At 48.1% G+C, this 230,686-nt stretch carries 228 protein-coding genes, 3 pseudogenes, 5 riboswitches and 1 other annotated feature (2 of these 237 running past the window's edge); of the genes and pseudogenes, 169 read left to right on the top strand and 62 right to left on the bottom strand.

Annotated features, from left to right (window positions below):
- Positions 1-492: the final stretch of a VWA domain-containing protein gene (locus tag ACKKE8_RS27305; RefSeq protein ID WP_409175767.1), read on the top strand. Its footprint begins 2,358 nt before the window's first position; only the last 492 of its 2,850 coding nucleotides appear in the window; the start codon falls outside the window, past its left edge; it ends in the stop codon at positions 490-492.
- A 36-nt stretch (positions 493-528) separates the two neighbouring features.
- Here ACKKE8_RS27305 and ACKKE8_RS27300 read toward each other — a convergent pair whose 3' ends face one another.
- On the bottom strand, positions 529-2,679 hold the full coding sequence (locus ACKKE8_RS27300; protein WP_409175766.1) for a multicopper oxidase family protein: 2,151 nt from the start codon (positions 2,677-2,679) through the stop codon (positions 529-531).
- A 315-nt stretch (positions 2,680-2,994) separates the two neighbouring features.
- Here ACKKE8_RS27300 and ACKKE8_RS27295 point away from each other — a divergent pair, with 315 nt between their 5' ends.
- Complete coding sequence (locus ACKKE8_RS27295; protein WP_409175765.1) at positions 2,995-3,759, top strand: class I SAM-dependent methyltransferase; 765 nt, start codon at positions 2,995-2,997, stop codon at positions 3,757-3,759.
- 210 nt (positions 3,760-3,969) lie between these two features.
- Complete coding sequence (locus tag ACKKE8_RS27290) at positions 3,970-5,694, top strand: methyl-accepting chemotaxis protein (protein ID WP_409175764.1); 1,725 nt, start codon at positions 3,970-3,972, stop codon at positions 5,692-5,694.
- 324 nt (positions 5,695-6,018) lie between these two features.
- Here ACKKE8_RS27290 and ACKKE8_RS27285 read toward each other — a convergent pair whose 3' ends face one another.
- Together ACKKE8_RS27285 and ACKKE8_RS27280 are read right to left on the bottom strand one after the other, a co-directional pair.
- A complete protein-coding gene (locus ACKKE8_RS27285) occupies positions 6,019-7,158 on the bottom strand; it encodes an ABC transporter permease (protein ID WP_409175763.1) in 1,140 nt (379 codons plus the stop codon).
- A complete protein-coding gene (locus ACKKE8_RS27280; RefSeq protein ID WP_409175762.1) occupies positions 7,155-7,898 on the bottom strand; it encodes an ABC transporter ATP-binding protein in 744 nt (247 codons plus the stop codon). Before ACKKE8_RS27280 ends, ACKKE8_RS27285 begins: the two co-directional genes overlap by 4 nt.
- Positions 7,899-8,116: 218 nt before the next feature.
- On the opposite strand from ACKKE8_RS27280, the gene ACKKE8_RS27275 reads away from it, so the two are divergent.
- The 7 genes from ACKKE8_RS27275 (at position 8,117) to ACKKE8_RS27245 (ending at position 14,128) form a co-directional block, all read left to right on the top strand.
- Positions 8,117-8,536, top strand: a complete 420-nt coding sequence (locus tag ACKKE8_RS27275) for a hypothetical protein (RefSeq protein WP_409175761.1) — start codon at positions 8,117-8,119, stop codon at positions 8,534-8,536.
- Between the two features lie 109 nt (positions 8,537-8,645).
- Positions 8,646-9,290 carry a SurA N-terminal domain-containing protein gene (locus ACKKE8_RS27270; protein WP_409175760.1) on the top strand — a complete coding sequence of 215 codons (645 nt, stop codon included), beginning with the start codon at positions 8,646-8,648 and terminating at the stop codon, positions 9,288-9,290.
- Positions 9,291-9,416: 126 nt separating this feature from the next.
- Positions 9,417-10,606, top strand: a protein-coding gene (locus ACKKE8_RS27265; RefSeq protein WP_409174429.1) for an IS3 family transposase whose coding sequence is annotated in 2 segments (ribosomal slippage) — positions 9,417-9,705 and positions 9,705-10,606 — 1,191 coding nt in all. Because the reading frame shifts where the segments join, the coding sequence is not laid out codon by codon here.
- Positions 10,607-10,748: 142 nt separating this feature from the next.
- A complete protein-coding gene (locus tag ACKKE8_RS27260) occupies positions 10,749-12,257 on the top strand; it encodes a spore germination protein (RefSeq protein WP_409175759.1) in 1,509 nt (502 codons plus the stop codon).
- 35 nt (positions 12,258-12,292) lie between these two features.
- Positions 12,293-13,474, top strand: a complete 1,182-nt coding sequence (locus ACKKE8_RS27255) for a Ger(x)C family spore germination protein (protein ID WP_409175758.1) — start codon at positions 12,293-12,295, stop codon at positions 13,472-13,474.
- 28 nt (positions 13,475-13,502) lie between these two features.
- Complete coding sequence (locus ACKKE8_RS27250; protein WP_017251587.1) at positions 13,503-13,730, top strand: hypothetical protein; 228 nt, start codon at positions 13,503-13,505, stop codon at positions 13,728-13,730.
- A 47-nt stretch (positions 13,731-13,777) separates the two neighbouring features.
- Positions 13,778-14,128 (top strand): hypothetical protein, encoded by a 351-nt coding sequence (locus tag ACKKE8_RS27245; RefSeq protein ID WP_409175757.1) that lies wholly within the window; start codon positions 13,778-13,780, stop codon positions 14,126-14,128.
- 55 nt (positions 14,129-14,183) lie between these two features.
- On the opposite strand, the gene ACKKE8_RS27240 is transcribed toward ACKKE8_RS27245, so the two are convergent.
- Positions 14,184-15,020 (bottom strand): oxidoreductase, encoded by an 837-nt coding sequence (locus ACKKE8_RS27240; RefSeq protein ID WP_409175756.1) that lies wholly within the window; start codon positions 15,018-15,020, stop codon positions 14,184-14,186.
- Positions 15,021-15,356: 336 nt separating this feature from the next.
- Between ACKKE8_RS27240 and coxB the strand changes: the two genes are divergently transcribed.
- The 32 genes from coxB (at position 15,357) to ACKKE8_RS27080 (ending at position 43,967) form a co-directional block, all read left to right on the top strand.
- The gene (gene coxB, locus ACKKE8_RS27235) at positions 15,357-16,385 is read left to right on the top strand and encodes a cytochrome c oxidase subunit II (RefSeq protein ID WP_409175755.1); all 1,029 of its coding nucleotides are present in this window, start codon (positions 15,357-15,359) and stop codon (positions 16,383-16,385) included.
- Positions 16,386-16,465: 80 nt separating this feature from the next.
- The gene (ctaD, locus tag ACKKE8_RS27230) at positions 16,466-18,310 is read left to right on the top strand and encodes a cytochrome c oxidase subunit I (protein WP_409175754.1); all 1,845 of its coding nucleotides are present in this window, start codon (positions 16,466-16,468) and stop codon (positions 18,308-18,310) included.
- Positions 18,310-18,936, top strand: coding sequence for a cytochrome c oxidase subunit 3 (locus ACKKE8_RS27225; RefSeq protein WP_017251582.1), 627 nt, complete (start codon positions 18,310-18,312; stop codon positions 18,934-18,936). The genes ctaD and ACKKE8_RS27225 overlap by 1 nt, the downstream gene beginning before the upstream one ends.
- Before the next feature lie 3 nt (positions 18,937-18,939).
- The gene (locus tag ACKKE8_RS27220; protein WP_007723383.1) at positions 18,940-19,257 is read left to right on the top strand and encodes a cytochrome C oxidase subunit IV family protein; all 318 of its coding nucleotides are present in this window, start codon (positions 18,940-18,942) and stop codon (positions 19,255-19,257) included.
- Positions 19,258-19,687: 430 nt separating this feature from the next.
- A complete protein-coding gene (locus ACKKE8_RS27215; RefSeq protein WP_409179212.1) occupies positions 19,688-19,987 on the top strand; it encodes an EthD family reductase in 300 nt (99 codons plus the stop codon).
- Positions 19,988-19,989: 2 nt separating this feature from the next.
- Entirely contained in the window at positions 19,990-20,451 is a 462-nt protein-coding gene (locus ACKKE8_RS27210; RefSeq protein ID WP_048034722.1) for a PaaI family thioesterase, read from the top strand.
- A 93-nt stretch (positions 20,452-20,544) separates the two neighbouring features.
- Positions 20,545-20,946 carry a PaaI family thioesterase gene (locus tag ACKKE8_RS27205; protein WP_016741459.1) on the top strand — a complete coding sequence of 134 codons (402 nt, stop codon included), beginning with the start codon at positions 20,545-20,547 and terminating at the stop codon, positions 20,944-20,946.
- Positions 20,946-21,731, top strand: coding sequence for an enoyl-CoA hydratase-related protein (locus ACKKE8_RS27200; protein WP_409175753.1), 786 nt, complete (start codon positions 20,946-20,948; stop codon positions 21,729-21,731). The genes ACKKE8_RS27205 and ACKKE8_RS27200 overlap by 1 nt, the downstream gene beginning before the upstream one ends.
- A gap of 56 nt (positions 21,732-21,787) precedes the next feature.
- Positions 21,788-23,116, top strand: a complete 1,329-nt coding sequence (gene paaK, locus ACKKE8_RS27195) for a phenylacetate--CoA ligase PaaK (protein WP_409175752.1) — start codon at positions 21,788-21,790, stop codon at positions 23,114-23,116.
- A gap of 33 nt (positions 23,117-23,149) precedes the next feature.
- Positions 23,150-23,923: an enoyl-CoA hydratase-related protein gene (locus ACKKE8_RS27190; RefSeq protein ID WP_017251575.1), complete on the top strand. Its 774-nt coding sequence runs from the start codon at positions 23,150-23,152 to the stop codon at positions 23,921-23,923.
- 9 nt (positions 23,924-23,932) lie between these two features.
- Positions 23,933-24,712, top strand: coding sequence for an enoyl-CoA hydratase-related protein (locus ACKKE8_RS27185; RefSeq protein WP_409175751.1), 780 nt, complete (start codon positions 23,933-23,935; stop codon positions 24,710-24,712).
- Positions 24,713-24,734: 22 nt separating this feature from the next.
- Positions 24,735-25,592 (top strand): 3-hydroxyacyl-CoA dehydrogenase family protein, encoded by an 858-nt coding sequence (locus ACKKE8_RS27180; RefSeq protein ID WP_409175750.1) that lies wholly within the window; start codon positions 24,735-24,737, stop codon positions 25,590-25,592.
- Entirely contained in the window at positions 25,576-26,331 is a 756-nt protein-coding gene (locus ACKKE8_RS27175) for a 3-hydroxyacyl-CoA dehydrogenase family protein (protein WP_409175749.1), read from the top strand. Before ACKKE8_RS27180 ends, ACKKE8_RS27175 begins: the two co-directional genes overlap by 17 nt.
- A complete protein-coding gene (locus ACKKE8_RS27170; RefSeq protein WP_409175748.1) occupies positions 26,328-27,527 on the top strand; it encodes a thiolase family protein in 1,200 nt (399 codons plus the stop codon). The genes ACKKE8_RS27175 and ACKKE8_RS27170 overlap by 4 nt, the downstream gene beginning before the upstream one ends.
- A gap of 33 nt (positions 27,528-27,560) precedes the next feature.
- The gene (locus tag ACKKE8_RS27165) at positions 27,561-28,760 is read left to right on the top strand and encodes a thiolase family protein (protein WP_409175747.1); all 1,200 of its coding nucleotides are present in this window, start codon (positions 27,561-27,563) and stop codon (positions 28,758-28,760) included.
- Positions 28,761-28,786: 26 nt separating this feature from the next.
- Positions 28,787-29,209, top strand: coding sequence for a thioesterase family protein (locus ACKKE8_RS27160; protein WP_409175746.1), 423 nt, complete (start codon positions 28,787-28,789; stop codon positions 29,207-29,209).
- A 172-nt stretch (positions 29,210-29,381) separates the two neighbouring features.
- Positions 29,382-30,209, top strand: a complete 828-nt coding sequence (gene paaX / locus ACKKE8_RS27155; RefSeq protein WP_016741468.1) for a phenylacetic acid degradation operon negative regulatory protein PaaX — start codon at positions 29,382-29,384, stop codon at positions 30,207-30,209.
- Positions 30,210-30,343: 134 nt separating this feature from the next.
- Positions 30,344-31,222, top strand: a complete 879-nt coding sequence (locus ACKKE8_RS27150) for a branched-chain amino acid ABC transporter permease (RefSeq protein WP_017251567.1) — start codon at positions 30,344-30,346, stop codon at positions 31,220-31,222.
- Complete coding sequence (locus ACKKE8_RS27145) at positions 31,222-32,250, top strand: branched-chain amino acid ABC transporter permease (RefSeq protein ID WP_409175745.1); 1,029 nt, start codon at positions 31,222-31,224, stop codon at positions 32,248-32,250. The genes ACKKE8_RS27150 and ACKKE8_RS27145 overlap by 1 nt, the downstream gene beginning before the upstream one ends.
- Positions 32,247-33,008, top strand: coding sequence for an ABC transporter ATP-binding protein (locus ACKKE8_RS27140; protein ID WP_409175744.1), 762 nt, complete (start codon positions 32,247-32,249; stop codon positions 33,006-33,008). Before ACKKE8_RS27145 ends, ACKKE8_RS27140 begins: the two co-directional genes overlap by 4 nt.
- Before the next feature lie 22 nt (positions 33,009-33,030).
- Positions 33,031-33,774: an ABC transporter ATP-binding protein gene (locus ACKKE8_RS27135; RefSeq protein WP_409175743.1), complete on the top strand. Its 744-nt coding sequence runs from the start codon at positions 33,031-33,033 to the stop codon at positions 33,772-33,774.
- A 51-nt stretch (positions 33,775-33,825) separates the two neighbouring features.
- Entirely contained in the window at positions 33,826-35,013 is a 1,188-nt protein-coding gene (locus ACKKE8_RS27130; protein ID WP_409175742.1) for an ABC transporter substrate-binding protein, read from the top strand.
- Between the two features lie 84 nt (positions 35,014-35,097).
- The gene (locus ACKKE8_RS27125) at positions 35,098-35,925 is read left to right on the top strand and encodes a methyl-accepting chemotaxis protein (RefSeq protein WP_409175741.1); all 828 of its coding nucleotides are present in this window, start codon (positions 35,098-35,100) and stop codon (positions 35,923-35,925) included.
- Positions 35,926-36,039: 114 nt separating this feature from the next.
- On the top strand, positions 36,040-37,008 hold the full coding sequence (gene paaA / locus ACKKE8_RS27120) for a 1,2-phenylacetyl-CoA epoxidase subunit PaaA (RefSeq protein ID WP_409175740.1): 969 nt from the start codon (positions 36,040-36,042) through the stop codon (positions 37,006-37,008).
- 10 nt (positions 37,009-37,018) lie between these two features.
- Positions 37,019-37,351, top strand: coding sequence for a 1,2-phenylacetyl-CoA epoxidase subunit PaaB (paaB, locus tag ACKKE8_RS27115; RefSeq protein WP_015893218.1), 333 nt, complete (start codon positions 37,019-37,021; stop codon positions 37,349-37,351).
- Between the two features lie 13 nt (positions 37,352-37,364).
- Positions 37,365-38,198, top strand: coding sequence for a 1,2-phenylacetyl-CoA epoxidase subunit PaaC (gene paaC / locus ACKKE8_RS27110; RefSeq protein ID WP_409175739.1), 834 nt, complete (start codon positions 37,365-37,367; stop codon positions 38,196-38,198).
- A gap of 17 nt (positions 38,199-38,215) precedes the next feature.
- Positions 38,216-38,719 carry a 1,2-phenylacetyl-CoA epoxidase subunit PaaD gene (gene paaD, locus ACKKE8_RS27105; protein WP_106656177.1) on the top strand — a complete coding sequence of 168 codons (504 nt, stop codon included), beginning with the start codon at positions 38,216-38,218 and terminating at the stop codon, positions 38,717-38,719.
- Between the two features lie 24 nt (positions 38,720-38,743).
- The gene (locus ACKKE8_RS27100) at positions 38,744-40,186 is read left to right on the top strand and encodes an NAD-dependent succinate-semialdehyde dehydrogenase (RefSeq protein ID WP_409175738.1); all 1,443 of its coding nucleotides are present in this window, start codon (positions 38,744-38,746) and stop codon (positions 40,184-40,186) included.
- A 336-nt stretch (positions 40,187-40,522) separates the two neighbouring features.
- A complete protein-coding gene (locus tag ACKKE8_RS27095; RefSeq protein WP_409175737.1) occupies positions 40,523-41,395 on the top strand; it encodes a cytochrome c oxidase assembly protein in 873 nt (290 codons plus the stop codon).
- A gap of 44 nt (positions 41,396-41,439) precedes the next feature.
- The gene (locus ACKKE8_RS27090; protein WP_106835626.1) at positions 41,440-41,898 is read left to right on the top strand and encodes a DUF420 domain-containing protein; all 459 of its coding nucleotides are present in this window, start codon (positions 41,440-41,442) and stop codon (positions 41,896-41,898) included.
- Between the two features lie 96 nt (positions 41,899-41,994).
- Positions 41,995-42,930 (top strand): heme o synthase, encoded by a 936-nt coding sequence (gene cyoE / locus ACKKE8_RS27085; RefSeq protein WP_409175736.1) that lies wholly within the window; start codon positions 41,995-41,997, stop codon positions 42,928-42,930.
- A gap of 122 nt (positions 42,931-43,052) precedes the next feature.
- A complete protein-coding gene (locus ACKKE8_RS27080) occupies positions 43,053-43,967 on the top strand; it encodes a COX15/CtaA family protein (RefSeq protein ID WP_409175735.1) in 915 nt (304 codons plus the stop codon).
- A gap of 201 nt (positions 43,968-44,168) precedes the next feature.
- Here ACKKE8_RS27080 and ACKKE8_RS27075 read toward each other — a convergent pair whose 3' ends face one another.
- Positions 44,169-44,918: a hypothetical protein gene (locus ACKKE8_RS27075; RefSeq protein WP_409175734.1), complete on the bottom strand. Its 750-nt coding sequence runs from the start codon at positions 44,916-44,918 to the stop codon at positions 44,169-44,171.
- Positions 44,919-45,090: 172 nt separating this feature from the next.
- On the opposite strand from ACKKE8_RS27075, the gene ACKKE8_RS27070 reads away from it, so the two are divergent.
- From ACKKE8_RS27070 to pyrH, 9 genes and pseudogenes are all read left to right on the top strand, one after another.
- Entirely contained in the window at positions 45,091-46,332 is a 1,242-nt protein-coding gene (locus ACKKE8_RS27070; RefSeq protein WP_409175733.1) for an exonuclease SbcCD subunit D, read from the top strand.
- Entirely contained in the window at positions 46,329-49,979 is a 3,651-nt protein-coding gene (locus ACKKE8_RS27065; RefSeq protein WP_409175732.1) for an AAA family ATPase, read from the top strand. Before ACKKE8_RS27070 ends, ACKKE8_RS27065 begins: the two co-directional genes overlap by 4 nt.
- 15 nt (positions 49,980-49,994) lie before the next feature.
- Positions 49,995-53,492 carry a helicase-exonuclease AddAB subunit AddB gene (gene addB, locus ACKKE8_RS27060; RefSeq protein WP_409175731.1) on the top strand — a complete coding sequence of 1,166 codons (3,498 nt, stop codon included), beginning with the start codon at positions 49,995-49,997 and terminating at the stop codon, positions 53,490-53,492.
- Positions 53,461-57,288, top strand: a complete 3,828-nt coding sequence (gene addA, locus ACKKE8_RS27055) for a helicase-exonuclease AddAB subunit AddA (protein WP_409175730.1) — start codon at positions 53,461-53,463, stop codon at positions 57,286-57,288. Before addB ends, addA begins: the two co-directional genes overlap by 32 nt.
- Positions 57,289-57,610: 322 nt before the next feature.
- Positions 57,611-59,134, top strand: coding sequence for an Ig domain-containing protein (locus tag ACKKE8_RS27050; RefSeq protein ID WP_409175729.1), 1,524 nt, complete (start codon positions 57,611-57,613; stop codon positions 59,132-59,134).
- A gap of 349 nt (positions 59,135-59,483) precedes the next feature.
- Positions 59,484-59,951: pseudogene (locus tag ACKKE8_RS27045) on the top strand (DinB family protein).
- 118 nt (positions 59,952-60,069) lie between these two features.
- Positions 60,070-61,491, top strand: a complete 1,422-nt coding sequence (locus ACKKE8_RS27040) for an amino acid permease (protein ID WP_409179211.1) — start codon at positions 60,070-60,072, stop codon at positions 61,489-61,491.
- A gap of 118 nt (positions 61,492-61,609) precedes the next feature.
- A complete protein-coding gene (locus tag ACKKE8_RS27035) occupies positions 61,610-62,128 on the top strand; it encodes a DUF402 domain-containing protein (RefSeq protein WP_409175728.1) in 519 nt (172 codons plus the stop codon).
- A 171-nt stretch (positions 62,129-62,299) separates the two neighbouring features.
- Positions 62,300-63,034 (top strand): UMP kinase, encoded by a 735-nt coding sequence (gene pyrH / locus ACKKE8_RS27030; protein ID WP_409175727.1) that lies wholly within the window; start codon positions 62,300-62,302, stop codon positions 63,032-63,034.
- Between the two features lie 135 nt (positions 63,035-63,169).
- On the opposite strand, the gene ACKKE8_RS27025 is transcribed toward pyrH, so the two are convergent.
- Genes ACKKE8_RS27025 through ACKKE8_RS27015 form a run of 3 tightly spaced genes read right to left on the bottom strand, consistent with a single transcriptional unit; the run spans position 63,170 to position 65,656 of the window.
- The gene (locus tag ACKKE8_RS27025; RefSeq protein ID WP_409175726.1) at positions 63,170-64,717 is read right to left on the bottom strand and encodes an MFS transporter; all 1,548 of its coding nucleotides are present in this window, start codon (positions 64,715-64,717) and stop codon (positions 63,170-63,172) included.
- The gene (locus ACKKE8_RS27020; RefSeq protein ID WP_409175725.1) at positions 64,714-65,154 is read right to left on the bottom strand and encodes an SRPBCC family protein; all 441 of its coding nucleotides are present in this window, start codon (positions 65,152-65,154) and stop codon (positions 64,714-64,716) included. Before ACKKE8_RS27020 ends, ACKKE8_RS27025 begins: the two co-directional genes overlap by 4 nt.
- Positions 65,147-65,656: a MerR family transcriptional regulator gene (locus ACKKE8_RS27015; RefSeq protein ID WP_409175724.1), complete on the bottom strand. Its 510-nt coding sequence runs from the start codon at positions 65,654-65,656 to the stop codon at positions 65,147-65,149. Before ACKKE8_RS27015 ends, ACKKE8_RS27020 begins: the two co-directional genes overlap by 8 nt.
- A 222-nt stretch (positions 65,657-65,878) precedes the next feature.
- On the opposite strand from ACKKE8_RS27015, the gene ACKKE8_RS27010 reads away from it, so the two are divergent.
- Positions 65,879-68,077: a DNA topoisomerase III gene (locus ACKKE8_RS27010; protein WP_409175723.1), complete on the top strand. Its 2,199-nt coding sequence runs from the start codon at positions 65,879-65,881 to the stop codon at positions 68,075-68,077.
- Positions 68,078-68,130: 53 nt separating this feature from the next.
- Here the strand turns inward: ACKKE8_RS27010 and ACKKE8_RS27005 are convergent, their stop codons facing one another.
- Positions 68,131-68,508: a VOC family protein gene (locus ACKKE8_RS27005; protein WP_409179210.1), complete on the bottom strand. Its 378-nt coding sequence runs from the start codon at positions 68,506-68,508 to the stop codon at positions 68,131-68,133.
- 327 nt (positions 68,509-68,835) lie between these two features.
- Between ACKKE8_RS27005 and ACKKE8_RS27000 the strand changes: the two genes are divergently transcribed.
- The 5 genes from ACKKE8_RS27000 (at position 68,836) to purU (ending at position 73,625) form a co-directional block, all read left to right on the top strand.
- Complete coding sequence (locus ACKKE8_RS27000) at positions 68,836-70,026, top strand: HlyD family secretion protein (protein ID WP_409175722.1); 1,191 nt, start codon at positions 68,836-68,838, stop codon at positions 70,024-70,026.
- Complete coding sequence (locus ACKKE8_RS26995; protein ID WP_409175721.1) at positions 70,023-70,781, top strand: ABC transporter ATP-binding protein; 759 nt, start codon at positions 70,023-70,025, stop codon at positions 70,779-70,781. The genes ACKKE8_RS27000 and ACKKE8_RS26995 overlap by 4 nt, the downstream gene beginning before the upstream one ends.
- Positions 70,778-71,917, top strand: coding sequence for an ABC transporter permease (locus ACKKE8_RS26990; protein WP_409175720.1), 1,140 nt, complete (start codon positions 70,778-70,780; stop codon positions 71,915-71,917). The genes ACKKE8_RS26995 and ACKKE8_RS26990 overlap by 4 nt, the downstream gene beginning before the upstream one ends.
- A gap of 17 nt (positions 71,918-71,934) precedes the next feature.
- On the top strand, positions 71,935-72,615 hold the full coding sequence (locus ACKKE8_RS26985; RefSeq protein ID WP_409175719.1) for a TetR/AcrR family transcriptional regulator: 681 nt from the start codon (positions 71,935-71,937) through the stop codon (positions 72,613-72,615).
- 113 nt (positions 72,616-72,728) lie between these two features.
- On the top strand, positions 72,729-73,625 hold the full coding sequence (gene purU, locus ACKKE8_RS26980) for a formyltetrahydrofolate deformylase (protein ID WP_409175718.1): 897 nt from the start codon (positions 72,729-72,731) through the stop codon (positions 73,623-73,625).
- A 77-nt stretch (positions 73,626-73,702) separates the two neighbouring features.
- Here purU and ACKKE8_RS26975 read toward each other — a convergent pair whose 3' ends face one another.
- Positions 73,703-74,596, bottom strand: a complete 894-nt coding sequence (locus tag ACKKE8_RS26975) for a LysR family transcriptional regulator (RefSeq protein ID WP_409175717.1) — start codon at positions 74,594-74,596, stop codon at positions 73,703-73,705.
- Positions 74,597-74,718: 122 nt separating this feature from the next.
- Here ACKKE8_RS26975 and ACKKE8_RS26970 point away from each other — a divergent pair, with 122 nt between their 5' ends.
- Complete coding sequence (locus tag ACKKE8_RS26970) at positions 74,719-75,951, top strand: MFS transporter (protein ID WP_409175716.1); 1,233 nt, start codon at positions 74,719-74,721, stop codon at positions 75,949-75,951.
- On the opposite strand, the gene ACKKE8_RS26965 is transcribed toward ACKKE8_RS26970, so the two are convergent.
- The 3 genes from ACKKE8_RS26965 to ACKKE8_RS26955 all read right to left on the bottom strand — a co-directional run bounded on the left by ACKKE8_RS26965 (position 75,929) and on the right by ACKKE8_RS26955 (position 78,189).
- Positions 75,929-76,693 carry an alpha/beta hydrolase gene (locus ACKKE8_RS26965; RefSeq protein ID WP_409175715.1) on the bottom strand — a complete coding sequence of 255 codons (765 nt, stop codon included), beginning with the start codon at positions 76,691-76,693 and terminating at the stop codon, positions 75,929-75,931. The genes ACKKE8_RS26970 and ACKKE8_RS26965 overlap by 23 nt on opposite strands.
- Before the next feature lie 100 nt (positions 76,694-76,793).
- A complete protein-coding gene (locus tag ACKKE8_RS26960; protein WP_048034676.1) occupies positions 76,794-77,450 on the bottom strand; it encodes a CoA transferase subunit B in 657 nt (218 codons plus the stop codon).
- A 46-nt stretch (positions 77,451-77,496) separates the two neighbouring features.
- A complete protein-coding gene (locus tag ACKKE8_RS26955) occupies positions 77,497-78,189 on the bottom strand; it encodes a CoA transferase subunit A (protein WP_015893185.1) in 693 nt (230 codons plus the stop codon).
- Positions 78,190-78,456: 267 nt separating this feature from the next.
- Here ACKKE8_RS26955 and ACKKE8_RS26950 point away from each other — a divergent pair, with 267 nt between their 5' ends.
- From ACKKE8_RS26950 to ACKKE8_RS26930, 5 genes are all read left to right on the top strand, one after another.
- Positions 78,457-79,704, top strand: coding sequence for an efflux RND transporter periplasmic adaptor subunit (locus tag ACKKE8_RS26950; RefSeq protein ID WP_409175714.1), 1,248 nt, complete (start codon positions 78,457-78,459; stop codon positions 79,702-79,704).
- Positions 79,697-82,945: an efflux RND transporter permease subunit gene (locus ACKKE8_RS26945; protein ID WP_409175713.1), complete on the top strand. Its 3,249-nt coding sequence runs from the start codon at positions 79,697-79,699 to the stop codon at positions 82,943-82,945. The genes ACKKE8_RS26950 and ACKKE8_RS26945 overlap by 8 nt, the downstream gene beginning before the upstream one ends.
- 110 nt (positions 82,946-83,055) lie before the next feature.
- Positions 83,056-83,559: a VanZ family protein gene (locus ACKKE8_RS26940; protein ID WP_409175712.1), complete on the top strand. Its 504-nt coding sequence runs from the start codon at positions 83,056-83,058 to the stop codon at positions 83,557-83,559.
- 63 nt (positions 83,560-83,622) lie between these two features.
- Complete coding sequence (locus tag ACKKE8_RS26935; RefSeq protein WP_409179209.1) at positions 83,623-84,741, top strand: acetate/propionate family kinase; 1,119 nt, start codon at positions 83,623-83,625, stop codon at positions 84,739-84,741.
- 128 nt (positions 84,742-84,869) lie between these two features.
- Positions 84,870-85,283: a S1 RNA-binding domain-containing protein gene (locus ACKKE8_RS26930; protein ID WP_048034671.1), complete on the top strand. Its 414-nt coding sequence runs from the start codon at positions 84,870-84,872 to the stop codon at positions 85,281-85,283.
- Positions 85,284-85,311: 28 nt separating this feature from the next.
- On the opposite strand, the gene ACKKE8_RS26925 is transcribed toward ACKKE8_RS26930, so the two are convergent.
- On the bottom strand, positions 85,312-85,725 hold the full coding sequence (locus ACKKE8_RS26925) for a rhodanese-like domain-containing protein (RefSeq protein WP_409175711.1): 414 nt from the start codon (positions 85,723-85,725) through the stop codon (positions 85,312-85,314).
- Positions 85,726-85,843: 118 nt separating this feature from the next.
- Between ACKKE8_RS26925 and ACKKE8_RS26920 the strand changes: the two genes are divergently transcribed.
- Both ACKKE8_RS26920 and ACKKE8_RS26915 read left to right on the top strand, forming a co-directional pair.
- Positions 85,844-86,713, top strand: a complete 870-nt coding sequence (locus ACKKE8_RS26920) for a LysR family transcriptional regulator (protein ID WP_409175710.1) — start codon at positions 85,844-85,846, stop codon at positions 86,711-86,713.
- A 23-nt stretch (positions 86,714-86,736) separates the two neighbouring features.
- Positions 86,737-87,537 (top strand): alpha/beta hydrolase family protein, encoded by an 801-nt coding sequence (locus tag ACKKE8_RS26915; protein ID WP_409179208.1) that lies wholly within the window; start codon positions 86,737-86,739, stop codon positions 87,535-87,537.
- Here ACKKE8_RS26915 and ACKKE8_RS26910 read toward each other — a convergent pair.
- Both ACKKE8_RS26910 and ACKKE8_RS26905 read right to left on the bottom strand, forming a co-directional pair.
- Positions 87,534-89,348, bottom strand: a complete 1,815-nt coding sequence (locus ACKKE8_RS26910) for an ATP-binding protein (RefSeq protein ID WP_409175709.1) — start codon at positions 89,346-89,348, stop codon at positions 87,534-87,536. The two genes, ACKKE8_RS26915 and ACKKE8_RS26910, sit on opposite strands and share 4 nt — an antisense overlap.
- 5 nt (positions 89,349-89,353) lie before the next feature.
- Positions 89,354-90,364: a BMP family ABC transporter substrate-binding protein gene (locus ACKKE8_RS26905; RefSeq protein WP_409175708.1), complete on the bottom strand. Its 1,011-nt coding sequence runs from the start codon at positions 90,362-90,364 to the stop codon at positions 89,354-89,356.
- A 167-nt stretch (positions 90,365-90,531) separates the two neighbouring features.
- Here ACKKE8_RS26905 and ACKKE8_RS26900 point away from each other — a divergent pair, with 167 nt between their 5' ends.
- Positions 90,532-90,723 (top strand): hypothetical protein, encoded by a 192-nt coding sequence (locus tag ACKKE8_RS26900; protein ID WP_409175707.1) that lies wholly within the window; start codon positions 90,532-90,534, stop codon positions 90,721-90,723.
- A gap of 119 nt (positions 90,724-90,842) precedes the next feature.
- Positions 90,843-91,196, top strand: a complete 354-nt coding sequence (locus ACKKE8_RS26895) for a response regulator (RefSeq protein WP_409175706.1) — start codon at positions 90,843-90,845, stop codon at positions 91,194-91,196.
- Between the two features lie 66 nt (positions 91,197-91,262).
- Here ACKKE8_RS26895 and ACKKE8_RS26890 read toward each other — a convergent pair whose 3' ends face one another.
- Both ACKKE8_RS26890 and ACKKE8_RS26885 read right to left on the bottom strand, forming a co-directional pair.
- Complete coding sequence (locus ACKKE8_RS26890; RefSeq protein ID WP_409175705.1) at positions 91,263-92,249, bottom strand: ornithine cyclodeaminase family protein; 987 nt, start codon at positions 92,247-92,249, stop codon at positions 91,263-91,265.
- Positions 92,250-92,266: 17 nt separating this feature from the next.
- On the bottom strand, positions 92,267-93,568 hold the full coding sequence (locus ACKKE8_RS26885) for an MFS transporter (protein WP_409175704.1): 1,302 nt from the start codon (positions 93,566-93,568) through the stop codon (positions 92,267-92,269).
- A gap of 201 nt (positions 93,569-93,769) precedes the next feature.
- On the opposite strand from ACKKE8_RS26885, the gene ACKKE8_RS26880 reads away from it, so the two are divergent.
- The 9 genes from ACKKE8_RS26880 to ACKKE8_RS26840 all read left to right on the top strand — a co-directional run bounded on the left by ACKKE8_RS26880 (position 93,770) and on the right by ACKKE8_RS26840 (position 104,632).
- Positions 93,770-94,339: a helix-turn-helix domain-containing protein gene (locus ACKKE8_RS26880; RefSeq protein ID WP_409175703.1), complete on the top strand. Its 570-nt coding sequence runs from the start codon at positions 93,770-93,772 to the stop codon at positions 94,337-94,339.
- 82 nt (positions 94,340-94,421) lie between these two features.
- On the top strand, positions 94,422-95,660 hold the full coding sequence (locus tag ACKKE8_RS26875) for a PucR family transcriptional regulator (protein WP_409175702.1): 1,239 nt from the start codon (positions 94,422-94,424) through the stop codon (positions 95,658-95,660).
- Positions 95,661-95,791: 131 nt separating this feature from the next.
- Positions 95,792-96,916: an alanine dehydrogenase gene (gene ald, locus ACKKE8_RS26870; protein ID WP_047073211.1), complete on the top strand. Its 1,125-nt coding sequence runs from the start codon at positions 95,792-95,794 to the stop codon at positions 96,914-96,916.
- Between the two features lie 538 nt (positions 96,917-97,454).
- Positions 97,455-97,739: a GerAB/ArcD/ProY family transporter gene (locus ACKKE8_RS26865; protein WP_409175701.1), complete on the top strand. Its 285-nt coding sequence runs from the start codon at positions 97,455-97,457 to the stop codon at positions 97,737-97,739.
- A gap of 249 nt (positions 97,740-97,988) precedes the next feature.
- Positions 97,989-99,311, top strand: a complete 1,323-nt coding sequence (locus ACKKE8_RS26860; RefSeq protein ID WP_409175700.1) for a glycoside hydrolase family 68 protein — start codon at positions 97,989-97,991, stop codon at positions 99,309-99,311.
- Positions 99,312-99,344: 33 nt separating this feature from the next.
- Positions 99,345-100,685 carry a glycoside hydrolase family 68 protein gene (locus ACKKE8_RS26855; RefSeq protein WP_409175699.1) on the top strand — a complete coding sequence of 447 codons (1,341 nt, stop codon included), beginning with the start codon at positions 99,345-99,347 and terminating at the stop codon, positions 100,683-100,685.
- 81 nt (positions 100,686-100,766) lie between these two features.
- Complete coding sequence (locus ACKKE8_RS26850; protein ID WP_409175698.1) at positions 100,767-102,068, top strand: glycoside hydrolase family 68 protein; 1,302 nt, start codon at positions 100,767-100,769, stop codon at positions 102,066-102,068.
- Between the two features lie 170 nt (positions 102,069-102,238).
- Positions 102,239-103,618 (top strand): sucrose-specific PTS transporter subunit IIBC, encoded by a 1,380-nt coding sequence (locus ACKKE8_RS26845; protein WP_409175697.1) that lies wholly within the window; start codon positions 102,239-102,241, stop codon positions 103,616-103,618.
- 171 nt (positions 103,619-103,789) lie between these two features.
- Positions 103,790-104,632, top strand: a complete 843-nt coding sequence (locus ACKKE8_RS26840) for a PRD domain-containing protein (RefSeq protein WP_409175696.1) — start codon at positions 103,790-103,792, stop codon at positions 104,630-104,632.
- Positions 104,633-105,575: 943 nt separating this feature from the next.
- Here ACKKE8_RS26840 and ACKKE8_RS26835 read toward each other — a convergent pair.
- Positions 105,576-106,091: a GerAB/ArcD/ProY family transporter gene (locus tag ACKKE8_RS26835; RefSeq protein ID WP_409175695.1), complete on the bottom strand. Its 516-nt coding sequence runs from the start codon at positions 106,089-106,091 to the stop codon at positions 105,576-105,578.
- 176 nt (positions 106,092-106,267) lie between these two features.
- On the opposite strand from ACKKE8_RS26835, the gene ACKKE8_RS26830 reads away from it, so the two are divergent.
- From ACKKE8_RS26830 to ACKKE8_RS26805, 6 genes are all read left to right on the top strand, one after another.
- Complete coding sequence (locus ACKKE8_RS26830; protein ID WP_409175694.1) at positions 106,268-107,359, top strand: quinone-dependent dihydroorotate dehydrogenase; 1,092 nt, start codon at positions 106,268-106,270, stop codon at positions 107,357-107,359.
- 132 nt (positions 107,360-107,491) lie between these two features.
- Positions 107,492-107,686: riboswitch (cobalamin riboswitch) on the top strand.
- 143 nt (positions 107,687-107,829) lie between these two features.
- Entirely contained in the window at positions 107,830-108,594 is a 765-nt protein-coding gene (locus ACKKE8_RS26825) for an energy-coupling factor ABC transporter permease (protein WP_409175693.1), read from the top strand.
- Positions 108,591-108,875, top strand: coding sequence for an energy-coupling factor ABC transporter substrate-binding protein (locus tag ACKKE8_RS26820; RefSeq protein ID WP_409175692.1), 285 nt, complete (start codon positions 108,591-108,593; stop codon positions 108,873-108,875). The genes ACKKE8_RS26825 and ACKKE8_RS26820 overlap by 4 nt, the downstream gene beginning before the upstream one ends.
- Positions 108,872-109,669 carry a cobalt ECF transporter T component CbiQ gene (gene cbiQ, locus ACKKE8_RS26815; protein ID WP_409175691.1) on the top strand — a complete coding sequence of 266 codons (798 nt, stop codon included), beginning with the start codon at positions 108,872-108,874 and terminating at the stop codon, positions 109,667-109,669. The genes ACKKE8_RS26820 and cbiQ overlap by 4 nt, the downstream gene beginning before the upstream one ends.
- On the top strand, positions 109,666-110,514 hold the full coding sequence (locus tag ACKKE8_RS26810; protein ID WP_409175690.1) for an energy-coupling factor ABC transporter ATP-binding protein: 849 nt from the start codon (positions 109,666-109,668) through the stop codon (positions 110,512-110,514). The genes cbiQ and ACKKE8_RS26810 overlap by 4 nt, the downstream gene beginning before the upstream one ends.
- Positions 110,515-110,569: 55 nt before the next feature.
- Entirely contained in the window at positions 110,570-110,734 is a 165-nt protein-coding gene (locus tag ACKKE8_RS26805; RefSeq protein WP_409175689.1) for a hypothetical protein, read from the top strand.
- Between the two features lie 283 nt (positions 110,735-111,017).
- Here the strand turns inward: ACKKE8_RS26805 and ACKKE8_RS26800 are convergent, their stop codons facing one another.
- Positions 111,018-111,479 (bottom strand): DIP1984 family protein, encoded by a 462-nt coding sequence (locus ACKKE8_RS26800; RefSeq protein WP_048034652.1) that lies wholly within the window; start codon positions 111,477-111,479, stop codon positions 111,018-111,020.
- 198 nt (positions 111,480-111,677) lie between these two features.
- Between ACKKE8_RS26800 and ACKKE8_RS26795 the strand changes: the two genes are divergently transcribed.
- The 4 genes from ACKKE8_RS26795 to ACKKE8_RS26780 all read left to right on the top strand — a co-directional run bounded on the left by ACKKE8_RS26795 (position 111,678) and on the right by ACKKE8_RS26780 (position 113,759).
- Complete coding sequence (locus ACKKE8_RS26795; RefSeq protein WP_409175688.1) at positions 111,678-112,172, top strand: hypothetical protein; 495 nt, start codon at positions 111,678-111,680, stop codon at positions 112,170-112,172.
- A 219-nt stretch (positions 112,173-112,391) separates the two neighbouring features.
- Positions 112,392-112,946, top strand: coding sequence for a delta-aminolevulinic acid dehydratase (locus ACKKE8_RS26790; protein WP_409175687.1), 555 nt, complete (start codon positions 112,392-112,394; stop codon positions 112,944-112,946).
- A 179-nt stretch (positions 112,947-113,125) separates the two neighbouring features.
- On the top strand, positions 113,126-113,557 hold the full coding sequence (locus ACKKE8_RS26785; RefSeq protein ID WP_409179207.1) for a hypothetical protein: 432 nt from the start codon (positions 113,126-113,128) through the stop codon (positions 113,555-113,557).
- A 115-nt stretch (positions 113,558-113,672) separates the two neighbouring features.
- On the top strand, positions 113,673-113,759 hold the full coding sequence (locus tag ACKKE8_RS26780) for a YjcZ family sporulation protein (RefSeq protein ID WP_409179206.1): 87 nt from the start codon (positions 113,673-113,675) through the stop codon (positions 113,757-113,759).
- Between the two features lie 393 nt (positions 113,760-114,152).
- On the opposite strand, the gene ACKKE8_RS26775 is transcribed toward ACKKE8_RS26780, so the two are convergent.
- Both ACKKE8_RS26775 and glnA read right to left on the bottom strand, forming a co-directional pair.
- Positions 114,153-114,860, bottom strand: coding sequence for a L,D-transpeptidase family protein (locus tag ACKKE8_RS26775; RefSeq protein ID WP_409175686.1), 708 nt, complete (start codon positions 114,858-114,860; stop codon positions 114,153-114,155).
- 120 nt (positions 114,861-114,980) lie between these two features.
- The gene (glnA, locus tag ACKKE8_RS26770) at positions 114,981-116,399 is read right to left on the bottom strand and encodes a type I glutamate--ammonia ligase (protein WP_409179205.1); all 1,419 of its coding nucleotides are present in this window, start codon (positions 116,397-116,399) and stop codon (positions 114,981-114,983) included.
- A 226-nt stretch (positions 116,400-116,625) separates the two neighbouring features.
- On the opposite strand from glnA, the gene panE reads away from it, so the two are divergent.
- The 3 genes from panE (at position 116,626) to ACKKE8_RS26755 (ending at position 119,846) form a co-directional block, all read left to right on the top strand.
- Positions 116,626-117,555, top strand: a complete 930-nt coding sequence (panE, locus tag ACKKE8_RS26765) for a 2-dehydropantoate 2-reductase (RefSeq protein WP_409175685.1) — start codon at positions 116,626-116,628, stop codon at positions 117,553-117,555.
- A 65-nt stretch (positions 117,556-117,620) separates the two neighbouring features.
- A complete protein-coding gene (locus ACKKE8_RS26760; protein WP_048034646.1) occupies positions 117,621-118,556 on the top strand; it encodes a 4-hydroxy-3-methylbut-2-enyl diphosphate reductase in 936 nt (311 codons plus the stop codon).
- A 69-nt stretch (positions 118,557-118,625) separates the two neighbouring features.
- Positions 118,626-119,846 carry an MFS transporter gene (locus ACKKE8_RS26755; RefSeq protein WP_409175684.1) on the top strand — a complete coding sequence of 407 codons (1,221 nt, stop codon included), beginning with the start codon at positions 118,626-118,628 and terminating at the stop codon, positions 119,844-119,846.
- Here the strand turns inward: ACKKE8_RS26755 and ACKKE8_RS26750 are convergent.
- Entirely contained in the window at positions 119,836-120,225 is a 390-nt protein-coding gene (locus ACKKE8_RS26750; protein WP_047073184.1) for a cupredoxin domain-containing protein, read from the bottom strand. The two genes, ACKKE8_RS26755 and ACKKE8_RS26750, sit on opposite strands and share 11 nt — an antisense overlap.
- A gap of 258 nt (positions 120,226-120,483) precedes the next feature.
- On the opposite strand from ACKKE8_RS26750, the gene ACKKE8_RS26745 reads away from it, so the two are divergent.
- On the top strand, positions 120,484-120,981 hold the full coding sequence (locus ACKKE8_RS26745) for a DUF3574 domain-containing protein (protein WP_409175683.1): 498 nt from the start codon (positions 120,484-120,486) through the stop codon (positions 120,979-120,981).
- A 142-nt stretch (positions 120,982-121,123) separates the two neighbouring features.
- Here the strand turns inward: ACKKE8_RS26745 and ACKKE8_RS26740 are convergent, their stop codons facing one another.
- The 3 genes from ACKKE8_RS26740 to ACKKE8_RS26730 all read right to left on the bottom strand — a co-directional run bounded on the left by ACKKE8_RS26740 (position 121,124) and on the right by ACKKE8_RS26730 (position 123,463).
- A complete protein-coding gene (locus tag ACKKE8_RS26740) occupies positions 121,124-122,131 on the bottom strand; it encodes an anion permease (protein ID WP_409175682.1) in 1,008 nt (335 codons plus the stop codon).
- 18 nt (positions 122,132-122,149) lie between these two features.
- Entirely contained in the window at positions 122,150-122,767 is a 618-nt protein-coding gene (locus tag ACKKE8_RS26735; RefSeq protein WP_409175681.1) for a DUF47 domain-containing protein, read from the bottom strand.
- A gap of 81 nt (positions 122,768-122,848) precedes the next feature.
- Entirely contained in the window at positions 122,849-123,463 is a 615-nt protein-coding gene (locus tag ACKKE8_RS26730) for a LysE/ArgO family amino acid transporter (RefSeq protein ID WP_409175680.1), read from the bottom strand.
- A gap of 147 nt (positions 123,464-123,610) precedes the next feature.
- On the opposite strand from ACKKE8_RS26730, the gene ACKKE8_RS26725 reads away from it, so the two are divergent.
- The gene (locus ACKKE8_RS26725) at positions 123,611-125,059 is read left to right on the top strand and encodes a PLP-dependent aminotransferase family protein (RefSeq protein WP_409175679.1); all 1,449 of its coding nucleotides are present in this window, start codon (positions 123,611-123,613) and stop codon (positions 125,057-125,059) included.
- 42 nt (positions 125,060-125,101) lie between these two features.
- Here the strand turns inward: ACKKE8_RS26725 and ACKKE8_RS26720 are convergent, their stop codons facing one another.
- From ACKKE8_RS26720 to ACKKE8_RS26690, 7 genes and pseudogenes are all read right to left on the bottom strand, one after another.
- Positions 125,102-125,434, bottom strand: coding sequence for a spore coat protein (locus tag ACKKE8_RS26720; protein ID WP_017251484.1), 333 nt, complete (start codon positions 125,432-125,434; stop codon positions 125,102-125,104).
- A gap of 13 nt (positions 125,435-125,447) precedes the next feature.
- Positions 125,448-125,774, bottom strand: a complete 327-nt coding sequence (locus ACKKE8_RS26715) for a ferritin-like domain-containing protein (protein ID WP_409175678.1) — start codon at positions 125,772-125,774, stop codon at positions 125,448-125,450.
- Between the two features lie 103 nt (positions 125,775-125,877).
- Entirely contained in the window at positions 125,878-126,684 is an 807-nt protein-coding gene (locus tag ACKKE8_RS26710) for a hypothetical protein (RefSeq protein ID WP_409175677.1), read from the bottom strand.
- A gap of 78 nt (positions 126,685-126,762) precedes the next feature.
- Complete coding sequence (proC, locus tag ACKKE8_RS26705) at positions 126,763-127,605, bottom strand: pyrroline-5-carboxylate reductase (protein WP_409175676.1); 843 nt, start codon at positions 127,603-127,605, stop codon at positions 126,763-126,765.
- A 20-nt stretch (positions 127,606-127,625) separates the two neighbouring features.
- A pseudogene (locus ACKKE8_RS26700) lies at positions 127,626-128,912 on the bottom strand (glutamate-5-semialdehyde dehydrogenase); the annotation flags it as partial.
- A 21-nt stretch (positions 128,913-128,933) separates the two neighbouring features.
- Positions 128,934-130,034 (bottom strand): glutamate 5-kinase, encoded by a 1,101-nt coding sequence (gene proB / locus ACKKE8_RS26695; protein WP_409175675.1) that lies wholly within the window; start codon positions 130,032-130,034, stop codon positions 128,934-128,936.
- A 46-nt stretch (positions 130,035-130,080) separates the two neighbouring features.
- Positions 130,081-130,328 (bottom strand) — a binding site (T-box leader).
- A 56-nt stretch (positions 130,329-130,384) separates the two neighbouring features.
- On the bottom strand, positions 130,385-131,002 hold the full coding sequence (locus ACKKE8_RS26690) for a hypothetical protein (protein ID WP_409175674.1): 618 nt from the start codon (positions 131,000-131,002) through the stop codon (positions 130,385-130,387).
- A gap of 152 nt (positions 131,003-131,154) precedes the next feature.
- Here ACKKE8_RS26690 and ACKKE8_RS26685 point away from each other — a divergent pair, with 152 nt between their 5' ends.
- From ACKKE8_RS26685 to ACKKE8_RS26645, 9 genes are all read left to right on the top strand, one after another.
- A complete protein-coding gene (locus ACKKE8_RS26685; RefSeq protein WP_409175673.1) occupies positions 131,155-131,571 on the top strand; it encodes a hypothetical protein in 417 nt (138 codons plus the stop codon).
- Between the two features lie 146 nt (positions 131,572-131,717).
- A complete protein-coding gene (locus tag ACKKE8_RS26680; RefSeq protein ID WP_409175672.1) occupies positions 131,718-132,017 on the top strand; it encodes a hypothetical protein in 300 nt (99 codons plus the stop codon).
- Between the two features lie 228 nt (positions 132,018-132,245).
- On the top strand, positions 132,246-133,367 hold the full coding sequence (locus ACKKE8_RS26675) for an S-layer homology domain-containing protein (protein WP_409175671.1): 1,122 nt from the start codon (positions 132,246-132,248) through the stop codon (positions 133,365-133,367).
- A gap of 371 nt (positions 133,368-133,738) precedes the next feature.
- On the top strand, positions 133,739-136,147 hold the full coding sequence (locus tag ACKKE8_RS26670; RefSeq protein ID WP_409175670.1) for a 3-hydroxyacyl-CoA dehydrogenase NAD-binding domain-containing protein: 2,409 nt from the start codon (positions 133,739-133,741) through the stop codon (positions 136,145-136,147).
- 18 nt (positions 136,148-136,165) lie between these two features.
- A complete protein-coding gene (locus tag ACKKE8_RS26665; RefSeq protein ID WP_409175669.1) occupies positions 136,166-137,344 on the top strand; it encodes an acetyl-CoA C-acetyltransferase in 1,179 nt (392 codons plus the stop codon).
- 25 nt (positions 137,345-137,369) lie between these two features.
- Positions 137,370-139,148, top strand: a complete 1,779-nt coding sequence (locus ACKKE8_RS26660; protein WP_409175668.1) for an acyl-CoA dehydrogenase family protein — start codon at positions 137,370-137,372, stop codon at positions 139,146-139,148.
- 414 nt (positions 139,149-139,562) lie between these two features.
- Positions 139,563-141,110, top strand: coding sequence for a spore germination protein (locus ACKKE8_RS26655; RefSeq protein ID WP_409175667.1), 1,548 nt, complete (start codon positions 139,563-139,565; stop codon positions 141,108-141,110).
- Positions 141,107-142,207: an endospore germination permease gene (locus ACKKE8_RS26650; protein ID WP_409175666.1), complete on the top strand. Its 1,101-nt coding sequence runs from the start codon at positions 141,107-141,109 to the stop codon at positions 142,205-142,207. Before ACKKE8_RS26655 ends, ACKKE8_RS26650 begins: the two co-directional genes overlap by 4 nt.
- Positions 142,204-143,322: a Ger(x)C family spore germination protein gene (locus tag ACKKE8_RS26645; RefSeq protein WP_409175665.1), complete on the top strand. Its 1,119-nt coding sequence runs from the start codon at positions 142,204-142,206 to the stop codon at positions 143,320-143,322. The genes ACKKE8_RS26650 and ACKKE8_RS26645 overlap by 4 nt, the downstream gene beginning before the upstream one ends.
- 41 nt (positions 143,323-143,363) lie before the next feature.
- Here the strand turns inward: ACKKE8_RS26645 and ACKKE8_RS26640 are convergent, their stop codons facing one another.
- The 4 genes from ACKKE8_RS26640 to ACKKE8_RS26625 are packed head-to-tail and all read right to left on the bottom strand — an operon-like array spanning position 143,364 to position 146,429.
- Complete coding sequence (locus ACKKE8_RS26640; protein WP_106839160.1) at positions 143,364-143,876, bottom strand: acireductone dioxygenase; 513 nt, start codon at positions 143,874-143,876, stop codon at positions 143,364-143,366.
- Positions 143,877-143,889: 13 nt separating this feature from the next.
- Complete coding sequence (locus tag ACKKE8_RS26635; protein WP_069848847.1) at positions 143,890-144,546, bottom strand: methylthioribulose 1-phosphate dehydratase; 657 nt, start codon at positions 144,544-144,546, stop codon at positions 143,890-143,892.
- Between the two features lie 3 nt (positions 144,547-144,549).
- Positions 144,550-145,218 carry a 2-hydroxy-3-keto-5-methylthiopentenyl-1-phosphate phosphatase gene (locus ACKKE8_RS26630; RefSeq protein ID WP_409175664.1) on the bottom strand — a complete coding sequence of 223 codons (669 nt, stop codon included), beginning with the start codon at positions 145,216-145,218 and terminating at the stop codon, positions 144,550-144,552.
- Positions 145,215-146,429: a 2,3-diketo-5-methylthiopentyl-1-phosphate enolase gene (locus ACKKE8_RS26625; protein WP_409175663.1), complete on the bottom strand. Its 1,215-nt coding sequence runs from the start codon at positions 146,427-146,429 to the stop codon at positions 145,215-145,217. The genes ACKKE8_RS26630 and ACKKE8_RS26625 overlap by 4 nt, the downstream gene beginning before the upstream one ends.
- 85 nt (positions 146,430-146,514) lie before the next feature.
- A riboswitch (SAM riboswitch) is annotated at positions 146,515-146,692 on the bottom strand.
- Positions 146,693-146,843: 151 nt separating this feature from the next.
- Between ACKKE8_RS26625 and ACKKE8_RS26620 the strand changes: the two genes are divergently transcribed.
- From ACKKE8_RS26620 to ACKKE8_RS26585, 8 genes are all read left to right on the top strand, one after another.
- Positions 146,844-147,014 (top strand): hypothetical protein, encoded by a 171-nt coding sequence (locus tag ACKKE8_RS26620; protein WP_409175662.1) that lies wholly within the window; start codon positions 146,844-146,846, stop codon positions 147,012-147,014.
- Complete coding sequence (locus ACKKE8_RS26615) at positions 146,960-147,316, top strand: anti sigma factor C-terminal domain-containing protein (RefSeq protein WP_409175661.1); 357 nt, start codon at positions 146,960-146,962, stop codon at positions 147,314-147,316. The genes ACKKE8_RS26620 and ACKKE8_RS26615 overlap by 55 nt, the downstream gene beginning before the upstream one ends.
- 96 nt (positions 147,317-147,412) lie before the next feature.
- A riboswitch (SAM riboswitch) is annotated at positions 147,413-147,558 on the top strand.
- A gap of 135 nt (positions 147,559-147,693) precedes the next feature.
- Entirely contained in the window at positions 147,694-148,923 is a 1,230-nt protein-coding gene (gene mtnK / locus ACKKE8_RS26610) for an S-methyl-5-thioribose kinase (RefSeq protein WP_409175660.1), read from the top strand.
- Entirely contained in the window at positions 148,920-149,960 is a 1,041-nt protein-coding gene (gene mtnA / locus ACKKE8_RS26605; protein WP_142497031.1) for an S-methyl-5-thioribose-1-phosphate isomerase, read from the top strand. The genes mtnK and mtnA overlap by 4 nt, the downstream gene beginning before the upstream one ends.
- Positions 149,961-150,059: 99 nt before the next feature.
- On the top strand, positions 150,060-150,635 hold the full coding sequence (locus tag ACKKE8_RS26600; RefSeq protein WP_409175659.1) for a GNAT family N-acetyltransferase: 576 nt from the start codon (positions 150,060-150,062) through the stop codon (positions 150,633-150,635).
- Positions 150,636-150,770: 135 nt separating this feature from the next.
- Positions 150,771-152,513, top strand: coding sequence for an ABC transporter ATP-binding protein (locus ACKKE8_RS26595; RefSeq protein ID WP_409175658.1), 1,743 nt, complete (start codon positions 150,771-150,773; stop codon positions 152,511-152,513).
- A gap of 19 nt (positions 152,514-152,532) precedes the next feature.
- Positions 152,533-154,617 carry an ABC transporter ATP-binding protein gene (locus ACKKE8_RS26590; RefSeq protein WP_409175657.1) on the top strand — a complete coding sequence of 695 codons (2,085 nt, stop codon included), beginning with the start codon at positions 152,533-152,535 and terminating at the stop codon, positions 154,615-154,617.
- Between the two features lie 28 nt (positions 154,618-154,645).
- A complete protein-coding gene (locus ACKKE8_RS26585) occupies positions 154,646-155,830 on the top strand; it encodes an MFS transporter (protein WP_409175656.1) in 1,185 nt (394 codons plus the stop codon).
- A 350-nt stretch (positions 155,831-156,180) separates the two neighbouring features.
- Here ACKKE8_RS26585 and ACKKE8_RS26580 read toward each other — a convergent pair whose 3' ends face one another.
- From ACKKE8_RS26580 to sppA, 3 genes are all read right to left on the bottom strand, one after another.
- Entirely contained in the window at positions 156,181-157,191 is a 1,011-nt protein-coding gene (locus ACKKE8_RS26580; RefSeq protein ID WP_409175655.1) for a CAP domain-containing protein, read from the bottom strand.
- 117 nt (positions 157,192-157,308) lie between these two features.
- Positions 157,309-157,800 carry an RDD family protein gene (locus tag ACKKE8_RS26575; RefSeq protein WP_409175654.1) on the bottom strand — a complete coding sequence of 164 codons (492 nt, stop codon included), beginning with the start codon at positions 157,798-157,800 and terminating at the stop codon, positions 157,309-157,311.
- Between the two features lie 29 nt (positions 157,801-157,829).
- Positions 157,830-158,795, bottom strand: a complete 966-nt coding sequence (sppA, locus tag ACKKE8_RS26570; protein ID WP_409175653.1) for a signal peptide peptidase SppA — start codon at positions 158,793-158,795, stop codon at positions 157,830-157,832.
- A gap of 203 nt (positions 158,796-158,998) precedes the next feature.
- Between sppA and ACKKE8_RS26565 the strand changes: the two genes are divergently transcribed.
- Positions 158,999-159,727, top strand: a complete 729-nt coding sequence (locus ACKKE8_RS26565; protein ID WP_409175652.1) for an amino acid ABC transporter ATP-binding protein — start codon at positions 158,999-159,001, stop codon at positions 159,725-159,727.
- Positions 159,728-159,787: 60 nt separating this feature from the next.
- Here ACKKE8_RS26565 and ACKKE8_RS26560 read toward each other — a convergent pair whose 3' ends face one another.
- Positions 159,788-160,489 (bottom strand): polysaccharide deacetylase family protein, encoded by a 702-nt coding sequence (locus ACKKE8_RS26560; RefSeq protein WP_409175651.1) that lies wholly within the window; start codon positions 160,487-160,489, stop codon positions 159,788-159,790.
- 141 nt (positions 160,490-160,630) lie between these two features.
- Between ACKKE8_RS26560 and ACKKE8_RS26555 the strand changes: the two genes are divergently transcribed.
- The 6 genes from ACKKE8_RS26555 (at position 160,631) to gcvH (ending at position 164,275) form a co-directional block, all read left to right on the top strand.
- Complete coding sequence (locus ACKKE8_RS26555) at positions 160,631-161,443, top strand: DUF2797 domain-containing protein (RefSeq protein ID WP_409175650.1); 813 nt, start codon at positions 160,631-160,633, stop codon at positions 161,441-161,443.
- Between the two features lie 48 nt (positions 161,444-161,491).
- Positions 161,492-161,680: a hypothetical protein gene (locus ACKKE8_RS26550; RefSeq protein ID WP_409175649.1), complete on the top strand. Its 189-nt coding sequence runs from the start codon at positions 161,492-161,494 to the stop codon at positions 161,678-161,680.
- Positions 161,681-161,796: 116 nt separating this feature from the next.
- Entirely contained in the window at positions 161,797-162,162 is a 366-nt protein-coding gene (locus ACKKE8_RS26545; protein WP_409175648.1) for an arsenate reductase family protein, read from the top strand.
- Positions 162,159-163,349, top strand: coding sequence for an aminotransferase class I/II-fold pyridoxal phosphate-dependent enzyme (locus tag ACKKE8_RS26540; protein ID WP_409175647.1), 1,191 nt, complete (start codon positions 162,159-162,161; stop codon positions 163,347-163,349). The genes ACKKE8_RS26545 and ACKKE8_RS26540 overlap by 4 nt, the downstream gene beginning before the upstream one ends.
- Positions 163,350-163,382: 33 nt before the next feature.
- Positions 163,383-163,835, top strand: coding sequence for a redoxin domain-containing protein (locus ACKKE8_RS26535; RefSeq protein WP_409175646.1), 453 nt, complete (start codon positions 163,383-163,385; stop codon positions 163,833-163,835).
- A gap of 59 nt (positions 163,836-163,894) precedes the next feature.
- The gene (gene gcvH / locus ACKKE8_RS26530) at positions 163,895-164,275 is read left to right on the top strand and encodes a glycine cleavage system protein GcvH (protein WP_017251442.1); all 381 of its coding nucleotides are present in this window, start codon (positions 163,895-163,897) and stop codon (positions 164,273-164,275) included.
- Positions 164,276-164,328: 53 nt separating this feature from the next.
- On the opposite strand, the gene ACKKE8_RS26525 is transcribed toward gcvH, so the two are convergent.
- Positions 164,329-166,383 (bottom strand): methyl-accepting chemotaxis protein, encoded by a 2,055-nt coding sequence (locus ACKKE8_RS26525; protein WP_409175645.1) that lies wholly within the window; start codon positions 166,381-166,383, stop codon positions 164,329-164,331.
- A 306-nt stretch (positions 166,384-166,689) separates the two neighbouring features.
- On the opposite strand from ACKKE8_RS26525, the gene ACKKE8_RS26520 reads away from it, so the two are divergent.
- The 5 genes from ACKKE8_RS26520 (at position 166,690) to pckA (ending at position 171,447) form a co-directional block, all read left to right on the top strand.
- Positions 166,690-167,130, top strand: coding sequence for a hypothetical protein (locus ACKKE8_RS26520; protein ID WP_409175644.1), 441 nt, complete (start codon positions 166,690-166,692; stop codon positions 167,128-167,130).
- Between the two features lie 22 nt (positions 167,131-167,152).
- Positions 167,153-167,545, top strand: a complete 393-nt coding sequence (locus ACKKE8_RS26515) for a VOC family protein (RefSeq protein ID WP_007726371.1) — start codon at positions 167,153-167,155, stop codon at positions 167,543-167,545.
- 483 nt (positions 167,546-168,028) lie between these two features.
- Positions 168,029-168,370, top strand: coding sequence for an SCP-2 sterol transfer family protein (locus ACKKE8_RS26510; protein ID WP_409179204.1), 342 nt, complete (start codon positions 168,029-168,031; stop codon positions 168,368-168,370).
- A 58-nt stretch (positions 168,371-168,428) separates the two neighbouring features.
- Entirely contained in the window at positions 168,429-169,571 is a 1,143-nt protein-coding gene (locus ACKKE8_RS26505; RefSeq protein ID WP_409175643.1) for a M20 peptidase aminoacylase family protein, read from the top strand.
- A gap of 292 nt (positions 169,572-169,863) precedes the next feature.
- The gene (pckA, locus tag ACKKE8_RS26500) at positions 169,864-171,447 is read left to right on the top strand and encodes a phosphoenolpyruvate carboxykinase (ATP) (RefSeq protein ID WP_409175642.1); all 1,584 of its coding nucleotides are present in this window, start codon (positions 169,864-169,866) and stop codon (positions 171,445-171,447) included.
- A gap of 103 nt (positions 171,448-171,550) precedes the next feature.
- Here pckA and ACKKE8_RS26495 read toward each other — a convergent pair whose 3' ends face one another.
- Positions 171,551-172,126 carry a stalk domain-containing protein gene (locus ACKKE8_RS26495; protein ID WP_409175641.1) on the bottom strand — a complete coding sequence of 192 codons (576 nt, stop codon included), beginning with the start codon at positions 172,124-172,126 and terminating at the stop codon, positions 171,551-171,553.
- Between the two features lie 282 nt (positions 172,127-172,408).
- On the opposite strand from ACKKE8_RS26495, the gene sufC reads away from it, so the two are divergent.
- The 12 genes from sufC (at position 172,409) to ACKKE8_RS26435 (ending at position 182,387) form a co-directional block, all read left to right on the top strand.
- Positions 172,409-173,197 (top strand): Fe-S cluster assembly ATPase SufC, encoded by a 789-nt coding sequence (sufC, locus tag ACKKE8_RS26490; RefSeq protein ID WP_017251436.1) that lies wholly within the window; start codon positions 172,409-172,411, stop codon positions 173,195-173,197.
- A 21-nt stretch (positions 173,198-173,218) separates the two neighbouring features.
- Positions 173,219-174,517, top strand: a complete 1,299-nt coding sequence (sufD, locus tag ACKKE8_RS26485; protein ID WP_409175640.1) for a Fe-S cluster assembly protein SufD — start codon at positions 173,219-173,221, stop codon at positions 174,515-174,517.
- On the top strand, positions 174,517-175,743 hold the full coding sequence (locus tag ACKKE8_RS26480) for a cysteine desulfurase (protein ID WP_048034590.1): 1,227 nt from the start codon (positions 174,517-174,519) through the stop codon (positions 175,741-175,743). Before sufD ends, ACKKE8_RS26480 begins: the two co-directional genes overlap by 1 nt.
- Entirely contained in the window at positions 175,730-176,167 is a 438-nt protein-coding gene (gene sufU / locus ACKKE8_RS26475; RefSeq protein WP_409175639.1) for a Fe-S cluster assembly sulfur transfer protein SufU, read from the top strand. Before ACKKE8_RS26480 ends, sufU begins: the two co-directional genes overlap by 14 nt.
- A gap of 39 nt (positions 176,168-176,206) precedes the next feature.
- Positions 176,207-177,604 carry a Fe-S cluster assembly protein SufB gene (sufB, locus tag ACKKE8_RS26470; RefSeq protein WP_017251432.1) on the top strand — a complete coding sequence of 466 codons (1,398 nt, stop codon included), beginning with the start codon at positions 176,207-176,209 and terminating at the stop codon, positions 177,602-177,604.
- A 1,044-nt stretch (positions 177,605-178,648) separates the two neighbouring features.
- The gene (locus tag ACKKE8_RS26465; protein ID WP_199930092.1) at positions 178,649-178,909 is read left to right on the top strand and encodes a hemolysin XhlA family protein; all 261 of its coding nucleotides are present in this window, start codon (positions 178,649-178,651) and stop codon (positions 178,907-178,909) included.
- Positions 178,906-179,184: a hypothetical protein gene (locus ACKKE8_RS26460; RefSeq protein WP_251252249.1), complete on the top strand. Its 279-nt coding sequence runs from the start codon at positions 178,906-178,908 to the stop codon at positions 179,182-179,184. The genes ACKKE8_RS26465 and ACKKE8_RS26460 overlap by 4 nt, the downstream gene beginning before the upstream one ends.
- Positions 179,185-179,205: 21 nt before the next feature.
- Complete coding sequence (locus ACKKE8_RS26455; RefSeq protein WP_409179203.1) at positions 179,206-179,889, top strand: M23 family metallopeptidase; 684 nt, start codon at positions 179,206-179,208, stop codon at positions 179,887-179,889.
- Positions 179,873-180,094 carry a hypothetical protein gene (locus ACKKE8_RS26450; protein ID WP_409175638.1) on the top strand — a complete coding sequence of 74 codons (222 nt, stop codon included), beginning with the start codon at positions 179,873-179,875 and terminating at the stop codon, positions 180,092-180,094. The genes ACKKE8_RS26455 and ACKKE8_RS26450 overlap by 17 nt, the downstream gene beginning before the upstream one ends.
- A gap of 218 nt (positions 180,095-180,312) precedes the next feature.
- Positions 180,313-181,110: a hypothetical protein gene (locus ACKKE8_RS26445; protein WP_409175637.1), complete on the top strand. Its 798-nt coding sequence runs from the start codon at positions 180,313-180,315 to the stop codon at positions 181,108-181,110.
- 16 nt (positions 181,111-181,126) lie between these two features.
- Positions 181,127-181,762, top strand: coding sequence for a hypothetical protein (locus ACKKE8_RS26440; protein ID WP_409175636.1), 636 nt, complete (start codon positions 181,127-181,129; stop codon positions 181,760-181,762).
- Entirely contained in the window at positions 181,737-182,387 is a 651-nt protein-coding gene (locus tag ACKKE8_RS26435; protein WP_409175635.1) for a hypothetical protein, read from the top strand. Before ACKKE8_RS26440 ends, ACKKE8_RS26435 begins: the two co-directional genes overlap by 26 nt.
- A 175-nt stretch (positions 182,388-182,562) precedes the next feature.
- On the opposite strand, the gene ACKKE8_RS26430 is transcribed toward ACKKE8_RS26435, so the two are convergent.
- Complete coding sequence (locus tag ACKKE8_RS26430; RefSeq protein ID WP_409175634.1) at positions 182,563-183,069, bottom strand: hypothetical protein; 507 nt, start codon at positions 183,067-183,069, stop codon at positions 182,563-182,565.
- 279 nt (positions 183,070-183,348) lie between these two features.
- Here ACKKE8_RS26430 and ACKKE8_RS26425 point away from each other — a divergent pair, with 279 nt between their 5' ends.
- Positions 183,349-183,618 carry a hypothetical protein gene (locus tag ACKKE8_RS26425; protein ID WP_409175633.1) on the top strand — a complete coding sequence of 90 codons (270 nt, stop codon included), beginning with the start codon at positions 183,349-183,351 and terminating at the stop codon, positions 183,616-183,618.
- Between the two features lie 5 nt (positions 183,619-183,623).
- Positions 183,624-183,986 carry a hypothetical protein gene (locus tag ACKKE8_RS26420; protein ID WP_409175632.1) on the top strand — a complete coding sequence of 121 codons (363 nt, stop codon included), beginning with the start codon at positions 183,624-183,626 and terminating at the stop codon, positions 183,984-183,986.
- Between the two features lie 105 nt (positions 183,987-184,091).
- On the opposite strand, the gene ACKKE8_RS26415 is transcribed toward ACKKE8_RS26420, so the two are convergent.
- Positions 184,092-184,220 carry a hypothetical protein gene (locus ACKKE8_RS26415; RefSeq protein WP_409175631.1) on the bottom strand — a complete coding sequence of 43 codons (129 nt, stop codon included), beginning with the start codon at positions 184,218-184,220 and terminating at the stop codon, positions 184,092-184,094.
- 213 nt (positions 184,221-184,433) lie between these two features.
- On the opposite strand from ACKKE8_RS26415, the gene ACKKE8_RS26410 reads away from it, so the two are divergent.
- A complete protein-coding gene (locus tag ACKKE8_RS26410; protein WP_409175630.1) occupies positions 184,434-184,679 on the top strand; it encodes a hypothetical protein in 246 nt (81 codons plus the stop codon).
- A 237-nt stretch (positions 184,680-184,916) separates the two neighbouring features.
- Here ACKKE8_RS26410 and ACKKE8_RS26405 read toward each other — a convergent pair whose 3' ends face one another.
- Both ACKKE8_RS26405 and ACKKE8_RS26400 read right to left on the bottom strand, forming a co-directional pair.
- On the bottom strand, positions 184,917-185,186 hold the full coding sequence (locus tag ACKKE8_RS26405) for a hypothetical protein (protein WP_020477524.1): 270 nt from the start codon (positions 185,184-185,186) through the stop codon (positions 184,917-184,919).
- Between the two features lie 296 nt (positions 185,187-185,482).
- On the bottom strand, positions 185,483-185,944 hold the full coding sequence (locus tag ACKKE8_RS26400) for a hypothetical protein (protein WP_409175629.1): 462 nt from the start codon (positions 185,942-185,944) through the stop codon (positions 185,483-185,485).
- A 119-nt stretch (positions 185,945-186,063) separates the two neighbouring features.
- Here ACKKE8_RS26400 and ACKKE8_RS26395 point away from each other — a divergent pair, with 119 nt between their 5' ends.
- From ACKKE8_RS26395 to ACKKE8_RS26385, 3 genes are all read left to right on the top strand, one after another.
- Positions 186,064-186,891, top strand: a complete 828-nt coding sequence (locus tag ACKKE8_RS26395) for an ATP-dependent DNA ligase (RefSeq protein ID WP_409175628.1) — start codon at positions 186,064-186,066, stop codon at positions 186,889-186,891.
- A 52-nt stretch (positions 186,892-186,943) separates the two neighbouring features.
- Entirely contained in the window at positions 186,944-187,627 is a 684-nt protein-coding gene (locus tag ACKKE8_RS26390) for an SOS response-associated peptidase (protein ID WP_409175627.1), read from the top strand.
- Positions 187,628-187,766: 139 nt separating this feature from the next.
- On the top strand, positions 187,767-188,309 hold the full coding sequence (locus ACKKE8_RS26385; protein ID WP_409175626.1) for a DUF4309 domain-containing protein: 543 nt from the start codon (positions 187,767-187,769) through the stop codon (positions 188,307-188,309).
- 225 nt (positions 188,310-188,534) lie between these two features.
- On the opposite strand, the gene ACKKE8_RS26380 is transcribed toward ACKKE8_RS26385, so the two are convergent.
- From ACKKE8_RS26380 to ACKKE8_RS26370, 3 genes and pseudogenes are all read right to left on the bottom strand, one after another.
- Entirely contained in the window at positions 188,535-189,338 is an 804-nt protein-coding gene (locus ACKKE8_RS26380) for a M23 family metallopeptidase (RefSeq protein WP_409175625.1), read from the bottom strand.
- A 1,158-nt stretch (positions 189,339-190,496) separates the two neighbouring features.
- Positions 190,497-190,769 (bottom strand): N-terminal phage integrase SAM-like domain-containing protein, encoded by a 273-nt coding sequence (locus tag ACKKE8_RS26375; protein ID WP_409179202.1) that lies wholly within the window; start codon positions 190,767-190,769, stop codon positions 190,497-190,499.
- A 35-nt stretch (positions 190,770-190,804) separates the two neighbouring features.
- Positions 190,805-190,855: pseudogene (locus ACKKE8_RS26370) on the bottom strand (hypothetical protein); the annotation flags it as partial.
- Positions 190,856-191,676: 821 nt separating this feature from the next.
- On the opposite strand from ACKKE8_RS26370, the gene ACKKE8_RS26365 reads away from it, so the two are divergent.
- Complete coding sequence (locus ACKKE8_RS26365) at positions 191,677-191,841, top strand: hypothetical protein (protein ID WP_409175624.1); 165 nt, start codon at positions 191,677-191,679, stop codon at positions 191,839-191,841.
- 41 nt (positions 191,842-191,882) lie between these two features.
- Here ACKKE8_RS26365 and ACKKE8_RS26360 read toward each other — a convergent pair whose 3' ends face one another.
- A complete protein-coding gene (locus ACKKE8_RS26360) occupies positions 191,883-192,188 on the bottom strand; it encodes an NIPSNAP family protein (RefSeq protein WP_409175623.1) in 306 nt (101 codons plus the stop codon).
- A 144-nt stretch (positions 192,189-192,332) separates the two neighbouring features.
- Entirely contained in the window at positions 192,333-192,782 is a 450-nt protein-coding gene (locus tag ACKKE8_RS26355) for a DinB family protein (protein WP_409175622.1), read from the bottom strand.
- 226 nt (positions 192,783-193,008) lie between these two features.
- On the opposite strand from ACKKE8_RS26355, the gene ACKKE8_RS26350 reads away from it, so the two are divergent.
- Positions 193,009-193,155: a hypothetical protein gene (locus tag ACKKE8_RS26350; protein ID WP_409175621.1), complete on the top strand. Its 147-nt coding sequence runs from the start codon at positions 193,009-193,011 to the stop codon at positions 193,153-193,155.
- A 472-nt stretch (positions 193,156-193,627) separates the two neighbouring features.
- The gene (locus tag ACKKE8_RS26345; RefSeq protein ID WP_409175620.1) at positions 193,628-193,915 is read left to right on the top strand and encodes a hypothetical protein; all 288 of its coding nucleotides are present in this window, start codon (positions 193,628-193,630) and stop codon (positions 193,913-193,915) included.
- A gap of 960 nt (positions 193,916-194,875) precedes the next feature.
- Here ACKKE8_RS26345 and ACKKE8_RS26340 read toward each other — a convergent pair.
- Entirely contained in the window at positions 194,876-195,133 is a 258-nt protein-coding gene (locus tag ACKKE8_RS26340) for a hypothetical protein (protein WP_409175619.1), read from the bottom strand.
- Positions 195,134-195,951: 818 nt separating this feature from the next.
- On the opposite strand from ACKKE8_RS26340, the gene ACKKE8_RS26335 reads away from it, so the two are divergent.
- Positions 195,952-196,488 (top strand): suppressor of fused domain protein, encoded by a 537-nt coding sequence (locus ACKKE8_RS26335; protein WP_409175618.1) that lies wholly within the window; start codon positions 195,952-195,954, stop codon positions 196,486-196,488.
- 16 nt (positions 196,489-196,504) lie between these two features.
- Entirely contained in the window at positions 196,505-196,969 is a 465-nt protein-coding gene (locus ACKKE8_RS26330; protein WP_409175617.1) for an NUDIX domain-containing protein, read from the top strand.
- 48 nt (positions 196,970-197,017) lie between these two features.
- Here the strand turns inward: ACKKE8_RS26330 and ACKKE8_RS26325 are convergent, their stop codons facing one another.
- Positions 197,018-197,959 (bottom strand): DMT family transporter, encoded by a 942-nt coding sequence (locus ACKKE8_RS26325; protein ID WP_409175616.1) that lies wholly within the window; start codon positions 197,957-197,959, stop codon positions 197,018-197,020.
- 147 nt (positions 197,960-198,106) lie between these two features.
- On the opposite strand from ACKKE8_RS26325, the gene ACKKE8_RS26320 reads away from it, so the two are divergent.
- The 3 genes from ACKKE8_RS26320 (at position 198,107) to ACKKE8_RS26310 (ending at position 201,711) form a co-directional block, all read left to right on the top strand.
- Positions 198,107-199,540 carry a PLP-dependent aminotransferase family protein gene (locus tag ACKKE8_RS26320; protein ID WP_409175615.1) on the top strand — a complete coding sequence of 478 codons (1,434 nt, stop codon included), beginning with the start codon at positions 198,107-198,109 and terminating at the stop codon, positions 199,538-199,540.
- A 90-nt stretch (positions 199,541-199,630) separates the two neighbouring features.
- Positions 199,631-200,170: an NfeD family protein gene (locus ACKKE8_RS26315; protein WP_409175614.1), complete on the top strand. Its 540-nt coding sequence runs from the start codon at positions 199,631-199,633 to the stop codon at positions 200,168-200,170.
- Positions 200,170-201,711: an SPFH domain-containing protein gene (locus ACKKE8_RS26310; RefSeq protein ID WP_409179201.1), complete on the top strand. Its 1,542-nt coding sequence runs from the start codon at positions 200,170-200,172 to the stop codon at positions 201,709-201,711. Before ACKKE8_RS26315 ends, ACKKE8_RS26310 begins: the two co-directional genes overlap by 1 nt.
- 62 nt (positions 201,712-201,773) lie before the next feature.
- Here the strand turns inward: ACKKE8_RS26310 and ACKKE8_RS26305 are convergent, their stop codons facing one another.
- A complete protein-coding gene (locus ACKKE8_RS26305; RefSeq protein ID WP_409175613.1) occupies positions 201,774-202,526 on the bottom strand; it encodes a polysaccharide deacetylase family protein in 753 nt (250 codons plus the stop codon).
- Positions 202,527-202,714: 188 nt separating this feature from the next.
- Between ACKKE8_RS26305 and ACKKE8_RS26300 the strand changes: the two genes are divergently transcribed.
- Entirely contained in the window at positions 202,715-204,118 is a 1,404-nt protein-coding gene (locus ACKKE8_RS26300; protein WP_409175612.1) for an aspartate kinase, read from the top strand.
- Here ACKKE8_RS26300 and ACKKE8_RS26295 read toward each other — a convergent pair.
- Positions 204,049-204,555 (bottom strand): M67 family metallopeptidase, encoded by a 507-nt coding sequence (locus ACKKE8_RS26295; RefSeq protein WP_409175611.1) that lies wholly within the window; start codon positions 204,553-204,555, stop codon positions 204,049-204,051. The two genes, ACKKE8_RS26300 and ACKKE8_RS26295, sit on opposite strands and share 70 nt — an antisense overlap.
- A gap of 52 nt (positions 204,556-204,607) precedes the next feature.
- On the opposite strand from ACKKE8_RS26295, the gene ACKKE8_RS26290 reads away from it, so the two are divergent.
- From ACKKE8_RS26290 to ACKKE8_RS26270, 5 genes are all read left to right on the top strand, one after another.
- On the top strand, positions 204,608-205,465 hold the full coding sequence (locus ACKKE8_RS26290; RefSeq protein WP_056491884.1) for a DUF72 domain-containing protein: 858 nt from the start codon (positions 204,608-204,610) through the stop codon (positions 205,463-205,465).
- Between the two features lie 19 nt (positions 205,466-205,484).
- Positions 205,485-206,309, top strand: a complete 825-nt coding sequence (locus ACKKE8_RS26285; protein ID WP_409175610.1) for a sulfite exporter TauE/SafE family protein — start codon at positions 205,485-205,487, stop codon at positions 206,307-206,309.
- 24 nt (positions 206,310-206,333) lie between these two features.
- Entirely contained in the window at positions 206,334-207,788 is a 1,455-nt protein-coding gene (locus ACKKE8_RS26280; RefSeq protein ID WP_409175609.1) for a bifunctional metallophosphatase/5'-nucleotidase, read from the top strand.
- 47 nt (positions 207,789-207,835) lie between these two features.
- Complete coding sequence (locus ACKKE8_RS26275; RefSeq protein WP_047073055.1) at positions 207,836-208,075, top strand: DUF6154 family protein; 240 nt, start codon at positions 207,836-207,838, stop codon at positions 208,073-208,075.
- A gap of 70 nt (positions 208,076-208,145) precedes the next feature.
- Positions 208,146-208,448, top strand: coding sequence for a YunC family protein (locus tag ACKKE8_RS26270; protein WP_409175608.1), 303 nt, complete (start codon positions 208,146-208,148; stop codon positions 208,446-208,448).
- Between the two features lie 73 nt (positions 208,449-208,521).
- Here the strand turns inward: ACKKE8_RS26270 and ACKKE8_RS26265 are convergent, their stop codons facing one another.
- Positions 208,522-209,535, bottom strand: a complete 1,014-nt coding sequence (locus tag ACKKE8_RS26265) for a DUF2804 domain-containing protein (RefSeq protein ID WP_409175607.1) — start codon at positions 209,533-209,535, stop codon at positions 208,522-208,524.
- A gap of 158 nt (positions 209,536-209,693) precedes the next feature.
- Here ACKKE8_RS26265 and ACKKE8_RS26260 point away from each other — a divergent pair, with 158 nt between their 5' ends.
- Positions 209,694-210,788, top strand: coding sequence for an HD-GYP domain-containing protein (locus tag ACKKE8_RS26260; protein WP_409175606.1), 1,095 nt, complete (start codon positions 209,694-209,696; stop codon positions 210,786-210,788).
- Here ACKKE8_RS26260 and corA read toward each other — a convergent pair whose 3' ends face one another.
- The 3 genes from corA to ACKKE8_RS26245 are packed head-to-tail and all read right to left on the bottom strand — an operon-like array spanning position 210,789 to position 212,591.
- On the bottom strand, positions 210,789-211,724 hold the full coding sequence (corA, locus tag ACKKE8_RS26255; RefSeq protein WP_409175605.1) for a magnesium/cobalt transporter CorA: 936 nt from the start codon (positions 211,722-211,724) through the stop codon (positions 210,789-210,791).
- Positions 211,687-211,863 (bottom strand): hypothetical protein, encoded by a 177-nt coding sequence (locus ACKKE8_RS26250; RefSeq protein ID WP_409175604.1) that lies wholly within the window; start codon positions 211,861-211,863, stop codon positions 211,687-211,689. The genes corA and ACKKE8_RS26250 overlap by 38 nt, the downstream gene beginning before the upstream one ends.
- A 47-nt stretch (positions 211,864-211,910) precedes the next feature.
- Entirely contained in the window at positions 211,911-212,591 is a 681-nt protein-coding gene (locus ACKKE8_RS26245; RefSeq protein ID WP_409175603.1) for an NAD(P)H-binding protein, read from the bottom strand.
- A 118-nt stretch (positions 212,592-212,709) separates the two neighbouring features.
- Between ACKKE8_RS26245 and ACKKE8_RS26240 the strand changes: the two genes are divergently transcribed.
- The 3 genes from ACKKE8_RS26240 to ACKKE8_RS26230 all read left to right on the top strand — a co-directional run bounded on the left by ACKKE8_RS26240 (position 212,710) and on the right by ACKKE8_RS26230 (position 214,940).
- A complete protein-coding gene (locus tag ACKKE8_RS26240; RefSeq protein ID WP_409175602.1) occupies positions 212,710-213,369 on the top strand; it encodes a hypothetical protein in 660 nt (219 codons plus the stop codon).
- Positions 213,359-213,499, top strand: coding sequence for a hypothetical protein (locus ACKKE8_RS26235; protein WP_409175601.1), 141 nt, complete (start codon positions 213,359-213,361; stop codon positions 213,497-213,499). Before ACKKE8_RS26240 ends, ACKKE8_RS26235 begins: the two co-directional genes overlap by 11 nt.
- A gap of 124 nt (positions 213,500-213,623) precedes the next feature.
- Positions 213,624-214,940, top strand: coding sequence for a globin-coupled sensor protein (locus tag ACKKE8_RS26230; protein ID WP_409175600.1), 1,317 nt, complete (start codon positions 213,624-213,626; stop codon positions 214,938-214,940).
- 19 nt (positions 214,941-214,959) lie between these two features.
- Here ACKKE8_RS26230 and ACKKE8_RS26225 read toward each other — a convergent pair whose 3' ends face one another.
- Complete coding sequence (locus tag ACKKE8_RS26225) at positions 214,960-215,427, bottom strand: cysteine dioxygenase (RefSeq protein ID WP_409175599.1); 468 nt, start codon at positions 215,425-215,427, stop codon at positions 214,960-214,962.
- A gap of 400 nt (positions 215,428-215,827) precedes the next feature.
- Between ACKKE8_RS26225 and ACKKE8_RS26220 the strand changes: the two genes are divergently transcribed.
- The 3 genes from ACKKE8_RS26220 to ACKKE8_RS26210 all read left to right on the top strand — a co-directional run bounded on the left by ACKKE8_RS26220 (position 215,828) and on the right by ACKKE8_RS26210 (position 218,731).
- Positions 215,828-216,979: an MFS transporter gene (locus ACKKE8_RS26220; protein ID WP_409175598.1), complete on the top strand. Its 1,152-nt coding sequence runs from the start codon at positions 215,828-215,830 to the stop codon at positions 216,977-216,979.
- Between the two features lie 66 nt (positions 216,980-217,045).
- Positions 217,046-217,771, top strand: coding sequence for a sporulation protein YunB (gene yunB / locus ACKKE8_RS26215; RefSeq protein ID WP_053079626.1), 726 nt, complete (start codon positions 217,046-217,048; stop codon positions 217,769-217,771).
- A gap of 78 nt (positions 217,772-217,849) precedes the next feature.
- Positions 217,850-218,731, top strand: a complete 882-nt coding sequence (locus ACKKE8_RS26210) for a LysR family transcriptional regulator (RefSeq protein ID WP_409175597.1) — start codon at positions 217,850-217,852, stop codon at positions 218,729-218,731.
- On the opposite strand, the gene ACKKE8_RS26205 is transcribed toward ACKKE8_RS26210, so the two are convergent.
- Positions 218,728-219,717 (bottom strand): aldo/keto reductase family protein, encoded by a 990-nt coding sequence (locus tag ACKKE8_RS26205; protein ID WP_409175596.1) that lies wholly within the window; start codon positions 219,715-219,717, stop codon positions 218,728-218,730. The genes ACKKE8_RS26210 and ACKKE8_RS26205 overlap by 4 nt on opposite strands.
- 192 nt (positions 219,718-219,909) lie before the next feature.
- On the opposite strand from ACKKE8_RS26205, the gene ACKKE8_RS26200 reads away from it, so the two are divergent.
- From ACKKE8_RS26200 to ACKKE8_RS26155, 10 genes are all read left to right on the top strand, one after another.
- On the top strand, positions 219,910-220,905 hold the full coding sequence (locus ACKKE8_RS26200; RefSeq protein ID WP_409175595.1) for an ABC transporter substrate-binding protein: 996 nt from the start codon (positions 219,910-219,912) through the stop codon (positions 220,903-220,905).
- On the top strand, positions 220,902-223,085 hold the full coding sequence (locus ACKKE8_RS26195; RefSeq protein WP_409175594.1) for an ATP-binding protein: 2,184 nt from the start codon (positions 220,902-220,904) through the stop codon (positions 223,083-223,085). The genes ACKKE8_RS26200 and ACKKE8_RS26195 overlap by 4 nt, the downstream gene beginning before the upstream one ends.
- Positions 223,086-223,092: 7 nt before the next feature.
- Positions 223,093-224,472 (top strand): sigma-54-dependent transcriptional regulator, encoded by a 1,380-nt coding sequence (locus ACKKE8_RS26190; protein ID WP_409175593.1) that lies wholly within the window; start codon positions 223,093-223,095, stop codon positions 224,470-224,472.
- Positions 224,473-224,630: 158 nt separating this feature from the next.
- Positions 224,631-225,539 (top strand): c-type cytochrome, encoded by a 909-nt coding sequence (locus ACKKE8_RS26185; RefSeq protein WP_409175592.1) that lies wholly within the window; start codon positions 224,631-224,633, stop codon positions 225,537-225,539.
- A 247-nt stretch (positions 225,540-225,786) separates the two neighbouring features.
- Positions 225,787-226,485 (top strand): hypothetical protein, encoded by a 699-nt coding sequence (locus tag ACKKE8_RS26180; protein WP_409175591.1) that lies wholly within the window; start codon positions 225,787-225,789, stop codon positions 226,483-226,485.
- A 28-nt stretch (positions 226,486-226,513) separates the two neighbouring features.
- Positions 226,514-227,296 carry a hypothetical protein gene (locus ACKKE8_RS26175; RefSeq protein ID WP_409175590.1) on the top strand — a complete coding sequence of 261 codons (783 nt, stop codon included), beginning with the start codon at positions 226,514-226,516 and terminating at the stop codon, positions 227,294-227,296.
- Between the two features lie 85 nt (positions 227,297-227,381).
- Positions 227,382-227,924: a YdbC family protein gene (locus ACKKE8_RS26170; RefSeq protein ID WP_409175589.1), complete on the top strand. Its 543-nt coding sequence runs from the start codon at positions 227,382-227,384 to the stop codon at positions 227,922-227,924.
- Positions 227,921-228,589 carry an HAD family hydrolase gene (locus tag ACKKE8_RS26165; protein WP_409175588.1) on the top strand — a complete coding sequence of 223 codons (669 nt, stop codon included), beginning with the start codon at positions 227,921-227,923 and terminating at the stop codon, positions 228,587-228,589. Before ACKKE8_RS26170 ends, ACKKE8_RS26165 begins: the two co-directional genes overlap by 4 nt.
- 67 nt (positions 228,590-228,656) lie before the next feature.
- Positions 228,657-228,804: riboswitch (FMN riboswitch) on the top strand.
- Positions 228,805-228,916: 112 nt separating this feature from the next.
- A riboswitch (FMN riboswitch) is annotated at positions 228,917-229,061 on the top strand.
- Between the two features lie 134 nt (positions 229,062-229,195).
- On the top strand, positions 229,196-230,302 hold the full coding sequence (ribD, locus tag ACKKE8_RS26160; RefSeq protein WP_409175587.1) for a bifunctional diaminohydroxyphosphoribosylaminopyrimidine deaminase/5-amino-6-(5-phosphoribosylamino)uracil reductase RibD: 1,107 nt from the start codon (positions 229,196-229,198) through the stop codon (positions 230,300-230,302).
- 19 nt (positions 230,303-230,321) lie between these two features.
- Positions 230,322-230,686: the 5' portion of a riboflavin synthase gene (locus tag ACKKE8_RS26155; protein WP_409175586.1), read on the top strand. It continues 292 nt past the right edge of the window; only the first 365 of its 657 coding nucleotides appear in the window; its start codon is at positions 230,322-230,324; its stop codon lies beyond the right edge, outside the window.

The raw sequence follows: 230,686 nt of genomic DNA, 5'->3' as shown, positions 1-230,686 counted from the left end.
GAACTTCAAGAATGGCTAAGTGCCGGTGGAGGGAATCAGATCACCAAACCGGAAGAAGCTTTTGGCGGCACGCTTCCTGATAAATGGGACACACAGTCAATCAGTGAGTGGTTGCTAATGTTGGCGGCTTTGCTGCTGCCGATCGATATCGCCGTTCGCCGCTTGCAGTTGCCGGATCAATGGTGGGCAAGGCTATCTAGTCTATGGAGATGGCGCAAGTCCACGTCTGTCGATTCTGAACAACAGGCAGTATTGTCTCGCCTCGGCGAGAAGCGCTCTGCGACAAGACGGACACGCGAAGAGCGGATAGATGACCAGAAAGTCGTATCTGCTCCCCTTATTCATCCGGTAGGGACGGCTGGAAATCAGGTGAAGCCAGCAGCAGTCAAGAACGAGCAGGCAAAAGAGAAACAGGAGAAGCAAACACAGAAGCAGCCTGACGAAACGCTAAACAGACTATTGGCGGCCAAGAACCGGAAAAAGTCTCAGTAACAGATAAAAAAGAAAACAGCAGCCTGGCGAAAATCGCTACGGACTGCTGTTTTCTTTTGGGAGATGCTCTTCATACACGAGCGGGATTTCGATACCAAAAACAGTGTCACCTTTAGGCAGGCTCTCTTCCAGTGATGCATCAGGATTTTTCGCGCGGAAAGCAACTTCATAGGTTTCACCTGGCGCTACCTGGAGAGTGTCCGTCCACCATGGACTTCCTGTAACCTTTTTGCCGTCCCGACTCATTATGAGCATGTGATGACCGTGCAGGTATATCGATTGATCTTGAAAGCTGCGGTTGACGAAAGTCAGCTTAATGAGATCCCCCTCTTCCATCATCATCCGTGTCTCAGGAAGCAAGTCGCCATTTACGGTCGACAAACGCTCGAATTGACCGTTATAAAATCCATACTGACCATCAATGAGCAGTTGATATTCCCGATCAAAATGGGAAGAGAGATCAAAAGGAAGCGCAATCGGACTGCCGTAACGTGCAGGGTCAAAGACAGAAAGCTCTGCATCTAAGAAGGGCACAGCGTCTTCGGACCCGTCTGGACGTAAGAGCAGCCCTTTGTCATGCTGGTTTGCAGCTGGAGCAAATAGCACGGGACGATTAGGCATCGTAAACTGAATGTCGTATCGACCGCCTGCACCCGGCTGCAAGGCTTGATTGGCAATCAAATTCGGTTCGTTTACTTCGGTTCCATCAATCGCTACTACCTGAAAAGGAGTTCCTTGCAGCAAATAGGTGACAGGAGCATTTTCGGCGTTTATAAAGCGAAGGCGAACCGTTGTGCCAGGAGTAACTGTTTCGATTTTTCGTGTATGTGAGCCGTTTAACATCGGGCCTGCCTTCTCGTCCTTGTGATGAATCATGGCGATGTCGCGGATAGGTGCACCTGTAGTCGTAGCCTCGGCTGGCTCGATCACAAGGGCGCCGAACAGTCCGTTCACTACTTGCTCAGGAATTTGCTGATGAGAATGATACCAATACGTTCCTGTTTGTTCTGCGCGAAAACGATAAACAGATTGTTGTCCTTTTGAAATGCGATCATAGCTAGCGGGAGTCTGCATGCCATGCCAGTGGATGTCTATCCCTTCGGAAATATCCTTGTTCAGAAGGATGATTTCGACGAGCTCACCTTGCTTCATACGCAGCTCAGGTCCGGGATATTGACCATTCAAGGTCCATGCTTCTACGGTTTTGCCTGATGCTTGACGGATGGTTGTTTTCTGTGCATTCAGCGAAAACGTTCGATCAGGGGTTTCTTGTTTGAATTCTGTTGGTCCATCAACACTTCTAAGTTTCCCTGTGGAAGGCATCGAATGGGCACTTGCCTTTACAGGGAAAACGAAATCGGGGAGAGCGTGATCGTCCTGATTCTGACCTCCCAAAGGTGAATGATCGGGAAGGCGACTCGCTATCATCGCTTGATTTCCCCAGATCGTCGCAAGTAAAGCAGTCATCAGGAGAAATGTGGAAAAACGGATAAAGCGGTGCAGGCGGCGTGGTTTTACCCAATTTTCCGCAGTGGAGTGGTATTGATGCTTCCACGATTGCTGAATCCAGAGCAGGGAGACCCCGGCTAATAATACGCCCCAAGCGAGAAACAAAATGGACGGTTCCAGCGTAACAGCCGGAAAAAAGACTTGAAGGAAAAGTGCAATCAGACAACCCAAGACGCTAGCTTGCAGCGGAACGAGCAATTCAGGGCAAGATGCGTCTCCTCGCCACTCTGCATCTAATACGTCGTCTAGATCCGGTGAGCTTGCTTTTGCAGGTCTAACACTTTTCTCTTGTAACAAAATGCGGGTATAATCCGTATCTACTTGTGATTGCATTGACTCTCTGCCGCCTTTCACGGTCAACTCCCACAATCGTGGAAAAGTAGAGAGAAGGCAAAAGAGCAATGGAACAAAAATAAAAGGTAAAAAGCCAAGCAGCTTATCCTTTATGTAAAGCCAACCAAAGGATTCAAACAAAACCCACGTCATTACCAAATGCCCCGCAAATACAAAAAGGGCCGACCATGAAAAACATAAAGTAATGCGAGCACTGCTTATGAAAGCCCGTTTCGTCGGACGGAAAACGAGCTGGTTTGCCATGATTGTCGGGACCAGCATGACGATGAGAAGGACCAGAAACAATCCTTGATGAATCCCGGCAAGCACTTCAAAATCAGCCATGATCAGTTCCTCCTGTTTACTAGTTCGATACTAATGATATAGAGAAACGGCTGAGGACCAAACGTACCGAGGCAGTATTTTCACTCCGCCTTAAGTCGGAGAAGTACACTTGATCTATATATCGGAGAAGTACACTAGATCTATTTACAGGATATACGTTACAATTTTGGTATTCTTTTTTGGATTATCAAAATATTAGGAAGGGGACTTTTCTCATGTCCTTTGATTTTGTACAAACGTAACAACGCTCTCGAGCTCCTCCTGCCTCGTTGGTTTGGACGCGAACAGACTGGATAAACGAGAGGAGAAGCAGACATGGAAAATAAGGATTGGATCAAGAGCTTTCAAGAGGAAGTGGAGGCACCATTCGCTGGGTGGGATTTTGCCAGATTGACTGCGACAGGCAGGATGCAGGATGCACCACTTGGCTGGAACTATGTAAACATCGTGAAAAAGCACATGCACGGAATCCGCTCTATGCTGGAAATGGGAACAGGTGGTGGAGAACTGTTTTCTACGCTTGCGCCGTTCCCTGTGGAGACGTATGCGACAGAAGGCTATGAGCCGAATGTAGCGGTGGCAAAAGCCAATTTAGAGCCCTTGGGTGTTCGTGTGTTTCCGGTAGACGGGGAAGAAATATTGCCTTTTCTGGATCAGTCACTCGACCTGATTATCAATCGACATGAAGCTTATTTGCCGTCTGAAATGAAGCGCCTGTTGAAGCCAGGGGGCACATTTGTTACTCAGCAAGTAGGCGGTCAAGACAATCTCGACCTGAATCGATTGCTGGGCGCTCCAATTCCGCCAGATTACTTGCACTGGAATCTGGCCTATGCAGTGAACGAACTGGAGGAAGCCGGTCTTACGATTGTGGAGCAAAGAGAGGAAATGAGCTTTTCGCGTTTTTACGACATCGGTGCCATTGTTTACTACTTGAAGGCTATCGAATGGCAGATTCGCGACTTTACTGTAGAAAAGTATGCCGATGCCTTGCTCGATCTGCAAAAGAAATTCGAAGCGGTTGGGTACATCGATATTCCTACCCATCGTTTTCTCATGATTGCCCAACAAAAGTCCTAATTAAATCACTACCGATTGTCGATAAGACTGGTAGGGAGTGTTTAGGAAAAGCACCCTTTTTGGGTGCTTTTTTTATCGAGTAGCACCGTGTGAGAACAGCAATGCTGATCCTTTTACGAAAAGGCATAACCTCCCGCAATAATGCGTCTGCTCCCAGGTGGGTGGTCCGCAGTACACATATCGCAACCGGCGAAGGAGAAGTGAAACAGGATGAGTAAGAGCTTGGCAACACGGGTCGTTGCTCTGGTAGCGGTGATCATTGCCGTCATGATGGCAATCAATATTATCATGATTTACGAAAACAGCGTAGCTACTGTTGAAAAGACACTCTCGCGCTCAAGCATCAACACAGCATTGCATATTTCACAAGGGCTTGACTCAGAGAAGATAGCGAAATTTATATCTCAGCCACAAGAATCTGACGACTACTGGTCTATCCGAAATACGTTGCTTGAGTACACCGAAAAAACAGGTGCCCTTTATATTTATATTCTTCATGCAGACGGTGAAAAGGTAAAGATTATGGTGGATGGAACGGCGAAAGGAGCAGAGGGAGCATCTACAATCGGTCAAGAGACGACCTCTACTGGCATGGCTGATATCGCTCCTGCTCTGGAAGGCGGATCGAACAGTACGCCAATCGTTAAAGACCCTGTGTTCGGGGACTACTTAAGTGCATTCGCACCGATAGAAGATCCATCTGGTCAAGTAATTGCGGTGCTAGGTGTAGATACTGCGGCAGATAAAGTTGAACTGATTAATGATCAGGTTCTGGATGAAACCATGCCACGCATCATTCTCGCTATGATCTTCGTAACGATTATTGCTTTGGTTGCTGTATTCTTTTTGATCAAGAAGATGCTGCGTCCACTGCAAGTTGTACAAGAGGCGTCTATGCGCATTGCTTCTGGTGATCTCACGTCTACAGAGATTTCTGTTTCCAACAAAAAAGACGAGATTGGCCGAATTGTCGTTGCTTTTGGTGAGATGACGTCACGGCTGCGTCAAATCATTGGCGGAGTAAAAGAGACAACCGAGCATATCGACAGCATGGCGAATTCCATTCGGGAAGGTGCCAACTCTGTTCGTGAGCAAAACAAAAATATCGTGGTTACCAGCCAAGAGATTGCGCAGGGGAATGAGCAGACAGCAACGGCGATGGAGATGACGGTGCAAACGGTTCAAGAATTCCTGAGCGAGCTGTCTGAGTTGAATACGGCGATTGACGAGATGGATGCAGTATCCAACCAGGTGTCCGATATCGGAGAGAGCAGCTACAAAGTATTGCAAGAGTTTTTGGCAGATGGAACAGAGACGAACAAACAATTTCATGAAGTGCAAAATACAATGGCGATTCTCGAAGAAAAATCGAGCCGAATTAACGACGTGATTGAAACGATTCAGCAAATCGCCGGACAAACCAATCTGTTGGCATTGAATGCAGCCATCGAGAGTGCGCGTGCTGGCGAAGCGGGCAGAGGCTTCGCTGTGGTAGCGGGAGAAGTTCGCAAGCTGGCTGAACAGACAGGTGCGGCAACCCACGTCATTCAGGAGAGCATCAAAGACATTCAAGATCAGGTAAGACAAGCTACGGAAAAGACAAATGCGACGCTGGATCGCTACAACGCGGGTACAGAGCGTTTGGATTCCGTTACACAAGGCATTACGGCTCTGTCTGACATGACGCATACCTTGAAGACGTCGCTTGCGAATGTCATGGCAAGTGTAGAGACGATGAAGCAAGGTCAGAACAAGGTGAATGAATCCGTGTTGACAGTTACTGCCATCTCGGAACAAACAGCAGCAGCTACCGAAGAAGTATCTGCTACGATGCATGAGGTGAGTGGAAACGTTGATCAGTTCGTGTCTGAAACGGAGCTGGTGACAGACAGCATTCAGGAGTTGCGCAGCAAGGTGGATACGTTCCGACTGTAGATAAATTACTTTATCTATAAATGAAAAACAGCTCTTCTACTGGCAGGATGATGCCGAGAAGAGCTGTTTTTTTGTGGCTGTAGTGGAGGAAGAAGCGCATTTCCAGTCTACGCTTCGGCCTCCGCCCCGCAAGGAGGGAAGACTGTGCGCTCCGGTCTGAATGGCGGGAGCCGCTTCAAAAGTAGCGGTTTCGATGAGGAGTTTGCAGAGTTGAAGCTAAAAGCACTCCCTCCATTCAGCCCTCCGCTTTGTAGGGCTCCAGAGGCGCTTGGACTGGAAATGCGCTTCTTCCACGCGGCTTTTCATGTAACAGAAAGCTTTATACTACAAAATTCCAATGAGGAATAGCACTAAACCGTGTACCCCTAGTAGCACCATACGCAGCCAGCTAAATGACTGTTTCAACTGCATATCTCGAATCGGAAAGATCGAATATCCATTGCGCTTTTGCTGATGCCGCCAGAGGCTGCCGATTTGGCTGGCTGTCATAAAGAGAAAGAGCAGGCCAGCAATGGTTTTTGCATATGGGCCGGGCAATATGAGAACGACGAAGCCTGACAGCAGGATGAGTCTGAAATAAATGCCCGCAAAGTCACCAGAGCGAATAAACTTTTTGGTAAACAAATGACGTCCTGCTGCTGATTGACGGTAAGGCAGCAGCTTCGTCAGGGTAATGAGCCACGAGCGTGACTTCACCTGATGCTGCATGGCAGGGACATCCCTGAAGTTGTTCACGAACTGATAAAAACGGTGACGCAAGCCGCTTTCGATGGCCAGCAGGCGATACCATTGTATGGAATGTTTTTTCTTATAGGTCAACATTCGCGAATGGAGCCAGATCAAGAGCGCAGCGCAGATGAGAACACCAAATGGGATCATACCCAAGCGCAAGAATTGTCCTTCACTCAATACCCAAGCGAGGAGGATGTACGAAAAGACAAATCGAGCGAGCGTATAGAACCCGATCTTTTTCTGATCTGGCAAACGTAAGAACGTCCAACTGCTGTAAATATTCCAGCCCTTCAAGAGCAGGGGAATGCACCAATATACCCACAGCTGCAAGCCTTGTGCGCCTACGACCTCTGTATACATAGGCATGAGCAGGAGCAGAACGATAAACACCACCATGCTCTGAATGGCAAAATTGTAGACGAGCGCCTTCCGGAAATAGCGATCCAGCCTTACTTCGTGCGGAGTCAAAAAAAGCAAATCCGCTTCTAGCAAAAACGTGCGTAGGGGGCTTCTCACAACGACAATAGCAATCACGAGAGCCATGGCATACGGCAAAGGGAACCAGGCTGGAATCATCGCGATGATGCTGCGATAGTAGAAGGCGAGCAACCCCATTAAAAAGATCCCGACGAACGCCAAACCGCCATTCGCCATGTACTGGGCATACCGAATGAATTCTACGGAAAAGGCATGGAACCGTTTGTGAAATAATTGATCTACGTCTATTTTCACTGGCCGTCATCCTCTACGATATGCAAGTATATGTCGTCCAAGGAGCTATCTGGGAGCCCTGTAATACGCCGAAGCTCCTCTAATGTTCCTTGGGCTCTAATCTCGCCTTTGTGCAAAATGATGAATCGGTCACAATGCTTTTCGGCGGTGGCCAAAATATGTGTGGACATCAGAATACCAGCCCCTTGCTCCTTGCAACGGTTCAACCACGTGAGCAGAGAACGAATCCCCAGAGGGTCCAGACCCAAGATCGGTTCATCCACGATATACAGAGGCGGTTGTACGAGTAACGCCATCATGATCATGAGCTTTTGTCTCATGCCTTTGGAAAACTGCTGGGGAAATCGGTCTTTCATTTCTTCCATACGGAATTCTTTTAAGAGGGGACGTGCTCGTTCATAAAAAACTTCCCGGTCCAGCCCATGACTCATCGCCATTAACTCAATATGCTCCCACAACGTAAGCTCTTCGTAATAAATGGGAGACTCGGGGATATACCCGTAAGACAAACGATAGTTTTCGGGGTCTGATTGAAAGGTCTTCCCCGCAATGCTGATTTCACCCGCGATTGGTTCCAAGAGTCCTAAAATATGCTTGATTGTCGTGCTTTTGCCTGCGCCATTCAGCCCGATTAGGGCCACAATTTCTTTTTCGCGTATGTGAAAGGAGACGTCTTTGATTACAGCGTGGTTGTAAGAGTACCCACCCGTTACCCCTTTTACCTCCAACAAGGTTGTCATGGTATCCTCCTTTATGAATAAACGGCCATGTCCCCGTTTATTTGAGAGAAATGCTAGATAGTCTTCCATCTATTTTAGCTGATTTCAGGATTTGGAAATACATTTGTTTGCCGCCTTTTTTTACACGAGACTGAACAAAGAGGGATAACCGTACAGGCAATGCTCCTCTCCGCCACATAAACAAGTAGTATAAAGGACGGACGGGGGAGGTGGAATCTATGACAGCAGGACCTTATGAGTATCAGAAAGATATAGATCAGCATATACAACGTATCTATTTGAAATTAGACAAATTCGAAGAACGAATCGATCAGCTTGAGGGACAAATGATAATAGTCACGAAGTGGTTGGAACGAATTGAACATCGATTGGGACGCATGGAGGATGTGCGTTATGATGTACTGCAAGTTTTGAACAAGCTACAGACTGAGTTAGAAACGAAAGCAGAGAAGACGGAAAAAGACAAAGATATTATCCTGCAATTACTGACTAACGAAAATCGGGACAAGGAAGCACTCGCTCAGTTCATGGAAGTAGAAAAAGACAGGAAACAAGAACGCTTTTTACAGGTTTGGGCAGTTTTAGGTCCTGTCATCGCCTCCGTTCTCTCCTCTTTTTTTACCCGATTTTTTATGTAGCGCATAATATGTTTAGAATGTGGAAAAGTTGTGTAATACGCTTTCCATTTTTCTACCGTAACTTCTTTCTATACTTGGAGGGCAGATTATAGAAAGAGAGGATATCCAAGTGAAGAAGTTTGATATTTCCATGCTTTCGGTTGCCATATTATTAACGGGGTTAGCTGCTTTAGGTTTTTATCAATCATGGGCAAAAGGCAATGACCCTGTATTGGTAACGGCCGGCGATACCTCCATTACACAAAATCAGCTTTACAGTGAAATGAAGAAAATGTACGGAAAACCAATGATACATGAACTTGTTGCGGAAGCGTTAATCAAGCAGGAAGCCAAGGCGCAAAACGTCGCGGTGACGCAAGAAGATATGGATAAAGAGATTGATTCGATGAAACAACAGGTAGGTTCACCTGAGGCATTCCAAAACTACTTGAAGAGTATGGGAATGACCGAGGCCCAGCTGCGGGATAAGTTGAGCGTGCTCATGACACGGGATAGGTTGTTGGATAAAGCATTCCCGGTTACAGAGGAGCAAATCAAAACCTATTACGATACAAATAAAGAACAGCTGGGGTCACCGGCACCTGAGTTTGATAAAGTGAAAGATCAGATCAAGATGATGCTGACTGACCAAAATCGCAGTCAGAACTACGGTAGCTGGTTAAATACGCTTCAGGAAAAACATAAAGTAGAATGGCACGACCCGTCCTTTGACGATGCACCAGTGCCAGGTGATGCACAAACACCTGCTCCATAATGTAGAACATATACCAAAAGACCTTGTCCTCTTACATGAGTTGATATTATCCCCTTTGAGTAGACAGTGTAAAAAGCCCGCCCACCTAACGGTGGGTGGTACACTCTACTTGGAGGGGATTTTCTCATGGCTAAAAAAGGTCAAATATTCAAGCGTTATTCCGAGGAGTTTAAGCTGAGAGCAGTAAACATGTATCAACAGGGAGAGATGGGTTATAAAGCAATAGCTAAGGAATTAGGGATACCTAGTAAAACACAAGTTCTACAATGGGTTCGAAAGAAGAATAAAGGCGAAGGTTTTGTGGATCAAAGAGGAAAGAATGGTTCTAGTGACACCCCATTTGTTGGTCGTCCAAGAACCAAGTTTGCTACTGTGGAAGAAGAAAGGGACTATCTAAAGGCGCAGGTAGAATACCTAAAAAAGCGCAATCCCAATCTGCATCTGGGGGGAAGGTATGGAAAATAACTCGCTTTACGATCATAAACGAGCTGCGTAAAAAATATCCACTAACGTGGTTGGTAGAAATTGCGCAAGTGTCACGGTCGGGTTTTTACAAATGGCTTAGCACCAAAGGAAAGCCGTCAGCAAGAAATGAGTTAGATCAGATTCTGAAAAAGCATATGATGGCGATTCATTTGGAGCATCCATACTATGGTTATCCACGAATGCAGATAGCATTAAAGAAGAAGGGATTGAATGCGAATCATAAGCGAATATACCGCCTGATGAAAGAATTAAACCTTCAATCCATCATCAGGAGGAAGCGCCGCTATTTTGGTAAAGCACCTTCGATTGTATATCCCAACTTACTTAACCGTAAGTTTAGAGCGGACAAGCCCAATGAGGTATTTGTAACAGATATTACGTATGTTGCACTTCATAACCGTTACTATTACCTTTCGGTCATTCAGGACCTTTTTAACAACGAAGTTGTTGCCTGGAAAGTTTCCAAGCGAAATGATTTACAACTTGTGTTAGACACTGTGGGGCAGCTAAACGAAGAAAGAGACGTGCTGAAAGCAACCCTACATTCAGATCAGGGCTTCCAATACACGTCTCGACAGTACAATAAGCGAATAAAGGAACTTGGCATAAGTGGCAGCCACTCTCGCAAAGGAAACTGCCTTGATAACGCCTGCATCGAATCCTTTTTCTCGCATCTCAAAACTGAGACATTGTACTTTACTGAGTGTAAGACAGAAGAAGATCTCTTTCAAGCCATTGAAAAATACATTTGGTTTTATAACCATGAACGGTTCCAGAAAAAATTAAACCAGTGTGCCCCGGTTGAATACCGAAACACACTGGCTGCTTAGGCTTTTTTAATTGTGTCTACTTGACAGGGGTAAGACCAAGTGCGAGGTCTTTTTCTGTGAAAACGGTTATGACCGTTTTGTTTAGTAATGGGAGCAATCGGAGAAACTGTGTTCATAATTGCCGATGTGAGGAGCAATCCGAATGGCTCAGATTGGTTGCAGCTTAGACGACAACATTCACTATATAAAAGAATCGCTCGGATACAGCAATGACATTGTGATTCGAGAGGTAGTCCTAAATAGCCTAGAACCTGTTCGGGGAGCTGTCTTGTATGCAGATGGCATGGTTGATTCGTATCTGGTACAAGCCGTATTAATCGACAGTCTCTTATACAAAATGCGCTTGAAGGAATGGGAAGGGATACGCGAGGACGAGTTCGTTCCCTTTTTAAAAGATTCTGTCCTGGCCGTTGGGGATATGGGGGATTTATTCGATTTTCCCACATTGTTTACCGCATTGCTGACTGGCTGTGTCATCATTCTCGTGGATGGTTGCTCGCAGGGTATTCACGTCGGTTTGCAGGAGTGGAAGGACAGAGGAGTCACCGAGCCGTCATCGCAAACAGTCATTCGTGGTCCGCGAGAAAGCTTCACGGAGACACTTCGCACGAATATTACATTGCTGCGGAGACGGATTTCCAGTGAAAAGCTGTGGATTGAAATTAACAGAATTGGCGAGGAAACCAAGACAGAAGTCGCGATTGTGTATATGAAAGGGATTGTAGAAGAAGGTGTTGTAGAAGAAGTACGGAATAGACTGGATCGAATCAGCATCGATGGCATCTTGGAAAGCGGAATGATTGAGGAGCTGATCCAGGACGAAGCTTACACGCCTTTCCCCACGATATCTAACTCGGAGCGCCCGGATGTGGTGGCCGCGAATCTATTAGAGGGACGTGTAGCGATTCTTGTAGATGGGACTCCCTTTGTTTTGACCGTGCCCTCTCTCTTTGTTGAGTTTTTCCATTCAGCGGAAGACTACTATCAGCGCTTTGATTTTAGTACGTTGATTCGCATGCTGCGATTCGCCTGTTTTTTAATTGCGTTGCTTGCTCCCTCTCTCTATATCGCCATTACGACCTTCCACCAAGAGATGCTCCCGACACAACTGCTAATCAGCTTGGCGGCACAGCGAGAAGGAGTACCCTTTCCAGCCTTTATTGAAGCGATCATGATGGAAGTGGCTTTTGAGATATTGCGAGAGGCTGGAATCCGTATGCCGCGTGCAGTAGGTCAAGCCATTTCCATCGTGGGAACACTGGTCATCGGACAAGCAGCGGTGGAAGCGGGGATTGTTTCGGCAGCGATGGTCATTGTGGTCTCGATCACTGCAATATCCAGCTTTATTTTCCCAGCGAGCAACATGTCGATTACCGTGCGGATTCTTCGTTTTCCCCTAATGGTTCTGGCTGCTTCTTTTGGCATATACGGGATTATTGTAGGGATGCTTGCGTTAGTGTTGCATTTATGCAGTTTGCGCTCGTTTGGCGTACCGTATATGGAATCGTTTGCTCCGTTTTCCTTGAAAGAGCAAAGAGACACGATCTTTCGCTTGCCTCGCTGGGCCTTGGACAAACGGCCTGAATCGATTACCAAAAACAATTTGCGCCGCCAATCTAAAGGGATAAAGCCATTACCACCGCAGAAGTAAGAGGCTTTTCACAGCATGTAAAGGAGTGGGCACCAGTGAAAGGGATAAAAGTTCTTCTCTGCATCGTGCTCGTTATCATCCTAGCTGGTTGTTGGGATCGCAGAGAACTGAACGATTTGGCGATTGCTGTTGGGATCGGTATTGATAAAGTGCAAGGAGGCTATCAAGTTTCTGTTCAAGTGGTAGACCCGGCAGAGGTTGCAGCCAACAAAGGGAAGCCTGGACGTGCGCCTGTTACTCTCTTTACCATGAACGCTCCGACGATTTTTGAGGCAGTGAGGAAAATGACCACGATCTCTCCTCGGAAAATATATATGGCGCACACGCGGATGCTCATATTTGGCGAGGAGGTCGCGAGAGAAGGGATCGCTCCAATCGTCGATTTTGTCTCGCGTGATCATGAATTTCGGACTGACTTTTATATCGCCATCGCTAGAGGAACAACGGCACGCAACATCCTGAGAGTGATCACACCGCTTGAGCAAATTCCTTCTACAGAAATGTTTGCTTCTTTGGAGACATCCTCCAAAGCATGGGCACCTACCGCAGCAGTTACGATGGATCAATTGATTACCGACTTTACCAGCAAAGGGAAGCAAGCTGTTTTGACAGGCGTGCGGCTAACCGGGCCTGCAAGCGAGGGGGACCAACGAAAAAATGTCGAGCAAATAGATACGCCAGTGCTACTTCAATATACGACATTGGCTAGTTTCCGGGGAGATAAGATGGTCAATTGGCTGAGTGAAGCGGACAGTAAAGCGTTTAGTTATATTACAGGCAAAGTAAAAAGTACCGTTGGAAGCATGGCTTGCAAGGGTGGAGGACGCTTGACGTTGGAAGTCATGCGCGCCGATGCCAAAATCGAGGCTACCATGAAAAATGGCACACCTGAAGTAATCGTTCACATCGGTTTGGAAAATGATATTGGGGAAGTGCAATGTAAGCTCGATCTGACAGAGAAGGATACGATCAAGGAGCTGGAAAAAGAGGCGGAAAAATCACTGGAAGCATTGGCGACAAAAGCAATTGCCAATGCTAAGAAAAATGGAGTAGACATTTATGGATTCGGCGAAGCGATCCACCGAAAATACCCGAAAGTATGGAAGAAGATAGGGAGCAATTGGGAAAAGGAATTTACCAAGCTGCCTGTACATGTCATAGCCGATGTGAAAATCAGACGTTTAGGAACGATCAATAATGCTTTTGAAGAAAAATGACTGTGTAACAGGGGCAGGGGGAGTTTGTATGTCGACATTTGCTGTCATCGTTGTATCCATAATAGTTTGTGCATACGAGCTGCCCCGATTGATTCGGAAGCGGCAGCGCAAAGAGATCGCTGTCTTTCTCGGGTTGCTTGTCATCAGTGTTGGCTTGTACGCAGGAGCTGAAAAAGGGGTTGTCCCTAATCCTGTTTATTGGATGGAAATGGTTTACAAGCCGGTATACGACGGCGTCATGACATGGCTGAAGTAAACGAGGGGCATACTGAGTACACCCCCAGTAAAGGAGAGTAAATAGACGTGGACGGTCTTTTGATGAAGCTGCTCGTTAGTCCGGTGTTGGTCGTTTTGGCAGATGCTCTCTTTCCAGAAGTGAATTTCGCAAATCTATATCAGTCTGTCGGAGTCGGATTTGTCTTGGCAGTCGCAGGATATTTTTTGGATAGGTCGATTCTTACAGCAGGGAGTCTTTGGCTGACAACCATGTTTGACTTGATTATCGGCTTTTTGATCGTTTATGGAAGCATTGTGTTTTTGCCGACGGCTCAAATCGCTGCAATCGGTGCCGGTTTTGTTGCGATATTTTTTGGCGTAGCTGAATATATCCAACATGTTTGGCTGATACGCACAGGACGAACGGAAAGTGTATAGTGTTCTACGTGCAAACACACTCCTTACGGGGGTGTGTTCTTTTATGCATAAACCATTACGATCGCTTTGTCACGATTCGCTCAATCCATGACCACGGAAGCCAATTTTTTGCGGCGATCGTGAGTGCCACACCTCGGCCAACCGGGTAGCGGAATCGCGGCTTGGGAGTGGTGGCCGCATGGACAATCGTCGAGATGACTGCGTCGGGTGCAGGTGCCTTTTCTATGATCGCTTCTACGTGACGCATCAGTTGTTTCATTTGGGAGGAGTAAGGAGAGTCTTCATCAAGCTGTTGGTCTTGCATTCCTTTCTCCCAGATTGCTGTACGAAAGGAGCCGGGCTCAACAAGGACGACTTGAACCTGAAAAGGTAGCATTTCAAGGCGAAGAGATTCACTGAAGCCTTCGACTGCATGCTTGGATGCGGCATACGGCGAGAGACCAGGGAAACCAAATCGCCCACTGAGGCTGCTGACGTTAATGATTCGTCCCGAATGTTGCTGTCGCATATAAGGCAAGACTGCCCGAGTGACGTCGATCAGTCCGAACACATTTACATCAAACTGCTTGCGCCAATCCTCGGAAGAGACTTCCTCGGCAAAGCCACCCAACGCGTAGCCGGCATTGTTCAGTAACAGATCAATGCGCCCATGCCGTGCAATGATGGAGGAGATCACATCCTGAATTTGTTCCGGATGCGTAACATCAAGAGAAATGACTTCCAGATGCTCAGGATCTATATGTAAGCTTGCCAATTTGTCAAGAGGGCCTCTTTTTGCTAGATCACGCATAGCAGCAATTACCTGAAAACCAGCCTTGACTAAAGCGACTGATGCGTGCTTGCCAAAGCCACTTGAGGTACCAGTGACTAGTGCAATTGGTCTTTTTTGCATAGAATTCTCCTTTGTTTTGGGTATTATGGTATAATTTAACTGCAAAGTTCACAAATTTGTTCATAAATTTGTTAACAAAATCATAACAAATAGACTTTGTATTAAGGAAAATTTATGTATACTTAAATGGTTACCACGCTTGGGTAGAAGTGTGCAATACTGCCCCTTACTTTCCTGTTTGTGATTGGAATAGCTGCTAATACTTTTCCTGTTTGGGTATTATAGTTGTGGAAAGTATTGAATGCGATTTCTTACTGCAGATAGAAAAGTACGAAAACTTCTAGTTGTCGGCGTGGCTAGAACGTTACCAACACGAAGAAAGAGGGGTTCATTGGTATGAAGGGTTGGCAACAGTATTGGCGTCAGTTTTCCCTGTTTGCTCTGCTGGCGCTAGTGTTAACCGGGTGTGGCAAAGATGAGCTCTCAGCGCTCAAGCCCTCTGGTCCGGTAGCTGCGATGCAGTTTGACCTGATGAAGCTGTCCTCCGCTATCATGATCGGCGTCTTCATTGTCGTTATGACGATCTTTACGTACGTCCTTATCCGTTATCGTAAGCGTCCCGGACAGCAAGGCATTCCTAAGCAGGTCGAAGGAAATCATGCACTTGAAATTCTTTGGACGGTAATTCCTTTCTTGCTCCTTATCATCATGGCGATTCCAACTGTTACTACCGGTTTCGCACTGCACAAGGAGTATCCAAAAGAGGAAGCAGTTCAAGTAAAGGTTACCGCTCACCAATTCTGGTGGGAATTCGAGTATCCTGATCTTGGAGTAGCAACTGCACAAGACTTGGTATTGCCAGTTGGCAAAAAGGTTCAATTCGTATTATCAGCGTCTGATGTTAAGCACGCATTCTGGATTCCTGCATTGGGCGGTAAAATCGATACGAACCCAGGGCAAGAAAACAAATTGTGGCTGCAAGCAGACAAAACAGGCATTTACTACGGTAAATGTGCGGAGCTCTGTGGAGCGTCCCATGCCTTGATGGACTTCAAGGTAGAAGTAATGGAACAAGCAGATTTTGACACTTGGGTAGCTAACATGAAGGGCGTTCAGGCAAAAGAACCTGTAACGGCAACTTCTCCACTGGCTGCAGAAGGTCAACAAATCTTCGATAAGAGCTGTTTGGGATGTCACGCTGTGGCAGGTAAAGGCGGAAAGATGGGTCCAAACCTGACTAACTTTGCAGATCGCGAACGTGTAGCAGGTATCAAAGCACATACGCCTCAAAACATTGCAGAGTGGCTGAAAGATCCGCAAAAAATGAAGCCGGGCAACAAAATGCCTAACCTCAACCTCGAAGACAACCAAGTGAAAGCGCTTGTAGAGTACATGGAGACATTGAGCGTAAGCGAGAAAAAGTAAATAAAGTAAAGTAAAACCTCATAAAACTTATTGCATTGACAATCGTCATAGGCAGTGACGCTTAAAAAGGAGGTAAACCCGTGTCTGCACATGCTTCTCATGCACCAAATCGCTCGGGGCTGTGGGATTATCTTACGACAGTGGACCATAAGAAGATTGCGATCCTGTATCTGATTGCTGGTGGAATTTTCTTCTTGGCCGGTGGTTTGGAAGCCCTGCTGATTCGTTTGCAGTTGATGTACCCAGAGATTGAATTGGTTGGTGCCAAAACTTTTAACGAATTAATTACGATGCACGGCACTACGATGATTTTCTTGGCGGTTATGCCGATCATTTTTGCTTTGATGAACGCGATTGTTCCTCTTCAAATCGGTGCACGCGACGTAGCATTCCCGTTTGTTAACGCACTCGGATTCTGGCTATTCTTCTTCGGGGGAGTGCTACTGAACACAAGCTGGTTCTTGGGTGGCGCACCTGATGCTGGTTGGACATCGTATACAACTTTGGCTTTGAATCAATACAGTGGAATCGGCGTAGACTTCTACGTACTCGGTTTGCAAATTGCCGGTCTCGGAACGCTGATTGGTGGTATTAACTTCTTGGTTACCATCATCAACATGCGTGCTCCAGGTATGACATTCATGCGTATGCCAATGTTCACATGGTCGTCCTTTATTACATCCGGTTTGATCCTCTTCGCATTCCCTGCGATTACGGTTGGTTTGGTTCTGTTGATGTTTGACCGTTTGTTCGGCGGAAACTTTTTCAACCCTGACGCAGGTGGTAACGTTGTTATCTGGGAGCACTTGTTCTGGATCTTCGGTCACCCCGAAGTATACATTTTGATTCTCCCAGCATTCGGTATCATCTCTGAAGTGGTTTCTACATTCTCAAGAAAGCGTCTGTTTGGTTACAGCTCCATGGTATTTGCAACTGCGCTGATCGGTTTCTTGGGCTTCATGGTGTGGGCTCACCACATGTTCACAACAGGTTTGGGCGCAATTGCCAACACACTGTTTGGACTTGCAACCATGTTGATTGCTGTTCCTACAGGTATCAAAATCTTTAACTGGCTGTTGACCATGTGGGGCGGCCAAATCCGCTTCCCTACCGCAAACCTGTTTGCAGTAGGATTTATTCCAACGTTTACAATCGGTGGTATGACAGGGGTTATGCTTGCGGTTCCGCCGGCTGACTACCAATACCATGACAGTTATTTCGTAGTTGCTCACTTCCACTACGTTATCGTAGGGGGTCTCGTATTCGGTCTCTTCGCTGGTCTATACTACTGGTGGCCGAAAATGTTCGGTAAAATGCTGAACGAAACAATCGGTAAATGGAACTTCTGGACGTTCTTCATTGGTTTCCACCTTACCTTCTTCCCGCAACACTTCCTGGGTCTGATGGGGATGCCGCGCCGCGTCTTTACATACCTCAAAGATCAGAACCTGGATATGGGGAACTTTATCAGTACGATTGGTGCATTTGGTATGACGATCGGTACCATCCTATTCTTGATCAACGTAGTCGTTGCAGCGAAGAGCTCCAAACGAGCTCCTGCAGATCCATGGGATGGACGTTCGCTCGAATGGGCGATTCCTTCGCCGCCGCCGGAGTACAACTTCGTTCAAACGCCTCTCGTTCGCGGTTTGGATGCGTTGTGGGTGGAGAAAATGGCTGGTAACAAAGGCATGACGCCTGCGGAGCCTATTGGCGACATTCACATGCCATCGCCATCGTTCTTGCCATTCCTGATGTCTCTCGGATTGTTCGTAGCAGGTTATGGCTTTATCTACCACAACTATGTGGTCGTAGTCATTGGATTGCTCTTTACACTGGGCTGCATGTTTACCCGTTCTGTGAAAGACGATCCAGGTTATCATATTCATGAGGATGAACTCGAAGAGAAAGGGGTAAAGGCTTAATGGCTAACCATCACGCACATGCAGTATTGCCTGACGAACCGGAAAAAGCCACCCTTGAAGGCAAGAATAAGGTTCTTGGCTTCTGGCTCTTCCTCGGTGGAGAGACAGTTCTCTTTGGTTCCTTGTTTGCAACATTTATCGCTCTTCGTGATCAGGCAAATGGTGGACCAACGTCCCAATCGTTGTTTGACATGAATCTCGTTGCAGTCGCAACACTTCTCTTGCTTACCAGCTCGATGACAAGTGTTATGGCTACACTGGCTCTGCACAAGAAAGACCTGAAGAAGATTCAGCTTTGGCTGACCATCACTGTATTGCTCGGTCTCGGCTTCCTTGCTTTGGAGATTTACGAGTTTGTACACTATGTGAATGAAGGACTGAAAATGTCAACGAGTGCATTCTCATCTGCCTTCTACACATTGGTTGGATTCCACGGAGCTCACGTAGCGTTCGGGATTAGCTGGATCATCCTTTTGCAAGTATCTGCGACGAAAAAGGGCCTGACGGTAGTAACTGCACCGAAGTTCTATCTGGCATGTCTGTACTGGCACTTTATCGACGTTGTATGGGTATTCATCTTTACCGTGGTATATCTCATGGGTATGATCGGTGGAAAGGTGGGATAATCTATGGGAGCACAAGCTCATAATGAAGAGGTACGTAAGCCGAAAGTCAAACACGAGGGTCCGAAAAGACACCTAGTTGCTTTCATCGGATCTCTCGTATTGACTGCACTGGCATTCATTGCAGTGGCGTATGAAGCAATTCCATCAGGTTTTACCGTACCATTCATCGTAGCACTGGCCTTCGTTCAAGCGTTCTTCCAGCTGTATGTCTGGATGCACATGGATCAAAAAGGTCATGAGTTTGCACGTATCAGTATTTTTGCAGGGTTATTCGTTATCCTGTTGGCAATTTTCGTCTTTATTTTCTGGGTTTGGATCTAGGAAGTGGAGCGAATAGAAGAGGACAGACATCGGGTCTGTCCTCTTTTTTTGTGTTTAAAGGAGTTGTGGTGGAGGGACTTTAATTAAACTCTGAGAAAGCTGATTCAATGAGGACTCCTTGAAATACCCCAACAAACGTTTTAAAAAATCGAATGCAGCCACAGCTGTTCGAAAGTCTTGTCACAGGGCTTCCCCCGACCACAAAAACTGGAAGCTCCTCCATCGAAGCATATTCTGTCAGCCTTTTCCCAGTCATAAACATGAAGAAAAGGGGGGAATACAATCCGACAGAGTTTTCTTGCTTTTTGAAAAATACTTGCACCTGTCACAAAGGCTTTATATAATAAAAATATTAACATGCGTTAAAATAACGTTATATGAATTAGTCGTCACACATTGTAACTATAATCTGAGGAAAGCAGGGATCATGATGGTGAAATTGGTAGCAATTTATCGCAAGCCCGAAGATATCGATGCGTTTGACAAGCATTATTTCGAGGTACATGGCCCATTGGCAGAGAAAATGCCTGGCTTAATCAAAATGGAAGTGAGCAAAATCTACGGAACACCAATGGGAGAATCCGACCTGCATCTGATGGCAGAAATGTACTTTGAATCAAAAGAAGCCTTGATGGAAGCGTTGTCATCCACAGAAGGTCGCGCAGCAGGAAAAGACCTCCGTGGCTTCGCTGGACCCATTGTGTCCATGCATTTTGCAGAAGTAGTTTAATCATGACCACAAAAAGATTGATAGACGAACAAGCGCTCCATCAGAAGCATTACGCAGAGATTTGTGAAAAGCTAAAGCAAGATCCATTTGCACAATTTTTGGGCATCAAGCTGATTGAGCTGGGAGAAGGAACGGCGACTGCGGAAGTCACAGTTGCCGAGCATATGCTGAATGCGCACGGCACCGCTCATGGCGCAATCATCTTCTCCCTGGCAGACTTTGTTTTTGCAGCGGCTTGTAATTCCTATGGCAAAACGTCTGTGGCACTGTCGATGAACATCGGATTTTTGGCTGCTGCCATGAAAGGGAATCGCTTGGTGGCAACTGCGACAGAAGAGAAGAAAAACAATCGAACAGCCTGGTATCGCATCCGCGTAGAAACGGAGCATGGCTTGGTAGCGACATTGGATGCATTGGCTTACCGGAAAAGTGATTACTTCGTCGAAATCGACGAAAACGAATAACTGACAGCGAAAATAAAACGGAGAAAGGATGCCAAAAGCCACGTGCTTAGGCTCCTTTCACTGTTTCAAGACGATACGAGAAAGGGGGCAAAGATGTCAGTGGAGATCCGTAATCGATTCAACCACTACCTGGGCATAGAAGTTGTGCACCGAGATGAACAGGGCTGTAAGGTAGCACTGAAAATTCGCCCCGAGCTGTTCAATAGCATCGAAGGTGTCGTACACGGAGGCGTTACGGCGACATTAGCCGATGTGGCAATGGGGCATGGGGCAGCACCTCATGTGGATGGTGTACAGCAATGTGTGACGGTGGAGAGCAAGATTCAATACCTGCACCCAGCTCGTGGTGAGGTACTCGAGGCACAATCTCATGTATTGAAACAAGGAAAAAGCTTGATCGTGATGGAAGCACGCGTGACTTGTGATGGCAAGCTTGTGGCTTTTGCTACCGGCACGTATGCGCGGGTTAACCCGCCTGCACAAGGAGGACGTTGATGATGGAAGAGAGCGTTCGCTTTGAACGTGAAGGACATATAGGACTGATTACACTAAATCGTCCAGATGAGCTGAATGCGCTGAACTACGATACATTGGAGCTCCTGGGAAACTTGATTGAGCAAGTGCGTTTGGATGCAAAAGAGATTCGCGTGGTCATTGTGAAGGCAGAAGGGCGAGCATTTAGTGCAGGGGCAGATTTGAAGGAGCGCCGTACACTGACGGAACAGCAGGTACGCCGCAATGTCCGCAAAATCCGCGATGTATTTACTGCGTTGGAGAGGCTTCCGCAGCCGACCATTGCCATGATTAACGGATTTGCTTTTGGCGGGGGTTTTGAGCTGGCGCTGGCCTGTGATTTCCGCTATGCCGTCGCAGATGCCAAAATGGGTCTGACAGAGGTGAGCTTGGGCATCATTCCTGGTGCGGGTGGTACGCAGCGGTTGTCTCGCTTGATCGGACCTTCCAAGGCAAAGGAGCTGATCCTGACTGCCAGGCGCATCCAAGCGGAGGAAGCGTATCAAATCGGTTTTGTAAATGCTGTTGCAAAAGATACAGAAGAGCTGCGTGAGCTGGCAATGGGGTTGGCGAACGAGATTTTGGCAAATGCTCCGCTGGCGGTTTATCAGGCAAAATCAGCCATTGATCGCGGAAGCAGTGTCGATTTGCAGACAGGTCTAGATATCGAAACAATGTGTTATGAAGTGATTATTCCCACGACAGATCGTCTGGAAGCATTGGAAGCCTTTCGCGAAAAGCGAAAACCAGTTTTTAAGGGCGAGTAACATCTTCAAACAAGTACTCCTACCGAGTCATAACGCAAGGGAATGAGGGAAGCGACATGATCTTTAATACAGAAATGGAAACGCTACCAAGAGAAAAAATGACGGAACTGCAACTGGCACGCTTGAAAGAAACGGTCAAACGCGTATACGAGCGCGTCCCTTTCCACACAAAAGCATTCAATGAGGCTGGTGTGAAACCAGAAGATATCCAATCGATCGAAGACATAAAGAAGCTTCCATTTATGAAAAAGACAGATTTGCGAGAAAATTACCCGTTCAATCTGTTTGCAGTCGAAATGAAGGAAGTAGCACGCATTCATGGTTCATCCGGGACAAAAGGAAAACCAACTGTCGTCGGCTACACCAAAAAAGACCTGGAGAATTGGGCGGAGATCGTGGCGCGCGCTATTTGCTGTGCGGGCGGAGAACCGGGAGACATTTTCCATAACGCGTATGGCTACGGCCTTTTTACAGGTGGGTTGGGTCTGCACAACGGTATCGAGCACATGGGCGCAGTCGCAGTACCAGTTTCCGGTGGCAATACCTCCCGTCAAATCACGTTGATCGAGGACTTCAAGCCACGTGGCATTGCAGCAACGCCTTCCTATGTCCTCAACATCGTGGAAGAGATGAAAAAGCAAGGAATCGATCCACGTGAGACGAGTGTCAAATACGGGATTTTTGGTGCAGAGCCGTGGTCGGAAGAAATGCGCGTACAGCTGGAGCAAGAGCTCGACATAAAAGCCGTGGACATTTACGGGCTGAGTGAAGTGATGGGGCCAGGTGTTTCCATTGAATGTCATGAAGTGCAGGATGGCCTGCATATCGCAGAAGACCATTTCTACGCAGAAATTATCGATCCGACCACTGGAGAAGTGCTCCCATATGGACAAGAAGGTGAACTCGTATTCACGTCGCTGACGAAAGAAGCATTCCCGGTTGTGCGCTACCGCACGGGTGATATCGCTTCCCTCAATCCTGAGCCCTGTAAGTGCGGACGGACAACCATGCGGATGTCACGCATCAAAGGGCGTGTAGATGACATGCTCATTATTCGCGGGGTCAATGTGTTCCCGACAGAGATCGAGTCCGTTCTGCTTACGTTTAACCAATTGGCTCCACATTATCAGGTCGTCATTGAACGCGACGGCGCCCTCGACCGTTTTGAGGTGCACTGCGAGCTGACACCAGCATATGCAAAGGAGATCAGTGGAAATGACAGCTCTGCTCTCTCGCCATTGGTGAAAGAAATTTGCCATCACATCAAAAATACGTTGGGCGTGTCCGTGGTGCTGCGGGTGCAGCCGCCGAATTCCTTGACGCGCAGCGAAGGAAAAGCGATTCGCGTCGTGGATAACCGGAACAAATCACAGGCAGCTATTTAAACCAGCTCCTGTAAAAAAAGGGTGTGACAGTTCATGGCCTATGAATATATTAGCGTAGCCAGTGAAGATGGTGTCGGTATCATTACGTTGAATCGACCGAAGATTCTAAACGCACTGAATTTGCAGCTCGTCGACGAATTGGTTGAACAGCTGGAGCAAATGGACCGCGACCCGGATATTCGGGTGATCATCCTGACTGGCAACGCGAGGGCGTTCGCAGCGGGTGCCGACATTAATGAAATGGCGGAAGCATCAGCCATCGACATCATGAAGCGCAATCAGTTCGCGGTTTGGGATCGCATCTCACTCATCTCCAAGCCGATTATTGGTGCCGTCAGTGGCTTTGTGCTCGGTGGTGGCTGTGAATTAATGATGAACTGCGATATCGTGATCGCTTCGGAGACAGCCGTCATTGGTCAACCGGAAATCAAGCTGGGAGTCATGCCTGGGGCTGGTGGTACACAGCGTCTGACGCGTGTGGTAGGTGAGCGAAAAGCACTGGAGATGCTGCTCACAGGTGAACCGATTTCAGCCAAAGAAGCGTTGAAATACGGATTGGTCAATCGGGTAGTGCCAGTGGAGGCGTACTATCAGGAAGCGCTCAAGCTGGCGAAGCAAATCGCCCAGCAGCCGCCGCTCGCGGTACAGGTCATCAAAAAAGCCGTGTACAAAGCTGGTGATCTCCCCCTTCAAGAGGGAATGGATTACGAGCGAAACAGCTTTTATCTTCTTTTGGCAAGCGAAGATCGAAAAGAAGGCATGCAAGCTTTTCTGGAGAAGCGCAAACCCCGTTTTACGGGAAATTAGGAGGCGGCCATGTACGAAACGATTCTTTATGAAGTGTCAGAAGGCGTAGCAGTGATGACCTTGAACCGTCCGGACAAATTCAATGCGTTTACAGCCGTCATGAACAAGGAAATCACCGATGCATTGAAGCAAGCGCAGAAGGATGCGGATGTGCGCTGCATCGTTCTTACCGGAGCAGGGCGGGCGTTCAATGCGGGTCAGGATCTCAGTGACGTTTCTGGAGGAGGAGATGTGGATTACGGTGGTTTCTTGCGGGATCGTTATAATCCAATGATCCTCCAGTTTCAAAAAACAGAGAAGCCGATCATTGCAGCGGTTAACGGTGTAGCAGCAGGTGCGGGCATGAGTGTTGCGCTGGCATGCGATATTCGTCTGGCATCGGAAAAGGCATCCTTCGTCAATGCTTTTGTCAACATCGGACTCGTTCCTGATTCAGGAGGCTGCTATTTCTTGCCGCGTATCGTCGGAATCGGCAAAGCGTTGGAGCTGGCGATGACGGGGGAAAAGGTATCCGCTGAGGAAGCACTGCGAATTGGCTTGATCAATCAGGTGTACCCTGCGGAGAGCTTCATGGAGGATGCTTTGGCGTATGCGCGCAAGCTGGCGTTACTGCCGACGAAGGGGGTTGGCTTGATTAAGCGCACGATGTACAAAGGGCTTGAGATGGGGTTGGAAGAGACCTTGGAATATGAAGCTTTTGCACAAGAGGCGGCTGGCAGCACAGAGGATCATAAGGAAGGGGTCACCGCTTTCATGGAAAAACGTGCGCCTCGTTTTACAGGCCGTTAGAGGCGAAGGGAGGCAAGCCCAAGTGAGTATAAAAACAGTAGGCGTCATCGGAGCGGGAACGATGGGAGCGGGGATCGCTCTCGTCTGTGCTCGCAAAGGACATCAGGTCATGCTACTGGATGCAAATCAGGCGGTGCTGGACAAAGCGCTTGTCTATTTGGAATCGATCCTGACAAAAGACGTGGAGAAAAACAAAATCAGTGAACAAGAAATGACAGAGACGCTAGAGCTGGTCCATCTGGTATCGGAAATAGAGCAGTTGGCAGACTGCGATATCGTCATCGAAGCGGTGCCAGAGCGTCTTGATTTGAAAAAAAGCATTTTCAGCCAGCTTTCTGCGATTTGCAGAGAGGATGCCCTTTTACTAACGAATACTTCCTCCATCTCGATTACGGAGATTGCAGGAGGGCTTTCGCATCCCGAGCGCATTCTCGGATTTCATTTTTTCAATCCGGCACCGGTCATGCCCTTGGTTGAGGTTATTCGCGGGAAAAAATCGAGCGAGGAAAATGTCGATGTCGCGTATCGATTCGCACAAGAGTTGGGCAAGGTGCCTGTCCTGGTGACGGACACCCCAGGCTTTATCGTCAATCGAATCGCGCGGCCTTACTATAATGAAGCCTTGCGTATTCTGGGCGATCATGTGGCTGGTGTAGAGCAGATTGACCGCATCATGAAGCTAGCTGGCGGATTCAAAATGGGACCGTTTGAGCTGCAAGACATGATTGGCATCGACATCAATTTTGCCACCACCAAATCGGTCTATACCGACTTCTTCCATGAAGGACGATTTAAGCCTAGCCGGATTCAGCAACAAATGGTTCAATCCGGCAGCTTGGGCAGAAAGACGGGGGAAGGCTTCTATGACTACAACAAATAAGGCTGTATTGCTCGTGGGAACAAGCCCGCTGTACGCAGAGTTGAATCATTTGATGGTGGAAAGAGGCTATCAGGTGCTTACGCTTGCAGAAGCGATGGCTGAACCTGAGCTGATTGAATTGGCTGTGGAAGTAAATAGCGTCGATTTGCAGGCGAAAAAGAGGCAGGTACGCGAGCTGGATGACCTATTGCCACCAAACGTACCGATTATCACGACTTCGCTCGCGATTACAGCGACAGAGGTAGCGTCCTGGACACAGCATCCTGAACGTGTTTGCGGATTTGGAACGTTCGTGCCCTTGGTTGAACGGGAGCTGATCGAGATTGCCCCTGCCCTGCAAACGGAGCTGGATACGATACAAGCAACGGAAGGCTTCTTTCAATCACTCGGGAAAGCGACGGAAACCGTAAACGACGAGGTAGGTCTCGTGTTCCCGCGCATTTTAACGCTCATTATCAACGAGGCTACCTTTACGCTGATGGAAAAAGCAGCAACCGCTACCGATATCGATATCGCGATGAAAAAAGGCACCAACTACCCATACGGCCCTCTTGAATGGGCAGATCGTATCGGGGTGGATGAGATTTTTGCGATATCGAGAGGCTTGCAGCGCGACCTGGCCGAGGAGCGTTATCGTACAGCGCCACTATTACGCAAGCTGGTGCTGGCAGGGCGTGTCGGCGTGCGCAGTGGGCAAGGCTTTTACACGTACGAAGAAAAAGTGGGTGTAGAGGCATGAGCTTGACTAACAAGGAGGTGTACGTAGCAGCAGCAGTACGTACACCAATCGGCAAGCTGGGCGGAAGTCTGAAGAACACCCCCATCGACGACCTGACAGCGATTGTCTTGAATGGAGCGCTTGCGAAGGCAGGACAATCCGGTGAGATTGTTGATGGGGTCATCATGGGTAACGTCATATCGGCTGGGCCGTTTATTAACATTGCACGCGTTGGTTTGTTGAAAGCAGGACTTCCTGACACCATACCTGGACTGACTGTGAATCGGGTGTGTGCATCCGGGCTAGAGGCAGTCAATTTGGCTGCGCAGTCCATCCAGGCAGGACATAGCCAGGTCATGCTGGCTGGCGGTGTAGAGAATTTGACTCGTTCACCGTACATCATGGAAAAATTCGAGCAGCCGTATCAACGTGGAGGACAGACACTGATCGAATCTTTTGGTGGACCTCGTTCTGCTCCTGTCTCACTTTATGGCGATCTGACCATGGGAGATACAGCGGAAAACGTGGCGGAGCAATTCGGCATTAGTCGCGAGGATCAGGATCGTTTTGCAGCAGAGAGTCAGTCTCGGGCTATCAACGCGATAGATGCAGGGCTGTTCCGCGATGAGATCATTCCAATCAGGTTAAAAGGAAAAAAAGGGGAAGAAACGCTGTTTGATACGGATGAATTCCCAAGAAGGGATTCTAGTGTGGAGTCATTGTCCAAGTTGCGACCTGCCTTCCGAAAAGATGGTAGCGTCACAGCAGGCAACTCCTCCGGTATCAACGATGGCGCAGCGGCCTTGCTGCTGATGAATGAAGAAATGCTGCAAAAAACAGGCGTCGCTCCTTTGGGACGCATTGTTCATTTTGTCAGTGCTGGTGTTGATCCGCGCATTATGGGCATTGGTCCGGTCGCTGCGATCCGCAAGCTGCTTGCAGAAACGAACATGACCGTAGATCAAATTGATCTATTTGAGTTAAATGAAGCTTTTGCTTCCCAGTCACTTGCCTGCATGCGCGAGCTGGGACTGGACCCTTTGAAAACCAATGTAAACGGTGGAGCAATCGCGTTGGGTCATCCACTCGGAATGAGCGGTGCCCGACTGGCAGGTACGATTCTTTTCGAGCTGAGACGTCGCCAAAAGAAATACGGAATCGTTTCGTTATGCATAGGCGGCGGTCAAGGATTGGCCACGTTAGTAGAAGCACTATAGAAAAAAGCCCTAGTGCATGGGAGGAGTGGAAGAATGAGTACACCTGTCATCATAGATGCTGTGCGCACGCCAATCGGCCGTATTGGAGGTGCGTTGAAGGATGTGCGCCCGGATGACTTGGGCGCATTGGTGATTCAAAAGCTGCTGGAACGCAACTCCATCGATCCGAAGACGATAGATGATGTCATCATGGGCTGTGCCAATCAGGCTGGGGAAGACAACCGCAATGTCGCGCGTATGTCACTTCTGTTGGCGGGACTACCTGTCGAGGTGCCGGGAGTGACAGTGAACCGTCTGTGCGGTTCAGGTCTGGAGGCTGTGAATCAAAGTGCGAATGCAATCAAAGCTGGAGCAGGTCATGTCTATATCGCGGGCGGGACAGAGAGCATGACACGCTCTCCGCTGGTGATGATGAAGCCTGGCACGGCTTTTCAGCGCGGCAATCAGCAGTTGGTCGATACGACGTTGGGTTGGCGATTGGTTAACGAAAAAATGAAAGAAATGTATCCGCCAATCAGCTTGGGGGAAACAGCGGAGAAGGTAGCGGAGCAATACGGCATTAGTCGTGAAGCGCAGGATGAGTTTGCTTTGCGCAGTCAGCAAAATTACGCACGAGCTTTGGCAGAAGGAAAGTGGGATGCCGAGATCGTTCCCCTAGAGCTGAAAGGGCGCAAAGGCGAGGTTACGCTGTTTGTTCACGATGAGCATGCACGTCCAGAGACGACCATCGAACAGCTCCAAAAGCTGAAACCAGCATTCCAAGCAGATGGCAGCGTCACAGCAGGCAACTCCAGCGGTCTAAACGATGGAGCCTGCGCTCTGCTCATCATGGAACAGGAAGCGGCTCTTGCAGCCGGCTTGAAGCCTCGTGCAAGAATCGTTGCATCCTCAGTCGCAGGTGTCGATCCATCCGTGATGGGAATTGGGCCTGTACCTGCTACTCGCAAAGTGCTGAAGCAGGCAGGCTTGTCGCTTGCGCAGATTGATTTGTTCGAATTCAATGAGGCTTTTGCGGCACAGGCAGTAGCGAGCGTACGTGAGCTGGGGGTCAACCCTGATTTGGTCAACGTAAATGGCGGAGCGATTGCTTTGGGCCATCCTCTCGGGTGTAGCGGAGCGCGCATCCTTACTACTCTTCTGTATGAAATGGAGCGTCGTGATGCCGGTTACGGGTTGGCAGCGATGTGCATTGGAGTTGGACAGGGCATTGCGACCATTATTGAGCGAGTGTAGCTTGGCAGATAGGGAGGCAGGTACTCTTGATAGATAGACTGCAGCCAGGTACGACGGAAGAATTTACTGTGACAGTGACAAAGGACATGCTGCCTGTTTTTGAAGGCCAAGTCGTGCATCCCGTGATGTCGACTGTCAGCATGATTTATTACATGGAATGGGCGGGTAGACGCGTCATTTTACCGTACCTGGAAGCCGATGAAGAGGGCTCAGGATTTGCTGTAGACATCAAGCATGTCGGCCCAGCTGTGATTGGTCAGGAGGTCACGTTCCGGGCTACCTGTGTGCAGGTTACCGAAAAACGCGTAGTGTGCGAGGTTACGGCGGACACTACGCGTAATCGTGTAGGACTCGGTACGTTCGTCCAGGCCATCTTCAAAAAGGACGAGATCAAACGTCGTTTTGAGGCCTTGCAGGCAGAGATTAACCAGGAAGTAAATGGGAATTAATAAATATGACAGAATAAATTGACTCTTTTAAAATGTTTTACTATAATTACGTTTAAATTACGTTATATGATTTTATCGTCATATACTCTCGATCGATTCACGCACTTCCTACAGAATATGGTACAATTTCACACAGCATATAGGTATGAATCGATTTGGGGGTAGAAGAAACGTGAAGCCACAATCCATGCTTTTTACAATTTACGGTGAATACGTCCGCCATTATGGAAGCGAAATCTGGATTGGTAGTCTGACCAAGCTGATGGGGGAATTCGGACTGTCGGAGCCGGCTGTTCGTGCAGCGATCTCCCGGATGCTTCGCCAAGGCTGGCTGGAATCGCGAAAAGTAGGGAACCGCAGCTTCTACTCGGTATCCGAGCGCGGCAAAAAGCGGCTGGAAGAGGCAGCGGCACGTATTTATAAGGTCGAGACAGATGTGTGGGACGGCAAGTGGTGCATTGCCAGCTACAACATCCCAGAGGAGCGTCGAGCGCTGCGTGATCAACTGCGCAAGGAGCTGGGGTGGATGGGCTTCGGGATGCTGACGACCAGCACATGGATCAGCCCGAATAACCTCAGTGATCGCGTGAAGGACTTGACGGAAGCGCACGAGATTACGGAGTATGTCGAGATTTTTACATCAGAGCATATGGGCTGGAGCAATCCGAAGCAGCTCGTGCAGAAATGCTGGGATATCGATGAAATCAATGAAAAATACAAGGCCTTCATCGATGCCTACCGAGAAGAGTATGAGCAGCTTTCTGCAAAACTCAGCAATGGGGAAGAGGTTCCAGACAGCCATTGCTTCGTGGAAAAGACAAAGCTCGTCCACCAATACCGCAAGTTCTTGTTCATCGATCCTGATTTGCCGCAGGAATTGTTGCCAGAGCTGTGGTTGGGCAAAGAGGCGGATCAGTTGTTCCAAAATTACTACCAGTTATTGAATCCAGGGGCAGTACGATTCTTCGAGACCGTGTATGAAGCTGCGCCATCCGCATAGGCGAAAGCTGCGAAGGAAAGGCCCTAGCACGTCTAGGGTCTTTTTCATTGAATCATTTTTCCATTACTTAAAATGTAAGCGTTTTACTTGGGTGTAGTTTGGTGGACGCGAAACGAAGGGGGTACAGCACGAATATGACGGAATTGTTGCAGTACGTTGCAAACGGCCTCGTCAGTGGCGGGATTTACGCGATCGTAGCGGTTGGTTTCATCACGATTTACAACGTAAGCAAGGTGATTAATCTGGCGCAGGGTGAATTTTTGATGCTGGGCGGAATGGTCACAGTTGCCTTGATTGGCATGAATCTTCCATATGGATTGGCGGCATTGCTCGCGATCCTCCTGGTCACCTTGATCGGTGTTTTGATGCAGAAATATGTAATCGCTTACGTCAAAAAGGCTAATCCAATTAGTTTGATTATTTTGACGATAGGAATTTCGACACTCATTCGCGGCATTGCCAGTTTTATTTGGGGAAAAGATGCGTTTGCACTCGAACCGATTACGAGCAATGAGCCGATCTCGATCGGCGGCGTGATGATCGCACAACAAAGTATCTGGATTTTGGCTGCTGTTCTTATCATTCTTTTTCTACTGTGGTACTTGATGGACAAGACGATTCTCGGCAAAAAAATTAACGCCTGTTCGGTCAACCCAATGGCAGCTCGCCTGATGGGGATTAGCCCGACAAAGATGAGTATGCTGGCCTTTGCCATCAGTGGAGCGACAGGAGCGATTGCAGGAATCGTGATCGCGCCGCTTTCCGTAACGTCCTACGATATTGGCGTGCTGCTCGGAATCAAAGGCTTTTCCGCAGCTATTCTAGGCGGACTGGGAAATCCATTGGGTGCAGCCGTAGCCGCCTTTTTACTCGGGATCGTCGAGTCGCTGGGAGCTGGTTACATCAGTTCCGGTATGAAGGACGCGATCGCCTTCCTGGTGTTGATCGGCATGCTGTTGATTAAGCCATCCGGCATCTTTGGAGAACGCAGCGTTGGAAAAGGAGGGCTATGATGAAGCAGATCATCGATAAGTGGGGCAAAAGCATAGGAATCTACCTGTTTTTGATGATTCTTTTCCCATTCGTTATGCCAGATGAATACTATCGTTCTGTCGGAATTATTATCGGTCTTCAAGCAATCGTAACCATCGGGCTATGCCTCGTGATGGGGCTGGCCGGACAAATTTCGCTGGGACAAGCAGCGTTTTGGGGGATAGGTGCCTATACCTCGGCAGTATTGACGACGAAGTACGGTCTACCGCCATTTATCGGCCTCATAGCTGCTGCGATTGTTCCAGGGTTATTCGCCTTTATCCTCGGGCGGGCGATAGCGGGGCTGCAAGGCTACTACCTCGCGATGGCGACACTCGCATTTGGCTACATCGTCCAGATCGGGATTACGGAATGGGAGTCGGTGACAGGGGGAGCAAACGGGATGATCAGCATTCCACAAATGACGTTCTTCGGTGGAAGCGAGCTATCCATGTACTTTCTGATTTGGGGAGTCGTCACTTGTGTGCTGCTCTTCTCACTTAATCTCTTGAATTCACGCGTCGGCCGAGCGTTTCGGGCGATTCACAAAAGTGAGATTGCCGCGACCTCGATGGGAATTGATGTCCGCAAGTTCAAGCTGAATGCCTTTGTGGTAAGCGGCATGTTTGCGGGTATTTCCGGCGGCTTGTACGCCCATTACATGGGAATCCTCGATCCGCAGCCGTTCGGATTGCACGAGTCGATCAAGTTTCTGACGATGGTCGTCATCGGCGGGATGACAAGCATCTGGGGCGCTTTGATCGGGACGATCCTGATTGGCTTTATCAGTGAAGGGCTGATCCTCTTGAGTGAAGTGGTGCCGGGCTTACAGGGGGATGTAGACACGATTGTATTCGGGGCGATTCTCGTGTTGATCGTCATGTTCATGCCAGAAGGATTGGTTCCGCGCATCCGGGCTGCTTACGAAAAAGGGCAGGCGAAAAAGTCAAAGGCCATGGCTGACGAAGCACAGCGAAAGCAGCAGGTGGAAAGGAAGGCTGCAACATGACAACGCTTTTGGATGTGCAAAAGCTCTCTCGTGATTTTGGCGGCGTACGTGCAGTGAATCAAGTAGATTTTCAGGTGCGGGAAGGAGAGATTCTCGCGCTGATCGGTCCGAATGGCGCTGGAAAAAGCACGGTGCTCAACATGGTGTCGGGTGTGATCCCGCCTTCGGAAGGTGAGATTCGCTTCAGTAGTCAGCCGTTGACACGTGTGCAAGGCTATGAATATGCCGGATTGGGCATCACGCGAACCTTTCAAAACCTCCAGACCTTTGACGATATGACCGTCTTGGAAAACGTGATGGTCGGCATGCATACCAAGACAAGCGCGAGTCTCTTTTCCTGCGGCATGAATCTGGCAAAGTCCCGCAAGGAAGAGAAGCTGATGCAGGAGCAAGCACAGACGTGGATAGCGAATGTAGGACTGGCAGAAGAATCGTCCTCGCTGGCTGGGAGCTTGCCATACGGAAAGCTGCGGCTGATGGAGATTGCCCGCGCAATGGTGGCCCAACCGCGGCTGCTCTTGTTGGATGAGCCTGCTGCGGGTCTGAATCATACCGAGACGGCGGAGATGAGCCGTATGTTTTGCCAGATTCGCGACAACGGAACGGCTATTTTGCTAGTGGAGCATGACATGGACATGATTATGACGATTGCGGACCGCATCGTTGTATTGGATCAAGGATCAAAAATCGCAGAAGGAACCCCGCGTGAGATTCAGGAGAACCCGCGAGTGATTGCGGCGTATCTGGGTGCAGAATGAAGCGCGAAAGAGGTGGACAAACATGGGGAAGGCAGTCCTTACAGTAGACAACATCACGGCTCGCTACGGTCCGGTGGAAGTGCTGCACGGCATTACTCTGCAAGTGAACGAAGGCGAGATCGTCTCCCTGTTAGGTGCAAATGGGGCAGGTAAAACGACGCTTTTGAACTGTATCTGCGGTCTGCACGGCGAAAAGGAAGGCAAGATTTGGTTGCGTGACGCGGACATTACGCGTGTTCCTGCGGAGCTGGTAGTACCTCGGGGCATGGCGCATGTACCGGAGCGCAGACAAATTTTTTCGACGCTGACCGTGGAGGATAATTTGTGGCTGGGTGCTTCGCATCGGATGCCCAAGACGAGCAAAAAGGAAATCGCCAAAGAAATGGAGACGGTGTACGAGCGTTTTCCGATTTTGGCGGAGCGGAAGTGGCAGCTCGGGGGAACGCTTTCCGGGGGGCAGCAGCAGATGCTCGCCATTGGCAGGGCGCTCTTGTCTCGACCGCAGCTTCTCTTGTTGGACGAGCCTTCGCTAGGATTGGCTCCACTGATTGCCAAAGAAATCCTGACGATTGTGCAGGAGATTCGCTCGGAGTGGGGCACTACGGTGTTGTTAGTCGAGCAAAATGCTCGCGCAGCGCTCGCTATTTCCGACAGGGCTTACGTACTTAGTACAGGAACCGTCATGCTGGAAGGGAAGGCAGACGAGGTTAGCAATGACCCGCGTGTACAATCTGCTTATTTGGGAAGCTCCCACGAAGCAGTGTAGTAACTCTAGCAGTTTGATCAAGATCAACCACATACATGAGGGGGTACACCCATGAAAAAACGAACATTCAAACAATGGCTATTTCCAGCAGCAGTCGCATCGCTCGTATTCTTGAGCGCCTGTGGAGGCGGCGCTACGCCAGCAGCAGAGTCAGGCACTGGTGGCGCCAGCAAGGACCCGATCAAGGTCGGCGCTATTTTCTCACTGACTGGTCCTAACAGTCCGCTCGGCGTACCGGAGAAGCAAGCGGTAGAGCTGTTGGTAAAAGAAATCAACGGCGCAGGCGGAGTAGATGGCCGACCGTTGGAAGTCATTTTTGAAGACGACAAGTCTGATAATACGGAAGCGGTAAAAGCGATCAAAAAGCTCGCTTCGAAAGAAAAGGTCGTAGCTGTACTCGGTTCCTCAGGCAGTGGTCCGTCTCTCGGGATGGCTGAGTACGCCGCAGCAGAAAAGCTCCCGCTGATCTCAATGGCAGCCGCAGACCAAATCACCAATCCAGTTCGTGCAGGCATCTACAAAACTCCGCACACGGACGTACACGGAACGAAGCGTATCTTCAAATATTTGAAGGAAAAAGGCATTACGAAAATTGCTACGCTCAATGACAGCAATCCATACGGAAGTGGCTGGACCACGCAATTGCAAAAATATGCGCCTGAATACGGCATCACGATTGTAGCCGAAGAAAAATACGGCACAAAAGATCCGTCCATGAGCTCCCAATTGACCAAGATCAAAGGGACTGATGCGCAGGCATTGATTGTGGCAGGTACGAACCCTGGACCCGCTACGATTGTGAAGGAAGCCAAGCAACTGAACCTCACTATTCCAATCATTAGCAGCCACGGCTCTGCGAATAGCAAATTCCTCGAACTGATTGGAGACGCAGGCGAGGGTGTCCTGATGGTAGCTGGAAAACTGCTCATCCCAAATCAAGTAGCTGCAGACGATCCGCAATCTGCCATCATCAAAAAATTCGTGGATGGCTATCAAGCCGCCTACAATACACAGCCAGACGGCTTCGCGGGATACGGATACGACGGTTTGAATTTGCTCGTGGAAGGCTTGAAGCAAGCAGGCGGCGACACCTCCAAACTGGGTGAAGTATTGGAAAAGGTGAAATACGTAGGGGTAACCGGAGAATTCAAGTTCACGGCTGATGATCATAATGGTCTGACAGAAGACAGCATGATCATGGTTGAAGTGAAGGATGGAAAATTCCAGCTCGTTAAATAAGAGAAAGTAGTTAGTTCCCTCCGCTTCGTGAAGAAGAATGCGGGGGGAATCGTTGTTTTCATTACAAGGGTAGGAGGATCACGCATGTCTCAATTGCTGAATAGCGTCTTAATGGTCGCACCGATTTTACAAAAGGCGTTTTTGTCTGAATGTATGGTAGGAGTCACCGATAAAGAGAAGTTTCTCGCCTATTATCCCGCACAGGGCTTGAACCTGGGGATTCGAGTAGGAGACAAATTGCGCCCGGGGAGTATCAATGCAACGGCGGTAAAAGAGGGCAAGCGGGTCGTGAAGAAGATTTCCAAAGAGCTCTACGGCATTCCTTATATCGCAGTTGGTTATCCACTTGTTGAAAACGGGCAAGTAGTCGGTTGCTTGGCGACAGGCGTGACGACCGATCAAGAGGATCGCTTGCACGGCTTGGCTCAAAACTTGACGGACGCGCTGGAAAATATCGCACAGCACACAGAAAGTCTGGCAAAGGACGCGGACAATCTAACGCAAGCGAGCCACACACTAAGCGATGCAGCCGGTAAATTAGGGCTAAAAATTGCAGAAACGACCCAAATCAACGAATTGATCCGCAATATCTCGACGCGCTCCAATGTACTCGGCTTGAATGCCGTCCTTGAAGCGGCACGTGCAGGTGCTGCTGGTCGCGGCTTTTCCGTGGTCGCAGAGGAAATCCGTCAGCTTTCCCAGACGACCGCTACTTCAGCGAAAGGCATTTTCCATCTATTAGATGAAATGAATGCACTCGTCGGGACGGTAACGGGCGAAATGGAGAAGACGATGAATCACAGCGTGCAGCAGTCAACGCGAATACAGGAGCTGGATGCAGTCATGCAAGAGCTGCGGCATATGGCCGAGCAATTGAAAACGGCAGCAGAAATAACTGGGCGAACAGAATAGGAGAGTCCTATGTAAGCGTATTGCAAAAACGTATGACGATATGTTATTATTGCGTTATAAAAACGTATTATAATTTTAACATAATGCATATCTGATAAAAGGAGGGCGTTCTCCATGCAAATGAGGCTCGAACATGCCGATCTGACTGAAAACGAAAAGTTGGAAGCGTTTTTAGCGAGAATCGAACGCGGGGAAAAAATAGAGGCAGACGATTGGATGCCAGACGACTATCGCAACCAGTTGATCAAGCTGATTTCGATGCATGGCATCAGTGAGATCATGGGTGCCTTGCCGGAAAAAGAATGGGTTCCAAAGGCGCCGACACTGCGCAGAAAGTTGGCGATTATGGCGAAGGTCCAGGACGAGATGGGGCATGGTCAATTGCTGCTTCGCGTCGCAGAAGACTTGCTTGAGCCATTGGGCAAGACGCGCGAGGATATTATGAATGATTTGTTTTCAAAAAGACTGAAATTTCACAATGTATTTCACATGGAAGCGCCTACCTGGGCAGATGCTGGTGTGATTGGCTGGCTGGTTGACGGAGCGGCTATTATTACGCAATCGATGTCCCTCGATACATCTTATGCACCTTACGCCCGCGCTCTGCATCGGATCTGTGCGGAAGAAAAGTTCCACGCCCAACACGGGGAGAGCATCGTCTTGGAGTTGGCAGAAGGCACCGATGAACAGCGCCAAATGCTGCAAGAAGCTATCCATCGCTGGTGGCCAGCGCTCTTGATGTTTTTCGGACCGCCGGAAAAAGGCAATATAACGAGCAATCAGGAAGCCAACATGCGCTACAAGATTCGTACACAGACCAATGAAGAATTGCGCCAAGTATTCTTGAAAAAGTATTTGCCGCGTATTTTCCACCTTGGCTTCACAGTTCCAGACGATACGATTTACTTCGACGAGGCAGAAGACAAATGGGTTTACCAACAGCCTGACTGGGAAGAGTTCAAGCAAATCGTCAAGGGGAACGGACCACGCTCCGCTCACCGTCTGAATCTTCGGGTAATGTCTTATGAGGAAACCAAATGGGTGCGCGATGCGATTATGTCGTACGGCCGACAAGTAGGGTAGGTGAATGTGGATGAGCAACGAAAACTTTTTCATATACGAAGTATTCAGCCAAAAAAGCGTAAATGCTCCGTTCGTCCAACAGTTCAGTTTGTTGGCACCCAATAAAGAAGTCGCATTGAGTATGGCGAGGGAGAATTTTCTGCGCCGTGAGCCTTGTTTTAATTTATGGGTAGTCAAGCGCGACGACATTTTTGGACTGCCGCCAGAGGAGCGTCCTTTCCTGGAAAGACTCGACAACAAGAGCTATCGGGAGACCAAAGGATACGGCGACTTGCAGTCGAGATGGCGACACCATCGCGAGCAGTACGAAGAAAAACAGAAGCATGCAGGCAACGGCAGTTAGGAGGGATACAATCATGGGCGACCGTTTACATGTAGAAACAGTGGAAGCAGCAAAGCAAAACCCGGCATTCGCAAAAGCCTTGACCGACCTGTTGTTCCAGCTTGCTGATGACGATTTTATATTGGCTTATCGTGGATCGGAATGGCTTGGGCTTGCTCCGCATATTGAAGAAGATGTGGCCTTTTCTTCGATGTCTCAGGACATGATGGGCCATGCCGTGATGTTTTATGAAATGCTGGAGCAACTAGGGGTGGGCAAAGCAGACGATCTCGCACAGCTACGCGAGGCGAAGGCGTTTTCCAATGCGATCTTGGTAGAGCGTAAAAACGGCGACGGCGAATACAACGATCATCCTCATTACGATTGGGCTTATGCGATTGTTCGCAGCTATGTGTACGGTTTATACAAGCAGGTTCGCTTGGAGGCACTTACGCGGTCGTCATATGCACCACTCGCGCTGGTCAGTCGCAAAATGATGACAGAGCATCGCTATCATCTGATGCACTGGCAAGTTTGGTTGAAGCAACTGGCGAACAGTACGCCTGATGCGCGTCAGAGGTTGGAGGCAGCCATTGCAAAAGTTTGGAAGGATGCCGGGGAACTGCCTCATCTTGGACCAAACCAGGTCGATATCGTTCAATTTGGCCTGATTGCAGAAGAAGAGCAACTGAAACAAAAATGGCTGACACTGACCAAAGACATTTTCGAAAAAGCAGGACTCGAATGGCCGGGTGAGCCAGGAGTGCCACAAGAGCGCGGCCGTTACGGTGAACATACTGCTGATCTGGTTCAAGCTTTGGCTACCTTGTCTGAAGTGTACCGCATTGATCCGGCTGCAGGCTGGTAAAAAGGAGTGATTCTCTCATGGCGCAAGAAGAACTGCAACTGCATGAAGGGCTTGAAGCGACATGCTGGGAACTGCTGCAGCAAGTAACCGATCCCGAAATTCCGGTGATCAGTATGGTGGAGATGGGGATGATTCACAAAGTGCGCGTCGAGGCAGATGTCGTACACGTCGAGGTACTCCCTACCTTTGTCGGCTGTCCGGCACTCGAGATCATGAAGAAGAACATCACAGAAAAGCTGGTGGAGGCAGAAGGAATCAATCAGGTTCAGGTAGCGTTTGTCTATGATCCAGCCTGGACATCTGATCGTATCGCCTTGGATGCTCGCGATAAGCTGAAAAGCTTTGGCATCGCGCCGCCACCGCTTGACTTCAAACCGGGAGATACATGGGAAGTGGCATGTCCCTACTGTGATTCCCCGTATACACAAATGGAAAATTTGTTTGGCCCTGCTGCTTGTCGAAGTATATTGTATTGCCGGCACTGCAAAAATCCGTTTGAGGCCCTAAAACCAATCTATTGAGTGAGATTGAGAGGAGCGAATGTCATGGGAGAGTACAAGCAAATGTTTATTAATGGAGAATGGGTGAATGCCGAGAGTGGCGAGTCCATTCAGATTACGAATCCTGCTACAGGTGAAACAGTTGGCACAGTAACCTTCGGTGATGGTCGCGATGCCAACAAGGCCATCGACGCTGCACATCAGGCATTTGCCAGCTGGTCTCGACTGACTGCTCGCGAGCGCGCCAAATATTTGTACAACTTGTCCGAGCTGGTGAAAAACAATCGGGATGAACTGGCGGGCATCATTTCTGCTGAAATGGGCAAGCCTTTGGGCGAGGCAAAAGGCGAAGTGCTGGGTGCCGCTGATAACTTTGTCTGGTACGCAGAAGAAGCAAAGCGTGTCAACGGAGAAACGATCCCATCCTCCGTTGCGAACAAGCGCATCATGGTGCTGCGTCAGCCTGTAGGGGTGGTCGGGGCGATTACCCCATGGAACTTCCCGGTGAACATGGTTGCACGTAAGATTGCTCCGGCATTGGCTGCGGGCTGCACGGTGGTTTTAAAGCCAGCAGAAAGCACGCCGCTGTCTGCGATTCGCATGTTTGAGCTGATTGAGCAGGCCGGCTTTCCAAAAGGCGTTGTAAACCTCGTCATTGGAAATCCTGAATCGATTGGGAAAGAGTTCATCGACAATCCGAAGCTCTCCAAAATCGGATTTACAGGCTCCACTCGTGTCGGCAAGCTGCTGATGGAGGGGGCGGCGAAGCAAGTGAAGCGGGTCAGCATGGAGCTTGGTGGTCACGCACCGTTCATCGTATTCCCGGATGCCGATCTGGATGCAGCCGTAAAAGGTCTGTTTGAGAGCAAATTCCGCAACTCCGGCCAAATGTGCATTTGCACGAACCGTCTGTACGTCCACGAGGATGTCGCAGATGCGTTCACAGAAAAGCTGGTAGAGCGTCTGAAGCGTGCGAAGGTAGGCGATGGTCGCCAGAAAGAGACGGAGATTGGTCCACTGGTGAACGAGCGTGCCTTGAACAAGGTGCTCGAGCATATCGAGGACGCCAAGGACAAAGGCGGGCAAGTGGTATACGGCGGAAATCGTTTGGTTGAAGGCGATTATGCGAAGGGCTTCTATTGCGAACCGACCTTGATTGCTGGCGTTACAACGGATATGAAAATCTCCTTTGAAGAAACGTTCGGCCCTGTCGTTCCACTCGTGCGTTTTACAGAGGAAGCGGATGTCGTACAGAAGGCAAACGACACACGTTACGGCTTGGCTGCTTATGTGTACACCCGCGATAATCAGCGTTGCTTCCGTATGGCTGAGCTCCTCGAATACGGAATCGTTGGGATCAATGATGGTTCTCCTACGCAAACGCAAGCACCGTTTGGCGGTTTCAAGGAAAGCGGAATCGGTCGTGAGGGTGGCCGCTACGGAATGGATGAGTACCTGGAGACGAAGTTCGTTTCCTTTGGACTATAAGAATAAGAAGAGAAGAAGAGTTCAGACAAGATCTGGACTCTTTTTTCATTTAATATTGGAAAAGTTTTAAAAGGTACCGATGAACCAATAACGCTGTTTCTTCTTCTCCACTATGTTGACCCAATTGTATAAATTTTGTGAATTGTATTGTTCAACACTTTGTTCATTTTTGTCTACAAAGAAAAAGGGAATCAACGGTATAATGGAGTTTGGATCAAGGGCACCATTTAATAGATAAAAATTGGTATTTCCATATTGACACAAAACGTACATATGACGACGCCCAGCCAGTATGGTATCGTCCAAGATTTTACATTTGGAAGGGAGGATATAAACATGGGAAATGCACATCAAATGCACGAGATGTCACCGGCTGCCGGATCAGCAACCTTTTCGGATTTATGGAGTCCGGATGTGATGCTTTTGTCGTTGCTCGTGACTACTGTCTACTTTCTCGTAACAGGTCCTATGCATAAGCGTTTTGAAAACGCTACACCGGCGACTAGCAAGCAAAGATTGCTTTTTGTGTTGGCAATCGTGTTGTTTTACGCCGCACAAGGAAGCCCTATCAGTTATTACGGCCATCATTACATGTTTAGTTTACACATGCTCCAACAATCGATCTTGTACTTTGCCCTGCCACCGCTTATGCTTCTAGCAATGCCTGAATGGCTTTTGGCCAAGATTTTCCGTCCGAAAGCGATGAAGTTCATCCTAAACTCTTTGACACACCCGTTAGTGGCAGCGCTGTTGTTCAACTCACTGTTTTCGTTTTACCATGTTCCGTTCATTTTTGATGCCGTCGCGATAAACCATGAGTGGATGACTTTTTATCATGTCATTCTCGTGATTGCCGCCTTTGCGATGTGGTGGCCAATTGTGAGTCCGCTGTCTGATAACAAGCGACAACTGGCCGGATTGAAAAAACTGTCGTACGTTTTTGCAAACGGTGTCTTGATTACGCCAGCCTGTGCGCTGATTATTTTTGCCTCGGAACCGTTGTACGCTACGTATATAGCTGCTCCACAGCTATTCCAGAGCCTTGACGCGTTTAACGATCAACGCCTTGGCGGAATCATTATGAAGCTGGTACAGGAGCTTGTTTACGGCTGTGTGCTGGCCTATGTCTTCTACCATTGGTACAAGGCAGAGAAGCAGGACGACATGCCGATGGATCAATCTTTCGGTGCTGAAAAGCCGACTTTTTAAATACGCGGGAAACAGTAGAAACGTTTGTTGAATGAGGTGAAAAAATGGGGCTCATATTGCCTACGGTAAGTACGGCTTTTATCGTCATTAGTGGAATTCTCGTTGCGATTGGCTGGTACGCCATTGCGAAAAAGCAAGTAGAAAAGCATATGAAGATTATGAAATGGGCTGCGATCTGTGCCACGATCTTCTTTATCACTTATGTTTCCAGAACGGCCTTTGTCGGAAACACGCATTTTGGCGGACCAGACAGCATCAAGCCAATCTATCAGACTTTCTTGTTCTTCCATATCATCCTGGCAACAGTCGGTGGTGTGATGGGTCTGATTACACTCAGATACGCTTACACGAAAAACTATGCTTCGCATCGTAAAATCGGTCCTTGGACGTCCATTGTGTGGTTTGTCACTTCCATTACAGGAGCTGCGGTTTATTTGCTGCTGTACTGGATTTATCCAGGTGGCGAGACATCTGGCGTGCTGGATGTAATTTTTGGTAAGTAATCGTTTTAGTAGTTTTTTGGGCATTGGATACAATGTAGTTAGTTTATCCAGTCATGATTCGGATGTTCAGATAGAAGGAAACAGGAGGTACAAAACGTGGACCAGCAAATGACCGTGCAGGAATCGCTTGATGCCGATGCTTCTTTGCAGACACAGCCGGTAGGGCCAGCTACCTTTCGGGATTACGTACAACTGACGAAGCCTGGCATTACCCTGTCAAACTTGATGACCACTTTTGCTGCTTTATGGTTAGCGTCCTACGGTTATCCGAACTGGAAACTGGCTCTATTCACCATGCTAGGAACCGCTTTGGTCATTATGTCGGGTGCGGCTTTAAATAATTTCTACGACCGTGATCTGGATAAAAAAATGAAGCGGACGCAAAATCGTGCGGTAGCGACCGGAAGAATTTCTGCACGTAACGCGATCCTCTTAGGGATTGGCCTGCTGTTGGCTGGGGTTACTGTGTTGGCTGTATATGCGAATCCCTTGGCGGCGGTTTGGGGATTGATCGGCCACATTTTTTACGTGCTGATTTACACGCCGCTAAAACGAGTGACAACTCTCAATACGGTGATTGGCGGTATTTCAGGCGCAGCTCCTCCGGTGATTGGGTGGGTAGCAGTAACAGAGACCATGGACATGACTGCTTGGCTGTTGTTCCTGGTTTTGTTCTTGTGGCAGCCTCCCCATTTTTTGGCATTGGCCATGCTGAAAACAGAAGAATACCGTGCAGGTAATCTACCGATGCTACCGGTAGTAAAAGGCTTTGCTGAGACGAAGCGACAAATGGTGCTGTGGGGTTCGGTGTTGTTCCCGGCTTCTTTGCTGCTGTTTGTCCACGCTAGCCTAGGGTATGTGTATTTGCTCGTCATGGGCGTGATGGGGATTGTGTACATGGTTCTCCTTTTCCAAGGGTTTAAAACCAAGGATGATCTTGCTTGGGCACGTAAACTGTTCGGCTATTCCATCCTTTATTTGACCGTGTTTTGTGCAGCGATCGTCGTTAGTACGATGGTCAACTATTATTGACACGAAACACTCACTAAATGTTCACGGAACATCCCTTGCTTAGCAGGGGATGTTTCATTATCGTAAAAGAGGACATAGAACGAGGTGTTGTTTGATCCTCACAAGAAACAGGGTGAATTACTATGCAAAAATGGCTGAAGCCGTTAGCTTTTCTTGCTACTTTGATCATGTTTATCGTGATGGTAGCCGGTTCGCTTGTCACCAAGACAGATTCAGCACTCGGCTGTGGAAATGACTGGCCGCTGTGCAACGGTAAATGGGTTCCGGAATACACGTTGGCATCCATTATTGAATATTCACATCGCCTGATTACAGGTGTTGCCGGTATTGTTGTCGTGATTTTCTCTGTACTTTGCTGGCGCTATTACAAAGACAACCAAGAAGTTCGCAATCTCGCTATTTTTGGTTTGTTTTTCATCGTAGTGGAGTCCATTCTCGGCGCTTCTGCCGTTATTTGGCCACAGTCCTCATCTGTTTTGGCTCTGCATTTCGGATTTTCCTTGCTTGCTTATTCAGGTGTGTTCTTGTTGAGTGTTTTCGTTTATCAGCGGGAAAAAACGCAAAGCCTGGTGAAATCGACCGTCTCAAAAGGCTTCCGCAACTGGATGTGGTTCGTCGCTACTTATACGTACGCTGTCGTTTATCTTGGAGCGTATGTCAGACATACGGGTTCAAGTATGGCATGCAGTGACTGGCCACTGTGCCAGGGACAGATCATCCCGGAGTTGTACGGACAGACTGGTATTCATTTTGCCCACAGAATCGCTGCGATGGTGTTGGGATTCTTATTGTTGGGGACGATGATTTACTGTATACGCCATTTCAAGGAAAAACGGCGTGACTTGTACGGTGCAAGTATCCTGAGCTTTATACTTTGCATCGCGCAGGTGTTCAGCGGCGGCTTCGTCATTATTTACAAGCTTCACCTGTATGCTACGCTGACTCATTCCATGATTATCACAATTTTGTTCGGGATCATCAGCTACATGTGCTTGCAGACGTTGAAGTCACCGACAAATGAAAAGCTGAGAAGATAAGAGGAAAAGCTGCGCTCCTAATTCGTGGGAGGGCAGCTATTTTTATATTAAGTGACTGTGGTGGGGGAAGAAGTACATTTCCAGTCTACGCTTCGGCCTACGCCCTGCAAGGGGGGATTCACTGTCGCTATGAAATAAATGGCGGGAGCGCTTCGCCCCCACCCCAACCGATAGAGGACAGCGAATTTACGAACCGTCAGGCTATTGCCCAGACGGTTTTTCAACATTCAAAGGAACAAAAACACCATTTTCCCAACGATACATTTGCAAAGTAGTCTCAGGCTTGCCCGGCAGTAGTTCACCTGTATCCGGGTTTAGCTCCTGCTTTGTTTGCCAGTGGTAGAGCAGTGGTTTTGCTTCGTCATCATGTACGATTTGATAACTGCCGATAGTCCGGAAAAGTTGACCACCCGGCACGGAAACCGTTTGCCGCAGCAGTCCTTCCCATGCTTTGACCAAACGACCTTTGTCCAAATACCACAGATTCGCCTCGTAGACCGATAAGCCTGATCCGCCAGTGTGATGGACTGTTTCAAAAACTCGTTTTCCTGCGAGCAGACGCGGTTCATCTTCCGCGTTCTTATCAATCGCGGGGGAATTCACTTCACGCGTATAGTCCCAATGATCCAATTGCAGGCGCGGTGGATTCCATTCCTCTTCCGCAATGAGTGCATACGTACGATCCCACTTTTGATCCAAGACGTAAAAATTCCCGATATGTACGCTGCCGTTATGCTTGGCGACAATTTCTAGTTCCGGGTCATCATCGAGATTGACGAGCTGAAAATCAAAGTTGTCGGTAACAACTGGATCTTTGGCTTGCTTGTTAATCCAATCCATTACTTGGGTCTTGGTAGGCTCCTTGGAGGCAAGGGAAGAGGGGGCAGTGAGGACGAGACTGGAGGCGGCAAGACCTACTGTCAGAGTGAGCAACAGGTGGGAATTACGCAACGGTAACGAGCTCCTTTCCGGGATGAGATCGACTCAATCACGACCTTTCAGTTGGAAGACGAGCAGTCAGGAGTAAAAGTTACGGGGAAGTGGAGTAAATTTCAACCGCGAACCGCGCTGTCTTTTGTTACAATGAAAAGCAAACACATGATCGTGGAGAGTGATAGTAATTATGCGGATATTACATACAGCCGACTGGCATTTCGGGCGGCAGCTGGAAGGGCGGGACCGCCGGATTGAGCAAACAGCATTTGTGGACGAGCTCTGTCACATAGCTGATGAGCGAGAAGTGGATTTGGTGCTCATTGCTGGGGATGTGTACGATTCGGTCAATCCGCCTGCTTGGGCGGAAGAGCTATTTTATGATGCATTGGAGCGCTTGTCTTCGGAAGGCAGGCGAGGTGTTGTCGTGATCGCGGGGAACCATGACCAGCCTGAGCGGGTGCGGGCAGCAGCGCCGCTTGCCACAAAGCATGGGATCGTTTTGTTGGGATTGCCAAAGGAGGCACCACTGCTGACACAGGAAACATCGCCCGATCGCGTGCAAATTGTGCAGGGAGGCCCTTCATGGCTGGAAATGAAGATTCCTGGCTGCGCCGCGAATGCGGTAATTTTGGCATTGCCCTATCCTTCTGAATCGCGATTAAAGGAACTGTTGAGCGAAAGCTTTACCCAGGAGCAGATGCAGCTTGCTTTTTCCGAGCGCATTGCGCAATTGCTCGCTGATCTGTCTGTTCATTTTCGCGAGGATACGGTTAACCTGGTCACGAGTCACTTGTTTGTGATGGGCGGTAAGGAAACAGATTCCGAGCGACCGATTCAAATTGGGGGAGCGTTGACTGTATCGCCACAGGCTTTTCCGAAGAACGCTGATTATGTGGCACTCGGTCATCTCCATCGACTGCAAAAGCTCAGTGACAAACCGTTGGTGCGGTACAGCGGCTCACCGATTTCGTACAGCTTTTCCGAAGCAGGTCAGAGCAAGGCAGTCGTATTGGTCGAGGTGGAGCCAGGGCAAGAAGTGCGTGAGGAGATCATTTATTTGACGAGCGCACGGCCATTGGCACGTTGGAGGGCGACAGAGGGGATCGAGCAAGTAGAGCGCTGGTTGGCAGAGGGACGCGATGCAGGGGCGTGGATTGACTTGGAGCTGCATGTGTCTGGCGTGATCGACCCGGCAGAATTTCAGCGTGTCCGCAAGCTTTCGGATGATTTCTTGAAAATACAGCGTGTTGTCGTGAGGGAAGAGCGTGAGGAGGAAGAGGAGCAGCGGGTCGAGCTGACTGAGCTTACTTCCGATCAATTGTTCAAACGCTTCTATGAACGAAAGAGGGGAGCAGAGCCGGATGAGCAGCTGGTGGCCTTGTTCCAACGTCTATTGGCAGAAACCGGTGGAGAGGGGGAAGAAGAGTGAGACCGATACGATTGAAGCTGTCAGGGATGCACAGCTACCGAGAAATGCAAGAGGTCGATTTCGAAATGCTATGTCAGGCGGGACTGTTTGGGATATTCGGCCCGACTGGAAGCGGGAAATCGACGATCTTGGACGCGATCACGCTAGCGTTGTACGGGCAGGTCGTCCGGTTGGGCGGGGGTAACCATCCGAAAGAAGTGCTGAACCAGCTGGAGCAGCGCGTATTCGTTTCCTTTACCTTTGAGCTGGGGACTGGCGATGAGCGCAAGCAATATACGGTGGAACGGGAATTTGGTCTGGATAAAAAGGGGAACAAGCGACAACCGGAAGTGAGGCTGATTCAGTCGGGAGCCTTGACCGGAGAGCCGGATGTCGTATTGGAGTCCAAAGCCACGTCCGCGACAGCCGCAATTGAGGCACTGATTGGTCTCACTTTGCAGGACTTTACCCGGGCGGTCGTTTTGCCACAGGGTCAATTTTCCCGCTTCTTGACGCTGAAGGGCAGTGAGCGCAATGAGATGCTGCAACGAATGTTCCGCCTACATATTTATGGGGAAAAGCTGAGCGAGCGCGTACGGCACGCGTTGGAGCAGGTCAAGGAACAGATGCATCGTTTGCAACTGGCGAGTGCAGCTCTGGGTGACGCAGGTCCGGAAGCCTTGGAGCTGGCGAGACAAACGTGGGCGGAAGCTGCGCAAAAAGAACAGGAATTCACTCAGCAAAAACAGGAGCTGGCCGGGAAGCTCAAGGAGCTAGAGCAGCTTAACCAGTGGCATCAGGAGCTATTGCAAGTCCAGGCGCAGCTACAGCAGCAGGAAGCAAATGAAGCGGAAATGGCATCCCTCACCGCGAAGATTCGTGAATGGGAATCGAGTATTCGACTGTGGCCATTACTCCAGCAATATGAGCGTTTGGATCAGGAATGGCATGCGACAGGTACGGCATTGGAACGCAGCCGCGAACAACAGGAGAGTGCTCGTTTGGCAGTAGACGAGGCAGAGCAAGCGTATCAGAAGGTCCATGCCGAGTTGGCTGTACAGGAGCCGTTACTGATTCAGCAAAAGGGTAGGCTGGTACAGGCGCAGGAGTGGGAAGAGGAGCTCAAGGCGATTCGCGAAGAGTGGACAGGTCTGGAGCGAGAGTGGAATGAAGTGTCAGTCGCCTTGACCAACATAGAACAACAGCTGGAAAAGGATGAAGCTGAATTAAAAAACTGGGAGCTTGCGTGGACGGATCTGCAAGAACAGATGAAGCAGGTCACGATCTCCCCTGAATGGCGAGCACAAATAGCGGCAACCAGAGAAGCGAAGCAGCAGTGGGAGCGGGACCATGCCAAGTTACGTGAGCTGGAAAAAGAACAACTCACAGCACATGAGCACATTCAGGCGGCAACCCATACTGCTGAAGAACACAAGCGTAGCTGGGAAGCGTGTGCGAATCGCTTGGCACAAAAAAGAGAAGAGCTGGCAGCACCAGCCGACTCGGCTTTGATGAGCGAAGCAGAATGGGAGAAAGCAAGAAATGTACTGGCAGACATGAAGCAGGTAGGTCGCCAGTGGCGGGAAGTAATGCAGTCGTTCTCAACATGGCAGGAGAAGTCGCAACACATCGTCCAGGAGCGTAAGCAATTGGATGAGCGCAATCAAGAGCTGACCCGTGCAGTAGAGACAAGTGAAGCACTAGTGAAGAGTCAACTGGCCCAACGAGATGAGCTGCGCCTAGAATGGGAACGCTGGCAGCAGGAAAACATGGCGCGGTTTTTGCGCGAACGTTTAGAGGAAGGCAAGGAGTGTCCGGTATGTGGTTCCGAACACCACCCACACGGCCACCAGAACCATACAAAAGCGTCTGAAGCGGGGACGGAGGGTGATGCCCTACGTGCCCGAATCAAAGCGTCAGAAGAGGCTTTGCGTGCGGCTGAGCAAGAAGCAGGCAAGACCAAGGAAGCTTGGTTGGCTGCAAAGGGGGCGCTTGCTGCTTTGGATGAGCGCCTAGCAAGCGTAAAGGCTGAACAGGAACAACTTGAAACGCGCTTGGAAGCGATCAAAGCAGAGTGCCGCGGGTACGGACAGCCTTGGATCGTGGATTCTTTTGAAGAGCTTCTCGCCGTCTATCAGCGCGAGGAAAAGGAATTGATCGCCAAGCAAGCGGAAAGAGAGCGACTAAAAGTAGAGCGTGAGCAATTGCAGCAGCAGTTGGAGGCCTTGCGTGAGGAAGAAGCGGAAAAGAAACGCTTGATGGAGCGGAGCACGCTGTTGCTCGAGCAGGCACAGAAGGCAATCCATGAGAATAAAGCTCGCCTGGACGCTGCATCCATGCAAGAAAAGCATTCCAGAGAAGAGCTGGACGCGAAGCGCAATGAGCTTCCCATCGAGGAAATCGAACAGCAGTACGAGGAAATCGGAAAATCAGATCGCCGTTTAGCAGAACTGCAGCAGGTACGATTAGAGAAAGAAACACTGCGCGGAAAGCTGATGATGCAGGTAGAAGCCGCCAAGTCGCGCAAGATAGAGGGAAAATCGCGGGAAGCGGCGCTGAAGGAAAAGCTTGAAGATAGAAAGCGCATGTGGGAACAAAAGCACGCCCAATGGCTGGAACGAACGGGGGGACTTACTGCGCAGGAGTGTTTAATGCGGGTAGAGAATTCTCTCCTCGGTTTGCGTCAGGCAGTCGCGCTGGCAGAGACAAAGCGCAAAGAGAACGCCGAGGCCCGGGAAACGGTGCAAAACAATCTGGTCAAGTATTCGGAGACGCTGACCATCCTCACACGGCAACGCACGGAAGCTCACGAGACATTGTACCAAGGCTTGCAGGAAACGGGTCTCGGTACTATCGAGTATGTCCGGGAGCGGTACGCAGAGCGCGAGCAAATGCCACAGGCACAGGAACAATTCGAGGCTTACACGCGAATCGCAGGCCAGCTTCGATACGAGGAAGAAAGGCTTCAGCAAGCAGTAGCAGGCCGTTCGTTTACCCAGGAAGACCTCACCACTGCAAAAGAAGCGTGGGATCAATGGGAGCAAGCCTTCCAGGAGGCGCAAAAGCAAGTCGCTGTCGCCAAAGAGCACGTGGATCGCATGGAAAAAAATCATGACAAATGGCAAGAGCTTCATAAAGAGATGGTACAGCAGCAGGATGAGCAGAGTCGCTTGGAAGAATTGAAAAAGTTGTTCGAAGCCAAGGCGTTTGTCCAGTTCATTGCGGAGGAAAAACTGGTATCAATCGCCAGAGATGCTTCCTATCACCTGAAGCGGATGACCGCCAATCGTTACGGGCTGGAAATCGGCGACGAGGGCGAATTTGTTTTGCGGGATGAGGGCGCTGGAGGAATGCGCCGTCCAGTAAGCACATTGTCTGGCGGGGAAACATTCCTGACCTCGTTGTCACTGGCTCTTGCCCTGTCGATGGAGATTCAAATGCGTGGCGGACGTCTGGAGTTTTTCTTCTTGGACGAAGGCTTTGGAACACTCGATCCGGAGCTTTTGGAAGTCGTTATGGATGCGCTTGAGCGACTGCGCATGGACGATTTTACCATCGGGGTCATTAGCCACGTTCCGGAAATACGTGTGCGCATGCCGCGTCGTCTGGTCGTGACACCTGCAGAACCGATGGGAAAAGGCAGCATGCTGCATCTGGAAATGGAGTAGGGAAGGGGAAAAATCATGGCAGTCCAATTTATACTGGGACGGGCAGGAACGGGGAAGACAGAATCGATCCATCGGCAGATGCAAGCCCGGCTGCGGGAAAAGCCGTTGGGTTCGCCTATGATTCTGCTCGTGCCGGAACAGGCAAGCTTTCAGGAAGAGTATGCGCTCGCCACATTGCCAGAACTAGGCGGTGTGATGGGGACACAAGTGCTCAGCTTCGGTCGATTGGCTCATAGGCTCATGCAGGAGCTGGGCGACTTGACTACCGTTCCTGTTGACGATCTGGGTAAGCATATGGTTTTGCGCATGCTTTTGGAGCGGCACAAGGAAGAGCTAAACGTATTCGGGCGCTCGGCGACACAGCCTGGATTTGCTTCTCAGCTCGGTCGCTTGATTAGTGAGTGCAAATCGTATGGGGTATCCTTTATCCATTCCGAGAATCTGGAGTGGGGAGGAGCCAATCTCAATCAAAAAATACATGACCTTCGCTTGATTATGAATGCGTACGAGGCTTACTTGTCAGAAGGGTATTGTGATGCGGACGACATCCTGAACCGAGTAGCCACGATGGTGCGTGATTCCATGTACATCAAGCAGGCTGAAATATTTATCGATGGCTTTACCGGGTTTACGAATGAAGAGCTGCGTTTGATCGAGCAGTTGATGCAGCACGCCAAGCAGGTGACGATTGCGCTGACGCTTGACCCGAATGAACGTGACGCTTCTGTGGATGAACTGGGGCTGTTCCACCCTACACTGCGAACATACCAAGCCTTGACACTGATGGCCCGGGAGTCGGGTGTATCAATCGCCAAGCCGCTTTTATTGACCGAGGCACAGCGATTCAAGAACAGTCCATGGCTGCGTCAGGTCGAACAAGTGTATTTCCAATGGGGAGACGCGCCGATCCCGGATCAGCCTGGACGAGCGGACGAAGTGACGATGCTCTCAGCAGTGAACAGGCGTGCAGAGGTAGAGGCTGTGGCGCTGAAGCTTTTGACTCTGTCGAGAGAAGAGGGGTATCGCTGGAAGGACATGGCGATTTTGCTTCGGGAAATCGGTACGTACGCTGATGAGATTTCGGCTGTGTTTACCGAATACGGCATCCCGCACTTCTTGGACCAGAAGCGCTCCGTCATGCACCATCCCTTGGTCGAGCTGGTGCGCTCGGCATTGGAGGTCATTGTCACAAAATGGCGCTACGACGCTGTGTTCCGCTGCTTGAAAACAGACCTGCTCCTGCTGGATATCACCGATGAGCATACAGCCCGGAAGGAAATCGACCGACTGGAAAACTACGTGCTGGCTTATGGTGTCTTTGGCTATCAATGGGCAGAAGAATCTGCTTGGCATTTCCGCGGGCAAGCTGGCGCTGAGGAAGACGCGAAAATCGATGAGTTGAGACGCAAATACGCAGCACCGCTCCTGTCCTTTGAAAAAGAGATGAAGCAAGCAACGGGCAAAAACGTACAGGAAATGACTCTTGCCCTGTACAACCTTCTGATCGCGCTAGATGTGCCTAACAAGCTGGAGCATTGGCAGCGAAAGGCAGAAAATGACGGTGATCTCGATGCCGCACAGGTGCATGGACAAGTATGGACGGGATTAATTGAGCTGATGGATCAGGTCGTGGAGGTCATGGGCGACGAGAGCATGGAATTGGCGACATTTGCTCGTGTGCTCGACAGTGGTCTGGAGACGATTGAATTGGGACTCGTTCCACCGGCACTGGATCAGGTGCTGATCGGGGCCATGGAGCGCTCCCGTCAACCGGATGTCAAAGCTCTGTTTTTGCTTGGCGTAAACGAGGGCATTATTCCGCTGCGTCCAAAAGAAGAAGGAATTCTGGATGAGGCGGAACGTGAGCGACTGGCTGAAATGGGCATGTCTCTGGCACCGAGTGCGAAGCAACGGCTGATGGCTGAGCCTTATCTGCTATATCAGGCAATGACGAGACCATCGGAGAGACTGATACTGAGCTGTGCGTTGGCAGATGAAGAGGGCAAGGCACTGCTGCCCTCCTCCGTGTTTACACGCATCCGGGAAGTGCTGCCGGATATCCCGCATCAGGTGTTTTATAACGAACCGACCGGGCAGCACGAGACCGATGCATTCTTGCTCGGTCATCCGAGACGTGTGTTCCGCCATCTTTTGACGCTATTGCGATCTATGAAGAAAACAGGAGAGCTGCCAGACTTCTGGTGGGAGGTATACGACTGGTATATTCGCGCTTCTCCCGATGTCAAACGGGAGCAATGGCTGTTGTCCGGCTTGCGTTACTTCAATCGACCGCAGGAGCTGGATTTGGAAACGAGCACGACCCTGTACGGTAAGCAACTAAAAATGAGCGTGTCTCGTCTGGAGCGGTTCCAGTCATGTCCGTTCTCACATTTCTCTTCCCACGGTCTCAGATTGTCGGAGAGAACGATGTACAAGCTGGAGCGTTTCGATGTGGGTGAGCTGTTCCACGCTTCACTCAAGCGAGCCGTTGAAAAAATGAACGAAGACAATCTGGAGTGGAGCAAGCTGACAGAAGACAATAGCATGCAGCTTGCAAACGTAGTTGTAGAAGAACTGGTTCCTGCGACTCGCAGCAGCATTTTGACGCGGACAGCCCGGTATCGTTATTTGTCCGGCAAGCTGAAGCGAGCAGTTGGCCGCGCGATTTATGTACTCGGGGAGCATGCGAAGCGCAGTCGTTTTGCCCCAGTAGGACTGGAGGTTTCGTTTGGTCCGAATTCTGATTTGCCGGGATTGGCTTTAACGCTTGAAAATGGCGTGGAGCTTCAGTTAATCGGACGAATTGACCGCGTTGACCAATCGCTGGATAGTGAGGTCCCGTATTTGCGCGTGATTGACTATAAGTCCAGTCCCAAGCAGCTGTCTCTCTCCGACGTGTGGAATGGCCTGAACTTGCAACTGCTCGTCTATCTCGATGTCGTCGTGGCAAATGCCGAGGAATGGCTGGGGAAAAAAGCCGAAATGGGAGGCGTTTTTTACTATCAGGTAGCCGATCCTTTTGTGACGGCAAAACGCTTGCTAACAGCAGACGAAGCGGCAAAGGAGCGGGCAAAGCGCTTGCGCATGAAAGGCTTGATGCTCGCAGACCCAGAGCTGGCACGAATGATGGATGGCTATGTAGAGCAAGGGGCGTCAGAGCTGGTGCCATTTGAAATCAAAAAGGACGGTACGCTTTCGTCGCGATCATCCGTGGCAACAGCCGAGCAGTTCCAAGCCTTGACCTCCTATGTTCGCGATACTGTGAAGCAAATCAGTACGCGCATGACCAACGGGGAAATCCAGATCGAACCGTACACAAACGGGACGATGACCGCTTGCGATTACTGTTCGTATAGGCCGGTATGCAAGTTCGACGGAGATGCAGGCGGGAATGAGCACCGACAGCTTGCCAAATGGAACAACAAGCAAATATGGAGCATGCTGGCAGAGCAGCAGATGGCAGGAGAAGGAGGAATGACCGATGGCGGATCAACAATTGCAGGTCAAGCCTGAACAATGGACGGATGAGCAATGGCAAGCGATTATCCAGCGCGGGAATAATCTCCTGGTGGCAGCGGCAGCAGGCTCTGGGAAAACCTCAGTCCTGGTTGAGCGGATTATCCGACGAATCATGGACGAGAAGGACCCGGTTGGAGTCGATCAGCTGTTGGTGGTGACCTTTACCAATGCGGCTGCGGCTGAGATGCGTCACCGGATTGGCGATGCATTGCGAAAAGCATTAAAAGATGACCCGCACTCTTCTCATCTGCGTCGACAACTGGCACTGCTCCAGCGGGCGACGATTACGACACTTCACTCGTTTTGCTTGGGGATTTTGCGCCAGTATTACTATCTGATTGAACTCGATCCTGATTTTCGCATTGCCGATCAGATGGAAGGGGAGCTTTTGCGGCAGGATGTCTTGGAGGAACAGCTGGAGAGCTGGTATGAGAATGACGCCGATTTTCATGCATTAGCTGATGTGATGCTGGACGGTCAGGACGATCATGCCCTCACCATTCTATTGCTCAGGCTGTATGAGTTTTCACGCAGTCATCCGGCACCAGCACAATGGCTCGGGGAAGCGGCTGGAATGTTTGTGGTTCACGATAAAAACGGTCTGGATGGGCTGGAGTGGACTAGAAGTGTACTGCGTTCTGTGGAGCTGGCACTCGGTGGAATGACGGCTAAGATGCGCAGGGCAGTTCTGTTGGCGGGCTCCCCGGAAGGACCTGCTGGCTATTTGCCTTTGCTTGAGGCGGAAGCAGCTGCCCTGCAGCGTGCCGGAGCGGCTTGCAGAGATGGCTGGGAAGCGACCGTCGAAGCTGTTCGTGGGGTTGTCTTTGCCAAGCTGCCTCCAGTGAAAGGCACAGATCCGCTAGTGAAGGAACAGGTGCAAGACCTGCGAAACAGCGTGAAAAAGGAACTGGCAGAGCAAATCGAGCAATACTTTTCTACGGCAGCCGAGCAGTACGTTGCGGATTTGCAGAGGATTGCTCCTCACATGCAAACATTGGCAAGGCTGGTGACAGCATTTTCGGACGCATTTCAATTGGAGAAGCGCTCGCGTGGCTTGGTCGACTTTGGCGACTTGGAGCATCTTGCTCTGCGCGTTCTAACCGAAACGAATGAGTCCGGAGAGACTGTTCCTTCGTCTATCTCGACCCAATTGCGCGAACAGTTCGCTGAAGTGCTGGTAGACGAATATCAGGATATCAACCTCGTGCAGGAGACAATCTTGCAAATGGTTTCCCGAGACGGGATGAATAGTCTGCCAGCAAATCGCTTCATGGTAGGAGATGTGAAGCAGAGTATTTATCGGTTCCGCTTGGCAGAGCCGAAGCTGTTCCTCGAAAAATATGTGACCTATCAAAAAGATGGGGATGCGGACGAAGCGTGCATCGGCCGGCGTATCGATCTGGCAGCGAACTTCCGCAGTAGAAGGGAAGTCGTAGATGCCGTTAACTTTTTGTTTCGTCAGATCATGTCTCACGGGGTAGGTGAGATTGGTTATGATCCTTCGGCGGAGCTGATCAACCGTGCGTCTTATCCTGAGGCACAGCCGAACCGTTTGCAGGCAGAGATGCATCTGATCGACCGGAATACAGCGATAGCAGAAGAAGGTCAGGCGGTAACTGCAGAGGCGACAGAAGAGGGCGAAGCAGGTATTCCCGAGGGAGAGTCCGCAGAGGAAGCGAGTGTTGCACAGCTGGAAGCACGACTAATCGCCAGCCGTATTCGTCGCTGGATGGAGCCAGGCGAGGGAGAAGAGCCGCTGCTCGTTTTCGATAAAAAGGCAGGGGGAATGCGCCCGCTGGCCTATCGCGATATCGTTATTTTGCTTCGTGCGACCTCAGGCTGGGGGCAGACGATGCAAGAGGAGCTGCACGCGGCAGGAATTCCCGTGTATGCGGAGCAGACTGCGGGTTATTTCGCGGCGACAGAGGTAGAAACGATGCTCTCCTTGCTGCGTGTCATCGACAACCCGCTCCAAGACATTCCATTGGCAGCTGTATTGCGATCTCCTATCGTCGGCTTGCGGGAGGAGCAACTTGCTCAAATCCGCATTCACTACGCGACGGGTCCGTTTCACCAAGCCGTACTCCAATATGCAGAAGAACGCCCGCCCCAAGAGTCGTGGGAGAGAAGGCTGCGACAGTTCTTTGGCCGATTGGATCTATGGCGGACAGAGGCTCGCAGAGGTGCTTTATCGGAGTTGCTAACGATGCTGTACCGGGATACAGGCTATCTCGATTATGTGGCGGCTCTGGAAAACGGTCAGCAGCGACAGGCCAACTTGCGTGCGCTCTATGATCGTGCGAGACAATACGAAGCTGGCTCCTATCGTGGTTTGTTCCGCTTTTTGCGCTTTGTCGACCGCCTACAAGAAGCGGGCAATGATATGGGCGAAGCAAGAACCATCGGGGAAAACGAGGATGTCGTACGCATCATGACGATTCACAAAAGTAAGGGGCTGGAGTTCCCTGTTGTTTTTGTGGCGGGTATGGGCAAGCAGTTTAATACGATGGATTTAAAAAGCCAGTTTTTACTGCATAAAGATTTGGGTTTTGGCCCAATGGCAGTCGAGCCCTCCATGCAGCTGCGCTATCCGAGTCTGGCTGCGCTGGGAATCCGGCAAAAGCTGCGTCGGGATATGCTCGCAGAGGAAATGCGTGTGCTTTATGTGGCTTTGACGCGTGCACGCGAGAAGCTCATTCTTGTTGGTTCGTCCAAGGATCTGGCAAAAAGTGTGACGGACTGGGGCAGACAGGATGACAGCGAGCGGCTCAGTGACGAAGACTTGATTCAGGCAAAAGGATATCTGGACTGGGTCGGGCGTGCGATGCTGCGACATCCTGGTGCAGGATTGCTGCGGGCATATCCAGAGCAGCAAGGCTCAGGAGAAGTCGTGAGAGTCAGAAGTGTGCCGGATGATTCGGTTTGGTCGTTTCACTTCTATCAGGCAGATGAGCTCCGTGCCCAAGGAGAGTCAACCAACGACGAAGTGTCTCTGTGGGAGCGCATGACCAGACGAGAGGCGATCGAGGAACGACCGTCTGATGACGCTTTGCGAGAGATTGTCGACAAGAGATTAGGATGGCAGGACCCGCATCCCATTGCGCCACGCGTAGCAGCGAAATGGACTGTCAGCGAGCTCAAGCGACATGCCAAAGTCAGCAAAGGCGGGCAGCCACTCACACTACCGTCGATTACGGAAAAGCCAAAGTTTTTGTCTGAGCAAAAATCCAATCGACTGACAGCAGCAGAAAAAGGGACAATCACGCACTTAGTGTTCCAGCATCTCGATATGAAGCGTCCGCTGGATGAAGCGGATATTCGGGAGCAGGTGACGGCACTCGCGGCACGCCGCTTTTTGACTGACGAGCAGGTACAAGCAGTAGATGTTCCCCAGATCGCCCGATTCTTCGCTGATCCTTTGGGGCAGCGAATGAAGTTGGCGGCAGTCGTGCATCGAGAGCTACCATTTACCCTCGTGCTGCCTGCTTATGAAGTAGAAGCGGAGTTAGGGGAAGAGAGCGACGAGAAGGTTGTCGTCCAAGGGGTCATTGATTGCCTGTTGGAGGAGCAGGATGGAAGCCTCGTCCTGATCGATTTCAAGACAGATTGGATGGCAAAAGAGGCGACTGCTGTAGCCATTGAAGAGATGAAAAGAAGATACGAAGGCCAAATCAGGTTATACGTCCGGGCGATCAAGCAGATCATCAAGCCAAAAGGGAACGTGTCTAGTTATCTTTATTTACTCTCAGGTGGATTCTCTCTTTCGTTTTCGGATGAAAGCATGGATTAGTATGTTGGACCGTCAGAGTTATTAGCTCTGGCGGTCTTTTTCTCTTAGAACTGCTAAGGTGGGCTCCAAAGGCGCTTGGACTGGAAATGCACTTCTTCCTACGCGGCTTTTGGTTAAAAGAATTCAATCTTACGATGCTTCTTTACGCTAACGGGAAGTTTTACGTCACCCTTTTAAATGATTAGAGGAGTTCTTCAATAGACATAGACTCACATTCAACAGCCACTAGTCTAAGGATGTTTAATCTTCTTGTTTAAGATAGTTCACTTTGATAGAATTCTTTTACACGAAATCCAAACTAGTACACTTTAGGAGAGTTAAGATGAAACGGTTTTTAGCCATTATCGTAGCAGTATCCATCTTTATGTTTGGTGCACAGACAGCCGGATTGCTTGGACCAATAAGCAATGTTTCGGCAGAAGAAAGTGTAGAAAAAAAGATAAAATCCCTGATCGTAAGCAGCAAAAAAATATCAATGATAAAAGATACGGTACAACAGCTTGATTTGAATGCTGTCTATACAGATAAAACGACTGAATTGGTAAATGATAAGGCGGTGTGGACAAGCACCAAACCGAGAGTGGCAACTATTCAGAATGGAAAGATCGTAGCGATAGCACCGGGGACTGCAACCATAAAAGCTAAGTACCAAAATAAATTGGCCACGATAAGTGTAAAAGTCACAGAAACTAAGGAAATTAGCAAACTAGAAATATTGGATAGTAAAAGAATTGAGTTGGAACAGTATAAACAAGAGCAACTGGAATTGAAAGTGTTTTACAAGGATGGAACTACAGAAATTGTCACTGATAAAGCAACTTGGACTCCATCATCGACCAAAATAGTTACTGTAGAAGCAGGTTTGATTTCCGCAATGAAACCTGGAACAGCAAGCGTAAGCGCGAGTTTCGGCGGAAAAACTGTCAAGATGTATGTAAAAGTCCAACTAAGCAAAGAGCCTTCCAAATTGGTACTGCGCCAGAAATCAATTGAAGTGCCGGTTGGCAAGAGCGAGTATGTATATGTAGAGGCAATATTTAATGACAAAAGGGTATCTGGCGTTTCAGCAGTAGCAGAGTGGACGCCAGAAGATAAAACGCTCTTCACTGTGTTCGAAGGGACGGTAACGGGAGTAAAAGAAGGAAGCACGAATGTTACGATATCTTATGGTGGAAGAAGTACTACGCTTACAGTCAGAGTAATTAACCTTGATAATGACGAAGTTGCTAAGGCTTTGGCAAAAATTAATGCAATCCATGTGCAAAATTGGCAAGATTCAAGTGAAACAAGCGAACATATGAACGGCATTGAATTGATGAGAGAAGCGTTGTATTCGCCTGCACTAAATCTTGTTTTTAGTCAAGATTTTGAGCAACTAACGGAGGATATAAAATATTTCGTCTATAGGCAAATGATTGCAACGGTTGAGCAAGAACCTTTTAAATCTAGGGAAGATGTCCAAAAGAGACTAGATAGTATAATCGATGCCGAAATTGCATTTGATATAATCAGAAAAGAAAAGTTAAAGTACAATGATGATGCAACGATTACTCCTGAAGTGACCGCTGGGGAAGACATTACAGACAAGATCGTACAACTTAAGGATGGTATGATACCAAATAAAGAAGTATCTTTCAGAGTGTCATGGGTAGAAGTACCAGAATCAGGGCAAGAATATATAAGAATAACAAAAGATTGGCGTGCCATTCTACTGAAAACAAATGATACGGGAGAGACTGCAAGAGCATTCGTTAAGGTGTTTTTTGAAATAGGGGATGGAAAAAAAGGGCCAAGGGGAGCAATGTTTCACGATATGATTGTTAACATCGAGCCTGTGAAACATTAAAACATCATCGAGCCATATTATTTAAGCTATCATTGATTACTTCATTCTAACGTTGAGTCTAAAACTAACTCTCAAATATCTAGAGATATAGAAGACCGGAACTCTCTGTACCATCAGAGATTCCGGTCTAATACTTTATTTTCAGTGAACAGAAGCTACTTTGAACTGTCCTTCATTATGTTTTAAGAGCCGAAAGAGATCAAAGCCATACGAAAACATGTGGCAGGGATTCTCCCGACCCCTACTGTTAGAAGACCATCACTAAAAATCTCACATAATAAGAACGTATGTGCTATTATTAGTTAGAATTTTCCTACTCATCTACTCAAATAGATAAGGAGTGAACTCGATGAAGATGTTTTTCCAATATAACTGGCAGGTACGGGACGAATGGATGGAATGGTGCAAGCAGCTTCCACCAGAAGAATTGCTGCGAGAGCGCACAGGTGGGGCTGGTACGATTTTGTACACCTTGTTTCACATTGCTGACGTCGAGTATAGCTGGCTTCGGGGCGTATAGGGAAAGCCGGATATTCAGGTATCATACAAAGCGTACAAGACGCTGGAAAAAGTAAAAGAGCTATCAGATGCTTGGCGCATAGAATTGCGAGATTTTTTCGAGAATTGGTCAGACGAGATGGAGAACGAATCGGTAAAGGTCGCCTGGGATGATGAAGTGTACACGAAGGGGGAGCTGTTACGCCATGTCATCGCCCACGAGATTCATCACATGGGACAGTTGTCCATTTGGGCGAGAGAGCTTGGAATTGCGCCAGTTTCCGCCAATGTCATCGGGCGCGAATTAGCACACAGGTAGCCCTGACAAAACCCGATCCAACCTAGCGCCTGTGCATAATTTTCCTCCAAACAGATCATACTCCAACTGTTTTTAATCACGGTTGGAAGTGAATGACCCGCTTGGGAGGTCGCACATGATGTCATGGAAAAATCAATTGCTGAGGAAAAAGTCAGTTGCGCAAATGCTGGAGCAGGTGGATAAAAGCGAAAGCTCTCTCAAAAAGTCATTAGGTGCTTTTGACCTGACAATGCTGGGCATTGGAGCGATCATGGGAACAGGGATTTTTGTGTTAACGGGAGTTGCGGCTGCCTTGCACGCTGGACCGGCACTTGTTTTGTCTTTTGTTATTGCGGCACTTGCCTGTGTGTTTGCCGCACTCTGCTATGCCGAATTTGCTTCGACTGTTCCGGTGTCAGGAAGTGCTTATACATACAGCTATGCGGCATTTGGCGAGTTTGTTGCATGGATGATCGGGTGGGACTTGATTCTCGAGTACGGAGTGGCTTGTGCTGCAGTGGCAAGCGGATGGTCGGGGTATGCCCAGGGATTGCTAGCCGGGTTTAACATCCACCTGCCGCATGCGCTCACGAGTGCGTTTGATGCATCGAAAGGAACGATCATCGATCTACCTGCGGTCCTCATCATTGTCATCATCACAGCTTTGTTGATGAAGGGAACGAGAGAGTCAGCGAGCTTGAATACCATCATGGTGTTAATAAAAGTAGCGGTAGTTGTCCTGTTCCTCGTCGTTGGGGTCATGTATGTCAAGCCGGAAAACTGGAGTCCATTCATGCCGTTTGGTTTTGCGGGAGTAGCGACTGGTGCCGCAACGGTGTTTTTTGCTTTTATCGGGTTTGATGCGGTGTCTTCTGCGGCTGAAGAAGTGCGCAATCCCCAGAGAGACATGCCAATCGGGATCATCTCTTCTTTAGTCGTGTGCACCATTTTGTACATTGCTGTCTCACTGACATTGACAGGGATTGTTCCGTACAAATTGTTGAATGTCAAAAATCCAGTCGCGTTTGCGCTCAGTTATGTCAATCAGGACTGGGTAGCAGGCTTCATTTCGTTGGGAGCTATCGTTGGGATCACGACAGTTTTGTTAGTGATGATGTATGGACAAGCCCGGATGTTTTTTGCGATGAGCCGAGATGGCTTGCTCCCTGAACTCTTCTCGCACGTACATCCCCGCACACAGGTACCACAAAAGAGCACGCTCGTCGTGGCAGCATTAGTAGCAACCCTCGGTGGATTATTGCCCCTCTCTAGCTTGGCCCAGCTCACCAACATCGGAACGCTGTTTGCATTTATTTTGGTCTCGGTTGGACTGGTTGTACTGCGCCGCACTCATCCGCGATTACCGCGGGCTTTTCGCGTCCCATTTGTTCCGCTTGTTCCTTTGCTCTCGGTTCTCTTTTGCGGTTATCTCGTGTTCAACCTGCCCACGCTGACAAAGATCGGTTTTCTTGGTTGGCTGTCGGTAGGAGCGATCGTCTATTTCCTTTATGGGCGCAAACACAGTCGATTGGCAGCAAAAGACGACTCCTCCCAAACATAAAGGGTTGGTTAATCCGTTTAGGCATGTTCTACGTGAGCATGTCTGTGTTTGCGATCTGACAAAGCGATCCTATTCATGGTAGAGTAAAAGCAACCAAAACGACGAGGGAGAGCAGGCTATGAAGCGAAAACGAGCAGATCGACCTGGTTGGAGACGCGTGAAGCGATTGGGCTACCAGCAAAAATGGGTAGAATCTTTATCTTTCTCTGGGTACACTGTTCGTCTGACTCTGGACGAAGTAAGTGAGCCTGCTTACATGCCTGTCGGGGACAAAACTCTGTGCGTGGGCGATAGAGGATATGTGTACTTGCAGTATTTTCCCCATGGTCAAGCTTATGCCGTTACGAAAATGATGGATGAGTTAGGGAATACCGTGCAATGGTATATCGATATTTGCCGGGGACATGGCAAGGATGAGAACGGGCATATCTGGTATGACGATTTGTACCTCGACATCGTGGTACTGCCGACAGGAGAAGTATACCTGCTTGATCAGGATGAACTCGATGAGGCGCTGATAAAAGGAGCGATCACGAAAGAGGATCATCAGTTTGCCACAAAGACGGCTGATGGCATGCTACAGGATATTATAGCGGGAAAACGCGATGCCTTTGACTTTCCCAATTTCTTTGCATAGAATGGTGAGGAGTTTTCCATAGTGAGAAAAAGGAGGGGATGGGAATGAATAACAAGCGCGGAAAGTTCCCAATCTACTCTTTTTGCTTCGAAGAACGAAGGCGATGTTTGCTTTCGTTCTTTTTTTGTTGACGTTATCCATTCCAAAGAAAAGAACGTAGGGGGAGGCGCCATGCGGTATAAACGAGTCCTGGTCAAATTAAGCGGTGGAGCGGTAGCCAAGGAAAACGGGTTTGGCTTTGATCCTGTGCAGCTGGAGCATATCGCGGGGGAGATTCTGGCTTTGCTGGATATGGGTGTAGAAGTAGCCATCGTGATCGGCGGGGGCAATATTTTTCGCGGAAACATGGCCGATCAATGGGGAATCGAGCGGGTGGAGGCGGACAACATCGGTACATTGGCCACCGTCATCAATAGCTTGATGCTGCGTGGAGTTTTGAAAGCCCGAGTAAACAGGGAAGTCCGAGTCATGACTGCCGTTCCGATCAATGCAGTCGCCGAGCCGTACATTCGTCTGCGTGCCGTTCATCATTTGGAAAAGGGGCATGTGGTCATCTTCGCTGGAGGAAATGGTCAACCGTATGTGACCACTGACTATCCGGCTGTCCAGCGGGCGCTCGAGGTAAGCACGGACGCCCTTTTGGTCGCGAAGCACGGAGTAGATGGCGTGTACACTGCCGATCCGCGCAAGGATTCTACCGCGAAGCAGTATGTGGAGGTTTCTTTTGACGAGGTGGTACGAAGAGATTTGCGTGTCATGGATCAGGCCGCAATGATTTTGGCCAGAGACCACCAATTGCCGCTGCACGTGTTTAACTTTGACCAGCCGGGAGCCATGGCGCGGATTTGTCGAGGGGAGCAGGTAGGTACGTACATTAGCACAGAGCTGGAGGCACTGTATAAATAAAGCATAGCTGCACTTGCAAACGGTTGTCTCGCATCCATGAGACAGCCTTCGTCATATAAGTTTTAGACAGATCCTGATAAAAGTGACAGAGGCAGCCTAGGACGAGAAAATAAAGTCCTAGACTGCCACAGATAATTACATCTCACCTGGCGTTTTCTGCCCGATGGGGGGGATATGCCGAAGCTTGATCACGGTGAGTATGGCGATAGCGATCATGAGCCCGCCGCTAACGGCCACAACAGCATGCATGCCGCCGGTAAATGCTATCTGGGCGCCATGAAGAAGTGTTGAACCAATAGGTTCGGGTAAAGCTTTAGCCGCCGAGACTGCCCCGGCCAGACTTTCGCGGGAGGCTCCGGCTGTTAACGGCGTAACATCTCTCGGTATGAAGCCGGCAATTTGCGTGCGGTACACGTATGTTCCGATGCTACCTAATACAGCGATACCAAGTGCGAATGCGAATTCACCGCTCGTTTGCAGCAAGGACGCTGCCGAACCCGCTTTCGCAGGCGGGGCCGAGCCGACAATTAGATCGCTGGACAAGCTCGCAAACGGGGCTACTCCCACATTAAAAAAGATATAACCGACGATGAGGGTGGAGAGTCCGGATCCCGCTCCTACCTGGGACAGTAGAATACAACCAGTCGCTGAGACGGCAAGTCCTGCCCCGATCAGGAGCGACGGTCGGATCCGCCGGGCAATGATCGGCGACAACAACATGCCCGCCATCGACGCAACCACTCCCGGGAGCATGCACATCGCTGCCGCAAGCGGCGATAGTCCTTCCACGAATTGAAGATGCTGTGCGATGAAGAGCATGGAAGCACCTGTCAAAGTGATGCCGAACAAGCCGCCCAGTGCCGTGCTGAAGGTGGGGTTTGCGAATAGGCGCAAGTCCAATAGAGGACTGTCCAACCGTTGCTGCCGTCTTACGAATAATGTCCCGAAAACAACTCCAGCCGCGAGGGCAATGAGCGGCAAGATCTGTAGACCTTGCTTAGCGATTTCCTTAAGGCCGTATATTGCCGGTAGAATGGTGCACATCGACAGCATGACGCTAGTCATATCCAAATGACCAGGTGCGGGATCCCGATATTCGGGCAGAAGATGGGGCGCAGTCAACAACAGCAGTGCCATGACTGGAACGCCGAGTAGAAAAATCGAACCCCATGAAAAATGCTCCAGCATCATCCCGCCGACTACCGGGCCAAGCGCCATGCCTCCCATGGAGCACATGAACCATATTCCTATGGCGAGGGAACGCTGCTTATGATCGCGGAACATATTGCTGATTAAAGCCAGGGACGAAGGCGATACCGTCGCCCCGGCTATGCCGAGCAGCGCCCGTGCTGCAATCAGCATTTCAGAGGTGGTGGAATAAGCGGCCAACACCGAAGCCGAACCGAATGCCGCTGCGCCGAACATCAGCAGCTTACGGCGGCCGAGCCGATCTCCGAGCGAGCCCATCGTGATCAGAAACCCCGAGAGCATGAAGCCGTATATATCCATGATCCAGAGCTGTTCTGTACTGTCAGCTCCAATAGAGACGCTTATGTGAGGAAGTGCGAGAATCATTACGGACAAGTCTATCGAAACGAGCAGTGCAGGCAATGAAAGCACGGCAAGTCCGATCCATTCGTTCAAACCGGCCCGGTTACTCGATTCAAACGCAGCATCTTTCATTGGCCGTCCAGAGCCTTTCCGAGCTGATCCAACATCACCTTTGTTCCGTGCTCACGCTGTTCAGGCGTATCGAGACCGTCCAGAAAGACGCCCTGCTCGGTATAGATCAAGCGAGTGCCGCCATCTACGGAATCGAATTCCACCGTCGTCACGGAGACAGACATCCGCTTGTCTTCCATGTCCAGCGTGTATGAGTATACGATTCGCCTATTCTGAACGATTTCCTGATAGCAGGCATCGAATGTGTAAACGGGTCCCCCAGGCGGACCACCGCGATTGAATTCGCGGCCGCCGACGCGGAAATCGAACTCGTCGGCTTTAGGAAACCAACTGGCTTTGGCTGCTTGACCCGCCCATGCAGCGAATACACGGGCAGGGGAATGTTTATAGTTCCTTTCGATGACAAATGTGGAATGTTTGGCAGATCTTTCACTCACTGTCGAAACCTCCTTGTCCGGGTTCTTCCGGATGCTCATCTAAATATTCACCAAGTCGGTCGAGGTGGCGATCCATACTCGATTTTCTCTCGGCGAAAAATTTCTCATGCTTCATTCTCATCGTCCGTATGATGTTCATGAAATGCTCAACGGTAAACGGTTCGTTCCTTTGCATCCGACTCGATACATTCTCAAGCTCGTGCAAGAGTTTCTGCTGCATGCGAATACTTTCTTTCAGGCTATCTATTTGAATGGTAACAATGTCTGACAGGCTGAGTTGATCTCCGGCCATAACGGCTTTAATCTGCTCTAGCGATAGCCCCAACTCCTTTAAGGACAAAATTTGCTGTAGGCGTGAAATGTCCTTTTCGGTGTAGAGTCTGTATCCGGATGGCGAATAGCCGGATGGTGAAAACAAGCCTATCTGATCGTAAAAACGCAAAGTTCGTATTGTAACTCCCGCCATTTTCGCAAGTTCTCCGACTTTCCAATGTCGTTTCATGATCAGCCCCTTTCTTGATCGCTAGCGTTTCACCGGTATCTTCACTATAAACCGTTACGTTACGTAATGGTCAAGGAGCCTTATGAAGTTTTTTCCAATGGGAAGTCACTCATTTCCAAAGATCTAAAACTTTATTTTCTCGACATTTATAAGCCCCTTCTTCCTGCTTTTTTGTTTACAATGGATAACAGATTGTTGAATTGGTTTGAAAGGATGTCGTACATGAGTAAAACAGTTGTACTGGCAGAAAAGCCTTCGGTTGGACGCGACATTGCAAAAGTATTGCAGTGTCACAAAAAAGGAAACGGCTTTTTTGAAGGAGATAAATATATCGTAACGTGGGCGCTCGGGCATTTAGTTACTCTCGCTGATCCTGAAGCGTACGGGCAGCAATTCAGCTCGTGGCGAATCGAGGATTTGCCGATTATGCCGTCCCCATTGCGCTTGGTCGTGATCAAGGAAAGCAACAGGCAATTTCAGGTCGTCAAACAACAAATGAGACGCAACGATGTCGGACAGATCGTCATTGCGACGGATGCAGGGCGGGAAGGAGAGCTCGTCGCTCGGTGGATTCTCGAGGTGGTTCACGTGAATAAACCAATCAAGCGTCTGTGGATTTCCTCGGTGACAGATAAGGCGATCCGTGAAGGCTTCCGCAATCTGAAGGACGGCAAAAACTATGAAAACTTGTTTGCCTCCGCCGCTGCTCGTGCAGAAGCAGACTGGCTCGTAGGAATCAATGCCACCCGCGCCTTGACGTGCAAGCATAACGCCCAGCTCTCATGCGGTCGTGTCCAGACGCCAACACTCGCCATTGTGGCATCGCGAGAAGAGGAGATTCGTCGCTTTACGCCCAAGTCATTTTACGGACTGTCTGCGGTGGCCCAAGGTCCGATTCAGCTCCAATGGCAGGATCAGCAAACGAAGGATGTTAAAACGTTTTCCAAGGAAAAGGCTGATCAGCTAATAGCCGCTCTCAAACAGGAGAAAAATGCAGAAGTCATCGAGATTACCCGTGCACACAAAAAGACGTATGCTCCACAGCTGTACGATTTGACGGAGCTGCAACGGGATGCCAACCGGATGTTTGGCTACTCGCCAAAGCAGACGCTGTCCATCATGCAAGGACTATATGAGCATCACAAGGCCGTGACGTATCCACGAACGGACTCTCGTTATCTATCTGCTGATATCGTCGAGACGCTACCGGATCGAATCAAGGCTGTCCAAATGAAGCCATATGCGCCCCTCGCCGCCAGAATTCTGCGTGCGCCGATCAAAGCGAACAAATCGTTCGTGGATGACAGCAAAGTATCGGACCACCATGCCATTATCCCGACGGAGCAAGCCGTTTTTCTCGGCGATTTGAGCGATAAGGAACGCAAGATTTTCGACCTCATAGTGAAGCGTTTCCTGGCCGTTTTGCTGCCTGCCTTTGAATACGAGCAAACGACCATCCAGGCGAAAATCGGGAATGAAACGTTCCTGGCAAAAGGAAAAACCGTGCTCTCCCAAGGCTGGAGAGAGGCGTATGACCACGATGTAGAAGACGACGATGCGAAGGACGGCGTAAAGGAACAGATCTTGCCTTCTCTTGCCAAAGGAGATCGCCTGCAAATCCAGTCGATATCCCAGACCAAGGGCGAGACGAAGCCGCCAGAGCCATTTACAGAAGCGAGTCTGCTGTCTGCGATGGAAAACCCGGCGAAATACATGGCGAACGAGAGCAAGGATTTGATCAAAACGATTGGGGAAACGGGCGGACTTGGTACGGTAGCCACCCGCGCGGATGTGATCGAGAAGCTGTTCAACAGCTTTTTGCTAGAGAAGCGCGGCAAGCATATTTTTGTCACCGCAAAAGCCAAGCAATTGCTAGAGCTCGTCCCAGATGAAATGCAGTCGCCAACCTTGACCGCCCAATGGGAGCAAAAGCTCGGTGCCATCGCCAAGGGAAGCTTGAACAAGCGAGCGTTTATCGAAGAGATGAAATCGTACGCCAAAGAAGTTGTCCATCAGATCAAGAACAGCGATCAGACTTTCCGGCACGACAACCTGACCCGTAGCAGGTGCCCGGAGTGCAATAAGTTTTTGCTGGAGGTAAACGGAAAGCGCGGCAAAATGCAGGTGTGCCAGGATCGGGAATGCGGCTATCGCAAAAGCATTGCCAAGCAGACCAATGCCAGATGTCCAAAATGCCACAAAAGATTGGAGCTACGCGGAGAAGGGGAAGGACAAACCTTTGTCTGCGCTTGTGGGCACAAGGAAAAACTGAAGACCTTCCAGGAGCGTCGCGATAAGGAAAAGGGCGGCAAGGTTTCGAAAAAAGAAGTAGCCAAGTATTTGAAGGGACAGGACAAGGAGCAGGACGAAGGAATCAACTCTGCGTTGAAAGACGCACTGTCCAAATTAAAGTTGGATTAAAGAGGCGTGAAACAAAAGGCGGCCGACCATTCCTGTCAGCCGCCTCCTTCTATTTACTTTTTCTCCAGCACAGCAAAGTAATTTTCTTCATCGTCTGCGAAGTTAAAGACTCTACCAGAAGGCATCGTGACAATTTCTCCGACTTTTACATTCTTGTTGACTAAATCGTTCCGTAAGTCATCGATATTTTCCGAAAAGAGCAGGAGCGAAGGAGTGCCAAGATTCATTCCGGGCGACATTTTCGCAACGAATTCCTTATTGTGCAGAACGATGCTTGTTTCAGCGCCTTGTGCGGGAGCAATTTCAATCCATCTCATTTCACCGTTCTTCTCTTCTGAAACAACACGGAACCCTAGTTTTTCCGTCCAAAAGTTCACTGCTTGATCCTGGTTATTGACATACAGCATGATTTGACCGACTTTGCTAATCATCATAGACATTATCCACTCCCTACAATGGTAGTTAAAAACCCGACGCTCCTAATCCTTTCCATCCCGACGGTATCTGATACAAGATGCCAACGGACTCGTCTAGCTTGTCTTCATCATAGCATGAATAATCAGACAGGATTTCTTTTCAATTGCGCATTTTAGAAAAAGGAATTGCATTTCGCAAAAGAGGAGCATATACTCACAATTAAAAGTGAGTAATCACTCGCTAATCAAAAAGGTCATCTCGAGCCTGGTTCTGTGGCTTGTTTTTTTCACATAAAAAGAAAGTGATTACTCACTTCATTACGTAGGTAGGGGGAAGCGTTTATGAAACCAGTTGTTCGCTCCATTTGTATCGGGGGATTGTTACTGGCATTGTCGGGCTGCAATTGGACATCCGAAAATCATCCGTCTCTATCCGGCACAATCGAGGCCATCGAGCTGCCGATCGTAGCTGAAGTAGGCGGATTGGTGACAAACGTGACAGCAGAAGAGGGAAGTGCTGTAAAAAAAGGACAAGTGCTGGCCCAAATCGATAAACGAAGCTACCAAATTACTGTGGCAGAAGCACAGGCAGCATTGGACCAAGCGACAGCCAGACTAGAAGAGGCGAGAGCTGGTTCACGCGACACGACGATTCAAAGGAGCATGGCCAACGTCCAGCAGGCAAATGCGAATATCCAACTGGCACAAGCGAGAAAAAATCAGGCGGAAGCAGGAAAAGCACGAGCGACTGAACAGATGACGCAGGCAGAATCGCAATGGCAGGGGGCGCAGCAGACCCTTTTGTATCAACAAAAAAGACTCGAGGAAGCAACAGCGCTCTTCGAAAAAGGAGCGATCTCTGCCAAAGACCTCGACACGCAAAAAGAAGCAGTGAACCAGGCAAAAACGCAGGCAGATCAATGGGCGGCACAAGTAGCGCAGGCACAGGCACAGTACCGTTCTGCACAAGAAGACATCGCGGCTGCTGCGGCCCAAATCGGTACGGCACAAGCCGCTCAAGCCGGAGCACAGGCGGATCTCAATCAGGTGAAGGAAGGAAGTACCGATTACGCGATTCGGGCACTGCTCGCCACCCAGCAGCAGGCGAAAGCGAAACTGGATCAAGCCTTATTGCAGTTGGAAAAGTCCAAGATTACTGCAACAGACGATGGTACTCTCTTGCGTTCCTCTATCGAACAGGGGGAAGTAGCCAAAACAGGCGCTACCTTGTTTACGATGATGAAGCCAGATAAACTCGAGCTCGTCGTGTACATTCCGGAAACACAATTGAATCGGGTGAATAAAGGTCAAGAGGTTGGCATCAAGGTGGATGCCTATCCGGAAGAGGCGTTTACGGGAACGATCAGTCGCATCTCGGAAAAAGCAGAGTTCACGCCGAAAAATGTACAGACGCAGGATGAACGCACCAAGCTTGTATTCGCTGTTACGATACACATCACAGATGGGCTCGACAAAATCAAACCAGGTATGCCTGCGGACGTGCTGCTGGCAGACGGGGAGGGAGGTCAATGAACGCCGCTATCCAATGCGAGCAGTTGACGAAGCGTTTTGGAGATCGAGTAGCTGTGAACAGCTTGACGCTGACAGTTCCGAGAGGTTCGATTTACGGATTTTTGGGGCCGAATGGCTCAGGGAAATCGACCACAATCCGGATGCTTTGCGGTTTGTTGACCCCGACGACGGGAAAGGGGACGGTTCTTGGCTTCGATGTCATGACACAGAGCGAGGAAATCAAGCAACGGATCGGCTATATGTCGCAAAAGTTCAGCCTGTATGAAGATTTGACAGTGGAAGAGAATCTCGATTTTTATGCCGGAGTTTATCAATTAAACAGTGTAGAACGAAAGCAGCGGAAAGCGGAACTGATTGAGATGGCAGGCCTGACGGGCAGAGAAAAGCAGCTTGCGGGTTCGCTGTCAGGGGGATGGAAGCAACGCCTCGCGCTTTCCTGCGCACTTTTGCACAAGCCGGAGCTGTTGATTTTGGACGAACCGACAGCAGGAGTCGATCCTGTTTCCCGCCGGATTTTTTGGGACGTCATTCATGAGCTGGCGAGACAGGGGATCACCGTGCTGGTGACCACACATTACATGGATGAGGCGCAGACATGCGATTGGATTGGCTTTATTTTTTTCGGCAATCTGCTGGCGGAAGGCACTCCACAAGAGTTGATCGATCGTATGGGAGTAGGCAATCTGGAGGATGTCTTCATCGATCTGGTTAAGCAGGAGGAAGCCAGACAGGCGGTGGAGGAGGGAGTCCGATGAGGCATTTTGTCTGGGAGCGTTACTGGTCTGTCGTGAAGAAGGAAGTCATCCAAATCAAGCGGGATCGGCCGAGTCTGGCGATTGCACTGGTCATGCCGCTAATGCTGTTGTTTTTGTTCGGATATGCGGTCAATACAGATGTGAATGACATCCAGATGGCAGTCTGGAATCAAAGCCCTTCTACTGCCAGCCGAGAGCTGGTGGATCAGTTCGTCCATACGCGTGTATTCGAGGTGGCTGCCCATGTAGGTGGCTACGAGGAGATCGAAGCCATGTTAGACGATGGCTCCGTAAATGTAGCACTCATTATCGGGCCAGACTACACCCGCAAGCGTGATCGCAACGAACCGGTAGACGTGCAAATGCTCATTAATGGTTCCGATCCGAATATCGCCCGGACTGCCACTTCTCAAGCCCAGTTGATCGTCCAACATCAAGCGATCACGTTGCAGGAAATAAAGCTGCAAAAACAAGGCTTGGGGGAGCTGGAACAGCCACTCGGCTTGGATACACGCGTGCTGTTTAACCCCAATATGGAGAGTATTGTCTTCAATATTCCCGGCTTGATCGGCTTGATTATGCAAAACGTCACGATGATTCTGACAGCGTTTTCCCTCGTACGTGAGAAGGAGCGAGGAACGATGGAGCAATTAATCGTGACTCCGATACGTCCATTGGAGCTGATGCTCGGCAAAATTACCCCCTATGTAGGTGTAGGTCTCTTTTCGTTTTGTCTGGTGCTATTGGTTGGAACGTATTGGTTCGGGGTCCCGGTCAAAGGCAGCATATCGCTATTGGTAACTTTGTCTGTCTTGTTTTTGGTGACGACGCTTCTCTTGGGCATTTTCATTTCTACGGTGGCAAAGACCCAGCTTCAAGCGATGCAAATGGCATTTGCCTTTATCCTGCCCAGCGTGCTTCTCTCCGGTTTTATGTTCCCGCGCGATTCGATGCCGCTCGTGATACAATGGTTAGGCGGGCTCGTCCCGTTGACCTATTTTCTGGAAATCTTGCGGGGAATTTTCTTAAAGGGCGTGGACATCGATGCGCTCTGGAAGGATGTCGTCGGAATGAGCGGCTTTTGTCTCTTGATCCTGACCGTCGCTATCCTGCGATTCCGCAAGAAGATCGAATAAGAGGAGCGTAATGGGTGATGAACAAGCCGCCAACATTTGTAGAAGGCCTGTTGCAATATGTAGAAGAGTTGAAAGACGAGAGTGAGATGACGGAGAAGCATCGCAATATTTTGCGTGCATCGGTGAAGCTGTTCGCCGAAAAAGGCTTTCATGCCAGCTCAACCTCTGAAATTGCCAAAGAAGCAGGAGTGGCAGAGGGAACGATTTTTCGCCACTACAAATCGAAAAAGGATATTTTACTTGCCGTCGTAGCACCTGTGTTGGTCAAATTCGCGGCACCGTTTATCTTGAAGGATGTCCGTGAGATCTTCAAAGAGCAGAATAAAAAAACATTCTCCCAAATCGTGACAGAGCTGTACCGAAACCGGATCGACCTGGTGCTGGCGAATGAAAAGCATATTCGTATTTTGCTGCAAGAAGCCTTTTTCCATGACGAAATCAGGGAAGCACTGATCGCTACGGTTTTCACGGGTGTGAAGGAGATGGCAAATAAGCTGATCGAGGCAAAGGTAGAGGTAGGCGAATTGCGTCCGCTCCCGACACAGGCTGTCTTTCGGGCAATCCTGTCCTCGATGATCGGGCTCGTTTTGTTCCGGCAAGTTTTGGATACCGATGAATTTACGCAGTACAGTGACGACGAGCAAATCGCCCTGACGGTAGATATTTTGCTAAACGGGATTGGAAATCACTCTATCTAAAAATTTTTATCGATAAGTGAACGTTTTTCTCTCTATTTGGGTATAGAAATCCCTTCTGGGAATGGTATAATTGCAAACAACTTTTTGCTGTTTTTTATGGAGGAGAGTAAACCATGCAATTGTTATCAGAGAGAGAATGGCTCGCGTATCGAGAGAAAAACAAAGATCGTGCGCGCATGCTGATTTCTTGCCCGGACCGCGCAGGTATCGTCGCGGCAGTGTCGAACTTCTTGTTCCAACAAGGAGCCAACATCGTTCAATCTGACCAGTACACGACCGATCCGGAAACAGGCCGGTTTTTCATGCGCATTGAATTCGATCTTATTAATCTGGACGAGCGCTGTGAAGAGATCAAGGAAGCATTCAGCCCAGTAGCCGAGAGCTTTGGCATGGAATGGTCCTTGGTTGAAGCGAACAAGCGCAAGAAAGTCGCGTTGTTTGTTTCCAAAGAAGATCACTGTCTGTTGGAGCTCTTGTGGCGCTGGAAATCCGGGGAGCTGTTCGCGGATATTGCGGTTGTCGTCAGCAACCATCCTGACATGCAGGAGACTGTCGAGTCCTTCGGCATTCCGTATCGTTGCATCCCAGTTACGAAGGATAACAAGCAACAGGCAGAAGAAGCGCAGCTGGCAGCAGCAGAGGGCGTCGATCTGATCGTTCTGGCTCGCTACATGCAGATTTTGTCCCCGCGCTTTTTGGAGGACTACGCGATGCGGATTATCAATATCCATCATTCCTTCCTCCCAGCATTTGTCGGAGCGAAGCCTTACGAACAGGCTTATCGCCGCGGCGTGAAACTGATCGGAGCGACTGCGCATTACGTCACGGAAGAGCTGGACGCAGGGCCGATTATCGAGCAAGACGTTCAACGTGTATCGCATCAGGAAGACATCGAGGCACTGAAGCAGCTGGGACGTCAGGTAGAGCGTACGGTGCTGGCGCGTGCAGTTCGCTGGCATCTGGAGGATCGGGTGCTGGTGTACGGCAATAAAACAATTGTGTTCCCATAAGCATTGCGTGTTAAGAAGAGGCTATTCCTTTGAGGAAAAGCCTCTTCTTTTGCATGTTTTCTGGGAGAAGGCTGCACTCAAGAAGACCTCTCACACTTTACCAACTCCAGAAACTGAGCGACAACGGGACGCTGCTCTGTCTCACCGTCACGCGTGCAGACATACAAGGGACGCTTAATCTCGACCCCTGGCACGGTTACTCGACCGACCTCACCACGCTCTACCATTTCCCTCACGGCCAGAGCAGGAGCCAACATCGTCCCATATCCCGCCCGGACGGAGTGGATAGACTCGACCAGACCATGATACTGCATACCGACCTGTGGACGTTTCACCCCATGCTCGCGACAGAGGGCAAAAAGCCAATCCCGGGTAGAACTGCCTTGCTCGCGTAGCAAAAATGGCTCTTCTACGAGCTGCTCCATACGGATCTCTTTTCCTGCAAGCGGATGACGGGCAGGCAATATAAACCAATAAGGCACATCCATCAAATGAAGCCGCTTGATAGGCAGCTCATCCCACGATTCCTTGATAATGACGGCCACGTCAACCTCACAGCTAAGAAGCAGTTCAATGGATTGCATGGAATTACGCGTGCGAATTTCCACATCGACTCCTTCAAAATCGCGCTTGTACTGAGCTAGCCACTGCGGTACGAGATAATGAGAGGGGAGAAAGGTAGAAGCAATGCGGAGCTTTCCTTTCTTCCCTTGCTTCATCTCCGTCAGCTGCGTTTCAATTTCGCGCTCCCAGTCGTAAATACGACGTGCTTTTTCAAAAAGAAAACGTCCCTCATAGGTGAGAGAAATGCCGCGACCATCCGGGACGAGCAAAGTCATGTCCAACTCGGTTTCGAGCTTGCGGATTTGGGCACTTACGGCAGGCTGGCTGATCGAGAGTGCGATTGCTGCTTCGGTGACACTACCTCGTGACGCTACTTCTATGAAAATTCTGAGTGCATGTAAGTTCATCCTGTACCTCGATTCATAACTTTTGTTTATGAGTTATAGATAAAGATGTATTAGAAATGATGAGTGATTGCGCGTAAGGTATAGCTCAGAAAGACAGAAAACGTAGAGAGAAGGATCAGGAGATGAGAGAAGTCAGTGGAAAGACACAAGTCGTGGCAGTCGCACTGGTGACAGCATTATGCATGATAGGAGATTCGATGCTGTACGTGGTGCTTCCTCTTTTCTGGGAAGAGGCGGGGTTAACATCGCTGTGGGAAGTGGGGGTATTGCTTGCGGTGAACCGCTTCATCCGTGTACCACTCGGGCCCCTTGTAGGTAAATGGTATGAGCGCTCGGGAGGACGTACGGGTTTGATTGTGGCAGTGGTGCTTGCTTTTCTAACGACGCTCTCATACAGCTTGGAAGGCTTTTGGCTGTGGCTTCTGATGCGATGCTTGTGGGGAGTCGCTTGGACATTTTTAAGGCTAGGTGCGTATTCCTTGATCGTGACCGTTTCCGAAGGGCATAATCGTGGGCAGCTCATGGGCCTGTACAACGGACTGTATCGATTGGGCAGTCTTGGCGGCATGCTGGTCGGAGCGCTACTGGCCTCTTGGTACGGGCTGTCTGTTGCTTCCATCGCTCTCGCGGTGCCTTCCTTGTTTGCAGCGATTCTCGTTTTTCGCTATATACGGCCTTCCTTTACCAGTCAGGATCAGACAGGTGTGAAGCGGATGGTAGCAGGAAAACGTATGGGGAGTCAGGGGGCGGTGCTGATGACGATGATTACGGCACTACTCGTCACGATGGTGTACCAAGGGATATTTACCTCCACGTTAAGCAGAATGATCGAAGTGCGCGATCCATTTATTGTGGTCGGCGGAATGGTGTTAGGGGCAGCAGTCATTGCGAGTCTGGTACAAGGCATACGCTGGGGATGGGAACCGTGGGCTGCCCCGTTAGTTGGTACATTGTCTGACAAGCATGGCAGGACGAAAATGTTCATCGTGACTTTGCTTGTCGCTTCGGTTCTGTTTGCTGCGTTGCAGGGAACGACACCCCTGCAAGGAACGAACGCACTCTTGATATGGTTTGCCATTTTATTCGGTATTCAGTTGACCGCGACGATTATCACTACCGTGCTGGATACACTCGCGGCGGATGTAGCAGCGAGACAGGCCAATAGCCATGCATTGATGACACAATATTCAGTCGTGAGCGATCTGGGCGCGGCGTTGGGGCCGCTCCTTGCCTTTTGGCTGGATGAACATGTAGGACTGGGTGTGATATACATCGGAATTGCTATTGTGCTGTTTATGCTTGCACTAGCCTGGTTGGGCCAACCGAAGCTGATCAAGATGGAAAACGTCTCTTGATCGTAGTCATGACGTGGGCAATCGCAGCCTCTTTGTCAGGACCGTGCAGCAGCATATGATTGGAATTCTCGTACCAAGAAATGTGCGGAGAAGCTGCTTCATCCACACTGGTCGCGAGTATTTGTGCACTCACGGCGTGGACAGTATCATCCCGTCTTGCTTGCAGCAGGACGTATGGCGTCGTAATTTTGGACAAAAGCGGCTTCGTTTCTGCCAACAGCCTGCGAAATTGCAGCATGCTGCTAAAAGGAATTCTGCCGATGCCATGTAGGTAGCGTTTGGAGTGGGTAGAGAAATCCTCACGCAAATAGTGCATCGCTTCTTTGACATCCCAATATTTATAAGGGGTGTTGATGGTAATCAGCAGGGCGACGGGGTATTTCGTCGTCAAGTGAAAGGCGAGCAGTCCCCCCATGGAAAATCCGATGACCACGATGGTGTCAGCGCGCATGGCCAGTCGCTTGTAGCCTTCTTCTGCCGAGCGGAGCCAGTCGTGGCGGGTGCTTTTTGCCATGTGACGACGAGTAGTCCCATGCCCCTCCAAGGTAGGGCATTCCACGTGATAGCCAGCCTCGCGGAGCTTTTTGGCGAGTGGGAGTATGTCGTTGATGTCTCCGGCAAATCCATGGATGAGTAAGCAACCGACTGTTCCTGACATGGAATCTCTTCCTCTCAGATACTGGGAAATTTGATGGATCATCCATATTATATACGAAAAGGTGAGAAGGAGGCGACCGCGCAAGTGTGCCCACACCAAGCAAAAAAAGGAAAGAAAAAGCGACTTCACGCAGCTGCGATGAAGTCGGCTAGTCACTAACGGGTATCTGTACCTGAAAAATAGGTTACAGCCCAATGGTTTTCAGTTCTGGAGAGATAAGTAGCGTAGGTTGCGTGCAGGCTTGGATATCTTCCGCTGTATAGCCTTCTGCTACTTCGACGAGGACAAGTCCGTCTGGGGTTACGTCCATGACAGCTCTGTCCGTAATGATACGGTTGACAACCTTCTTGCCGGTAAGTGGCAGGGCACATTCATTCAAGATTTTTGTCTCACCATGCTTGTTGACATGATCCATGATGACGACGATTTTTTTCGCGCCGTGGACGAGATCCATGGCACCGCCCATGCCCTTGACCATTTTTCCAGGAATCATCCAGTTTGCGAGATCGCCCGCAGCAGAAACCTCCATCGCCCCCAAAATAGCGAGGTCGATATGGCCGCCGCGAATCATCGCAAACGATTCAGCACTGGAGAAGTAGGCCGCACCTGGAATAGCCGTAACGGTTTCTTTTCCGGCGTTAATTAGATCAGGATCGAGATTTTCCTCTGTCGGGTAAGGGCCAATTCCGAGCAAGCCGTTTTCCGATTGCAGAACGACCGTTTTTCCTTCCGGGATGTAGTTGGCGACGAGCGTGGGCATTCCAATCCCCAAGTTTACGTAAAAGCCATCTTCTATTTCCCCGGCGGCACGAGTGGCGATTTGCTCACGTGTAAGCGACATCTGTGTTTTCCTCCCTTGAATGTAATCCGGTTCTCTCTTTTGCTCTCTACGATCGGACAGTGCGTCGTTCGATGCGTTTTTCGAACGAAGGTGCCTGTATCACACGTTGCACATAGACACTTGGTGTGTGAATATGCTCAGGATCCAGTTCACCTGTCTCTACGATTTCTTCTACTTCGACGATGGTGATTTTTCCGGCTGCTGCCATCATCGGATTGAAGTTTTGGGCTGTTTTGCGGAAGACGAGATTCCCCATCTTGTCAGCTTTCCACGCTTTAATCAGTGCGAAATCACCCGTGATGCCATACTCAAGCAGGTACTCTTTCCCAGCGAAATCGCGCGTTTCACGTCCTTCAGCGATAGGGGTGCCGACTCCTGCTGGGGTATAGAATGCTGGAATACCAGCTCCGCCTGCACGAATTCTCTCCGCCAGCGTCCCTTGTGGTGTCAACTCGACTTCGAGCTCACCAGACAAAAATTGACGTTCGAATTCCTTATTTTCTCCCACATAAGAGGAGACCATTTTTTTGATTTGCTTTTCGCGTAAAAGGAGACCGAGTCCCCAATCATCTACCCCACAGTTATTTGAGACGACTGTCAAGTTTTTCACTGCTTTGTCCCTTAGGGCGATAATCAGATTCTCCGGAATTCCTACCAGTCCGAAGCCGCCCACTAATAAAGTCGCACCATCGTGAATATCAGCCACGATGTCCGTGTAAGAAGTGTAAATTTTGGCCATGACGATCACTCCCACCATGAAAAAATAAAGGATTTGTGTAAGCGCTAACAATAGGGGCGATGCAGTTGCGCCCCGTTTTCCTGCCCTTCTATCATACTAGATACGAGTTACAAACAAGTGACGAGACATTTGGATTATAAAAAATAATGTAAAATGACAGAAAAGTAGTACAACTATACTATTTTTTTCTGTAAAATATATTTTGTCAATATTCGTCGATTCTTTGTAAGTATAGGAAGATTCAGGGGGAAATGTGGGGTTGCAGGAATGAAAAATACGAATAAATGGATAAGTCTCACGGTTGTGCTCCTGCTGCTCGTAGGGTGCGAAAAGCTAAATGAGGATGTTTCAAGTCTGAAACGAACGAAAGAAGAAACGGTCATCAAGGTGAAAACGGTAAGTGCGTATACGGTGGAGAATGGCAAGGATGAGCGACTGATGGAAGTCGCAGGTGTAGTGGCACCACGTCAGGAGCTGGCTTTATCGTTTGGCGCCTCCGGCAAAATTTCAGATATTCTCGTTGAAAAAGGAGCCACTGTCAAGGCGGGGCAGACGTTGGCGACATTAGATGGAACGGCCCTGCAGCAAGGAATTCACGCAGCCCAAGGACAGGTAGCAAGTGCTGCGATCAAGCGGGAAAAGGCCGCCAAGGGACCGGAGAGTCACGAGGTGCAGACCAAGAAGCTGCAGGTAGAAAAAGCGAGAGAACAGATGCAAAAAGCTCGCGACGAGCTCACCAAAGCGGAGATTCTTTATGCGAATGGAGCCATCTCGAAAGATGAAAAAGACAAGCTGGCCTCGGCACTGCGACAGACCGAGCTGAGTCTGGAAGAAGAACAAGTGGCGTACAACAACCTGCTGAAGGGCGCCGATCCGCTGGATATCGAAGAAGCGAATGCAAGCGTCCAGCAGGCTAATGTTCAATTGAGCCGCGCGAAGCAGGAAGCGGCCGATGCGGTGATCAAAGCGCCGTTTACAGGTGTGGTAGCTGCGATCTCCAAGACAGCGTCGGAGCAAGCTGGACCTGGGACAGAGGTCATTCGGATGGTCGATACGAGCTCTTGGCTTGTCAAGCTGCAGGTAGAAAGGGAGCAAATCGCCCATTGGCAGGCAGGTAAAGTGGTAAAGGTGAAAGCTCCGGACGGCAGTGAAGTAGAAGGAAAAGTGACGTTTGTCTCACCTGTTATGGATACCAGCTTAGGGTCTTATCCAGTCGAGGTGACCGTAGACGGCAAGAATGTAGCGTGGAAAGGTGGCATGACTGTCACTTGTCAGTATCCGCTGCCAGCGTCAAATGTTGCGCTCGTTCCTGTTAGCAGCATCGGTGTCTCTGATGAAGAATATTACGTCATGAAAATCAACGAACATTCAGTGGAAAAGACGTTTGTCAAAGTGGGGGCATTGCAAGGAACCTTCTATGAGGTAGTGGAGGGTCTCGTGCCTGGTGACCAGATTGTTGCTGCAGGCTTGTCGTATGTAGTGGATGGTGAGGCGGTGAAGGTGGCGGATGAATAACAAGACATTTTTAGCAATTGTCCCCTCCTTTGCCCGTATTCTGGCGGTCATTTGCTGTCTACTTGCGGTAGGAGCTTGGTTCGGTCTGGATATCAAGACTTTTCCGGATCGGTCTGTGCCTGAATATACAATCAGTCTCTCAGCACCCAAACTCTCCTCTGCGGAAGTAGACGAATCGGTCGCGAGAAAAGTAGAGGAATCGGTACGTTCACTGGGCAGTGTGCTTACGATTGCTTCCGAATCTCAAACGGGGTCGGCGGTTATTACTGTAAAAACTTCGGAACAAATCGGTTCGGATTACAAGGAACGGTTGGAAAAGAAGCTGGGAGACATCACGAAGCAGCTGCCCGTGCAGGAATGGAGCGTCAGTCAAAGCAATCTGGCAGATAGCAAAATTGGCTTTTATGTCCTGTACGGTACGGACTTGCAGTCTTTGTCTGACGTTGCCCAAAATACCGTCTACGACAAATTGATCAATCTGCCAGGAATCGCTCGCATCGAAATGGACGAGCAAGCCTTGAAAGAGCAGATAGATATCATTTTCCGACCGTCCATGCTACTCGCCTACGGGCTCACACCTGCTGATGTTCTATCACAACTGCCGACAGATGTGGTTGGGGAAGAGGTAGGCTCTGTTGGAGCTGATAAGGATCGAACGACTATTCAATGGACGAGTAAATCGGAAGGGCTGCAAGATCTGGGTAAGCACTTGATCCCCACCGAAAAAGGATACGTGCCACTAAATACGTTGGCTGACATTCGTGATAGACGTGGGAGCAAAGGCGAACAAATCGGGATGTATCGAGGCTCGCCTGCATTAGGAATCACGGTGTACGCAGCAGATGTCGGGCAATTGCCTGTAATCAGCAAGCAAGTAAAGGAAGCGGTTGCCGAGTTGAATCAGGCTTCAGGCGGCAAGTACCGCCTCGATTTGTTTCGTGACGACGCGCAGACAATCACAGCTGCATTGGGACAGCTTGGGGCACTGGCCTTTCTAACTGCTGCCATCGGTTCGCTCTTTTTGTACCTGACCCGAAAACAATGGGCAGAGGCTGTACTTGCGCTTTTTGCAAACGTACTTGCGGTCGGCAGTGTTCTCGGGGGCATGTGGCTTTGGGGAATCCCATTGACGCTCTCCACGCTTGGACCACTCGTGTTGTTTTCGCTATTGTTCACAGGAGCAGGCTCTGCGTTGTTTCATCAGTTTTCTCGCCTGCCCTCGTACTCGTTTGTTCGTTGTTTGCAAGTGGCGTGGGGGTTGATGAAGCCGTTATTACTCACGGTTGTCGTAGTGGCAGCCTGTTGGACAGGTGTCGTTTTCACTGATTTCCTCAAGGCAGAAGACAAGGTTGTCTTGTACGATGCTTGGCCCGTTCTTTTGCTGGGGACGGTTGCTCTTATTCTTATCTATGGATTTATCACGCCGGTACTGACAGGAACGTGGCTGGAAGCTTCCGAACGAGTAGAGGAGGAAACACCACGGGCATCCAATAGAGTGACAAGTTATTTTCAAGGTCGCTGGGAACGACTGGTGGAACAAGGGTATTTGCCTTATGGAATCACACTGGTTGCCTCGCTTGTCTTTGTCTTTTTGCTTAAGTCGTTTATTCTTGTAGATCCGTATGCCAAGCTTGATTATGGGGACAAGTCGCTTTCTTTGCCAATGGTGCAGGGAAGCAGCATTGATGAGGCCATGCGGGCTGCACAAATAGCCGAGGAGCGTTTACTCGCCATTGACGAAGTCCGAGATGTTTACACGATTGCCTCCGAAGAAAATCTGAGTTTTCAACTAAAGCTCGTGGACAAATACGATTGGACGCAATCAGTCTCGGAGCTGGAAAAAGTACTGGACAAAGAGCTGCGAGATATTCCTCAGACAGATCCGTTTGCGCTGGTCATTAACAAAGATAAGGCAACTCGTCTCGTATTGACGATCATGGGGCCATCCTTGCAAACGACGCAGAACATTGCCAATGAAGTGTTGGCATTCATGGAAAAACAGAGTGCGAAGGATAAAGAGGGGCGAGAACTTGTAACAGATGAAAGAATCGGTCCAGGTGCAGAGGGGACCTTTATCGACATTCGTCCGAAACAAGAGATGCTGGCACGCTATCGGATTACGCAAGAGGAGATCAAGAAACAACTGGAGAGCTATTTGGGAGAAAAAACTGCTGGCAGTGTCTATTGGAATGAGCGTCAGGTACCTATCCACGTCCGGTTCCCTGACGGATGGATGGACTATCAGGATCAAGTGAAAAATATATGGATTCGGACATCACAAGGTACGGTGCGATTATCTGAGCTGGTAGATTGGTCGATCGGCAGCGAACCACCTATTTATCAAAGAGAAGACGGACTGTATGTCTTCAAGGTAAGCAGTGCTGTCTCAGACCCAAGTCGAATTGAGCTGTGGTCTTACATTATTCCATATTCCATGCAAGAAAAGGTGACGATACCCGAAGGCTACACGGTATATAACGACGATGAGCTGAAGAAATTGGAGGAGAAAAAGCTCAATAAGGTTGATTGGAGCAGCCGGTTTTTGACGATTGGCAGTCTGGTTGCCCTCGTACTTATCATGAGCTTGCTTTTGCAACGCAGAACGCGCGATGGATTATTTGCCCTCGTTCTCTTGCCCGTCTTGTCTGGAGGCTTTGCGCTGGGATTGCTGTGGTTGGATCGACCTATGAACGTTATGAGCTTCTATGGTATGGTTGCTGCCACTGCCGTTATCGTTTTGCAGGCACTTCTTGCGATGGATGAGCTGTACAAGGCACAAGCCGAACAGGAGCGAGTCTGGGACGGTATCAAGCTGGGGGCCAAACGCACTATGGTCAATCAAGCGGGGATATATTTGGCGATCGCGTTAGCCAGCCTTCCGCTAGCTGGGGGATTGGGTACTGGGAATGATTCGTTTGCGTCCTTTGCCAGCGTATTGTTGTTTGGCATTCTAATGGGGACTTTTGCCACAATGGCACTCCTTCCAGGTATGCAACATGCAGCTGTGCAAAGACAGGCTGCTCATTCTGAGATGTCCTTGCCGATCCTTGCTCGTCATTTGCGGATTTGGTGGGAAAACAACCAAGTACGTCGCCGCGATTTCAAAGAAAGAAAACGGGAACAGGCTCGCTCACAAAAAACAGGGCAAGTCAAAGCCTCGAACCACGATTTCAGGGAGTATGTGCCTGTACAAGAGGACTTCCTGCCTCTTTCTTCTTCTACACATGACGCCAACCGCTAAAATAGGTTGGCGTTTTTCTTTTTCAATCGTTCACGTAGCTGTAACCGACTAACAGGGTATGCGTCATGGTAAGATAAGAAAGAGAATCGAAAGCAGGGGGTAACAAACACGTGCGTCGATATCGAAAAGTATGGGATTACTTGCTTTTGATTGGCATTCTACTCGGGTTGTTCATTTCTTCTTCACAGCCATACGGCAAGCAAGACATGCGAGGGACGATAGACAAGCTAGTGGATGAACAGAGCTTACAGGACCGTATAGGCGACATATCCATTCCTTATGGAGGCAAGGATGTGAGCTTGGAAGAAAAGGGAGCGGCTGGTTTTATAGAGTTCTTGATACGGAAAGGGACACACTTTGCTGTTTTTGCTCTCTTGGCCTATAGCTGGTATCGCGTGTTTTCCCATCATCTCTCGTTTGGGCAAGCACTGCCCTGGAGCGCTTTTTGCAGCGTGATGACGGCTGTTTTGGATGAATGGCACCAGACGTTTACACCGGATCGAACCGGAATGGTGCAAGATGTTTTGCTCGATGCATCTGGATCTGTCACGATGTTGTTGATAATTGCTCTCAATTACCTGTATTCACGAAGAGCATATCGTTATAAAATGTAGGAAGCCTATCCATCCTATGAGGAGAGAAGGCTGTGATTGAATGATTGGAGAGTGGATTTTATCGTGGTAGAAAAAAAGAATGTCCTTGTACTGAACTGCGGAAGTTCTTCAGTGAAGTACAAGCTGTATGAAATGCCTTCCAAGACATTGATTGCGCATGATTATTTGGAGCAAATCCAGCGTGACCAATATGAAGATGCTATTCGGGGAGTGTTTGAATCCCTCAAACAATATTCGATAGATATCGTTTCCCATCGTGTTGTACACGGCGGGGAAGCATTTAAGCAGTCCGTTATTATCAATGACCAAGTAAAAGAAGAAATTCGTAACCTGTCCCGTTTCGCCCCGCTTCATAACCCCATTAACCTGACCGGGATTGAAGTTGCTCAAAGTCTGTTTCCTGATTTGATTCACGTAGCTGTTTTTGATACAGCGTTCCACCAAACAATGCCACCATCCTCTTATTTGTACGCACTGCCTTATGAATACTACGAGCAATACGGTATTCGCAAATACGGTTTCCATGGAACATCTCACCGCTATGTAATGGGCCGTGCAGCAGAAATGATGGGTCGCCCGAAAGAGCAGCTTCGTCTGATCAGCTGCCACATCGGAAGCGGGGTAAGTATCACGGCGATCCGAAATGGTGAATCGTATGATACGTCGATGGGTATGACACCGTTGGCTGGTTTGTCCATGGGTACGCGCAGCGGAAACATTGACCCAGGTATCATCCCGTATATTGAGGAAATTGAAAAAACCGACACGGCTGGCGCTATTAAGATTCTGAATAACAATAGCGGTCTCATGGGCGTATCGGGTGTATCCAACGATTTGCGCGACGTTATGAAAAAAGCAGAAGAGGGACATCTCCGCAGCAAGTTGGCGCTGGAATTGTTTACTACTATTCTGCATAAGCATGTGGGACTGTACCTTGCTCGACTGAATGGAGTCGACGGCATTATCTTTACAGCAGGTGTTGGAGAGAATAGTGCTGCCGTGCGTGATTTGGTGTGCTCTGGTCTGGAATTTGCCGGGGTAAACCTGGATCGTGAGGTAAACCGCACAAGCAAAGGTGAGGCATTCATCAGCACGAAATACTCTCCGGTAAAAGTCATGGTAATCCCGACAAATGAAGAACTTGTCATGGCAATGGATGCATTTGAACTGGGGCATAACTAGCTTGGAGTATGTGCCCTAGAAAGAATAGGCTTTTCAGTATTGGAATTTCTCTGCTATACTAAGAGAATGAGGCTTCTGGTTTGAGGTTCTCACCATTTTTCTGAAAAAATAAAAGGAGTGCAAACTGGATGGCAGTACAAGTGGGAAGCATCATCGAAGGAAAAGTGACAGCGATTAAACCGTTTGGGATGTTTGTAGCAGTCAGCGAAACGGAGCAGGGGCTGGTCCACATTTCCCAAGTAGCAAACGGTTTTGTTAAGGATATCAATGATCACTTTACCGTGGGGGCACAAGTAAAGGTAAAAGTACTCTCCATTGATGATGCAGGTAAAATCTCGCTTTCGGTTCGCGCAGCACTCCCAGCGCCTGAGCGTCCGGAACGTGAAGAACGCCGTGGTGGTGGATATCGTGGAGGCGACCGCGGAGGGAATGCAAAACGAGATAGCGGAGCTTCTTTCGAAGACAAGATGAAAAAATGGATGAAGCACAGCGAAGAGAACCTTGCGACAATCAACAAAAAGAACGCAAAACGCGGCTACTAAGCCTTGCCATAACGTAAGAAGGACGGGATCAAGCTCCCGTCCTTTTTTGCGTTTCCTGTTCGAGAGGATTCCCCTCTTTTTCCCAGTATTCAATCCCGCCGAGCATTTCTTTTACTCGAAAGTCGAGAGCGGCCAGTTTCGCGCACGCCTTTGCAGCACCGTTGCAGTTGGGGCCCCAGCAGTAGACGACCATGAGCTTGGTCGGGTCCAGAGCAGCCGTCGTTTCAGCGGAAATAAGCGAATGGGGGAGATTCAGAGCCCCGGGAACGTGACCATCCCGATACGCTTTCTCGCTGCGAGCATCCAGGATGTAGAAGCCTTCCACATGGTTTTGGATGTCATTCCATACATCAGCGACATCTGTCTCAAGAGAAAGCTTGTCGAGAAAATGAGCGCGGGCTACTTCAGGTGACGCGGCGGGTGTTTGCAAAACAAGGGACATATTCAATCCTCCTCGTAACTTGTAATGGTGATGTACACAGCATAGCATTGAAGCAATCATTACAGTTATCTATACTATTTAATGAGGATCATTACTGATTTCTATGGGAGGAAGCGGGATGGAGCTGGTCTATTTACATACTTTTCGCGAAGTAGCCCGGTATGGGAGCTTTACGCGGGCAGCAGAAGAACTGGGCTATGCTCAACCGACGGTAACGGCACAAATGCAAAAGCTGGAGCAGTCGTATGGAGCACCGCTATTTGAAAGATACGGACGCAAGCTGCGACTGACGCAAGCAGGTGAAGCCTTGCTGCCGTACGCTCGGGAATTGATTCATCTGTATGGGGAATCTAAAGAAGTGATTAAGCAACAGACAACAGGTCCGATTGCTATTGGAACGATTGATACATTGGCGGCGTTTTTTCTGCCGCCGTATTTGCAGGCTTTTTGTCAGCAATACCCTCAGGTTGATTTAGTATTGCGGACGGCTGGGGAAGCAGAAATTGTACAACAGATCAAGGATGGCTATTTCGATATCGGGATCATTTTCGATCGCCCTTGTACAGACCCTGAGTTAGTCACCCATGTTATTCGCGAGGAAGAATTGGTGATCGTCATGCCACCCGCCCATCGATTTACGACAGCAACAGCACTCACTGTCCATGATTTGGGCGGCGAGCCACTTGTATTGACCGAGGAAGGCTGTACGTATCGTGGCATGCTGCTGCAGGCCTTTGGAGAGGCTGGTATGACTCAGCGAATCGCCTGCCAATTCAGCAATCCGGAAGCGATCAAGCAGTGTGTACGCTGTGGCTTGGGTGTGGCATTGCTGCCGCACATGGCGGTCAAGAGAGAGCTCGCAGAAGGGTTGCTCACAGCCATCCCGTTTCAGTCAGATAAGCCGCCGTTTTCCATTCAGCTTGTTTATCATAAAAAGAAATGGCTATCACCTTCGATGGTGACGCTTGTGGATACGATTACGAGATGACAGAGAGAGGAATCGTGAGCAGGATGCAGCTAGATACTTCACCATTTGTTGCATGTACACCGGAGGAGACAGTCTATCCGGGAGTGCGGCTCTATACCGTCAGCTACTACAGTCAAGACTTGCTGGTAAAAGCTGCATTGGCTGTACCAGACGCCTATTTTCAGGAGGGAGCACGTCTGCCGGCTCTCCTGTATTGCCGAGGCGGGATAAAAGGAGTGGGACGCGTCAGACCCGAGCGAATCAGTCAAATGGCCGCCTTTGGCTATGTGGTCCTCGCTCCTCATTACCGTGGCAACGAAGGCGGAGAGGGCCGGGATGAATTCGGTGGGGCAGACAGGCATGATGTGTTTGCCGCATTTGAATTGCTCCGCAACCTGGAGAAGGTGGACAAGGGGAGAATCAGTGTCTACGGTTTTTCACGCGGTGGCGTCATGGCCTTGTTTGCTGCAATGGAGTGCAAAGGCGTACAGTCTTGCGTCGTATGGAGTGGCGTCAGCGACATGTTTTTGACCTATGAGGAGCGGGTTGATCTGAGAAGAATGCTGCGCAGAATCATCGGTCACCCGCGCAAGCAGGAGGATGCCTACCGCGATCGGACGCCTTTGTATCGGATCGACGAGATTGCTTGCCCTGTGCTGATTATACATGGAACGGAAGATGAGAATGTAGGAGTGGAGCATGCTCATAAATTGGCAGATGCGCTGACGCGGGCAGGCAAACCGTATGAAAAATGGCTGGCGCAAGGGGCCAGCCATCTGTTTGTCGGGGAAGATATGGAGATGTATACGCGCAAGATGTTCGCTTGGCTGGATGCGCAAGCCTAATCTTCTTTTGGTGTAAGCGGAAGCGTGATGATGATTTCCGTTCCTTTCCCCAGCTTACTGTTTACGTGCAGCTCACCACCGTGGTTTTCGACCATTCGTCGGGAAATCGGCAGCCCCAGTCCTGTCCCATCCTCTTTTAATGAGAAGAACGGATCGAATATACGCACCAGATACTCTTGGGAAATACCTTCTCCCGTGTCTCTGACATGAATATGGACAGCTTGATCATCCAGACGGCTTTCCATGGAGAGAACGCCGCCGTCTTTCATGGCTTCAATGCTGTTTTTCATTAAATTTAACAGGATTTGCTTTAATTGCTCGACATCGACGTGAATGCGAATGCTCGGATCACAGCGGTCTACGATTTCAATCCCATGCAGCATGGCCTCGGCTTTCATCAAGGGAAGAATCGAATGAATGACACCGGTTAGCGCTACCTCGCGATAATCGGGCTTGGACGGTTTGGAGAGCATCAACAACTCCGTCACGATGCGGTTGACCCGTTCAATTTCCTGCAAGATTAAGGGCAAGTAGTACAAATCTCGCTCTTGATTCGATAAACGCTGTTCCAATAGCTGAATAAAGCCGTAGATGACCGTTAGCGGATTGCGAATTTCATGAGCGGCTCCCGCTGCCAGCTGACCGACCATGGCCAGCTTCTCGGATTGATTCAAGTACTCTTGAATTTGCTCCTGCTCTGTAATGTCCAAGAAGGCGACCATCCACCCGGTTTCCTGATCGTGGTGATGATTGTGCAAAGGGATGTAGGAGACAAGGGCAATGAATGGTGTGTCGTCTTTTTTGTACAAGGTCATTTTGCGATTGACGAACCAGGGAGTCAGCTCATTGTATGTGGATGCTTCAAAGGAATCCCTGGACACGGGGTAGCCGTGATCGTCGAGCTTGACCAAATGCTGAGCCAACTGGTTTACATGAAGACCGACTGTCGCATGGGTAATAATCCCGACAGGCAGAGAGTTTAAGATTTGCTCCCGGATGTTTTTTTCTTCGGTCAAAATTTGCCGTTGCCTTTCATCTTGTGCGAATAGATTGGCGATGCTGCTCGACATTTTGTTGAATTCCTGCGCCAACTCAAGGAATTCATCTTGATGGGTATAGACGATTTGCTGACCGAATGTTCCTTTCGATACTTCACGCGCTTGTTGCATCAGAGACTGGATCGGGCGCAACAGCTCATTGCGGAAGTAAAACGTACAGAATAGCCCAAACAAGATAGAGGCTACGGAAACCGAATAGGTCAGGATCAACGAGACTTTGATGCTCTCATTCGAATTCTGAAACTCTTTATTCGTTTGATACTCCAGCTGATTGAGTGAAAAAGACAGATCGCGTTCCAATCGGTCGAGCAATGGCTGTACTTCATTGGTAAGGACATAGCTGACGGCTGGAACATTCCCTGCTTGCAGCAATGGATTGATTTTGTTCAAAAAAATAAAGTCCAGTTTTGATATCGATTCAATGATGGTAAACAAGCCACTGTTCGCCTCGGTTTTGGGAAGCGAGGAAAAGCGAGCGGTATCGATCAGATTTGTATAGTACTGATCCAGGTAAGACTCGTCGCGTGTCGATGTATACATGTTCAACGCATATGTCTTGGTGTATATCTGGTTTTTGACTTCCAGTAAGGCACTCGTTTGCGGTAAGAGGTTTTGCGTCAAATACACTTCATCAGAGGTGACCTTGGTCATTTGATAACTGAACAGGGTCGTTACGCAACCGATGAGAAGCATCATTACGAGATAGCTGAGCATGATTTTTTTCTGAAATCCGAGATTGCTGAAAAGGGGCATGCTGATTAACCTCCATACGAGCCACGGGAAGGAATGAGATTTTGCAGTTCCCGTTCTAAATCTTCACGTACATCTACTGGCACCATGTGTCCGAATTGACTGAGATGGTTGACTCCTTCGGCAAGTCCGTACATGACTTTTCCATTCGGGAGATCCCCTTGAATAAACTGTTCCATGATGATGCGGTAGCATTGACGAACATCCTGCATCATGGAGACCAGCACGTAGTCTGGAGCGATGTAGCGCTGATCGGCAATGTATCCGATGGTGTATACTCCTGCGCGCTGCGCTTCTGTAATCACTTCGAGATTGAAGCTGTCGCCTGTGGTGTAGATGACATCCACACCTTGAGATATCATGTCGCGAGTCCTGCGAATGGCTCCCTCAATATCATTGAAATCAGGAACTTTTCCCACGACGATAGACGTGTTGGGCGATACCTTTTTCACACCCTCGATAAAGCCTTCTACTTGCAGTAACTCTGTGGGCTTGTCTACCAAGATGTATCCAACTTTATCCGATTTCGTCATTTTGGCGGCTAGGGTACCAACTAGCTTTCCGGCTGGCTTCATATCGTAACGAATTGTCGTCTGATTCTGATGCGGAGCCTCTCCGTTAAAGGAAACAAAGTGTGATTTCGGATACCGAAGCGCCACGTCTGTAAAAGGATCAGAGAAGATGAGGCCATGACCGAGTATGAGATCATAGTCGTTGGCTGCGTATTTCTCAGCCACCTTCGTGATCTGCTCCGGTTTTATATTATTGGCGACTTCGAGTGAAAAGTTAAATCTTTTTTGCAGTTCTGTCATACTCTCCAGTGCACTGCTATTCCAGCCCTGATCATAAGTGGGGCCCTCAAGCAACAGGGCGACACGCACTTTGTCAGAAGAATGGCTGCTTTTATTTATGACTTTATCAAGATGCTTCATGCTTGTAACGAATTGACTGGTAATGAGCAGAAGCAGCCCGACTACCAAACCGGTAAATAAGACGGGAAATGGCAGCAGCTTTGGCATGCGGGATTCCTCCATAGAAAAAAGCATAATCCACTTGAAAATATAAATACACGTCATGCCTATTATATCGGTTCTCTGAACGTTGTGCATGGAAAAAAGGGATACGGACAGGCTAATCGTATGGAGAACATCCTGCCAAGCTGGAACAGAAGGGAGGCGTACACGCGATGGAAAACGATATGGTGGAAATCCCCCAGATTCATATTCCTGATGAGGTAACACAGGTCGATCGACCGGAGATTGGAGAGACAACTCCACACCCGAAACCAGATAGCCCTCTGGCGTCGAGCGGGATAGCTGAACCCGTCAGCGATAATGATTCGAAAGAGAGCAGCGAGCGAATCGGCTTTATTTCATAAAACCGATCGGAGTTCGCGCTATTCGACAAAAGAAGTCATTTTCTCTCGTGGACAAGGCTTGCGATTTCTGCAAAAGTAGGAAGTAGAATAGCAAGCAAGATGCGAGGGGATAAGATTGCATGGCCCGATTGCTGATAGTAGATGACGCAGCCTTCACGAGAAGGGTGCTGACGGATATGTTAGGCGAACAACATGAAGTTTGTGGAGAAGCGAGCAATGGTTTGGAGGCAATTGAAAAGTACAAGGAACTCAAGCCAGATATTGTCACCATGGATATCACCATGCCGCACATGCACGGGATTGAAGCCATGCAGCACATCTTGGATTTTGACCGTGATGCCAAAATTTTGATCTGCTCGGCAGTCGGGCACCGGCAGAAGGTGCTGGAAGCGATGAGGACAGGAGCGAGTGATTTCGTCGTAAAGCCTTTTCAAAAAGAGCAGATTCTCGATGCAATCGCACGACTTTTGTAGACAGGAAAAAGCAAACAGCCGCCAAATCCTGGATAGGAAGGCGGCTGTTTTTCTATAAGAGAAGATTTACAAGCTGATTTCTGTTCCAATGCCGTTTGCTTTCGCCCGTTCATAGACCGTCTTGGCAACGGCTGTGTCCAAATAGGCAACACCCACGGATTTGTACAGCGTGATTTCTTCATCGTTTTCTCGGCCAGGCTTTTTCCCAATCAGAATGTCTCCCAGCTCAGCGTGCATTTGTTCAAAGCTCCATTCGCCGCGTTCCATCGGAATGAGCAGATCGCCGGCTTCGTGCTCGGCACCCTCCAATGTATCGACCACGACTTTGCTGTTTTGTACAGTAGTCAAGTCGACCTCCTGCATATGAGGAAGAAAAGCACCGATGGCATTGATGTGCGTACCAGGACGCAAACGTGTTCCATCAAACAACGGGCTGGTAGCCTTCGTGCTGCAAATCACGATTTCGGCATTTGCTACCGCTTCATTGGCATCATCCATAACCGTGATTTCGCCTTGCCACTCAGGATAGAGGGAGAGGAGCGTTTGTTTCATTTCGTCTGCTTTTTCCCGTGTGCGGTTAAAGAGATAAATGTTTGTCAGCGGACGGACTTCCATGACGGCTTGAATCTGTCCGATGGATTGTGCCCCGCATCCCAATACAGCGCAGCTTTTCGCATTTTCTTTTGCCAAGTATTTGGTTGCAACACCACTGCTAGCACCTGTGCGCATAATCGTCAACAGGCTCGCGTCCATCATCGCCACATGCTGTCCCGTTTTTGCTTCGGTCAACACGATCACGCTTTGGAGTGCTTTGATATCATGCTTGTGATTCTCCGGGAAAATGCTGATGATTTTTACCGCTACGTAATCGGCCGTTTCCAAATAGGAAGGCATGTATAGACTGGTCGCTCCGTATTTCGGATGGTCAATGGCAGTACGAACAGGAGTGGTGACGTTTCCCAGCATATGCTCACGGAAGACGTGTTCTACATCTTCCAAGCAATCTTTCATCGTATAGATTTGTTCAATGTTTTCACGGCTTATTACTAGCATCTCATTCTTCCTTTCCATCAGGATTCGTCCAAATCTAAATCCTTTGTTTCCTTCGTAGCAGAAACCGCGATGAGAGAAATAACCCCGGAAATTACGATGTACAAAGCGATTGGCACCCAGGAGTTAAAAGAGCTTAACAAGGCAGTAGCAATCAGCGGAGCAGTACCACCCGCCAAAGCAGCACCGAGCTGGTAGCCAACCGTTACCCCAGTATAGCGTACATTCGTACTGAAAATCTCCGAGAACATCGTACCCAATACAGCGGTGACCGGTGCCCAGAGAATCCCGAGTCCGATGACTGTAGCTACGGTAAGCCAAAGGGCTGATTTCAGTGACAGCATATAAAAGTAAGGGAAGGCAAACAGCATCATCGCTATAGTCCCCGCGATATACAATGGCTTTCTGCCTACTTTATCTGACAGCATACCCATGTACGGAATAGCAATGGTTGTCACTAGTGTGGCGATCGTCACGGCATTGAGTACCGTTATTCGGTCGTAGCCCAAGTAATTCGTCGCGTAGGCGATAATAAACGTCGAGAAAATATAGAAGGGCGCCGTTTCTACCACTTTGGCTCCGACGGCAATCAGAACAGCTTTCCAGTGATAGCGGAATGTATCTACGATGGGAACTTTCGCAATGTTCCCCGTCTTTTTTGCTTCCTGAAAAGCTGGCGTTTCATCGATGCCATTGCGAATCCAGAGTCCCAAAAAGACAAGTGCTGCACTCAACAGAAACGGAATTCGCCAGCCCCAGGACATGAATTGAACATCGGGAAGCGCACTCATCAAAGAAATGGCCAACGTACCGAGCAGCATACCGATCGTTACACCCATTTGCGGGATACTTCCAAAAAAGCCGCGTCTGCCTTTGCCGGAGTACTCTACGGCGAGAAGCAATGCACCTCCCCATTCACCACCGATCCCCAAGCCTTGAATCAAACGCATCAGGACGAGAAGAATCGGAGCCCAGATGCCAATGGCATTGTAATCAGGCAGCAAACCGATCAAGACGGTAGCGCCTCCCATCAGTGACAACGTCAAGACCAGCGTTTTTTTACGACCGATTTTGTCCCCGATGTGACTGAAGATCACGCCACCCAATGGCCGGATGAAAAAGGGCAGACCAAATGAGAGATAAGAGAGCAGTAATCCTACAGTTGGATCAGAAGAAGGAAAAAATAGCTTGTTGAATACGAGCGATGCCATGGTTCCATACAGAAAAAAGTCAAACCACTCAATGGAGCTACCAATAAGGCTCGCGAACAACGCTTTGTTTTGAACCTTTTTAGAAACGCCCGCTTGTGTTTGTACTGCCATCGGGTAATCCTCCTTTGTCGGTAGATATTGAAGTGTCACTTCAATTTTAGAAAATAAAGCGATTACAAGTCTGATAATAATAAAGATTATAAAATGCAAAATAATTTGTAGCAATAGTAAAAATTGATACTTATGCTAACTTTACAACTTTTTTCGAGAAAGAGTATGATAGACCTATCCTTTTTACAACGAGGTATGCAAATGGAACCTACCATTGGTGTATTAATCAAATCGCTTCGTGTCGGCAAAAAGAAGACACTCAAACAAATTGCAGAAAAAACGCAGCTGTCAATCAGCTTTTTGTCCCAAGTAGAGCGTGGGAAGTCTTCCATTACGCTGGAGTCATTAAAAAAAATTTCGGAAGCCTTGGGAGTGAGCCCAGGCTATTTCTTTTCGGGTGAGTCGCGTGGAGGGAATGGGCAGGTACGCAGGGCGAGCAAAGAGCGATCTGGGCTTTTGCATGCGCCTTTTGTGTATGAGGACCTGTCAGGTGATTTAGAGAATCCGTCGCTGGTACCGATTCTTGTCACGCTTTCACCGCATGGAGAAAAAGGCACGCCTTTTGTACATAAGGGGCAAGAGTTCATCTATGTCCTCGAGGGTGTGCTGACTCTTTTGCTGGGGGAAGAGGAGCATGATTTGTTTCCGGGCGACAGCATTCACATGGATTCATCCGTACCGCACAACTGGGTGAACCGCACAGGCGAGGTCACCCGATTCCTTTGTGTCAATTCGCATGACAGCGACATGATTCCGACCGCTTCTTATTAATTGAGACAGAGCGTTTAGCGAAGTCATGTTTTCTACTATAATAGAGGAACGCGTAGAAAAGAGCGGTAAAGAAGGTGAAAGTGTGCCCGTAGAGCCTAACTATTTTCAACAGTATCAGCATGCTGATATCGACGAATTAGCTGATGTCATTGGAGAACTTTTGCAAAATCCGATCACGGTTGAAGATGCCGATCATAAACTGATTGCTTACAGCTCACACGGAGAAAGCACAGATGAAGCGCGCTGGTCTACCATCATGGGGCGACGGGTACCAGAAAAAGTGCTGACGCGCCTTTGGAAGGACGGCGTATTCCAGGAGCTGTTAACACAAGACGACCCCGTACACATCCCGGCGAAGGACGAAATCGGCTTGGGGAAGCGTGTGGCGATTGCCATTCGCAGAGGGAGCGACGTCCTCGGTTACATTTGGGCACAAGAGGTGAATCGACCGATTACCCAGGAGGATGATGAAATTCTTCGTCAGGCAGCACGCGTAGCCGTCTCGCGTCTCATCCAGCGGCAGGGAAAACGCAAGGCGGAGGAGCAGAGACGCAAGGAATTTCTGTGGGAGCTGTTGCTGGGGAATCACAGCAGTGAGGCTGGCATTCGCCAAAAAGCGGACACCTTGCAGATGCAGCTTCCGACCTCTTATTTAATTTGTATTATTGAAGCGGCAGGAGCGCGTCTGGACCAGTACTTGTATCCATTAATAATGCGTGACAAGCTGCTCTGGGTTGTCGACGGTTCGCAAATCATCTTATTGATCGGTTTGTCCGATGCGAAAAAAGACAAGAGTGACGTGCTCATTCGCAAGGTGGAGCAGTTCCTCGCAGACTCTCTCGGCAAGCTCGAAGCACATGTCACGGAAGGATGCCAGGTGATTGCCGGATACGGGAGAGATTACAAGTCTTATACGGATATTGTGAAAAGCTATAGGGAAGCGCTGCATGCCCTCAAGATCAAGAAGCTGTTTCCGCAGGAAAATGAAGGGATTCATGGGTACCACGAGCTTGGGATTTATCGATATCTACTACAACTGAAGAAATGGGAAGAGGAGCAGGGCTATCAGAATGAACGGCTGGAAAAGCTCAGACAGTACGATCGCGACAACCAGACCACGCTCTTGACGACATTGGAGACTTTTTTGGATGCCGCTGGCAAAGTCAACAAGACAGCAGAGCGCCTGCATATCCACATTAATACGTTGAGCTATCGCCTGAGACGGATTGAGGAGATCATGCGTGTCGATCTCGACAATATGAACCAGCGGGCAGCTTTATATTTAGAGTTGAAAATAGCCAAATTAGATGGGGAACAGTAGTTTGTTTGTGAATTTTCACAAATGAAAAGACGCTAAAATTAAAGGAATCTCCAAGGAGTATGCCGGAAGATACGCTGTACAATAACAGTAACCGCAAAGAAATCGGCGTTTCCAAGGAGGACATACTTATCATGATCGTTGGAATTCCAAAAGAAATTAAAAATAATGAGAACCGCGTAGCCATTACCCCAGCAGGTGTAGCTGCTCTGGTACAAAACGGACATTCGGTTCGTGTAGAAACAAGTGCAGGGCAAGGCAGCGGTTTTACAAATGAAGATTACAAGGCAGTAGGCGCTGAGATCGTAGAAACAGCAGCAGAGGCATGGGCGTCTGACATGGTGATGAAAGTAAAAGAACCACTCCCTGCTGAATACGGATATTTCCGCGAGGGTCTGATTCTGTTCACGTATTTGCATCTCGCACCAGAGCCTGAATTGACTCGTGAATTGATCGATAAAAAAGTGATTGCAATCGCTTACGAAACGATTCAGCTCGACAATGGCGCTCTGCCTCTGTTGATGCCGATGTCTGAAGTAGCAGGCCGCATGTCCGTTCAAATCGGCGCGCAATTCTTGGAAAAGCAATACGGTGGAAAAGGTGTTCTGCTCGGTGGCGTACCAGGCGTACCAAAAGGCGAGGTAGTCGTAATCGGCGGCGGGATCGTAGGGACAAACGCAGCGAAAATGGCGCTTGGACTGGGTGCAAATGTGACGATCATCGATGTAAACGCAGACCGTCTGCGCCAACTGGATGACCTGTTCCAAGGCCGTGTTCAGACGCTGATGTCCAATTCCTTCAACATCGCAAACGCTGTGAAAAAAGCAGATTTGCTGGTAGGGGCTGTACTCATTCCAGGTGCTCGTGCTCCGCGTCTGGTAACAGAAGACATGGTAAAAGAGATGTCACCTGGTTCTGTGATCGTAGACGTTGCGATTGACCAAGGCGGATCGATTGAAACCGTTGACCGCATCACTACTCATGACAAGCCAACCTATGAGAAGCACGGTGTGATTCACTACGCGGTAGCCAACATGCCTGGTGCAGTCGCTCGTACATCTACATTGGCCCTGACCAACGTAACCGTTCCTTACGCGGTACAATTGGCGAACAAAGGCTACGCACAAGCGATTCGCGACAACAAAGCATTGGCAAAAGGCGTAAACGTCATCGACGGCAAAGTAGCTTACAAGGCTGTCGCAGATGCGCATAACCTGCCATATGCTTCTATCGAAGAAGTTTTGCTGGTGAAAAACTAGCTTCAACGGTAAATAGAAAGAAGAAACTGCTTGTCCGAGCTTTCGGCAAGCAGTTTTTTTATTCATTCGGCCCAAGAGGGTCAGGGTATTTGACCGAATCCATCTCCATTTTTCCGGAATCACTTAAGTACATATGCACCTGGATTTGGGTCAGGAAATCAGGTGTGAGTTTATTGCGCTTGCGTATTTCGTATTTTCGCCAAGCCTGATAGTCTTTTTTAAACAGACTTTTATCCAAGCTGTACAGATCAATCCCAGCTTTGACTCCTTTGAGAAACGTCCCGCGATTTTTATTTGAGACATGATGAAAGCAGAGAAACCATGGATATTCTTCTCACAAAAGAAAAAGCAAGAAAATTACTAGAGGTGCTTACCCCTATCGAAAGAATTCCTGGAAACGCAATTGACAAAGTGCTGAAAGGCGGGGAAACTAATCTCTCTATTTTAAGGAGGGTAAAACTACACGAATTTATTTCCTCATTGACCAATCCTACGTTAGGTGCTGTATTGCCACAAGTTGAGATTACAGGTGATCATAATGAATATTGCCATTCTCGGAACACAATACACGAGTATCAGTACAGTTCCGCTTCTTCAGTCTGTCCAGCTCATTCAAATTGCCGATTTTCTAGAGCGTTTTGACGCTCTTGTTATCTTGCTGCTATATGCGGGGATTTTTGTAAAAGCAAGATTATGGTTTCAGGCAGCTGTACTTGGATTCGGTGAGTTATTTAACTTGAACTATAAAAAGCTGATTCTGCCGATAGGGGCAAGTCCGGGAATATTCTCCTTTGTTCCGATTTGTAGGAAAGGGTATTTTTGACTATTGAAATCGTAATTCGTAGACAATAGAATGAGGATGCGAACAAAATATCGCAGGATTGTTACTGCTAAGCAGGCAAGACCTGAGACGTGAGATGGGCGAAGTATGGCTATCGCTATACAATCCCTTACGCGTTTTAGGTCTTTTTTGTGTCCTGTCAATGGAGAAGAGGAGAGTTTTCAATCTCTCAATATTCTCATAATAGGTAACTTTGCTGCAATTCATGATGTAAAGGGAGGATTTAAGAAAATGAGAAAATCCAGCAAACCTAAGTTTAGGAATCTAGCTTTATCCACAGCGATCGCTGCCAGTTTTCTTGCAGCCATCCCAGCATTAGCAGCCGAAGTCAGTGATGATCACACTTCGATTTGGTCGCGCCAGCAAGCGGAAAAAGTTGCTCTCACGAAAGAGACAACCGCTCCACCGGTCGATTTGGATTTCAAGCTCGTCGCACCGGACCAATGGGTTTGGGACACATGGCCCCTGCAGAACAGAGACGGTTCCCTTGCAACTGTCAAAGGTTACAGAATCGCTTTCGCCTTGGTTGCTCCGCGCTCTCTGGGTTGGGGTGAACGTCATACGCAAGCAAGCATCGGAATGTTCTACTCGAAAAACGGCAAAGACTGGACATACGCCGGCATTCCCTATAACAAAGACAAAGCGTTAGGTCATATGCAATGGGCTGGAACAGCAATGTTGGACGAGAACGGCAAAGTGCATCTCTTCTACACGGCAACCGGAGATAAAAACAAGTGGGATGAATCGAGATGGGTTCAAACGGCTGAACAACGCATCGCCAAGACTACGTTCGATATCGGCGCCGACAAAAATGGCGTGCATCTCACGAACGAAGGTGAACACAAGATCATTCTTGAAGCAGACGGCAAGTACTACGAAACGATTGATCAGTTCAAAGGTAATATCATCACGGCGTTCCGTGATCCGTTCTTCTTCCAAGATCCGAACACTGGCAAAGAGTACATTATTTTCGAAGGCCAGGCCGGCGGTGGCTATTCTTTGAAGCCGGAAAACATCGGAGACGAAGAATACCGTAAAACCCATTCGGTTCCGGCAGGCGCGGAATTGTACAACGGAAATATCGGTATCGCGGAAGTGCTTGACCACGACATCACCAAATTGAAACTGCTGCCTCCGCTGCTCGAATCAGTTGGGGCCAACCATCAGATGGAACGTCCGCATGTCGTGGTGAATGGCGATGATTATTACCTGTTCACGATCAGCCATACCTTCACCTACGCACCTGGCTTGACCGGTCCAGACGGCGTATACGGTTTTGTCGGGAAGGGTCTGCGAAGTGATTACAAACCGATGAACGGCAGCGGCTTGGTTATCGGGAATCCAGCGGAAAACGGTTACCAAGCGTATTCCTGGATGGTGCTTCCGAACCAACAGGTGATCAGCTTCATTAACGAACCAAAAGATGAGAACGGGGAAGTGAAATTCGGCGGTACCTTCTCTTCAACGTTGAAGGTAAACCTGGAAGGTGACAAATCGGAAATTACCAAAGAGGGAAAACAAGGTGAAATCAAGCCGTTCGGCCCGAATCGCTAAGCACGCATAGCCATAAAGGAAAGGGGCAATAACATGATCAGTAAAAACAAGAAAGCAATGACCGCGCTGGCTTTGGCAACAAGCGTTGTCGCTTCCAGCCTCACCGCGCTTTCGGCGTATGCCGAGGGCGGTGACCAAACGGTCAACTGGACCCGCGAGCAGGCATCGAAAATCGAGCTGAATCAAGACAATACCTTGCCGTACACCGACATCAGCAAACTGGAGAAATTGGCGCCGGGCTATCACATGTGGGATACGTGGGCACTAACGGACCGTGACGGGAATATAGCATCAATCAAAGGATGGAAAGTGATATTCGCGCTTACCGCACCGAGTGATGTGCTGCCGGGCAAAGTGCACGACATCGCCACGATCCGTTACTTTTATTCGAAAAACGGGAAAGATTGGACGCTGGGTGGCGAGCTGTTCCCGAGCGGATCCGCGCTCGGTTCCCGCCAGTGGGCTGGATCGGCCATGATGGATAACGGCAAAATCCATGCGTTCTACACCGCAACCGGACACAAAGGCGAAGAGCGTCTGACCTATGAACAACGTTTGGCCATGGCTACCGGCGACCTCGTTGCGGACAACAGCGGAGTCCGATTCGAAAATTGGGGCGATCACCGCATTATTTTGGAGCCGGACGGAAAACACTATCAGACCAAAGAACAAGCACAGCAGGGTGAAGGCGGTGGTTACGCTTTCCGCGATCCGATGTGGTTTAAAGATCCGCAAACGAAAAAAGAATACCTGCTGTTTGAAGGGAATTCCGGAGGCACCGCAGCCGACCGCAAGTTGAAACCGGAATATGTCGGAAGCCCTGAGTTTGCAGGGCAGCAAAACGTGCCTCCAGGTGCCGTACACGCTAATGGTAACATTGGCATTGCTGAGGTGGAAGGCGGCGATTTTTCCAAAATCAAAATGCTTCCTCCGCTCGTAGAAGCCAACTACGTAAATGAAGAATTGGAGCGCCCGCATATTGTGGTGAAGGATAAAAAGTATTATCTGTTTACTGACAGCCACATCAATAAGTATGCGGATGGACTCAACGGACCGGACGGACTGTACGGATTCGTTTCAGACAAGCTGATCGGTGGATATAAGCCGCTGAACGGAAGCGGTTTGGTCTTGGCCAATCCGGCTGATAATCCATACCAAGCATATTCCTGGTTGGTGCTTCCGAACTTGAACGTGGTCGGTTTCGCCCATTTTGGCGATCTGGGCAACATGTCCATCGGTGATGTCGGCAATCAGCCTGCGGAATTCCAATTCAGCCACTTTGGTGGCACGTTGGCTCCAACAGTGAAGCTGTCGATCAAAGACGATCGCACAAAATTGGAACAAGAGTACGAACCAGGTTGGATCAAGCAATAAATAAGAATGGTCAACCGAAAGTGGTCGGTTGACCTTCTATTCTTTTCTAAAAACAAGAAGACTACAGGAGGCTGCATCTACATGTTTTGGAACACAAAAAATGCTGGAAAAATGCTGTCAGCAGCAGTTATCGGTTTTTCCGGTATTCTAGCCCCGGTTATCAGTTCAAGCGCCTTCGCCCAAGAAACCGCAGCTACATTCGATTGGACGCGTGAAGATGTCAGCAAAATAAAGATGAATGAAGAGAATACAGCACCTGTCCTTAACAAAGAGGAGCTTGAGGAACTCACAGAGGACTTTCTGGTATGGGATACATGGCCGCTCCAAGACCGGAATGGCCATCCAGCAGTTGTCAATGGCCATAAGGTTATTTTTGCTCTGACGGTGCCAAGCGACGTGATTCCCGGTAAACGCCACGATACGGCGGAAATCCGCTATTTCTACGCAAAGGACGGAAAGAGCTGGCAGTTGGGCGGCCGTTTGTTTGATAACGGAAAAGCATTGGGTTCGAGGCAATGGGCAGGCTCTGCCATGATTGACAAAGATGGAAAAGTCCATATCTTTTATACAGCGACCGGACGTAAAAATGAAAAAAAACTCACATACGAACAGCGTTTGGCTACGGCTACCGCTGATATCGTAACAACCAATGCCTCTGTGGCGTTTAAAAACTGGTCTGAACACAAAATTATCCTGGAACCGGATGGTGAATACTATCAAACAGAAAGTCAGTCCAACCAAGGTGAATCTTCTTACGCCTTCCGCGATCCTTACTTCTTTCAAGATCCAAAGAGCGGACAAGAATATATTTTATTTGAGGCCAACTCCGCAGGAACCTTGCCAGAGCGGGCTTGTCAGCCTGACAGTTCAAAACCTTATAATGCGAGTGTCGGCATCGCCAAAGCCTCATCTGACAGTCTGACGGAATTTGAGGCTCTCCCCCCTTTACTGGAAGCAAACTGTGTAAATGACGAGCTGGAGCGTCCAAGCATTATTGTAAAAGGCAATCAATACTATCTTTTTGCAAAAACCCACCATGAAAAGTTCGCGCCAGGTCTCGATGCGCCGGAAGGATTATACGGTTTTGTGTCCGGGTCCTTATTGGGCGGGTATAAACCCCTGAATGGAAGCGGACTAGTGATTGCCAATCCAAAAGACAATCCGTATCAAGCATACTCTTGGATGGTCATGCCAAACGGTACGGTGATTAGCTTTGTCAACTATGTCCATGTAGAAGGAAAGGACATCCAGCAAATTGGCGAACAAACACCAGATTATCAAAAGGATCATTTCGGTGGAATGCTGGCACCATCTTTAAAGCTCTCCATTGCGGATGACCAGACTAGGATTCTGCATGAGAAAAAGCAAGGCGTGTTCCGTTAGAGAAAACAGAGAGGATAGTAATAGAAAGTTTTTGGCGTTCAGTAGTTGCTGAGCGTCTTTATTCTTGTAGACATGCATTTATTATTCTTTCGTTTTCATGGAATGATAAGCAGGACGTTGTTGATTCCCATAGCTATACAAAAGAGGAGGAACAGGCGATAGCAAAGCTGATGCAATCAAAAGAGTTTGTTCAAGAGTTGCTGCCTCTGGTAGGGGGAGAGGAAAATATTGCTGACGCTACCCACTGTGCTTCTCGATTGCGCTTGCTTCTTCGAAATGAAGAAAAGGCGGATATATCAGCCATCGAAAAAATGGACGGCGTAGAAGGGGTATTTTCCAGGCGCGGACAATTCCAAATTATATTTGGGACCGGCAGAGTAAACCGAGTGTACAAGGCACTTGTCGAGGAGATCGAGATCGCACAGAAAAATCCATCCAAAAAGCGGATGGAGAATACGGCAAAGATGAATCCATTCACTTATTTTGTAAAGACACTATCCAACATCTTTTTACCGATTATTCCCGCTCTCGTAGCGAGCGGTTTGCTCATGGGGCTACTTGGTATGGTGGAGGCCTTTGGGTGGGTCACGATGGATAGCGCATGGATGAAGATGCTAACCATGTTTTCCAGCTCATCGTTCATCATTCTTCCGATATTAATTGGCTTTAGCGCAGCCAGGGAATTTGGTAGTAATCCCATTTTAGGTGCAGTGATTGGGGGAATATTAACCCACCATTCTTTATTAAATCCTGCGGAGCTGGGGAAAAGCGCCCCGCAATATATGGATCTGTTTGGGCTTGAAATCGCGTTGATCGGGTATCAGGGTACGGTCATTCCTATCTTGTTGTCGGTATACGTGATGAGTAGGTTTGAAAAGGTCCTGCGAAAATTCATACCCCAGTCATTAGATTTATTGCTCATCCCCTTTATCACCATTACGTTTACCGGGATTGTCTCCCTCGTAGCGATTGGCCCTTTGGGCATGATGATCGGGGAGATGATTTCTGGTAGCTTGTACTACGTTTATCAGTATGCTGGATTGGTGGCAGGGTTCCTGTTTGGCGGATTATATGCGCTATTCGTCGTTACTGGATTGCATCATAGTTTGCACGCCATTGAGGTGGGGTTGCTTGCCGATCCGAAGGTTGGTGTCAATTTTTTGCTGCCGATCTGGTCCATGGCTAACGTTGCCCAAGGTGGAGCTGCATTAGCTGTTTTTTTCAAATCGAGAAATGACAAACTGAAGAAGATTGCGGTACCTGCTGCTCTTTCGGCCTTTTTTGGCATCATTGAACCCGTGATGTTTGGCATCAATTTGAGGTTAATCACCCCATTTATAGGAGCGGCTATTGGAGGGGGGCTAGGCGGGGCATATGTCGTAGGTGGTCACGTAGTTGCCAACGCCTATGGCTTAACTGGAATCCCCATGCTTGCGATTGTGACACCATTAGGAATATCAAACGCAGTCCATTATCTTATTGGTCTAGCTATTGCGGTTACTGCCGCTTTCACCTCGACATGGATACTTAGATTTACCGAAGAGGAATAAATCATTCTGATGACCCGGGAGAAGGTTTTCCTGGTCCAAATTGGATGCGTTCTATGGGTGAAGGTTACGGTAAAATGAAAGGTAATGGAACTCCTCGCAGATGTAATTTTTCTCATCATGGTTCACCTAGTAAATGGGGAAGGTGACGGGAGGATAGACAGGAGGGATACCATGAAAATTAAAAAAATCTTAAATAACAACGCGGTCGTTGTCCAGGATCAGGGAGAAGAAAAGATCGTTATGGGCTTAGGGATCGCTTTCCAGAAAAAAAAGAATGATCTGGTAGACATTTCAAAGATAGAAAAAGTATTTGTCATGAATGAATGGCAAGAGTACGGAAAGTTCGAAGAGATATTAATAACACTGCCTGAAGAACATATCCAAGTGGCTGAGGAAATTATCTCCCATACGGAAAAAGAACTAGGGATAACCTTGCATGACCATATTCATATCGCTTTGACCGACCACTTGTCCTTCGCCCTAGAAAGATTAGTGAAGGGAATGGTCATTAAAAATACCTTGCTGAACGAAATCAAAATTTTGTATGCAAAAGAATTTCAGATCGGTTGCTGGGCGAAAGCATTGATAAAAGAGAAGCTAGGGATAGAAATTCCCGAAGATGAGGTCGGTTATATTGCATTGCATATCCACACTGCCAGGATAAACGCGGGGGATATGGCAAAAACAATGGATATGACCACTATGATACGGGATATGATCGATCTGATCGAAAGCAGCTTGAAAATCAAGATTGAGGAGAAAACGGTTTCGTATGAGCGATTAGTCACACATTTGCGCTTTGCAGTACAACGGGCAGAGTTTGGCGAATCGTTCCATGATGTAGAACCGGAAATGTCCCAGATCATAAAAGAACAGTACGAGGAATCTTATTTATGTGCACAAAAAGTAGGTGAATTTGCGCAAGAAGAATATGATTTTGAGTTCCCCGAGATGGAATTGGTCTACATCACGATGCAGATTCAAAGGATTTATAGTAGAGTGTTGAGTGGTTAACCCATACGAATGCGTATTTTCTTATAACCTATAACATGTGGATACATTTAACCCTCGAGTTTAAGGAGGACTCGCTTGCCCTAAAGGAAGCGAGTTCTTTTTTCAAGTACCCAATAACTGCATTCCCGGGAAATTCTAAATATAGTGGAGCCTGATTTGTTTCTCAAAAATCTGTGGATCGACAAACATGATGAGAAGATCACAGTAAGAAACAGCACAGGGAAAAACAATAAAATAGCGGTTACGGGAATGAAATACAAATGTTATCTTAATCGATGCTGAAGAGCGACCTCTCCATATATATATTCAGCCGGCAAGTATTCAATGGGCGTTACTACAAGACCTTAAATCTTCTGCAGAACAAGAGTCCCTCAACATTCAAGAATTCTTAGTTAATTTACAATTTACTTTGCTGGATTAGTTCAGAAATCCCTTAGTTAAACTCCTATAACTAAGGGATTTCTTTTTACTTTTGGCGATAACCTTTGACCAATTCGACTGTACGGAAGGCACAGACTTTACCCACCATTCATCAAGAGGTCCATTTTTTAACTGAATCGTTCTCTTTTAAAGGACGATAAATGGTTAATTTCAACTCGGGGGCATCGTAAACCCGAAATGTCATATGCTCCATCGTCATCGCACCCGCAATCGGATGATTGATGATGATACAACAAGGATCTATGCTCACGTTTTGGATGACACATTGAGTGCAGCTGTTGAACGTACTACAGGTTTCAAAAATAAATAATAAGTTTTAATATGAAATGAAATTGAATCATCATTTTGTATTTTCTAATAAAGTTTAGTTACGGTATTAATACACATAATGAGGTGAACGTTAATGTTTACGAAGTATATAGGTGGATTTCCCCATAAGATTGTTAGCGCGATGTGCGCAACGTGCGAGGGAGTTTAATTTATCAAGAATGTTATAATGGAACTAAAAAATATAATAAGAGGAGAACGGCATATGACTGAGTGTCAGCAGAAGCGTGATACCGAGCATGACCAAAAAGTGTACGAGGCGAAATTGCTTACGTACGTGATGCTGGAGCAATACCAGCAGAAATAACTCCGTAATACCGCCGCCTACGTAGAGCATCCCGAGAAGAAGTGGACGATACCCGTGCTGGAAAAGTGGCAACAAAAGACTATAGTCCTTTTTAGGAATATTGCCAAAAGCGACGAAAAATCCGAGCAAGACCACTACGGGCAGCAAGATTCCTGCTGTGATTCCAATGGAGGTCATTCCCCCAATAGATGCACGCACACATAAGCCCATCAAGGCAAAAGCGGTCACCCACTCAGGTGTTCGCGGCAGGTAATTGACGGTTGTCCATGTCTGGGTATCGATTAGATTCGTTAGCGCCATCATGTACAGACAGATCATGATCGGGACGAGCAAAAGATGGCTGACAATGTTTCCTGTTCGCTGCTGAAGCCATTCATAGACCAATCCCGATTTTTCCGTCCACTTTCATGAAAGACTTGTCCCCCTGTGCGTGGTGGTGCTGTTAGGATTTACCTGCCTGTTTGGAAATATGTATCACGTATAAAGGTTACATCCTCCCGAAAAAGTATGGTATTCTACTATGAGGTAAAAAGGTAGAAACGGAGTAAGGAGTGCAGCCGATGTATCAGCTCATAAGAAAATATCTGTTCCAGCAAGATGCGGAAGAGATTCATGAAAAGACAATTGGTGCCTTAAGGCTGGTGGAGGATTCTGCTCCAGGCAAAAGCATCCTGAAGATGATCTATCAGGTAAAAGACCAGCGGTTGGAGAATAAGCTGTGGGGAATGACGTTTCCGAATCCAGTCGGACTTGCAGCCGGGTTTGATAAAAATGCCGAAGTTTATCATGCGTTGGGTGCTCTTGGTTTTGGGTTTGTGGAAATCGGGACGTTGACGCCGCAGGGGCAGCCAGGTAATCCGAAGCCGCGTTTGTTCCGATTGCCGGAACATCAAGCTGTCATTAACCGAATGGGCTTCAATAATCACGGTGCGTATTTGGCTTCCCAGCATTTGGTCGATTACGCATACTCAGATGTTCCGATTGGGATTAACATTGGGAAAAACAAAGTAACGCCGAATGAAGAGGCGGCCATCGACTATAGCAAATGTATGGACATGCTCTATGCATACGGTCACTATTTCGTCATTAACATTAGCTCTCCGAATACCCCGAATCTGCGTGACTTGCAGGAAACAGAGAGCTTGCGTCATCTGGTGCGGGCTGTAAGGGAAAAGGCAACCGAAATGGAAGCGCGTGCCATCAAGAAAAAACCGATTTTGTTAAAGGTAGCACCAGACATGTCGGATGAGCACATGCGCGATGTTGTTCACGCTGCTGTAGAAGAAGGCATTGCCGGAATTATCGCTACCAATACGACATTGTCACGCGAGGCGGTTTCCGGACATCGATTTGCCGAGGAAGCGGGCGGCTTGAGCGGAAGACCTCTTACGGAGCGTTCCACTGCTTGGGTGAAGGAGATTTATCAAGAAGTAGGAGACAAGGTACCAATCATCGGTGTCGGGGGCATTTATAACGGCGAAGACGCCTACGCGAAAATCCGAGCAGGAGCCAGTCTCGTTCAGGTGTATACCGGGATGATTTATCAGGGCCCAGGTATTGCCAAGCAAATCAACAAAAAACTGCTCAAGCTCATGCAGCGCGATGGTTTTAAACATATTAGTGAAGTAATTGGCGTAGACGCAAAAGAATAGATAGAACAAGTACGCATAGGTCGATGGCTCCGTTTATAGTGGGTCATCGGCTTATGCGTTTTTGCTTATATTCTTCCGATTTATGTAGTGATCCGGTATAATGATGTGGACAAACATGAATTGTCTGTCAATTACATATTGTCGGCGTTAGGTGCCTTTATGTGACGCATAAAGGGTAACAGGGAATCGGGTGAAAGTCCCGAGCGGTCCCGCCACTGTAACCAGGGAGCTCTCTTTGAGAAGGAAACCACTCATTTTCGTATGGGGAAGGACAAAGAGCGCATGGATCTGGAAGCCAGGAGACCTACCTAGTAGCCACACCCACAAAACCTTCGCGGAAAGGAGCGGTGAATACGAGGCAATGAGGCTGTGTGATCAGTCTGTTGTTTTGTGTGCACATCTCGTCCATTGATGGATGGGATTTTTTTGTTTGTAGGAAAAGAACGAAAGTCAGTGAAGGAGGAATGAACATGAATCGATCTCGTCTCGTATCTACTTGTCTGATGATCGCGGGCTTTGTCCTGTATTTCCTGCTCAATGAACCAGAGACAGGACATGCGATGCACATCATGGAAGGGTATTTGCCATTATCCTGGGCCTTATTTTGGTGGGCTGTCTTCTTGCCATTTTTTATTCTTGGGCTTCGCTCGATTAACAAGATTGTCAAAGAACATCCCGAAATGAAGCTCCTTATTGGTGTTGCAGGAGCGTTTGCCTTTGTTTTATCTGCACTGAAAATCCCTTCGGTTACAGGCAGCAGCTCTCACCCGACTGGAACGGGGCTTGGCGCCATTATGTTTGGGCCTTTTGCGATGTCAGTGTTAGGGAGTATGGTGCTCTTGTTTCAAGCCTTGCTTTTGGCACATGGAGGTTTGACTACGCTAGGGGCAAATGCTGTATCCATGGCAGTAGTAGGACCACTGGTGGCATACGGAATCTATCAGATGATCATGAAAGTGGGTGGAAGCCAGCGTCTGGCTGTTTTTGCGGCGGCTGCCTTGGCTGACCTCGCTACCTATGTGGTGACTTCGATTCAATTGGCACTCGCATTCCCAGCTGAATCTGGTGGAGTGTTGGCCTCGTTTGCCAAATTCGCAGGAATTTTTGCATTCACGCAAGTACCGCTCGCAATCAGTGAAGGGCTGTTGACCGTTCTTGTTTGGAACTGGTTGTTATCTTACAACGCAAAAGAGCTTACACAGCTTCGTTTGCTCAAACGGGAGGAATCGCTGTGAAAAAAGGATGGAACTGGCTTTTACTCTTGGGGGTAATCGTACTGGCGATTGTCCCGCTGTTGCTGGTGCAGGATTCGGAATTTGGTGGCGCAGACGGTGCGGCAGAGGAAGCGATCAAGGAAATCGCTCCGAACTACGAACCGTGGTTCCAGCCGCTGATAGAGCCGCCAGGGGGAGAGACGGAGAGTCTCTTGTTTGCGGTGCAGGCGGCGTTGGGAGCGGGAGTGGTTGGCTACGCTGTGGGCTTGTACAAAGGTCGGTTGGATAAGCGGAAAAAATGAACGGGCTGCAGCTTGATTCTCTCTCTTATCAAAACAGGCTGAAACGGCTGCCGCCAGCTCATAAGCTATTGCTGGCGAGTGCATTGTTACTGCTCGTCTCAGTGGGACATGTATGGATGCAGATGGCCGTCGTTGTCTGGATGACGGTATGGGTAGTGGTGTATGCACGGATTCCTGTCCGTATCTACTGTGCCTTTATGATGGTGTCGCTCTCGTTTTTCGTGGCGGGGCTCCCTGCCCTAATGGTAGAAGGAGCGCGAGCAGGAGAAGTACAGGTCCAGGTCGCGGCAGCATGGGAGTTGGGTTCGTATGTGCTCTATGTGCCGACGACATCATTCAGTAAAGTTTGGATCTTATTTTGGCGAACCATGGCGAGCTTATCTTGCTTTGCTTTCATTTTGTTTACCGTGCCGTTTGCCGAAATCTTGCAGGTGCTTCGCCGACTTCGTATGCCCGTCCTTGTGACTGACTTATTAATGATTATGTATCGGTTTATTTTTGTGTTGATAACGATTTCTCACCAGCTCTGGATTGCCCAACGTTCGCGCGGAGGTCATCGCGGCTTCCTGGCGACGCTTCGGGATGCAGGGGTTCTTGTTGCGCAATTGTTTGTCAGAGCGATGCGCAAGTACGAAGCCTTGAACAAAGGAATGGCGGCTAGAGGCTTCGGGGAGAGCATGCAGGTGCTCTCGTTTCATACCCATGCTCGTTCGCGACGCTATGAGTGGGAGTCAATCGCAGGCTGTATGCTGCTGGTACTGCTTGAGTGGTGGACAGGAGGTTGGTGGTTATGACATCACGGTTGTTGGAGTTCATCGATTTGCAGTACACGTATCCGGGAGGGCGGGGACCCGTCCTGTCCGGGCTGTCCTTATGGATTCCAGAGGGAAAAAAATGTGTCCTTTTGGGACGAAATGGCTGTGGAAAGTCGACCTTGTTCTTGCACGGAAACGGGATCATCGAGCCACAGCAGGGACAGGTACTGTGGAAGGGGAAGCCGCTTGTCTACAAACGAGCCGCACTGCAAGAGATGACGCAAAAGGTAGGCTTGGTCTTTCAAGATCCCGAGCATCAGCTGATTGCAAGCACGGTCGCGGAAGATATATCCTACGGTTTATGCAATCAAAAGCTGCCTGCGGACGTAATCCGGGCAAAGGTAGAAAAGGTGCTGGATGCATTCGGGTTGAGAGAGCTGGCAGAAGCTCCGATTCATCATTTGAGCCTGGGACAAAAACGGCGTTTGGCACTCGCGGGGGTTATGGTCATGGAGCCTGAGCTTTTGTTATTGGACGAGCCTACTGCGTATCTGGATCGCTATCAGACAAAAAATTTGCTGCGGGAGCTCGATGCTATTCATCGGCAAGGAACGACTGTCTTGATGGCGACACACGATATGGATATTGCCTTTGAATGGGCAGAGTGGATTTGCATCATGGATAAAGGAAGGCTTGTGTTCGCGGGAGATCCGCAGGAGGCATTGGAAAACAGAGCCATGCTGGAGAGTCTTCATCTGGGTATGCCGTTGCTCGTCGATGTGTGGGAAGCACTGCCTGAGCAGTGGAAGCGAGAGTTGGGCGGAAATATTCCACGTTCGGTCGACGATCTGCGAAAGAGGCTCAGTGTTCAGCGGGTTTGGTGAATGGAGTGGCTGCTTTCGGGCAAGCTAACCCCAAAAAGCCATGGAGGTACACAGTATGGAACAAGACTCTCTCATGAGTTCATCTGTCCCGAATCATCAGGAAAAAGGAATCTCTCGTCATGTGAAGGATGAACTGATGTATCAAGTATTGGAGAAAGATATGACCACCGTCGAACAGGAAAAGAAGCTAAAAGATGATTATTTAAAAGGAAAGGCGTAAATTCGCGCCAAAAAGCCCTTCTCGCTACATATAGCGTGAAGGGCTTTTTTACATGGAATGATCCCCGTACCCACCCTCGTCTGTCAGACAAAATCAACACACGGTAGTTACAATACCTTGTACGCATTACTCATGTCACATTACTGGGCGTTTTATGTGAGAGAGGGATTTGAACCCTCAGGGTTGCCCCTCGACCCGACCAATGAGTTTTCAACATTAACCCTGTTGAATGGGGACGTGTTCGCTTTTTGCAGACAGACTACCGACTTCCATGTCTCTTACGTCAGGTTTCTTGCAGCTCCGTTAACCAGTTAAATTGTTGAATGCTTGCATCCAGTTCCCGGTACTGCTTGGACAGCTCGTCGACTTGCTTTTGCAACTGGGCAATATTAACAGTCGAGCAAATCTTGACCTCCGAACGGCTGTAGCGATCATGCTTGACTGTAGCTGCTTTGATCAGGTCGGCCAGCTCATTGCGTTTTGAACCGAGAACATCACGTTTGGTTAACGCATCGGAGAGCGTCATTGTTTCGTTAAAGCGGCAAGACGCATTGGTCCGATTGATTTGCTGAACAATACGTTCGAGCTGGTCAAACAACTGATACAGCTCAGATAAGAGATCGTTAGGATTTTCAGGAGGAAGCTCGCCTTCCTGAACCTTTGCGCTGTTATGCAAACGGTGCCCCAACTGTTCGATCCGTTTTTGATAATCGGCACGAATGATTAACGCTTCCGCGAGTTTCACAACCGTAACCCCCTATACCAATCTGATTGTTTATACGCTTGTTTGTTTGATTGGTTGTGGTGAAAAAAATAAAATATGGTAAAATTTGATTTTCGCTGAAAAGGTAAGAAGATTTGTGCGGATTTTGTAGGGATATGTCCATTCATCACGAATAACGTAAAGAAGGCACTTACTTACAATGGGAGAAGTGATGAGGTTGTGATTTCAACGTTGAATAAGACGCTATGCGTTCAGCAACTCGTAGAAAAATTAAGAGACAAGCAGCTTCTTCATGTACCAATCACTGATCTTCGAGAATCCAATAAAGCGTTGTATGAATACGTCAATCAGCTCAATGACTCGATTGCGATCATTCCGACCACGATTAATTCTGTCATTACAGGCGTCATCCGTTTCCAGGAAGGGTACTTTATTACCTTGGGCATGCTCATTTGGAAAGACGCCAACAAAAAAGGGGCGTTCAAAGAAGGGACATTTCTTTTTTACAAGCATGACGCTCATGATTCAATTGAAGATTGCGTCCACATTACCAATTCCATCGAAAATCACAATCTGATGGAAAGCTTGTTCTTTGCGTGCTGCGAGAGCAAGGATGGCGATTCCGTGCTTTCCTATTCGCATATCGAGCATGCGATTACTTACGGAGAGCTATATCGTGACATGAAGACCAAAATCAAAAAAGGGTTTGCGTAATCGCTGCAAAACGGGAGACGGACAATCTTTACATTCCGGAATCTGAGTGATATACTGCTTTAAATTTTAAAAATTACCAATTGAAGAGGAGTTTACCTATTTTATGATGACCAAGAAGTAACGTCTTGCCATTCACCAGTTGGCCCGCCCCCCTCCATGTAAATGGTTTTGTCTACCTACAAATAAAAACCACTTACAACAAAATGGAGGAATATCACGATGAGTAAACCTGAAATGAATGTTGCCTTGGTAATTGGTCCAGATACGGATCTGGATAGCCAAGCAATCCGGAATACACTTGAGTATTTTGGAGCTCGAGTCTTTACGTACTGGATTGGTCGACCAAGCGACTTGATTGATGTATTGAATGGCAGCGATCTCTACTCAAATACCGACATGATTGTTCTGAATTTCCATGGCGATGAGGGAAGCCTGATCATGCCAGAGCTGGGCGAGGACGTTTACGAGGAAGGGGAACCAAAGGGTGATTTTGGTCCTGAAGACGTTAGACGTTTTGCCAAGCTGGATGGAAAAATTGTGTTAGGTAACGGATGCTCGCTCGGTGATCCGAAATTGGCGAAGGCCTTTCTAGACAGTGGTTGCCATACGTATATAGGGCCAGATGATTACCCGGACGGAAATTCTGCGCTGATGTTCGCACTGCGCTTTTTCTACGAGGTAATTCAAAACAAGAAAAGCGTGGAAGAAGCTTTTCGAATCGCAAAAGCAACGGATGAAGAAACCGAGATGTATCAGCTTTATGTAAAAGAGTAATGGCAACGCAAAGGGAGCCTTGTACGAGGCTCTTTTTGCATTCTTATGCCCGTTGAAGTTTTAGGTGTATCATTCATTTTTGTCGAGAATTGTCAGGTTGTTATTCTTGTTGGTAGTCTTATTTTGGATTATGGTAGGGGAAATTCATTTCAATAATAGGGGGTATTTCCTTGAAAAAAATGGCTTTTTTCATAGTGGCTTTCGCCATAATGTTGGCTGGATGTAGCTCTGGGCAATCAACGGGTACGGTAGCACCTTCGCCAGCAACGCCAAGTGGTAAGGCTCCAGCACCTGAGGCAACCGCGTCAGCAACACCAGCAACACCAGCTACCCCAGCAACAACTGCGGCAGAAGCGACTACTACTGCGTCGACAGAGAAAGCAACGATCACGAAGAGTGAATTTGAACAGATTGAAAATGGGATGAGCTTTGAGGAAGTAAAAAAAATAGTGGGCGGGGAAGGCGAACTGCTCGCTGAGGTTGGTAAAGCAGGAGAGGAAGGACACACGATCGTCTACATGTATGAGGGAGAAGGGACGATTGGAGCAAATGCGAATTTTTCTTTCCGAGGCGGGATTTTGCAAGTGAAATCGCAATTCGGATTGCAATAGGGTGAAAAAAGGCGCAGGCAAATGCTTGCGCCCTTTTTGCCTTTATAGGTCATGGTACAGGCGAAGTATCCGCGCAGTGCATACAGTAGTGTGTCGAAGGAAAGGGGGAGGCAGAATGGGTTTCTTTAATGACTTTGATGACTTTGCTCTGATCCTGGTTCTGTTTGTTTTGCTTGTGATTGTCGGATGTTCTTGGGATTAAGAAATGGGTTTAACAAAAGAGTGATGCAAAGGGACATACAATCCCTTTGCATTATTCATTTCCGAAACGAGGTGAGAGTGAAAAGTGGCTAGACAAATGAATGGTTTTACCCCTGAATTTGCAGATTGGCTAAAATCAAAAAAGGTCTCGATCAGAAAGCTGCAGAAGAATCCTGAATCCCTCGGGCAGTATTATCAAGAGTGGTCAAAAACAAGCCGTAGGACGAGAAGAGAGTCTCGACCACCACGGCTTTCTAATCTAAATCTTGATATAGGGACAATCCTCGATGGAGTACGCGTAGCCAACGAGGTATTCAAAACTTTCCAAGGAACGAATGGGATTGGGAATCTATTTAGAAGGATGACGTAATCGATTCACGAACCTTGACGGGATTTATTCTACTAATCCCAGCTCTTCATAGACCTTGCTTGATACAACCCCGTTCGGTGTTAATTTTCGATCCCGTTGAAATTTCTTTAGAGCTGTAGTTGTCGAGGATCGAAACTTGCCATCGCATACCCCGTGAAAATAACCAGCGCTCTTCAATCGAGATTGGATGAGCTGCACATCTCCACCAACGTCGCCTTCCGCTAACTTTCTAGGATCATGGCTTGGGTCGCCCAGTACATGACCATAAATCGTTACTTTAGTTCCGAGTGGAACCATCCTGAATAATTCGATGACGTCGTTGTTTCGCATACGGATACAACCATGGCTCAAATGCTGTCCGATGGAGTGTGGCTTGTTTGTGCCGTGGATGCCATAAATTCCCCATGGGACGTTTAAACCTAACCATCTCGGACCGAATGAGGGTCCCCAATCTTTTCCTTTGAATATGATTTTGTATTCTCCAACTGGTGTCGGTGTAGAAGGATTACCAACTGCAACCACATAGGTTTTCAATACTTTCCCGTGCTTCCGGATGATCAGCTGATGTTTTCTCGGATTGACCTCAATTGAATAAATACCTTGTTCGCTTATGATTGGTAACGAGTGATCGGCGTAAGCCATCTTCTGACCGATAGTGGCTGAAATGCTTATGGTCAGAAGGATAATGACAGAACCTTGTATGAGAGAGCGAGTTAACTTTTGAATTAACATAATCAATACGCATCCCATCATCTGTTTTTCGCAATACGCTTTTAATTTGTGATGGGGAGTCGCCTTTTATTCGAACGCATATGAAAGCCCTCCTCAAAGAGAAGGGCTTCTTCCTGCAACTTATAGGTCGTAATACAGCTCATACTCTTTCGGATTCACAGTCCGCTCAACTTGCTCAATCTCACCGCGTTTTTGTGCAATCCAGCCCTCAATTACTTCTTTTGTGAAGACATCTCCTGCGAGCAAGAAGTCATGGTCTTGTTCAAGTGCGACAAGTGCTTCTGCGAGAGAGGCGGGAGCGCTCTTGATTTCGTGCTTTTCCGCATCGGACAAGTCGTAGATGTTTTTATCCAATGGTCCAAAGCCCAGTTCACGCGGGTCGAGCTTGCGCTTGATGCCATCGAGGCCAGCCATCAGCATGGCAGCAAAAGCCAAGTACGGGTTAGCAGTAGAGTCTGGGGTGCGGAACTCAATGCGGGACGCTTTTGGCGTAACGGCAGCAATCGGAATCCGAACGGCAGCAGAGCGATTTCCCTTGGAGAAGACCAAATTCACGGGTGCTTCGTAGCCAGGAACCAGACGTTTGAACGAGTTGGTGCTTGGGTTCGTCAAGGCGATCAGTGCAGGGGCGTGGTGCAAAATGCCGCCAATGTAGTGCAGCGCAGTCTCACTTAGGTTTGCGTAACCGCCTTGCTCATAGAACAACGGGGTATCGCCGTTAAACAAGCTTTGGTGAACATGCATCCCAGATCCGTTGTCTCCAACGATTGGTTTTGGCATGAAGGTAGCAGTTTTGCCGTGTTTGGCAGCTACGTTGCGCACAATGTATTTGAACAGCAATAAATTGTCTGCTGTACGAGTCAGTGTATCGAAGCGGAAATTGATCTCACCTTGACCGGCTGTTGCCACTTCATGGTGATGGCGCTCCACATACAAGCCGCATTTCGTCATCAACGTACACATTTCATTGCGGATATCCATTTGGGAGTCGGTTGGTTGAACAGGGAAGTATCCGCCCTTGTTGCGTACTTTGTAGCCGAGGTTTTGTCCTTCTTTACCTGTGTTCCAGAAAGCTTCTTCTGAATCGATGTGAAAAAAGGAGCCGGACGGACCAGACGCATAGCGTACGTTGTCAAAGAGGAAGAACTCGGATTCTGGACCAAAGTAAGCGGCGGTAGCGAGGCCGGACTGTTGCAGATAGGCTTCGGCCTTGAGGGCAATGCCGCGAGGATCGCGTGTGTAGACGGTGTTGTCTGGATTGACGATGTTGCAGATGATATTCATGGTTTTGGCTTCTACGAATGGATCGATGAAGGCGGTTGCCGGATCGGGCATCGCTACCATGTCGCTTTCTTCAATGGACTTGTAGCCGATTAGACTGGAACCGTCAAATGCAACGCCATTGCGGAATGTTCCTTCATCTACCGCGTAGGCAGGAACTGTGACATGGTGTTGGCGGCCGAGCAGGTCAACGATGCGAAAATCTACATATTCCACTTTTTCTGCGTCAATTGTGGACAAGACTGTTTTCATATCCAACATGTTTCACTCCATTCACGAATTAAAGTTATGAATTCATTGTTAACGTTCGGTTTTTACTTGGTTTCTATATTCCGAATTATATCGACAATTCTCATTGTTCGTCAAGAGGTTTTCTTACGTTTATTGTTAGGTTTTCTAACATTATATTGTGGGGTTTAGAAAATGGTTACTTTTTAATAAAATGTATACAAACCATGACTTATAAACGCGGAGGCGATATTAGATGAAGGTTCTCGTACTGGGAGCGGGGGGCATTGGCGGTTATTTTGGTGGCAGACTGGTTGAATCGGGGGTAGATGTAACGTTTCTTGTGCGCGAACGTAGATACAAACAGCTGCAGGAGCGAGGCTTGCGCATTCAAAGCATTCATGGGGATTTGCTTTTGGAACAGCCACAACTGATTCAAGCAGGTGAGGAAGCAGGACCTTTTGATGTTGTGCTTTTGTCCAACAAAGCTTACACGCTGGAAGATAGCGTCGATGCCATCGCTCCGTACGTAGGCGAGGACACGGTCGTCATTCCGCTATTGAATGGAATTGCGCATATGGAACGGTTGTGGGATCGTTTTGGCCGGGAGCGCGTTCTCGGGGGTCTTTGTTTCATTGAGACGACGCTGAATGCTGACGGAGATGTCGTGCAGACAAGTCCTATTCATGATACGGTTTTCGGTGAGTGGGAAGGCGGAAAAAGCGAGCGTGTAGAGCGAATCGAGCAAGCATTTTCCAAGATCAATGGAACGATGCGTGCAAGCGCAAATATCCAACGGGAAGCCTGGCACAAATACTTGTTTATTTCGACGTTTTCCGGTATTACTACATTGATGAATTCCGCTGTCGGTCCTATCCGGGAATCGGCTTGGGGCGTAGAGTTGACGCGTCAGCTCGCTGAGGAAATCGCATCTGTCATGAACGCCTTGGAGGCACCAATCAAGCCGGATATCGTCGACAAGCAGATGGAGACTTTCCAAAATCAGCGTCCTCAAACGAAATCGTCCATGCTGCGTGATATGGAAAAAGGTCTTCCAGTGGAAGCGGATCATCTTCAAGGCTATCTCTTGGAGCGAGCGGAACAAAAAGGCTTGTCCACGCCGCTCTTAAAAGTTGTCTACAATAATCTGAAGGTTTACGAACAGAAGCGTGCAGGAGACAAATAAGGTATAATACGGGGTGAAATGAAATGTCTTTCGCTCACGCATTATAAAAAGTAGGAGGGGTAAAGATGGAAGTCATCAAGATTTCCCCCCGTGGATATTGTTACGGTGTAGTGGATGCCATGGTCTTGGCACTGCGAACAGCGCAAAACTTTGACTTGCCCCGCCCGATTCATATCTTGGGCATGATCGTGCACAATGCTCACGTCGTCGAGGCGTTTGAAAAACAAGGGATAAAAACATTGGATGGAGAGGATCGACTGGCTCTCTTGGATCAGGTCCATGAAGGAACGGTCATCTTCACTGCCCATGGCGTGTCTCCTGAGGTGCGCAAGAAAGCACGCGATAAAGGCTTGACCGTCGTCGACGCGACTTGCCCGGATGTAACGAAGACACATGATTTGATCCGTGAAAAAGTAGCAGAAGGCTATCATGTGCTCTATATTGGGAAAAAAGGACATCCAGAGCCAGAGGGTGCTATGGGGATCGCGCCGGATCACGTACACCTGGTTCAAAAGCTGGAAGAGCTGGACGCGCTTGATCTGCCCACAGACAAGCTAATCGTAACGAACCAGACGACGATGAGCCAATGGGATGTCAAACATCTGATGGACGCCATTCTTCAGCGTTTTCCAGGCGTGGAAGTGCATAATGAAATTTGTCTTGCTACACAGGTTCGTCAGGAAGCTGTAGCGGAGCAAGTAGGAGAGGCGGATTTGTGCCTCGTTGTGGGCGATCCGCGTAGTAACAACTCCAATCGTTTGGCACAGGTATCGGAAGAAATCGCGAATGTTCCGTCGTATCGAATTGCTGATTTATCTGAGCTGGACATTGAATGGCTGCGTGGAAAGAAAAATGTGGCGGTTACTTCTGGAGCTTCGACGCCGACTCCATTGACGAAGGAAGTCATCTCCTTCCTGGAGCAGTTCGATGAATTCAATCCGGCTACATGGGAGAAAAAACGTACCGTCAACATGGCGAAAATATTGCCAACGGTAAAATAAATAAGGTAGGCATGGCTCTGTGTTATGTTTTCTTACACGGTTAATTAACCTCAAAATTAGGAGAGTTATATGCCAGAATCACTTTCCGGTATAAGGCTGGGGGGCGCAAAAGGCAGATTCGTAAGTCTTTGCGCCCTTTATCTTTTTATTTACTACGGGCTTGGCTCTTTTGCTCCGTTAATTACGCAATACTACGAATCCATCCATTTAACGGGGACCCAAATTGGGCTCATCAGTGCAGTTGCGCCAATTGTATCTATTGTGGCACAGCCGATGTGGGGTATGATCTGTGATCGCTATCAAATTCGCAAAACTGTGCTGATTCTGACATTAATGATCACCGGCTTGGTGGGACTTCTCTTTACGGGTGTCTCCACCTTTGCCTACGTATTTTTGCTTTACATCCTGTTGTCGTTTTTTCAAAGTGCCGTCGTTCCTATCTCAGATAGCTTGGCTCTGGGTTATGCCAAGGGACATGGCATGCAGTTCGGCGACATTCGCTTGTGGGGAGCCATCGGCTTTGCACTAGCGGCATTCATTACGGGGCTTCTCGTCGAGCAGTGGGGGCCACATGTTCTTTTTTACTCGTTTTGCTTGGCGTTTCTGATTGCCATTCTGTTTCTTCAGAAGGTTCCGGAAGAAGTGACAGAGGCTTCGGGATTTCGTGTCAGTATGCTTGCGGGGATCAGGGATTTGGCGCGAATTCCGCGATTTGCGTTGTTTTTGATCTCATCGTTCTGCATGATGGGCTCTGTAAATGCCAATAATATTTGGTTTTCCCTGTTTTATCAGGATATCGGAGGGACCATTGCCGGAATCGGTCTTGCCTTCTTGTTGTTTGCAGGCAGTGAGGCTCCTTTTATGAAGCTGGCGGGTTATATTGTCCGCAGGTGGGGACTGGAGTTGACGCTACTGCTATCTGCGATTTTTTGCGCGATGCGTTGGTTCTGGTATAGCTCTGCTCCGAGTACCACTGCCGTGATTGCTATGTTCTTTGTGCAAGGGATTTCAGTAGGCTTTTATTTGGCGACAGCAGCCCAATTTGTGCGCGAAAATACGCCCGCATCCCTTCAGGTGACGGCGTTGGCCATCTTCTTTTCAGTAGGAGGCGGGCTTGGTACGATGTTTTGCAATTTGGTAGCAGGGTGGATCAAGGATTCGTTTTCGGTGCTAGCCATTTATTTGTTTTTTGGAATCATCACCGCGATCGGGATCATTCCTCTGCTCATGATAAAATTCGGACGGTGGAAGCAAATCTCACCAGACGAAGAAGTGCAAGCTAGTCAATGACGAGCATGCCTTGGAAGCCTGTTTCCGGATAGCCAGGTGCGTCTGATACGAAATGATACCGACCACGTTTGGCGGCTGAAAACTGCAAGAGAGTCGATTGAGTCGGCTTCAATTCTGTGGATGTAAGGTTCAGATCACGAATGGATAGATTGTGAGGGCGTGTATCGGTGTTGACGATCATCAACGAGACTCGCTCTCCTTCGTGTGCAGTCAATTGATTGGGCAAAAAGCCAGCGCTAGAAATCGTAACGGTATGTGTCCGCGTCGCAACAGCGTACGAAGCGGGCAGGCGATGGTGATGATGTGTCCAAAGTAGCGTTAATGTCACAGCCAGAGCGATGATTGGATAACGAAGCTGCCGATACCAGTGACGAGACATTTTGCTTTCAACTCCTTTGAGGACCATAGCATGGGAAGTTACTATTATCCTGTCCCCGGATTGAAAGGGATAAACAACTTTTCTCTATTCGAATGAAGTCAATTGCTAGACCGCTTACATGAGGAGTGTCTCGTTTAGGGCTAGCCTACTAATTCCAATGAGCAAGCCCATGTCTTCGGATGGATTCATTTACGTGTTGCGCTACATTACAATGGAACTTGGTTTTTATATCCAATTCATGAAGGGGTTGAAAAGCGAATGAAAAAAATCGTTACTGGCATGATCGGATTGTGTATGGCCGCACTGCTTGTACTCTCCCTGCAATCTGCAACAAATCCTCTCCAAGCTCTTGCTTCTACGAATGCAGCAACAACTACTGAGGCGGCATCAAAAACTGACAATAGTGCCTTGCAAAGCCAATTCCACTTGAGCCACGTTGTCAAAATCTATGTCCCATCTACGGTGAACGGAAGCACCCCGGTTACAGATGAAGTTCATGCAAAATACGTCGATCAGTCATTGACGAAATTTTCAAACCTTTTTGGAGGAGCGACTGCCATTAGCGGAACGGGTGGATGGGTAGACGATAACAAAAAACTGATCAAGGAGAAAGTCACTATCGTTTACAGCTTTGCCGAAAAACTCGACAATCAGGCGTTGGATGAAGTTGTAGCCTACGCCAAACAATTGAAAAAGGATATGACGCAATCCGCTATTTCGCTCGAAGTGGATGGGAAAATGTACTTCATTGAATAAAGGATGGAAGAGCCAATTAACGGACCAACAGTGCAAGTATTTGGACGATATGCGATTATCTTTACACAATGGAGAGGCTTACTTAGGCTTTCCATTAGAATAAAGAAAAAAGGGGCGAGCCTGTTACTCGTCCCTTTTGCTTTTAGATAAATACATGTAGCAACAAATAGATAGCTGCAGCGAGTAAGGCAGAAATCGGCAGCGTAATAAACCAAGTGATCACGATACGTTTGGCGACGCCCCAATTGACGCTTTTCAGCCGTTTGGCTGCACCGACCCCCATGATCCCGGAAGAGATGACATGGGTAGAGCTCACAGGCAATCCTAGCTGCGTAAAGGTAAAAATGATCGAAGACGAGGTGAGATCGGCAGTGGCCCCATTAATCGGTTCAATCTTAGTGATTTTGCCCCCGACCGTCTTGATAATTTTCCAGCCTCCGACAGAGGTTCCCAAGCCCATCGCAAGGGCACAAATGAACTGCACCCAGAAAGGAATCGTGCTCGTATCTGTATGCAGGTCAGCGGCTACGAGAGCGAACACGATAATGCCCATCGCTTTTTGTGCGTCATTCGTTCCATGTGTAAAGGATTGCAGGGCCGCCGTGAAAATCTGAAAGAAGCGAAATCCCCGGTTGACCTTGGTAGGGGGAACCATGATCCGACTGAAAATGAAATAGACCAAATTCATCATGAGGTAAGCGGCAACCAGCGCGATAACCGGTGACACAATAAGCGCCTGAAAGATTTTTAAAAAACCAGCCCAGTTGATTTGCGCGCTCCCGGCGGAAGCGAGGACTGCCCCTACGAGTGAGCCGATGAGAGCGTGAGACGAGCTGCTGGGGATACCGTACCACCACGTAATCAAATTCCAAAGGATCGCAGCCAGGAGAGCAGCCATGACCACAAGCACTCCGAATTCCAGCTTGGCTGGATCGGCGATATCTCCACCGATAGTTTTGGCGACTCCGGTAAATGTCAGGGCACCGATAAAGTTCATGATAGCTGCCAGTCCAATGGCAATCTTAGGCGGGAGAGCTTTGGTGGATACGGTGGTTGCAATGGCATTGGCTGTATCATGAAAGCCGTTAATAAAGTCAAAGGAAACAGCCAAAATGATAACGGCAATAACAAGGGGAAGGCTCGTATACATGAAAGTAGATCTCCTTGTTTAAGAGTTGCCCATGATCACGGATTCCATCGCATCGGCGACATCCTCGCAATGATCCATGACATCTTCGAGCACTTCGTACACCTCTTTGAGCTGCATGATGTGAATCGGATCGCTTGAGGTTTTGAACAATTGCCGGATGCTCCCCCTCACCAATTCATCCCCTTCGCTTTCCAAATCGTTAATGCGGATGATGTACTCCTTCATATCGGACAACTTTTGCTTTTGGAGCAGTTCGATGGCGAGAAGAATTTGCTTGGTAGCTTCTTCGATGAGTTGACCGAATCGTACCATCGTTTGATCTGGTTCCATGATGTCGTACATATACAGCCGCGAAGCGCAAAACTCCAATCCGTCCAGCACATCATCCAGCTTGACGGCAAGGTCCAGAACGTCCTCACGCTCGATGGCGGTAATAAATGTCTTGTTGATTTGCACGATGATTTCATGGATGAGCTTGTCGCCTTTTGTTTCGTACTCTTTCATTTCTGTAGCAAAGGTTTTGACAGTCTCCAATGAAGTAATCTTGTATTCATTAAAATAGATCGCTGTTTGATGCACATTTTTCGCAATCTCATACAAGTCATCCAAGAGTGCGTCCGATTTGGTAAAAAGCATAAACAAACCTCCACTTTGAAAACCCGAATAAGAGTATTTTGAGTGGAGGAGGTGGTGATTATGCACTTTTTCACGAACTCTTTACGTCGTGAGTAATTGGGCTGCCATGTAGACAGCCACTCCCCACATAATCACAGCTGAAACCATATTCAGGCCACGCTGCAATTTTCCAGAACGGTCCAATCGTCCTGCCGTACGACCAGCTACGGAAAGGCCGAAAAACCAGAGGCAGGATACAAGGATGCAGGCAATCGTAAAACCCCATTTCTCTGTTCCGGTATAGCTGAGTGAGCTGGTGCCGATCACGCCGATCGTATCGAGAATCGCATGCGGGTTCAACAAAGAGACAGAGGCAGCAAACATGATTTGTTTTTTCGCAGAAAATCGTTCTTTCTCTCCATCTTCAGTATTTGGACGGCTACGCCACGTTAAATATCCCATGTACACCAAAAAGAAGAAGCCGACGACATACAGAACGGTTTTCAGCCATGTGACTGTCAATACAACCAAAGAGACTCCCAATACCGCCAATAAAATGAGCAGGGTATCGCAAAGTGCCGCGGTCAGTACGACGGGCATGGCGCGAAGTAATGTAGGTTGTAGCGCCCCCTGATTAAAAACGAAAACATTTTGTGCACCGAGCGGTAAAATAAGTCCAAAAGCAAGCACAAAACCGTGCAAAATCGCTTCCAGCATGATCATTTCCTCCCCGTTTCTCTCTGGATGCAAAGGCTATTTGCATTACTGTCATTATTCACGGTTGTGAATCTGTTGTCTCCAGCCAATTGGTTTACATCCAAACCAACCAATTTGTACAATGATAAGACGAGGGGGGATGTGCCTGTGCTGACGATAGACTGGAAGCCTGACAAATCATCTGACATACCGATCTACGCGCAGATCGTGGCTTATATCAAGGGGAAAATCGCAGGCGGTGAGTGGCCGATCAATAGTAAATTGCCAACACAAAGAGCGTTAGCACAAGCCTTTGATGTAAACCGCAGCACGGTGGTGACGGCTTTGGAAGAGCTGAAAGCGGATGGCTTCATTGAAGCAACAGTAGGCAGTGGCTCCGTCGTTAGCAACAACACATGGTCTTTGCTGACGACCGCGCCGCCACCGAATTGGCTGGGCTACGTTCAGGCAGGAGCGCATCTACCCAACTCGCCTACGATTCAGGATATCAATCGTTATGAGCCAGACCCGAGGTACATTCGTTTGGGGACAGGTGAGCTGTCGCCTAGCTTGATTCCTGTTGCGGAGATGGAAGAAGTCATGGCTAGCTTGCAGGGCAAAATGACTCATCTCGGATATTCGGAGCCAAAAGGGCTGTTGCCTTTGCGTCAGGCGATCAGCAATCATTTGCGGAGCAGGGGGATCGAAGCTTCTCCGGCTTCTATTTTGATCGTTTCGGGGGCCCTTCAAGCCTTGCAGTTGATATCGATTGGCATCCTTCACCGTGGATCTGCCATCTTGCTCGAACAGCCTTCGTATTTATTCTCTCTGCCTTTGTTTCAATCATCGGGAATGCGTCTGATTGGTGTACCAATGGATTCGGAAGGAATCTCTCCCCAAGTGCTAACGAGACAAAAACAGGCGCATAACGCGGCACTCCTTTATACGATTTCGGCTTACCACAATCCGACGGGAATTAGCCTATCAGAGAATCGAAGGGAGCAAGTGCTGACCGCATGCGAGCGGGAGAGACTGCCTGTGTTGGAAGACGACGTTTATGGAGAATTGTGGTTAGATGAACCGGGACCATTACCGTTGAAGGCGAGGGATCAGAGTGGGTTGGTCTTGTATTTGGGCAGCTTGTCCAAAACACTCAGTCCGGGGCTGCGGATTGGCTGGATTGTAGGGCCTGAGCCTGTCATTGACCGCCTTGCGGATGTGAAAATGCAGACGGACTACGGAGCGAGTGCGATTTCCCAATGGGTGGCGACAGAATGGCTCACAAGCGATAGATATTCCCGGCATCTGGATCAGCTAAGAGCGGCACTGCGACACAGAAGGGACAGGATGTGCGGATGGCTTACTCGCTGGTTTGACGATCTGGCAGATTGGCGTATTCCACATGGCGGTTTTTATATTTGGCTGCGTCTGCATCAGGCGGTTTCGATGCGCAAGCTTTTTACGGAAGCATTGGCAAAAGGTATCCTGTTAAATCCCGGCTTTGTTTATGATCAGACGGATAGTCATCATCTTCGTTTGTCGTACGTGTACGCAGAGGAAGCCGACATGGAAAAGGCGCTTTATCTATTATCGCAACTCCTGCGTGGCAGGGGGTAATGGAAAGAAGACACCTGCTTAGGTCAGGTGTCTTCTGCTATTTCAATGATAAGGGAACTGCGTGGAGTATCCGCTAAACTGCTGATAAGCTTGCTGCAGTTGTTGCTGTTCCGCAGCCTCCAGCTTGTACCATCCTTTTTGGAACATGAGATTGAAAGCATCTCGTGCTGACTGATGGGTTTCATTCAAAATTTGTACCATGTCATCATAAAGCTGCTGGTGGCTGGCTTCCCGAACGGCGACGTTAAAGTTATCCGTCAAATACTTGCACGTAGCCAGACAGTCGTTGAGGTAGTCACGATCGTTCATTTGCGGACCTTTTACTTGTGGCAGCTGACCGGATTGTGGATTGGCGATCTGGTTTTGGTTTGGCATCCCGATTCCTCCCTTATTGCATTTGATGTTGTGGTTGGGATTGCTGTTGCTGTTGCTGGGACTGTGTCTGCGGAATGGTCGCCATCACTGTGGTGTTGTTGTTTTGCAGGTGACTCAACAGTTTTTGGTAGTGTCGCTGGTGCATTTGTCCTTGCTGTTCCAGGCATTGCTTGACCTGGGGATCAGTAACTTGCTGTGCGAAAGCATGCAGCTTTTTGAAAGCGATCAGTTCCCATGACAAAGCATCCTTGAGATAGCTCAAGTCCTTTGTCGTTATGACCTTAGGCGGTTCGGGAATCGGAGCTTGTGTAAAGGGCTTGGAAGACAGGATGGATGGCATCGGGTTGCTCCTTTCAGATGGAATCATATATAGGATAAGCAACAAGTCAGGATGTAACCCCTGAGGATTCAAACCAAAAAAAATCCGGTCGCAAGGGACCGGATCAGGTTAGCTCCAGCGAAGAAACGACGATGTCGATGCTGGCGGGAGCGATATTGAGACAATATTGAGCTTCTTTGTTCAACGTAGATTGAAGTGCATGGATAAGTGCTGGAATATTTGTCATGTAAGGCAGTTGAAGAGCAATCGAAACCTGAAACCGTGGCAAATCCTCAAAGCTGGAGACGATCTTGACTACATGATGGACCTCGTCAAACTGGTTGCAGGCCGCTTCCACGATTTTTCGCAACACCTGGGGATGAATCATGATACGTCCGCCTGAAAACGGAGGATGAACCACGGTTGTTTCCCCAATCACTTCTTTTTTCGAGCTAAAAATCTGTTGGGCAGAGGAGATGAGGCGCTGGAGGAAATCTTTTTCTACCTCCACACGCGGAATCGGAATCGTGTGCTTGCCCATTGTTTCCCGTACGTAGCGGGCAGCCTCAATTTCCTGCGGAGGCTTGATTGATTCAATCGGGATGAAGTCCACCTGAAAAGGCAAATGCAGGGCTTCGACGATACGACCAATCATCCGCTGCGAAGTTCCTAACACGAGTAGTCGGCTTGGTTGAATCTCGCCGAGACTTCGCCGTACTTCTTCAGCGTGCTCCTTATAATGAAAAATAGCTCGTTTTACCGCCTGAATTTTTGTCTTCTCATATTTGGCAGAGGTTCCGGCCACCTTGCGTCCCTGGTAAATCAGGATGCCATCATCAATAATGGCGTCGATGTTCATTCGGTGAGCAAGTTCTAATGCACTGGTGCTTTTTCCTGTTCCACTGGTGCCGTACAAGGCGTAAATTTCCATGGGACCTCCTTCGTCATTTTTCTAGACTATACTTGATCTTTTTTATTATACATGACAAGGAGGGGGGACAAAACGAATTTACTGGTATTGTGCCCCCATCTCCCGCGATCTTTCCGCAGCACGCAGGATGGCTGCAGTGACGGCTTCCTGGAATTGATAGGCTTCCAATACTTCCAGTCCTGCCTGGGTCGTTCCACCCGGACTCGTTACTTTTTGGCGGAGAATAGAAGGCTCTTCGCGTGTATCGAGCAGCATATGTGCCGCGCCGATCACAGTTTGCAGCGTTAATTGGCGTGCCATTTCTCGATCGAGTCCCGCTGTGGCACCTGCCCCCATCATGGCTTCGACCAAATAGTAAATATAAGCAGGACCGCTTCCAGACAATCCAGTAATGATGTCCAACTCTTCCTCGGCGACTTCATATACGGTGCCAATTGCTTCGAAAAGTTTGGTAGCCAGCTCGCGGTGCTCTTCCTGGACAAAAGGATTCGCGCACAGTCCTGTAGCAGACAGACCAACCGCAGACGATGTGTTGGGCATCGTGCGGATGATCGGGCACTCTGCACCGAGCCACTCTCCGATCAAGCTGGTAGAGACACCAGCAACCACCGAAATGATCAATTGGTCGGAACGAACAACTCCACGCAAATCCTGCAAAGCCTCTGCTGTATCCTTTGGCTTGATGGCCAAAATCAAAATATCGGAAGAACGGACTACCTCAAATTTGTCCTGAGTAGCAGTTACCCCGTAGTCATTTGCCAACTGTTCCAAACGCTCCATATTGTTGCGGTTGGAGACGGTAATACGCTCAGAAGGGAGTAAGCCTTTCTTTACGATACCGGAAAGCATGGCCTCCACGATCGAGCCTGCACCGAGAAAACCGATCCGCCCTTCTGTAATCGCTGTTGCTTGGTTACTCATGGTGATTCCCTCCCTTTGGACTATCGGATTTGGCCGTTTCCGCGTACGACATACTTGTAAGAAGTGAGCGCTGGCAAGCCCATTGGCCCACGAGCGTGGAGCTTTTGCGTGCTGATGCCGATCTCGGCACCGAAGCCGAATTCTCCACCATCTGTAAAACGGGTAGAGGCGTTGTGATAAACCGCTGTGGCATCGATTGCAGTCAAAAACTGACGGGCTGCGACTTCATCTTCCGTTACGATTGCCTCTGAATGACCAGAAGTATGCGCTGTAATATGTTCAATGGCTTCGCCCAGGCTATCGACAGTGCGAACCGCCAGAATCAGCGAAGAGTATTCCGTATCCCAGTCTTCTGACGTTGCATGGTGCAGTTGAGCGGCGAGGTCGGAATGCAGCTCTATCGTACGCTCACAAGCACGGAGCTCAACGCCCTTCGCCAGTAGCTTTTGAAGCAAGGCTCGTTGATTTTCCTGTGGCCAACTGCGGTGCACGAGCAGTGTTTCGGCAGCATTGCATACCGCAGGCCGACTCGTTTTGGCATTGATCACGATGCTTTCAGCCATGTCATACTGAGCCGCTTCATCCACATAAATGTGGCAGTTGCCGACGCCTGTTTCGAGTACAGGAACGCTTGCGATTTGCAGAACCCGCTGGATCAGTCCTGCGCCACCCCGAGGGATGATGACATCGACGAGACCATTGGCGGTGCACAAGTAATCGACAGAGGTATGTTCGGCAAAAGGCAAGTACTGCACCGCTTCTGCGTCAAGTCCGGTCGCAGTGAGCGCTTGACGAATGCTAGTCACCAACGCGAGGTTGCTGTGAACAGCGCTGTGGCTGCCGCGCAAGACGATTGTATTGCCTGTTTTGATGGCGATAGCTGCTGCGTCAACGGTGACGTTCGGTCTGGCTTCGTACACCATTCCAATGACGCCGAGCGGGACGCGGATTTGTTCGATGAAAAGTCCGTTTGGACGTGTCCACGAGTCGATTCGTTCCCCTACCGGATCATCGAGGGATACCAGCTGCGCCAGGCTATCCACTAGCTGTGCAATTCGCTCCGGCGTCAACAGGAGACGATCCAGATAGGAGGCAGGCTGACCGTCTGCTTCCGCGAGGGCGAGGTCCTTGGCGTTTTCTGAGAGAATGACAGCCTCATCAGCCAGCAGCTGGTTGCCGATTGAGACGAGCACCTGGTCTTTTTCTTTGCGAGAGAGTATTGCCATTTTTCGTGAAGCCTGTTTGGCCAGGCTTATTTGTGTATGCACTTTTTTCTTCAAGCTTTCCATGGTTTCTCCAACTCCTTCTTTCCATCTACATGGATTCGTTTAGATGACAGGCGTCCATTCATCCCGATGTATAACAGTACCGCTGTGTCGCGTTACGTTATCAGGGGAAAGAAAATCACTTAACTGTGCTGCAGTAAATCTGCTGATGCCGCGACCGATCAACGTACCCTCACAGTAAACCTCGATAACCTCACCTTGCTCGAACATGCCGGATACATCGCGGACACCTGCCAAGAGCAAGCTTTTGCTGTTTTCCAAAATCGCTTCCGCTGCACCGCTATCAACCGTGATTTTTCCGCGGGTAGGGGAGTGAAGCGCAATCCATTGCTTGCGTGTAGGAACACCGTTCGTTGAAGGCGCTTCTGGATGATAGTTGACATAGGTGCCATTCCCGTTGCCAGTAAGGACATCCAGTAAATCAGTGGTGCTCGTCAATTTTCCGATAAAGCTCGGAATTCCTAATGATTGGGCGGTTTTTGCTGCGATTAGCTTGGAGCGCATACCGCCTGTTCCCAGTTGGGAAGCTCCGCCTGCAAGTGCCTCGATTTCGTCCGTCACACATTCGAGCCAGCCCATATGTTTAGCATCAGCATGATAACGTGGGTCTTTATCGTACAAGCCATTCGTATCAGTCAGGATCGTGTACAGATCTGCATGGATGAGACCAGCGACGAGTGCGCCAAGCATATCATTGTCTCCGAAGGTCAATTCCGCTACGGATACCGTGTCGTTTTCGTTGATGATTGGCAAAATGTTTTTATCCAAAAGCAGTGACAACGTGGAAAATGCGTGCTGATACCGTTCCTTGTGAGAAAAGTCACCGCGTGTCAGCAAGATTTGCGCCACGCTGAAGTTATGGGCGCCAAACATTTGCGTATAGGTTTGCATCAACAAGCTTTGCCCGATGGCCGCCGCTGCTTGCTTGGCTGCCAAGGATCGCGGTCGCTGCTCATAGCCGAGACTTTGATAGCCGCTGGCGACAGCTCCTGAGGAGACTAAGACAACTTGATGACCCGCTTCGCGCAATTGGCTGATAGCCGAGACGAGCAGCGACATTTTCGCCGGATCAACACCACCTGTAGCTGCTGCAATCGAACTGCTCCCCACCTTTACTACCAAACGCAATTTACCCTTTTTCATGCGTAATACCCCCTTCTTGCATACAAAAAAGCCCTCTCGTCTCTTTGATAAGGACGAAAGGGCTTGATAACCTCACGCGGTACCACCTTATTTGACGTTTTGGACTGAAGGCATACTTCAGCCAAGAAACGCCCGGCTCTCTTTCTTTGATAACAGGTGAAAGAAACCTGTCCAGGTCTTCCCTGGATGCTCTGGGGTGGGTTCAAACCGATTCAAGGACGAAACCTCTCAGCCGGTGGATTTCGCTCTCTGGACCTGAAGGGCGGTTTTACTATTCCCCGTCATTGCCGCTCACTATGTGCTTATTAATTCACTATTATTCGCTTGGTCCGCAAGAAATGTCAAGAGGCTTATTGAAATTGTTCATTCCCATAAGCGCCCATCCGTGATTTGATTTCGAACCGGTTGGTCTTTTGATCGCGTACGAGTCGGTAGCGCAGCGTGCGATCAGAAGCGAAGGAAGTATCGGTTACATCTTCCACGATCACACTGAGTTCTCCATTGCTTTTTTGAACAGTCGTGTTTCGTACCGAGATCAGAGTCGGATAGTCGACACGGGGGATTGCTACGTATACTTTTTCCTTCACCAGCTTGGTTGTCATGTTGTCGTACATGGCTTCTGCCAGTGGACGGCTCCAAAAACGACCGAAGTACCCCGTTATCTTGTCTTTACTGTCGAAGCGCTTAGGTAATTCACGAAAAACGAGACCATCCTCAAACACAGTTTTGCCCTTCGCATTGTCCGCAGCAGCATAATATACATTTTCCAGCTGATGCTCGGCTTGCTTCAAAAAGAGGACGACATCCATTTTGTTATCGCCAAGCTTTTGGATGGCAGATTGCTTGGCAGCCTTACTCTGTGTTTTGGCCTTGGTTTTTGTCTGATCCTGCTTTACTTGCGTCAAGCATCCTGTGACGAGCAAAGAGAGAGCAAGAATAAACATCCAATTTTTCCAGTTGATTTTCATGGCACACCTCACTTGGGAGCAGTCGTTTTACGTTAGCGTGTGTGTGAAAAAAGACAAATAGCCCAGTTAATATATGGATAGGGGTTGTCTGACTCTCGGATTATGTCTATCATGGAGAGAGTTGGACAGATCGAACAATTGAGGTGGAATATATGTTTGGGTTTGGCAAAAAAGCAAAAAAACTGGACGGTATTGATGTTTTGATTATCAAAACCGAGGAAGCGAAAAATCGCAACTTTTATCAGGTTGCTTTTCCAAGCGTGGTAGCGAATGACATTTTGTCCATGCTGCAAAAATTGGAGAAATCAAAAATGAACAAGCAAGAGTTCCTGGGGGAAATCGGCGGTTTTCGTATTGTGACCCACTTGGAAGCCTTGACTAGTTTTGAAATTTTGGATGAGGCGGATATGGAGGCACATCCAGTACAGATTCAAGATTTTGCCAACATGCTTCTGCGCCGTTTGGAAGCGTTGGAGGAAAGTGGCAAGTTGGACGGAAACGAAGATTTAGCATTCATCATGGGCGAGTTGACTATGCTGCGTGATGGCAGCTTTGTACCACAAAACTAATCATGAGGGCCGTTGGGATAACCGATGGCTCTTTTTCTTTTCCCGGAACTTTTCTTTGAGAGTAAATTGGAAAAATATTAGAAATGTCGGGGAGAGGGGAGTAACAGCGATGATAGAACTGATCAATGTGACGAAAAGCTACAACCGTGTGTGGAATTCCGGGGCTGATTTTTATCAACATGGTCGGAATCTTGGTGGATTTGCAGCTGCCTAAGCTGCGCTGGAACTCCGAAAAGGAAGCCATCAAGCAAAATCTCAATCCCCTTTTCCCGCTGGTAATAGGCCTTATGGCAGGAGGACTAGTCGTCCTCGCGAGTTTTTCGTTGGGGATATCCATGTTAGGAACCGCTCTTGGGATTTTCGTCCTGTTCACTCTCATCAACATTTTCTTATATCGTTTGCTTGTGACCAAGGGATCAGGCTGGTTAGAGAAGATTGAAGGATAGTCAGCGCATAGATAAAAGGATATAATTGGGCCGCTAATACAAAGTGCGGCTCTTTTTCATTTCTTTTGAAAAAGTATAACGAAGTTCCGATTTCATCCCGATACAAGAAAGGGAGAGATCAGACCCAGGAAAATAGACCAATATGGCAGGAATGGATGCTACTGAGGTCGAATTCCAAAAAAAGGGAGTAAGGAAACGATCATGGAAAGAAAGGAGTTATCGTAAGTCATGGTAAAGCGTTTTGCTATCGTTTTTTTCTTGGCACTGCTGGTGGTGCAAAGCGTTTTTTCAGGGAGTGCGAATGCGGCTACACCTGGCATGTTTACGGACATACAGGGACATTGGGCGAGTGAGCACATTAACGAAATGGCGGATTTGGGCATCGTAAAAAGGAAGGGATATCAGCCTTTTTACCCAAACAAGCCAGTTACTCGAGGCGAAGCTTTGGCTATGCTGAATCGGGTATTTGAGACGGTATATGGACCGATAGAAAAGCCAGAACGCAAGCGAAACCTGGATCATCGCTATCTACTCCGGGGGGAAGTAGATCAACTGCTGAGTAATCTAAAGACCATGATGAAAATCGAAACAGACGATCTGGGCAAGTTTGATCCAGGAGATCGGATGCTGTACTATCTATATTTGGCTGAAACCGGGCACCTGATGAAAAAGCAAGAGAAGGAAAATCCGGACTGGTGGATGTCCAGTGCCGGGATGCAGTGGCCATTAACGAGAGAAGAGGCCAGCTTGATGCTGTTTCATATGATGGCACCACAAAAATTCCGAACAGCCAATATTAAACCACAAGATACAGTCTCATTCTTTAACAGCTATTACGAATGGAAGCGCGACCGATTCTATCGGGATACATATTCACCGTACCCACTGGCAATCCGGGAATTCAATCTGTTTCTCACGGACAAGACCTTTTCTCCGAACAAGATCCTGACGCGTGCAGAATACATTGTCGTGATGGATCGACTGATCGATTATTACCGGATAGATGCTGCTTCGCAGTTCCGTGGTTCGCCTGCGAATCAGCAGCACATTGCGCAGGTGTATTTACGAGCAGCGAATTTGGCGTACGAAACAAAAAATCAGAAGCAGCTGTCTGTGCTCTTTACAGACGATGCGCTCAAAAGCATGGCAAAGCTGGAGCAAGTGCCTACGTACAACGGACCGGTAAAAGTATCGGTCAAGGCAGACGAAAACAATTCGAAAACGCTCTGGGTGATTGCTCATTATCTAGACCCGAAAAACGGAGACTTCCAAATTGAATACCGATTGGAAGAAGACGCGTCCAACGCTTACGGACGCAAGATCACCACGCTGATTTACTCACAAAAATAGTACAGAAAAAGGGGCACTGGACAACCGAGTGTTCCTTTTCTTTTCTTTCTTACGAAGAAGCGACAAGTGACGATTGCAACTGACAGAATTTTCGATTACAATAAAAACTGAACGGTGATTCAGTTGGTGGGAGCGTAGCATCTCCGGGCATGTAAGACAGCCAAAACGTGGGATGTCATTTTTTAACCCACATACTGAATGAGCATTCATTCAACACGAGACATGTGCTGATGTACACAGGAATATCTATAGAGAAAGTAGAAGTTTTAAAAATGCTCTTCTAGTCTGAATATTAGGTATTCACTGTTGCGAGGCCATTCTTTTGACCATGAATAAGCCATGACTAGGTTTTTAAAAAGGAGGATTTGGAGATGAAACGCAAAATTCGCAAGGCGGCAGTTCTCGGTTCAGGCGTCATGGGCGCTGGGATCGCAGCACATTTAGCCAACGTCGGTATTCCCACTTATTTACTGGACATCGTGCCGCGTGAATTGACAGCAGATGAGAGTAAAAAAGGACTTACTTTGTCTGATAGCGTGGTGAAAAACCGGATAGCACAAGCGGGCCGTGACCGACTTTTGAAGGAGAAGCCGGCGCCGCTCTACGATAAAAAGAACATCGACCTGATTACAGTTGGTAACTTCGAAGACCATCTCTCTTGCTTGAGCGAGGTCGATTGGATTATTGAGGTAGTTGTCGAGAACATCGAGGTGAAGAAAAGCGTCTTCGCTATGGTAGAAGCGCATCGCAAGCCAGGGACAATCGTGTCTTCCAATACGTCCGGTGTTTCTATCAACGAAATGGCAGAGGGACGCTCTGATGACTTCCGTAAGCATTTCCTCGGCACGCACTTTTTTAACCCACCGCGCTACTTGAAACTGTTGGAGCTGATCCCAGGTCTTGATACAGACCCGCAAGTCATCTCTTTCATGAAGCATTTTGGTGAGCAAGTGCTCGGAAAAGGAATGGTCGTTTGCAAGGATACACCTAACTTCATCGCCAATCGCATCGGTACATATGGATTGCAGGTGTCGATCCACGAAATGGTGCGACTGGGGCTTGGGGTAGATGAGGTAGATGCGTTGACAGGACCAGTCATCGGCCGTCCGAAGAGCGCTACGTTCCGCACACTGGATGTCGTCGGACTGGATACGTACGTACATGTGGCGGGCAACGTCAGGAACAAAAGCACGGATGAACAGGAGCGCTCGGTTTTTGAAGTGCCGGAGTTCGTTCTGCAAATGGTGGAGAAAAGATGGATCGGGCAAAAAGCTGGTCAAGGCTTTTTCAAGCAGGTGAAGACGGAGAAAGGCAAAGAGATTATGGCACTGTCGGTTGACACGCTGGAATACCGTCCAAGTGTGAGGCCGAAGTTCCCTTCCCTCGAAACAGCCAAAATAGCCAAGACATTGCCTGAGAAGTTGAGAGCGCTCGTATACGGTAAGGACAAGGGCAGTGAGTTTGTCTGGAGTGTTTTCAAAAAGGTTCTGCTGTACTCTGCGGAAAAGGCTCATGAGATCGCAGACGATATCGTCTCTGTTGATCAGGCTATGAAGTGGGGCTTCGGCTGGGAGATGGGACCATTCGAAACATGGGATGCCATCGGTCTCGAAAAGTCAGTGGCAAAAATGCGTGAGGAAAACGAGAAGATTCCGGCACTCGTCGAGGAGCTGCTCGCGAGCGGGAAAACCTCCTTCTATCAAAAAGAGCAAGGGAAGCGCAGCGTGTTTTCCATCGGAGGCACCTACAAGGACGTCGAAGAGAGCAAGGAAAACATCAACTTGGCAGCACTTAAGGAGCAAGGCAAGCTGATCAAGAAAAATGCGGGTGCCGCCTTGATCGATTTGGGCGATGGAGTCGCATGTCTGGAATTCACCTCCCCGCACAATGCGCTCGGGATGGATGTCTTGCAAATGGCAAGTCAGGCCGCAGAGGAAGTACAGAAGAACTTCGCTGGCTTGGTTATCGGTAATCAAGGCAAAAACTTCTGCGTCGGGATGAATCTCGCCATGGCGTTGATGGAAGCACAGGATGAGAACTGGCTGGAGCTCGACATGCTCGTCACGAACTTCCACAAAACCGCTCGGGCACTGCGCTACATGCATCGTCCAGTCGTCGCAGCACCGTTCGGCATGACGCTTGGCGGCGGTGTCGAGGTGGTCTATCTCGCGGATCGTGTACAGGTATCGGCAGAGACGTACCTTGGACTGGTAGAAGTGGGAGTAGGACTTCTGCCTGGTGGGGGAGGAACGAAGGAGATGCTGTTCCGAGCAATGGAAAACGTTCCAGAGGGAGGCAGCATGCCAGTTGATCCGTTCCCGTTCGTTGCGAAGGCGTTTGAAGCCATTGCCATGGCAAAGGTATCTACGAGTGGTCAGGAAGCCATCAACCTGGGGTATCTGCGACCGACTGACCGCATCAGCGTAAATGCCGATCATTTGTTATACGATGCGAAGCAGCTGGTGCTTGCGATGGATAAAGAGGGCTACACGCCGCCAGCACCACGCAAAATTCGCGTCATCGGAGAAACCGGTTATGCGAACTTGCGCCAAAATATTTATGCCATGAAGAAGAGTGGATATATTTCCGAGCATGATGAGCTGATCGCAAGCAAAGTTGCCTATGTCATGTCCGGTGGTAACGTGCCAGCGGGTACAGAAGTGACAGAGAGCTACATTCTGGAGCTGGAAAAGCAAGCGTTCCTCGAACTGATCAAGACACCGAAAAGCCAGCAACGGATGCAGCATATGCTGACCAAAAACAAGCCTTTGCGTAACTAGGGAGAGGGAGGGATAACGATGAGAGAAGCAGTTATTGTCGCGGGCGCCCGCACCGCTATCGGTAAATCGAAAAAAGGAAGTCTCAAGGATTTTCACCCAGTCGATATGGGAGCCGCAGTTGTAAGCGACCTGTTGCGCCGCGTGCCACAGCTCGATCCAGCTGATATCGAGGATATCATTATGGGGACGGCTGTACCGGAAGCTGAGCAAGGCATGAATATGGCTCGCTTGATCGGACTGCGTGCCGGATTGCCGACAAATGTATCGGGAATCACGGTCAATCGCTTTTGCTCCTCCGGTTTGCAGACGATTGCTTACGCTGCTCAGCAGATCATGGTCGGCAGCTCCGATGTGGTTGTCGCTGGCGGGGTGGAGAGCATGAGTCTGGTGCCGATGCTCGGTCACAAAATCGCACTCAATCCGACTCTGGTAGAAACAAAGCCGGAAGCGTACATGAGTATGGGCCATACGGCTGAAGAAGTAGCGAAGAGGTACAACATTTCTCGTGAGGATCAGGATGCTTTTGCTCTGCAAAGCCATCAGCGTGCGACGGCTGCGATAACTTCAGGGAAATTCCAGGATGAAATCGTACCATTGACCGTCAAGCAGCATTTTGTAGATGAAGCTGGCAAGGTTCACGTCCAGGAACGTGTTTTCGACAAGGATGAAGGAGCGCGCTCGGACACGACGATGGAGGCACTCGCCAAGCTCAGGCCTGTCTTTCATGTGCAAGGCAGCGTAACGGCAGGAAACTCCTCCCAAACGAGCGATGGCGCGGCAGCTGTTCTCGTGATGTCTGCCGAAAAAGCAGCCGAGCTGGGTGTCGAGCCGATTGCCAAGTTCCGTTCCTTTACGGTTGGCGGCGTAGACCCTGATGTCATGGGGATTGGTCCGGTGGTCGCGATTCCAAAAGCATTGAAACTGGCGGGAATCAGCTTGGAGGATGTCGATTTGTTTGAGTTAAACGAAGCGTTTGCTTCTCAATCGATTGCCGTCATTCGCGAGCTGGGACTCGATCCTGAAAAGGTCAATGTAAATGGTGGGGCAATCGCATTAGGGCATCCACTCGGTTGCAGTGGTGCCAAGCTGACCGTCCAGCTTTTGAATGAAATGAAGCGCAGAGGCGGCAAATACGGAGTCGTTACGATGTGTATCGGCGGGGGAATGGGTGCCGCTGGCGTTTTTGAAATGATCTAATTTTAAAATAAGGAGAGGGATAGTAATGGCAGAAACAAAAGATTTGATCCGCGGTGGAAGCTTTTTGATCGATGCAGGTTCAGCTGATGATGTATTCGTGCCAGAAGAGTACACGGAAGAGCAAAAGATGATTGCCAAGACGACGGAGGATTTCGTCAACAATGAAGTTCGTCCTCATCTGGAAGAGCTTGAAAACCACCAATTTGATATTTCGGTTCGTCTGTTGAAGGAAGCAGGGGAGCTCGGTCTGTTGGCTGGAGACGTACCGGAGAAATACGAGGGACTGGGGCTGGATAAAGTCAGCACTGCACTCGTCACAGAGAAGTTCTCGCTGGCTCGCGGCTTTGCGCTCAGCTACGGCGCCCATGTCGGTATCGGGTCACTGCCGATCGTGTACTTTGGAAACGAGGAGCAAAAACAGCGCTACCTGCCTGATCTGGCGTCTGGAAAACGAATCGCTGCCTACTGCCTGACAGAGCCAGGCTCTGGCTCAGATGCGCTGGGTGCGAAAACGACAGCGACTCTCTCCGCAGATGGCACACACTATATTCTCAATGGAGAGAAGCAATGGATTACAAACGCTGGCTTTGCTGATGTATTTATCGTATACGCGAAAATTGATGGCGAGAAATTTACTGCCTTTATCGTCGAGCGCACATTCCCAGGTGTTTCGTTTGGACCGGAAGAGAAGAAGATGGGGATCAAATGCTCCTCGACACGTACGGTCATTTTGCAAGATGTACCTGTGCCGGTAGACAATCTGCTCGGTGAGCCTGGAAGAGGTCACGTAATCGCGTTCAACATCTTGAACGTTGGTCGTTACAAGCTCGCGGTGGGCGCAGTTGGCTCCGCGAAAAAAGCGGTGGAACTCGCGACGAACTACGCAAAAGAACGCAAGCAGTTCAAAACGCCAATTGCCAACTTTACCTTAATTAAAAACAAACTGGCGAACATGGCAGTGAAAACGTATGCGGCTGAAAGCTCCGTCTATCGGACAGTGGGTCTGTTCGATACAGCACTGACTCGCTTGGGTGAAAAAGCGGATGATGGCGCGGAGGTTGCGAAGGCGATTGCGGATTATGCGATCGAATGCTCGATCAATAAAGTGTTTGCCACTGAGGTTTTGGATTACTGCGTGGACGAAGGCGTGCAAATCCATGGTGGATACGGCTTTATGTCCGAGTACGAGATTGAGAACATGTACCGTGACTCGCGGATTAACCGCATTTTCGAAGGAACGAACGAAATCAACCGCATGCTCATCCCGGATACGCTCGTGAAAAAGGCGATGAAAGGCGAACTCCCGCTCATGCAAGCAGCAAGCAGCCTGCAAGCAGATCTGATGAGCTATTATCCAGAAGAGATTGAAGATGCACCTTTGGCTATGGAGAAGCATCTGATCAACATCACGCGCAAAATCATTTTGATGGTGGCTGGTTCTGCGTTGATGAAATACCAGCAGGCGATGTCCAAAGAACAGGAACTCTTGGCATTCGCGGCTGACATGCTGATCGAGCTGTATGCGATGGACAGCATCGTGAAGCGGACAGAGAAAGCAATGGCGGCAAATGGCATCGAAGCCGAGCAGCAAAAGCTGGAAATGACCGCTGTCTATGTACATGAGGCGTTCGACCGTATCGAAGGCTGGGCAAAAGAAGCAATGGCGGCGATGGAAGAGGGCGACGAGCTTCGTCTGCGCCTCTCGATCCTGAAAAAGCTGACCCGCCGCACGCCGATCAACACAGTGGCACTCAAACGTTCGATTGCGGATCGTGTGATTGATGCGGGAGCATATGTGGTGTAGTTCGAAATAGAAGACTAAAAAGGGAGCAAAGCTTAACGCTTTGCTCCTTTCCTATTTAACGCACTTGTTCACCTTCGAAATTCCACCATCGTGAATGGTCACTTTGACGTTCACCGCCCCCAGAGAAGACGGCTGAAGCGGTAGTGGTGGCGATTGTAAAGCAGTAGACACATGTTATCAGCGCCAATACGAAATAAAGCGGGAAGCCGTACGTCTTTTTGATCCAGTAAAACAGATGTTCATGCTCCGTTTTTCATGATTCTCCCGCCAAAGTAATCTCGTACTCCCAACAGTATTTGCCGAGCGTTGGGATTTATTCGATTCAGCGGCAGGATGTGCCAAGTCGCATGCATATTTTGGGAAGCTCTCACGAACTCTAATGAAACATCATTTGTTAAGGGCGGGACGTACAAGATGGCGATGAGAGGGTGGCTGAGAAGGAAAAAGACATCGGTCAAAGACAGGCTTCGCCACTCGGGTGAGTCTATCCGTGTCCGCGAGATCCATGATCAAATAAGCGAGAACATTGCAGAGCTGAATGCGATCTTCACGCTGACGCCTGATTTGGTGATCCGGACTTTTGACAGCCAACATGCCAGCGGGAAGGTTACGCTCGTCTATCTCACCGGATTGGTTGACAAAAACTCCATAAACAATAATGTGCTTCGTCCGCTTTTGTCTCAAAGAGATGGAGAAAGCCCCAGTCTTTTTGACCTGTTATCCGTTGGCAAGGTGTCCGTTGTATACGACTTTCAGACCGTAGAGAACGATATCTTGCAGGGCAGTAGCGTTCTATTTATCGAGGGACGAAAAGAAGCGCTCGTGGTCGAGACAAATGGATGGCCGCAGAGGGCTCTAGAAGACCCGCAATTGGAGGCCTCACTGAAGGGAGCTCATCAAGGATTTGTCGAAACTGACTCCCAAAACATCGCCCTAATTCGCCGCTATATTCCTAACCGCGAGCTGAAAATTAAAGAGATTTGGATCGGAGAACGAGGGGGCACAAAGCTCTCTATCATGTATTTGGCCGATGTCGTCAATCCGCAGGTGCTGCAGGAACTGGAAGATCGGCTTGGACGAATCAAGGTTGATTCGATCCTCAATACAGGAGAGCTGGAGGAGTATATCGAGGATAATCCATACTCCCCTTTTCCACAGTTCATCACAACGGAAAGACCTGATACGACCAGCTCTCATTTGCTTCAAGGGAAGATTGCCGTTGTCGTTGATCGATCACCAAGCGTAATGATTGCTCCTGTTTCTTTTGTTTCCTTTTTCCAAAATGTCGATGATTACAGCATACGCTGGCCTGTTGCTTCATTTATTCGCTTGCTTCGATACCTGGCTTTTATCGTGGCCACTTTTTTGCCCGCAATCTATATTGCGTTGATTTCATTCAATTATGAGGTCATCCCGCTCGATTTGATCCTGTCGATAGGAGAGTCTCGCGAAAAAGTGCCGTTTCCTCCTTTGCTTGAAGCGCTGCTCATGGAGCTCACACTGGAAATGCTCCGGGAATCTGGGATTCGCTTGCCTGCTCCAATTGGACAAACTGTCGGTATCGTCGGCGGTATCGTTATCGGTCAAGCAGTCGTCCAAGCCGGAGTTGTAAGTAACATTATGGTGATTGTCGTGGCTTTTACCGCGATATCTTCGTTTATCATCCCGAATTACGATATGTCTTCGGCAATCAGACTCATCCGTTTTGCCATGATGGTCTTGGCGGCGATGTTTGGAATCGTCGGGATTGTAGTGGGGCTTATGGCCCTAATTGGTCATTTGATTTCGTTACAATCCCTGGGTGTCCCCTATGGAAGTCCTCTGGCTCCTGTACGCTTCTCAGATTGGAAAGACCTGTTTGTTCGTTTGCCTATGTGGAAGATGCTTGATCGCCCCAAGGGAGCCAGAACGGTCCAGGCTAAGCGGCAAGGGGATAATCAGCCAGAGGGGGATGCGAAATGAAAAAGTACGCATATTACGAGCTGTCCGTCCTCCAGTACATCCTTCTCATTCACGGGACGCAGGTCGGGATCGGTGTCTTGACAATACCGCGAGAATTGGCGGAACAGGCGGGGACAGACGGATGGATGTCCCTGTTTATTGGATGGGCAGCAGCCGTGCTCGTAAGCCTCGTTACCACGAATATGATGAAACGTTACCCGGATAAGACGATCATCGATATATTCCACCTCCTTTTGGGCAAGTATTTGGGAAAAGTGGCGACGATATTGATAGGCATGTATTTTGCACTTGCAACGACCGTCCTCATTGCCAATACCACTGCGATCATTAATGTATGGATATTGTCACAGACACCTGCGTACATCATTGTTATCCTGTTTGCGATTCCCGCCTATATCGTCGTACAGGGGGGACTGCGTGTGATTGGGAGGTATTCTGAGCTGGTGTTCTATCTCACTCTCTGGATGCCGCTTGTCCTCGCGACCGCTTTAAAGGATGCACATTGGTTACACTTTTTGCCTCTGATAAAAGAGGGGTGGATGCCGATATTGACAGCCAGCAAGACTACGGTTTTGTCCTTTCTTGGGTTTGAAATGGCGTATTTTGTTTACCCCTTTCTCCAGAAAAAGCAATACGCATCAGTTGGCATTGTCGTGGCAAACACACTGACCTTGCTTGTTTATTTGTACATCACAATCATTTGCTTTGCTTTTTTCTGCCCGGATGAGATCGTTGAATATGTATGGCCTACGCTGAACTTGTGGAAGGTGATAGAATATCGCTTTCTGGAGCGCATCGATATTATTTTTCTCGCGTTTTACTTGTTCATTTTATCGACAACGGGATTGACCTACCTGTATTTCACCGTTTTCTCCACAAGCCAGTTATTCAATAGCCGGGATCATCGAAAGCATTTATGGGTGCTCCTGATGCTACTATCGGTTGTGGCTTGGGTGTATACGCCTTCTTTTGTTGACCTGAAAAAAATGACAGAGACTTGGAGTTTTGTTGGACTGATAATTGCTTACTTACTTCCACTATTGGCTTGGGGACCAATTTGGCTGTCAAAGCGAGGAGCGGGGGGGAAAGAAGCATGAAGCGGTTTATACGGATCATTTTGTCGTTCGTTTTAATCGTGATGCTAACCGGGTGTTACGATCGATTGAATCTCGAGGATGCAACTCTTTCTCTTATGATCGGAATTGATTTGAATGAAAAAAATGAACTCCTCATTTATATGACAAGCCCAGTGTTCAGCAGGGAAGCCAAAGAAAAAACAGAGGAATTCGGCCTCCGGGCATCTAGCATGCGAGAATCGAGAATGGGCTTTGATGAAATCGTAACGGCTCTGACCGTATCAGGCAAAATCCAATTGATTGTGCTGGGAAAGCGTTTATTGCAGCACCCAGATTGGTTTCGGTTATTGGATGTCGTTTTTCGTGATGCGAAGTTCACTGTCAACGCACGAATGGTCATGCTTGATGGCCCATTGAACGAGCTGTTTGAATACAAGCCAAAGGACAAACCTCGCCTTGCGCTGCATATGACGAAATTAATTGATACAGCCAATCAAAGAAATCTGACGGTAAAGACCAGAGCGCAGGAATTTCATCGGCAAATGTTTGAAAAAGGCATAACGCCCCATATATCGGAGTTGAAGAAGACGAAGCATGCGGTGAGAGTAATGGGAACCGCATTGTTAACGAAAAAAGGAGCTTATGCCGGATTGATCGAGCCGCGGGATACAATTCTCTTGCAGATGCTTCTTCATGGAAAACAGGGGGAAATATCCGTCACTCTCCCGGTTAACGTGCCAAGCGATCAGAATCCCATTGTAAAGGAAAGAGTCAGCTTTTTTGTAAAAGGCGTCAACAAAAAAGTGAAGACGACCTATCGAGACGGTACATTCCATTTCGATATTGAGTTGAAATTGCGTGTGTCTATATCAGAGAGACTGTTTCCTTTCAACATGGAAAAAGAGTACAAAAAGCTGGAACAGATGATTGCCAAAGAACTCCACAAGAACTATGCCCAGCTTATCAAAAAATGTCAGGAAGCCAAGACGGATCCGTTTGGTTTTGGCCTTTATGCGCGTGCCTATGAATATGAGGAATGGAAAAAAGTTCAAGATGACTGGCCGACAGCCTTTTCAAAAGCAACGGTTCAATTGAAACCAGAAGTGACTATTAAAGGAAATGGAGTCATAAAATAAGAAAACACCCTGGTATCCGAACGGGACCAGGGTGTTGCCTATTAATAGATTGCTTCCCAGCCTGCAGGAGTGACAAACAGGCGGATCGCTTTAATTTTGCGGTCGTCCATCAGGGTGAAGTAGTGGCGGTAGTTCGGTGGTACGGAGATCAGATCGCCTGGCTCGAGCTCGACATCGAAGTAGCGGTCATCTTTGCCTTTGATGGCGAAAATACCGTGACCATCGACGCAGAAGCGGCACTCATCGTCGGTGTGGTGATGCTCGCCCTTGAATTTCACCAACAGCTCGTCGAGGTTAGGCGTTTTGTCAGAGAGGACGATAATGTCCGCTGTCAAGTAACCGCGACGTTTGCTGATCGCATCGATTTCCGGCTTGAAGGTGTCGAGAATCTCTTGTTTTTCCTCGTCTGTCGGGCTGTAGTTATCACGGTGCTTCGGATCAAGGCGATCCACGCCCCATTTTTCGTAAATGATCTCTTGGGTGTCCAGGAAGGAGACAACTTCCTCGGGTGCTGAGATGTACTCATTGTTGTCGTGAAAACGAATTTGTGCCATCGTTTATTCCTCCTTAATTGGTGGTTGTAGTGGACACGACTGCTTGGCGCAACTGCAGCCAGCGGGCGTGATACTCGAATAAGAATTCAAAAGCTTCCAGGTGGCGCTTGGCCTCGAAGTCATTGCCGCCCCACGTGTAGATACCATGGTTACGGATGAGTACGCCGGGAACCTCGGGTGTGATCACTTTTTCAATTTCGGTAGCCAAGGTCGGAATATCGGCAAAGTTCTCAACAATCGGAACAGTAATGCGGGCGTTTTCTTCCCAGATTCCGAGTCCCTTGATCAGCTCTTGTCCTTGAATGGAGAAAGCTCGTTGTCCAAAGTACAGCTCGGAAATGAGGTTGTTCCACACGGTATGGACGTGGAAGCAAGCACCCGCCTTCGGGAACGATTTGTAGACGACGGCATGGATGAGCGTTTCCGCGGAAGGCTTGAGCGTAGTTTCATCCACCGGACGCGAGTCTTGATCCACGACCAGATAATCCTCGGGGGACAGCTTGGTTTTGTCTTTGCCGCTTGCCGTTACGGCAAATTGCAAGGGATCGTTTTGTATTTTAATCGAGAGATTGCCACTGGTGCCGGGAAACCAGTCCCGGCGGGCAAATGTCAGCTTGGCGTCATCCAGACGGCGAAAGGCATCCAGACGTTGTTCGAGTGTTGCGGTCATGAATTAGACAACCTCCTGTTGGACTTGCTGTAAAATGCGAATCACGTCGTGGAATGTGGCAAACTTGCTATGCGGCAATTGCAGCTCTTCCGCCTTGTCAGCGAGGAAGTGACGGGCAATCACATAGTCAGCGATTTTGGCTCCAGCCAAATCAGTGATAGAGTCGCCGATGACGATGCGGAAATGGGTTGCTGGATCGTAACGGCGGATAATTGTCGTCTTGCACATGCCGCAGCCGTTCGTGCAATGTTCATCGCAAGCGTTTGGCCACGTAATGGTGATGCGCTCTCCGCTGAAATCACTGCCGTTGCAGTAGATGGGCACATTGGAGAGATCAAAAGGTGCCAGAATGGGCTCCAGGAAAAAGTCGATGCCGCCACTCGTGATCAACAGCTCGATGCCTTCTTCGCGGCAATAGCTCACGAATTCAGCAAATCCCGGGCGAATGGTCGCTTCATGGACAATGAAATCAATAATGTCCTGGCGCAAGGAGGAGGGCAAGAGTTGAAACAGCTTGCCGACCCCTTCCTGAACGCTTATTTTTTGCGAAAGGATTTGCTCCGTCAAGGCTTCCCACTCAGGGGGAGCAAACTTGCGGACAATCGCTACAATGTTGTCTTTTTCGGTAATCGTTCCGTCGAAATCACAGAACAGGACGAGCTTTTTGCTCATCGTGCGCCACCCCACTTTTCCAGGGCGATCGCCAGTTCCTGTGATTCAGCAGCAGCTTCTTCCAATGTTCGGCCTGCGGTGACAGCCTCAATCGCGGCAACGAATGCTCTCGCTCCTGCGGTTGCTCCACCGGGATGACCGTGGATTCCACCACCCGCATTGACGATTTGATCAAGACCGAAGTCTTTATAAAGCTGTGGAACTAGCCCCGGATGAATGCCGGCAGACGGAACCGGGAAGGAACGGCGTACACTATTCAGTGGGTCGGTCAAATGCTTGGCGAGCTGCAACGCTTCTGTCTTGTCCAGGGCGACATTGCCATATGGAGATGGGAAGAGCACCAAATCTGCACCAGCTACGCGCATCAACGTTCCGAGCAGAAGCGGGGTGGCGATACCGTAGTCAGGTGAAGGATAGTAAGCGCCTGCCAATGCTGGATGCGCCATGATCGGTACGTGTACATCGGGATCGGCTGCCAAACGGTGCAGGGCGTCGAAGCCAAAGGCCAGCACGTTGAACAAGAGGCAGTCAGCACCCGCATCTACTGCACGTTTCGCTTTTTCGATCAGCTCATGCACAGGTCCGGTCAGGTTGGCTGCATAGAGGACGGGCTTGCCTGTTTCGGCTTCCGTCTCCTGGGCGATTTGCTTGAACGCTTTGATCCGTTCGATAAAAGGAGCGCGGTCATCTGCAAAGAAGATTTCGTCATCTTTCACGAGATCGACTCCGCCTAAGGCTTGTGCTCGGAATTGCGTCTTCAGATCGTCGAAAGGAAGACCCAGGCACGATTTGAAAATACTCATCAAGAGCGGACGGTTATGTGCGCCTAAACGTTCGCGCAGACCATCAATGCCAAACTTCGGTCCAGGAAAATCCTGAAGGAATGAGTCAGGGAAAACGATGTCGACGAGCTTGATTTTGCCATCCATCGATAGTTTGCCGAATATTCCGGTCAACAAGGATGGAATGTCTGCTGTAAAATTGCGGGTCGGATAGCTGACGGTAATCAGACCGCGTGTTTCTCCGTTTTCCAGTGTCGCAAGCGGTGTCGCGCTCACAGCTTCACCGAGATACGGTGCTAGCTCAGCTTGCTTGGCAAGCGGCAGGTCCGTCCAGGAACCGACTGTCATGCCGACAGCAATGGCTTGTGCTTTCTTGTTCAAGTCTTTTGCTTGTGTGAGATAGGTGACGAGGATACGTTGTTCACTCATGTACGTCTAATCCTCCTTGATTTAAATAAAAAAGCCTCCCCATTGAGCGGGGAGGCGGTTGTCGACTATGAAAGCGTCTCGTCTCCTCTCATCTCTCGGGTCAGTAGCCGAGACAAGCCAAAGATGCTCGATCTCGACTCTTATCCGTTGGAATTAGCACCGTTTCGCTATCCAATTGTACGCATTATCCGCGTACGATTCATGGTATAGCGCCGGTTGCCGGGCATCATAGGGCCAGTCCCTCAGCCAGCTCGCGATAAGAGTTATTCGTTTCCCCCATGATATGACGTTCATTGGCAGGAGTCAATTTTTTTTTACAGAGAATGTGCAGCTTGTCGCGCCTTCTCTTCCTTGGACGACTACCGTGGGGAAAAAGTACGGCCCTGCCTGTTCAAGGTGGCCTATCACGCTTTCGTGGACGGTTATCGCAAGAAGACAAAACAACGATTTGCGTTTGGGGAAACCCTGCCAGAGCGACCTGATCGCAAGCAGAAGACGATGGGGCAAATCGATTTCTCGGTCCCGGGTACGTGTGGGGATTTGCGCAGCATGAACTGGATTACGGAGATGCGCCCATTCGGGTAAACGGGGAAGGGGACAGAAGAATGGCCGCTTACTTGGAAGAGATGAAGTACTTATCTGAGCAAGAAGATCTGGCTCGCGATGTCGGCAGATCTTTGCTATTTCGTAGCGACCCACAGATAGCCGAACGATACAACTACATGCAGCAAAACGGAGTGCGAATCTACGGCGCCGTCCTCACCGGACCTACGAAAGAACTGCTGAAGCTCAAGGCCGAAATGTCGATAACAGCAGCGTTTCTAGGCAAGGTAGACTGGTGGAATTGGGAGCGATCTGCGGCATCGGGAACACAATACAGCTACTGATAGCAAGGTGCGAATTTTTGCACAAAAGGGTGTTGACATCGTGGAAGCGTTGGTTGTATGATTCAAACTAAATCAAAAACCGAATACGTTTTGGATACCTTATCCAGAGAAGGTGGAGGGACTGGCCCGATGATACCCGGCAACCGACATGACGCCATTCAGACGCGAGGAAGCGACTGATTGACAGGCGACATGCACGGTGCTAATTCCTGCAGAAACAAAAGTAGTCTGGAAGATAAGGGGGACATCAACACGGTTCTTACACGTGACGACAGCGACCTCTTTTCTTCGGGAAAAGAGGTCTTTTTTTTGCTCTCAGGACACAAACAAGACAAGTAGAGATAGAGGAAAAATACGTAGAGGGGAGTTTTGGAATCATGGCATATCGGGCATTGACTGAACAGGAAGCAGTGGAGTACGTAAAAGAAATACCGAGTCTTTTTAGCGAAGGAGCAGAGCTGACCAGCCGCGAAATCGGGGATGGCAACCTCAATCTGGTTTTTGACATTCAGGAGCCGGCAACCGGTAAGAGCGTCATTGTCAAGCAAGCACTGCCTTTTGCCCGCGTCGTGGGAGAATCTTGGCCGCTTACGATTGATCGGGCTCGCATTGAGAGCGAGGCACTCCGCATTCAGCACAAATACGTTCCAGACTTGGTGCCGCAGGTGTATCATTTCGACGGGGAGCTTGCGTTGACTGTTATGGAAAACGTCGGGGACCACATCATCATGCGCAAAGGTCTGATCGAAGGAAAGCGGTACCCGCTATTCGCGAAGCAAATTGGTCGTTTTCTCGCGCGAACCTTGTTCTTCACATCCGATCTGGGCGCGCATCCGTACGATAAAAAAGCGCTAGTCGGAACATTCATAAATCCAGAATTATGCAAAATAACAGAAGACCTCGTCTTTACCGATCCGTATGAAAATGCGCCTACCAACGACTTCAACCCGTTGATTCGCCGGGAAGTCGAGGCGATTTGGAACAACAGGCCGCTGAAGCTGGAAATCGCCAAGCTGAAATACGATTTCCTTACGCGCTCGGAAGCGCTGCTGCATGGTGACTTGCATACCGGAAGTATTTTCATCACGGAAAACAGCTTGAAAGCAATCGATCCAGAATTCGCTTACTACGGCCCAATCGGTTTTGACATCGGGGCGGTCATTGCCAATCTATTGCTCAACTACGCAGGACAGCACGGTTTGCAAAAAGATCAAGGAGAACGGGAAGCATACCGCGAATACTTACTGGAAACGGTTGAGGATGTCTGGAATGAATTCGTTTCGCAATTCGTTCAGCTCTGGCACAAGCACGCTAAGGAGCGCAGCGCCCATGTCGAAGGACTGTGGCAAAGCTACGTAAGGCGCTTGATTCAGGATACAGCAGGCTATGCCGGATGCAAAATTTTGCGCCGTGTCATCGGCTTGGCAGGCGTAGCGGATCTGAATGCCATTGAAGATGACCAGACTCGCGCAGAAGCAGAGCGTCTGGCTCTCTCGATTGGAGAAGCGCTGATTCTCGGTCGCGGCGGCATAGACGAATCGACAGATATCACGGACATCGTACGCACTGTGACCGAACGTTACTATCAGGAGGAAACGACAGTATGACAACCAGCACCCAATTGGCACCTGTTAAGTGGGAGAATGATGCACTGGTCTTGCTTGACCAGACGCGTCTGCCAGTAGAAACGATCTATTTGAATTTGACTACCTCCGAGCAAGTATGGGGTTCCATTCGTCGCTTGGAGGTGCGTGGCGCACCGGCGATTGGCATGGCGGCGGCTTACGGGCTCTACCTGGGCATTCGTGGAAGTGAAGCGAGCAATTACGACGAGTTTTGGCAGGAACTGAACCAGCAGGCAGACTACCTGGGCTCTTCCCGTCCAACAGCCGTGAATCTGTTCTGGGCGTTGGATCGCATCAAGGCTCGCGTTGAAAAAGAAAGCGGAGCTTCGATTGCTGAGTTGAAAGCGGCAGTGCTCGATGAAGCACTGGCGATTCAAAAGGAAGACGCTGAAGTATGCCGGACCATCGGAGAGCATTTGCTCACTCTGTTGCATGACGGTATGGGAATTCTCACGCACTGTAATCCAGGGGCATTGGCTACAGCAGCGTACGGTACGGCTACCGCTCCATTTTATTTGGCAAAGGAACGCGGCTGGAACCTGAAGGTGTACGCGGACGAAACCCGTCCTGTCCTCCAAGGCGCTCGTCTTACTGCATTCGAATTGCAGCAAGCAGGGATTGATGTGACGCTGATCTGCGACAACATGGCGGCGATGGTTATGTCCCAAGGGAAAGTAGAGGCTGTCATCGTGGGTACAGACCGCGTAGCAGCGAATGGCGATGTCGCCAACAAAATCGGCACGTATGGGGTAGCGGTATTGGCAAAAGCTCACGGCATTCCTTTTTACGTGGCAGCTCCTTTGTCCTCCGTCGATCTGGACACTCCGACAGGCGCAGATATTCCGATTGAAGAGCGACCAGCTGAGGAAATTACCCATGGCTTGGGCAAACAGGTAGCTCCAGACGATATCAAGGTGTACAATCCTGCGTTCGATGTAACGCCTGCGAAGTACATTACAGCGATCGTCACGGAGACAGGCATTTTCAAGCCGGAAGAGATCGGCAATAGCAAAAAATAAAACAATGATTGATAAGCGTTCGCCCTGTTGTTGCTGGCGGGCGCTTTTTGCTCATTTTGGCGTTTTCCAGTAAAATATCCAAGAAAAGGGGAGATTCGTATGCAAATGATTCAACGGATAGCAATTAATGAAGATACGTACTTGAAACAATTAGAATTAGCCGATGCTGAGGAGTTATTTTTGCTTACGGATTCGAACCGGGAGAATCTTATGGAATGGCTGCCGTGGCTGAATTATACGAAGAAGGTAGAGGATTCTCGCCAATTCATCCAAGCGACGATCCATCAGTACAACGATAATCGTGGCATCAACTACGGCATTTGGTACCAAGGACGTCTGGCTGGTACAGTCGGCGTACATACGGTGGATTGGATCAACAAAAAGACGTCTATTGGCTATTGGCTGGGTTCACAATTTCAGGGCAAGGGCCTGATGACAGAAGCAGTGGCGACCTACTTGGATGTATTGATCTTCGGGTCATGGGATTTGGAAAAAGTAACGATTCAGGCTGCTACGGAAAACTACAAGAGCAGATCGATTCCGGAACGATTAGGGTTTCAACTGGAAGGGATACTGCGCCGGAATGAATTTCTTTACGATCATTACGTGGATCATGCCACTTACAGCCTGCTAAAAGAGGAATGGCTTGACTGGAAAATCGATAAAAAATCTTAGATTGAACTGTATGCTTCGATTGACAATGAAAATTCTGTAAATTACGATGGTGAAGACAGATCAAGAGGGCTGCGCGTGATTCGCAAGCCCTTTTTTAGTCATGCTGTTAGGTTTGAATAAATAGAGGTGATTTACATGCAGACACTTCGGCAATTATCTTGGTTTTTTCGTGCCTATTGGAAACGGTATGTCATTGGAATCTCTGTGCTGTTTATTATCGATGTCCTCATGCTTTGGCCACCGAAATTAATCGGGGACACGGTGGATTCGATCCGCAACAGTTCACTGACAGACGCTGACTTGACGCAAACCGTAGTCATCTTGCTCGTTTTGGGTGTTAGCTTGTATGGATTGCGGTTTCTCTGGCGGTACTTGTTAAATGGGGGAGCCTTGATTCTGGAGAGGACACTGCGCGAGCGACTGTTTGCCCATTTGACGAGAATGACTCCGTCGTTTTTTCATCGCAAACGCAGTGGGGATCTGATGGCCGTCGCTACCAACGACATTCCTGCCATTGAACAAACGGCTAGTACAGGGGTGCTTACGCTTGTCGATGCGCTGTTCATGACCTTGTTAACGCTGGGCGTCATGGTGATCGCGATTGATTGGAAGCTGACGCTGGCTGCTCTGATCCCGATGCCGTTTTTGGCTTGGTCAACGGCGTACTATGGAAGGTTGTTGCATGAGCGCTTTTACTTGGCGCAAGAAGCTTTCGGAGAGATGAACGATCATGTTCAACAATCTGTGTCAGGCGTTCGGGTATTGAGAGCATTTGTTCAGGAAAAGGCCGATATCGAGGCATATCGCCGAGTCAGTGAAAAAACGTTGGAGCGAAATGTGAGCGTTTCGCGGATCGACGCCCTGTTCGAGCCGACGATCGGGATTATAATTGGCTTCAGCTTTTTGATCGGGTTGGGCTATGGGACGTATTTGGTGTTCACCAGCGCCATCTCCTTAGGGGATTTGGTTGCGTTCAATTTATACTTGGGACTTTTAATTTGGCCGATGTTCGCCTTTGGTTGGCTAGTCAATGTGTTGCAACGCGGTGGTGCTTCCCACAAGCGTTTTACAGAGCTAATGGTGGAGCAGCCAGATGTGACGGAGGCAACGAATCCGGTCACGAGCCAAATCGCCAATACCGTAGAAGCACGCCATTTTTCCTTTACGTATCCGGGCACCGACAAGCCGGCACTCACTGATATCTCGTTTCGTTTGGGTGAAGGAGAGACGCTTGGGATTGTCGGGCGGACAGGAAGCGGCAAGTCGACGCTATGCCGTGCCTTATTGCATCAATATCAGATGAAGGAACAAGTTCTGTTTATCGGGGGAATCCCGATCGAAGGACTCGCTTTCGATACGCTGCGGGAAAAAATCGGCTACGTGCCTCAGGAGCATTTGCTGTTCTCACGGACGATTACAGAAAATGTGACATTCGGGAAACCACAAGCGACGACCGAGGAAGTGATGCATGCGTTGGAGCTTGCGGAGATGAAGAGAGATCTGGCGCAATTCAGAGATGGATTGCAAACCATGGTTGGAGAGAAGGGGGTCACCCTCTCTGGGGGGCAAAAACAGCGTATTTCCATTGCACGCGCTCTTTTGATGGATGCGGGTATCCTGATTCTCGACGATTCTTTATCGGCTGTGGACGCGCGGACTGAGGAGAGCATCCTTCGTCATCTGAGACAGGAGCGCGCGGATAAAACGACGATTATTACCGCTCATCGTCTGTCCGCCGTACAGCACGCACAACTGATTCTCGTGCTGGATGAGGGGCAGATCGTCGAGCGGGGGACACATGACGAGCTGATGCGGCGCAACGGCTGGTATGCAGAGCAGTACCGTCGTCAGCAAATGGAACAGGATGTGGATGGTTGAGAGAGGGGGGATGCGTTTCATGAGCAAAGAAAATGTATGGGGGCGTTTGACCGAGTACGCCAGGCCATTTCAAAAGCAAATACTGGGCGCGCTGTTCCTGCTCTTGCTGGGAACGAGTGCAGAGTTAGCAGGTCCTTTTTTAGCCAAGGTCATGATTGATAATCACATCCTGGCCATCCAAAAGCCTTGGTATCAACTGGACGAAGTGCCACCACAAGCAGCGGAGCAAGTCACCTCATTGAACGGTACGAACTATATTCGTGAAGACTTCGCAGCTAAGTCGGGTCTTGCTTTGGATAGCCTCAAACCAAAAGAAGTAACTGTGCTGACAGAAGGCACGACCTATTACTTGATTTCAGGCAAGGTGAATCAAAACGGGGAGAAGCAATTCACTCCGATTGCATCCGAAAACGGCAGGGAACGCTTCGAGGTAACAACGAAGGATCAATCAGGTCAAAAGATGACCTCCACAGGCATTCGGCTGACTGCAGAAGAAGTCAAGGCGATGTATCAAGGGGATGTCCTGCCCATTGTCTGGTTGTCCGTAGGTTATGGAGTACTGATCTTGCTCTCAGCTGGATTCAACTACGTCCAGATTTTGTGGCTGCAAAAGATCGCTCAGCGCATCATTCAGCAAATGCGGATGAAGCTGTTTATCCATCTGCAAAAGCTCCCAGTTGCCTTTTTTGACAAAACGCCAGTAGGTGCGCTTGTCTCCCGTGTGAGCAATGATACCGAAGCCATCCGTGAGCTGTATGTAAGTGTGCTCGCCACATTTGTACAAAACGGTCTCTATTTGATTGGAATCTTGATCGCGCTCTACATCTTGCAGCCTGAGCTCGCCCTCTTCTGCTTTTTGACGGTGCCAGTGCTTGTACTGCTAGTCTACGTGTATCAAAAGTTCAGCTCTCGTTACTATGCGGTGATTCGCGCGAAGCTCGGTGATATGAACACAACGATCAATGAAATGATCCAGAACATGACGATCGTGCAGGCTTTTCGTCGGGAGAAAGGTGTACAAAAGGAGTTCGCTGATGTAAACGAAGACTACTTCAAGGTGCGGATGAAAGAAATCAATCTAGAATCCTTGCTTTTGCGCCCAGCGGTAGATTTGATCTGGAAAATTTCCTTGACGCTGATCGTCTGGTATTTCGGTTCGAGTTCCTTCCACAGCGCGATTTCCTTTGGTGCGCTTTTTGCCTTTGTCGATTACATGGGACGTTTTTTCGAACCGATCAACATGATCATGAATCGGTTGTCGCAAATGCAGCAGGCGACCATTTCGGCGGGGCGCGTCTTCGAAATTATGGATGAGATGCCGGAGAAGCAAGAAACGGGTGCACAAATCGAGCGCCCGCGTGGAGAGGTTGTTTTTGATAACGTCTCTTTTGCTTATCAGGGTGACGATTACGTATTGAAAAACGTCTCTTTTATGGCGCAGCCTGGTCAGACGATTGCGTTGGTAGGACACACCGGATCGGGAAAAAGCTCTTTGATGAATTTGCTGCTCGGGTTCTATCCGGTGACGAAAGGGAGCATTTTGATCGACGGGCAAGATATGAGACAGATTGATACGCACTCATTGCGCAGTCATGTCGGACTCGTTTTGCAGGACCCGTTCTTGTTTACGGGAAGCATTGGATTCAATATTCGCATGTACAAGGATACGATTACGGATGAAGAAGTGAAGCGGGCTGCAAAAGCTGTACGCGCTGACGAATTCATTTCCAAGCTACCGGGTGGTTATGACGAACCAGTTGTTGAGCGAGGCATGACGCTATCCGCAGGCCAACGCCAACTAATCTCTTTTGCTCGGGCATTGGCTGCTGATCCTGCGATGCTGATCTTGGATGAAGCAACGGCAAGCATTGACAGTGAAACAGAGCTAGCCATTCAGGAAGCGTTACATGTACTATCAAAAGGTAGAACGACATTTATCATTGCACATCGATTGTCGACGATTCAGCACGCCGACCAGATTCTTGTTTTGTCCCGTGGAGAAATCATGGAGCGAGGTACCCATGATGAACTCATGGCGAAAAATGGTCTTTATCAAAAAATGTATCAGCTTCAGCAAGGGAGTGCTTCCGTAGAGAGTGCTTAGTAGGGAGCTAGGAAGGAGAAACAACACCATGTCACAGTCACGTTACACCTTTTGGGTGTTGATTTTGGTTGTCGGCATTGCGGGGTTAAGCCAAGGCTTGACGATCCCGATGCTGACGGTTTTATTGGAAAAACAAGGTGTTTCATCCGTGATGAACGGACTCAACGCCGCTGCCTTGTATATTGGGATGGTCATGGTCAATCCATTTTTGGAAATCCCACTGCGGCGCATTGGATACCGAGCCACGATATTATGGGGGTTGCTGTTGGTGACGATCGCAACAGCGCTCATCCCGATGTTCAGCCATTTGGCGATCTGGTTCGTATTACGCTTACTGATGGGTGTGGGCGATAGCGGTTTACATTACGCCAGCCAAATGTGGGTGACCAAGATCGCAGCTCCCGAGAATCGTGGACGCGATCTTTCCATTTACGGACTGGCATATGGCGTGGGCTTTAGTATTGGTCCATTAGGCTTAAGCGTGCTGCATTTGGGGATTTGGGTACCTTTTGGCGGCTTGCTCGTTCTGTATCTGATTGCCTTCTTATTATTATCCCGGATCAAAAATGAGTTCCCTGCACAGATCGAACAAACGGAAAAGAAGCAAAACAAATACGCATTTGTTTTGCGACTTGCCTGGCTGGCGCTGATTCCTTCGTTTTTGTTCGGATTCATGGAGACGTCCCTCAACGGCAGTTTTCCCGTTTATGCCTTGCGTACCGGCTTGTCCGTTGAATGGGTTTCCTTGATCCTTCCGTCGTTTGTCGTGGGAAGTATTATTTTGCAGATGCCGCTGGGGGCATTGAGTGACCGTATAGGACGCAAGCAGGTCATGCTCGTGTGTGCGCTTGTAGGGGGATTGGCCTTCTTCCTGTTCCCGTTTGCAGGTGAAAACGTATGGCTGATGATGCTGTTGTTGGCCATAGCGGGAGCGGCTGTTGGTTCCTTTTACTCGCTGGGCTTGGCTTTTTCGGCAGATATTTTACCAGCATCGATGGTTCCTACCGCAGGAATTATCGCGGGCGTCAATTTTGGTGTTGCCAGTATTTTGGCTCCGAATGTGAATGGTCTGCTGATGGATGTGTGGGAGCCGTGGACGATCTTTTGGCTGATGGGATCGCTGCTCATTGTTTTCGCGGCAGCATGTCTGTTTTTTAAACAAAAAGCAACCCAGGAACAGACGTATTCGATGCCGTTGCAAAAACAGGGGTAAAAACAATGATGGATAAGCTTCGCCAAGCTTTTGGCGAGGCTTTTATTTTTTTGCCCAAAAAAGCATAAACGGGCATCAAGGAGGGAAGCGTATGAATAGTAAGTAGAACAGCATGATTGGAAGGGGTTACCCGATGCTGACACCATGCATTTTCAGAAGAGGCATAGCCTGGATCTTATTTTTCGTGCTCAGTCTGGTAATCATTCCGTTTTTCTCAGATGACGGCCAGGCTCCGACACCGTCTGCACCTGCACCTGCCACTACAAATGCAACTTCGCAGCCATAGCTTTGTCTTTGTGTTCACGAAAAAAGACACGCCACTGACGACGGCGTGTCTTTTTTCTGTAGTGTTAGCGTGTAACAAAATTTTGCGTGAAATACGGGCGGCGGTCTTTCATAACGATACCGACACCGAGCTGCTTGAATTTTGGAGAGAGCAAGTTTTGACGATGCCCTGCGGAGTTCATCCAGCTCACGTGGGCCTCGATCCCGTCTAGCTGTCCGTAGGCAATATTTTCACCAGCTGAGCTGTAACGAATGCCGGCTTGCTTCAATCGATCAAACGGACTTCCTGTAGATGGGGAGGTATGATTGAAAAAGTTATTCTGGGCCATGTCCTGGCTGTGTGCTCTGGCCACTGCTGCAACTTGTTCATCCCAAGTAATAACGGGCAGCTTGGCACGTTGCCTTGCCACGTTGAGCAAGTCCAAATTTTGTTTCTCGTATGCGAGCGCTGCCTGCTTTATCTGTGCGTCTGTCAGTTTGGGCAGTTCAGATAATTTCGTATAGGAAATGGGATACATCAAGCCAATCGCAATGGTGGCAAAATGCTCAGGAGTAGAGATGCGCACTCCTGCGACCTTATTTCCACCCAGCTGATCGATTGAGAAGGTGATCGCCTGATTGTTTTGGACATAGGTCGGATGAGTAAGGGTATTTTTTTGGATACGCAGGCTCGGGATGATCGTCAGCGTGTTTTGCGGTACACCCCAGCTATTTTGTAGGTCTTTTGTGGTAGAGCCAATCGTGATGCCATTCAAATTCAGCTTGGCTCCATTGGTAAACAACGTCACGACTTTGCCGTTTTGCAGGCCGACTTGAATATAATTGTTCAAATCTTGATTGTAAATCCACCATTCCACGCCCGTATGACTAGGATCAATGCGGGCAGGCTTGCCTAATGTTTGTTCTACCTGATCTGTGCTCATTCCTAGCTGAAGGTTATAGACGTCATTCGTTTTAACGGCTGCTGCTTGAGGGGCAGCAGATGCAGCTGAAACAGGAAGGACAGGGGCAACGTGGCCGAGCAGAGCCAGCGAAAGGCTCAGGGCGAGGATGCTGGTTACTTTCTGTTTACGCATGTATCTTCCTCCTCGGTTGGATAGGATCTGCCTTGTTGGTAATGGTATCGGCAGGAAGCCGCTACAAAAATAGGGACCAAGGATGCAAAAATAAAACCCCCGCTATAGAAGCGGAGGTTATGGTCGACGATCCCGAATGACATACGTTTTGGCGATGAGATCATGCCAGCCTTGCTTTCGTGGGTGCCATGCAACCCATAGATAGCCCAGTCCGAATACGAGTGAAGCAAGGAGTTTGCCGATGACTTCTCGTAAAAATACCTGTCCGCCAGACAGATTGCCTCGCGCCTGTCTGGCACTAATGACGCGGATGCCTGTGATCAGCTTTCCCAAGGTTTGTCCGGTCCACCAAGTCAGCAAGATCATATAGAGGAGATCAAACAACACCTCCAGCAAATCAATGAATGGAAAAGAGGCGTAAGGAACGGCAAAAACACGACGCAACGGATTGAAAATGAGGTAGCTAATCCCAATCAAGAACATCGAATCAAGGAGCGATGCCAACACACGAATCCAGAAGCCAGCATACAAATGTTGTGGATGGGCTTCTGAATATGGATCAAAGGAATCGGGCTCGCGTGCTTTTTCTTCGTCGGGAAGCTGGTTCATGATAAGCCACTCCTTTCCGTAATAACAGGCTAAGGCATGAACTGATACAGGAGGCGAGGTGAGCTTTGGCGGTCCCATATTCGATTGAGACCAAGCGGATCAGGATTCGACCAGTACTGCTTCATGCTGAATAACAGCTTGCTGATGGAGAGCTGGTCTGCATAGCGGATGACCATAGCTTCATTTTCTCCAGACAAAGAGAGCGCGTAGCGTGTCGCTTCCTCCAAATCACCGAATTCATCGATGAGCCCCAGGCGTTTTGCTTGCTCACCGGAATAGACACGCCCGTCAGCGATTTCCAGCACGCGTTGACGGGAGAGGTTGCGGCCTTTGACGATGACGTCGACGAAATTGTTGTAGCTTTCGTTGACGAGTGTTTGGAAAATATGCCGTTCTGGGTCCGTCAGTGGCCGGGCTGGACTGCCGATATCTTTAAAACGCCCGCTTTTGATCGCGTATTGATGCACACCTAGCTTGTTCGCAGCTTCACTATAGTTAACCAGATTGAAAATCACACCGAGGCTGCCGGTCAGTGTGTTGGGATTGGCAAAAATCGCATCGCCTGTCGTGGCCAAGTAATAGCCGCCTGAGGCCGCTGTGGAACCCATGCTGACGACAATGGGAAGATTGCGGACCTGCTTGAGCCGTAGCAAGCGTCTGTGTAATTCATCGGTAGCGACGACCTCTCCACCTGGACTATCAATGCGAAGGACCACCGCTTTCACCATCTCATCCTCTTCAATTCGGCGTAGCTGTTCAGTCAATAGCTCCGTCATCGAAGGCAGTCCAGCGCTATTCTGTTGCCCCGAAATTACGCCGTTCACAAATAGCTGCACAATTTTGCTGTTGCCATAGCCCGATACCACATTTTCTTCCCAAGCGAACCCAGGATGGTCGACGAGATCTGTATAAGTCCCGTAAATACCCTCCACCAAAAGCCCTAATAGAAAAACGACCAGTACGATTACGAGCGCGACCCATTTTTTTCGATGCATGAAAACCACCTCATACTTAGCATGAGCCGTCGAGGGGAGAGTTACACATGGGACGAGCATTGGAAAAAATGGGATTGATGTGATCGTCTACGAGGATGGCAACCAAACGCTGAAGGGTAAATTCATGCAATTTTTAGATTATTGCGGTAAAATAGAAACACAAGAACGACAAGTTTGTTTTATCGCAATAGGGGGACAGACAAATGATTATACAGGTGTTGGATTTGACGAAGAACTACGGCGATCTGAAAGTGTTGAAGGGCATTACGACTCAGGTAGCAGAAAAGGAAGTAGTCTGTGTCATTGGTCCGTCTGGCTCGGGCAAGAGCACGTTTTTACGTTGCTTGAATCAGCTAGAGGAAATGAGCAGCGGAAAGATTGTCATCAACGGGCATGATTTGTCAGACTCCAAGACCGATATGAATAAAGTCAGAGAAGAGGTCGGGATGGTCTTTCAGCGCTTTAATCTCTTTCCGCATAAAACGGTGCTGGAAAACGTCATGCTAGCCCCTGTAAAAGTGAAGAAAATGTCCGCGGAAGAAGCCCGCAAGCAAGGCTTGGCTCTCTTGCAGAAGGTAGGGCTCCAGGATAAGGCCGATGTGTATCCCGAGAGGCTGTCTGGGGGGCAGATGCAACGAGTGGCAATCGCAAGGGCGCTCGCCATGAATCCAAAGGTCATGCTGTTTGATGAGCCGACATCCGCCCTAGACCCGGAGCTGGTAGGAGAGGTGCTTGCCGTCATCAAAAATTTAGCCAAGGAAGGCATGACAATGGTGATCGTGACGCACGAAATGAATTTTGCCAAGGAAGTGGGTGACCGCATCATTTTTATGGATCAGGGTATCATCATGGCAGAAGGTCATCCCAGTGAGGTTTTTGGCAATAACGTAAACGATCGCTTGCGTTCGTTCTTGGGCAAGGTATTGGCGTAAAAAAAGAAGGGCACCAGTTGCTTCGTTTCGTATCATGAAAAACGAGGCACTGGTGCCGTATTATTTTGCTGCATCCAACAATTGACTGACCGTGACAAACCGATAGCCCTGCGAACGCAAATCCGTGATGAGCTCCCGGAGTGCAGCGACTGTTTGCCGTTGGTTCAGCCCCCCATCATGAAACAGGATGATATCCCCGGAGGAGACATTGCTCTTGACGCTTTTGGCAATGACGTTAGCTGTGCGTGCCAAAGACCAATCACGAGGATCAATCGACCAGTGAATGATGTCGTAGCCACTGGATTGAACCGCATTCATGACGTCATGTGTCAGGATGCCGTAGGGTGGACGGTAGTATTGCGCCAAAATGCCGGTCGTCTTCAAAATGGAGCGTTCTGCATGCTTGATTTCTTCGTACACTTCATGCTCGGTCAGCTTGTTCAGATCAAAATGATGGTAGCCGTGGTTGCCGATTTCATGCCCAGCCTTGTAAATCCACTGCATGACTTTTGGATGCTTGTCCACTTGGGAGCCAAGGACAAAAAACGTAGCGCGAATGTTGTACTGATGCAGCACCTCAAGAATTTGGGGCGTATAGATAGCATCCGGTCCATCATCAAAAGTGAGAGCGACGACCTTTTTTTCTGTGTCGATTCTGTGGATCGGCTCATACGAAGGCAGTGTTTGTTGGGCAAAAGCAGGTAGGGTGCTGTAGCCAAGAAGGCAGGCGAAAAGCAAGGCGTACCGTATGCATTTGCGCATGAACAATCGCCTCCTTCTTCTGGGATGTGATTAGGTTCACCTCCTGCCAGGGAAAACATGCTACCAAAAGAAAACAGCGGTCAGAGTAGGTGGCGGTTATGTTAAAATGGAAGAACCGTACATAGGAGAGGAGAGAGTTTGGTGGAACTCCGCGGTATTTTGCAAGGACTAACACACGAGTACCATGGAGGGGACAAGCCGGTAGACTACTATTTGAATATCGGTGAAGATCGCCTTCCGCTTAATGAATGGCTGGGCAGTGAATTGACGATTTCGTTTTTAGGCGTAAAAAACTGCATTGCCTGTGGCCGCAAAACAAACAAGACGTTTAACAGTGGGTATTGCTATCCCTGTTTTACCAAACTGCCGGAAAATGACTTGTGCATCGTCAAGCCGCATGAATGTCATTTTGACTTGGGGACTTGCCGGGACGAGAGCTTCGGCGAGAGATATTGCATGATTCCTCATTTTGTCTATCTGGCAGTGTCGAGTGATATAAAGGTAGGATTGACTCGTAAGCATAATGAATTGAGACGCTGGGTGGATCAAGGCGCGATTCGCGCGATACCGATTGCGGAGGTTCCCACTCGTCGGATGGCTGGGGAGCTTGAATTCCACTTGAGTCAGTTTTTACCGGACAAGACCAACTGGCGCAAAATGCTCAAGGGAGATGTGAAGGAAATTGATTTGCTCGCCATGCGTGACGAAGTGTACGGTCATTTTCCTGAACAGTTTAAAGCATTCCAATATCGCGAGGACGAATGGGTAGATATTGCCTATCCGATCTTGGAGTCACTGGATAAAATTAATTCCAAAACGCTCGATAAAGAAGAACAGCTCGGCGGGCGATTGATCGGTGTGAAAGCACAGTATTTGATCTTTGACAATGGTGTATTCCAGACGAGAAAGCATGCTGGCTACCAAGTCGAGATCAAAGCAAAACCATCTGCATAATGACGTGCAAACTCCTCACACTAGGACATGTGAAGGAGGATTGGGCAGATGGATGAGCACATTGAGTACACCATGCCTTTAACCGGGACACTGGCTGAGGCTGTGGAAGACCAGAATGCCAAGCAACTAGGGGTGCCCTTCTCGCCGCTTTCGCAAATGTGGCAGGTAAATCCTGACCAGACGAATGAAGAAGATCATGCAAAGAGCGAGCGTGCCGGAAAACGGATTCCACAATAGAAACATGCGTATGAACGACAGCCAGAAGGAAGGGATGGTTGTCGTTTTTGTTTGCAACACGTTCACCGCTTCTTTTACAATGAATAGATACATAAACAAAAAGCGAGGAAATGAATATGACGATAAAAGCCTACCTGTACAACAAATGCGATACATGCCGCAAAGCGAAAAAATGGCTCACGGATCAAAATATTGGCTTCGAAGAAATTCCAATCGTCGATGCACCGCCGTCCAAAGAGGAGCTGCGCCAAATTTGGCAGACAAGTGGTCTCGATCTGCGCAAGTTTTTCAATGTGAGTGGAGTCCATTATCGCGAGCTCGGCTTGAAGGACAAGCTTCCTACGATGTCAGAGGATGAAATGCTTGAGCTGTTGGCTTCCAATGGCAAGCTGATCAAACGGCCTCTTATCGCAAGCGATCGTACCTTAACCCTTGGTTTCAAAGAAGAAGAACTGGAGAAGGCTTGGGGAGGGAAGGCATGATGCGCCAACCTTCCAAAAGGCTGAACCATCTTTCCGCCGATATTTTTTCAGAAATGGCGGCTCGCAAAAGGGAAGTTGCCAAAACGAGAACAGTATACGACTTGAGTATCGGCAGTCCTGATCAGCAGCCTGACGAGAAGCTTCTGCAAACGTTAATCCATGCCATCCAGCAACCAACCGCTTTTCGCTATCCAATGAGCGATGGAACGGCGGTCTTCCGAGAAGAGGTCGCCCGCTGGTATCAATATCGTTTTGGGGTGGAGCTGGCGCCAGATGGGGAGGTTCATTCCTTGATGGGGTCACAGGATGGTTTGGCTCACTTTGCTTTGACATGGACCGATCCTGGAGATATCGTCCTCGTACCTGATCCTGGGTATCCGATCTACGAAGGCAGCGTTCATTTGGCAGGAGCGGTACCTTACCGGATGCCTCTGCGGGCAGAAAATGAATTTTTACCAAAGCTGACCGACATTCCAGAGGAGATTGCGGCTCGTGCAACGTTTATGATTCTGAACTATCCGAATAATCCAGTTTCCGCGGTCGCTACCCTTGCCTTTTTTGAAGAGGTCGTGGCTTTTGCCAAACGTTTTGACATTATCGTTGTTCATGATTTGGCATATTCGGAAATGGTGTTTGACGGCTATCAAGCGCCGAGCTTTTTGCAAGTGCCAGGAGCGAAGGATGTAGGAATCGAGTTTAATTCGTTTTCCAAGAGCTTTAACATGGCAGGTTGCCGGATCGCTTACGTTGTAGGGAATGCAGACATCATCAAGCCGCTTGCGATTGTAAAATCCAATATCGATTACGGCGTCTTTTTGCCTGTACAGCAAATGGCCATTGAGGCTTTGCGAAAGGATCGGGAATCGGATGGGAAAAACACAGTCGCACCCGTTTACCAAGAACGACGTGATGTGCTGCTGGGGGCATTGGAACAGGCAGGATGGAGCATTCCATCTCCCAAGGCGACCATGTTTGTTTGGGCAGCTGTACCGGGCGGCTGGACGTCACGAGAGTTTGCCTTTGCTTTACTGGAGAAAGCCGGAGTCGTGGTCGTTCCGGGAAGTGCCTTCGGCGAAGAAGGAGAAGGGTATGTACGAATTGCGCTCGTCCAACCTCCCGAGATCCTGTTAGAGGCTGTGGCTGCTATCGATCAATCCGGGATTCTTCACATGAAAACAAGTGTGTAGCGGTTGAAGTTAAAAAAGAGGGGATGAGCTTTCATGCGTTTGCGCGAAGAAATGCCTGACTTTCCTGGGATTACGGAGTGGATCAACGGGCAAGTAACCAAAGCTGATTTGGTTGGAAGTCCTGTCTTGGTGCATATCTGGTCCGTCAGTTGCTACATGTGCAAGGAATCGATGCCGAGCATTAACGAATGGCGAGATCAATACGCTGCTAACGGTTTGAAGGTCATTGGAATTCATATCCCTCAATCGGAAAAAGATACAGACATCGAGATGATCAAGAAGGCGATTGCAGAACAACATTTGACACACCCTATTGCAATCGATAATGATAGAGAGACAGCCGATGCATTCCAGAATGAATACGTCCCCGCTTTTTATTTGTTTGACGAGGCTCTTCAGTTACGTCATTTTCAGGCAGGAGAGAAGGGTCTCCAACTGGTAAAAAAACGCTTGTTCAGAATTTTGGGGATCGAAGAGGAATCCTAGAATGTTCGTCTAATTAAGTATGTGTAATGGATTGTACCCGATAGGAGGATATGTAAACGATGGAATTCCCGAAAAATCTACGTTACAGTGAAGAGCATGAGTGGGTGCGAGTAGAAGGAAACAAGGCGTACATCGGAATCACTTCTTTTGCTCAATCAGAGTTGGGTGACATCGTGTTTGTCGAATTGCCTGAGGTAGGCACGACAATCCAACAGGATGAGCCGTTTGGCAGCGTGGAATCGGTAAAAACCGTTTCTGAACTGTACGCTCCTGTAACTGGTAAAGTAGTAGAAGTAAATGGCGAACTGGAAGATGCACCTGAACTGGTTAACTCCTCGCCATACGAGCAAGCATGGATGATCGTCGTCGAATTGTCTGATGCAGCTGGGCTGGACAAGCTGATGGATGCAGACAAATACGAAGCGATGGTAAAAGAATAGGAAACAAAAAAGCCGGGGCTTTTATGCTCCGGCTTTCTTTATTTATGGACGGACTATTCCAGCTTGAATGTTCGTACTGCATCATTAAGCTCTTCTGCCATTTTTGCCAGCATTGTTGCAGCCGAAGAGATTTCCTCCATGGAAGCGGTTTGTTCTTCCGCTGCTGCTGCAACCGTTTGAGAGTTGCCGGCTGATTGTTCTGCGATTTGTGTAATATGCGTAATGGCGGATACAATCGTCTGCATTTGCTGACTGATCTTGTTCATTTCCGTTGTCACTTCATTCATGCGGACGAGCAGCCCAGACGTGGAGCCAGTAATTTGCTCAAATGCATTTCCTGTGGAGCGAACGAGAGTCATGCCTTCTCCCAAAATAGAAGAGCCATGATTCATTGCCGCGATCGCTGAGCCTGTGTCCTGCTGAATCACTGTAACGATATGACTGACCTGCTCGGCGGCAGAGCTGGACTGTTCGGCCAGCTTGCGCACCTCGTCGGCTACAACTGCAAAGCCTCGTCCTTGTTCTCCGGCGCGAGCTGCTTCGATAGCGGCGTTCAGAGCGAGCAGGTTGGTTTGATTGGCGATCGTCGTGATGAGTGAGATCATTTCTCCAATCTCTTGGGAGCGTTGGCCTAACGTATTGACAATGGTAGAAGTCTTGGCCATCTGGCTATGGATCACATCCATGTGCTCGACTGTTTTGGCTGCCATCTGATTGCCATCTGTGGCTTGACGGTTCGCTTCTTGTGTAGAGAGATTTACATCCTCAATTCCTTTTTCCATCGCTTCAATGTGTACGGCAATCTCGTTAATGACTTCATAGCCTTGAACGGTCGCATCCACTTGCTGCTCAGTACCGTAGGCAATTTCTTGAACGGATTGAGCGATTTGCTCTGTTGCTTTGCTCGTCTGTTCCGCACTTGCCATCAATTGCTCAGACGTAGCAGCAACCTGTTGAGCGTTGAAGCTGACTTGCCCCAGCGTTTCGCACAAGGTTGCCGTCATGGAGTTGAAGCGATTTGCCATAATCCCCATCTCATCGGCTGTCTGAATATCCATGGAAGCGGTAAAATCGCCATTGGAGAGTGCATGAGCCAGCTGGTTGGCGCGATCGATTTGTTTGGTCAAGTATTTGCTGAAGTAATAAATGACAGCAATCATGATCAACAGACCGATCAGGCTCACCGTACAAAGCTCAAAGAACAAGTCATAAAGAGGATCAGCAATTTCTTTTTCCGGCATAACGAGAGCGATTGTCCAGTTTGTATCTCCGAGCTCTTGAAAATAAACACGATTGATGCCGTTTTCATCATTAAACGTTTTCATGCCTGACTTCTCTTCTAGAAGAGAAGGACCTATTGCTGCCAAGGAAGCATTATCATCAGATTGAACGGAATGATTCATCAGCTTGTCTGCTTGAGGATGAGCGAGATATCTCCCTTTTTGATCCACCAAAAAGGCCCAGCCTGTTTCGCCTACTTTTGTACTGGAGACGAGCTTTTCCACGTCAGTGAGTGTAATATCGTCTGTGGCCACACCCAGAAGCTTTTTATCCGGAGTGTAAAAAGGAGCGACTACCGTCACCATGGAGACCTTGGAAACCTCGTCAAAGTACGGCTCGGAATAATCGGTTTCCTTCTTGGTCGAAATACCGACCTTGTACCAGTCTTGATTTGGATAGTTATAGGAATCGCTGCTGTACTCATTTGTAATGTTAACCTTGCCGTCAGTCTTTGCCCCGTAAGTAGCAACGAGTTTCTTGTTCGGGTCAAAAGCGTAAGGTTCCATGAAAATTCCCATTCCGACCGTCGTATCATTAATGAGAACGGTTTTGGACAGCAGGGAATTTAACTGCTCTAGCGAATTTGTAACAGGACCCATTTCAATAAAGCGAGCCATACTCAGCGTTACCTTGCTATGGGCTTCCAGTTGCTTTTCCACATTACTGCCGACCATATCTAGTTGATAATTCATTTTGTCCTCAATTTCCCGATTCAGTTGGTCGACAGAGAACCAGAATCCGATGCCCACGACGAGCAAAAGAGTCAAGATAATGACAGGCAGTGTAATGGTCAGTGTTCGAGCACGAAGACTTTTGAAACGAAACATGGAACCGCTCTCCTTTTGAATTTTTGCTAAAATGATTATTATTCCTTATTATCGGATAGATTAAGACTATCTTGTATAATGGATTTAGGCAAATGAGGGAAAATATTCATACTAGTCAGAAAATGTTGCGGAAATCGAAGCAAATCGAGTAAAATGGATAAACCAAATCTTTATGCGATTTCCTTCATTGGTATCATTTGCGGGTGGAGTGTTAGTGGGGATATAGGCTACAATGCGGATACAGACAAAGTTTCGACCAAAGAACGGACGTGGACGTTTCATTTGGCGAATAGGGAGGGAGACTATATGAGTTTTTGTTGTGGTGCTGGAATGGTAGGTTCCGTAGGCTCAGTCCGTCATTATAAAACGCTTGTACACAATGTCCCGATCATGTTTTGTCCTGTATGTGACAGAATAGAGGTTCATCCCGGTATTGAGGGAGAATATGAAATTTTAGTAGAATATGCTCAAGGAGATCAGGCTCCAGAAGTGGATTTTGCTGACTTTGTGAGTGTTGACAATACATCCGAGTTGTTTGAGAATTGTACCATGACGGATGAAGCAGCCAGCTTCGCCGAAGTATTAAACCAGCAGATCGATATTTCACTTGATCTGCTTGGAGTCGCCAAGGAGTTACAGGATGACGATTGGCGGGAAGCATTGATGATTCGTTTAAGACGGTTAAGCGAGCGATTGAAGCAGTACAATAAAAGAAAAGCTAATGTCGCACAAGAGCGCATGACCTGAGTTGACGTGGGAGGCAGTGTGAATGTTTCATTTGAAAGCCGTTCACCACATCGCATTGAATTGTAGTGATGTTGTGAAGGTAGCTCGTTTTTTTAAGGACATTTTGGAAGTCCCTATCCCGGAAGAGAATATGACGGAAGGAGCACCTGTCTACTTTCAAATTGGCACATACACACGGATCGGTCTTCATCCTCATGGCGGGGAAGCTGGGAAAGGCGGCGTAGGGCAGGTCGATCATCTCGCCTTCTCTGTGCAGAGCCGAGCTGAGCTGGACTACCTGGTCGATAAGCTGGAGGCAGAGAATATTTGCTATCGTGGCCCAATTACACAGCCTACTAGCTATAATTTGTATTTTGAGACACCCGATGGTCACCACCTTGAGGTGCGACTCGATAAAGACGAGTTTGATGAGTAGTGTTTCAGGAAGCATCTGCGTAAAGCGGATGCTTTTTTATTTTTTGCCATCTCACTACTGTGTGGTGAGGAAAAAAGGTTGTGGATGATCTTCCTAAGTTTTAAAGCTGGTGAGAAGAAAAAGCACAGGGCTCGCAGACCTTGACAACGCCTCCCAGTCGGAACTTAAAAAAGGGGACCACGCTCGTCGAACACTTCTTCCTTGAGAAACGTCCGCCCGTAGGGTGGCTTTGGCTCGACGGTCCCCTTTTTTAAGTGGAGACGGCCAGTGAATCCCCCCTGCTGGCGTGTCAGAGTCGAAGAGAACTGTGCTTTTTCTTCTCCTCCACCATGTTGACTCAAAAGTGCTCTCTAAAGGTCTTTCTTACAATGTCGAGAAATAGATGGTTCCCCTGACAACAGCCGACAGTGACTCTCATTCCTCGCCAAAGGATTCGACCTGACAAGCCACGAACCCAATTGGGAAGAGAGGGGTGGCGTGCAGATGATCGGAATGGGCAGACTGCTTTTTGAACTGGGTGAGCGACTGCAAGGAAAAGCACACTTGCGATTCATAACAGTAGGATGGGAGCGCAGGATCGGAATTGTAGTCGATGATTCACCGGCACAGTGGCAATTGACGATAGCAAAAGGAGTTGCATCCTGGGATGTATGGACAGAAGAGCAGCCTGCCGATTTGATCATCAGGGGAGCGGAGAAACAAATGCACATGCTGTTTGGCGGCGATGAGCTCGTCTATGCACTAGCCAAAGAAAAGGTGCAAATAGCAGGGCCATTGCGCGACCAATTGAAGCTCGATGCCATTTTGCGACTAACCTGTCGGTGAACTGTCCATGGGGCAGTGTGATATAATAGGAAGAAACGGTTTTGGAGGAGGCGCTTTGATGTCTACTGTTATGTCGTTGCAACAGGCGGTTGCCACACGTAAAGATGCTATTGCCGAAACATTCCGTCATCTGCATGAGAATCCGGAGATAAGCTGGAAGGAAGTAGAAACGACTCGCTATTTGGCGGAGCGCATGCGTGCCTTGGGACTGCGTGTTACGACTTTTGACGATTGTACAGGATTAGTGGCTGAATGGGGCGAAGGGAAGCCAGTTGTTGGCTTGCGCACAGATATCGATGCTCTCTGGCAAGAAGTGGGCGGTGAATGGCGCGCGAATCACTCCTGCGGTCATGACGCCCATATGACATTGATTGTGGAAACGGTAGAAGCATTGGTTGCCGCTGGATATCAACCGCCAGGAATGTTAAAAATTTTGTTCCAACCAGCAGAAGAAAAAGGAACCGGAGCATTGAAGCTGGTGGAGAAAGGTGTCGTCGATGACATCGATTATTTGTACGGTGTTCATTTAAGACCGATTCAGGAGATGGCAAATGGCACGGCAGGACCCGCCATCTACAACGGAGCAGCTATGTTCCTTTATGGAGAAATAACAGGAGTAGCGGCACACGGTGCGAGACCGCATCTCGGGATCAATGCGATAGAAGTAGCGGGAGCAATTATTTCGGGTCTCGGGCAAGTACATATCAACCCGATGGTGCCAGCCACTGTCAAAATGACCATGCTGCAAGCCGGGGGAGAGAGTTACAACATTATTCCGGACAAGGCGCGTTTTGCTCTCGATCTGCGAGCGCAGACGAATGAGGCGATGGAGACCCTCGAGAATCGTGTTCGTCAAATGATTAACGGAGTCGCGGAGTCTTTTCAGGCACGCATAGAGGTAGAGTCCGGTTCTCGCATGGTGGCGGCAGAGGTCGATGATCAAGCCAAGGCATTTATGGAGCAGGCGATCGTAGATGTGCTCGGTCAAGAGAATTTGCGAGCGGCGCCTGTCAGCCCGGGAGCGGAGGATTTCCACTACTATACAGTGAAGCGCCCTCATATCAAGGCGACGATGCTGGCTCTTGGATGTGATTTGGTACCGGGGCTGCATCACCCGCTGATGCATTTTGACCGCTCTGCATTGGAAAAGGGTGTGGCGATTTTGTGTCAGACAGTCGTAAAAACGTTTGAAAATACGTAAATCTTTATGCCTTGTGAGAGCAACACTAAGGGAGTAAACTCTTGGTGTTGCTCTTTTTGTGGGGAAAATGTCTCTGCGTACTCCACGAATAGTCGATAGACTGATTGGTTTGTGGACAAAATACTGCTGTTGGGGAATAATACGCATGAGGAGGGTTATTCACACATTCTCCATGAGAGATTATAAAATTATGTAGCTTATTTAGCTAAATGTGATATACTAATTACAAATCGAGCGACAATTAGAAAGTCACAATAAATGATACACATTTTGGGAAGGAGATCGTTCACACATGGAAACCAATACGGTTCAAAAGCTTACTGACATTCTTGGAGCTACGAAAGTGTATCATAACTTGCCTGTAGCTAATCTTGTTGAGATGGCAGTGAAGCGTGGCGAAGGGATTTTGACCGATAAGGGGGCGCTCAATGCGCTAACAGGGAAGTTTACCGGCCGTTCGCCAAAGGACAAATTTGTGGTGGACGAAGCTTCCGTACACGATAAAATCAACTGGGGTCCCGTTAACCAACCAATTACTACTGAAAAATTCCAAGCACTTCAACAAGACGTGCTCCAATACTTACAATCAAAAGATGAACTGTTTGTCTTCGATGGCTTTGCGGGTGCAGATACAACCTATCGTCTGCCAATCCGCGTAGTGAACGAATTCGCTTGGCATAACCTGTTTGCACGTCAGCTGTTCATCCGTCCGTCCGAAGAAGAACTGGCTGCGCATGAATCAGAATTCACGGTTATCTATGCGCCTAATTTCAAGGCCAATCCTGCGGTACACGGCACGAACTCCGAGACCTTCATCGTGATGAGCTTTGAGCAAAAGACAGTATTGATCGGTGGCACTGAGTATGCTGGTGAAATGAAAAAGTCGATCTTCAGCGTCATGAACATGCTGCTTCCAGAGCGCAACGTACTCTCGATGCACTGCTCTGCGAACGTAGGTAAAGACGGAGACGTTGCCCTGTTCTTCGGTTTGTCCGGTACAGGAAAAACAACGCTGTCTGCTGACCCGGATCGTTTCTTGATCGGTGACGATGAGCACGGCTGGTCTGACAATGGCGTGTTTAATATCGAAGGCGGATGCTATGCAAAATGCGTCAAGCTGTCTGAAGAAGGCGAACCGCAAATCTGGAAAGCAATCCAGTTCGGTACCGTACTTGAAAATGTAGACGTAAATGAAGCGACTCGTGTAGCAGACTACGATAGCACCAAATATACAGAGAATACACGCGCTGCGTACCCTGTGGAAGCAATTCCGGGTGCTGTGATTCCAGGCGTGGGTGGGCAACCAAATGTCATCGTCTTTTTGACAGCCGACTCGTTCGGTGTATTGCCTCCAATCTCCAAGCTGAATAAAGAGCAAGCTATGTATCACTTCCTGTCTGGCTACACCAGCAAAATGGCAGGTACAGAGCGTGGTGTAACTGCTCCGCAAACAGAGTTTTCTACTTGCTTCGGTTCTCCATTCTTGCCACTGTATCCTGTAGTATATGCAGAAATGCTTGGTAAGAAGATTGACGAGCGAAAGGTTCAAGTATACCTGGTGAACACTGGTTGGACTGGTGGCCCGGTAGGTGTTGGGCAACGTATGAAGCTGTCCTACACGCGTGCGATGGTAACAGCAGCATTGAACGGTGAGCTGGAAAAAGTAGACTATGCAACTGACGAGATTTTCGGGGTACAAGTACCGACTTCTTGCCCGAACGTTCCTGCTGAAGTTCTGCAACCACGCAATACATGGGCAAACAAGGAAGATTACGACAAGCAAGCGGCTGATCTGGCTGCACGCTTCATTGAGAACTTCGAGAAGAAATTCCCGAATGCAACAGATATTGCAAATGCGGGTCCTAAAGTAAAGTAATCGAACAGGAAAGAAACGGGTAGACGATAAGGTCTATCCGTTTTTTCTTCGTGAAAACGTAAAAAAACCGTCAGCGTGTGACCGACGGTTTTGAGCTTATCCGTTACTTGCTGCCATCGAATACTTTCGAAGTATTGATTGGTACAACTTTTCCATTTGACTGGCGGAATAGAGTCAGGTAAGCTTCCCAAGGGATCCCTTCAATAGAGTGATAGCGATACATAACGAGAAACTCTTGATCACTCGTTCCGGTCAGATTGACATAACCTTTGGAAACGACCTCTCTCTCAGGTCCGCAAAGGTACAAGCTGCCTTTCACATCGGAAGGGTCACATGGAAGCGGTAAGATGTTTTTTGCCTGCTGGACAATTGCTTCTGGAATGTTACTGCCACCGGTGTTTCCGCCAGCGTCGGAGAAACGGACAGCAGGAGTTTTGTTGTCCCATTCCTGCTTGATACCGAGCGCATTGGCAACAGTCGCTACAGGTGCATAAACGTTTCCATTATAGATGAATGGTTCTGCTTTCGTTTTGATGACCTGGTCATTGACTATCAATTTAATGTTGGAGAAACGAGCAGATACTTTCTCTGTGCCCGTTTTTGCTAAGACTGTGGTGCCACCTACGAGTAGTAAGACAGTAGCTAGTCCAATTGCGAGTTTCTTGTTGCTCTTTTTCAAAATGCTCCATCCCTTTCTAGATATCCAGTGGTATTTTTTACAAAAAGTACCTGGAATTTAGACGGATATGTATGTCCAAAAGTTACAAAGGGAAAAATGCTGCGGAGGCAACAATATTTAGGAAGGATTCGATGCGCAAAAACGGACTTTCTAAATATAATGATATAAAAAATACAGATATGTTTCATTCCTTGATTTATAATTATTCTTATTATAAGATAGTTATTGAGAATGGATTGAGAATTTACCAACTCACTTTTGACGTGTATGGAGGGAATTCAGATGACAGCAGTACCGCATTTGCAAATAAAAAACCTTCGCGCCAAGATCGAGGACAAAGAGATCCTCAAAGGCCTGAATTTGGAGATCAAGGGCGGCGAAGTGCACGCGATCATGGGACCAAATGGTACCGGTAAATCGACATTGGCATCCACGCTGATGGGTCACCCAAAATATGAGGTAACCGATGGCGAAGTGCTGATCAATGACGAAGACTTGTTGGAAATGGCAGTAGACGAGCGCGCACGTGCAGGTCTGTTCCTGGCGATGCAATACCCGTCCGAAATCAGCGGTGTAACCAACTCTGACTTCCTGCGTTCCGCGATCAACGCACGCCGTGGCGAAGGAAACGAAATCTCCCTGATGAAATTCATCCGTGAGATGGACAAAAAGATGAATACGCTGGAAATGGATGAGTCTTTCTCCCACCGTTACCTGAACGAAGGTTTCTCCGGTGGTGAGAAAAAGCGTAACGAGATTCTGCAAATGATGCTCTTGGAGCCAGCTATCTGTATTTTGGATGAAATCGACTCCGGTTTGGACATCGACGCATTGAAAATCGTTGCAGCTGGTGTAAACGAAATGCGCTCCGCAGACCGCGGATTCTTGATTATTACGCACTACCAGCGTTTGCTGAACTATGTAAAGCCTGACTTCGTACACGTCATGATGCAAGGTCGTATCGTGAAGTCCGGTGGTCCTGAGCTGGCTGAACGCCTGGAGGCAGAAGGCTACGACTGGATCAAGGAAGAGCTCGGCATCGAGGACGAAACCGTAAACGCCAACGTGTAGGATGAAGGAGGCAGCAGTGAAATGAGTGTGGATGTACAGCTACGCTTCGATTCCGAGGCGATCACCCAGTACTCCAAAGCTAATCAGGAGCCTGCCTGGTTCCTGGAAAAGCGCCTCGCTGGACTGAAGGCGGCGGGAGAGCTGGCGCTCCCTGCCTTGGAGAAAACGAAGATTGATAAATGGAATACCGCTGATTTCGATCCGTTCCAAACCACTGCAAAGGTGGCAGCGGCGAATGAACTCAGCGATTTGGTAAAAGCACAAATCGATGTCGACAGCGTGAAAAACCTGTTGGTACAAAAAAATGCTTCTACCGTTTTTCAAGCAGTATCCGATGAGTTGAAGGCACAAGGCGTGATCTTCACGACTTTTGCTGATGCTCTGCAATCTCATGGCGATCTCGTGCAAAAATATTTGCTGAACGTGATCGCACTTGATGAGCACAAGCTGACTGCTCTTCATACGGCAGTTGTGAATGGTGGCGTATTCCTCTACGTTCCGAAAAACGTGGAAGTAGATGTTCCACTGCAAGCTGTGTATGAAATCGCAGGCGACAACGCTCTGTTGGCTCCACATGTTTTGATCGTGGCAGAAGCGAACAGCAAAGTAACCTACGTGGATACATATGTATCTGGCGAAGGCAAAAGCATGGTTGCGAACAGCCTAGTTGAAGTATATGTAGGCGCGGGCGCATCTGTGCAAGTAGCTTCTGTACGTTCTCTGTCTGTAGACGTTCACGATTATAGCTTCCGTCGTGCAACCGTTGAGCGCGATGGAAAAATGGAATGGATTTTGGGTGAGATGAACGATGGCAATACCGTTGCCAACAACACCACTATCCTCAAGGGAACTGCTTCGATCGCAGAGACCAAATCCATTTCTGTAGGTACTGGTTCCCAACGCCAAAACCTCACTTCCCAAGTTCAGCATATCGGCACGCACACTGAGTCTGACATGGTGAGCAAGGCTGTTATGACGGATGAAGCAGTGAGTATCTTGAACGGTATCACGAAAATCGAAAAAGGCGCTGAAAAGGCAAACGGCGTACAGGCGGAAAACATCCTGATGCTGAGCGATAAATCTCGCGGTGATGCCAACCCGATCCTGTTGATCGACGAGGATGACGTTAAAGCGGGTCACGCAGCTTCGGTAGGACGTTTTAGTGAAGAGTCTATCTTCTACTTGATGTCTCGTGGTATTTCCCGTCAAGGCGCAGAACGTCTGATCATTCTCGGCTTCCTGGAGCCAGTTGTTGCTGAGATTCCAGTAGAAGAAGTGAAAAACAGACTCCGTCAGGCGCTTGAAAGGAAGTTAGGCTAATGAACGCCAAGGAGCTTCGGAAATATTTTCCCATCCTACACCAAGAAGTAAACGGTCATCCGCTCGTTTACTTGGATAATGGTGCAACCTCTCAAAAACCGATTCAGGTTATTGAGGCGATGGATAAATACTACAGGGAGTATAACTCCAATGTGCACCGTGGCGTGCACACCTTGGGTAACATAGCGACAGATGGGTACGAGGGCGCGCGTGAAAAAGTTCGCGCCTTCATCAACGCCCGTGAAGCCGCAGAAATCGTCTTTACGCGTGGTACTACCTCTGCTTGTAATACGGTAGCGTACGGCTATGCTCGCATGTTCCTCAAGCCGGGAGATGAAATTGTGACCACATTGGTGGAGCATCACGCCAATTTCATTCCTTGGCAGCAGGCAGCCAAGGCGACCGGAGCGACTTTTAAGTTCATTCCGCTGGCAGAGGACGGCACCGTTACTCTGGAAGCGGTCAAGGAAACGATTACGGATAATACCAAACTCGTTGCCATTCACCATGTTTCCAACGTATTGGGGGATACTACCCCAATCAAGGAAATTGCCCAAATCGCTCATCAGCATGGTGCACTTCTGTTTGTTGACGGAGCGCAGGGTGCTCCACACAAGAAAATCGACGTCCAGGATTTGGATTGCGATTTTTATACGTTTTCAGCGCATAAGATGGCTGGCCCGACAGGCGTAGGTGTTCTGTACGGCAAGCGTGAGGTGCTGGAGCGTGTGGAGCCGATGGAGTTCGGTGGAGAAATGATTGACTACGTGGATATGTACGATTCCACGTGGAAGGAGCTTCCTTGGAAATTTGAGGGAGGAACTCCGATCATCGCAGGAGCTATCGGATTAGGAGCAGCGATCGACTTTTTGGAAGAGATCGGAATGGACAATATCGAGCGTCATGAAAAACATCTCGTCAAGTACGCGATGGAACAAATGCGCGAGATAGAAGGATTAAAGATTTACGGCCCACAGCAGGACCGCAGCTGTTTAATTACATTCAACCTGGATACAGTACATCCGCATGACCTGGCGACGGTGCTGGACAGTTACGGAATCGCAGTTCGTGCGGGTCATCACTGCGCACAACCGCTGATGCGTTGGCTGAATGTGACGGCTACCGCTCGGGCAAGCTTCTACCTGTACAACACAGAAGAAGAAGTAGATGTGCTGATCGCGGGCTTGAAGAAGACGAAGGAGTATTTCGGCAATGTCTTCTCTTGATGATTTATACCGCCGCGTCATTATGGATCACTACCAGAAACCGCGCAACCGCGGCAAGCTGGAAGAATCCGACGGACTCATTGTGAATTTGAATAACCCGACCTGTGGCGACAGCATCTCGCTCTCCTTGAAAGTGGAGAATGGCAAGGTGGTTGACGCGAAGTTTCTCGGTGAAGGCTGCTCAATCAGTATGTCATCTGCATCCATGATGACGGATGCTGTCAAAGGCAAGCCAGTAGCAGAAGCATTGGAGCTATCGCAAAAATTCTCCGATATGATGCAAGGCAAAGAGATCGATGACTCGATTGATCTTGGTGATATCGAAGCGTTGTCTGGCGTAGCCAAGTTCCCCGCTCGAATCAAGTGCGCAACATTGGCTTGGAAAGCATTGGAGCAAGGTGTCAAACAGGCGGAGCAGGAATAGTGATGGGTAAGGGACATGAACACGAAGGAGTGAGCAACGATGGCTGTTAAAGGCCCAGAAATACAGGAGTATCAGTACGGTTTCCACGATAAAGACGTCTCAGTATTCCGTACCAAAAAGGGTTTGACCCGCGAGATCGTCGAAGAAATTTCGAAGATCAAGGATGAGCCAGCTTGGATGCTGGAATTCCGCTTGAAATCGCTGGACATCTTCAACAGCATGCCGATGCCAAAATGGGGCGGCGATCTGGATGACCTCGATTTTGACAGCATCACCTACTACGTAAAGCCTTCTGAAAAGCAAGGCCGTAGCTGGGATGAGGTGCCGGAAGAAATCAAGGCAACCTTTGACAAGCTGGGTATTCCAGAAGCAGAGCAAAAGTTCCTCGCAGGTGTATCTGCTCAGTATGAATCTGAGGTAGTTTACCACAACATGCAGGAAGACCTGGAAAAACTGGGCGTTCTCTTCTGCGACATGGATTCAGCAGTTAAACTGCATCCAGAAATCGTGAAGGAATACTTCGCGACTGTTATTCCTCCAGCAGACAACAAGTTTTCTGCACTGAACTCGGCAGTATGGTCCGGTGGTTCCTTCATTTACGTACCAAAAGGCGTAAAAGTAGAAACTCCGCTGCAAGCATACTTCCGTATTAACTCCGAGAACATGGGTCAATTCGAGCGTACGCTGATCATCGCCGATGAAGATTCCTTCGTTCACTATGTAGAGGGCTGTACAGCTCCAATCTACAGCACGGATTCCTTGCACTCCGCTGTCGTAGAAATCATTGTAAAAGAACGCGCTCGTTGCCGTTACACCACGATCCAAAACTGGTCCAACAACGTATACAACCTCGTTACCAAACGTGCGGTTGCTTACGCGGATGCGAACATGGAATGGATCGATGGTAACATCGGTTCCAAGCTGACGATGAAATACCCAGCTGTTATCATGAAAGGACCTCGCGCGAAAGGTACCGTTCTTTCCATTGCAGTAGCAGGAAAAGGACAACACCAAGACGCAGGTGCGAAAATGATTCATCTGGCACCAGATTGCACATCGACGATCATTTCCAAGTCGATCTCCCGTGATGGCGGAAAAGTTACCTACCGTGGTCTGTCCCAGTTCGGACGCAAATCGGAAGGCTCCAAGTCCAACATCAAGTGCGATACGCTGATTCTGGATAAACTGTCCACGTCCGACACGATCCCGTACAACGAGATTATGAACGACAGCATCACGCTTGAGCACGAAGCGACAGTATCCAAAGTATCCGAGGATCAACTTTTCTACCTGATGAGCCGCGGTTTGTCAGAAGCAGAAGCAACTGAGATGATCGTAATGGGCTTCATCGAGCCATTCACGAAAGAGTTGCCGATGGAATACGCGGTAGAGATGAATCGTCTCATTAAGTTCGAGATGGAAGGTTCTATTGGATAATTAATTGTGTAACGTGTAAATACGTGTCTGATTCGTTCAGACACGTATTTTTTATTGCACCCGATTCTAATAAGTGTGGACTGCGTGGGAATGTCTGAGTGCATGAGGGGAAAGAAGGGTGATATCTACTCGGCTGCAAACCTCTTTAAAGTATTCACGTACCACATTGGTACGGAGCCAGCGGTCATCATGCTGGTGAGACATTAGATTTTTGTCAGACGTTTGATAGTTCTCGTAGCGTAAGATGATTTCATTCTGATTAATCTTATGCCTACGCATTATTTTGACTGTGAGATCGTCTAGCTTGATTGTGCGCCCGCTGGCATAACGCCTTTTCTAATCAGGAGGGCGTTTTTTCATGGGGAGCTGCTGAAGTGGTCCTTTCCGTTAGTTTCAAATTTGTCTCAATGCATAACTTTAGATAGAAGACCAGTTAGACGTAACGAGTTTATAATCATAAAGCCCGTTGTAGGTTCTCCCTTTATATCCGTTGATGGAACGCCGTGTGCGATGAAAGTCGCCTGCACGGTGTAGGCTCGAACGAAGGCCCTCAATAGAAGGGAATAAGTCGAGAATAGCGATGAAACCCCAGCAGTTGGTACGATCACTCTTGTTAATGCGAGCATTTTGCTAATTAACTTTAATGAAGCATTATCAGATGATACCTTATCTATTACTGATATGAATCAGTTGATTACCCACATTAACAATCACGGTGGAGCAAATTTAAAACACCCCAATGCCAATCAAAGTACCGAATGGGATACAACTGATCCTGAAAAGCCCATTCTCAAGATTTACATGGGTTATAATCCTGATACTTGGCATACTGGGTTTTCCTATCAAGTTAAATTTGTTTCCGGGTCAGTAAAAGATAAAAATGGGAACATTACGTATGAAACTCCATTTAGTAGTCCATTTTGAGATCCCATCGACGGCCCTCGGGAAATCCCGGGGGTATTTTTATCACTAAGACCTTGAGCCAGCCTCGTTCCTAGCGGGGCTATTTTTATTACCCCGAGGGGTGGAGAGGAGGATGAGCCCATGTCAAACAATGAGATGCAGGTACTATCTGATATCCGCGAGCGGATTGTCCGAGTAGAGACAAAACTGGACTCTATGACTGATGTTCGTGCTACAGCGGAAGAGGCGAAAGAGAAAGCGAATGAAGCACTACAATATGGGAAATCAGCGCATCATCGACTGAACGAAGTTGCTGATAATCAGAAATGGCTCTGGCGTACGGTTATTGGTGCGCTGATCGCTGGAGCAATAGCATTGCTGTGGAAGGGGATGGCGGTATGAAAACGTTTCTTAATGATAGAGATGGTGTCAGTGAGAAGGACTATCTGCTTCTGATCGCAAGCACTGTCTTTTTTCTTTTCGTAGCGATTGGGCTTATTCTGTCGTTGCTAGGTAAGCCTGTAAGTTCGGGCTACCTTGCTCTATTGGATATGATGGCTCCAGTCCTAATGACGGTTGCAGGCGGCGTGTTCGGTGTACGAGCGGTGCAAGAGTACCGCAAACCACGTTCCAGTGAGCATGACACGGAAGGAGAGGACTACGATGCACGTGTCTAAAGTCGACGAGATGCTCAAAGGATACCGTGTGACCAGCCATATGGGCCGCGTGTAGATCCGTTTACAACGAAGCAGGTATTCCATACCGGGATTGACCTGGTTAAAAAACATCGATCACCAATCCGTGCTTTTGTTACTGGTGTCGTCACGCACGCCAAAGAAGGTGTAAAAGGATCAGGATACGGGGGCTTTGGAATTGTAGTGGCTGTTAAAGACCAAAACGGCTGCACACACGTATATGCCCATCTACACAGCACATCCGTCAGGGTGGGCGATCAGGTCAAGTGTGGCGATGTCGTCGGACTGCAAGGTAGTACCGGACGCAGCACAGGCTCACACTTGCACTATGAGGTTCGGCGCGGCGGATTCGGGACACATACCGATCCTGTAGCGTATTTGCGAGAATATTACCAATCTGTGGATAAATCTGTGGATAGAGGAGATGAAGATACAGTGAAAGCACTGGAACCGTGGAAGCTCCAACTCGCAGACAAGGCGTTGGACAGCCTTGCCAGTAAGAAGGATACAGAAGGCAAAGCCTTGATAAACAACGCAGAAGAGTGGAAGCAACGACTTCGTACAGAGCCACAGGAGGTTTTGAATGACCTACCGTGGCTCTTGTTTGTACTCGTGGATCGAGCTACAAATACACCGGATTTTCTTGTCCAACAAGAGTGGGATGTAGATCATGAACGAAGAGTTTAAACGCAAACTTTCATCACGAAAACTGTGGATGGCATTGGCTGCCTTTATCACGAGCGTGCTGGTGCTGTTTGGAATGGACGGTGACACGATTACGAAGGTTGCGGCTATGGTTATGGCACTTGGATCAGTGACTGCTTACACTCTAGCCGAGGGGTACGTGGATGGACAACGAGAGAAGAAGGATAAAGTAGAACAAATTGAGTGAGTGTGACAGCCCTCGGGTGGAGAAATCTGCTGGAGGGCTTTTTTGTTTTGTAAAACAAAAATTCATACGATAAAATGGGAATATACGTTCCTTTGTGTTATAAGGAGTGCAGTCTAGTGGGTATCCTTTTGAATGTAGCTTGATAAATGTGATAGACAAAGATGGAAAAAATGGTATAAAGGAGGTAATGATAGTTGCGTAACGAGGAGAGATATAGAATGTCAAGTTTGTTTTTATACACGCTAAACACATTAGAGCAATCTGACATGTTTCTATGTGATGCTAATGGAAATTTGGATATGGAAAAAGTCATGGCATCTATGGTCGAGAGAGAGGCACCTATTGAAGAAAATGGCGCCATTACTGGAGAAGGTTTCTTTGATATTAAATTGAATGAAATAAACGGTATAAAGGTTATAGAATGTTTCGCGGCTGCCCAAAGTAGCCTAGGGTATTTTCATGAGGCAAAATGGCACGATAATCAAGTAGTAACACAAAAAGTCCAGCATAAGTATTATAGTAAGTCACATTTAGTTATTTCGAAGGATAGCCACGTCTATATCAAGTTCGACTGGGCGGCTGAAGAAGATTCCAGATCTAAAGTGAAAACGTTGATTGAGTCCATTGGATTCGAAGCAACATCTTATAAGGTGCATGATAAATTCTTAAGGGCAGTCCAAAGTAAGTTCAAATGGACAGCTGCAAAAATCGATAGAATCGAAAGAGCTGGAGATAGCACCAAGAGAATTTCGTATGAGATAGACCCTTCAGATGATCAGTTTACATCTCAAGTAGATAGTGATTATAGGGCGCATGGGAAAATGTCTTATGTTTCGTTTGAATTACCTTTTACTAAACCAAGTAAGGGAGATCAAACTTTAATTACTGTTAAACTATATGGAGGGGGCGCAGTTAAGATAGTTATCGATGAGAGAGAAATTAGCGATTTAAAGGATTTTAAAGTGTTCCAAGTATACTTGTTAAATTGTCTTAATGAGATTAGAGATAGTTTATAATTAGGATGTGATATTTATGAAGTTTAAATTATACAGTGTAAATGGGGCGAGCACTCCCGCGATATTGCTTTTGAAGAATACTATATCCAGTAGCATTTTGTCCAACCAGGATGAGAATGTGGAATTGTTTCATTCAAATGAAATGGACAGTAACATCATCCACTTCGTATTTCATATTAAAGATGAATATCAGGTTGGTACGAAAATTGGGGGTAGTTATTTCAAATTACCAATCTCACAATATGTTAATGCTTTTTTTCATACAAAGATGGGTTATTTTTTTGCAGAGATGCAAAATGATAGCTATTTGGATAATATAGGAAGTTACTTAGAGACAAAAGGAGTATTTTTAAATAATTGTACATTTAGCAATAGTATACTCCTATCCTTGGTCAGACGACTGAAGGGCAGTATTAAGAGTGCTGAGATAAGGAATAGCGAAGGTGAAGAGTTCTATGGTCCGATGAAAATGTTTGAGGTAGAGGAGAAAGTAAATCAAAATTTTGAAATTGATTACCTTTCTATTATTGCAGATCAAAACTTTATTTCTATATATAAAACAGGGACAGTTTCTGTTGATAACAGCAGTAAAGATTACTTGAAACGATTCATTGAGGAAGTGTCTGATGTATTGGAAAATAACTGTAGCTAATTGGATTACATTAGTTCTTATTACAGTTCTGGGATCTGTTTTAGGTGGCGAATATAAAAATCCATTGCATCTCATAGCATTGGTTATTTTAATCGGGTACACAGCGGGTATTCAGTTACTGTTACAAAATAATAGTAAAATTCAAGGAGAGCTTGAACAGAAACAAGAAGCAATAAGAATAAAAGATATAGAGTCGCAGGATTTAAGAAACAAGTTATCAGAGGTTTTTCTTGCAAATAAAATTAGCCGGGAGAATACCTTGTACCTAGCAGTTTATCCTCTGAACCCAGGAAATTCATTTAAATTAAATACTCCTATTCGTACAAAAGTAATTATTAATGCACCGTTTCAGATTACACCTCCACCGGATTTGAAAATTATTACTTCAGCTAGGTGGCTGATAAAGGTAGGAGGGAGAGTGGTACATCCCCGCCAATATGCAGGGAAAAATGAGTATATCATTCCAGTTTCATCATTTAATGAGATTGAGACAATATCTGACCGATACTTTGCGGTTGAGTTGCAGATTGAATTCCTGAGGATTGGGATGAACGAATTCACCTTACTAGCAGAAACAGAGGAGCACCGTTCTCAAATTAACAATATGTTTGAAGTGATCAGTTAGTCTCTTAGGTTTATTGCAACCTGGGAGACTTTTTATTTTCTAATCTTACAAAAATAGATATTTTACATTTGCACGTTCCCCTCATGTTCGCAAGCTACGACTAATCTATGGTTCATAAGCTAAAAAACGCAGCCCTTTCACGGAGAGATCCGGGGAGGGCTGCTTGTGCTCTAGTTTATAACTCATTAATGCTTCTCAAAAGATCTTTCCTTAATTGTGCAATAGTCAAAGTCTTTTTTAGTTTGCTAATTACGGTTTCTAATTCACTTTGATCCTTAATATCGTCAATCTCATCAGCAATGGATGCAATTTTTTCAATAAGAGGGAGGGTGTCTAGCGTATTTATTGATTCGTTCGTTAAACGGTCCCTCGTCCATTCTGCAATTCTTTCCTTATGAACATTGGTAAATTCCGCTTCGCCTGTGAAAACTGATTCTCCTAAACCGAAAAATGCACTCAAGTTTTTAACTGTATGCTTTGATACACGACCTCTTTGTGCCCCTTGGGAAATATAGTTATACCACGTTCCAACAGCAACACCAGCGATTTGTTTGATTGCATCTTTGAAAGGTACTGACGTATTTTCTTGGATAATATCTTTAATTTCACGATACCTCCTAGCCACTTCCTCTTCATGACCCTCCGTTACCCAAACTGCCTGATCTCCACCTTGATTGCTCATTATTATCACCCCAATTAGTAGTCTGCCATTATATTACTATGAAACTTAAAAGGTGTAAATATAGTTCCATAATTAAATTACAATGAAAACTTTTGTTCGTTTCTGTGTGAATTACATTGCGCGTACTAATACTATTCGCTTATAATAAGAACAAACGTTCTTGTTGAGGGTGATTCCTATGGAAAGAATCAACGCTGTAATTCACAGGCGTCAGCTCAGAATGCGTTCCTGACATTCTTCAGGATCTGATCGATGCTGGATTGGTGGAGGAGACTTCAAATGACCTTATTGTATGAACATCACTTTGAGCCTGCAGTAGTTCCATTACCACCGGTTGATTCAGACGTCTTGGCTGAAATGAATGTCATTATTTACGACTCTATTCGAAAAGACTTTGCGATCGCCGTCAGCTGGCTTGATGAGTGTATTCGGCGAGAATGGGGAGTTGTTAAAGGCATCGACCCAATTGAGAACAAGATCAAGCTTGTCCGCGTTGATGGTGTGTGGTGGGTGCCCATTGAAAAAATGCTGCAGGTTGAGCGGGTGTAGCGACAATGATTCAACCTGACCAATGGCGAGAGATACTACACGAAACGATCCTATACGGCATGCTTTTTAAGGCTATTGCCCTTGATGCAGAAAGCCTTAATCAGGATCAGCTCAAAATGTCATACCGCCCAGTGATGGATACCATTTCTATATGGGCAGAGCGGAAGCATCACGAATATCGGAGCCAGTTTGGGAGGATGGGTGGCAAAATCCACGTTCAGAAAACAACCGACGGCTTTTTGTACTTGGTCCTTGTTACTGTTAAAGGTCGTCAAGAAGAATGTATTTACAATGTGGAACATTTAAAAGCTGAATGCCAGGTGAGGCTTAACAATTATCTGTACGACGCCAAGCAGAAGGCGAAGTAATTCTTGCGAAAACACGGCATCATTCAATCGGGAGATCCAGTAACGTTATGTAGGGGGTCCATCACAACATGCTCAGATGGACCCGCTTTATCGTTTTAGTCAGTCTTAATCGTCAAGATCGTTTCGAATCTCTCTGAGCCTTTGTATAGCTTCCCGTAGGGCTTCAATTGCATCTTCGAGGATTCGTTCCACTTGTCTAATTTGTTTAGCTTCATTATTGTCTTTGTGTCCCATACTCTATCCCTCCTTTACAAATTACTGGCGATTAGCAAGTGTACAAACAGAACTTGTTCTATCGCTAAAATATTGCTATGTGAAAAGTTGTCCGCCCGTGCGTTAGGGGGACAAGATTGGGTTGACAAGGTTCTAATTTTGATGCATAAGCTTAGTAAGAAGAGGATCAAATTGGATAAAATCACAGTAATCTCAAGCTAAGGGGGGAATGACATGGCAAAAGCATCCACACCAAAAAGACCGACTCGGGATGAATTTGAATTAGAAGAATTGGGGAATCAGCTTGTTGAAGCAAAAGATGATGGCGACGAAAGAGCGTTGACTGTTTGGGGAATGCCTGAGAAAGTCCGAGGGCGGATCACAGTTCTTGATTCGCGTACAAGGCTAGTTCATGTAGATGAAAACGGAACTATACGGAAAATACCATTCTTGGACATTATGAAGGTGAGTTACGAATAAAGGTACATAAGAAGATCGAGGATATGGTAAGACGATGACTGAACAGAAAAAACGGTAGCTTGTAATGCTCCCCGTTGTCAAGATACGATTTTTTGAGGAATAAGTTATGTCCTCCTTTTCGTAGTCCTAGTGTTTAGGATGCGATTTTTTCGATAGTATGGGCGTAAAATTGATCGGGTTTTGCTTCATTTAGAGATTGATGAGGGCGCTCCTGGTTATAAAATTGGACATAACGAGCTATCTCTCTGAACTCTTAACGAACTTTATCATCAATACACCATCTTGCAATTCGGCAGAATAACAATTTTCGTTTAAATTTTCAGTTGAATATTGATATTCGAGAATTGCATCTGCCATTTCTTGAGTGAATCTCCCCTTAAAATACGGTATATTTAGTTTAGTTCCAACTTGAAAATCTTCATCACAACAATTAATATCAATGTGTTCTATTATCGTTTTAACTGGATCGCTTAAATCAGCCCATTTTAAATTACATTGATTATTCACCACTTTCTTCCCCCTTAAAATTATCTTTTCATTACATCAGAAGTTAAGTCATAAAGCACATTATTATTACCCTCAAGTACGATATATCGATGATTGAATTCGTTATTTGTTTTTAGGATGCGATTTTTCTCAGTCTATGGGAGCATTATAGCTAGGATGAGAATGACGTCCTAGAATGCCGCTTGTCTTACCTCATTATTCTACTATCGAACCCAGTAGTTTAACGTAGGCTGCCGATTACCAGCAGCCTCTTTTTGTGTTTATTGTACAATCGACTCCTGTTAATTCAGTATAGTTCATAAGGAATCAATATTTAATAAACGTCTGTATTTTTCTTCTCTTTCTATTTTCAGCCTGTTCCTTTCTACATTATATAAGAGATCTAATCTCATCTTAGATGAAAAACCTGTCTCTTCAAGTACGTTTAATTCTACATTAAAAACCCAATTACTCACATTAAGGCTAGATGAGGTGGAGTGTTCGATTAGACCTGGCTCCTGCTCTGAATCTACTTGAATAAAAGAAGAACCATCTTCTAGAAAGAATTTATAACTTAGTCCATAAGCTAATATACCTAGTACCTCGCCCAAATCACTATGAGATATCTTCACGACCTCAGCAAGCACTTCCTTATCTTCAGTAGAAGCGAAACCATTTGCAAATCCTGTTCCATTGTTATTAAGATAAAAAAAGTCTTTATCACCTACGATGATCGTTTGGTCAAGGTCGTACCAATAAGGTTCCCATTTCAATTCCAATGTTAAGCCCCCTTCAAGATAATATTAAACTATCCTGCCCGTTATTTTAACGTTGCTGACGAAGTAATTACCAATTAATATTTCACGACTGATTGGTACAATTATAGTGGTGATGTTATATGGAATTTGTATACCCGATGTTGCTTGAACAGGTAGATGAACCATTCTCGGATGCTAGGTATGTCTTCGAGCCAAAAATCGACGGCCACCGTCTGATTTTATCCCGGAGAAACGGCGAGACGCGACTTTATACAAGACACAACAACGAAGTGACCTCAAAGTACCCCGAGCTAATTACGGACGGTCCTGATATCATCCTTGACGGAGAACTCGCAGTGATGGACCCAGACACAGGAATCCCTGACTTTGAGCTGACTATGCAGCGATTCCAGTCGAGAAAGTCCCGTCTGCCGATATCTTACGTAGTTTTCGATATCCTACATTATGATGGAGCTGACCTTAGAGGGCTGACTCTAATGGAGCGCAAATCTGTCCTAGACCAGGCAATAACGGATACCCCAACCATGAGTAAAATTGCGTACATCGACGGACGTGGAGAGGACTTATGGGACGCAATTGTTGATCGAAATATGGAGGGCATAGTCGCCAAGGGCAAGGATGGGAGATACCATGCAGATAAGCGGACGGATGACTTCTTAAAGATCATCAACTATAGCTATGTTGACGTTCATATTGCCGGATGGCGTAAAGGAGACTTCGGATGGTTGGCACATTACAACGGTCGACCAGCAGGCGTGATCGAACTTGGTGTTCCACCTACTCACAAGCAGGCGTTTTACGGGGTGGCGAAACAGTTAATAACTGGAGAGGATCGCGATTTCGTTTACGTGCAGCCGCAAGTAAAAGCACGTGTCAAAATGCGGAATTGGACGAAGAGCGGCATGCTGCGATCACCAGTATTTGTTGATTTCATTCTGACTGCTTAGAGCTGGTATACCAAACTGCCATTCGGTTATGATTGTACTAAGAGGTGATAGTATGTGCGGACGTTTTACGCTGGTGACAAACTTGGAGCTGTGCAATGCAAGGTTTCAAATCGAGGTTATACCTTTTGATATGCAGCCACGTTACAATATTGCACCAGGTCAATTAATCCCTGCTATTATTTCCGATCAAGGTAAGCGGCGGATTGGTCAGCTAAAATGGGGATTAGTTCCGTCTTGGGCACAGGATGAGAAGAGCGGGTACAAGATGATTAATGCACGCGCTGAGACGCTCACTGAAAAGCCAGCCTTTCGCCGGTTGTTTGAGAGGAAACGATGCATTGTACCAGCAGATGGATTTTACGAATGGGAGCAGCGTGAGTCAGGGAAACAACCGATGCGGATCATGATGAATACAGGAGAACCGTTTGCTTTTGCTGGCCTATTTGATACCTGGATGAGTCCAGAAGGTAATAAACTCCACACCTGTACAATCATCACTACCAAACCAAACGAAGTGGTCAAGGACATCCACAATCGCATGCCTGTGATATTGCGGCAACAGGACGAATCAGCATGGCTTGATCGTGAAAAGTTCGATGCTGACTTTTTTCAATCGCTGCTTGTACCATATGATCACGAACAGATGAAAGCCTACCCTGTTCCAGCAATGGTTGGCAGTCCAAAAAACGACATGCCAGAATGTATTCAAGAAATAGCTAACTCGTCCTTGTTTTAAGAGAACGGGTTTTACGAGAACTTTCCCTCATCTAAAGTGAGGGATTTTTTTGTAGGAAAAAATGGTATTTATATGGAGGTTTATCGAGTTATGACGTTGAATTATTTACAATATATGGTAAGATGCACTTATAAGGAGTGTGGTTGATTTGATTAAAACATGTCGTAATGTTTTTCTTGTAGGAATTATTTGTTCAATGGCGTTATTTGGTTGCTCCAAGATTTCTGAAACATCTGAAGATAAAACGATAAATGCTGCTCAATCTAACACTTTGGATAAAGTGAAAAATGGCCAATTAGAAGGTGTCTCAATTGGCATCGGAGCAACAAAAAAAGAGGTAATAAATAAACTGGGAAAGCCAATTGAAGGTAGAAATTCAGAGTATGGATTTAGTGCATATTATGATGGTTTTAATTTTCAATTTGAAGACTATGCCAATTCAATTGATGAAGTGAATGATAATAGTAAAGTCGTCATGATGAATGCAGAGCCAAAGACAGTTGGACTTACTGGAACACCTGAGGAAATCAAAAAAATCTTGGGAGAACCTTCTCGCGAGTTTATGGATGATGCGGGCGGAGATGCTTTTATATTGGAATATGAAAATAATGGAAATTTACTAATTCTTAAGTTTGATACAAAAGATAGTCCAGTCAAAAATATTACTCTCCGGATTAAATAAGTCAGGTATTCTGGCTTATTTTTTCTTTCATAACAAGTTCAAGACGAGGGAAATTGTCAGTCAAAGTTATAAACTCATAGCCCGAGGTATTGCCTTGTTTGGCAACAACACGGGCTAGAAAGGCTTAGTTCGAATACAGTTTCTTATCTTTAATATCAATGAATGTCTTTTTAATTACCAAAACATAATGGATATGAATGAAGGGAAGTGTTATACCCTAACTAATTATTGCTTTTTTGCTTCTGTTTTTGCTTCTCGATCTATTTCTTCCACATCTTCGTCAGTTAGATGAAACTGTTTTTTTAGGTTTGTTAAAGTTCTATCTTCAGGCTCATTACCATTCAACCACTCATTGAAAGCATCTTCCCCGATATGATCTATCAGTACTTGGTCAATGAAATACTCAGGATTGTCATAATTTTCATGGTTATGGTTGCGATGATCACTTTCATCTGATAATAGGGCAAAACGCTTGAAATCATTTGGCCAAAAATATTCTGGATTGATAGTGTCTGAGAAGTTTGGGTTCTTTTTCCCTTCATTATTTACATCAAAGTGTAAATGGTAACCCCTTCCAGCCTTTTCTCCTGGAGCTCCTGTATTCCCTGATTTACCAATTCTATCTCCTCTGCTAACAACCTCATATTTTTTAACAGAGTAGCTATCTAAATGCAGGTACCTAGTGATCAGTTTGTTTCCATTAGGGTCTTCATCGTCATGTTCAATTGTCACATACTTAATTGGGGCGCTTGTATAGATACCAACTGCGATAACCTCACCATCAGCAACTGAATAAACTGACTCTAGTTTTACGCCGATATCAATTCCTTTGTGCTTACCACCATCTGGATCTTGGTCTTTATAATTTCCAGTAATATCTTTACTAGTGGTTGGCCACCTCCACCCCAGCGAAGAGTATGGATCATCAGGAGTGGACATAGTTTTTACATCAGTGGCTTGAGCTAAAGAAGTACTACTAATACTTAGTGAAATTACTGTAGTAAGTAATCCCAAAGTAAATCGTTTCATTGATTCAGAATCCTCCCTTTTTTGTGCAAAAATGTAAATATTATACAAATTAATTCTAGCATTAATAATATAAAATTCAATATATTTTATGGTCATTTATTTTTAGATTTCTTAACGGAAGGGTGGATATTTGGTAGCGATTATGCTTTCCCCCGATCATGTACCTGTACCTTTGAAGTTCTTTCGAATGTATTGATCAGATATCAACCTCCACAATAAATGCCAATCCGCTACCAAGCGATTTGACGGGTTTTCGTTCTTCATTTAAACAAGATGATTTCTGGCCAATGTAAAAAGCCCCGGCACATAGATGCCGGAGCTGAAAGAAGGTACTGACTGTGTACTCATCGAATTCACTGAGGAACGCAGCGCAAGCTAGTCCTTTTTACAGCCGTGTAGGTGCCCATAGCTTGCCCATTATTTGCCCACATTCTTATTACAAGATATTAACGGTAATTGATGCTTAGGAAGAGAAAAGCCTGATTTATCAAGGTTTTTTAATGTGTATTTACAGGTATTTAACGCAAAAACAATTAAGTTCGAGATGGAAGGTTCTATTGGATAATTAATTGTGTAACGTGTAAATACGTGTCTGATTCGTTCAGACACGTATTTTTTATTGCACCCGATTCTAATACGTGTGGACTGCGTGGGAATGTCTGAGTGCATGAGGGGAAAGAAGGGTGATATCTACTCGGCTGCAAACCTCTTTAAAGTATTCACGTACCACATTGGTACGGAGCCAGCGGTCATCATGCTGGTGAAACATTAGATTTTTGTCAGACGTTTGATAGTTCTCGTAGCGTAAGATGATTTCATTCTGATTAATCTTATGCCTACGCATTATTTTGACTGTGAGATCGTCTAGCTTAATTGTGCGCCCGCTAGCTTGTCAATCTGTCACCTTCTAGGTCGTCCCAGGTTAATGCAAGTGCTTCTCCAATTCGAATACCAGTTCGAGCCATAAGAGTAAACAAGGCGTAATACTGCTTAGAAAGCTTATATTTAGCATTCTTTTGAGGCGTTTGGAGAGAATTGAGAAATAGGCTGAGCTGTTCTTTCGTAAAATGCTGTACACGGTTTTCTTTACTTATCTCTTTCGGAATTTTTATCCGTTGAATAGGATTTTCTCTGATGATACGAAATTCATGAACTTCATCACTTAATGGGCTGCTTGAAAATACTGTGGATGCGTCTAACTGTTCCCTCGCTATATATTTTATTAATCCACTTTTGATATTCTGTTCTGGTTATGTCCTTTAAACGGTAATTTCCCCATCGAGGCAGAATATTGATCCTGACGTTTCTTTCTTGTACTGAGTATGTGTTCGGTTTAACATTGGGCTTTTTGTAAACTTCAAGCCAATCATCGAAATACTTCGAAACAACCTCGTCCCCATTTTCCGCAAAGCCAAAGTGGTTAACTTGGATTCCTCTTCCAAAGCTGCAAGTTGTGCTTCTTTTTTTGTGCGGAAACCACCCTTGGATTTCTCTTTAAACTTGCCAGACTGCCGAATAGGCCAACCTTTACATGAGTACCATACTTTTCGATGTACCTATTAATAGCGGAGTCTAGGAATTCCTCCGTTACGCCAAGATGATCAGCGAGTTCGAATCGATTTTTGACACCTTGTTTATGGGTTTGGATAAAGGCATTGAGAGGAATAAGTTTCTCATATCCCTAGCTCCATGCCCGTTTCTCTTGTTTCCGATAGGCAATTTTCGTTTGATTTGCCCGATTGGGCCTAGAACAGGCAGGGCATGAATGCGTAGGATTCGAATTGGACCCATGGAAGCACTACCTCAGCAGGCATGTAGGCAGCGGACGCAGCGTTAACTGGCTGACGTGACCAAGATTAATTAGACGGGATTTGATGCGGTCTGGGCTTCGCCACCTTGCCAACGTTTCTCATCAGCGAGAACGCAAGGAGAACCGACATCCGAATATGCTGGCGACTTCTTGGAATGGTCCCTGTCGCTACCACACGAAATACTTTGGGTGGAGAACATAATTCCTCAAGGTAAGCTGCCTACATGGGGAATACCTTGGAACGCAGCTCAGTTTACAGAAGAGCCAATACAAAATCGAAACAGGATGATTGGCGGGAGATACGAAGCCCCAAGCGTCTTTCATGAATACAAGAAAGCATTCCCGGGTGTATGCCCGTACATTACGGCTACCGAGTACAAAGGCTGCGGCAGCGACAAACGCCGAGCGTCCCGTTTCTATGGTAGAAAGCTCACATTACAAGAATGTGCGGATCACAGGGATTTGAGATACCGAATACCTGGATTGAACCACCGGAAGGGTTTCTGTTGATGGCCAATGAGGCTAAAAGTGAAGGCTGGGAAACTGGTTTTCAATACCCGGGCTGACTGGGAGAAAAACCTTTATGAAGCGATCGGAAACGGTGTACCAGTATATATGGCAATGGCGTTTGGTGAGGTGTACAAACCGGCAGTAGCAAAGATCGCGGTTTTTAACAAAATGCTCATTATATAAAAAAGCCCATCCTATCTAGGATGGACAAGGTTGAAGGAGAATTATTCAAACACCGGACGCAAGAAACTTCGCTCGTAACTGATGATGCACTTTGTTTGCTCTGCGAGTGAGAAGGCATGTTGGCAATCTTCATCGACCAGTATTTTCTTTCGGTAATCCTCATACTCTGCCAAACTAGGAAAACTAAATAAGGCATAAGCTATATTATTAGCACCTTCATGAGGAAGGAAATAGCCATGATGCTGTCCGCCAAACTTGTTGACAAGGGGTATCCACATCTTTGCATATTCTTCAAAAACACTTACCTGATACGGATCAATAACATATTTCAAGTAACAAGTGACCATTTTTCCACTCCCTAATGGTTTTTCCTAAATCTTACTGTACATCAGTATTAGGAACAAGAGGGGATATGGTTTTACAAAATGTGTATTGTATTCATCCTGAAATCAGATTTACTTATAAAAAAAGCGAGTACACTTTCCTTTCATTCAGATCGAATCCTCAGAAATTTGTCGCAAGTGATGCTCCATATGGGCTAGATAATCGCTGATGAGCCATTGCAGTGAAACCGTATCGCCATTAGAGAGTTTGCACATGCAGTCGTATTTCTCTTCAGGGATGGTAGAAATGACTCGGATGATCGACTTGTTCAAATAAATCCATAACTGAACGATATCTTGTATCGATGCCTGTTGATAATGTTGCAAAAGAGCCCATTGGTTCTGGTCATAGCTCTCAACCGAAAAAGGCTGTTCCACTATCTGAACATTGATGAATCGGGCAAGATTATTGACAGCGGAGTCGCACAAATGCCCCAAGATTTCTTTTGGGGACCACTTGTCTGGAGCAGGACGATTAGACAATACTGTCTCAGAGACTGCAAGCCTCTGCGGCACAGCTTCAATCAACTGTGATAAACGAGAAATCACATCGTTCATGAAATCACCTCCAAATTATTACGATTAATCGTAACATAGTTTGTTTTTCTCGGAAAATTCATTATTTAGATGCCATCAATCGGCTTTTCCGAACATTTTTGCTCTCGCTATACAAAATAGTTAGGGAGGAAAGTTGAATGCACATATGCCCGAAATGCTTGGAAGAATTTGATGATGCAGATGATTTTTTCGAGTACTACACCTTGTGCGATGAAGAGGGTTCCGGATGACAGAGCAGCAGATCATTGAAACACTTGCAACGAAGGTCATGGGGTGGCACAAGGACAAGCCATACTGGTCTGAAAAGCAAGTATGGGTTAAAAGTTCAACCCAATACGACTGGATCGAGAACTGGAACCCGCTCCTAACCTAGCCGATGCGTGGCAAGTGGTGGAGAAGCTTCTGGGGACACTCCACAAGAAGCAATATGCACAGCAGCGGTGGAATTGGTCGCTTAACAAAACGGTAATTTAGAAAATGTACTCTAAGGCTGTCAGAAAAATCCCGAAAAGCAAGAGTAGCCAACCAATCACTAATGTTATGTAGGTTAAAAGCTTCCAGATTCCATACACAGAGCCTTTTCGTAAACTAATACGACTCCATAGAATCATCCATAATCCCATCAGGGTCGTTTCCTTTTGAAGGACTGGAAAAGCAACGCAAATTAATAGACCTGTGATGAAACCTAATAGTATTAATTTTAATGAGCGAGTCATATAAAGTACCTTTCGAATCCCAGATTTATGTTTCAAACACTATAAACATTAAAATGATTATTCCTTGAAGTAAATACAAAATTTAACACAACACACGATTTGTTAAATAGAAAAGGGTAGGTGGTGTATGTGAATGATAAGCTGATCGAAAAGGTATGTGAAAAGTGCCCCGCTACTCAATGGGGCAAGAAATCGATCTGTAGTGTCCACAACCTCCACGTTGGTAAAATCGAAACCTGCCCGGAGTGGGACAAATACATCATAGAGAATCAAGGTTTGCTGGATCGGAGCAGGCAGCTCGCCTTTATCAATCTCGAGCCAGCACTTGAAGTGGTGCAAAAAGTAGATGAAGAGATTAAATATTATCATTGGATGGTCAAAGAGGTAGAGCGCTTGAGAAAGGAAATTGATACGTAGCAGGACTCACTCAGCGCCAAGCGTGCGAGCGGCACCTGAACGATTTGAAAAGGCAGGGGACAGAAGAATTTCCCTTTGTCTGGAACCTAGATCAAGCCCACGAGATTATCGAGTTTGAACGCGGGAGGGGAACAAAAAAAGCCCCACCCTTTAGCATTCATTAAGGGTGGGAGTGGGAAGCGTTACCCTGCCTACGGCTCACTCTTTAGGGATTCAATCCAATCAGCATGACAGGTATCGCATAATAGTTCATCGCGATCCTGCTTACCTTGGAAAAACGTGATTTGGCGGATGCTGTCGGTTTCACGTTCACAGTAATAACAGCGATATTTCCCCAATTCGTTCCCTCCTTGAAGAGTTTTCAAGAGTAACGATAAATATCTTCCCCATCTAAGTTGTTATCTAACACACTAAGTAATTTTCAAGTTAACAAAAGCTCAATTATGATAAATGAGGGATAAAAAGGGAAACTCGATAAACTTGAGTCTAACTAAATGCTTAATAGGGCACCTGACAAATGTGATCACAAATCTCGTGAGATCTCCACCGACGGCAACGATAGTAACACTCTTCATCCAATCGTACTCTTGGTCGTATATAGGGGAGACATATCGTTTCACAATCTTCTTGAGGCGGACTTACACGTCTACATTCAGTCATACATTCGTCATAGTTACTAGGAGGTTGACGAAATTCAACCAATCGACCATTTACTTTCTTGAAAGACTTAGATTTTTTCTTTTTCAAAAAATATCACCGCCTTATAAGGATCTAAGACAGTGTACTAAGTGAATTATCCTTTTGATTGGACAGATGTTCTTGGTTAGCCAAATTGGACGTAATGGTATCAGGACGGTCATCCTCGTGGGATGAGAGCTAGTTATGAGTGAGGTACTGTCGATAGTTTATAAGGTCGTGAAAAATCAGCGATTAAACAAAGTGCGTAATAAAAAAAGACTTTTAATAAAAGTCTCTCGGGTTCGAATCGCATTTAATTTTTAATGGCTTAAACCATTTTTTCAAGAATGAACGTGTATCTTTGATTGTCAAAGCAACATCGCCTTTTTGGATATCGATGTACAGGCTATAACCACAATCAGACTTAGACTCAATTGGAATCAAGTCAATGAATCCGTTAAGTTCTTTTACTACTGCCGTTACTCTATCAATTTGTGGCTTGGTTACGTCGCTTACTACCATCAAAAATTGTCGCTTCAATAATACACCCCATAGTTTTTAGTTGTAATTCATTATAACACACAGAGAGTATCAGGGGGAAAAGGTCAGCAGGCAGCTTGTCGACCAGAGTTGAAACGAAAGACATAGGTGTCGATGATTTATCAAAATAGTTAAAGTGTGAAATATCTTGGAAGGGATGGATATAAAAATGGAGATGATGAGTGGTTACAAAATTATTACTCATTTGGTGGTCCGAAAAACCTGAATGAAATACTTGAGTTTTTTAAGCAATGGGCAGAGAGCTAATAAACTTTTGACTGGGTTGTATTTAACAAAATGGTAATTCAATAAACTAGCGGTCGTTCAAAAGTGTGATTATGATCGACACTACAATGCTCAACGCTAGTGATGCGACTAGATCCTGATCCCGCGTGGTTTTAGCGAATATGCTCCATTTTTGACCCAAGAAGCTAAAAAATCTGGCTATTAGAAACATTGAAATGAACAAAGTAACAGCCAAACCAAGCATGATCTCACCTCAACGAAAGAAAAGTAATTTAGTTCCAATTCTCTCAAAGAATATTCATTAACACAACACACGATTTGGGAAAACAAGAACAAGGCCCTCAGAAAAATCGGGGGCTTTTTTTGTGCGAGTTGAAACGTGTACATTCCCTCTACACAATGATAAAATGTTCGTATATACAAGCTAACGCTGCCTAACATCAACGAAGTATGCCTACGTATCCAGGCATGCTTTTTTCGGGCGAGCACAATCATTTCACAAAGATGCAGTTGCTCTTCTATGAGCAGGCAACCGTAGAGGTTTTCATACTTTTTGGAGCGGGGTTACACATATGATAGTGGTAAAGCAATTAATGGATCATTGCCACCGCTTTTTTGGGAGTCAAGGCGAGCTGTATCAATCCGAGGATGCGGATATCCTTATTGCCGTCTATCCGGCTACGCGCAAACGAGGATGGTGGACGTACGCCACACTTGAGCTGCACAAGATGGTGGCAACGGAGTACCTCGTCTATTCCTATCAGTTTGAGCAGAGAATGATTACGCATTTGGCAAGAGTAGCGGCCCAGGTAATTCGTCAGTGGGAGAGTCAAACGACCCGCATGGAGTCTGGGAGCGTCTTTTCGCTCGGGGATACAATCGTGGAAAAATCGGTTTTGAATCATATGGTACTGACCCCTGCCTATTATGAAGAGGCTGGACTTGAATATTATACAAACGGCAAGGACGTAATCAGGTTCATGATGCTTCATGCAATCGCGGATTCTGAAGCAAAGTTTTTGGAACAATATGGACTTATGGCATTACAGGAATGGTTAGCGCACTCCGGTGTCGATTCCCTGAATGTTACGCGTACGCCTGCCATCTGAGAAGGGAGCGAGCGAAATGTCAGCGATTCGCTTGAGAGTCACCGTAGTAGTGGAACACGAAGGGAAAGTCCTCCTCATCCGTGAGCAGACACAACGAGGCATCTTTTACAACCTGCCAGGTGGAATCGTAGAATATTTGGAAGCGATTCCAGACGCGGCGAAAAGAGAAGTGATGGAAGAGACCGGGCTCCTCGTGGAAATGGAGCGATTGATCTGGATAGACGATCGGATTGATCAGGAAGGGAACGGCAAGCATACAGTCGGAGTGGGAGTTCTGGCGAAGCTCGTCGGTGAAGAGACAAACCCTACGCCAGGTGGTATCGTCGATGAAGAAATTGAATGGGCTGGCTGGGTTACGCTAGACGAGTGGAAACAACTGCCGAACGACCACAAAACACGCCCGGATCAAGTCAAGCAAGTCTTATCTGATCCCACTTATCAACCAATGTACTTGGGAAATATGCTGAGCCAAGCAGAATAAACACAAGAACACCGCCCTTTTCCTAGTGAAGAGGAGCGGTGTTTTTACTTACGCTTTTTGCTGTACGGAAGCTTTTCTTCCTTTTGCGACAGCCAATACGACAATGACAGCCGAGAGAACAGCACCGAGTGTCAATGGCTCTGACAGGATGAGCCACGCTGCGATGATCGATAAAAAGGGTTGAAGGTATTGAATTTGACTGACCTTAGAGACGCCGCCGATTGCCAGGCCGTGATACCAAGCGAAAAAACCGAGAAACATACTGACCACGCTGATATAGCCAAAACCGATCCAGACAGGCCAAGTGGCTTGCTTTAATTCAGCGAGTAGAGGACCCGCCAGCGGAACGACGAGAAAAGGAAAGGCGAAGATCAGCGACCAACTGATGACCTGCCAACCACCCATCGTCTTGGAGAGCTCACCGCCGACCGCGTATCCAATCGCAGCACTGATGACCGCGCCGAGCAAGGCTAGATCCGCCCATTGGAGGGCACCAAAGCCAGAACTGATTGCATAGGCGATAATCGTTACACAGGCGATCGCACTCGAAATCCAATACTTTCGGGTAGGGCGTTCTCCTGAAAAAAATATCGCCGCGCCTGCCGTAGCCAATGGCAATAGTGCAATGATGACTGCGCCGTGCGTAGCAGGCACTCTCTCCATCGCCCATGACGAGAAAAACGGGAAGCCCGCTACTACGCCGGCAGATACGAGCAACAGTTTCTTGGTCTCTTGCCAGGTAGGAAACGGTACTCGTTTGATGCTGAGCACCAAAGCAGCCAGTACAGCCGCGATCAACGCTCGTCCCAACCCTGCCGAGAGGGGAGAGAGCACGGTAACAACCACCTTCGTTGCGGGCAAGGTCAAGCTGAAGCTAAGCACCCCGATGAAGCCATACAGCAAGCCCGTTTTCTCTGTATGCAGCTGCTCAGGAGTGGTTGACTGCTCTTTTTGTACGTCCTGCTTCTCGATAGGAAGCTGTCCGCTCATCTTAAATCCCATCCTTTGTTGAATAAAAGTTTCTGTTGTTTCATCTTAGAGGCGAACGATCATGAAAGGTAGAGCCAATTGGCAGCAGGAGCAGTAAGCCAATTTGTCGAAAGTGAGGAAAACAGCAAGTATGGAGGACGGATCAGGATGGAATGGAAGCCCGACAAAGACGCGGTAGTTCCGATCTATATGCAAATCGCCAAAGAGCTGGAACGACAGATTGTGCTAGGAGTGCTGCCCCCTGGTACATCCCTGCCGCCGGAAAGAGTGTTGGCACGGCGCTTTGGCGTCAATCGTGGGACGGTATCGGCAGCGTACGAAGAATTGCGAGCCAAAGGTATTTTACAATCGTGGCAAGGGAGCGGTACTTGGGTCAGTCGTGATCTGTGGGGCGTCAAACAAATGCCAAACTGGTATACCTACACCAATGGCGGTGCCTTCTTGCCAGCCTATCCACTCGCGAAACGAATTCAGGATGCGTGCTTCGATTCCTCAATCATCAATCTGGCAAAGGCTGAATTGGCAACGACGATGATCCCGTCATTGACCCCAACGCAGCCGGGAGAAGAAAACGAGATCAACCTTGAGCTGGGCTACGCGCATCCAAAGGGGGAGCCGCGTCTGCGCGAGGCACTGGCTGTGCATTTGCACGAAAACTACGGCATTCACGCTTCTCCCGACGAAATTTTGGTGACGTCAGGAGCACAGCAGGCACTGCATCTCATTACACTATGTCTCTTGAATCCCGGAGACGCAATCGCAATGGAGGGACCCTCTTATTCGTATTCTCTTCCCTTATTCAGTTCAGCTGGCCTGCGTTTATTTCGCTTGCCGATGGATGAGGAGGGTATTGTACCCGAGGCTGTTTACGACTTGCAGCGAGAGCATCGCATTCGTATGGTTTTCGCGAACCCGACCTATCATAATCCAACAGGGACGATATTGAGCGAGGCACGGCGAGCCCAGTTGCTCGATATTTGTCAGGAGCTGCGCTTGCCACTAGTAGAAGACGACGCTTATGGTGCGTTGACACTGGCTGGAAGCCCTAGACCGCCAAAGCCGATCAAAGCCATCGACAAGACAGGTGGTGTTCTGTATGTCGGGAGCCTTTCGAAAACGATTGCGCCAGGCCTGCGGATTGGCTGGCTGGTAGGACCAAGATCAGTCGTAGAAAGACTGGCCGATGCCAAGCAGCAAATGGACTTTGGCACGAGCAGCGTCTCCCAGCAATTCGCCCGGCAATTTGTTGAGAGAGAGAGCTGGAACAATCAGCAGGAGCGAATGTCTCGTTACTTAATGGAGCAGCAACAAACGATGATACGCGCTATGCACGATAATCTCACCGATTACGCCGTATGGAATGAGCCGGGTGGCAGCTATCATATTTGGTGTAGGTTGCTTGCTCCCAGGGACGAAAAGGAATTGCTGGATGACGCCATTAGGGAAGGTGTCGTATTTACACCTGGCAGCGTCTATGGAGCGGAAGCAGGCTGGATGCGATTGACCTATTCGTGGGAGTGCCCGGAAAATATCGAGGAAGGAATTCGCCGCATCCAAAGAGTCCTTCAGCAAAAAAAGTGATAAGAAAAGGGATTATTTCCTTATTTATGAAACTAATTCCCACCTCACTCGTATGCACTATAGAGGCAATTTTAGAAAGGGGGGACAGTCGTGGACGTACTTGAAACCGTCTACATGGTCTGCCTTGTACTTGGCCTAATCTACACGGTCATCTCGTTGTTGTTTGGCGATACGCTCTCGGATTGGCTGGGACATCTGCATCTGCCTTTTGCACAGCCCATTTTGCTGGTGAGCGGCATGACTGCCTTTGGTGGAGCCGGGTATTTGCTATCTCGATACACTTCTCTTGGTGCTCTTGTCGTGTTGATGCTGGCTGCTGTCATCGGCGTCGCTTTGGCGCTTGTCTCGTACTTCCTGTGGGTAAAGCCGATGAGCCATGCGGAAAATTCAACGAGCTATTCCATGAGTCAACTAGGAGGAAAGCTGGGGGAAGTCGGGACGACGATCCCTGCAGAAGGACTGGGAGAAGTGCTGCTGCCGATGATTAGTGGAACCACTTACCATATGGCGGCGAGTCTTGAGGGGGAGATTATCCCGCAAGGAACCCGTGTTGTCGTGGTCGAGGTGCGTGACCATGTCTTGTATGTGATCCCCTTTTACACTGAATCTGGCGAAGGAGATGAGAAATGATGGTAGATCCCGGTATTTTGACGATAGTAGGTGTTGTCGTCGCAGTCTTTCTCGTTTTGGGTATTGCCTTTTGGGCCCGTTACAAAACAGTGGGTGCAGATGAAGCCATGATCGTAACAGGTAGCTATCTTGGCTCGAAAAACGTACTCAGTGACGAATCCGGACGCAAGATGAAGATCGTCCGCGGAGGCGGCGCATTTATCCTCCCTATTTTTCAACAAGCAAACTTTCTGAGTCTTCTGTCTCATAAGCTGGACGTATCCACTCCTGAGGTATATACCGAGCAGGGTGTTCCTGTCATGGCAGATGGCGTAGCGATCATCAAGGTAGGTGGTTCGATTGAAGATATCGCGACCGCATCCGAGCAATTTATGGGCAAGAGTGACGAGGCACTGCGCGGCGAAGCACAGGAAGTACTCGAAGGCTACTTGCGGGCAATTCTCGGCAGTATGACGGTAGAGGAAATTTACAAGAACCGTGAGCGATTCGCTCAAGAGGTGCAAGCGGTAGCGACGAAGGATTTGAAGAAAATGGGGCTGTCCGTCGTCAGCTTCACGATCAAGGATGTCCGAGACAAAAACGGTTATTTAGCTGCCCTTGGAATACCGCAAATCGCTGCAGTGAAGCGCGATGCGACCATCTCGCAGGCTGATGCGGACAAAGAAGCGCGGATCAAGCAGGCACAGGCAGAGGAAGAGGCACGCAAGGCAGAGCTGCTGAAGGAAACGAACATTGCCGAAGCAGAAAAGGAAAAAGAACTGAAGGTAGCGGCATTTAAGCAAGAGCAGGACAAAGCGAAGGCGAGTGCGGACCAAGCCTACAAGCTGCAAGAAGCTGTCGCCAAGCAGCAGGTTACAGAAGAAGAGATGAAGGTCGATCTCGTCCGCAAGCAGAAAGAAATCGAGCTGGAGGAAAAAGAAATTCTTCGCCGCGAAAAGCAATATGATGCGGAAGTGAAGAAAAAGGCCGACGCCGACCGCTACTCTGTGGAACAGGCGGCAGAAGCGGAAAAAGCGAAGAAGCTGAGAGAAGCAGACGCGATCAAGTACCGCATTGAAGCGGAAGCAAAAGCAAATGCCGAGCAGAAGCGTCTGGAAGGTTTGGCGATTGCCGAGGCTGAAAAAGCACGTGGTAGCGCTGAGGCAGAAGTCACGCGCCTCAAGCTAGAAGCAGAGGCAGAAGGGAAAGAGAAGCTGGCTGAAGCATATGAAAAATTCGGTCATGCGGCAGTACTCGATATTATTGCGAAAATGCTCCCTGAGCTGGCTGAGAAAATTGCTGAGCCAATGAAGGCGATCGACAAGGTAACGATCGTGGATGCAGGAGGCGGTCAGGGAGATGGCGTCAATCGTCTGAGCGGGAATGTTACGAAGCTGATGGCCCAACTGCCAGAGATGCTGAAAGATGTATCCGGTTTGGATATGAATAAGATGATCTCAGACTTTATGCAAAAGGGTGGTACTGTACCCACACAGCAACAGCCTGTACCCGTAAAAGTTCAGGTAGAGACGGATTCTGTTTTGGAGAACGAAAAGAAATAACGAAATCAATCAGAGGAGAAGTGCCCCTTTTAAGCGAGGGGCACTTTTTCGTGGGAAGAAGATCAAGGATAGTCTACCTGCTTCGCGCGTCCATATCCTCTCAACAATTCGCTGACCGTTACGAATTGAAACCCTCTTTTTTTCAACTCAGGCAATATTTGCTCGAGGGCTTGTACGGTCTGTTTTCGATTGCCTCCGTAATCGTGAAATAGCACGATGTCTCCATTCCGCGCGTTGTTCAAAACCTTGTTGACGATTTTTTTTACACCGGGATCGCTCCAATCACGTGTATCTTGATGCCACGACCACATGATCACGAGAAAACCGGCTTGCTTGGCTGTATCGACGACGGTCTCGTTATAGTATCCCCCCGGAGGACGAAAGAGGGTGGGGCGAACCCCTGTTGCCGAATAAACCGTCTCCTGCGTTTTTTGCACCTCTTCTAATAGTCGATTCGCCGACAGCTTTCGAATATCTGGATGGCTGTAAGTGTGATTGGCAATCTCATGTTGATCATTCACGAGAGATTTGACGATTTCCGGGTACTGGCTCACACGATTGCCTACGACAAAAAAGGTAGATTTTGCTTGATATTGCTTCAGCAGTGCTGCGATCTGAGGAGTGTATACCTGGTCAGGACCATCGTCAAAGGTAAGGGCAATCACCTTGCTCTCTGTAGGCACTTCCCAAACGATATCTCCTCTTGTTTCGTAATACTCGCGATTTTTTCCCCGAATGGCATTGGCTGTCTCGCTGAAGGAAGGAGAAAGAATGACAGCGAGCAAAAGTGGGAAAAAGAGGATATACTTTTTCATTTGTTCACCTCGTTACCAGAGACTTTCCTGCTAGGTAGCTGTACACGATGATGTACTCCCTGTTACTATGCGACAAATCTTGATGATTATCCTTGTTTGTCCTCATGGAAAAGACACTTGTTCTTTTTGTGTGGATAAATTAAGCTAGTAAAAGCATAAGACGTGAGAGTTAGATGGAGGAATCGATCATGAAGGTAGCAAAATTTGGGGGAACATCACTGGCGAATGCCGAGCAAATAAAAAAAGTATGCCAAATTGTTCTGGCGGATCGGGACAGACGATTCATTGTTGTATCGGCACCTGGCAAACGGCACAAGGAAGACACGAAGGTTACTGATTTGTTAATCGCCTATGCTGAGCGATTTTTGGCTGGGCAGCCTACAGAGGAAGCGAAACAAGCAATATTCTTGCGCTATCAGGAGATTGTGGCAGGTCTCGGGCTTTCAGCCGAGATTGGTCAAGCGATCGAAGCAGAGCTCGGGGAGGTTCTCGCAAACAAGGCGGGCTTGTCCAAGGAAAGATTCATGGATGCGGTCAAAGCTGCGGGAGAGGACACATGCGCCAAAGTTGTCGCTCGTTACTTGCAGAGTATGGGCGAGGTGGCGACCTACATCAATCCAAAGGATGCAGGAATGCTGGTTACGGATGAAGCAAGTAATGCTCATATCCTCCCTGAAGCGTATGCCAAATTGGCGACATTGCGAGAGCGGGAGGGAATTGTCATTTTCCCTGGTTTCTTCGGCTATTCACGTTCCGGTGATTTGGTTACTTTTTCAAGAGGTGGCTCGGATATTACGGGATCGATTTTGGCTGCGGCGGTTCAGGCAGCCGTCTACGAGAATTTTACCGATGTCGATTCTGTGTATGTGGTCAATCCGAACCTGATTGCCGATCCGAAAAAGGTGACAGAGATTACGTACCGAGAAATGAGGGAGCTGTCCTATTCCGGTTTTAGTGTGTTCCACGAGGAAGCGTTGATTCCCGCGTATCAAGCAGATATACCCGTATGTATCAAGAATACGAACAATCCGTCTTCGCCTGGTACGATGATTGTGGCCGAACGAGAATTTGCTACAAACAGGGTGTCGGGGATTGCAAGCGACGGCGGCTTTTGCAGCATTTACGTCAGCAAGTATTTGATGAACCGCGAAATTGGCTTTGGCCGCAAGCTGCTGCAAATTCTGGAGGAGGAAGAGCTTTCGTATGAGCATACTCCATCTGGAATTGATAATATTTCCGTCATTCTGCGCGAGCGCGATCTCGCGGAAGAGAAGGAACAGAGGATTGTAGAGCGCATCCGCCGAGAGCTGTTCGCTGATGATGTCGCTGTCCAGCATAGTCTTGCGCTCGTCATGATTGTCGGAGAGGGCATGCGTCAATCTGTGGGGACAACTGCGAGAGCCACAGCTGCGTTGGCTGCTGAGAAAATCAATCTGGAAATGATCAATCAGGGGTCATCGGAAGTAAGCATGATGTTCGGGGTAAAAGCCGAAGAGGCAGATCGTGCTGTGATTGCTTTGTATCAAGAGTTTTTTGGAGCAGAAGAACCAAAGGTTTCCTCATCGTCACAAGCCGCTTCTGTCAGTGTGTAGTCGCGTGCTTCAAATGAGCCGCTATTCCCATCCTGTACCCATTGATAGACACGCCATTCAGGCTGTGCGGCTGCGAGTCCCACAATCCAATAGCTGAGCGTGGGATAATGCCAGCCAGCTATGTCGCGTGCAGAAGGGATTGGTGGCGTATGGGGGTGTGTATGCAAGACACCCAACCATTGAAGATTGTGCTTGCGGATGTGCTGCAAGGCTTGAAGAAACGTTTTCCCATCCCAACCGAACACGTGCTTGTCGGGTGAGACGGGCATCGGTACACAGGCAGTAATCGTTGCTCCACGACCTGCGAGCAAAGCAGAATACTCATAAGGAAACGCCTCTTGTGCTTCGGCCAGGAGGCGTTTCGCTACTTTTTTCGGCAGGAATATTTTGTTATCCTTAATCGCAAAGGGTTCACCCAACCAAGCGGGATTTTTCATTTGGCTTCCGTCCTTCTTCTCTATTCGGCTATGATTTGGAGGTTAGCAATCGATGACTACGATACAAGTGGGAGTTTGCGGCTGGGGCGATCAGCACGAATTGTACGTACAAGGTGTACGCAATCGAGACAAGCTGTCTGTATATGCCAGCCACTTTCCAATTGTAGAGGTGGATAGTTCTTTTTACGCTATTTTACCACAGCGAAATTACGAATCGTGGGTGAAGGATACACCTGAACGATTTGGCTTTATCGTCAAGCCTCATCAAGGGATGACGGGGCATCAACGGGGGGACGCTTCGGGAAGCAGACGGGAATTGTTTCGTCAGTTCGAAGAGAGCATTCAGCCGGTCGTAGAGGCTGGCAAGCTCAAAGCGTTGCTGTTTCAGTTTCCGCCGTGGTTTGATTGTACCCGAGAGCATGTCCAGTATGTGACCGCTTGTCGCCAAGCCATGCAGGCGTATCCGTTTGCGGTTGAGTTTCGCCATCAAAGCTGGTTTGAATCACGGTATTCGGAGCGAACGCTGGATTTCTTGCACAAGATCGAAGCAACACATGTCGTGTGTGATGAACCACAAGTGGGAAAAGGCTCGGTCCCGATTGTTCCTGCCGTGACGAAGCCATCCTTGGCGTTGGTTCGCTTTCATGGGCGCAACAAAGCGGGCTGGCGAGATCCCGGCGAGGGACAAAATTGGCGGGATGTCCGTTATTTATATCGATACAGTGAGACAGAGCTTGCAGAGTGGGTTGAACATATCAGACTGCTCGAACGGGAAGCGGATGAAGTCTGCATTTTGTTCAACAATAACTCTGGAGGAGATGCAGCAGCGAATGCGAAGCAGTTTTCGGAGATGCTTGGCCTTGCACCTACTGGTCTGAATCCTCGTCAGATGGACCTGTTCTCCACGTAGCAAGAAAGAAGGGGAGTTCATGCTTGTAGCAATTGCCATCTTGTTTGTCATCATCGGAGTCGTGGCTGGCGTCATTGGCAGTATCGCGGGTCTGGGTGGTGGGATCTTTTTCGTGCCTGCTCTGCTGTATTTTGCGAACTGGTACATGCCTGGATCGATGAACCCGCAAGTAGCAGCGGCGACTTCGTTGATTGTGATTGCGGTAACCGCCCTCTCTTCCTCCCTTTCTTATCTCAAGCAAAATAAAGTAGATAAAGAGAGTGCCTTGCTCTTTTTTATCGGGAGTGCACCAGGTGCTATTGTGGGCGTGTATCTAAATACATTACTAGCAGTGGAGGGCTTTTCGCTGCTGTTTGGCTTGTTTCAGCTCTGCATGTTCGTCGTATTGATGGTCAAAGACAAAATCAAGCCACGCAGCATCGAGTGGGAAGTCCAACGCCACTTCGTCGACAACGAAGGAAATGAATATGTGTACGGGTATAGCAAATGGTCCGTGATTACGATTGCCTTCTTTGTCGGGATTACCTCGTCGTTATTTGGCGTGGGTGGCGGCATTTTGATGGTTCCCGCCATGATGATTTTGTTTCGCTTTCCCCCACACATTGCCACGGCTACGTCGATGCTGGTCATCTTTTTATCAGCGGTGGTTGGATCAGTCACGAATATCTTCCACGACAACGTACACTGGCTGTATGCAGCGATGCTCGCGCCAGGAGCATGGGCGGGCGGAAAGCTCGGAGCGATTGCTGCCAGTAAAATGAAGGGTCGCACCATCGTGCTGTTTTTGCGTGTTCTGATATTGGGAATTGCCATACAAATGATCGGAGAAGCGATTTTTGGATAATGAGACGAGAGGGAGGGGAAAGTCGTGGCTGACACCTGTACCTTACACATTTTGCACACGAATGACTTGCATAGCCATTTTGATACGATGCCGCGAATTGCAGCCTGCCTGAGCATGCACCGAGAAGAGTGGGAGCGCAGGGGTGAGCATGTGCTGACGGTCGATATCGGAGACCATATGGATCGAATGGATATCCGATCAGAAGCGAGCTTTGGGAAAACAAATGTCGAGGTCATGAACCGAAGCGGGATTCAATACGCGACAATCGGAAACAACGAAGGCATCACACTCCCAAAAGACAAGCTGAATGAACTGTACACAGATGCGCGTTTTACGATCATTACGGGCAATCTGTTTGAACCGACAACAAATTCTGTCCCTTCTTGGGCTGTACCATACGCCATTCATACCGTAGGCGAGTTGCGGCTGGCCATCTTGGGAATGACAATTCCCTTTGGCCCCTCCTATCAAAGTATGGGATGGGAGATCAAAGAACCGATCCCGATTTTGCGTGAGCAGATTGCGGCACTGCGCTCGTCTGTGGATGTTGTCATTTTGCTTTCACATCTTGGCTATCAGACAGATTGTGTGCTGGCTAGTGAAGTCGATGGGCTGGATATCATTTTGGGCGGACACTCTCACCGGACGTTGCCTCATGGAGAACGCATAGGCGGCACCTTGATCACACAAGCGGGGCGATTTGGCGAGTATGTCGGTCATGTAGAGCTCGTCTGGGACAGGGCCCATAATGGCATCAAAAACGTGCGCGCAGAGCTTTTTTACACAGAACAGTACCAGTCAGACAAATCATTGAGCCAGTTCATCGAGAGTGAAAAAGTATGGGCAGAAAATCGCTTGTTACAGCCGATTGTTCAATTGGAGCAAGACATGCACATAGGCTGGACGGAGGAGACCCCTTATGGCTCCTTCATTGCAGCGAGTATTCGCAAATGGACGGGTGCTGAGATCGGCATGGCAAATGGAGGGCTGTTGCTTGCTGATTTGCCGCGGGGCAGCTTGTCTTTTGCCGATTTGTTGCACAGTATGCCCCACCCGATCAATGCCTGTGCGGTCACGATTACAGGCGCGCAGCTCACCACTGTTCTGGAGCAATCCATTCAACCCGAAATGGTTCAGCGGGAGCTGAGAGGGTACGGTTTTCGCGGCAAAATAGAAGGCTGGATGTGTGTGGACGGATTGCACATCCGCTACAGTGAGGATGACCAGCCGCAAATTATCCAGATTGAAGTCAACGGGCAGCCGCTTGATCGCGAGCGTCTGTATCGAGTCGGGACGATCGACATGTTTATGTACAACCGCATGTTTCCCGATTTGCTGCTCGGAAGTGAGGTTACGTTTTTCTTGCCCGAGATGCTGCGTGAAGTGCTCGCCACCACGATCAAGGACCAACAGATGCTGCAAAATGCGTTTCTTCCACGCTGGGAAAAGGTATCGTCAACGTCTAAAAATCAATCGTAGACACCGGGTTTTCGGGAATGCTATCGAAAAACGGGAGGAGACGATCGATGCGCTTCATTGATGAAGTATACAAGCTGTACAAGGGACATTTTAATGGCGATGAAGAGGACATTACAGCGATTGTCGTCGGCATTCTCGCGGAGCAGTCTCGGGATGATTTGCTGGACTTGGTCGAGGAAATGGACGAGGAAGAGCTATTTCACATGCTCGCGACGTATATGATTGAAGTGATGAAAAGAAAGGTTGCAATGGATGATGAACAATCCCCCACAACCATGATGCATTAACCTCACATTTCTCTTCTGAATGTCATAGGATGGTAACGCCAACAGACGGGAGAGAAAAGGAGGAATCTTGATGGTCGAGGTAGTGCCAATCCACTTTCCAGAGGGTACGGCTATTGCTGTCACTGTGCGTTTGCCCAAGACGACCCTATTGGCTGTAACGACCGATCATGGCTACATCATGTGTGGAGCACTGGATGTGGGGCTCTTGAATGAGCGGTTAGCATCGAGGGAAATTCTTGCCGGTCGTGCGGTAGGGGTCAAGACCATACAGGAATTGCTGGATGCACCGCTGGAGTCCGTAACGACGACGGCGGAGCAGAAGGGGATTACTGCTGGTATGACTGGTCGAGATGCTGTCGTGAAAATGTTGTAGACAACAAAAGGATTGCCTATAGAAAAAAACCTTTGTCCCATGACAAAGGTTTTTACGTTTTCTCGGGCCTTGTTTACCAACGGGCTGATTGTTCTTCACAGATTCCGATCTTGCTTTGCACCGCAATCATTTTTCCATCAGCTGTTGAGATGGTCCCGTCATAACGACCGATTACTTGATGGAGAGTGGTCCGCACCAACGCAAAATTTTTATGCTCGGTTCGAGTAAAGAGCGGCGTAAAGGTGAGGCGTACGGCAGACGATTCTTCACTCGCAAGCGTCCAAGGAAGCATCCGGTTGTCAGGATCGTAGGAAAAACGAATTTGTTCACTCAGCTTGTAGAGGACACCATCAATCATCAAGCCATTTTCCGTCATACCCGTTCCGTCCGTCCAGCCTTTGCCAAAGTTAAAGCCTGCGACACCCTCCGCGTGACGGAAAGAGCAGGTCGTCCAGTTCCAGCGGGTGTGATACGGCCAAACGCCACGTCCAAAATCAAGACTGGCAAAGGCATTCTGCCGATCGAGCAAATAGGTTTTCCCGTTATAGGCAATGGTTCCGTGCACAGGTCGGGCCGTTTGTTTCGATGTGAACTGAAAGCGCTCCGCACTCCACGGGATCACGACATTTAAGGACTCGGAAGGCGGATCAATCACGATGTCGAGCGAGAGAGCTTTATCTCCGGGACAAATCGCAGTCGCTTCTACGCTCGTTCCGCTGGCTCCTGGCTGAAAGGAGACAGAGAGCTTGCGACTCGCAAAATGACAAGGCTCATCTACGGTGGCACCAAGCCGAATCCCTGCACCGAAAGGAACCGTTACGGCACTGTCCGCGGTCTCTCCTGTCATTAGATCAATAAAATGGACAAAGACAATGCCAGCGTAATCCAGATTGACCATCGCAATAGACATCGCACATTCAGGTGCAGTGATAAACCAAAAATTCCATTTTTTCCGGCGAAGCCAATGCCCGCTAAATTGGCAGTCATGCAACGGATAACGGGACCAGCCAATCGCTTCGGGAAGCAAGCGGCCATCCTGATCACATAATGAAAGAGGCTGCGTTAATTCTTTTTCGATAAGCGGCATACGATCATCTCCCTTGCATACAAGGATTCTTCCAGACAAACGCGTCTCAAGTGTCTTTCCTCGATAGACATGAAAAGAAAATCTAGAAAAAATTTCATGTAGAATCAAGTCGAATCACGCTATAATAGTGATACCCTGAGGAAAGGCGACGGAAGGAAATGCGACTGAAATCCATTCAAAAATGCCAGCCGGGTGATAAACTGGCTCGTTCCATCTATACAGAGAATGGAACGATTCTCGTTGGCGCCGGAGTAGAACTAACCCAACGAATGATAACTCGACTTAAAAGTAAAAACGTGAACAGTCTCTACATCCAAGACAAGCGCACGGATGATATCATTGTGGAGACAGTCATTTCCGAAAATACTCGCAGACAAGCAATGTCCCTGATTCACGATACATTCCGAACTGTTCATCAAGTCCCGGACAAATGGCAGCAGCTTTTTTCGGACAAAGGTTTGGGACGTAAGCTGCGGGATGTCATGCAAACCGTTGCAGATGAATTGAACAACTGTGATTCAGCCATGAATTTATTGGCAGATGCTTGCGCCTTCGACAATTACATATTCACGCACTCATTTAACGTTGCCTTGTATAGCACAGCTCTCGCCATAAATACCGGCTGTTCGGAAAAAGACGTATTGGAGATTAGTATTGGCGGTATGCTCCACGACATCGGAAAAGTGCATATCCCAGACAACATATTGAAAAAGCCGGGACGCCTTACGCAAGAAGAATATGAAATCATGAAAAGACATACGGAGATCGGTTTTGAAATGCTGCGTCGGCAAGACGACATCCCGTTGCTCGCAGCCCACTGCGCTTTTCAGCATCACGAGCGCTGGGATGGCTCCGGTTATCCGCGTCACCTGAAAAAAGAAGAGATTCATCCGTTTGGTCGCTTGATGGCTGTGGCCGATGTATTCGATGCTCTGACGTCGCATCGGGTATACCGTCGCGGAATGCTCCCTCATGAAGCGATGGAGGTGCTCTACTCCGGTTCAGGCAAACTGTTTGACCATGTGTATGTAGAGGCTTTGCGAAATACGATTGCACTCTACCCTGTTGGTCTGACTGTCACCCTGAACAATGGTATGTCTGGTGTCGTCGTCGATTCGAACAAAGGATTGCCGAGCCGTCCGATCGTCAGAGTCCTGGTGGATGAAGAAGGTCGGGATATCGAGCAACCCTATGAGTGTGACTTGTCCAAAATGCTGACGCTCATGATCATCGCCAGTGGCGATTTGGTATAATCAGAGCCAGTCCTTCTTTTTGAAAATGAGAAACATCGTCGTGCCGATGGCAGCCATACATCCTAGGACGATGTAGTAGCCGTAGGGTGAACGCAGCTCAGGCATCACATCAAAGTTCATCCCGTATATACCGGTCACAATCGTCAACGGCATAAAAATTGTCGTCAAGGCGGTAAAAACACGCATAATATCGTTGGCTCTGCCGGCTAGCGCTGCTTGATATGCTTCGCGCAAGTTTCCGATGAGCTCGCGAAAAGCTTCAAAGCTCTCTACAATTTTGCTGGCATCCTCTACAATATCGCCAAAGTACTTCCGCAGATAAGGTTGAATCAGCGGGAGTTCTTTTTTATGTAGGGCGTCAATCAAATCCCGCTGGGGAACGAGCATTTTACGGGCGTACAAGATTTCACTGCGTAGCCCGATAATTTGATCCAGATGGGATTTTTTCGTGTGCATCAAAATTTGCTCTTCCAGATCTTCAAGCAGGTCTTCAATTTTTTCGGTCACATCAAAATAAAGATCGACAATTTGATCTACCAAGTAGTACAAAAACGCATCGGGGCGATTGACTTCTTTTTCCCGGATGATCGACAGCATGGTAGTGAATTCGGGGGCCTCCTGCTTCGTTACGGTGATGATGGTGCTGCTGCCCAAAAAAATATTGATCTCGCGCAAGAAGATATCATGATTGTGGAAGGTAATGCCATTGATGACCATAAAGTAATGATCATCGTAATTTTGCAACTTGGGCCGCTGTTCTTCCTCGTCGATGCAGTCCTCGACAGCCAGATGATGCAGTCCGAACAGCGGCTGTAAAATATCCAAATCGAATGGCGTGGCATGAATCCAGTAAAACCCGTTCACAGGTGGAGTAGCAGCCTCTTCGATGTCTTCTATCTCAGTGATGATTCCGTTTTGTACGAGTCTGATCTTCATGATTGATTCTCCTGCAAGTGGATTCGGTTGCGGCGGGTAGACGGGGCCAGATTTGTGTGAGAATCAGTTCATAAGCAGAACGAAGTGCTCGGCGGCTAGGCGGATTCTGTGATGCACGCTGTTGCTTGGGAGTCGTCATGCAAGTTCGCCTCCTTAATGTAAGCCTTCACCCTATACGTATGAACGTCAACTCGTCCTTTTTCCCGCTGCGGCTAGCTGTGGTAATTCCCTTGATTCGTACGCATGCGCACCTGCCAGTCCAAGAGAGGCGATGTGATGCATGGCTCCTGCGACATCGGTTGCTGTGACAGGTTGATAGGCGCGTAACGGTCCGATCCAGAGAAACGAGAGTGATTGGGATAGTTTCGCGCCGAGTTCTTCCGATCGACGGTGTTCCTGGCGCTGGCCCAGTAAAAGGGAAGGGTGGAACATATGTAGACTGGGAAGCGCCAGCTCGCGAAGTGCTTCCTCCAGTTCACCTTTTACACGATTATAGAAAAAGACGGATCGGCTATTTGCGCCAATTGCTGTGATGATGAGAAACTGGCTGGCGCTTTCTTCTTTTGCCAAACGAGCTATTTCGATCGGGTACTGATAGTCCACTTTGCGAAACGCCTCGCGACTTCCAGCCTTTTTCATAGTTGTCCCCAAGCAGCAAAAGATGTCTGCACCTTCTAAAAACTGTCGGCAATCTCCCAACTGACGAAAGTCAATGACGACTGTCTGCAAGCGAGGATGCGTGAAAGGGAGCTCGTTGCGGACGACAGCGATGACTTTTCCATATGTGACATCTTCCAAGAGAAGCTGCAGCAATGCACGGCCGACGAGTCCGGTCGCTCCAAATAATACCGCACGTTTTATTGCCATAGTGTTCCTCACTTTCTACGATCCCTCTCTCTTATTTTACCGTTTCGGACGGTTTGACCAAAGCCATTTTTTGCATACTACAGATAACCTGAACAGATGAAAAGGTGGATGTATCGATATGTGGACAAGCAAGAGAGCAGGTATGATTGGCTGTATCGTATGGATGTTGACAGGAGGCGGGTGGGGACAAGCCGCTCTTGCCCTGGAGGTGAGAGAAGTACAGCCTCCTCCAACTGTGTTCGAGCAAATCCAGATCAAGCGGCAGGATGTGACAGGCGATGGTCGGCCGGATTTCGTTACGTTGCTAGGAAAGAGGTTTGCGGCAGACAGTCCTTACTTCGAACACCTAAAAATCATGATTCAAGACCCCGTTGCGAAAAAAACAACCTTTTTTACAACACCGTATGGCGCTTATCAGCCGGAGATGTTTTTTTGTGATTTTACTGGAGGGGGTGTGCAACAAATTTTGCTTCAGGCGCCGACTGGGGGCAGTGCAGGGACGTCTGAGTTTTATTTGTTCGCAGACAAGGACAATAAGCCGGCGATTCTGCCAGTTCCCCAGCCCTTGACGATTTCGGGCTCCTACCAGGACCAATACAAAGTACCATTGACGATTAAGGAGACGGGGGAGACTGTCGTTCTCAATTTGTCTGATCGCAAAAAAATCTATGAAGAAAATGGTGTATACAAGAACGGGAAGCTGGTTTCGCCAGTAGAAGTCATGCCTAACACGTTCAGCGTACTCAAGCCCATCGATGAGAACCGCGATGGTATGTGAATTAAAAGGGGAGCAGAGAGTCAGCGGTGTTGCCAACGCCGATACGATCGCGTATGTGGAGTCGTACTGGAAGTGGGACAAGACGAGCTGGAAGCTGCAACGGGCAGTCGTGAGAAAAGCGGAAATGTAGGCGTTAGCTAGGCTCATTCAACTGCCCGTAGTCAAGTTGGGCGGTTTACACCCGTTTGTAAAGGGGTATATAATTGAAAGGATATTCCAGAGATATATGTACTCGGATAAAAGGAGTTCAGGCTATGAGCACATGTCCGTTTTCCACCTTTTTTGGATTGAAAGGGAAAGGAAAAAGTGAATCTTTTTTTCAGGGGGTGAAGGAAAAGGGGGAAGTGCACATTGGAGGGAAAAGCACCCTCGCGAAGCAACTAGCAATGATTAATCTGACCGAAGAAGACCTGACCATTGTGAAAGCACTTCAGCCACTTATCATTCAAAATATTGAGGCTATTGTCGACTGTTTTTATGCCAGTATTGAAAAAGAACCACTTTTAATGAAGATTGTCAACCAAAACAGCACGATTGAACGGTTGAAATTAACGCTGAACCGCCATATCTGCGAAATGTTTTGCGGACGCATCGATAGCGCTTACATAGAACAGCGCAGTAGAATTGCGGTTATTCATATGCGAATTGGCTTGGAACCAAAATGGTACTTGGGTGCATTCCAAAACATACAGGTTTCCTTGATAGATCTCTTGCAAAAAAACATCGCGGACAAGGACGAATTCGTACAAGCCCTCACGGTTGTCACGAAGATTCTCAACATCGAACAGCAAATTGTGCTGGAGGAATACGAAAACGAGCATGAAAAGGCGCGGCGAGCGGAACAAGACAAAAAGGACGAGCTGCGAATCCTCCTGACCAATTCTGCGCATGAGCTGGCAGCGGTCTCAGAAGAAAACAGCGCGTCTGTTGTGCAATTGACAGAACAGTCGAGAGAAGTGCTTCGTTTTGCTGAAAATGGCACGGGCTTTTCCACGAAAGCACAAGACCTGTCCCGTGAAGGCAAAGAAAAGCTGGAAAAACAACAGGAACAAATGTGCTTGATTCAGAGCAGCGTCAAGCAAATCTCGGAAGAAATGAACGCGATGGAGGAAAACGCAGAAAAAATTCAAGGGATTGTAGAGGTCGTGACGGCAATTGCTGAGCAGACAAATCTCTTGGCGTTAAATGCTGCGATTGAAGCAGCACGTGCTGGCGAACAGGGACGCGGATTTGCCGTCGTAGCCGATGAGGTACGCAAGCTGGCAGAACAGACCAAAAAGTCAGTATTCGGTGTACGTGAGCTGATCGAGAAGACGAACCAACAGACAGTGGTCCTATCGTCTGTCGTGGTAGAAATTCAAGCGCTGGTCCAATCGAGCACGGCGGTAGCAAACGAGACGAATGCCTTTTTTGAAGGAATCATGAGCGCTGTCTCAGACAGTAAAGATCAGAGCTCACGGATTCAGCGGGAGCTGGAAAACTTCTTCAAAGTCATGGAGGATATGAACCAAGCGGTGGCACAGGTAGCCAGCTCTGCGGATGAACTATCAGAAATAACGGAAAATCTGTAAAAAATAGTAAGTTATCGGTTCAAAGGGAGCAATATTGGCGGCAATTACGCAATGGAGGACTGTAGACGTTTACGGAAACAACCGGACTTTGTCCATTGTTGCGAATGGCGTGAATTTCCCCAGGCTCTACAAAATAGTATTCACCCGTGCTGACATGAGTGGTTTGTGCTCGTTGTACTTCATTTTCATTATTCGTTTGGACATAAATCATATTCGTTAGCGTACCTGAGACTACCAATTCCCATCCAAAAGACTCACCGTGATTATGCGGAATGGATTCCTGATCTGTCGGTAGATGGATCAAGACAACCTCTACATGTGGCGTGGAGAATAATACTTTGCGTCCATAGGGCAGGTTTAGCGGCTCCGGGATGTATGGGCCGAGTTGTTCCATGCAGGGAGACAAGGAAATGAGAGCGTGTCTAAGCTGGGCAGGAGTAGGCGAAACAAGGGACCCAAATGCTTGTTCCAGACGTTCCAGATTCATAAAAAACCTCCCAAACGAAAGTCATACTCCCTACACCATATGATCAAATTTCAAGAGTAGTGATAGCCTGAGCTCGTCCAAAAGGGAATTATTTACCATTATTATTACATTGTAAATCAACAGGATTACTTGAATTTGGGGCGCTTTTAAAGAAAAGCGTCCTTTTTTGTGCTATCGACAATCAGCTGCCTCACCACCTATTATGGAAGTACGGCAACAAATGCCGTACAGGACGATTTGGGGAAGCGTCCCCCTTCTGAATGTTTCGAGTAACAAAAGCTTTTTTGATTTTCATTCAAGAGGAGGCATGCGCATGTCAACTGCCATAATCAGTGTACGCACCCACTAGAGGGGGGCGTTGATTCAAACCACCTGTCATGATCGGGAGGTTTGGATGCAGATGAATAAGAAATGGTATTTGTATGTCAATGCGTTGTCATCCTTGGGATCACGGATGAATTTGATCGCGTGTAGCGCGTTGATTTTTACATTTGAACATAGTGCTTATTGGATGACCGCTTTTTTCGTTGCAAGACAATTAGGGGGAATGCTGTTTAGTCCCCTAGCAGGTATGTTGGCTGATCGAATGGACAGAAGGCGTACCATGATCGCAAGCGACATGGGGGCCGGTCTTGCTATTTTGGCCATCGCATTTTATCCGACGCCGTATGTTTTAGTCGCAGCGGCTTTTCTCAATGGAATGCTGTATACGCTGTTTCATATTAGCTTTCAGGCATCCTTGCCACAAATATTTGGGAGTGAGCAGCTGGTTCAGGTCAATGGATTAAAGGTCAGGCTGGAGTCTTTGGTAGGCATTATGGGCTTCATGCTGGGAGGATGGCTGACAGATCACTATGGTTATACGATTGTGATCGCTTTGGATGCCGCCAGCTTTCTTTTCTCTGCATGGATTCTGACAAGACTTCGTTGGGAGGAGAAGGGGGACAATGCGCTAGCTACGTCAAAAGCAGCGAGCAGCTTTCGTGTCACCCTTCGTTACTTGCGGGATACACCCGTGCTTCTGACGATTAGCCTGTTAGCTTTTCTCGTATCGCTCAGTACGTCTGCGTATAATTACGGGTTGCCTTTTTTGGCGGATCAATTGCGTAGTGACGCTACCTTGCACGGGTTGATGTGGACGGCGATGAGCGTCGGAGGCTTGATTGGCTCCTATGTGGCAGCTTGTTTGCGGGTGAAGCTGGTTAATGGGATGCTCGTCGCTTATGCTGTTTTTTCCGTGGGGATTGTAGGAGCATTCGCGGCAAACCATGCTGTGTCTGTGCTATTGCTCTTGATTTTTGCGGGTCTATTTTCCGGCGCAGCACAGGTGTATGAGAGCACACTTTTGCAACAAGCCCAAAACGAGCTTCGCGGCAAGGTGATGGGGGTGCAGGGGCTCTTGAGTCGAAGCGGGTACTTCGCTGGTTTTCTCATGGCTCCATTCTTGGCGGGTGCCTTCACTTTATTTGGGATGCTGGTCTTTGCCCAATTGATGTTTGTCGCAGGGCTGATTGGATTTGGCTTGTATCTCGTTTTTTCCCCCAAAAAATAGAAATCGGCCTCCCGATACACGTAGTCTTTTTTCAACCTTCTAACCATAGGATGTACCAGTTGGGAGGTGTCGGGATTGGCCGTATTTCGACCCCGTCGGCGTTGGAGAAACCCGCTTTCACGTACGAAAGCGTTTTTGATCGCGTTGGTTATCTTTTTTGTTTTGACGATACAGACACTTGTGTTTTTGCAAAATCGATTGGAGCCTACTCTCTTGATCCTGGCGACGCAAAAAGCCGAGCAATTGGCGAAAGAAGCGATAACAGATGCCGTAACCAAGCGGATTTCGCAGCAAGGCGTCGACTTCAATCAGATTGTCAAAATCGAGAAGAACAACGAGGGGCAGATTCAGGCGTATCAGTTCAATTTCAAGGAATATGCGAGAATCGTGGGTGAAACAACAGCGAGAGTCCAGAACAAGCTCCAAGAGTTCGAGCAAGAAAAAGTAGACCGTACGATCCCGCTTGGTTTGGCTACCGGGAACTCCTTTTTGGCATCGATGGGGCCGAATTTGCCAGTGACTTTCGTGCCCATCGGCTCGGTCAAGACCAAGCTGGAGACAGAGCTGAAGGAAGCAGGCATCAATATGGTGCTGGCGACGGTATATATTTTCGTAGAAGTCGATCTGCGCATCGTTATCCCTTTTGCGACTGAGGAGCAGACGGTCACGACGAAAATTCCGATCACCCACTCCTTGATCATTGGTGATGTACCGACGTATTTGTACAACAATCCTGAAGGCAAGCCGGATGTGCCACGGATCCCTGGGGATACACCGAACAGCACTCCTTAATCGCGGAATAGGAAAAAGCGGCAGCGCGTTGCTGTCGCTTTTTTTAAAGGCTTGTATGAAAGAAGGAATAGCGTAATCATGGATTTGAAAAAACTACACTACTTTATTGCAGTAGCAGAAGAACTGCATTTCAATCGCGCTGCGAGTAAACTGAATATGACGCAACCACCGTTGACTCAACAAATTCAAAGTCTTGAGGAAGAACTTGGTGTGAAGCTGTTGGAGAGGACCAAGAGACAGGTTCGTCTTACGGCAGCAGGCGCGGTTTTTTTGGATGAATCCAGGAGAATTGTTTCCCAGTTGGAACAAGCCGTTACGAGAACAAAAAGGGCAAGCCAAGGGAAAATTGGACATTTATCCATTGCATTTGTAGATTCGGCAGTTGGCGGTATGCTGGTTAACGTCATAAAGGAATTTAGGGAGCGTTTTCCCGAGGTGGAGCTGTCCCTATTAGAAATGACATCTGCCGAGCAACGGAAAGCTTTAGCGGATGGGAAAATTGATGTTGGCTTCCTTCGTGTGGCAGAACCGTCCATCCATATCACTTCGCGCTTGTTTACCAACGAAACACTTGTTGCCGTACTGCCCAAGAATCATTCCCTTGCCTTACATCCAGCCCTTTCTGTACAGGCATTAGCGGACGAGCCTTTTATTTTGTTTCCGCATCGGATGGGGACTTCGTTTCACGACCTCATTTTAGACTTTTGCAGGCAACACGGATTTTTGCCTCACATCGTGCAGGAAGCTGTTCAAATGTATACGATTGTGAATCTGGTAGCTGCTGGTATTGGTATCTCCATTGTTCCCTCTTCGGTAGCTGTTTTCCAACGCAGTGATGTCGTATTCCGAACTTTTATCGAAGAGCCACCACTAGTCCCACTCTATGCCGCTTGGAAAACAGATAGAAGCGAGCCTGTTCTGGCAAACTTTCTGGATGTGATGGAAGAAACGACATCTTAGCCTGTTTTCTTGGGATCAAACTCTGCGACACTAGCCAGCATGTGATTGATTTGCTTCATAACCTGAGGATCTAGCTTGACTCCTGCAGCTTTGACGTTTTCTTTGATCTGTTCGGGGCTCGAGGCGCCAATAATAGCGGAGGATACATGCTGGTTTTGAAGAACCCATGCAACGGCAAGTTGCGGAAGCGTCAAACCGGCTTCTTGTGCGATCGGCTTGATTCGCTCTATTACCTGAAGAACTTCTTTTTGCAGCCATTGTCCAACTAGTTTATCGAAAAAAGGAGATCCGGCGGTCGAAGCCGCGCGGGAGCCCTCAGGCATTGGCTTGTCGGGTGCATATTTTCCGGAGAGAATGCCTTGCGCCAGTGGTGACCAGACAATCTGTCCGATTCCTTCACTCTCGCACGCTGGAATGACCTCGGCTTCAATTACACGCCACAACATGGAATACTGGGGTTGACTGGCTACGAAGGGAACTCGATATTCCTTTGCCAGAGCCGCTCCCAGTTTTATTTGCTCTGCCGTCCATTCACTTACTCCTACATAAAGAACCTTTCCCTGCCGAACCAAATCGGAAAAGGCCAAAAATGTTTCTTCCAGCGATGTAGTTGGGTCAAAACGGTGTGCATAGTAGATGTCAATGTAATCGGTTTGCAATCTGCGAAGGGAAGCGTGGCAGGCTTCCATGATGTGTTTACGGGAGAGACCCCGATCATTTTTTCCGGTACCGGTCGGATGAAAAACCTTCGTGCACAACTCAACACTTTCACGACGAATCCCCCTTAAAGACTCACCCAAAATCGCTTCCGCTCTTGTCTCCGAATACACATCAGCAGTATCGAACGTGGTGATTCCAGCGTCTAATGCAGCATGTACGCAGGCTTGTGCTGTGGTGTCATCTACTTGTGCACCGTGAGTGATCCAGTTTCCCAATGCAATTTCGCTTACGGACAAGCCGCTTTTGCCAAGTTTCCGATATTCCATGAAGTCCTGCCCCCTTCCAAATTTAAACAGATTATAACAAGTGTAATTAAATATGAAAAATATATAAAACAGTCATAAATAATATGAAAAACATATTACTTAGACCAGTCTGTATTGATTTACCAAGGTTTGTTAAATATTCACATTCTCTGCAATCATTTGCCGCTATGATGAGAGTTGGATGTGATATCTATGAAGAAACAAAGGAAAATCCTCTTTCTCATCTTGTTAGTGGCAGGAACTCTGCTCGATTGGTCCAGTAGTCAGCAAAAACAGGATGTCGATCTTTACACGATAGGAATTGTGATTGCCAATGAGGATCGAAAAGATAAAGTAGCGGGATTGAAGGCAGGATTGCAATCGTTAGGTCTCAGTGAAGGAACACGTGTTCAGTATGCGCCTGTTTATCTGAATACGGTTCAGACGCTAGAAGAGGAGCACTCCATTGTCCAGGACTTGATTTCAAAAAAGCCTGATGTAATCGTCACGACAGGGGCGCACGAGACCTTTTTGATTCAACAGGCATCAACGACGGTTCCCATTGTTTTTATTGGTGTCGCCTCATTGGTCGAGCTACCCCTTGTTGAGACCGAGGGGACGGTTACATGTGGAATCAGCAATGGCCAAATGAATGTGATTGGGAAAAGATTGGAGCTGACAACTCGTTTGTTGCCTGAGGCCAAGCGTATTCTGATCATCGCCGATTCTCATGCTCCTACGACAGAGCAAGCCATCGTAGAAGCAAGGTCAGCTGCTTCCTTGCTTGGCGTCCGTTTGCAGGTGGAGCAGATTGCTTCCCCAAGAGATTTAGAGGACTTGCTCAGTAGGCTCTCTCCAGGAGAATACGACGCCATGCTTCCTTTACCTAGCTATGTTCTGGAAGACGCGATTACCGATTGCTTGCCTCTTTTGATCGATAAGCAATTGTTTGTCATGGGATCTTACCCCGAGCAGGTGAAGGCTGGTTTGTATGCCGCTTACGGCGTTTCCTTTCATACACAAGGCATGCAGGCTGCTCAGATGGTGGCTCGGGTGTTGGATGGAGTCCCTCCTACAGATCTGTCAATCGAATGGCCGGATGACGTGCGGTTAGCTGTCAATGCCACTTCCCTGTCCAAGCTTCCCATTACCGTAACCGATCAACAGTGGTCATTGGCTCAAGAATGGTATGGAGTAAGGAACGAATGAGGAGGAGCAGACTACCGCGCATCAATCGACTGAAGACAAAAATGCTCCTGTTTGGGCTATGCATGTCCATCATCCCTTTTCTGATTCTTGGTTATATCAATTTGCATACCAGTAAAGATAAGGTTCGAGAAGAGGTAGACAGAGCCAATCAGATCTACGTGGAAAATACGTTGGCGCAGTTAGATATGCTTTTTTTACATACGTCCCAATCCATGCAGGTGGTTCAGCAGCGTTTTCTTAATGAGCGCCCTAGCGATGATGATGCTTATTTCTTGTTGAATACCTTATTGAAAACTTCTCCATACATGGAGGAAGTCGCGCTTTTTAAACAGGATGGTGAGCCGCATTATTTGCTAAATCGCTGGAAACATCATAGGCTGGACACACCCAAGGAGAGAGATAACCAATTTCTTTCCACGATCCAGTCGGGAAAACCGTACATCGGAAGCATTGTCCGATCAGCAGAAGGGAAGCTGCTGGTAACGGTCGCGATCCCTCATGTATCTGCCAACGGTGTAAAAGGCGGCATGTACGCAAAGCTCAATGTAAAACAGTTACTCGAACAAGTCACACTGCGAGCTCGCTATGAAAACGAGGCCTATTTGTTCGTCACAGATGGGAAAAGCGATAGGTTTGCCGATCCGTTTATGTTGGGCAAGCCTTCTGATGGCTCTTTCACCTATTATGAACAAGCGGTTCCTCCCTCCTGGACACTACCAGATCGAACTGAAAAGCCTGGTATTCGGACGTATCAAGCTTCCAATGGAGATGTCATGGTCAACTATGCCATGCGCTCTTCTGTCACACATTGGGTCATTATGCTGGAGCAGTCGAGCCAAACGGCGTTTGCTGCCTTTTCAAAATTGGAACAATCTCTGCTCTTTGCGACCTTATTTATCGCACTTATCGTTTTGGGAATTAGCATTGTGTTTTCTGTCTCGTTTAGCCGATTAATGGAAAAGATCGAATTCGCTGTGCAAAAAATCGCAGGTGGCGACTTATCCGTACGAATATCAGTGACGACCTCAGATGAAATTGGCAGGCTAGCAGCGTCCTGCAATGAAATGGCACAAAGTCTGGAGATGAAGACCAATCAGCTTCTCGAAGAAAAGAAACGGCTTGATCTGGTCGTCAGTGGTATGGGGATGGGGCTGATTCTGGTAGATGAATCTTTTCACATTCGCTGGATTAATCAAACAGCGTCGGCGTGGTTCCAGGATGCTAATCTTCTGGGGAAAGACTGCCATCAGACGATTGGTCAGCAATTTAGCTCATGCAGTAGTTGCATGCTCCGAACGCGACATATGGTAAACCAAAAACAGACTGACCTTATTTCCTCCAGAGTCGACCAGGATGGACGTGTCCGATCTTATCGACATCAGGTTTTCCCTCTGCATCCGGAGAAAGAGTCGTCTGCTTTTCTAGAGGTCATCGAGGACATCACGGAGAAACGAGAGCTAGAAGCCGCTATCGCACAAGCAGACAAGCTCGCTGCTATTGGACTCTTGGCGTCGGGCATTGCGCATGAAATCAATAATCCATTAGGCATTCTGTCGCTGTATGGTCAAGACTTGCGAGACCGTCTAGTGGACGAGGATATTCGAGATTTGCAGGACACAGGAGAGCTTACCCAATACTTGGACACGATGGACAAACAAATTAACCGTTGCAAGGAAATCACGACCCGATTGCTGCACTTTTCGGGGAAATCACCCGTAACCGTAGAAAAAGTAGATATTCATCAAGTGCTATCAGACATTCTCATTCTTCTGTCCCATGAAATACGTGTCAAACAGGTAACGATAAACCAGTCTCTGTTGGCCTCTGCTCCGTTTCTTCTCGCTACGCCTGGACAACTTCAGCAGATCTTGCTCAATTTGTTAACCAATGCGCTGTACGCGACTACGGAGCGAGGAAACATTGAGATAGCATCTGATTCACCATCGAATGATCGAATCCGTCTGTGGATCAGAGATGATGGATGCGGTATACCCGCAGCAGATTTGCCCCATGTTTTGGAGCCGTTTTATACAACCAAGCCACCTGGAAAAGGGACTGGTCTCGGGTTATCGGTCTGCTACGGGATTGTGACGAATTTAGGCGGAGAAATCGAGATCGAAAGCACGCCAAACAAAGGCACAACTGTTACGGTCATCCTGCCGTCGGCAAAGGGGGAATGAACAAAAGATGCACGCTGACACTCGTATACTCATCGTTGATGACGAAGCAGATTTCCGCCATCTATTAACCAGTCGATTACAGAGAAAGGGATATTTCACGCTCGAAGCAGCTGACGGAATCAGCGCACAGAAGCTAGTAACCAGCGAAACGATTCATGTCATTCTGCTTGATTTGAAAATGCCCGGGATGGACGGCCTCTCCTTTCTGCAATGGTGCAAGGAAACCTCTCCTGCCATTCAAATCATTGTTGTGACCGGGCACGGAACAATCGAAACAGCTATCGAAGCGATGAAACGCGGCGCTTATGATTATTTGACAAAGCCTTACAACCTCAATGAATTAGAGCTTTTGATTTCCAAGGCCGTCGAAAAACAGCAGTTGGCCGAGGAAAACCAACAGTTGAGAGAAGCTCTATCGACAAACGGGAAAACGACGTTTCAAATCGTTGCTGAAAGCCCGAAGCTAAAAGAGGTCCTAGCAACTGCCAAGCGAGTAGCGAGTACGGATTTTCTCGTTCTCTTAAAAGGGGAAAGTGGAACAGGGAAGGATGTCATCGCGAGACTCATTTATGAATGTAGTGAGAGAGCATCAGAGGCATTCGTACCGATCAATTTGGGGGCGATACCAGAAACGATGCTGGAAAGTGAACTGTTCGGGCATGAGAAGGGAGCTTTTACAGGCGCAACTGCTCAGAAAAAGGGACTGGTAGAGATTGCCCACCGAGGGACGCTCTTTTTGGACGAAGTAGGGGACTTGCCTTTTCCTTTGCAGGTCAAGCTGCTCCGTTTTCTGGAATCCGGCGAATTTCGCCGAATAGGGAGCCCGATTCTGCACAAGGTGGATGTTCGTATCATTGCTGCTACCAATGCCGACCTAGAAAAGAAAGTAGAAGAAGGAACGTTCCGATCCGATCTTTATTTCCGTCTGCATGTCATGGATATAACGATTCCACCTCTCATAGAGAGAAGAGAGGACATTTTGCCACTGTCGGCTTTCTTTTTAAATCGACTCAAGCGTAAGTATCCAGTCAAACCGCTTTCTGTGAAAGCGCAGGCAGCTCTTTTGGCCTACTCATTCCCGGGGAATGTTCGGGAGTTGGCTCATATGATCGAACGTGCTGTCGTTTTGGCAAAAGGAGAGGAAATTGACGACAAGGATCTCTTTCCTCACGAACAGCAAGTACCTCAAAACCCGTCAGATAAGAAGCTCATTTCATCAGCAGAGACTGGGGAAAAAGAGGCATTTTTACTGAAAAATGTGGAGCGAGAACATATCAAGCATGTGCTGGACGTTCTGCAATGGAACAAGACCAAGACAGCAGAGAAGCTGGGGATCAGCGTACGTAATCTGTACCGAAAAATCGAAGAGTACGAGCTGCGACCGTGACATTTTGTCGCATACTGACTATGACATTTTGGCAAAGTCTTTTCTTTTTCATGCTGTTTGAGAGCGTTAAGCCATTCATTTCCCTGCTTCTATCGTATGGCACGCCTCTTGCTACTCTCCTGTTGTGAATGCACGATCAACATGGAGGAGTGAGACCTATGATCAAAAAAGAGAAGACAGGCTGGAAGAAGCTGTCTATGGTAGTAGTGGCGATGCTGGTCTTTGCAGGCTGCGCTACACAGCCGACCGCTCAACCCACCTCAACAGCGAGTGAGGCAACGGGAGCGAGCAATCTAGATACCTACACCCCGCCTAGTCTGGACAAGGTGCCAGAAGGGCCATTGGGAGAATCGATTAAGTATGGACATAAGTTAATGAATGAAACGAGCACAGCGATCCCTGAATACACAGGGAATAAGCTCTCCTGCTCCAGTTGTCACGGTAATGCCGGAATGGATGCGACCTCTCCTTTAACGGGTGTCACCGCAGTCTATCCCCAGTACATTCCAAGGTCTGGCAAAGTGCTTACCATTGAGGATCGCATCAATGGTTGTTTTCAACGAAGCATGAACGGAAAGCCATTGCCTTACAACAGCGATGAAATGAGAGCGATGGTCGCCTATCTGACCTATATCTCAACAGATGTACCAGTAGGAATCAAAGAGCGCCCGTGGATAGAGAAAAATGATATGAAGAGCATACCTCAACCGAATGTGGCAAATGGAGAAGCACTCTTTCAAAAATCGTGTATACAATGCCATGCAGCCGATGGTTCAGGAACAGGACCAAACTCTGGACCAGCGCTATGGGGGGATAACTCCTTCAATATTGGTGCAGGTATGGCCCGAATTTCCAAAGCTGCTGGGTACATTCAGCGCAACATGCCTTTAGGGGAAATGGGCGGTATTAAGCAAGGCTCGTTAACGGATCAAGAAGCAGCGGACCTAGCAGCCTATATTTTGTCCAAGCCACGTCCGGACTTTGCCAAAAAGGCACAAGACTGGCCAGCTGGAGGAGTTCCAAAGGATGTGCCGTATGAAGTAGACAGCGCCAAGAAGAAGCAATAGGAACTCGGCATCTGACCCCCAAAAGGGGCTGTCCCTTTCGTTTGCACATAATTGGCTGAAGAAAGCAACAGTAGATGAAAAGAACAGAGGCAGTTCTCAAGTAGAATTCTACTTTTGGGATAGCCTCTGTTTTTTTGTGCTTAACAATACATTGTGAGAATCATCACTATTTTTGTGGATTATTTGTAAAAAAATGGTATAGTAAACCAGAATAGTAAAAATATAAAAACAAGGAAGGTAAACGGGAATGAACAAAAAATCAAAACTGTTTTCAGTATCAATGGCTACAATTATTGGCGCTTCTCTTGTAACTTCTGGGGGATTACAAGCAAATGCAAAAATAGATCCGAATATTGGTAATATTCAAGCTGGCTACTATTACATCGATGGAATGGAGTATAAAGTACCGAACAGCGAGATTTATAATTTCGTAAATGAAAATAGAATCACGAATTTGCCGCATGTTACCTCAAATACATCAACGACGTCAAATAGAGGGGATGCGCGTAAAGTAAGACCCACAGCTGGATGTGATCAAGGTGAATGGGTATTTACAGCGAAAAGAACAGCAAGCGGCTTCAAACTAGGGGATTCTGGAACGAGAGTTATCAATAAAACCAGTAGAGATTTGACTGAAACATCGAAATTAAGTTCCAGCACTACGATTTCAGGTAAAGTTACTGGATCAGGCAAATGGAATTGGGGTGTAATCGAAGCGACAGCAGGCTTCGAAATAGGCGGTAGCATAACATGGACGACAGAAGAGTCAACTACCATTACAGTAGGCCCTGGTGAGTGGGGATGGATTGATTATGGTGCTTATACGGAGACTTGGGAAGGAGATCATTACTATGTAACCCCCACTTGCAAAATTCAAGACAAAAAGAGAATCAAGGTAATAGGACCAAAACACAAAGCCAAACTAGCAAGAACAGAAAAATTCTAATAACTGCAAAGAAGGAGAAGAGTTGAGAATGAGAAATAAACTCCTAATACCTATATTGCTCCTAGCTGTATGTAGCCTCTTATTAGGGTGCCAGGAAACGAAACTTGCCAATCAGAACGACAAAGTGCTGCCTAATAATACTGCAGCTCCTAAACCGGATGATCATGCAGTAAAAGAAGTGGAGTGGGTAAAGGTTGTTGATCCACCTCAAAATGTCTCTTCTCCTTCTGAAGCTGTTGTCCATCAATACGAGGTAGGATTTAAAGATGGAACAACAGAATTTCCTAAGAAGGATTCTGTCATTTTCGAAACGACCCTCGGACAAAAGAGTATAGTGGCTATACGTTCTCCAGAGGGAAAAAACAATTTTGCCGTTTTTTTGTATGAACTTAATCCCTCAGCTAGTTGGGGAGTTTATGGACTTGTAAGGTTGTTGGGGAATACCGAGTTTGCAGATAAAGAAGGTTTACAATTACCTTTTGAAAAGTTCAATGCAACAAAAATGAGTGTGCCAGAAAAAGAAGTGAATGCTTGGGTGTTTGCAAACGAAAAAGAGATCGTTACAATTACCGTATATAAACGCTTTCCGTTTACACCCAGTTCTGATCGCGAAACGATCTTTCTAAAAAATGGGAACGAAGCATATATAGGTAAGGATCATTTGAAAAATAGCTACTTGTATTACTTTGATACCGAAAAGACAATTGTTGTTTCTGGTAATGTAGCCAAGCAGAAATTGATTGATGTAGCAAATTCTTTACCCCCTGTTACTTCTGCATTGTTTCCTAGCCCGAAGAAAAAGGAAAAATAAAGGAATATCCGTAGTTGGTGGAGAAGAGCGACAGTGTAGAGCTGTCGCTTTTCCTTTTTTGTAGATGATCGTAGGAGGATTCGAAATGCTGATCAAATGGATTACGTGTAAAGTAACGGAAAATCAGAAGCAATCGTTTTCCCATGCCCAAGCGAAATGGAGACCATTAGAGGAAATAACAGGCTTCCTGGGACAAGTCGGAGGCTGGAACCAGCATCAGCCGTTGGAAGCATGTATTCTTACTGTTTGGGAAAGTAGAGAGCACTATCAATCTTTCATGGAGAAGGATCACGATCCTATTTTTCATCAGACGGGGCAGGCCCAGACATACGAAGCCATATCCGTGCAACTATTCTCGAAGCTCACATATAGTGACGAGCGTCAGATGTTGGATGGGTTGGAAAGCGCTCAAATTCTTCGGGTAGTCTGTGGAAGCGAAAACAACGTACTCGCAGAAGCTAGGGCAGTGCCGGGAGGGATCGTTGGACAAAGCTTGAAGGACAGTCTGCAATATATAGCGGCGTCTTTGTGGAAAAACGACCAGCTGGCACAGACGGGAGTCGCTCAAGCCCACACCGTCGCTCTAGAACAGGCATGGAGAGTTGTCAAAAGAGGAGACCTCAAATGAGCAAACCCGATCTAAAAGGCATTATTTTCGATATGGATAATACCCTGCTGCAATCCCGAATCAATTTTGCTGAAATGAAGCGGGCCATTTTTCAGCTGTGGGCGGACAATGGAATTGTAGAGCCGACTCTCGATTGGGAGAAGTATACCGCATCACAGCTCATTGAGATTGGCAGAAAATCGGAGCAGATGACGAGTGAACTGGAACAAGCGATGTGGGAGGCAGTGACCACCATTGAGAAGGAAGGGATGCACGGTGCTGTTCTGGAGCAGCATGCAGTAGAAGTTCTTGCGCAGTTGAAGAGCAGCTACCGACTGTACATCTTGACCAATAACGCATACGCCGCCGCAGAGGAGGCGTTGAATCAGACGGGAATCGCCACCTATTTTGACGAAATCGTCGCCCGCGAGCAGATGACGACCTTGAAGCCGTCTCCGAGTGGCATTCACTATATCCGCAGCCGCAAGCCAGATTGGCCTGTCTCAGCCTGGACGATGATCGGGGATTCTTGGATCGATGGAAAGGCGGCATGCGATGGTGATGTCGCATTTATTGCGTATCAAGGGAAGGAGCAAGATATGGAGCGAAATGGCGTTGTGCCTGCTGCATACATAACCGATTTGAAAGAACTCCTGACCGTCCTCGAAGAGTGCGAGCAAGGGTAAAGTGCACTTCCCCAATAAATGATTACAGACAATAGAGAAAAATATGCTATACTTTGCATAACTGAATACCAGCCTTCAGGGTAGGGTGCAATTCCCGACCGGCGGTAATGACGAACGCACGTCTGAGCCCGCGACTCGCTATCGAAGCAGTTGATAGCGACTGACTTGGTGCAAATCCAAGGCCGACGGTACAGTCCGGATGGGAGAAGGTATTTGGAATGGCCTATTTCGCCGTTTTTTTTGAAAAACGGTTGAAGTAAGGCTTCTTTCTCGACGCCCTGAGCATACTATTCACGGGCGTTTTTGTTTTTCGTAAAACTTCATAGCGACAATCTTCAGGGCAAGGTGAAATTCCTGACCGGCGGTAATGACGTACGTACGTCTGAGCCCGCGACTCGCTGACCACGCTTGCAGCGACTGATCTGGTGAAAACCCAGAGCCGACGGTACAGTCCGGATGGAAGAAGATTTTTGTGCTTTCTTCATTTGTTTTTTGCAAAAACAGATGAGAGGAAGGCTTCTTTCCCTATGCCCTGAAACGCTTTGAGGTTTCAAGGGCTTTTTGCGTTGTGCTTGGCTGGAATGATGGAACAGAAAGGAGTGCGGTATGGAACAGGACAGCAAGTACATGGAACTGGCGCTGGAATTGGCACGATCGGCACGAGGTCAAACCAGCCCGAATCCCATGGTCGGAGCTGTGATTGTAAAGGATGGAACCATCGTGGGAATGGGAGCGCATCTGCGAGCAGGAGAGCCCCATGCTGAGGTACACGCACTGCGGATGGCAGGGGAAAAAGCGCAAGGCGCGACCGTGTACGTGACGCTTGAACCTTGCAGTCACTACGGGAAAACACCGCCGTGTGCAGAGGCGTTGATTGCAGCTGATGTACGTCGTGTCGTTGTAGCGACGCTCGACCCGAATCCACTGGTGGCGGGACGAGGAATGGAGATGCTGCGGGCAGCAGGGCTGGATGTGGCGGTGGGCGTGAGAGAAGAGGAAGCGAGGGCGCTCAATGAAGTCTTTTTCCATTACATTCAGACCAGACGTCCATTTGTGACGGTAAAGACGGCCAGTACATTGGACGGGAAAATCGCTTCGTTCACGGGACACAGTCGGTGGATTACGGGAGCAGAGGCTCGGGCAGAGGTGCATGAACTGCGCAGGCAGCACGATGCGATCCTGGTCGGGGTTGGGACAATTCTCACTGATGACCCATTGTTGACGGCGCGCCAGGAAGAGCAGCGTTTTGGAAGCCAGCCAGTTCGAGTGATTTTGGACAGCCAATTACGGACGCCGCTGGATGCCCGTGTCGTCCAGAATACAGATGCGAAGACGTGGATCTTTACGACAGATGCAGCCTCAAGGGAAAAGCAGGAGCTGCTTGCGGCAAGAGGAGTAAAGGTCATCACAACGGATGCCCCAATTCGCGTGGAAAAGGTGCTGGATACGTTGGGAGAACTGGGGATTACCTCGTTGCTTGTAGAAGGCGGGCAGGAGGTCAATGGCTCCTTTTTGCAGGCGAGAGCGATTCAAAAGATCGTGAGCCATATCGCGCTAAAGCTGATCGGGGGAAGCAGCGCGCCCTCTCCATTCGGTGGTCAAGGCTTTGCGACGATGGGAGAAGCGGTACAGCTGACAAATGTCACGATCACACCGATCGGGAAAGGTGATGTACAGATCATCGGGTACCCACAATGGGAGGATCAGGCGTAGCAAGTGAGGAGGAGAGAGCATGTTCACGGGACTGGTCGAAGAAGTGGGCGTATTGGAAGCGATTCAAGGGAACGAGCAGGCGAGTCGACTGGTCATCCGCGCACAGCAGGTACTCGAAGGGGTGAAGCTCGGGGACAGTATCTCGGTTAATGGCATTTGCCTTACGGTTACTTCTTATACGAATCGTCAGTTTAGCGTCGATGTGATGCCAGAGACGATGAACAAGACGAGCTTGCGGCAATTACGGAGCGGACAGCGAGTGAATTTGGAGAGAGCGATGCGGCTGGGGGACCGTTTTGGCGGGCATATCGTCTCCGGACATGTAGATGGGACCGGAATGGTTGCTTCACGAGAGGTGAATGCGAATGCTGTCGTGTTTCGGAT

The sequence above is a fragment of the Brevibacillus fortis genome (genome assembly GCF_046196545.1).
Lineage (GTDB): Bacteria > Bacillota > Bacilli > Brevibacillales > Brevibacillaceae > Brevibacillus > Brevibacillus fortis_A.
The sequence above is the reverse complement of the archived record's forward strand: the minus strand, read 5'-3'. Positions and strand labels throughout refer to the sequence as shown.

Excerpts from the sequence above, each read along its gene's own strand:
- ACKKE8_RS27010 (WP_409175723.1), top strand. The coding sequence starts at position 65,879 with ATGAGTAAAACAGTTGTACTGGCAGAAAAGCCTTCGGTTGGACGCGAC.
- ACKKE8_RS26580 (WP_409175655.1), bottom strand. The coding sequence starts at position 157,191 with ATGCGTAAACAGAAAGTAACCAGCATCCTCGCCCTGAGCCTTTCGCTG.
- purU (WP_409175718.1), top strand. The coding sequence starts at position 72,729 with ATGCAATTGTTATCAGAGAGAGAATGGCTCGCGTATCGAGAGAAAAAC.
- sufB (WP_017251432.1), top strand. The coding sequence starts at position 176,207 with ATGGCTGTTAAAGGCCCAGAAATACAGGAGTATCAGTACGGTTTCCAC.
- ACKKE8_RS26535 (WP_409175646.1), top strand. The coding sequence starts at position 163,383 with ATGCGTTTGCGCGAAGAAATGCCTGACTTTCCTGGGATTACGGAGTGG.
- ACKKE8_RS27100 (WP_409175738.1), top strand. The coding sequence starts at position 38,744 with ATGGGAGAGTACAAGCAAATGTTTATTAATGGAGAATGGGTGAATGCC.
- ACKKE8_RS26635 (WP_069848847.1), bottom strand. The coding sequence starts at position 144,546 with ATGACCGCAACACTCGAACAACGTCTGGATGCCTTTCGCCGTCTGGAT.
- ACKKE8_RS27185 (WP_409175751.1), top strand. The coding sequence starts at position 23,933 with ATGTACGAAACGATTCTTTATGAAGTGTCAGAAGGCGTAGCAGTGATG.
- ACKKE8_RS26565 (WP_409175652.1), top strand. The coding sequence starts at position 158,999 with ATGATTATACAGGTGTTGGATTTGACGAAGAACTACGGCGATCTGAAA.
- ACKKE8_RS27275 (WP_409175761.1), top strand. The coding sequence starts at position 8,117 with ATGACAGCAGGACCTTATGAGTATCAGAAAGATATAGATCAGCATATA.
- ACKKE8_RS26270 (WP_409175608.1), top strand. The coding sequence starts at position 208,146 with ATGGTCGAGGTAGTGCCAATCCACTTTCCAGAGGGTACGGCTATTGCT.
- ACKKE8_RS26410 (WP_409175630.1), top strand. The coding sequence starts at position 184,434 with ATGGCAAAAGCATCCACACCAAAAAGACCGACTCGGGATGAATTTGAA.
- ACKKE8_RS26335 (WP_409175618.1), top strand. The coding sequence starts at position 195,952 with ATGATAGTGGTAAAGCAATTAATGGATCATTGCCACCGCTTTTTTGGG.
- addB (WP_409175731.1), top strand. The coding sequence starts at position 49,995 with ATGGCAGTCCAATTTATACTGGGACGGGCAGGAACGGGGAAGACAGAA.
- ACKKE8_RS26320 (WP_409175615.1), top strand. The coding sequence starts at position 198,107 with ATGGAATGGAAGCCCGACAAAGACGCGGTAGTTCCGATCTATATGCAA.
- ACKKE8_RS27000 (WP_409175722.1), top strand. The coding sequence starts at position 68,836 with ATGAAACCAGTTGTTCGCTCCATTTGTATCGGGGGATTGTTACTGGCA.
- ACKKE8_RS26390 (WP_409175627.1), top strand. The coding sequence starts at position 186,944 with ATGTGCGGACGTTTTACGCTGGTGACAAACTTGGAGCTGTGCAATGCA.
- ACKKE8_RS26165 (WP_409175588.1), top strand. The coding sequence starts at position 227,921 with ATGAGCAAACCCGATCTAAAAGGCATTATTTTCGATATGGATAATACC.
- ACKKE8_RS26640 (WP_106839160.1), bottom strand. The coding sequence starts at position 143,876 with ATGGCACAAATTCGTTTTCACGACAACAATGAGTACATCTCAGCACCC.
- ACKKE8_RS26245 (WP_409175603.1), bottom strand. The coding sequence starts at position 212,591 with ATGGCAATAAAACGTGCGGTATTATTTGGAGCGACCGGACTCGTCGGC.
- paaA (WP_409175740.1), top strand. The coding sequence starts at position 36,040 with ATGCAAATGAGGCTCGAACATGCCGATCTGACTGAAAACGAAAAGTTG.
- ACKKE8_RS26755 (WP_409175684.1), top strand. The coding sequence starts at position 118,626 with ATGCCAGAATCACTTTCCGGTATAAGGCTGGGGGGCGCAAAAGGCAGA.
- ACKKE8_RS26885 (WP_409175704.1), bottom strand. The coding sequence starts at position 93,568 with ATGGCAGTACAAACACAAGCGGGCGTTTCTAAAAAGGTTCAAAACAAA.
- ACKKE8_RS27040 (WP_409179211.1), top strand. The coding sequence starts at position 60,070 with ATGTCATGGAAAAATCAATTGCTGAGGAAAAAGTCAGTTGCGCAAATG.
- proC (WP_409175676.1), bottom strand. The coding sequence starts at position 127,605 with ATGAGTAACCAAGCAACAGCGATTACAGAAGGGCGGATCGGTTTTCTC.
- mtnA (WP_142497031.1), top strand. The coding sequence starts at position 148,920 with ATGACAACCAGCACCCAATTGGCACCTGTTAAGTGGGAGAATGATGCA.
- ribD (WP_409175587.1), top strand. The coding sequence starts at position 229,196 with ATGGAACAGGACAGCAAGTACATGGAACTGGCGCTGGAATTGGCACGA.
- ACKKE8_RS26355 (WP_409175622.1), bottom strand. The coding sequence starts at position 192,782 with ATGAACGATGTGATTTCTCGTTTATCACAGTTGATTGAAGCTGTGCCG.
- ACKKE8_RS27300 (WP_409175766.1), bottom strand. The coding sequence starts at position 2,679 with ATGGCTGATTTTGAAGTGCTTGCCGGGATTCATCAAGGATTGTTTCTG.
- ACKKE8_RS26850 (WP_409175698.1), top strand. The coding sequence starts at position 100,767 with ATGTTTTGGAACACAAAAAATGCTGGAAAAATGCTGTCAGCAGCAGTT.
- ACKKE8_RS26170 (WP_409175589.1), top strand. The coding sequence starts at position 227,382 with ATGCTGATCAAATGGATTACGTGTAAAGTAACGGAAAATCAGAAGCAA.
- ACKKE8_RS26420 (WP_409175632.1), top strand. The coding sequence starts at position 183,624 with ATGATTCAACCTGACCAATGGCGAGAGATACTACACGAAACGATCCTA.
- ACKKE8_RS26260 (WP_409175606.1), top strand. The coding sequence starts at position 209,694 with ATGCGACTGAAATCCATTCAAAAATGCCAGCCGGGTGATAAACTGGCT.
- ACKKE8_RS26510 (WP_409179204.1), top strand. The coding sequence starts at position 168,029 with ATGATCGGAATGGGCAGACTGCTTTTTGAACTGGGTGAGCGACTGCAA.
- ACKKE8_RS26925 (WP_409175711.1), bottom strand. The coding sequence starts at position 85,725 with ATGTCCCTTGTTTTGCAAACACCCGCCGCGTCACCTGAAGTAGCCCGC.
- ACKKE8_RS26235 (WP_409175601.1), top strand. The coding sequence starts at position 213,359 with ATGGTATGTGAATTAAAAGGGGAGCAGAGAGTCAGCGGTGTTGCCAAC.
- ACKKE8_RS26265 (WP_409175607.1), bottom strand. The coding sequence starts at position 209,535 with ATGCCGCTTATCGAAAAAGAATTAACGCAGCCTCTTTCATTATGTGAT.
- ACKKE8_RS26185 (WP_409175592.1), top strand. The coding sequence starts at position 224,631 with ATGATCAAAAAAGAGAAGACAGGCTGGAAGAAGCTGTCTATGGTAGTA.
- ACKKE8_RS27140 (WP_409175744.1), top strand. The coding sequence starts at position 32,247 with ATGACAACGCTTTTGGATGTGCAAAAGCTCTCTCGTGATTTTGGCGGC.
- ACKKE8_RS26665 (WP_409175669.1), top strand. The coding sequence starts at position 136,166 with ATGAGAGAAGCAGTTATTGTCGCGGGCGCCCGCACCGCTATCGGTAAA.
- ACKKE8_RS26775 (WP_409175686.1), bottom strand. The coding sequence starts at position 114,860 with ATGTTAATTCAAAAGTTAACTCGCTCTCTCATACAAGGTTCTGTCATT.
- ACKKE8_RS26525 (WP_409175645.1), bottom strand. The coding sequence starts at position 166,383 with ATGTTTCGTTTCAAAAGTCTTCGTGCTCGAACACTGACCATTACACTG.
- ACKKE8_RS26675 (WP_409175671.1), top strand. The coding sequence starts at position 132,246 with ATGGTAAAGCGTTTTGCTATCGTTTTTTTCTTGGCACTGCTGGTGGTG.
- ACKKE8_RS26995 (WP_409175721.1), top strand. The coding sequence starts at position 70,023 with ATGAACGCCGCTATCCAATGCGAGCAGTTGACGAAGCGTTTTGGAGAT.
- mtnK (WP_409175660.1), top strand. The coding sequence starts at position 147,694 with ATGGCATATCGGGCATTGACTGAACAGGAAGCAGTGGAGTACGTAAAA.
- ACKKE8_RS26550 (WP_409175649.1), top strand. The coding sequence starts at position 161,492 with ATGGATGAGCACATTGAGTACACCATGCCTTTAACCGGGACACTGGCT.
- sufU (WP_409175639.1), top strand. The coding sequence starts at position 175,730 with ATGTCTTCTCTTGATGATTTATACCGCCGCGTCATTATGGATCACTAC.
- addA (WP_409175730.1), top strand. The coding sequence starts at position 53,461 with ATGGCGGATCAACAATTGCAGGTCAAGCCTGAACAATGGACGGATGAG.
- ACKKE8_RS27290 (WP_409175764.1), top strand. The coding sequence starts at position 3,970 with ATGAGTAAGAGCTTGGCAACACGGGTCGTTGCTCTGGTAGCGGTGATC.
- ACKKE8_RS26625 (WP_409175663.1), bottom strand. The coding sequence starts at position 146,429 with ATGAGTGAACAACGTATCCTCGTCACCTATCTCACACAAGCAAAAGAC.
- ACKKE8_RS27240 (WP_409175756.1), bottom strand. The coding sequence starts at position 15,020 with ATGCAAAAAAGACCAATTGCACTAGTCACTGGTACCTCAAGTGGCTTT.
- ACKKE8_RS26740 (WP_409175682.1), bottom strand. The coding sequence starts at position 122,131 with ATGTATACGAGCCTTCCCCTTGTTATTGCCGTTATCATTTTGGCTGTT.
- ACKKE8_RS26805 (WP_409175689.1), top strand. The coding sequence starts at position 110,570 with ATGGAACAAGACTCTCTCATGAGTTCATCTGTCCCGAATCATCAGGAA.
- ACKKE8_RS27250 (WP_017251587.1), top strand. The coding sequence starts at position 13,503 with ATGTCGACATTTGCTGTCATCGTTGTATCCATAATAGTTTGTGCATAC.
- ACKKE8_RS26730 (WP_409175680.1), bottom strand. The coding sequence starts at position 123,463 with ATGCTGGAAGCGATTTTGCACGGTTTTGTGCTTGCTTTTGGACTTATT.
- ACKKE8_RS27280 (WP_409175762.1), bottom strand. The coding sequence starts at position 7,898 with ATGACAACCTTGTTGGAGGTAAAAGGGGTAACGGGTGGGTACTCTTAC.
- ACKKE8_RS26955 (WP_015893185.1), bottom strand. The coding sequence starts at position 78,189 with ATGGCCAAAATTTACACTTCTTACACGGACATCGTGGCTGATATTCAC.
- ACKKE8_RS26585 (WP_409175656.1), top strand. The coding sequence starts at position 154,646 with ATGTCACAGTCACGTTACACCTTTTGGGTGTTGATTTTGGTTGTCGGC.
- ACKKE8_RS26760 (WP_048034646.1), top strand. The coding sequence starts at position 117,621 with ATGGAAGTCATCAAGATTTCCCCCCGTGGATATTGTTACGGTGTAGTG.
- ACKKE8_RS26825 (WP_409175693.1), top strand. The coding sequence starts at position 107,830 with ATGAATCGATCTCGTCTCGTATCTACTTGTCTGATGATCGCGGGCTTT.
- ACKKE8_RS26305 (WP_409175613.1), bottom strand. The coding sequence starts at position 202,526 with ATGAAAAAGTATATCCTCTTTTTCCCACTTTTGCTCGCTGTCATTCTT.
- ACKKE8_RS26930 (WP_048034671.1), top strand. The coding sequence starts at position 84,870 with ATGGCAGTACAAGTGGGAAGCATCATCGAAGGAAAAGTGACAGCGATT.
- ACKKE8_RS27205 (WP_016741459.1), top strand. The coding sequence starts at position 20,545 with ATGTCAGTGGAGATCCGTAATCGATTCAACCACTACCTGGGCATAGAA.
- ACKKE8_RS26790 (WP_409175687.1), top strand. The coding sequence starts at position 112,392 with ATGAGTAAACCTGAAATGAATGTTGCCTTGGTAATTGGTCCAGATACG.
- ACKKE8_RS26515 (WP_007726371.1), top strand. The coding sequence starts at position 167,153 with ATGTTTCATTTGAAAGCCGTTCACCACATCGCATTGAATTGTAGTGAT.
- panE (WP_409175685.1), top strand. The coding sequence starts at position 116,626 with ATGAAGGTTCTCGTACTGGGAGCGGGGGGCATTGGCGGTTATTTTGGT.
- ACKKE8_RS26200 (WP_409175595.1), top strand. The coding sequence starts at position 219,910 with ATGAAGAAACAAAGGAAAATCCTCTTTCTCATCTTGTTAGTGGCAGGA.
- ACKKE8_RS26325 (WP_409175616.1), bottom strand. The coding sequence starts at position 197,959 with ATGAGCGGACAGCTTCCTATCGAGAAGCAGGACGTACAAAAAGAGCAG.
- ACKKE8_RS26810 (WP_409175690.1), top strand. The coding sequence starts at position 109,666 with ATGACATCACGGTTGTTGGAGTTCATCGATTTGCAGTACACGTATCCG.
- ACKKE8_RS26950 (WP_409175714.1), top strand. The coding sequence starts at position 78,457 with ATGAAAAATACGAATAAATGGATAAGTCTCACGGTTGTGCTCCTGCTG.
- coxB (WP_409175755.1), top strand. The coding sequence starts at position 15,357 with ATGAAGGGTTGGCAACAGTATTGGCGTCAGTTTTCCCTGTTTGCTCTG.
- ACKKE8_RS27035 (WP_409175728.1), top strand. The coding sequence starts at position 61,610 with ATGAAGCGAAAACGAGCAGATCGACCTGGTTGGAGACGCGTGAAGCGA.
- ACKKE8_RS26300 (WP_409175612.1), top strand. The coding sequence starts at position 202,715 with ATGAAGGTAGCAAAATTTGGGGGAACATCACTGGCGAATGCCGAGCAA.
- ACKKE8_RS26655 (WP_409175667.1), top strand. The coding sequence starts at position 139,563 with ATGGCGATGAGAGGGTGGCTGAGAAGGAAAAAGACATCGGTCAAAGAC.
- ACKKE8_RS26595 (WP_409175658.1), top strand. The coding sequence starts at position 150,771 with ATGCAGACACTTCGGCAATTATCTTGGTTTTTTCGTGCCTATTGGAAA.
- ACKKE8_RS26415 (WP_409175631.1), bottom strand. The coding sequence starts at position 184,220 with ATGGGACACAAAGACAATAATGAAGCTAAACAAATTAGACAAGTGGAA.
- paaK (WP_409175752.1), top strand. The coding sequence starts at position 21,788 with ATGATCTTTAATACAGAAATGGAAACGCTACCAAGAGAAAAAATGACG.
- ACKKE8_RS27125 (WP_409175741.1), top strand. The coding sequence starts at position 35,098 with ATGTCTCAATTGCTGAATAGCGTCTTAATGGTCGCACCGATTTTACAA.
- ACKKE8_RS26750 (WP_047073184.1), bottom strand. The coding sequence starts at position 120,225 with ATGTCTCGTCACTGGTATCGGCAGCTTCGTTATCCAATCATCGCTCTG.
- ACKKE8_RS26865 (WP_409175701.1), top strand. The coding sequence starts at position 97,455 with ATGAATATTGCCATTCTCGGAACACAATACACGAGTATCAGTACAGTT.
- ACKKE8_RS26960 (WP_048034676.1), bottom strand. The coding sequence starts at position 77,450 with ATGTCGCTTACACGTGAGCAAATCGCCACTCGTGCCGCCGGGGAAATA.
- ACKKE8_RS27015 (WP_409175724.1), bottom strand. The coding sequence starts at position 65,656 with ATGAAACGACATTGGAAAGTCGGAGAACTTGCGAAAATGGCGGGAGTT.
- ACKKE8_RS26225 (WP_409175599.1), bottom strand. The coding sequence starts at position 215,427 with ATGAATCTGGAACGTCTGGAACAAGCATTTGGGTCCCTTGTTTCGCCT.
- ACKKE8_RS26855 (WP_409175699.1), top strand. The coding sequence starts at position 99,345 with ATGATCAGTAAAAACAAGAAAGCAATGACCGCGCTGGCTTTGGCAACA.
- pckA (WP_409175642.1), top strand. The coding sequence starts at position 169,864 with ATGGAAACCAATACGGTTCAAAAGCTTACTGACATTCTTGGAGCTACG.
- ACKKE8_RS27170 (WP_409175748.1), top strand. The coding sequence starts at position 26,328 with ATGAGCTTGACTAACAAGGAGGTGTACGTAGCAGCAGCAGTACGTACA.
- ACKKE8_RS26720 (WP_017251484.1), bottom strand. The coding sequence starts at position 125,434 with ATGCCAAACCAAAACCAGATCGCCAATCCACAATCCGGTCAGCTGCCA.
- ACKKE8_RS26230 (WP_409175600.1), top strand. The coding sequence starts at position 213,624 with ATGAGCACATGTCCGTTTTCCACCTTTTTTGGATTGAAAGGGAAAGGA.
- ACKKE8_RS27210 (WP_048034722.1), top strand. The coding sequence starts at position 19,990 with ATGACCACAAAAAGATTGATAGACGAACAAGCGCTCCATCAGAAGCAT.
- ACKKE8_RS26630 (WP_409175664.1), bottom strand. The coding sequence starts at position 145,218 with ATGAGCAAAAAGCTCGTCCTGTTCTGTGATTTCGACGGAACGATTACC.
- ACKKE8_RS26560 (WP_409175651.1), bottom strand. The coding sequence starts at position 160,489 with ATGCGCAAATGCATACGGTACGCCTTGCTTTTCGCCTGCCTTCTTGGC.
- ACKKE8_RS26450 (WP_409175638.1), top strand. The coding sequence starts at position 179,873 with ATGAACGAAGAGTTTAAACGCAAACTTTCATCACGAAAACTGTGGATG.
- ACKKE8_RS27070 (WP_409175733.1), top strand. The coding sequence starts at position 45,091 with ATGCGGATATTACATACAGCCGACTGGCATTTCGGGCGGCAGCTGGAA.
- ACKKE8_RS26650 (WP_409175666.1), top strand. The coding sequence starts at position 141,107 with ATGAAAAAGTACGCATATTACGAGCTGTCCGTCCTCCAGTACATCCTT.
- ACKKE8_RS26985 (WP_409175719.1), top strand. The coding sequence starts at position 71,935 with ATGAACAAGCCGCCAACATTTGTAGAAGGCCTGTTGCAATATGTAGAA.
- ACKKE8_RS26435 (WP_409175635.1), top strand. The coding sequence starts at position 181,737 with ATGTATTGGAAAATAACTGTAGCTAATTGGATTACATTAGTTCTTATT.
- ACKKE8_RS26205 (WP_409175596.1), bottom strand. The coding sequence starts at position 219,717 with ATGGAATATCGGAAACTTGGCAAAAGCGGCTTGTCCGTAAGCGAAATT.
- ACKKE8_RS26480 (WP_048034590.1), top strand. The coding sequence starts at position 174,517 with ATGAACGCCAAGGAGCTTCGGAAATATTTTCCCATCCTACACCAAGAA.
- ACKKE8_RS26710 (WP_409175677.1), bottom strand. The coding sequence starts at position 126,684 with ATGGAAATTTACGCCTTGTACGGCACCAGTGGAACAGGAAAAAGCACC.
- ACKKE8_RS26360 (WP_409175623.1), bottom strand. The coding sequence starts at position 192,188 with ATGGTCACTTGTTACTTGAAATATGTTATTGATCCGTATCAGGTAAGT.
- ACKKE8_RS26590 (WP_409175657.1), top strand. The coding sequence starts at position 152,533 with ATGAGCAAAGAAAATGTATGGGGGCGTTTGACCGAGTACGCCAGGCCA.
- ACKKE8_RS27225 (WP_017251582.1), top strand. The coding sequence starts at position 18,310 with ATGGCTAACCATCACGCACATGCAGTATTGCCTGACGAACCGGAAAAA.
- ACKKE8_RS26990 (WP_409175720.1), top strand. The coding sequence starts at position 70,778 with ATGAGGCATTTTGTCTGGGAGCGTTACTGGTCTGTCGTGAAGAAGGAA.
- ACKKE8_RS26780 (WP_409179206.1), top strand. The coding sequence starts at position 113,673 with ATGGGTTTCTTTAATGACTTTGATGACTTTGCTCTGATCCTGGTTCTG.
- ACKKE8_RS26295 (WP_409175611.1), bottom strand. The coding sequence starts at position 204,555 with ATGAAAAATCCCGCTTGGTTGGGTGAACCCTTTGCGATTAAGGATAAC.
- ACKKE8_RS27095 (WP_409175737.1), top strand. The coding sequence starts at position 40,523 with ATGGGAAATGCACATCAAATGCACGAGATGTCACCGGCTGCCGGATCA.
- ald (WP_047073211.1), top strand. The coding sequence starts at position 95,792 with ATGATCGTTGGAATTCCAAAAGAAATTAAAAATAATGAGAACCGCGTA.
- sppA (WP_409175653.1), bottom strand. The coding sequence starts at position 158,795 with ATGCATCGAAAAAAATGGGTCGCGCTCGTAATCGTACTGGTCGTTTTT.
- ACKKE8_RS27260 (WP_409175759.1), top strand. The coding sequence starts at position 10,749 with ATGGCTCAGATTGGTTGCAGCTTAGACGACAACATTCACTATATAAAA.
- ACKKE8_RS26690 (WP_409175674.1), bottom strand. The coding sequence starts at position 131,002 with ATGAAAATCAACTGGAAAAATTGGATGTTTATTCTTGCTCTCTCTTTG.
- ACKKE8_RS26575 (WP_409175654.1), bottom strand. The coding sequence starts at position 157,800 with ATGAACCAGCTTCCCGACGAAGAAAAAGCACGCGAGCCCGATTCCTTT.
- ACKKE8_RS26220 (WP_409175598.1), top strand. The coding sequence starts at position 215,828 with ATGAATAAGAAATGGTATTTGTATGTCAATGCGTTGTCATCCTTGGGA.
- ACKKE8_RS26920 (WP_409175710.1), top strand. The coding sequence starts at position 85,844 with ATGGAGCTGGTCTATTTACATACTTTTCGCGAAGTAGCCCGGTATGGG.
- ACKKE8_RS26915 (WP_409179208.1), top strand. The coding sequence starts at position 86,737 with ATGCAGCTAGATACTTCACCATTTGTTGCATGTACACCGGAGGAGACA.
- ACKKE8_RS26210 (WP_409175597.1), top strand. The coding sequence starts at position 217,850 with ATGGATTTGAAAAAACTACACTACTTTATTGCAGTAGCAGAAGAACTG.
- ACKKE8_RS27295 (WP_409175765.1), top strand. The coding sequence starts at position 2,995 with ATGGAAAATAAGGATTGGATCAAGAGCTTTCAAGAGGAAGTGGAGGCA.
- ACKKE8_RS26175 (WP_409175590.1), top strand. The coding sequence starts at position 226,514 with ATGAGAAATAAACTCCTAATACCTATATTGCTCCTAGCTGTATGTAGC.
- ACKKE8_RS27200 (WP_409175753.1), top strand. The coding sequence starts at position 20,946 with ATGATGGAAGAGAGCGTTCGCTTTGAACGTGAAGGACATATAGGACTG.
- ACKKE8_RS26785 (WP_409179207.1), top strand. The coding sequence starts at position 113,126 with ATGGCTTTTTTCATAGTGGCTTTCGCCATAATGTTGGCTGGATGTAGC.
- paaB (WP_015893218.1), top strand. The coding sequence starts at position 37,019 with ATGAGCAACGAAAACTTTTTCATATACGAAGTATTCAGCCAAAAAAGC.
- ACKKE8_RS27215 (WP_409179212.1), top strand. The coding sequence starts at position 19,688 with ATGGTGAAATTGGTAGCAATTTATCGCAAGCCCGAAGATATCGATGCG.
- ACKKE8_RS26900 (WP_409175707.1), top strand. The coding sequence starts at position 90,532 with ATGGAAAACGATATGGTGGAAATCCCCCAGATTCATATTCCTGATGAG.
- ACKKE8_RS26645 (WP_409175665.1), top strand. The coding sequence starts at position 142,204 with ATGAAGCGGTTTATACGGATCATTTTGTCGTTCGTTTTAATCGTGATG.
- ACKKE8_RS27220 (WP_007723383.1), top strand. The coding sequence starts at position 18,940 with ATGGGAGCACAAGCTCATAATGAAGAGGTACGTAAGCCGAAAGTCAAA.
- gcvH (WP_017251442.1), top strand. The coding sequence starts at position 163,895 with ATGGAATTCCCGAAAAATCTACGTTACAGTGAAGAGCATGAGTGGGTG.
- ACKKE8_RS26545 (WP_409175648.1), top strand. The coding sequence starts at position 161,797 with ATGACGATAAAAGCCTACCTGTACAACAAATGCGATACATGCCGCAAA.
- ACKKE8_RS26395 (WP_409175628.1), top strand. The coding sequence starts at position 186,064 with ATGGAATTTGTATACCCGATGTTGCTTGAACAGGTAGATGAACCATTC.
- ACKKE8_RS26910 (WP_409175709.1), bottom strand. The coding sequence starts at position 89,348 with ATGCCCCTTTTCAGCAATCTCGGATTTCAGAAAAAAATCATGCTCAGC.
- ACKKE8_RS26945 (WP_409175713.1), top strand. The coding sequence starts at position 79,697 with ATGAATAACAAGACATTTTTAGCAATTGTCCCCTCCTTTGCCCGTATT.
- paaD (WP_106656177.1), top strand. The coding sequence starts at position 38,216 with ATGGCGCAAGAAGAACTGCAACTGCATGAAGGGCTTGAAGCGACATGC.
- ACKKE8_RS26880 (WP_409175703.1), top strand. The coding sequence starts at position 93,770 with ATGGAACCTACCATTGGTGTATTAATCAAATCGCTTCGTGTCGGCAAA.
- ACKKE8_RS26180 (WP_409175591.1), top strand. The coding sequence starts at position 225,787 with ATGAACAAAAAATCAAAACTGTTTTCAGTATCAATGGCTACAATTATT.
- ACKKE8_RS26540 (WP_409175647.1), top strand. The coding sequence starts at position 162,159 with ATGATGCGCCAACCTTCCAAAAGGCTGAACCATCTTTCCGCCGATATT.
- ACKKE8_RS26285 (WP_409175610.1), top strand. The coding sequence starts at position 205,485 with ATGCTTGTAGCAATTGCCATCTTGTTTGTCATCATCGGAGTCGTGGCT.
- ACKKE8_RS27175 (WP_409175749.1), top strand. The coding sequence starts at position 25,576 with ATGACTACAACAAATAAGGCTGTATTGCTCGTGGGAACAAGCCCGCTG.
- ACKKE8_RS27165 (WP_409175747.1), top strand. The coding sequence starts at position 27,561 with ATGAGTACACCTGTCATCATAGATGCTGTGCGCACGCCAATCGGCCGT.
- ACKKE8_RS26460 (WP_251252249.1), top strand. The coding sequence starts at position 178,906 with ATGAAAACGTTTCTTAATGATAGAGATGGTGTCAGTGAGAAGGACTAT.
- ACKKE8_RS26440 (WP_409175636.1), top strand. The coding sequence starts at position 181,127 with ATGAAGTTTAAATTATACAGTGTAAATGGGGCGAGCACTCCCGCGATA.
- ACKKE8_RS27005 (WP_409179210.1), bottom strand. The coding sequence starts at position 68,508 with ATGATTAGCAAAGTCGGTCAAATCATGCTGTATGTCAATAACCAGGAT.
- ACKKE8_RS26975 (WP_409175717.1), bottom strand. The coding sequence starts at position 74,596 with ATGAACTTACATGCACTCAGAATTTTCATAGAAGTAGCGTCACGAGGT.
- corA (WP_409175605.1), bottom strand. The coding sequence starts at position 211,724 with ATGAAGATCAGACTCGTACAAAACGGAATCATCACTGAGATAGAAGAC.
- ACKKE8_RS26970 (WP_409175716.1), top strand. The coding sequence starts at position 74,719 with ATGAGAGAAGTCAGTGGAAAGACACAAGTCGTGGCAGTCGCACTGGTG.
- ACKKE8_RS27150 (WP_017251567.1), top strand. The coding sequence starts at position 30,344 with ATGACGGAATTGTTGCAGTACGTTGCAAACGGCCTCGTCAGTGGCGGG.
- ACKKE8_RS27130 (WP_409175742.1), top strand. The coding sequence starts at position 33,826 with ATGAAAAAACGAACATTCAAACAATGGCTATTTCCAGCAGCAGTCGCA.
- ACKKE8_RS26430 (WP_409175634.1), bottom strand. The coding sequence starts at position 183,069 with ATGAGCAATCAAGGTGGAGATCAGGCAGTTTGGGTAACGGAGGGTCAT.
- ACKKE8_RS26895 (WP_409175706.1), top strand. The coding sequence starts at position 90,843 with ATGGCCCGATTGCTGATAGTAGATGACGCAGCCTTCACGAGAAGGGTG.
- ACKKE8_RS26685 (WP_409175673.1), top strand. The coding sequence starts at position 131,155 with ATGTTTGGGTTTGGCAAAAAAGCAAAAAAACTGGACGGTATTGATGTT.
- ACKKE8_RS26845 (WP_409175697.1), top strand. The coding sequence starts at position 102,239 with ATGCAATCAAAAGAGTTTGTTCAAGAGTTGCTGCCTCTGGTAGGGGGA.
- ACKKE8_RS27025 (WP_409175726.1), bottom strand. The coding sequence starts at position 64,717 with ATGAAAGATGCTGCGTTTGAATCGAGTAACCGGGCCGGTTTGAACGAA.
- ACKKE8_RS26190 (WP_409175593.1), top strand. The coding sequence starts at position 223,093 with ATGCACGCTGACACTCGTATACTCATCGTTGATGACGAAGCAGATTTC.
- ACKKE8_RS27090 (WP_106835626.1), top strand. The coding sequence starts at position 41,440 with ATGGGGCTCATATTGCCTACGGTAAGTACGGCTTTTATCGTCATTAGT.
- ACKKE8_RS26670 (WP_409175670.1), top strand. The coding sequence starts at position 133,739 with ATGAAACGCAAAATTCGCAAGGCGGCAGTTCTCGGTTCAGGCGTCATG.
- ACKKE8_RS26465 (WP_199930092.1), top strand. The coding sequence starts at position 178,649 with ATGTCAAACAATGAGATGCAGGTACTATCTGATATCCGCGAGCGGATT.
- ACKKE8_RS26505 (WP_409175643.1), top strand. The coding sequence starts at position 168,429 with ATGTCTACTGTTATGTCGTTGCAACAGGCGGTTGCCACACGTAAAGAT.
- ACKKE8_RS26890 (WP_409175705.1), bottom strand. The coding sequence starts at position 92,249 with ATGCTAGTAATAAGCCGTGAAAACATTGAACAAATCTATACGATGAAA.
- ACKKE8_RS26275 (WP_047073055.1), top strand. The coding sequence starts at position 207,836 with ATGCGCTTCATTGATGAAGTATACAAGCTGTACAAGGGACATTTTAAT.
- ACKKE8_RS26905 (WP_409175708.1), bottom strand. The coding sequence starts at position 90,364 with ATGCCAAAGCTGCTGCCATTTCCCGTCTTATTTACCGGTTTGGTAGTC.
- ACKKE8_RS27050 (WP_409175729.1), top strand. The coding sequence starts at position 57,611 with ATGAAACGGTTTTTAGCCATTATCGTAGCAGTATCCATCTTTATGTTT.
- ACKKE8_RS26290 (WP_056491884.1), top strand. The coding sequence starts at position 204,608 with ATGACTACGATACAAGTGGGAGTTTGCGGCTGGGGCGATCAGCACGAA.
- cbiQ (WP_409175691.1), top strand. The coding sequence starts at position 108,872 with ATGAACGGGCTGCAGCTTGATTCTCTCTCTTATCAAAACAGGCTGAAA.
- ACKKE8_RS26660 (WP_409175668.1), top strand. The coding sequence starts at position 137,370 with ATGGCAGAAACAAAAGATTTGATCCGCGGTGGAAGCTTTTTGATCGAT.
- ACKKE8_RS26735 (WP_409175681.1), bottom strand. The coding sequence starts at position 122,767 with ATGCTTTTTACCAAATCGGACGCACTCTTGGATGACTTGTATGAGATT.
- ACKKE8_RS26715 (WP_409175678.1), bottom strand. The coding sequence starts at position 125,774 with ATGCCATCCATCCTGTCTTCCAAGCCCTTTACACAAGCTCCGATTCCC.
- ACKKE8_RS26425 (WP_409175633.1), top strand. The coding sequence starts at position 183,349 with ATGACCTTATTGTATGAACATCACTTTGAGCCTGCAGTAGTTCCATTA.
- sufC (WP_017251436.1), top strand. The coding sequence starts at position 172,409 with ATGACAGCAGTACCGCATTTGCAAATAAAAAACCTTCGCGCCAAGATC.
- ACKKE8_RS26380 (WP_409175625.1), bottom strand. The coding sequence starts at position 189,338 with ATGAAACGATTTACTTTGGGATTACTTACTACAGTAATTTCACTAAGT.
- ACKKE8_RS26745 (WP_409175683.1), top strand. The coding sequence starts at position 120,484 with ATGAAAAAAATCGTTACTGGCATGATCGGATTGTGTATGGCCGCACTG.
- ACKKE8_RS26330 (WP_409175617.1), top strand. The coding sequence starts at position 196,505 with ATGTCAGCGATTCGCTTGAGAGTCACCGTAGTAGTGGAACACGAAGGG.
- ACKKE8_RS26840 (WP_409175696.1), top strand. The coding sequence starts at position 103,790 with ATGAAAATTAAAAAAATCTTAAATAACAACGCGGTCGTTGTCCAGGAT.
- paaC (WP_409175739.1), top strand. The coding sequence starts at position 37,365 with ATGGGCGACCGTTTACATGTAGAAACAGTGGAAGCAGCAAAGCAAAAC.
- pyrH (WP_409175727.1), top strand. The coding sequence starts at position 62,300 with ATGCGGTATAAACGAGTCCTGGTCAAATTAAGCGGTGGAGCGGTAGCC.
- ACKKE8_RS26195 (WP_409175594.1), top strand. The coding sequence starts at position 220,902 with ATGAGGAGGAGCAGACTACCGCGCATCAATCGACTGAAGACAAAAATG.
- sufD (WP_409175640.1), top strand. The coding sequence starts at position 173,219 with ATGAGTGTGGATGTACAGCTACGCTTCGATTCCGAGGCGATCACCCAG.
- ACKKE8_RS26830 (WP_409175694.1), top strand. The coding sequence starts at position 106,268 with ATGTATCAGCTCATAAGAAAATATCTGTTCCAGCAAGATGCGGAAGAG.
- ACKKE8_RS26860 (WP_409175700.1), top strand. The coding sequence starts at position 97,989 with ATGAGAAAATCCAGCAAACCTAAGTTTAGGAATCTAGCTTTATCCACA.
- ACKKE8_RS26310 (WP_409179201.1), top strand. The coding sequence starts at position 200,170 with ATGGTAGATCCCGGTATTTTGACGATAGTAGGTGTTGTCGTCGCAGTC.
- ACKKE8_RS26250 (WP_409175604.1), bottom strand. The coding sequence starts at position 211,863 with ATGACGACTCCCAAGCAACAGCGTGCATCACAGAATCCGCCTAGCCGC.
- ACKKE8_RS26350 (WP_409175621.1), top strand. The coding sequence starts at position 193,009 with ATGACAGAGCAGCAGATCATTGAAACACTTGCAACGAAGGTCATGGGG.
- ACKKE8_RS26445 (WP_409175637.1), top strand. The coding sequence starts at position 180,313 with ATGTCAAGTTTGTTTTTATACACGCTAAACACATTAGAGCAATCTGAC.
- ACKKE8_RS26520 (WP_409175644.1), top strand. The coding sequence starts at position 166,690 with ATGAGTTTTTGTTGTGGTGCTGGAATGGTAGGTTCCGTAGGCTCAGTC.
- ACKKE8_RS27145 (WP_409175745.1), top strand. The coding sequence starts at position 31,222 with ATGAAGCAGATCATCGATAAGTGGGGCAAAAGCATAGGAATCTACCTG.
- ACKKE8_RS26240 (WP_409175602.1), top strand. The coding sequence starts at position 212,710 with ATGTGGACAAGCAAGAGAGCAGGTATGATTGGCTGTATCGTATGGATG.
- proB (WP_409175675.1), bottom strand. The coding sequence starts at position 130,034 with ATGAAAAAGGGTAAATTGCGTTTGGTAGTAAAGGTGGGGAGCAGTTCG.
- ACKKE8_RS27190 (WP_017251575.1), top strand. The coding sequence starts at position 23,150 with ATGGCCTATGAATATATTAGCGTAGCCAGTGAAGATGGTGTCGGTATC.
- ACKKE8_RS26600 (WP_409175659.1), top strand. The coding sequence starts at position 150,060 with ATGCAAATGATTCAACGGATAGCAATTAATGAAGATACGTACTTGAAA.
- ACKKE8_RS27135 (WP_409175743.1), top strand. The coding sequence starts at position 33,031 with ATGGGGAAGGCAGTCCTTACAGTAGACAACATCACGGCTCGCTACGGT.
- ACKKE8_RS27080 (WP_409175735.1), top strand. The coding sequence starts at position 43,053 with ATGCAAAAATGGCTGAAGCCGTTAGCTTTTCTTGCTACTTTGATCATG.